Source organism: Streptomyces sp. NBC_00086 (assembly GCF_026343255.1).
In the GTDB taxonomy this organism is placed as follows: Bacteria; Actinomycetota; Actinomycetes; order Streptomycetales; family Streptomycetaceae; genus Streptomyces.
The window spans coordinates 4,451,005-4,674,676 of sequence record NZ_JAPELZ010000001.1; the positions used below are offsets into that span (position 1 = coordinate 4,451,005).

Below are 223,672 nucleotides of genomic sequence, written 5' to 3' on the forward strand. Positions count from 1 at the left end.
CTGTCAGCACCTGGGCGGGGGTGACTTCCCCGACGTCCCGCGATGGCCCCGACGGCTGTCAGTGCCGGCTGCTTTGATCACGACCATGACCATCTACGACGTGACCCGCGCGCTGCCCGACATCGAGACGCTGCGCGACCGCTGCCGGGCGATGGCGGCGCTGGAACTGGTGATCAGCGGCGAGGAGGACGACGGCTACTTCGCCTACGACCCGGAGTGGGGCCCGGGCGAGGAAGTGGCACTGATGGACAACGGATCGGGCGACGACTACGCGATCGTCTTCACGGCGGACGGGGTCTTCGGGCACGGCTTCGACCACGAGTCGGTGATGAGCCCGTGGGGGGACGACGAGGCGAGGCTGTGGCCGGGCCTGACCGACGGCATACCGGAGGCCTTCCGGCCGTACCTGACGGAGCCGGCGTTCTGCGTGGACGGCGTGTTCAACGCCACCGCGGTCTTCTGGCGCGAGACCGGCGACGCGCAGTGGCGTACGGGCAAGGTGGAGTTCCCGGAGGGCAAGTCCGACCCGGACGGCGCGGACTACCTCTTCGAGCTGCTCGTGGCGGGCACCCCGGAGGCCTACCGCGACTTCGCCGAGGACTACTACGAGACGGACCTCCCGCTGGAGGCGATCCGCCACGTGTGGGAGCTGCGCCCGCTCACCCAGGCGGTCGTGGACGCCCTGAACCCGGGCCTTCCGCTGGCGGCGGTGGCGCCGAGGGTGGCGCGGGCGGGGTATCCGGGGGTGTGAGGGGGGCCGCCGACGGCGGCCCCGGACACCGGAAAGTTCTTCGCTGAGGGGTCGGGGCGATGTGTAGAGTGAAGGCGATTCCGTGCCTTGCGCAGAGTCACCACGCCTCCTTAGCTCAGTCCGGCCAGAGCAACGCACTTGTAATGCGTAGGTCGTCGGTTCGAATCCGACAGGGGGCTCCATCCCAGGTCGGAAGCTTGTCGGCCCAGGGGATTCGTGCAGAGGCGAAAAGGCCCCGGGTGATCACCCGGGGCCTTTTCGCATGCCCTCAGTGGCGGCCCGAGATGCGGTCCGCCAGGCGGGCCAGGGGGGTTGTCGTCGGGGTGTGGGTGGTGGATTCCCGGCGGTCGGCCTCGCGGTAGGCGGCGTAGAGGGCCTGGACGCCCAGCCAGCGGAAGGGTTCCGGTTCCCAGCGGCGGACTCGGTGGTTGACCCAGGGGAGGGTCGTGAGGTCCGTTGTGGCACCCAGGACCAGGTCGCGGAGGGTGCGGGCCGCGAGGTTGGCCGTGGCCACGCCGGAGCCCACGTAGCCTCCGGCCCAGCCGAGGCCCGTCGTGGCGTCGAGGGTGACCGTGGCGCACCAGTCGCGGGGGACGCCCAGGACGCCCGACCAGGCGTGGGTGATCTCCACGCCGGTGAGGACCGGGAAGAAGGAGGTGAGGAGGTCGGTGAGGGACGTGATCGTCGCGGGCTGGGTGCGGCCGTCGTTGTCGGTGCGGGAGCCGTAGCGGTAGGGGACGCCGCGGCCGCCGATGGCGATGCGGTCGTCGGCCGTGCGCTGGGCGTACATGTAGGCGTGGGCCATGTCGCCGAGGGTGGAGGCGTCGGACCAGTTGAGTTGGGACCAGGTCTCCGGGGGGAGGGGGGCCGTGGCGATCATCGAGGAGTTCATCGGGAGCCAGGAGCGCTTCTGGCCCTTGAGGGCGGCGGTGAAGCCCTCCGTGCAGCGCAGGACGTACGGGGCGCGGACGGTGCCGTACGGGGTGAGGGCGCGGCGCGGGGCGATCTCCGTGACGGGGGTGGACTCGTGGATGACGACGCCGAGGCGTTCGCAGGCGGCGGCCAGGCCCTTGACCAGCTTCAGGGGGTGGATGCGGGCTCCGTGCGGGGTCCAGGAGGAGCCCACGGCGTCCGCGATGTTGATGCGGGCGCGGGTGTCGGTGGCGTCGTAGAGCTCGCGGTCCGTTTCGCCGAAGGCGAGTTCGGCGGTGTGGAAGGCCTTGAGGCGGGAGAGCTGGGCCGGGGTGCGGGCCACTTCGAGGACTCCGCCGCGGTGGATGTCGGCGTCGATGCCTTCCTTGGCGGCGGTGTCGATGACCTCGGTGACGGTCTCGTTCATGGCGTGCTGGAGGCGCTGGGCGGCGGGGCGGCCGTGGAGGGTGGCGTAGCGGTCGCGGCCGGCGATGCCGTTGTAGAGCCAGCCGCCGTTGCGGCCGGAGGCGCCGTAGCCGCAGAACTTCTGCTCCAGGACGGTGACGCGCAGGTCGGGGGCGGCGGTTTTGAGGTAGTACGCGGTCCACAGGCCGGTGTAGCCGCCGCCGACGATGACGACGTCGGCCGTGGTGTTGCCGGTGAGCGGGGCGCGGGGTGGGTGGGCGTGGGCGGTCTCGTCCGTCGCGTACCAGAAGGAAATTCCGCCGTTGATCGTCATGGGGGAGTTGGTACACGGGGTTGCGGAGGGGTGTCCAGCGGCGTGACGTCGTGTTTTGGGGGCTGAGGGGTGGCCGAATGGCTGATGTGGGCGGTGCGGATCCTTCTTAGGGTGGGGCGGGGATTTTGTTGGGTTTTTGTATGAGAGGTACTGGTTCGTATGGCGCGGGTTGTGGTGGCAGGACGGCTGGTCGCGGCGGTCGCGTCCGTGGCCCTGCTGGGCGGGGCGGTCGTCGGGTGCGGGTCAGGGACGGGCGGGGGAAAGGCCGTGGCCGCCTCCGAGGTTCCGGTGCGGACCAGTCCGATCGCCGGGCAGCTCGCGGGACTGCCCGCGGCGGTGGACGGGGCGAAGATCGTCGTGGGGAAGCCGGACGCGCCGCGCACCGCGCAGGTGCTGGTGGATCCCAAGTGCGGCCACTGCGCGCGGTTCGAGGAGGCCGGCGGGGAGTCGCTGCTGAAGCTCGCGGTGGCCGGTCAGGTGAAGATCGAGTACTTGTTGGCCTCGTTCCTGGACCGGGACGGGGCGAGCGGTTCGGTCAAGGCGGTCAACGCGCTGCGCGCGTCGGCGGACTCGGGGAAGTTCGCGGAGTTCCACGCGGCGGTCTTCGCCAGCCAGCCGAAGGGGAAGTTCACCGACGAGCTGCTCCTGAGGATCGCGGACCGGGTACCGGGGCTGCGCGGGGCTGAGTTCGATGCGGCGGTGAAGGACCAGAAGTACAAGGGGTGGGTCGCCGAGGCGGAGAAGGGCTTCGAGGCGACGGGTGCGCAGGCGACGCCGATGGTGCTGGTCGAGGGGAAGCCGGTGGGGTCGAAGGACGGGTCGCTCTTCGACGCGGGGGCGTTCGTGGGGGCGTTGAAGGGTGTCGGGATCGGGGCCTCGGCCTAGGCCTGGGCCCTTGCCTGGGCTTGGGCCTGGGCTTGGGCCTGGGCTTTGGCCTGGGCTTGGGTCTTGGCCGTCTCTTTCGGATCGCGCCCGGCCGCCGTCCGTGGGCTGCGGCCGGTGCGGCCGGTGTGAGGTGCTGGGAGGGTCGAACGGCGCTTCAGGTGGGTCCAATTGACGCTTGGTCAGGCGTGATCGAATTCGAGCTAGAGTAGGTGTTTCCAGCCAACGCGCGCTCCCCGGGGGGATCCTTGCGTCTCAAGTCCAGCCTCGTCGCCACTGCGGCAGCTCTGGCCGCCATCCTCACTCCGCTCGTCGCCAGCCCCGCGGCCGCGGCCGGGACGGTCAGCGATGAAAGCATCTCGACCAACGCCTACTACGGGCGGGCGGTCATCCAGTGGAGGATCAACCCCTACCGTCTCGACCCGATAGCGCTCATCGCCGAGGACCGTGCGACCGACGGCTACGTCATCGGCATCCGCCTCGTCACCGGGGGCGAAATCGGCAACAGGACCTGGGCGATGCGGACCGTGCCCACCGGCCAGACGCGTGCCGAGTGGCGGACGTACTTGGAAGCCGGCTGGATCGACTACGCCTACTTCCAGGTCTGCAAGATCAAGGCCGGCAGCGGCGCGATCGCGAGTTGCCATGACTCGAAGGTGATGCACAACCCGTTCGACGACTCCAACATGTCGTAGGGCGCGCGACGAGGGGGTGTCACCCGGATGCGGGTGACACCCCCTTTCGCATGTTCTCGACCGTCTGCCCGGGGCCGGCCGGTCCCCTTTAGGGTCGGGCCATGGACGGTGCGACGGCGGGTGGTTCGGGCGGCTCGGGTGACTCGGGTGACTCGGGCGGGAGCGGGTTCGGCGGGGTTCCCGCGCCGTTCGCGCGGGCGCAGGTGCGCGACAACGGGGCGGCCGGGCGGGCCTTCGTCGACGCGTTGCCCGGGCGGGTGGCCGCCTTCCTGGAGCGGTGGGAGCTACGGGTGACCGGGCCCGGGATGCACGGGGTGACGGCCCTGGTGCTGCCGGTGGTGCGGGCCGACGGGACGGCGGCGGCGCTGAAGCTGCCGGCGCTGGACGAGGAGAACGCGGGGGAGCCGCTCGCGCTGCGCGCGTGGGCCGGGGAGGGCTGCGTACGGCTGCTGGCGGACGATCCGGAGACCGGCACGCTGCTGCTGGAGCGCCTCGACGAGACCAGGCCCCTGTCGGCGCTGGCCGTACGGGATTCCAGGCGGGCGGTGGAGGTCGTCGGCGGGTTGCTGGCCCGGCTGACGGCGGTCCCGGCGCCGGCCGGGCTGCGACGGCTCGGGGACCTGGCGGCGGGGATGCTGGAGGAGGTGCCGGGGGCGCTGGAGCAGCTGGAGCAGCTGGGGGGCGACCGGGAGCGGAGGCTGGTCGCGGACTGCGCGGCGGCGCTCGCGGAGGTGGTGGGGGAGCCGGGGGACCGGCTGCTGCACTGGGACCTGCACTACGACAACGTGCTGGCGGGGGGGCGCGAGCCGTGGGTGGCCATCGATCCGAAGCCGCTCGCCGGTGATCCGGGGTTCGAGCTGCTGCCGGCGTTGGTCAACAACTTCCGTGCGCGGGAGGTGCGGTGGCGCTTCGAGGCGCTCGCGGAGGTGGTGGACGCGGACCGGGAACGGGCGCGGGCGTGGACGCTGGGGCGGGTGCTGCAGAACTGCCTGTGGGACGTGGAGGACGGGGACCGGCCGGCGGAGGTGCAGCTGAGGGTCGCGGAGTCGCTGCTGGGGCGGGACGGGGGCAGGGGCGGGCGCGGGGGCTCGTAGGGTGCAGGCATGATCCGTAACGCCGTCCTCAGCGACGTACCCGTCATCCAGTCCATGATCCGCGAGCTCGCGGAGTACGAGAAGGTGCCGCACGAGGCGCGCGCCACCGAAGAGCAGTTGCGGGAGGCGCTCTTCGGGGAGCGGCCGGCGGCGTTCGCGCACCTCGCGGTGACGGAGGAGGGCGAGGCGGTCGGGTTCTCGTTGTGGTTCCTCAGCTTCTCCACGTGGCGCGGGGTGCACGGGATCTACCTGGAGGACCTGTACGTCCGTCCGGGCACTCGCGGCGGCGGCCACGGGAAGGCGCTGCTGCGGGAGTTGGCGCGGATCTGCGTGGAGCGCGGGTACGAGCGGCTGGAGTGGTCGGTCCTGAAGTGGAACGAGCCCACGATCGCCTTCTACGAGGCCTTGGGCGCGCGGCCGCAGGACGAGTGGTCGGTGTACCGGCTGACCGATGGGGCGCTGGCGGAGCTCGGCGGCGAGTAGGCGGGGGCGAGTAGGCGGAGACGCATAGCCGGGGGCGCCGGTCCTCAGGGTTCCAGGACGACCTTGCCGGTGGTGGCGCGGGTTTCCAGGTCGCGGTGGGCGGCGGCGGCTTCGGCGAGGGGGTAGCGCTGGAGGGCCGGGCGCAGGCGGCCGGTGGCGGCTTCGGCGAGGGCGCGGGTTTCGAGGAGGCGCAGAGGGTCTTCGCCGCCGGCGCGTTGGAGCATGGCGGGCCCGAGGACGTGCCGCGTGGTGACGCCGCGGGCGTCGAGGCCCGCCTGCTCGGTGTCGGTGAGGGTGAGGGGGCCGCCGGACCAGCCGAAGACGAGGTGGTCGGCGCCGTCGCGGAGCAGGCCGAGGGCGGTGCGGGCGACGGACCCCCCGACGGAGTCGAAGAGGACGGTGGCGCCGTCGGGATGGTGGGCGCGGAGGGTGTCGGCCCAGTCCGGGGCGGTGTAGTCGAGGGCGAGGTCGGCGCCGTTGGCGGCGGCCCGGGCGGTTTTGGCGGGGCCGCCGGCGAGGGCGACGACGGTGGCTCCGGCGTGGTGGGCGTACTGGACCAGCAGGGTGCCGATGCCGCCCGCGGCGGCGGGGACCAGGGCGACGGAGCCGGGGCCGAGCTCGGCGAACTGGAGGATGCCGAGGGTGGTGCGGCCCGTGCCGATCATGGCGACGGCGGTGGCGGGGTCGAGGCCGTCCGGGACGGCGTGCAGCCGGGAGGCGTCGGTGACGGCGTACTCGGCGTAGCCGCCGGGGGCGAATCCGAGGTGGGCGACGACGCTCCGGCCGAGCCAGGCGGGGTCCGTGCCGGGGCCGAGCGCGTCGACGGTGCCGGCGACCTCGCGGCCGGGGACGGTCGGCAGCTCGGGGAGGGGCGCGGGCGGGCCCTGGACGCCGCGGCGCAGGGCGGTGTCGAGGAGGTGGACGCCGGCGGCGGCCACGGCGATGCGGACTTGGCCGGGGGCGGGGACGGGGCGGGGGACGGACTCGTAGGTGAGGTTCTCGGCGGGGCCGAAGGCGTGGAGGCGGATGGCTTGCATCGTGGGTGGGGGTGTGGGTGTGGGTGGGGTCATGGGTGAAGCCTCGGACCTCAAGTGGGGTTGAGGTCAAGGGGTGGGTCAGGATGGGGGGATGGCGATGGCGCGGGACGGGCGGAAGACGCAGCAGCAGCAGCGGCAGCGGAAGCAGCAGGCGGTGAAGGCAGCGCGGCGGCCGGAGGTGCGGTTGCCGGAGCTCAGCGGGTGGGAGGACGCGGGGCCCGGGCTGGAGCCGGACGGGGACTACGACGGGCTGGAGCTCGTCGAGGTGGACCTCACGGGCGGGGACGGGCGGGGGGCCCGGTTCATGGACTGCGCGCTACGGCGCTGCGTGCTGGACGAGACCGGGCTGGCCAAGGCGCGGATCCTGGACTCGGTGCTGGACGGCGTCCGGGGGGTGGGGACGGACCTGTCGGAGGCCTCGCTGCGCGACGTGGAACTGCTGGACGCCCGGCTGGGCGGGGTCCAGCTGCACGGGGCGGTGCTGGAGCGGGTGCTCGTACGCGGAGGCAAGATCGACTACCTGAACCTGCGCACGGCGCGGCTCAAGGATGTGGTCTTCGAGGGGTGCGTGCTGGTGGAGCCGGACTTCTCGGGTGCGGTGATGGAGCGGGTGGAGTTCCTGGGCTGCGAGCTGCGGGGGGTGGACTTCACGGGGGCGCGGATGGCGGACGTGGACCTGAGGGCGGTCGCGGAGCTGGAGATCGCGCGGGGTGTGGAGGCGTTGGCGGGGGCGGTGATCAGTCCGGCGCAGCTCATTGGGCTGGCGCCGGCGATGGCTGCGCAGCTTGGGTTGAGGGTGGTGGGCTAGGCCGTCACCTTCGGATCCGGCCTGGTCCGTGCCGCCCGGCACCGGACCGGGTGAGCCCGGCTCTCTGCGCTTCGGCTTGGCGGCTTGGCCGGGTGGCCCTGCGGGGCTGTCCCCTACCCGCCCTTCCACCGTTCCCAGGGCTCCGCCCTGACCCGTCCGGCCCGGGCTGCGCCCGAGGCATTCGGGGCTCCGCCCCGGACCCCGGTCCTCAAACGCCGGACGGCTGGATTTGGCTCCGCCCGGACCTGTCGGGACCCGGGCTGCGCCCGAGGTTTTCGGGGCTCCGCCCCGGACCCCGGTCCTCAAACGCCGGACGGCTGGATTTGGCTCCGCCCGGACCTCGGTCCTCAAGCGTCGGGCGGTTGGATTGGGCTCCGCCCCGGACCCCGGTGTTCAAGCGTCGGGCGGCTGGGTTGGCTTCGGTCTGCTACGCCGGGACTCGGGGGAAGCGGGACTGGAGGGTCCAGATGATCGGGTTGTCGCCCAGGCCGTCGTGCATGTCGATGAGGTCCGCGATCACGTCGTGCAGGAAGTCCCGTGCTTCGCGGCGCAGCAGGCGGTGGCTGAAGGTGAGGGGGGCTTCTTCCGACGGCATCCAGTCGGCCTCGACGTCGACCCAGCCGAAGCGGCGCTCGAAGAGCATCCGGTCCGAGGACTCGGTGAAGTCGATCTCGGCGTACTGGCGGTTGGCGGCGCGGCTGCCGCGCGGGTCCTGGTCGAGCTGCTCGATGATGTCGCACAGCGCCCAGGCGAAGTCCAGTACGGGCACCCATCCCCAGGCTGTGGACACTTCCCGGTCCGCGTTGGTGTCGGCGAGGTAGACGTCCCCGCAGAACAGGTCGTGGCGCAGCGAGTGGACGTCCGCCGAGCGGTAGTCGGTCTGCGGGGGGTCGGGGAAGCGCCGGGAGAGGGAGTAGCCGATGTCGAGCACGTATCCGATGGTGTCACGTGCGGGGCGGGGGGTCTCCCGCGCGGGCCTTAAGGGGCCCCGTGGACGGTGCGGGCACGGGGATCAGAGTTGCTGATGCCCCCGGGGGGTGTCGGGTTCGCCGGATTAAGCTCGGCGCGTCCGGGGGGTCGTTCGTGGCGAGAGGGGACGGGCGTGGGGGGAGCCGGGGGACAGGGCGATGCCGGGGTGCTGCGGGAGCGCAACCGGCTCGCGGCCGAACTGCACGACACCGTGGCCCAGGGGCTGACCAGCATGCACCTGCTGCTCGACGCGGCCGACCGGGAGTGGACCCGGGAGCCGGGGCGGGCCCGGCTGCTGGTCCGGCAGGCGGCCGCCGCCGCGCGGGAGAACCTCGCCGAGGCCCGGCGGATCATCCGTGACCTGGCTCCGGTGGAGCTGGAGCGGGGGGCGGCGCTGCCCGATGTGCTGCGCGAGCTGTGCGCCGGGGTGGACGGGGCCCGGTTCCGGCTGGAGGGGGAACCCCGGCCGGTGCCGGGCAGGGTCGAGGGCGCGGTGCTGCGGGCGGCCCAGGGCGCCCTGGCCAACGTGCGCCGGCACGCGCGGGCCTCGGCCGTCGTGGTGACCCTGACCTACCAGCCGTACGTACTCGCCCTGGACGTGTGGGACGACGGCGTCGGGTTCGACCCGGCCGCCGCTGCCGGGCACGGGCACGGGCACGGGAGTCCGGGCGGGGACGGGCTGCGGCTGCTGCGCCGCCGCATCGGGTATCTGGGGGGTACGGCCACGGTGGAGAGCAGTCCGGGTGGGGGAGGGACGGTGGTGTCGGTCTGCGTTCCGGTGCCGCCGTTGGTGCTCCCGCTGCCGGTGCCCCCGCCGGTGACGAGACCGGGCCCGGGACCGGGGCCGGGATGACGCCCGTCCGGATCCTGTTGGTGGACGATCATCCCGTCGTGCGGGCCGGGCTGCGGGCGCTGTTGGGCGGGTGCCCCGAGTTCGAGGTGTGCGGGGAGGCCGCCGACGGGGGCGCCGCGCTGCGGATGGTGCGCGAGCTGCGGCCCGAGCTGGTGCTGATGGACATCCGGATGGGCCCGGGGATGTGCGGGGTGGAGACCACGCGGCGGATCGGGCGGCTGCCCGCGCCGCCCCGCGTGGTCGTGCTCAGCAGCTACGAGTCCGACGCGTACGTCGTACGGGCCGTGGAGGCGGGCGTGGCGGGGTACCTGCTCAAGGGGTCCCCGCCCGACCTGCTGTTCCAGGCGCTGCGGACGGTCGCGGCCGGGGAGTCGGCCCTGTCGCCCTCGGTGGTCTCGCGGCTGATGAACCGGTACCGGGCGCCGAGCGCGGCGCTGACGGCCCGGGAGACCGAGATCCTGGAGCTGATCGCGACGGGCCGCTCCAACCGGGAGATCGGCTCGGCGCTCTTCATCAGCGGGACCACGGTCAAGACCCACCTCGTGCACGTCTACGAGAAGCTCGGGGTGGAGAACCGTACGGCGGCCGTGCGCGCGGCCGTCGACCGGGGGCTCATCGGGCTGGGGTAGGGGCGACCGGCCGGCCGGGCCCCCCCAGGGTCGTGGGGTCAGTTCGGGTAGTTGATCTGGACCGCGGTGCCGTTGTACTGCCAGAGCGGCGAGAAGATGCGCTTGCGGATCTTCCAGACGCCCGCGGACCTCACGTACTCGTCGCGGTAGCGGATGCCGCGCACGACGACGGTCTCCGGGGCGGTGGCGGTGGCCGGGTACACGAGCTGGGCGGTGGCGTGGCTGTCGCCGGTCGCGGTGTAGCGGCCGGTGACGCGGATGTAGGCGTTGGCCGTGACGTGGGTGGAGTGGCCCCAGGCCGCCGCGCCGTCGAGGTTGGCGACGACCGCCTCGATGCCGGACTTGACGATGCCGGCGGTGCCGTCGGGGTGGGCCATCACGGTGAGGACGGCGTCGTCGGTGAAGAGGGTCCGGAAGACCGTCTTGTCCTTGGTGTCCACGGCGAAGAGGTAGGTCTCCAGCAGGCGGTTGATCGCCAGCTCGTCCTCCGCGGAACCCGCCGGGCCGGAGCCGTAGGAGGCGGTCGAAAGGTCCTCGGACGCGGCGCTGGCGGGCGCCGCGGAGGCGAGTGCGCCGAGCCCGGCTACGGCGGCGCCGGTGCCCAGCATGGTGAGCATGCGGCGGCGTTCCGGGGCGAAATCGGTGGTCGGCATGGCAGGTTCCTCTCGACACGGCTGCTTGCGCCCGGGCCGGCTCGGGGTGGTCCGGGCACTGACGAGCCTGTCGTGTGGCCGCCCGCGGGGGATCGGCGCGGCGTACGAGCGCGATCTCGTACGGATGGACGATGCCGACGGCCCCCGCCTCAGGGAAGGAGGCGCTGCTCCTTGGCCACCGAGACCGCGCCCGCGCGGGTGTCGACGCCGAGCTTGTCGTAGATGCGGCCCAGGTGGGTCTTGACCGTCGCCTCGCTGATGAACAGGGCGCGGGCGATGTCGCGGTTGCCGAGGCCGCGGGCGAGCTGGCCGAGGATGTCGAGCTCACGGTCGGTCAGGGTGGGCCGGGTGCCGCGCATGTGGGCCATCACGCGGCTGGCCACGGGGGCGGAGAGGGTGGTTCGGCCCTGGGCTGCGGAGTGGATCGCGGCGAACAGCTCCTCCGGGCGTTCCGCCTTCAGGAGGTAGCCCGTGGCGCCCGCGCCGATGGCCCGGGTGATGTCCGCGTCGGTGTCGTACGTGGTCAGGACCAGGACGTGCGGGGGCTTCGGGGCGGCGGTGATGCGGCGGGTGGCCTCCACGCCGTCGATGCCCTCGCCGAGCTGGAGGTCCATCAGGACCACGTCGGGGCGGAGTTTGGCCGCGAGCGCGACCGCTTCCTCGCCGCTGCCCGCCTCGCCGAGCACCTCGATGTCCGGCTCGCTGCCGAGCAGGGCGAGCAGGCCGGCGCGGACCACGACGTGGTCGTCGCAGAGGAGGATCGTGGTCATGGGGTGGTCTCCAGGGGGATCGACGCCGACAGGACAGTGCCCTCGCCCGCGGTGGATTCGATGGTCAGGTTGCCGCCGAGCTGGCGGACGCGGGCGCGCATCGCGGGCAGGCCGTGGCCGCGTTCGGCGGCGGCGGAGCGGAGCGGGGTGAAGCCGTGGCCGTCGTCGGCGATGTCCAGGACGACCTGGTCGCCCAGGAAGCTGAGGGTGAGGGCCGCGGTACGGGCCCCCGAGTGCTCCCGTACGTTCGCCAGCGCGCCCTGCGCGATGCGCAGCAGCGCCTGCTCCGCGCGGTCGGGGAGGCGGACCGTCGCGCCCTCCAGGTGGAAGCGGACCTCGATCTCCGGGCCCGCGTCCAGCGCGCGCAGGGCGTCCGGGAGGCCGGCGCCGCCGGCGAGCTCGCGCGGCGCGAGGTCGTGCACCAGGCGGCGGGCCTCGGCGAGGCCGCGGGCGGTGATGTCGGTGGCGGTACGGATGTGCGTGCGGGAGGTGCCCGGGTCGGTGTCCCAGGTGCGTTCGGCTGCTTGGAGGAGCATCTGCTGGCTGGACAGGTGCTGGGCCAGGGTGTCGTGGATCTCCATCGAGAGGCGCTGGCGTTCGGCGAGGGTGCCGGCGCGGCGTTCGGTGGCGGCCAGTTCCCGGCGGGTGCGGATCAGGTCGTCGATCAGGGTGCGCTGGGCTGCCGCCTGGCGCTCCATGTGGACGAAGACGGCGGTGGCGAGGGCGGCGACGGCGGGCGGGGCGAGGAGCAGGTTGGGGTCGAAGGGCTCGCCCGAGCCGGAGGTCTGGGCGAGGCGCAGCTGGGCCGCCACGACGAACACGGTCAGCAGGGCCACGAGGACGACGGCCGCGCGGGGCGGGAGGGTGCGCAGGGCCGTGTAGAAGAGCGGGACGGCGCACCAGGCGAAGCTCGGCGCGAGGACGACGAGGACCACCCAGACGGCGACGACCAGGCCGAGCCAGAGGAGGCGGCGCAGGGTGGGGGCGGCGCCGAGGGCCGGGCCGAGTACGTAGAGCAGGGCCAGGGTGATGCCCAGGGCGATGATCCACGGGGTGCGGGGTTCGTCGGGGTGGCGGAGGAGGAAGCGGGCTACCGAGGCGCCCAGGAGGAGGAAGAACGCGGTGTGCATGACCGTGGACAGGGCGCGGGTGTCTTGTGGGGGTGGGGTGATTGCCCTGTGGCTCCGCGGGCCGGGTGGGCTCGGCGGGCCTGGCGGGCCTGGCGGGCCGGGTGGGTGTGCGCTGGTCACGGGGGTGCTCCTGGGGGTGGTGCGTATGTCCATGGTGCCGGTTTTCGGGGGGTGCGGGTGGGTGGCGCTGCGCGGGGGTGTCCCCTACCCGCCCTTCCACCGTTCCCAGGGCTGCGCCCTGACCCGTCGGGCCCCGGGCTGCGCCCGGACCCCCTGGGGCTCCGCCCCAGACCCCGGTCCTCAAACGCCGGACGGCTGGGAGGGGGACCGGAAGGTTAGGTAAGCGGGTTGTGGGGGGAGGGCGCATCAGCCGATCGGTTGACCCTGGGGTCAACCGGTGGGGGGCGGGTTCGGAGCCGGTACGGGGACGGGGTGGTGGGGGTGGCGGGGAGAGGCTTGGAGCAACGGCAGGACAGCCCGCCGTGCCGACGTTCACAGGAGCAGCAGACATGAACACCCGCACCCGCGTTCTCACCGGTACCGCCCTCGCCGTCGTCCTCGGCGCCGGAGCCCTCGGCGCGGTCAGCGCCAACGCCGCCCCGGCCTCGGCTCCGGCCGCCGCCCCCGCCGCCGTCGCGAAGAAGGACGGCGACAAGAAGAACTTCACCACCTCCACGCACCTCACCATCGACGCCGCCACCCGCGCCGCCCAGGCCGCGCTGCACGCCGCCGAGCAGGAGAACCAGAAGGTGACCGTCGCGGTGGTGGACCGCAACGGCAACACCATCGTCACGCTGCGCGGCGACGGCGCCGGCCCGCAGTCCTACGAGTCCGCGCAGCGCAAGGCCTACACCGCCGTGTCCTGGAACGCCCCGACCTCGGTGCTCGCCGGCCGCCTCGCGCAGGCCCCGAACCTGAAGGACATCCCCGGCACCCTCTTCCTCGGTGGCGGCACCCCCGTCCAGGCCGAAGGCGCCCCGGTCGCGGGCATCGGTGTCGCGGGCGCGCCCTCCGGCGACCTGGACGAGAAGTTCGCCAAGGCCGGCGTGGACGCCCTCGCCAAGTAGAGGTAGGAGTCGAAGGGGGTGGAGCGCCGAGGGACGTAGTCTCGGAGGCGTGGATCACCGCCTTGTGTATCGCCTGGCCGCCCCTGCCGTCGCCACCCTGTTCGCCCTCACGGGCTGTACGGGGGAGACCGTGCAGGGGCGGCCGGGTGCGTCGGGGGTGCGCGACCCGTTCTTCCCCAAGGCCGGCAACGGCGGTTACCAGGTCGAGCACTACTCCCTGGACCTCGACTACGACCCGGCCGACGGGCAGCTGCACGCCACCGCCGTCATCACCGCCCGTGCCGAGCACGGGCTCAGCTCCTTCAACCTCGACCTCAGCGGGCTTGAGGTGGAGGGCGTGAGCGTGCAGGGCGTCGGGGCCCGCTTCAACCGCTCCGGCAACGAGCTGACGGTGCGCCCCGCCGAGGACCTGGAGCGTGGGGAGGTCTTCCGTACGGAGGTCGACTACTCCGGCCGGCCCGAGGCGGTGACCGACCCCGACGGGGCCGAGGAGGGGTGGATCGTCACCCCGGGCGGCGATGGCGCGGTCGCCGTCGGCGAACCCGTCGGGTCGATGGCCTGGTTCCCGGGGAACCACCACCCGAGCGACAAGGCCACGTACGACATCAGGGTGACCGTCCCCCGGGGGTACGAGGCCGTGTCCAACGGCGAGCTGCGTTCGCGTACGGAGGAGGACGACGGCCGGACCGCCTTCGACTGGCACTCAGCGGAGCCGATGGCGAGTTACCTGGCGACCGTGGCCGTCGGGAAGTTCAAGGTGACGACCGGGCGGACCGCCTCCGGGATCCCCGTCTACACGGCGGTGGCGCCCGGCGAGGCGGCGGCGAGCGGGGCCGCGCTCGCGCGGCTGCCCGAGATGGTGGAGTGGGGCATCGGGCGCTTCGGCCCGTACCCCTTCTCCACGACCGGCGCGATCGTGCTGCCCGCGGACAGCCTCGGCTACGCGCTGGAGACGCAGACCCGGCCGGTGTTCCCGGGGGCGCCCGGCAGCCAGGAGCTGGTGCTGCACGAGCTGGCGCACCAGTGGTTCGGGAACTCGGTGTCGCCGAAGTCCTGGAAGGACATGTGGCTCAACGAGGGTTTCGCGACCTACGCCGAGTGGCTGTGGTCCGAGGACCACGGCGGGCCGAGCGCGCAGCAGCACTTCGACGCCTACCTCGCCGGGGACACCAGCTTCGACGTGAATGCGGGATCGGACTGGGGCGCCTTCCCGCCGGCCGCCCCCCGGAGCGCGAAGGAGATCTCCGCGTCCCCGGTGTACGGGCGCGGGGCGATGGTCCTCCAGCGGATCCGGCAGGAGGCCGGCGACGAGAAGTTCTTCGCCCTGGTGCGGGGCTGGGCCGCCGACCACCGGCACGGAAACGCGAGCACGGCCGATTTCACCGCTTACGCGGAGGAGAAGACCGGCCGTGACCTGAAGGACGTCTGGGACGTGTGGCTGTACGGGAAGGACCGCCCCAAGGCGCCCAAGGGGCCCAAGGGGCCCAAGGCGTCGAAGACGCCGTAGGCGGCCTCCCGCCTACAGGGCCTTGCGCAGGACCGTGCAGGGGCGGCCCGCCTCGCGGTCGGTGTCCTGGCGCAGGGTGACGTAGCCCTGGGACTGCCAGAAGGCGAGGCCCTTCTCGTTGCCGTCGAGCACGGCGAGCCGTACGCCCGACCGTCCGGCGGCGCGGAAGCGGTCCTCGACCAGGGCGACCACGGAGCGGCCGTATCCCTCGCGGTGCGCGGTGGCGTCGATGAGCAGCAGGCCGATCCACGGGTCGGGGTCCTCGGACGCCGGGTCCCCAGGGGAAGGCCGACCAGTATGGGCGAGGGTGGCGGCCAGGCCTACGAGGCGTCCGGCGGAGCGGGCGAGGAGGACCTCGGCGCCGTCGTGGGCGAGCTCGTCTGCGAGGGCGGCGGCGACCTGCTCGACCGTGATGCGGCCGGGGTCGGGGAAATCGCCGCTGAGCTCGAAGAACGCGTGGTTCGTCGCGTAGAGCGTGGCGATTTCGGTGAGGACCGGGCCCGGCAGGGCGCCGTCCTCGACGGGAGCGAGCGGCAGGAGGATCACGTACCGAACGGTAGCGAAGCCCCCTCCCCGGACGGCCGGGAGGGGGCTCCAGCACGGACGCGTCCTCGGACGCGAACGCTCAGGATCAGACGTTGACGCCGAAGTCCTGGGCGATGCCGGTCAGGCCGGAGGCGTAACCCTGGCCCACGGCGCGGAACTTCCACTCGGCGCCGTTGCGGTACAGCTCGCCGAAGACCATCGCGGTCTCGGTCGCGGCGTCCTCGGAGAGGTCGTAGCGGGCGATCTCGACGCCGCCGGCCTGGTTCACGACGCGGATGTACGCGTTGCGGACCTGGCCGAAGTTCTGGCTGCGGGTCTCGGCGTCGTAGATGGAGACCGGGAAGACGATCTTGTCGACGTCGGCGGGGAGGCCCGCGAGGTTGACGTTGATGGCCTCGTCGTCGCCCGCGCCCTCGCCGGTGCGGTTGTCACCGGTGTGGACGATGGTCTGGTCCGGGGTGGACTTGTTGTTGAAGAAGACGAAGTGGCCGTCGGAGACGACCTTGCCGAGCGCGTTGACCGCGATGGCCGAGGCGTCCAGGTCGAAGTCGACACCGGTGGTCGTGCGGGTGTCCCAGCCGAGGCCGACGGTGACGGCCGCGAGGCCCGGGGCCTCCTTGCTGAGCGAGACGTTTCCGCCCTTGGAGAGGCTTACTGCCATGGTGACTGGTGTCCCTTCCTAGTCTCACTTGGTCTCACTTGTCGTATCGACCGTGAGGATGCCCAAGTTACCGCTGACCTCCATAACGCGGGGAGAGGGGCGCCAGGTTCCGCAAATAGGGAATCGTCCGCAATGGATCGTGTGCGATCCGGTCGGAAATGCGGGTGACGGGGCCCCGGCGGGCACGGATCATAGGGGGCATGCCTGGTCCCTATGTCATCCGCGGTTCGGTCGTGCTCCCCGAGGGCGAGCTCGCCTGGCGTTTTTCGCGGTCCTCCGGACCGGGCGGCCAGCACGTGAACACCTCGGACTCGCGCGTGGAGCTCCTCTTCGACGTCGCGGCGACGAAGTCGCTGCCCGACGTGTGGAAGGAGCGGGCGCTGGAGCGCCTCGCGTCCCGGCTGGTCGACGGGGTGGTGACCGTACGGGCCTCCGAGCACCGCTCGCAGTTCCGCAACCGGGAGATGGCGCTGGTCCGGCTGACCGCGCTGCTGGCCGAGGCCACGGCTCCGCCGCCGAAGGCACGGCGGGCGACGAAGATCCCCCGGGGCATCAACGAGCGGCGGCTGCGCGAGAAGAAGGCCCGCGGCGAGACCAAGCGGGGCCGCAACGCGCGGGACTGGTAGCCGCCGGACCCCGGTGGCCGGATCCGATCGCCGCCAGGGCTTGGTGCCCGGACCCGGTGGCCGGCCGGCTCAGGGCGCCAGGTGCCGGTAGCGCCCCCGGAAGTACGTCAGCGGCGGGGAGTCCGGCGCCGGCTGGGTGGCGGTGAGCACGTGGCCGATGACCAGGGTGTGGTCGCCCGCCTCGACGCGGTTCTCCGTACGGCACTCCAGGGTGGCCAGTGCCCCCGAGAGCAGCGGGGCGCCGGAGACGCCGCCGCGCGTGTAGGGCAGGTCCGCGAAGAGCAGCCGGTCGCTGATGCGGTTCTTCATCGAGAAGCGGCTCGCGATCTGGACCTGGTGGTCGGCGAGCACCGACACCGACCACAGGGGCTGCTCGGCCAGCAGGTCGTCCATCCGGGAACCCTCGCGCACGCTGACGAGCACCAGGGGAGGGTCCAGGGACACGGACATGAAGGCGGTCGCCGTCATGCCGACGTCTTCGCCGCGGCTGCCGGCCGACAGCGGGGGTTCCTGTGCGGTGATCAGGCACACGCCTGCCGCCAGTCGGGACATCGCGGCCCGGAACTCGTCGTTGCTCACCCCCTCAGCATGGGGTGCGGGTACGGAAACTGGTGTCAGGGGGGTCGTTGGGGGCACGGTGGGGACGCTACTGTCACCCCTCGCGCGGCACATCGGGCGGAGGTCCGAGGCGTGCCCCCGCCCGCCGACCTAGGCCGCCCCGGGCCCCGGCGCATCGTTTGCTTCCGGGAACATGTCGGGCGAACCGGCCGGAATGAGCCCGAGTGGGCGGTGTGGTGGCCACCGTTATTCATCTCATGTGACTTGAGTCACAGAGAGCAAGATTTGTTGACCCTGTGTACCTGCCGCACAGCTCACTGTGATTCAGTGGACGGGACACCGCAACGAAGCGCCGATGACAAACCTGGAGTTGCTGTCGAGGTCTCGGGGAGAGCGAGCAATGGAGACCGAGTCGGAGCCGTACGTCCGTCTTGCGACCCTGCGGCAGCTGCACCGGGTGGTGGCCGAGCTCAATACGGCCCGGAGCCTGGCGGACACCCTGCAGACCGTCGTCGACGGCATCGTCCTCGGCCTCGGCTACGAACTCGCCTGCGTCAACCTCGTTCGCCCCGACGGTGATCTGGTCGTCGCCGCCTTCGCGGGAGACCCCGCCGCCGAAGCCCTGATCACCGGCCGCGTCGGCTCGCGCGCCTCCTGGGAACGCCGCCTGACGATGGGCGAGAACTGGGACGGGCTGCGCTTCATCCCGCACACCGAGGGATGGGTCCTCGTCGAGGACGACGTCCCCCAGTGGCACACGGAGGGCCCCGACCCGCGGTTCGAGGACGAGTGGCACCCCGAGGACCGGCTCTACGCACCCATGTACGCCTCCGGCGGCGAACTGCTCGGCGTGGTCTCCGTGGACCGCCCGCGCAACGGCCGCCGGCCCGGTGCCTGGGGCCGCGAAGCGCTCCAGATGTACGCCTTCCAGGCCGCGATTGCCATCAGCAACGCCCGGCTCCGCGCGAACATGCAGCGGGCCCTGGTCCGCCTGGAGCGCGAGCAGCAGGCCCTGCGCGCCAGTGAAGAGTCGTTCCGCCAGGCCTTCGAGTACGCGCCGAGCGGCATGGCCATCGCCGAGATGGGCGGCGACCAGCACGGCCGCCTGCTGCGCACCAACGACGCGCTGTGCCGGCTGCTGGGGCGGCCCGCCTCGGTGCTGCGCCGGTACTCCTTCTCCGACCTCGTGCACCCCGAGGACATCGGGACCCTGCTGCGCACCTCCGCCGAGGGCGGCCGCGCCGAGCTCAGACTCGGCCGTCGCGACGGTACGTACGTCTGGGTCTCGCTGCGCAACTCCGTCGTCGCCGACGCCGCCGACGGGCCGCGCTTCCTGCTCACGCACGTCGAGGACATCGAGGAGCGCAAGCGGCACGAGCTCCAGCTCGCCCACCGGGCCAGCCACGACTCGCTGACCGGCCTGCCCAACAGCGCCGAGCTGCGCTCCCGGCTCGGGGCCCGGCTCTGCCGCCGCCCGCAGTCGGTGCGCGCCACCGCCGTGGAGGCGCTGGACGCGGCCTTCGAGACCCGGCCCTCGGTGGAGGGCGGACCCGGTGAGCACGGCGAGCACGGGTTCCGGCCCGACGGCTTCCCCGAGCCCTTCGAGTTCCCGGGCGGCACGGGCGGCCCGGGCGGTTCGGCCGCGGCGGGCCCGTACGACCACCACGTGCACACGGTCGCGCCGGCGACCGACATCGACGACGGTACGAAGGGGCTCGCGGTGCTCTTCTGCGACCTCGACGGCTTCAAGTCGATCAACGACCGGTTCGGGCACCACACCGGCGACGCGGTCCTGATCGAGGTGGCCCGGCGGCTGACGACCGGCGTCCGGGACGGGGACACGGTGGCCCGGCTGGGCGGTGACGAGTTCGTCGTCCTCGCCGACGGGCTGGGCGCCGCGGACGCCGCCGACCTCGCGGTGCGGCTGCGGAACGCCATCATCCCGCCGATCCGGGTGGACGGCCGTGCGGTCCGTGTGGGAGCCAGTTTCGGGATCGGCTGGGCGAGCTGCGGCATGTCGGCGGACGAGGTGCTGCGCTCGGCCGACCAGCGCATGTACATCGAGAAGCGCTCCCGTTCGAAGGCACACCGCAGGGCCGGGTAAACTCTCGGGCCGCCCGTGGGCGCACCTGTTCGGGGTAGGCTCCCCGGGGTCGAAAGGAGTGACCTGCGATGACGACGCCCGCGAACCACGGCCCGAACAACGGGGCGAGCAAGCCCGAGGATGACGACCCGTTCGGCTACCTCTACGAGGACGGCCAGGCCGCGGGGGCCACCCCGCCCGGGCAGGGCGGCGGCTACGGCTACCCGGGACCGGCGGGCGGCGCTCAGCCGGGCGTGCCCCGAACCTCGTACAACCAGGTCCGCACGGTCGGTGATCGGCCCTACGGCGGCCAGCGCGGGCAGGTTCCGCCGCAGCAGCAGGCCTACCAGGCCCAGTACCAGGCCCCCGAAGCGCTCCAGGCGGGCGGCTACGGCGTTCCGCCGCAGCAGCAGCCCCCGCAGTACACCCAGTCCGTTCCGCTGCCGGGCTCCGGCGGCGGGCACGGCGGCGGCCACGGCGGCGGTTCCAGCCGCAAGGGCATGCTCATCGCCGCCGTCGCGGTGGTCGCCGCGGTGGCGATCGGCATCGGCGCGGCCGTGATCTTCGGCAAGGACGACGACGCCGACAAGAACAAGAACACCGCGAACCCGGGCCAGAGCCCGTCGGCGCCCGCCCAGAACACCCCCTCGAACCAGCCGAGCGGCTCCGCTTCGCCGGTGGCCGAGCTGCCGAAGGGCGACGCGGGCGGTCCGGGCATGGTCATCAGCGGTGGCGCGGTCCTTACGGACGCGGTGCGTGGCGCGGAGAGCGCCAGTGGCAAGTACGTCGGCAACTTCAACCAGCCGGGCGCGGCTGTCACCTGGACGCTGGACCTGCCCAAGGAGGGCACGTACCGGCTCTACGTGCGCTACGGCATCCCGGGCGAGGACGCCAACGCCACCCTCGCGGTGAACGGCAAGCCCAACACCTCGCCGCTGAACATGAAGAACTTCGCGGAATCGGCCAAGGGAGACTGGGAGAAGGGCTGGCAGACCACCTGGGGCCAGGTGACCCTCAACAAGGGCACCAACACGGTCAAGCTGTCGTGCGAGGCCGGCAACAAGTGCCAGGTCAACATCGACAAGCTGTGGCTCCAGAAGGGCTGAGCGGCTTCCAGCAGCGGGCTTACCCCGCCGTGACCTTCACCGACCCCCGTACCTCCTCGTAGGTGCGGGGGTCGAAGTCTCCCGCCGTGGGGGCCGCGACCGTGGCCGCGGAGAGGGCCACCGCGCGGGTCAGGCGGTCCGGCCAGTCCAGGCCCTCGGTGAGGGCCGAGAGGAGGCCCGCGACCGCGGAGTCGCCGGCGCCGGTGGGGTTGCCCGTCAGGGCGCGGGGCGGGGCCGCCCGCCAGGTGCCCAGGGCGGTGGCGGCGAGCAGTCCTTCCGGGCCGAGCGAGGTGACCACCGCGTGGGCCCCGCGCCGGCGGGCGTCGCGGGTGGCGGGCAGCGGGTCGCGGGAGCCGGTCAGCTCGGCGAGCTCGGCGGCGTTCGGCTTGATCACGTCGGGGCGGGCGGCGACCCCGCGGCGCAGGGCCTCGCCGCTGGTGTCGAGCAGGACGGGGACGCCGGCCGCGCGGGACGTCCGTACGAGGGCCGCGTAAGCCCCTACGGGGACGCCCGGGGGCAGGCTGCCGCACAGGGCCACCGCGCGGGCGCCGCCCGCCAGCAGGGCCCCGTAGCGGGTGAGGAACGCGGTCCACTCGGCGGCGGTGATCAGCGGGCCGGGCTCGTTGAACTGCGTGGTGTCCCCGGAGGCCTCGTCGACGACGGCCAGGGTGCGCCGGGTGGTGCCCGCGCAGGGGACCAGCTCGTCGCGGACGCCGGGGGAGCCGGCGAGCAGTTCGCGTACGAGGGCTCCCGTGGGGCCGCCCGCGAAGCCGGTCGCGGTGACCTCGTGGCCGATCGCGGCGAGCACGCGGGCCACGTTGAGGCCCTTGCCGCCGGGCCGTTCGGTGACCTCGGTGACGCGGTGGGAGGCGTGCGCGCGCAGGCGCGGTACGCGGTAGGTGACGTCGAGTGCGGTGTTGAGCGTCACGGTCAGGATCATGGCGGGCCCCGGTCTCGGTGTGTGCGGGGGATCATGCCAAACAGATGAGCGGTCGGCCCAGTACCCGGGGCCGACCGCTTCCGGTCCGTGTGTTCCGTGCGTCTACTTGCCCGCGAGCGGGTCGACGATCCATTCGCCGCGCCGCATGACGCCGCGGACGTCGAAGGCGGAGTCGAGGACGACGAGGTCCGCGTACTTGCCGGGCTCCAGCGAGCCGACCTGGTCGTAGACGCCGATCAGCTTGGCCGGGTTGGCGGAGATCGCCTGGACCACGGACTCGACGGGGAGCTTGTCGAGGGTGACCGACCGCTTGAAGGCGGTGTCCAGGGTGAGGGTGGAGCCCGCGATGGAGCCGCCCTCGACGAGGCGGGCGACGCCCTCCTTGACCTCGACCTCCAGCGGGCCGAGGTGGTAGGTCCCGTCGCCGAAGCCGGCCGCGTCCATCGCGTCGGTGATCAGCGCCACCCGGTGCGCGCCCGCGTGGTGGAAGGCCAGCTCCAGCATCGCCGGGTGCAGGTGGACGCCGTCGTTGATCAGCTCGACGGTGACCCGCTCGTCCTCCAGCAGGGCCGCGATCGGGCCGGGGGCGCGGTGCTCCAGGCCCGGCATCGCGTTGTAGAGGTGGGTGGCCACGGTCGCGCCGGCCTCGATGGCCTCCAGCGTCTGGTCGTACGTGGAGTCCGTGTGGCCGATCGCGGCGATGACCCCGTGCTCGGCGAGCAGTCGTACGGAGTCCAGGCCGCCGGGGAGTTCGGTGGCGAGGGTGAACATGCGGGCGGCGCCGTGCGCGGCGTCGATCAGCTTGCGGACCTCGGCCGGGTCGGGGTCGCGCAGGAGGTCTTCCTTGTGCGCGCCCTTGCGGCAGGGGTTGATGAACGGCCCCTCGAAGTGGATGCCCGCGATGTCGCCCTGCTGGGTCAGCTCGGCGAGCAGTCCCGCGCGGCGGGCCAGCTCGTCCAGGTCGCCCGTGACGGTGGAGGCGACCAGGGTGGTGGTGCCGTGCTCGCGGTGGGTCCGTACGCCCTTGAGCACCTCCTCGGCGGTGCCGGAGGTGAAGGAGGCGCCGCCGCCGCCGTGGTTGTGCATGTCGACGAAGCCGGGGACGATCCAGTGCCCGGTCAGGTCGATGACGGCCGAGTCCTCGTGGGCGCTGCCGGCGATGCGGTCGCCGTCGACGATCAGGCGCCCGCCCTTGACGATGCCCGTGGGCAGCACCACGTCGGCGCCGGAGAGAACGGTGCTGCGGCCCACATGTGCGCTTCCGGACATCAGGCAGGTACCTCCGTGGCGAGTAGATCCCAGGCGAGCAGCCCTGCACCCAGGCATCCGGCGGTGTCCCCTAGGGCGGCCGGAACGATGTGGGGCAGCCGCTGGAACGTCACGCGTTCCTCCACGGCCGTCCGTAGTGGTGTGAACAAGGTTTCCCCGGCCTCCGCCAGTCCGCCACCGATGATCAGCGTGCGCGGGTCCAGCAGGGTGATCGCGGTGACCAGCCCGTCGGCGAGGGCGCCGATCGCGGCGAGCCAGACCTCCCGGGCGCGCTCGTCGCCGGATTCGACGGCCTTGGCGCAGTCCGCGGCGTCCGCGTCGGGGTCGCCGGAGGCGGCCGCCCAGGCGCGGCTGACGGCGGAGGCGGAGGCGAGGGTCTCCAGGCAGCCGCGCTGGCCGCAGCCGCAGGCGGGTCCGCCGGGGCGGACCACGATGTGGCCGATCTCGCCCGCGTACCCGTGCGCGCCGGCCTCGATGCGTCCGGCGATGCCGATGGCTCCGGCGATGCCGGTGCCGAGGGGCACGAACAGGAAGCGGTCGGCGCCGCGGCCCGCGCCGATGCGGCCTTCGGCGAGTCCGCCCGTGCGGACGTCGTGGCCGAGGGCGACCGGGATCCCGCCGAGGCGTCTGCCGAGCAGTTCGCGCATCGGGACGTCGCGCCAGCCCAGGTTCGCCGCGTAGACGGCGATCCCGTTCTCGGCGTCGACGATGCCGGGGACGGCCACGCCGGCCGCGGAGGCGGTGGTGGCGAAGCGTTCCCGGCCGAGGTCGAGGAGCTCGGCGGCGAAGTCCTGGATCGTCTCGACGACGGCTTCGGCGCCCCGCTCGCGGCCGGTGGCGCGGCGCGCTTCGTGGAGCAGGGTGCCGTCGGCGGCGACGAGGGCGGCCTTCATCCCAGTGCCGCCCACATCGAGGGCGATGACGTGTTTCACGGGTTTCACGGGTGACAGTCTCGCGTGATCGGAGGGCAAAGGTCTAGTCCACTGGGAGGGATTGTTGAGTGGCCATACAAATTCGGGACCTTCGTCGGCGGACGGGCCGGTACGCGGGCCCGTATCGGGTCCGTACGCGCGTGCGCGTGCAGGCTGTGTGCACGTTTGGGCACCGGATGTTGACGAGGCTCAAAAGTGGTGTAGACCTTTACGCGAATCGTACGGAACAACCTGGGGTGGAACGAGAACTTTGAAGGCGCGAACTGTCCAGGCCAGAAAGCTGAACCTCGCCGCGTCCGGCCTCGCACTGTGCCTGACCACGGTGACGCTGAGCGGCTGCGGCGCCGTGTCGGGCCTCTCCGGGGACAACGAAGTCACCCTGAAGGTCGTGGCGGCCGACTACGGGGACAAACCGGAAAACTCCTCCAAGCCCTACTGGAAGGAGCTCGCCGCGTCCTTCGAGAAGCGCCACCCCGGCATCAAGGTCCAGGTCGACGTCTACTCCTGGTCCGAGGTCGACGCCAAGGTCGCCGAGATGGTCAAGGCCGGCGAGGCCCCCGACATCGCCCAGATCGGCGCCTACGCCGACTACGCGGCCGAGGGCAAGCTGTACTCCGCCGACGAACTGCTCTCCGTGAACACCCAGGCCGACTTCCTCGAACCGCTCGCCGAAGCCGGCAAGGTCCGGCGCGTCCAGTACGGCATGCCCTTCGTGGCCAGCACCCGGCTGATGTTCTACAACGAGAAGCTGTTCGCCGACGCCGGAGTCATCCCCAAGGACGGCAAGACCCCCTGGCAGCCCAAGAGCTGGGCCGATCTGGAGTCCGCCGCCAAGAAGCTCAAGGCGGACGGGGTCACCACGCCCTTCGCGCTGCCCCTGGGCCGCGAGGAGGCGCAGGCCGAGACCATGCAGTGGCTGCTCGCGGGCGGCGGAGGCTACGCCGACAACGAGGACGCGTACTCGATCGACTCCCCGGCCAACATCAAGACCCTGGAGTTCCTGCGCGACAAGCTCGTCGGCGGGGGCCTGACCGGCCCCGTCGAACCGGCCAAGCTGGACCGCCAGGCCGCCTTCGACTCCTTCTCGCGCGGCGAGGTCGGCATGCTCAACGGGCACCCGACGCTGCTCCAGCAGGCCGCCGCGAAGGGCGTCCAGTACGGCATGACCCCGATGCCGACCTCCGACGGGGTGCCCCACCCGACGATGGGCGTCGCCGACTGGGTGATGGCCTTCAAGACCGGCCACCAGTCGCAGTCCGGGAAGTTCCTCGACTTCCTGTACGAAGAGAACAACGTGACGGCCTTCACCGAGAAGTACGACCTGCTCCCGGTCACCACCAGCGGCTCCCGGGCGATGGACGCCTCCACGGGTGCCTCCTCGGCGCAGCTGAAGACCTTCCTGCACGCGCTGCCCAACGCACGCCTCTACCCGGTGGGCAAGAAGTCCTGGGCGGCCGTCAGCGAGGACGTCAAGAAGAACATCGGCAAGGCCGTGCAGCCGGGCGGGCAGCCCGGCAAGACCCTCGCGGACCTCTCCGAGATGGCGCGCAAGGCGGACGCCCGCTGATCCGTGCCGGGCGCGGGCCGTCAGCGGGGGCTGTCGTAGGGCAGGGCTAATCTGGCCGTATGACGGACGCGGACGAGAGGCCGCCGGCCGGGCTGAGCGCCGACGAGGCGGCCGTACTGGCCTACGAAGGCCGCACCTGGCCCGGGCCGGGCGCCAAGGAACGGGCCATAAGGGAAGGACTGGGGATGCCCCCGGTCCGGTACTACCAGCTGCTCAACGCGCTGATGGACGATCCCAGGGCGCTCCGGCACGCGCCGGGCACCGTGAACCGCCTGCGGCGCATCCGCGAAGCACAGCGGGCGAGGCGGTAGCGGCGGCCGCGGTGCGGCAGCCGGGGTCCGGCGGCCGGGGTGTGGTGCCCCGCGCCGTAGCCGTGGCCCGGTTGGGCCGTTAGGGTCGAGCGTATGGGGAGCCATCCGCACGATCTGCCGATGCCCGTCACCACCGCCGGACGCGAGGGACTCGAAGCCCTCCTCCGCGCACCGCACCGCTCCGTCGTCGCCCTCGACTTCGACGGCACCCTCGCCGACATCGTTCCCGACCCCGACCAGGCCCGGGCCCACCCCGGAGCCGTCCCCGCGCTCGCCGCCCTCGCCCCCGAGGTCGGCTCCATCGCGGTCGTCACCGGCCGGCCGGCCGGGGTCGCCGTCCGCTACGGGGGCTTCGCCGGGGTCCCGGGACTCGAACACCTGGTGGTGCTCGGACACTACGGAGCCGAGCGCTGGGACGCCGTGAGCGGCATCGTGCACGCTCCGGCCGAGCATCCGGGGGTCGCGGCGGTCCGGGCGGAGCTGCCCGGGTTCCTGGACGCGATCGGCGCGTGGCGCGGGACGTGGATCGAGGAGAAGGGCCAGGCCCTGGCCGTCCACACCCGGCGCGCGGCCGACCCGGAGGCCGCCTTCGCGGCCCTGCGCGAGCCCCTGGCGGGGCTGGCGGCCCGGCACGGCCTGATGGTCGAACCGGGCCGGGCCGTACTGGAGCTGCGGCCGCCGGGGATGGACAAGGGCGTCGCCCTCACGGAGTACCTCGCGGAGGTGGGGGCGCAGGCCGTGCTCTACGCCGGCGACGACCTCGGGGACCTGGCGGCCTACTCGGCGGTGGAGAAGCTGCGGGCCGGGGGCATGCCGGGGCTGCTGCTGTGCAGTGGCTCGGCGGAGGTCCCGGAACTCGCCTCCCGCGCGGACCTGACCCTGTCCGGCCCCTCGGAGGTCGTCGCCTTCCTGGCGGCGTTGGCCGTGGCCGTGCGGGCCTAGCTTTTGACGCGTGCCCCGTGCGGCTCGGTGCCCGGCGCGGCCGGGCGGGTGCGGCTCGGTGCCCTGCGGGGCCGTCCCCTACCCGCCCTTCCACCGTTCCCTGGGCTGCGCCCAGACCCGCGCCTCAAACGCCGGCGAGGCTGGATCAACCCAGCCTCGCCGGCGTTTGAGGCGCGGGGGTTCGGGGACTTCGCTCCCGGCAGCGGCGCGCTCAGGCGCGCAGTGCGTCCAGTTGGGACGTGAGCCACTGGGCCGGGGGGAGGGCCGTCGCCGCCACCGCCAGGCGTTTCGTGCGGTCCGCACGCTCCGCGGACGGCATCGAGAGGGCCGCGTGCAGCGCCTCCGCCGTGGCCGTCACGTCGTACGGGTTCACCGTCAGCGCGTCCGCGCCGAGCTCCTCGTACGCCCCCGCCCCGGTGGACAGCACCAGCACGCACCCCGCCTCCGAGACCACCGGGATCTCCTTCGCGACGAGGTTCATGCCGTCCCGCACCGGATTGACCAGCGCCACGTCCGCCAGCCGGTACGCCGCCAGCGACCGCGCGAAGTCGTCCTCGACGGAGACGATCACCGGCTGCCAGTCGGCCGTGCCGAACTCCGCGTTGATCTCCGCCGCCAGCTCCCGCACCGACTCGGTGTACTCCCGGTAGACGGCCAGGTCCTGCCGGGAGGGGTAGGCGGAGGCCAGGTGGACCACCCGCTCCCGCCATTCGGGGTGGACCGTCAGCAGCTCCCGGTACGCGAGCAGCCCCCGCAGGATGTTCTTCGACAGCTCCGTGCGGTCCACCCGGACGATCGTCTTCAGCCCGCCGACCTCCGCCCGCAGCGCCGCCAGCTTGTCGTCCACCTCCGGCCGGTGCGCGAGCGCGCGCAGCTCGTCCGCGTCCACGCCGAGGGGGTACGCGGTGACGTGGGTGAACCGGAGCTCCCCGTATCCGTGCCCGTCCGCGGCCTTCCTGCGGTGCCGCACCTCGTACTCCGAGGTCTCGAACGGGACGGACGCGTTCGCGACGCCGTGTGCGTCGTCCCTGGTTGCGTCGGCGAGGAAGTTGCCCGCCCACCCAAGCGTGTGGAAGCCCAGCCGGTCCGCCCCGAGCATCCCCCAGACCAACTGGCTCCGGATGTCGGCCGGGAGCATGTCCAGGAACTCCCGCGCAGCCCACGGCGTGTGCGTGAAGTGCCCGATCCGCAGGTCCGGGCGGAGCTCCCGGAGCATCCCGGGGGCCAGCGCCAGGTGGTAGTCCTGGATCAGGACCGCCGCCCCCTCGGCCGCCTCCTGCGCGAGCGCCTCCGCGAAGGCCTCGTTGTACGTGACGTACGAGGCCCAGCGCCGCCGGAACTCCGCGTCGAAGACCGGCTCGCGCGGGATCTCGTACAGGTGGTGGTGGAGGAACCACAGCACCGAGTTCGCGATGCCGTTGTACGCCCCGTCGTAGACCTCCGGGTCGATGTCGAGCATCCGTACGCCCGGCTCGGACACCCCCTGCCGTACCGCCCCCCGGTCCGCGTCCGACAGTGCCGCGCAGATCCACAGTGCCCCCGGCTGCTCCGCGAGGGCGGTGGAGAGGCCGGAGACGAGGCCGCCCCCGCCGCGGCGGGCACTGAGCGTGCCGTCCGCGGCGAGGGCGTACGAGAGGGGGCCGCGATTCGCGGCGACGAGCACCTGGGAAGCCATGCGGCGAACCTAGCCCGCCTCGACTCCGGTCAAACGTCAGCGCCTGCGCGTACGCCGGACCGAGAGGAAGACCACACCTCCGAGTGCCGTGAGCGTGGCGGCCGCCGTGCCCATCAGCCACAGCTCCCGGCCGTCGGAGCCGGTGGTGGCCAGGTGCCCGCCCGGCGGGCCCTTGGAGTCGTCGCCCGGGGTCGCGGGGGTCTCCGGCAGCGGTCGAGGCTGCTGGGTGGTGGGAGACGCGGACGGTGTGGACGGTGTGGAGGGTGTGGACGACGGCACCGTGGTGGGTGAAGGGGAGGCCGACGGGGACGGCGTCGGGGAGGACGAGGTGCTCGGCGACGGCGACGGGTCCGGGGTCGTGATCACCGGCGGGACCGGTGCGCACGCCGGGTCCTTCGAGCCGTTCTCGCAGTTCGTGCGGCCACTCTCCGCGACCACGTGGTTCGTCAGCTTGCCGTCGCCGGTCAGCGGGTCGTTGACCTTCACCTTGTACGTGATCGTCGCCGTCCTGCCCCGCGGGACGTCGCCCGTCCAGGACAGCTTGGGCGCCGTATACGTGGCCGAACCGAGGTCCGCCGTCGCCACCCCGTCGAAGGCCGCGTCGTCCAGCAGCTGCGTCAGGTCGTCGGTCAGCTTCGCGTTCGGGTAGTCCAGGCTGCCGATGTTCTTCGCGGTGATCGTGTAGGTCACCGTGTCACCGGGCGCGACCGACTTGGCGGGCGAGGCCGTCTTCGTCACCTCCAGGTCAGGCACCGGCACGGCCAGCGCGAACTGCGAGATGACGTACGTGTCCCCGCGCGTGCGGAACGTCAGGTCGGCGGAGGTGGCCCCGGCCGGCAGCGAGGCCGCGGGGATCTCGAAGGACTTCGCGTCGATGCTGAGGTTGTTGGCGTGCTTCGGTTCCAGCGAGCCGTCGGCCGAGCTGGTGAAGAAGTTGTCGGCCGCCCCGTTGGCGGGGTTGGTGATGTTCGCGCCGTTCACCCGGAACTGGTCGCCCTTGGTGTTCCAGTCGCCCTCGTAGGCCGTCGCGCTCGCGCGGACCGGGCCGTCGCCGGTGCGGTAGAAGCCCGAGACCTTGACCGTGGTGTCAGGGCTGGTCGAGCGCTGGAGCACGTGGCCGCCGTAGACGTAGACGTTGCGCCGCTCGGGGGCGTGCTCGTTCGGGCCGGGGTACGCGTACACGACCGTCAGGGACCAGCCGGCGACGCAGCCGCGCCCCTGAGGGGCCCAGATGTTGCCGACGGCCACGGGGACCGGCGAGCCGGTGGCCACGTCCGCGAAGGCGGCGGTGACGTCGGACTCGCCCGTGTAGTAGTGCGGGCCGCCCGTTTGGGCCGGGTCCTCGACCATGTCCGACAGGGTCACCGGCCGGGCGGCGCCCGAGCCGACCTTGACGACCGGGCGGGTGGTCAGCGGGTCACCGGGGGCGCGCCGCACGTCCTCGCCGGAGACGTCGCACCGCTCGATGAGGTTCGAGCCGAGCTTGTACGCGCCGTTGTTGCCGCCCCAGAAGAGCCGCGCGTACGCCACCTTCGCGCCCGGAGGCACGGTGAGCAGGCCGGTGCTGGAGGTGCCGGTGGCCGTCCCGAGCCCGGCCGCGTCCACCGGGCGGGCGACGAAGTCGTTGTTGTTCTTCGTGCCCCCGCCCCGCTGGACCTCGGCGCACTCGGCGGCCTCGGCGGGCGGTGCCTGGGGGCAGCCCATCACCGTGTTGCCGAGCGTGACGAAGTCCCCGTAGAGCGCCTCGTCGTACCGCTTCTCGAAGGGGGAGACCACCTCCGCGACGGCCGGTCCGCTCAGCGAGCCGATCAGCAGCGCCGCGCCCCCGGCCACCGCGAGGGCGGATCCCCATACATGTCTGAAACGTATAAACCCCATGAAAGGGAAATTAGACCGATAGGGGTTGATTCGGGCGTTACGCCACGCGACGGCGCGCGTACTCCTCGATGTCGAGCATCGGCGGCCGCTCCTCGGTGTCCACGGCGTAGGTGTGCGGTACGAACCCCTCCGGGCCCCGCTCGAACTGCGTCAGCTCGGGGCGTACGAGGTGCCCCCGCGAGAGCCGTACCTGCGCCGTGCGGTAGATCGCCGCGGCCATCCGCCCCAGGGCCTGGCCGTCCTGGTGGCGGTGCAGCCGTACGCCCACGTCCACCTGGGCCAGCGCGTCGAGCCCGGCCGTGTGCAGTGCGTCCACCAGCAGGCCCAGCTCCACCCCGTAGCCCACCGGGAACGGCAGCCGCTCCAGCAGCTCGCGGCGCACGGCGTACTCGCCGCCCAGCGGCTGGACGAAGCCGGCCAGCTGCGGCCAGTGGAGGTTGAGCAGGGGGCGGGCCACCAGCTCCGTGACCCGGCCGCCCTGGCCGTGGGCCTTGGCGGAGGCCAGGGCGGCCGGGTCGCCGGACTCCTGGCCGAAGGGGCGGTCGTACATGGCCTTGACGAACCGCACGTCCGGATCGGTCAGCAGCGGGCCGACGATCCCCGAGACGAAGGCGGCCGAGAAATCGCGCAGGTCGGCGTCCACGAAGCAGACGATGTCGCCGGTGGTGACCAGCAGCGAGCGCCACAGGACCTCGCCCTTGCCGGGCACCGCCGGGATCCGCGGCAGGACCTCGTCGCGGTGCACCACCCGGGCCCCGGCCTTGGCCGCGACCTCCGCCGTGCGGTCCGTGGAGCCGGAGTCGATCACGACGAGCTCGTCCACCAGCGGAACCGGCAGGCCCTCGATCAGATCGCGCCGGATCACCTCGACGATCGCGCCGACCGTCGCCTCCTCGTTCAGCGCCGGCAGCACCACGCTGACCGTGGTGCCCGCTGCCCGCTTGGCCGAAAGCAGCTGGCCGAGCGGTCGGTCGGCGGCTGACCAGGAGCGGTCTGCCAGCCAGCGCTCCACCTCTTCCAGCACCTTCAGCACTCCCTGGTTCATCACTGGGTTCATCATGGGTTTGGACCGAAATGTGATCCATCTCGCGGTTCGGACGGCTGTCTCAACCACCCGGGCCTTCGGTTACAGTCTTGAACAACGCGAAGGTCCACCGCATGCCGGGGGTCCCCGCGTACAAACGCACCGGCGCGCCACAGAGCGCGTGTGCCGGTGCCATACCGCTCATCCAGAGGGGCAGAGGGACACGGCCCGTTGAAGCCCCGGCAACCCTCCAGTCGGTTCTCGCGATCGCGCATTCCAGCGCCGCCAGCGAGGTCCCCGGCTAGGGAAGGTGCCAATTCCGTCTCATGGCGAAGTGCGCCATGGGGAAGATGAGGAGAAAGGGCCTCGCCATCATGGCTGCACAGTCTGTCGCAACCTCTGCCGAAACCGTTGAAAACGCTTCTGGCACCTCTGTCGATCTCGGTCCCGCCACCGGCCTTTCCTGTCGTGAGTGCGGTACCGGCTTCGAGCTCGGCCCGATCTTCGCCTGCGCCGAGTGCTTCGGCCCGCTCGAAGTCGCCTACGACCTGCCGCTGGGCGACCCGGAAGCCCTGCGCGCCGCCATCGAGGCCGGCCCGAACAACATCTGGCGCTACGCGCCGCTGCTGCCCGTCCCGGCGGACGTGGCCTCCAAGCCGAGCCTGAACCCCGGCTTCACCAAGCTCGTGGACGCGGCCAACCTGGCCAAGGAGCTCGGCGTCACCGGCAAGCTGTACGTCAAGGACGACTCCGGCAACCCGACGCACTCCTTCAAGGACCGCGTCGTGGCCATCGCCGTCGAGGCCGCCCGCGCCTTCGGCTTCACCACCCTCTCCTGCTCCTCCACCGGCAACCTGGCCGGCGCCGTCGGCGCCGCGGCCGCCCGCGCCGGCTTCCGCTCCTGCGTGTTCATCCCGCACGACCTGGAGCAGGGCAAGGTCGTCATGGCCGGTGTCTACGGTGGCGACCTCGTCGGCATCGAGGGCAACTACGACGACGTCAACCGCTTCTGCTCCGAGCTCATCGGCGACCCGCTGGGCGAGGGCTGGGGCTTCGTCAACGTCAACCTGCGCCCGTACTACGGCGAGGGCTCCAAGACCCTGGCGTACGAGATCTGCGAGCAGCTCGGCTGGCAGCTGCCCGACCAGATCGTCATCCCGATCGCGTCCGGCTCGCAGCTCACGAAGATCGACAAGGGTCTCCAGGAGCTGATCAAGCTCGGCCTCGTCGAGGACAAGCCGTACAAGATCTTCGGCGCCCAGGCCGAGGGCTGCTCGCCCGTCTCGACCGCCTTCAAGGCCGGTCACGAGGTGGTCCGCCCGCAGAAGCCGAACACCATCGCCAAGTCGCTGGCCATCGGCAACCCGGCGGACGGCCCGTACGTCCTGGACATCGCGCGCCGCACCGGCGGCTTCGTCGAGGACGTCAACGACGAGCAGGTCGTCGAGGCCATCAAGCTCCTCGCCCAGACCGAGGGCATCTTCGCCGAGACCGCGGGCGGCGTGACCGTCGGCGTGACGAAGAAGCTCGTCGAGAACGGGCAGCTCGACCCCACGCTGACCACCGTGATCCTGAACACCGGTGACGGCCTCAAGACCCTGGAGGCGGTGGCCGAAGGTGGTGGCCAGACCGCCACCATCCGCCCCAGCCTGGACGCGTTCCGCGCCGCCAACCTGGCCTGATCTTCTTACCTGTACACCGGAAGGGCAGTAGCACCATGAGCGTCAACGTCCGCATCCCCACCATCCTGCGCACCTACACCGGCGGCCAGGCCGAGGTCCCCGCCGAGGGCGCGACCCTCGAAGAGGTCATCCAGTCCCTGGAGGCGAGCCACCCCGGCATCGCCGCGCGCGTCCTGGACGACCAGGGCAAGCTGCGCCGCTTCGTGAACGTCTACGTCAACGACGACGACGTGCGCTTCGAGGGCGGGCTGCAGACGTCCACTCCGGACGGCGCCGGCATCTCGATCATCCCCGCCGTCGCGGGCGGCTGCTGAGCCTTCGCGTGACCCCGTAGGACCTCGCGGAAACTGAATTGCCCCCTCCGTTACCAAACGGAGGGGGCAATTCTGCTTGATTGGGCGCGGTAGAGTTGGGGAAGTCCCCTCCGCTGTTCTTGCCCGCCGCATATGAGCGGGCCGCGAGAGGGTTGACATTGAGTCAACATGCAAGTGCGCTATGGGCCCTTGGCGCGGTTTGTCCGGCCCGAGTTGCCCTGGAATATTCTGGGTTTTCACCCTATTTCAAACTTTCGCTGTGTCCAGAATTCTCGTTGGAATGACCTGTTGCAGACAGCAGCGGTGCGGATACATTCAGCCCCGGTCGAGGCGTTCCGGCGCAAGTTCTGACCCGGGACCGCGAAGTGCGGTCCTGCGCAAGGGCCAGTAATAGGGGAGTTAGGCATGGCTCAGGGCACCGTCAAGTGGTTCAACGCGGAGAAGGGCTACGGCTTCATCGCGGTCGACGGTGGTGCGGATGTGTTCGTCCACTACAGCGCCATCCAGATGGACGGGTACCGCACCCTTGAAGAGGGTCAGCGGGTCGAGTTCGAGATCTCGCAGGGCCAGAAGGGTCCGCAGGCGGACATGGTCAAGCTCGCCGCCGGCTAGTCCGACCGCGATCGACCACCGACACGTACGGGCCACGCACAGCGGCCGCGTACGACGGCACAACGGCATATGTACGAGGGGCCCACATCCTGGACACGGGATGCGGGCCCCTCGTGCGTGGCGGCTCCGGAGCCCTTGCGGTGTCCGGGTGTTCATCCCGGGTTGCCCGAAGCCGCTTGCACTCGGGGGGGTCGAGTGCTAATCATTGGCGTTAGCACTCTCCTGGTGAGAGTGCTACCTATACGAGGACCGGGTCAGTGAGGCCCGCAGGGTCCGGCGGGAAGAAACCGCCGGGCACGCAGGCCGTCCGTCGCGGGCGCGGGCGCGGTCCGGGAGCACTCCACCGCTGTCCGGGAGGACCACTTCAGATGGCCAAGATCATTGCGTTCAACGAGGAGGCCCGGCGCGGTCTCGAGCGAGGCATGAACCAGCTCGCCGACGCCGTCAAGGTCACCCTTGGCCCCAAGGGTCGCAACGTCGTCCTTGAGAAGAAGTGGGGCGCCCCCACGATCACCAACGATGGTGTCTCCATCGCCAAGGAGATCGAGCTCGAGGACCCGTACGAGAAGATCGGCGCCGAGCTGGTCAAGGAAGTCGCCAAGAAGACGGACGACGTCGCCGGCGACGGTACGACCACCGCCACCGTTCTCGCCCAGGCGCTCGTCCGCGAGGGCCTGCGCAACGTGGCCGCCGGTGCGAACCCGATGGCCCTCAAGCGCGGTATCGAGAAGGCCGTCGAGGCCGTCTCCGCCGCCCTGCTGGCGCAGGCCAAGGATGTCGAGACCAAGGAGCAGATCGCTTCGACGGCCTCCATCTCCGCCGCCGACACCCAGATCGGCGAGCTCATCGCCGAGGCCATGGACAAGGTCGGCAAGGAAGGCGTCATCACGGTCGAGGAGTCGCAGACCTTCGGCCTGGAGCTCGAGCTCACCGAGGGCATGCGCTTCGACAAGGGCTACATCTCGGCGTACTTCGCCACCGACATGGAGCGCATGGAGTCGTCCCTCGACGACCCGTACATCCTGATCGTCAACTCCAAGATCGGCTCGGTCAAGGACCTGCTGCCGCTCCTGGAGAAGGTCATGCAGTCCGGCAAGCCGCTGCTGATCATCGCCGAGGACGTCGAGGGCGAGGCGCTCTCCACCCTCGTCGTCAACAAGATCCGCGGCACCTTCAAGTCCGTCGCCGTCAAGGCTCCGGGCTTCGGCGACCGTCGCAAGGCCATGCTCGGCGACATCGCCATCCTCACGGGCGGCACGGTCATCTCCGAGGAGGTCGGCCTCAAGCTCGAGAACGCCGGTCTCGACCTGCTCGGCCGCGCCCGCAAGGTCGTCATCACCAAGGACGAGACCACCATCGTCGACGGTGCCGGTGACAGCGACCAGGTCCAGGGTCGCGTCAACCAGATCCGCGCCGAGATCGAGAACTCCGACTCGGACTACGACCGCGAGAAGCTGCAGGAGCGCCTGGCGAAGCTCGCCGGCGGTGTCGCGGTCATCAAGGCCGGTGCCGCGACCGAGGTCGAGCTCAAGGAGCGCAAGCACCGCATCGAGGACGCCGTTCGCAACGCGAAGGCGGCCGTCGAAGAGGGCATCGTCGCCGGTGGCGGCGTGGCCCTGCTCCAGGCTTCCTCGGTCTTCGAGAAGCTCGAGCTCACCGGCGACGAGGCGACCGGCGCCAACGCCGTCAAGCTCGCGCTGGAGGCCCCGCTCAAGCAGATCGCCGTCAACGGTGGTCTCGAGGGTGGCGTCGTCGTGGAGAAGGTCCGCAACCTGCAGATCGGTTGGGGCCTGAACGCCGCGACCGGCGAGTACGTGGACATGATCGCGGCCGGCATCATCGACCCGGCGAAGGTCACCCGCTCTGCCCTGCAGAACGCGGCGTCCATCGCGGCTCTCTTCCTCACCACCGAGGCCGTCATCGCCGACAAGCCCGAGAAGGCCGGCGCGGCTGCCGGTGGCGGCATGCCGGGCGGCGACATGGACTTCTGATCCACCCCCGGGCTCCGGCCCGAAGGTAGATCGGCTGTTCGCATCACGTACCGAGGGCGGCACCCCCAGCTGGGGGTGCCGCCCTCGGGCGTTTGCGACGGCCTAGAAGCCGGTGGTGTCGATGTCGAAGTCGAACGGCTCCGGGACGTGCAGGGGCTGGCCGAACGAGACCGTCTTGCGGGAGCGGTACCCGTGAGGGGAGGGGTCCCAGAAGCAGGTGATCTCCGAGTGCTGCATGTCGACGACCAGGTAGACGGGGACGAGCAGGCCGTACACGTCCAGTTTTTCGTTCCAGTCGGCGTCTCTCGTGGACACCGAGGTGAACTCGGCTACTAGGGACAGAGCCGCACCGTCCGCGTGTCGGCCCTCCCCGTCGAAGGCCGCCTCATCCGCAACGAACAGGTCTGGCCCGTACGCGCGCTCGGAGGCCGAGAACCGGAAGAGGAAGGGTGCGGTGTCCGCGCCGTGTCCTTCAGGGGCGTGGGCCTCGATCTGCTTCCGGAGTGCTCGCATGGGCCGGTAGTAGCGCAGCTTGGAAAACGGCGACACGACGATCTTCCCCCGGATGAGCTCGGCCTTGAAGCCGTCTGGCGTGTTCATCTCCGCAACCGTCTGCAGGAGCTCCTCGAATGTCGGCAGCACCGACAGCGCCTCTATGGGTGTGGCCCGCTCGGTCATGATCGTCACCGTCATCCTCCGGATGGCGTGCTGTGCCCCTGAATGTGTGCCTCGTCCCAGGCTAGCGGCGGGCGGACCGCCGTGCCCGGCCTATGGGACGGACCGCCCCAGCCCCCCGACCTTTGGTTGACTGCAGACATGACTGATGTGTTCGTCAAGATCTGCGGGCTCAAGACCGCGCACGACGTCGAGGTCGCCGTGGCCGCCGGGGCCGATGCCGTCGGCTTCGTCTTCGCGCCCGGCAGTCCGCGTACGGTCGACGCCGTGACGGCACGGGAGCTCGCCGCACACGTGCCGGACGGGGTGCTCACCGTGGGGGTGTTCCGGGGGCAGTCCGTCGCGGAGGTGCGGCGCTTCGCCGAGGAGAGCGGCGTACGGGGCGTGCAGCTGCACGGCGAGGAGGGCCCGGAGGACTTCGCGGCGCTGCGCGCGGAGGGCCGCACCCTGCTGCGGGCCACGGCGCAGCACGTGGAGCGCTGCGGGGAGTACGGCGAGGACCTGCTGCTCCTCGACGCCCCGGACCCCGGCTCCGGCAAGCCGTGGAACTGGGGCTCGGCGGACTTCACCGCGCCGGCGGGCCGCTGGCTGCTGGCGGGCGGGCTGACACCGGCCAACGTGGGTGAGGCCCTCACGGCCACCGGCGCGTGGGGCGTGGACGTGTCGAGCGGCGTGGAGAGCGAGCGCGGCGTCAAGTCCCCGGATCTGATCCGCGCCTTCATCACGGCGGCCCGCGAAGCGAGGCCCTGCGGGGCCTGACCCCGTGGGGCCTGACCTTGCCGGGCTGCGCCCCAGGGGGTCCGGTGAGAGGGCGGGTGGGGGACTCCGCCCCGCCGCCCGGGAGCCATCGGCGCCACGCCCGGGCCGGGGGCCGGGCGTGTGGATCCGCTGCGCCGTCCGGCCGTTCGCGGCCGGTGTCGGCGGGGATCCGGGCGCCGGGGATGGTCGGCTGTCCGACGGTCAGTCGCCCCCAGCGAAAGGTGGTACCCGGTGAAACGAGCCCGTTTCCTCGCCGCGGTCGTCCCGTCCCTGCTCACGGCCGCACTCACGGCCACCGCGATGAGCGCGCCCGCCACGGCCGCGCCCCTGCCGAAGCCCAAGCTCCCGGTCCCGCACTGCTTCGACAGCAACGGGACCGACCTCAACGACTTCTACGGCGTGAAGGAGCGGATCGTGGGCCCGCCCACCTGCCGTGAGATCTACGCCAAGGAGAAGTGGGTCAGGGTCGCGCCGGGCTGGACCACGGCGCCCAGCGCCGCGGTGGCCGTGTACCCGGCCGGGTACACGCCGTCCGAGACCAACCCGATCGACGACTTCAACTCCAAGTTCGACAGCGCCACCTACGTCACCGACATCGGCACGCCGCAGGAGAAGCGCCACACGTTCAAGAAGAAGCAGGTCCTGCGGACCGGCTTCGTCGGCCCCGACGGCCTTCCGTTCTCGGTCGCCGTCTCGCCGCCGCTCAAGGCGCTGGACCTCGGCCCTCACACGCACACCGTCCTGTTCACCCTCAGTGCCGAGCACTGCGACGGCATCGGAACGGACCGCGAGGAGAGCTGCCTGCCCGCGGGCACCTTCCCGTACACGGTGGACACCGCCATCACGGTGGTCCCGGCTCCGTAGTCGTCGTACGGCTGGTCGTAGTCCGGCTAGGCCAGCGAGTCGATCCAGCGCTCCAGGCGACGCCCTTCCGAGGCCATCATCTCCGGGTCGCGGAAGGTGTTCGTGAGCAGGGAGATGCCCTGGTACGAGGCGATCAGGGCGACCGCGAGCTCGCGCGCGTCGGTGGCCCGGCCCAAGGCGAGGAACTGCTGCTCGGCCCAGTCGAGCAGCACCCGCATGACGGTGGCGAGGGTCTGGTCGAGGCCGTCGTCGCGCTTGTCGAGCTCGGAGGCGAGCGAGCCGGTGGGGCAGCCGTAGCGGGCGGTGAGCTCACGCTGGTCGACCCAGCCGGCGAGGAGGGCCTTCAGCCGGTCCTGCGGGGTGGGGAGCGCGTCCAGAACGGCGATCAGCCCGGCCAGGTGCTGCGCGTGGGCGTCGATGGCCGCTTCGACCAGCTGGTCCTTGGTCTTGAAGTAGTAGTAGACGTTGCCGAGGGGGACGTCGGCCGCGCGCGCGATGTCGGCGATCGTCGTCTTCTCCATGCCCTGTTCGTGCAGGACCTGGGCCGCGGCCGCGGCGAGGCGTTCGCGCTTGCCGCCACGTTTCGTACCTGAGTAAGTCACCTGACTAAGTGTAGACGGGTGCCACCCGGGAGGCTATGGTCGTCCCAGGAGTTAGTCAGTCAGCTAACTCACTTCATGGGTGGGAGCCTTTCATGATCGTCATCACGGGTGCGACCGGAAACGTCGGCAGCGAGCTGGTACGGATCCTCGCGGCGGCGGGGGAGCGCGTCACGGCCGTCTCCCGCCGGGCGCCGGAGCATGCCCTGCCCGACGGGGTCCGCCACCACCGGGCCGATCTCGCCGATCCGCAGAGCCTGCGGCCGGCCCTCGCCGGGGCCGGGGCCCTGTTCCTGCTCGTCGCCGGCGAGGACCCGCGGGCGGTCCTCGCAACGGCCGCGGAGGCCGGCGTACGCAGGGTCGTACTGCTGTCCTCGCAGGGGGTCGGGACCCGGCCCGAGCAGTACGGGCACCCGGCCGCCTTCGAAGAGGCGGTCCGCCGGTCTGGGCTGGAGTGGACGGTCCTGCGCTCGGGCGGGCTCGACTCCAACGCCTTCGCCTGGGCCGACTCGATCCGTACGCACCGCACGGCCGCGGCGCCCTTCGGGGACGTCGGGCTGCCGACGGTCGACCCGGCGGACGTGGCCGAGGTCGCCGCCGCCGTACTGCGGGGCTCCGGGCACGCGGGGAACACGTACGACCTCACCGGCCCGGCCCCGGTCACCCCGCGCGAGCGGGCCGAGGCGATCGCGGGGGCGATCGGCGAACCGGTGCGGTTCGTGGAGCAGAGCCCCGAGGAGGCCCGCGCGCAGATGCTGACCTTCATGCCCGAGCCGGCGGTGGAGGGCACCCTGGCGATCCTGGGCGCGCCGGTCGCCGCCGAACGGGCCGTCAGCCCGGCCGTCGAGCGGATCCTCGGCCGGGCCCCGCGCCCCTTCGCCGCCTGGGCGGACCGCTCGGCGGCGGCCTTTCGCTGACCGGGCCGGACCGCTCGGCGGCGGTCTTCCGCCGGCGAAGCCGGACCGGCCCGGCATCCCTTCCCGTCTCTCCCCGGAGGAGCAGCACCCATGCCCGTACAGCCCGTACTCGACTCGACGATCCACTACCGGGAGGCCGGTACGCGCACCGGTGTGCCGGTGGTCTTCCTGCACGGGAACCCCACCTCCTCCCACCTCTGGCGGGAGGTGATCCCCGCCGTCGGCGGCCCGGCCCGGCTCCTCGCGCCTGACCTGATCGGGATGGGGGACTCGGGCAAGCCCGACCTCGCCTACACCTTCGCCGATCACGCCCGCTACCTCGACGCCTGGTTCGACGCGCTCGGGCTGGAGCGGGCCGTGCTCGTCGGGCACGACTGGGGAGGCGCGCTCGCCTTCGACCGGGCCGCCCGGCATCCGGGGCGGGTGCGCGGGATCGCGTTCACCGAAACCATCGTCAAGCCGATGAGCTGGGAGGAGTTCCCCGAGGGCGGCCGCGAGCTGTTCCGGGCGATCAAGACGCCCGGGGTGGGGGAGGCGATGATCCTCGACGAGAACGCCTTCATCGAGGACACGCTGCCCGGAACCTTCGGCCCCGGCGCCCTGGAGGTGTACCGGGCCCCGTACCCGACGAGGGAGAGCCGGCGCCCGATACTCCAGTGGGCCCGGTCGATGCCGCTGGGCGGGGAGCCGGCCGAGGTGGTGGCCCGCGTGGCGGCGTACGACGAGTGGCTCGCGGCGAGCCCGGACGTGCCCAAGCTGCTGCTGACCTTCGCCCCGGGGCCCGGGGCGATGACGGGACAGGAGACCGTCGACTGGTGCGTGGCGAACATCGCGGGTCTCGAACTCGCCCGGCACGACGACGTGCCCGCCGGCCACCACACCCCCGAGGACCACCCGCTGCTGGTCGCGGCGGCGGTACGGGACTGGGCGGGTCGGCACGGACTGTGGGGGTGAGCCGGTTGCCCCGATCGGCGAGGGTGGGGCGAAGGGCGGGCGGAACGGGCCTTCGGACCCTCCGGCGACGGACGTAGGTCCCTGTCGGTGGGCCTTCCGCCCCGGGGAGACTTCGAAACATGGACACTCTGGATTCGGTGATCGTCAACGTCAACGATCACCTCTGGACCTACCTGCTGATTCCGCTGGTGGTCGGTGCGGGCCTGTACTTCACGGTCCGCTCCCGGGGTGTGCAGCTGCGCCTGCTTCCCGAGATGTTCCGGGTGGTGAAGGAGAAGACCCCGCCGCGCGCCGACGGCCGCAAGCAGGTCTCGTCCTTCGGCGCCTTCACGATCTCGGCCGCCGCGCGCGTCGGTACCGGCAACATCGCCGGTGTCGCCGCCGCCATCACCCTGGGCGGCGCGGGCGCAGTCTTCTGGATGTGGATGATGGCGCTGATCGGCGCGGCCTCCGCCTTCGTGGAATCGGCCCTCGCCCAGCTCTACAAGGTGCGCAACGCCGGCGGCGCCTACCGTGGCGGCCCGGCCTACTACATGCAGCGGGCGCTGGGTAAACGCTGGCTCGGGGTGCTCTTCGCGGTGACGATCACCGTCACCTTCGGCTTCGTCTTCAACGCCGTACAGGCCAACACCATCACCGCCGTGGCTTCGGGCTCCCTCGCCGACACGGACGGATCGAACTGGTTCGGCCCCTCGCTCGGCGTGCTGCTGGCCGCCCTGCTGGGCCTGGCCGTCTTCGGCGGGGTCAGGCGGATCTCGTCCATCACCACGGTCCTGGTGCCGGTGATGGCGATCGTGTACCTCCTCCTCGGCGCGGCGGTGGTCCTCCTCAACATCACCGAGTTCCCCCGGGTCATCGCCGACATCGTCGGCGGCGCCTTCGGCTTCCGCGAGCTGGCGGCCGGCGGTATCGGCGCGGCCATCCAGCAGGGCATCCGGCGCGGCATGTTCTCCAACGAGGCGGGCCTGGGCTCGGCCCCGAACGCGGGCGCCGCCGCCGAGGTCTCGCACCCGGTCAAGCAGGGCCTCGTACAGTCCCTGGGCGTCTTCTTCGACACCCTCCTCGTCTGCACGATGACGGCCTTCATCGTCCTGGTCACCAACCCGGAGCTGTCGGGCCGCCAGGGCGCGGACCTGACGCAGACGGCGCTGAGCGAGACGCTGGGCGGGTGGGCCGGCCATCTGCTCACCGTGGTGGTCTTCATGCTCGCCTTCAGCAGCATGATCGGTAACTACTACTACGGCGAGACCAACATCCAGTTCATCACCCGCAAGCGGTGGGTCCTGCCCGGCTACCGGGCGCTGGTCCTGTCGGCGGTCGTCCTGGGCTCGCTCGGTTCGGTGTCGATCGTCTGGAACCTGGCGGACGTGTTCATGGGCCTCATGGCCCTGATCAACCTCGCCGCGATCATCCCGCTGTCGGCCATCGCCTTCCGCCTCCTGGACGACTACCTCGCCCAGCGCCGCGCGGGCCTGGAACCGGTCTTCACCCGCGACCGCATGCCGGACCTGAAGGGGATCCAGTGCTGGGACCCGATCCGCACGACGGTCCCGTCGGCGCAGGCGCCGGAACGGGTGTAGCGGGCTGGTGGTGTGCGGGGGTTGCTGCGTGCGCCACCCGATCGTGGGACGCTGAACGAAACGGCCGCACGCCGTGAAACCGTCTGTCTACGCTCGCTGGCATATGCCACAGGAGAGGAGACCCGCGATGACCGCAGCCATGGTCGAACCCGACCGGAACGCCGACGGCCGCACGTGGGAGTACCTGCTGCAGAGCTGGCGTGACCTGGACGTGCCGGAGGGCTGGCGCGCCGAGATCGACGGAGGACAGATCGCCTTGGTGCCGCCGCACCACCGCCACCACAACGCAATCGCAGAGAGTGTGCAGCGCACCCTGTACGGGGTCCTGCCGCCCGAGTGGGGCGTCTACCAGACGCTCGGCATCCACATCGCCCCACTGGACAAACTCTACGTGCCGGACCTGGTGGTGGTCCCGTCCGTCCTGGTCAGGGGTGTGGAAGCCGAGGTCTCCGACCCGGTGGACGCGGCCGAGGCGCTGCTCGTCGTGGAGATCACCTCCAAGAGCAACGCCGATGTCGACCGGAAGAGGAAGCTCTGGGCCTACGCTCACGCCCCCGTCCCGGTGTACGTCCTGATCGACCGGTTCGACGAGCACGGACCCACGGCCACGCTGTTCACCGAACCGGAGAACGGCGCCTACAAGCACGCCGTCCGGGTCGCCTTCGGCGACGGGTTGCGGCTCCCCGAGCCCTTCGCCCTGACGCTCGACACGGGGAGCTTCCCGCACTGACCCGGTGGTTCGTGACGGTCAGGCGAGGCGGTCCGGTATCGGGGCCAGGTCGTAGTTGGCCCAGACGTAGGAGTCCATCTGGTGCTGGTCGCCGGAGAGGTTGGTGACCCGGTCGACCTTGCCGTCGGCGTCGAAGTGCCAGACCAGCGCCCACAGCGTGTCGACCTTGCCTACGCCGCCGGTGGTCCAGCCGCGGTGGACGTCGACCACGTACTCCTCGTTGGCCTCCAGGAACAGCGGGTCGGCCTGGAATCCGGCCTTGCCGAGCTGGGTGAAGAAGGCCGCGACCTCCTCGACGCCCCGCTTGGTGCCCGACAGCGGGTGGTGGCCCGGGATGGTCCACTCGATCCCCTCCGCGAGCACCTCCCGCATGCCGTCGAGGTCGTAGGCCGCATAGGCGGTGAAGAACTTGGTGATCGCGTCGACCTTGATGCTCTTGTCGCTCATGCTGTGCGGATCCGTTCCTTCTCATCCGTGATCGAGTGCGGTTCTCGTCCTGCGCACGATCGACGATAGGTGCGGACTCCACGGTTCAGGAGGGGGATCTCACCCGCGGGCCGACGGGCCTCAGACCGCCGGGCCGGAGACGGTGACCGGGCCGTCCGGTTCGACCGAGGTCACGACCGCCGTCGAGCGCAGGGACTCGACCTGGTCGGGGGAGAGGCGGGCGCTGAAGCCGTTCAGGGCGTGGCGGTACACGTGGACCGGGGTGATCCCGTAGGCGTCCGCGACGGCGGCCGGGTCGAGGCCGCGGTGCACGGTGACGATGTACGCCGGCCACTCGGCCGGGGCCGTACGGGATGAGGGCGCGGCTGGTCCGGGGGCCGTGGCGTGGGCGGGCGGGGCGGGCAGGGCGAGGGCGGCGGCGAGGGCGACGGCGGCGACGGCGGGGATCGACAGGGTCCGGCTCGTACGAGTGCGCATGACGGCGAGGCCACCACGTACGGCCGGTCCGGTCAACGACCTGCGGCGGCGCGGCGGTCGCGGGCGGGGGCGAACCGCGGGAACCGTGAATGCGCCCCCGCCGGATGAGCGTGCGGTGCCTTCCGTACGGGTGAACCTGCCGACCGGCGCCCCACGGGTGCGCGGCGTTCGCGCAGGTCGGCAGGGGCCGGGAACCGCGGGGGCGGAATCCTTTCTTCAGTCGGTACGAGAATCAGCCCGGGTCGGCCCGGTGCGCGGCCGGACGGGCGGTTCGGCCCGGTCAAGGCGTGCGGCCGGCCCGCCGAAGAAGGGGAGGGCCGCACTCCGTGAGGCGTTCCCGTCGGACGGAGGCGGCTTCCGCATGCCGCCCTCCACCCCTCGGGAGTTCCCTCGATGTCCATGCGCCTGCTCGCCCGCGCCGCCACCGCCGCCCTGCTCGCCATCACCCCGGTGGCCGCCGCTTCCGCGTCCGCCGACGTCGCACCCGAGCCCACCCCGGTGCCGCTGACCATCTCGGCCAACGCCATCCCCGGCCAGTACATCGTGACCCTGGAGCCGGGCTACGACCCGGCGAAGGTGGCGGAGCGGCTGGGCCTCAAGCCGAAGTTCCTCTACACCAAGGCCATGAGCGGCTTCGCCGTCCCCATGACCAAGCTCCAGCTGGAGATCGCGCGCGTCGCCCTGGGCGTGAAGTCGGTGGAGGCGGACGCGAAGGTCTCGGCGCCGTCGAGCGTGCCGTCGACGGCCACCGCGCTGCGCGGGCCGTCCGCCTCCTGGGGCTTGGACCGGATCGACCAGAAGCTCCTGCCGCTCGACAACACCTTCACCGCTGAGGGCAACGGCGCGGGGGTGAACGCATACATCCTCGACACGGGCATCGAGTACGCGCACGACGAGTTCGGCGGCCGTGCCACCTTCGGCTTCGACGCGATCAAGGACGGCCGCGACGGCCTGGACTGCAACGGCCACGGCACGCACGTCGCGGGCACCGTCGCCGGCAAGACGTACGGGGTGGCGCGCAAAGCCAACCTGGTCAGTGTCCGCGTCCTCGACTGCAAGGGCGAGGGCGACACTTCCGGGATCATCGCGGGCCTGGACTGGGTGGCCAAGAACGCGAAGCAGCCCGCGGTCCTCAACGGCTCCCTGGGCGGAGACAAGTCCCAGGCCGTGAACGATGCGGCGAACGCCGTGACGGACGCGGGCGTCCTGCCGGTCATCGCGGCGGGCAACTCCTCGAAGGACGCCTGCCTGGTCTCCCCCGCGTCGGCGGGGAAGGTGCTCACAGTAGCCGCCAGCAACCAGTGGGACGAGGAGACCAGCTTCTCCAACTTCGGCGAGTGCGTGAGCCTGTATGCGCCCGGAGAAGCGGTCGTCTCCGCCAAGCTTGGCGGCGGCAGCGTGGCCGAGAACGGCACGTCCATGGCAGCGCCGCACGTCACGGGCGTGGCCGTCCTCTACAAGGCGGCAAACCCGGGCGCCACGCCGGAAGCCATCGTCGAGTACCTGGGGGACGAGGCCACGAAGGACGTTCTGAAGAGCATCAGCAAGTCCTCCCCGAACTCCCTGCTGTTCACCAACGGTCTCTGACCACCGCGGGCGCGAGGGCCGTGCCGCTCACGCAGCGGCGCGGCCCCACCGCATCCGCGACCACGGCAGAGCCAGCTCGCTCCGGTCCGTCACCTCGCGCGGGGCGAGGTCCGCGATCGGGGCGGCCTCGCGGTGTCTCGCATAGACGGTGTCGACGTAGCGGTGGCCGGTGTCGGGGGCGATGAAGAGGACCGTGCGGTGGGGTGAGCGCGCGCGCTCGTGGCGGGCGGCGAGGTAGCCGGCGCCGGTGGACAGGCCGGCGAAGACCGCGTGCCGGCGCAGCAGGTCGACGCTGCCGGCGAGGGCCGCGTCGAAGGAGACCCAGTGCAGGGTGTCGTAGAGCGCGTGGGAGACGTTCCCGAAGGGGATGGAGCTGCCGATCCCGGCGATGATCATCTCGGGGTCGGTGACGTGTTCGGAGCCGAAGGTGACGCTGCCGTACGGCTGGACGCCGACGAGTTCGACGTCGGCCGGGCCCGGGGCACCCTCGCGGAGGTAGCGGGCGAGGGCGCCGGTGGAGGCGCCCGAGCCCACTCCGCCGACGACGGTGAGCCCGTCCGCCGTGCCGGTGGCCTCGCGGATCCGGTCGGCGATCGCGCGGTAGCCGAGGTAGTGGACGTCGTCGTGGTACTGGCGCATCCAGTGGTACCCGGGGTGCGCGGCGAGGATCTCCTGGATGCGCTCGACGCGCCGCTTCTGGTCGAGCTTCAGGTCGCTGCACGGCTCCATCTGCTCCAGCGTCGCCCCGAGGACGGCCAGTTGGGTCCGCAGCGTGTGGTCCACGGTGGCCGAGCCGACGATGTGGCAGCGCAGGCCGTACCGGTGGCAGCTCAGGGCCAGGGCGTACGCGTAGATGCCGCTGGAGCTGTCCAGCAGGGTGTCCCCGCGGCGCACGACTCCGGTGTCGAGCAGGTGGCGCACCGCCGCGAGGGCGGAGACCACCTTCATCGTTTCAAAGCGCAGGCAGACGAGCCGGTCGTCGAGGCGTATCAGGTCCGGCCGGCCGATCGACTCCGCGATGTGCTGGTCCATGGTGAGGGGTCTCCTTGGGGGTGGTGGGGGTGGTGGCGCCGGTCGTGAAGGTCCGGGTGGCGGGGATGCCGTGGGCGTCCAGGGCCTGCAGGCAGCCGCGGACGCGGCGGCGCAGCCCGGGGGCGGCCGGATCGAAGAGCACGCCCGCCACCGCACCGCTGTGCGCGATCTGCACGCCGACCGCCCCGGCCCGGTGGGCGATGGCGGTCAGCGCGCCGAACTCCGGGTGGCCGAGGACCCGTTGGCCGCGCCGTGCGCTGGCGGTGGCGACCGCGCCGAGCAGCTCCGCGCTGCCCGTAGCCACGGCCCGGCGCAGCAGCGCGCGTAGCCGCTCGTAGGCCCGTACGTCGCCGTCGTCTACGTCGGCCACCGGCAGGGACAGGGTGTCGACGGGCTTGCCCCCGCCGAGGGCGCAGCCCACCACGACCAGCGGCGGCAGGGCCGGGCCGAGGACCTCCAGGACCCGGCCCTCCCGCTGGGCGAACAGCACCGGGCGGCCGCCCAGCATCAGCGGATCGGAGGCCAGTTCGGCCCGTACGGCCAGCCCGGCGACCGTCGGGGGGTCCAGGCGCAGCCCGTACGAGTCCGCGACCGCACGCACGGCCGCGATCACGTCGCTGCTGGAGCTGCCCATGCCCAGGCCCACCGGTATCTCGCCGGTGAGCCGCAACTCCCCGCCGCAGGGCGGCTGACCGGTGCGCCGCGCGCACTCGGCGACCGCGAGGGCCGCGGCCCGCGCCGCCTTCGTACGGTCGGCGGGTGCGACGGTGAGTGCCCCGGGCTCCGCGCCGGGACGGCGGACGAACGCGGCGCTGCTGCCGGGCCCCGCCATGGGAAGGGTGACCAGTCCGGCGCACCGGCGCCCGGTGTCGTCGAGGAAGACGCCCTGGAGGATCTCGCCGTGGTGGCAGGGGGCCCGCCCGGTGCCGGTGGCGGCGGCTGCGGCGGCGCGGGGCATCACGCGCCGCCCGCCGTCCGGTAGCGGTACAGGACCGTCTCCTCGGCGCTGAACTGGGAGAAGGGGAACGGTTCCGCGGACAGGGCGGTCACCCCGGAGCCGAGGAAGGCGCGGGCCACGGCGCTGCCGGTCTGCGCGTAGACGACCAGCGGGATGCCCCGGGAGCGGCAGCGCTCCAGGATGGTGTCGAAGGTGCCGTTGCTCAGGGTCATTCCGGTGGCCACGACGGCCTGCGCGCGCTCCAGCACCTCGTGCATGTCGTCGGTGACCGGGTCGCCCCACTGGGTGGCCTTGAGGTTGAGGTCGCACGGCAGCGGCCGGCCGCCGCGCTCGCGGATCGCCGCCACCAGCGGGTTGACGACGCCGATGAGTCCGACCTCGGCGCCCTCCTCGATGTCCAGCAGCCCGGCGATGGCCGTGTCGCGGGCCCTGGCGCGGAGTTCGGGGGTGCCAGTGGGGAGGGTGACGGGCTCGGCGGCGCCCTGCTCGGCCGCCACGCGGTGGGGGCGGGTCTCGGAGAGGTAGGCGTCGAGGGCGGCGATCCGCAGCGGGCGCGGGGCCTCGCGCAGGAGGACGTCGAGCGGGGTGCCGGAGGAGTCGCGGCAGACCGACGGGTCGATCTCGCCGGCCTCGAAGGCGCAGCCGCCGAAGGAGCCGCCGAGGCGGACCAGGACGTACTGGTTGAGGTAGGTGGTGTCGCCGCCGGCCAGGCGGGTGCCGTGGTGGATCCAGAACACGCTGGTCGCGACGAGGGAGGAGGGCAGCGGGCCGTGCTCGCCGGCCAGGACGGCTTCGATGAGCGCGTCGACGGAGGTCGCGGGGGTGGTGGCCGTGGTGGTCGGGGTGGTCGGGGTCATGGGGTTCCTCTTCACAGAGCGGGTTGGGGTGTCGGTGTCGGTACCGGCGTCCGTGCGCCGAGCGGTCCGCGGTAGCTGACGTGCGGGTGGCCGAGGGCGTCGGTGGTGAGTTCGGCGTCCACCTCGAAGACCTCGGCGAGCCGGTCGGCGGTCAGGACGGCGGCGGGCGGGCCGGAGGCGATCAGGCGGCCGTGGTGCAGGAGCAGCAGCCGGTCGCAGTAGCGGGCGGCGAGGGACAGGTCGTGCAGGGCGACCAGGACGGTCTGGCCGGTGCCGGACAGCAGCTCCATCAGTTCGAGCTGGTGTTTCACGTCGAGGTGGTTGGTGGGCTCGTCGAGCAGGAGCCCGGACGGCTGCTGGGCCAACGCGCGGGCGATGTGGGTGCGTTGCCGTTCCCCGCCCGACAGTGCCTTCCAGGGGCGGCCGGCGAGTGCGGTGAGTCCTACGCGTTCCAGCGCGGCCGCGACCACGGCCCGGTCGGCGGCGTCCGGCCCGCGCCAGCGGTCGCGGAACGGGGTCCGGCCCAGGCCGACGATGTCCGCGACCGCCAGGTCGCTGTCGGCGCCCGCGTCCTGGGCGACGAAGGCCACCTGCCGGGCGATCCTGCGCGCACTCCAGCCGCGTACGGACTCCCCGTCGTACCGGACCGCGCCCGCGTCGGGGGCCCGCAGACCGGCCAGGCAGCGCAGCAGCGAGGACTTGCCCGAGCCGTTGGGGCCGAGCAGCCCGACGGTCTCGCCGGAGGCGATGTCCGCGCTGACGTCCCGTACGACCGGGGTGCCCGCGACCGACCAGCTCAGCTTTTCGGCGGCGATCCTCACAACTCACCCCGCTTGCGCAGGACCAGGAGGAAGATCGGTACGCCGAGCAGCGCGGTGATCACGCCGACGGGAACCTCGCGCGGGCCGAAGGCGACCCGTGCCAGTGCGTCCGTCCACACCAGGAACACCGCGCCGGCCAGCGCCGTGTACGGCAGCAGCACCCGGTGCAGCGGACCGACGAGGAACCGCACCCCGTGGGGGACGATCAGCCCGACGAAGCCGATGGCGCCGACCGTGGCCACCGCCACCGCGGTCAGCACGGCGGTGACCACGAGCAGCAGCATCCGCGTGTGCCGTACGTCGATCCCGAGCGAGGCGGCGGTGTCGGTGCCGAAGGCGAGCCCGTCGAGGGCGTTGGAGCAGAGCCAGGCCGCCGCCAGCCCCAGCGGGGTGACGACCGCGCAGACCGCGACGGTGTCCCAGCGGGACGGTGCCATCGAGCCCAGGAGCCAGTGGGTGACGGCCCGCGTGGTGTCCGCGTCCGCCGAGGCCATCAGGACGAGCGAGGTCAGCGCGGTGAAGAGCTGCCCGATGACCACTCCGGTCAGGACGATGCGTACGGAGTCCAGCCCGGTGCGCCGCAGGAGCAGCAGGAGCAGCCCGAAGGAGAGCAGTGCTCCGGCGAGTGCTCCGCCGGTGACCCCGAGGGTGTTCGCGCCGATCCCGAGGACGACCACGGTGACGGCTCCCGCGGACGCGCCCGAGGAGACGCCGAGGAGGTAGGGGTCGGCGAGGGCGTTGCGGGTGACCGCCTGGAGCACCGCGCCGCAGACGGCGAGCGAGGCGCCGACGAGGGCGGCCATCAGCACGCGCGGCAGCCGCAGGTCCCAGACGAGGGAGTCCAGCAGCGGGGGCAACGGCTGCACGTCCAGGCCGAGTCGGGCGCCGAAGACGCGGGCGAGGCCGGTCCAGCCCACGTCGGCGGCGCCGATCCGCACGGCCGCCGCCACCGAGGCCGCCAGCACGGCCGCGGCGAGGAGGAAGAGGCCCGCCTCGGCCACGGCGGACCGGAGGGCGGCCGGCCCGGGCGCGGGCGGGCTCAGGGCGACCGACCCGGGGGTCACCGGGTCAGCGGACATACCCGAGGTCCTTCATGCCGGCCGCCAGTAGTCCGAGGGCGTGTACGGAGCGCACGGAGGGGTCCAGTTCGATGCCGGGAACTTCGAGGATCTTGTCGTCGCGGACCGCGGCGAGCTTGGAGACGACCGGGTGCCCGGTCATGGTGGCGCGCTTCTCGGCGGCGCTGTCGCCGGGCCGGCCGCGCTCGGACAGGTCGCCGATCACGATGAAGTCGGGGTTGCGCTGGGCGACTTCCTCCCAGGAGACCTCAGGCCAGTCCTCGTCGACGTCGTCGAAGGCGTTCTTCGCGCCGACGATCCGGCTCATCTCGCTGGGCAGGCCGGTCCTGCCCGCCACGTACGGCATGCCGTTGAAGACGGAGTAGAGGTAGACCACGGTGGGCTGTTCGGCGCCCCCGGGGACTTTGGAGGCGTTCTCCCCGGCCTTGGCGACGGCGGTGCGTTGGTTGGTGGCGAGTTTGGCGGCCCGCTCCTCGGCGCCGAAGACCTTGCCGAGGTTCTCGTAGTCGGAGAAGAGCAGCTCGAAGGGGGTCCGGCCGGCCGGGTTCTGTTCGGGGCAGTCCACGGCGCTGACGAAGGTCGGGACCTTGAGGGCGGCCAGTTCCTCGCGGGTGCCGGCCCGGTCCTTGGTGAAGAGGTCGGCGGAGCCGCCGACGACGAAGTCGGGCGTGGCGGCGCGCAGTTGTTCGCCCGTCGCGATCTTCGGGGCGATGACGGGGACCTTGGCGTAGGCGGCCTGGTACGGGGCGGGGATCTTCGTCTTGAGGTTGGCGGTGCCCGCCATCGAGTCCTGGAGGCCGAGTTCCAGCAGGGTTTCGGTCGAGGTCTGGTCCAGGGCGACGGCCCGCTTCGGCGGCGCGGCGAAGGTGGCCTGGCGGCCGCAGCTCGTGAGAGAGCTGCTGCGGGAGGAAGTCTGGGCGGCGGGCTTGGCGTCGTCGGCCTTGGAGCCGTTGCCCGCGGGTGCGGAGCAGGCCGCGGTGGCGAGGGCGATGGTCAGGGCGATGCCGAGGTGAGCGGGGTGGCGCATGGGTTCTCCGGTCTGGGCAGGGCGGATGGGGGTGCGGGTGTGGGCGTTGTCGTGCACCGGGCAAGACCGCCACGTTCGAAGGGTACTGTAATGGTATTCATTTTCATTAAGAACCCCGGGGGCGGTTCACCGCGCCCCCACTCCACCCCCAAGGAGCAGTCACCCCGTGGCGACCACCCCCGCGCCCCCGGCGCCCAAGACCGTTGGCCCACCCGGGCGTTCGGTCCTCCTCGACGTCCCGTTCCTGCGCCTGTGGGCGGGCACCACCGCCTCCGGCCTCGCGACCTGGGCCCTGCCCTTCGTGCTCGGGCTCGCCGTGCTCCACCGCGACCTGAGCGCCGCCGGCCTCGGCCTGGTCCTCGCCGCGCGCACGGTCGGGTTCCTCGCCGCCGTCACCGTCGGCGGGGTCCTGGCCGACCGGCACTCCCGCCGCACGGTCGTCCTCTGGTCGGCCCTCGCGGCGGCGGTCGCCGCACCCCTGCTCGCGGCCGGACTGGGCCGCTCGCTCCTGCTGATGACGGCCGCCGCCGCCCTCGCCGGAGCCGGACAGGGCGCCTGCCGGCCGGCGTTCCAGGCCCTCACCGCCGAGACCGTCGACCCCGGGCGCCGTCAGCAGGCGAACGCCGCCATGACCATGGCCGTACGGGGTTCCACGCTCGCCGGACCCGCCCTGACCGCGCTGCTCGCGGCCTTCCTCGACGTCTGGACCCTGCTGCTCGGCATCGGCCTGCTCTGGCTGGTCGCCGCGCTGGTTCCGGGCAAGGGGCAGGGCGTGGGCCAGGGCGAGGGTCAAGGCGTGGGCCAGGGCGCGGCCGCCGCCGGGGCGGTGGCGCCGCGCGCGAGTTTCCGTACCGAGTTCCTGGAGGGCGTACGGGAGGCGCGCCGCCACCCCTGGTTCCTCGCCGGGCTGGCCGCCCTCGTCGCGGTCATCGCCCTCGGCTACTCCGCCACCAGCGTCGCCCTGCCCCTGATCAGCCGGGACCGCTACGACAGTGAATGGGTGCTCGCCGCGGCCATGACCGCGTACATAGTGGGCGCGCTCGGCGGAGCCCTGGTCATCGCCCGCTGGCGCCCGCGCTCACAGGGCTGGGCGGCCTTCGCGGGGCTGGCGGCGTACGGATTCGCCCCGTTGAGCCTCGTGCTGCCCGTGCACCCGGGGGTGGTCGTCGCCGCCTACGCCGTCGCCGGGATCGGGATCGAGCTCTTCAACGTGCCCTGGTTCACCGCCACCCAGCGCGAAGTCGCCCCGGACCGGCTGGCCCGGGTCTCCTCGCTGGACTTCCTCGTCTCCTACGGCCTGGCACCGGTCGGCCTCGCCCTGATCGCCCCGGCCATCGACGCCTTCGGCGTCACACCCGTCCTCGGCGTCTGCGCGGCCGCCTGCTTCCTCGTACCGGCGGCGGCGGCCCTGGTGCCGACGGCCCGCCACTTCGCGCGGAGCGCCCCGGCGGCGGACAAGGCCTAGGAGTGCTTCGCAGGTGCAGGCACCGGCTCGGCCGGGCCGCCTCGCGGCAGCGGGGTCCCGTCGCCGACCCCTGTACGGCGACGGGACCCCGCTCCCCCTCCCCCTCCCCGGCTACGGGATGGTCTTCTGGTACGAGCGGTCCTGGTGGGAGTCGTAGACCTGGGCGCCCCGGGCGTCGTAGCCGCGGATCCGCGGAGCCTGCGTGACGGCGCGCTCCAGGATCCCGGTGGCGGCGAAGTGGCCGTGGTCGAGGGCGGCTTCGACGGTGGTGCCGCCGTAGGTGACGGTGACCCGGGTGACGGCCGGGGTGACCGTGCCGATGCTGCCCCAGCGGAAGGGGAGCTGCCACGCGCCCTCCGTGCTCAGCCGCTGGAGGTACAGCATGCCCCCGTTGTCGTCGGGGGCGACGGCCCCGGCGGCGGGGTCGGAGATCCCCGCGGAGGAGGTGTTGATGCCGCTCGCCAGGCCGTTCTTGATGCTGCAGATGAGCCGGAGGGGCTTCGGGGTCTTCTTCACGGCGACGATGTACCGGCCGTTGCCCGGGGAGTTGTCGTTGCCCGTACTGCGGTGCGCGAGCAGGAGCCGGTACTCGGCGGCCTCCCCCAGGCCGACCCCGGAGGCGCCGCTGGGATGGGTCCGGTCGAAGGCGAGGCACTGCTCCAGCCCGGCGGCCGCGTCCGCGTAGGTGATGCCGTCGGCGAGCTGCTCGCGGTTCTCGGGCGGAGTCGGCCCGGGGGGCGGCGCGGGCGTCCGCGCGGCCTCGCTCGGTGGCGGGGTGTCCGTCACGACCACCCGGCCCGCCGGCGCGGCGCCGTCGTCCGCGCCTCCCGCACCGCTCCCGGTGAACGCGATCGCCGTGGCCGGTACGACGGCCAGTGCGACCAGGGCGGCCCCCGCCACCGCCAGCCGGCGCCGCAGCAGCTCCGCGCGGCCCTGCCGGACGATCGCCTGGTACGGCACGGCCCCGGGCCGCACCTCCGCCACGCCCTGCGCCATCCGCACCCGCAGGTCGGACTCGAAGCCGCTCTGCCGCTGCCCGGTGCTCCCGTCGCCCCGCTCGGCGTCCAACTCGGCGTCCAACGCGCCGCCCTGCTCCTCGTACTGCCGCCCGTTCACCGGAGCGCCCCCTGATCCGTCTCGTGCTTCTCGCTGTTCGTGCCGCACTCCGCCGTGACCCGCTCCAGTCCTGGGCACGCGCGGAGTTTCGCCAGTGCCTTGGACGCCTGGCTCTTCACGGTGCCGGGGGAGCACCCGAGTACGTCGGCGGTCTCGGCTTCCGAGAGGTCCTCCCAGTACCGCATGACCACCACCGCCCGCTGCCGGGCGGGCAGTTGAGCGAGCGCCGTCATGAGCACGCTGCGTTCGTCGGCCCGGGCCACGGCGTTCTCGCGCACCGAGGTGTCCGGTACCGAGCCCGTGAGCCGCTCCGCGACCCGGCGCTTGCGGAAGCGGTCGTTGTTGCAACTGACCAGCATCCGGCGGACGTACGCCTCCGGACTGTCGCTGCGCGCCACCCGCCGCCAGGACCGGTACGCCTTCGCGAGCGCGGTCTGGGTCACGTCCTCCGCGTCGTGCGGATCGCCCGTGAGCAGGTACGCGGTCCGCACCAGCGTGGTCCACCGCGCGGCGACGAAGGCCTGGAACTGCGCTTCATGCTCGGCGTTCATCTCAACCCCCTCCTTCGCCCCCTTGACCACCACCCGCCCGCATTCGGTTGCCCGGCGGCAGCAGGAAATCTGGCGGAGGGTCATGCGGCCGACGCCGGTGGCCCGAGCCGCGTTGGGCCGTGGCGGTGGCCGTCCCCGGCCGTTCGGGGGACGGCCGCGATCCGGTGCGCCCCTTCTGCCGCCCGGCGTGGGCATCGTCGACGAAACGAAAGAAGGTGGACGCGATGCCGTTGTATCTGTCGAGGTTCAGCTACACGCCGGAGACGTGGGCCAGGCTGATGGCCCACCCCGAGGACCGGGCTCAGGCGGCCCGGTCGTACATCGAGTCCGTCGGCGGGAAGCTGCACGGCTTCTGGTACGCCTTCGGCACGCACGACGGCTACAACCTCTGGGAGGCCCCGGACGACGTGTCCATGGCCGCGGTCGCCCTGGCGATCAGCGGGGGCGGGGCGCTCAGCTCGTTCGAGACGACGGTCCTCCTGAGCGTCGACGACACGCTGGAGGCACTGCGCAAGGCCGAGCAGATCCGGTACCGGCCTCCGGGCGCGTCCGGGACGTCGTGATCCCGGCGGGCGGAGACCTCTAGACCTTCACGGCGGCGAGGCGGGTGCCGCAGAGCGCGGTGAGGTCCTCGGGGTCGGAGGTGAGGACGGTGACGGGGCCGGGCGCCGCGAGTGCGGTGGCGGCCAGCATCGCGTCGATGGCGTACTTGTGCCCGTGCAGGCCGGCCTCGCGGAGCAGGGCCGCGGCGGCGTGGGCGATCTCCTCGGTGACGGGCTCGACCACCACCCGGGACAGCGCCCACGCGAGGGCCGGCATGTTGATCTTCGGGTGGACCACCTCGACGAGGGTGGCCGTGCTGGTGATGACGCGCATGTCGTCCGCGAGGGCGAGGGCGAGCCAACGGGTGATCGTACGGTCCCGCAGCACCGCCTTGGCGAGTCCCTCGCTGTCCAGCACGAGGGTGCCTCCGGGCCTGGTCGGCTTCGGCGTCATGCCACGTCCTTCTGCTCGGTGTCGCTGCCGGAAGGGCCTCCGTGGGCGCGGCGGAATTCCTCCCGGGTCGCGTCGATCTCCTCCGCGGTGATCGGTCCGTGCTCCGCCTCCGCCACGGCGACGAGCTCCGCCAAGTTGTCCCGTTCGATCTGGCGGGCCACTGCGGCGGTGACGTAGGCGGAGAGGCCGGAGGGGCCGCTGCGGGCGCGAGCGGCCTCGGCGATGTCTCGGGGCATCGAGATGGAGTACTTCTGGGTGGCATCGCTCATGCCACCCATGCTACTTCCGATGCCACCGCCGCTTTCGGCGTGTGGGGCGTAGACGTACATGTGCATAGGTTCCAGGCATATGCGCGCCCGTGGAGGCTTTTGCGTGCCGGTTCGCTCGATGGGGTGGTGGCTCGCCCCTCAGTCCGTGCTCAGGCGGGCGTGGAGGTGTTCGTCGTGCCAGCCGTCCGCGTGGAGGAGGGCGCCGCGCATGGTGCCCTCCAGGGGGTAGCCGGAGTTCAGGGCGACACGGCAGGAGGCCGGGTTGGCCGTGGAGTGGGTGATGCGCAGGCGGTGCAGGCCGAGTTCCCCGAAGGCCCAGCGGGTCAGGACGGCCAGGCCTTCGGTGGTGGCTCCGGCGCCGCGGCCGGCGGGGAGGAGCCAGTACACGAACTCCCCGCTGCCGCCGCGCAGGTCGATGTCGGCGAGGCCGATCAGGCCGACCGCGGAGCCTCCCTCCGCCGGGGCCAGGGCCCAGACCGCCGAACGTTCGGCGTGCCAGCGCTCGCGCCAGCGGGCGATGCGGGTGACCGCCCGGTCCTCGGTGAGGGGGTCCGGCCGGTTCCAGTGCCGGATGTCCGGATCGGCGTACGCGGCCACGAGCGCGGGGGCGTCGTAGGGCTCCCAGGGGCGCAGGCGCAGCCCGCAGGGGAGGTCGTACGAGGGCTGGGCGAGGGCGGCCATCCCGCCGGGCGGGGCCACGGGCGGTATCGGGTCGGCCCGCGGGGTGGTCGGTGGAGTGATCGGCGCGTCGGTCATCGGATCATCATCGGGTCATCGCCCGATCCGGTGATCGCCGGACCTCGGTGCGGCCCGGCCGGGCCGCGGTGCGGCCATTGGAGGCCGGTCGCCCGGGGGCCCGTAACAACTGGCGAACACTTAGTCACGGTAAGCGACATTTCATCCCTTTCTTCCTAGTCTCACGTCCCGGTACCGAGTGACCGAGCGAAATGGACGATGAGATGAGACGACGGCTTTCCGCGATCACCGCGGCCGGTGTGGCCGCGATCCTCGCGCTGGGCGGCGGGACGACCGCGACGGCGACCGCGGGCACGGGCACGAACCCGGACGGCGGCAAGGGCGGCAAGGGGCTGTGCGCGCCGGGCGTTCCGATCGGGCCGGAGGGCGAGAAGTTCTACGACCCGCCGTCGCCGCTGCCCGAGGGTGACCACGGTGACCTGATCTGGGCCCGCCGCGTCGATGCCCCGGACGGTGCGCGCGCCTGCCGGATCCTGTACCTCTCGACCCTGCAGACCGGTACCCGCGTCGCCGTCTCGGGCATCGTGGCCTGGCCCGACGCCCCCGCGCCGCGCAGCGGCCGCAACGTGGTGGCCTGGGCGCACGGGACCGTGGGCGGCCCGCGCCAGTGCGCGCCCTCCGCGGTGCCGAACCCGGCCACCGACCTCGTCGGCTACTACACCTACGACAGCCCGTGGGGCATCGACGTCGGCGTGCCGGCGCTGACGCAGTTCCTCGACTCGGGTGACGTCGTGGTCGGTACGGACTACCAGGGTCTGGGCACCCCGGGCGTGCACCAGTACACGGTGGCCGTCACGGAGACGAACAACGTCCTGGACTCGGTCCGCGCGGCCCGCCAGATCACCGACGCCCACGCGAACGACAAGGCGGCCGTCCTGGGTTGGTCGCAGGGTGGCGGCGCGGCGGCGTTCATCGCCCAGAACTACAAGGCGTACACCCCGGAGACCAACCTGGTCGGCATCGCGGCGCTGGCGCCCGCCGCCAACCTGGGGCCGGACTTCCGCGGCCTGGTGCTGCCCGGCCCGACGTCCCCCACCTCGCCCTCCCACAACGCGGCGCTGCGCGTCAACGTCTACCGGGGCTTCCTCGCGGCCTACCCGGCGCTGAAGGCCGAGGACGTGCTGAAGCCGGCCGGGCTGGAGGCGCTGCGCGGTGACGGGGTGATGTGCATCGAGCACCTCGCCGACGTGATCCAGAACAACGTGGGTAACGCGGGGCAGCTGGACACGCTGTTCCAGCCGCTGAGCGTGGTGCCGGAGATCTGGCACCAGCGCTTCCGCGAGAACACCGCGGGCCTGGTCGCCTCGGTGTCGCCGATCCTGGTGATGCAGGGCACGGCGGACACGGTCATCAACCCGAACTCCACCGACGAGTACGTGAGGCGGGCCTGCAGGTTCGGCAAGCCGGTCGAGTACACGAAGTACCAGGGGGCGACGCACCAGACGATCCCCAACGTCGCGGAGCCGGAGTACCTGGCCTGGATCGCGGACCGCTTCGCGGGCAAGCCGGCGCCGTCCAACTGCCCCTGATGTGACGGGTCCCTGAGCAGCAACAGTGCATGAAGGCTCCCGGCCGGTGGACCGCACCGGCCGGGAGCCTTCGTACGTGGGGCCCCGCGGGGGCCGCTGCGGTCAGCGGCCCACCGGGACCGGGGCCGCGTCCGCGGCGGGCACGGGCCCGGTGGCCGGGGCCGCGGTCCCGAGGGCCGTCTCCGGGTCCGGGTCGGAGTTGAACTCGGTGAGCATCTGGCGGGTGAAGCCGAAGAAGTAGGTGGCGGCGAAGCCCACGAGGTAGCCGACGGCCAGGCCGCCCGCGTAGATCGCGATGGTCGTCCCCATGCCCGACTTGCCGTCCAGCAGCGGGAACAGCGCCCAGCCCGAGGGGCCGATGGCGGTGGAGCCGAAGGCGGTGCCGAGCTGGTTGAAGAGGCCTACGAAGGCTCCGCCCGCGGCGCCGCCGATGCAGGCGGTGATGAAGGGGCGTCCCAGGGGGAGGGAGACGCCGTAGATGAGGGGTTCGCCCACGCCCAGGAAGCCGGCCGGGAGGGCGGACTTGATGGTGGCGCGGATCGAGCGGTTGCGGGGGAGCTTGTAGTAGACGGCGACGGCCGCGCCGACCTGGCCCGCGCCCGCCATGGCGAGGATGGGGAGCAGGACGGTGTAGCCGGTCTGCTCGATCAGGGTGGTGTGGATGGGGATCAGGGCCTGGTGCAGGCCCAGCATGACCAGCGGGAGGAAGAGTCCGCCGAGGACCAGGCCCGCGAAGGCCCCGCCGGTGGCGAGCAGCCAGGTGGCGAAGGTGCCGATGGCGCTGGAGACCTCGCCGGCGACGAACATCAGGCCGAAGAGGGTGACGAGGCCGGAGATCAGCACGGTGAGGGTGGGGGTGACCAGGACGTCCAGCGCCTCCGGAACCCACTTGCGGCACCACTTCTCCACCTGGACGGCGAGCAGCGCGGCCGCCAGTGCGCCGAGGACGCCGCCCTGGCCGGGGGAGAGCTGCTGGCCGAAGGCGTCGATCTTCGCGACGCCCGGGAAGACGATGATCGCGGCGACCGCGCCGCCGAGGACGGCGGTGCCGCCGAACTCCTTGGCCGTGTTGTAGCCGACGAAGACCGCGATCAGGGACATGAACCCGCTCGCCATCGCGGCGAGGGCGGGGACCACGGCCGGCACCCAGCCCATGTTGGTGAGGAAGCCGTTGAGCCCGGCGATGATGCCGCAGCCGATCAGGGCCGGGATCAGCGGGACGAAGATGTTCGCGATGCGGCGCAGGAACAGCTTGAAGGGGGTGGAGTTCTTCGCCTTCTGCGCGTTCTTGATGGCCGCGCCCTGGGCGGCGAGTTCGTCGGCCGTCACGGTGTGGGGGGTGGCGGGGCCTGCGGGGGCGGCGGGCGCCACCGGTGCCGCCGCGCGGCCTTCCGCGACCAGGGCCTCGAACTCGGGCGTGACGCGGGCGACGGTGCCCGGTCCCAGCACGATCTGGTACGTGTCGTCCTCGACGACGCCCATCACGGCGGGCAGGGCCTTGAGGGCCTCGTCCTGGACCAGGGAGCGGTCGCGCAGGGTGATCCGCAGGCGGGTCATGCAGTGCGCGATGGAGAGGATGTTGTCCGGACCGCCGACGAGGGGAAGGATCGCGGCGGCTGTGGCGCGGTTCTTGTCAGTGGACATCGTGGTGTTCGCCTTGCTGCTGGGGGTCAGCGGGGGTGGCCGGGGTGGGTCGGCGCGGGGTCATCGCGGGGTCATCGCGGGGTCTGGGTGAGGGCGGCCCGGAGGTGGCCCTTGGAGGCGGTGAGCAGTTCGCCGGCCGTGGGGCCGTCGACTCCGCCGAGGATGACGAGGATGGCCTGCTTGACCTCGCCGTCGGACGCGGTGAGCGCGGCCTCGATCTCGGCGTCGGGGGCGCCGGTGGCCAGCGAGACGATGCGGCGGGCGCGGGCGCGCAGCTTCTCGTTGGAGGAGCGCATGTCGACCATCAGGTTTCCGTACGTCTTGCCGAGCCGGATCATCGTGAGGGTCGAGATGAGGTTGAGCACGAGCTTCTGCGCGGTGCCGGCCTTCAAGCGGGTGGATCCGGTGAGGAGTTCGGGGCCGACGACCACCTCGATGCCGTGGTCGGCGGCCGCGGCGAGCGCGGAGCCGGCGTTGCAGGACAGTCCGACGGTGAGCGCGCCGCGGGCGCGGGCGAACTCGACGGCGCCGATCGCGTACGGGGTGCGGCCGGAGGCGGAGATCCCGATGACGGTGTCCTCGGCGGTCAGGGCCAGCGCCGTCAGGTCCTCGGCGGCCAGTTCCCTGGAGTCCTCGGCGCCTTCGACGGCCTTGACCATGGCGGAGGGGCCGCCCGCGATCAGGCCGACGACCTCGGAGGGGTCGGTGTTGAAGGTGGGCGGGCATTCGCTGGCGTCCAGTACGCCCATGCGGCCGGCGGTGCCGGCGCCCGCGTAGATCAGGCGCCCGCCGCGGGCCATCCGTTCGGCGATCCCGTCGATGGCGGCGGCGATCGTCTCCAGCTCGCCGGCGACGGCGGCCGGGACGGTGGCGTCCTCGGCGTTCATCAGGCGGGCGATCTCCAGGGTGGGCAGCCGGTCGATCTCGGCCAGTTCGGGGCGGAATGCCTCGGTGGTCAAGGTGGCGAGCTGGGCGCGGAGTTCGGCGTACGCGGTCATGAGTGGGGGGCTCCTGAACTGCTAGCGGGTGGTGCTGCCCCGCTTGGCGGTGGGTACGGGGGTGTGGTGGCGGGGCGCGAGCGCCTCGTACGAGGCTGCGAGCGCGGGCGCCGCGGTCTCGTAGGTCTGCTGGGCGACGCCCACGAACAGGCAGTCCACGACGAGGAGCTGGCTGGTCCGGCTCGACATGGCCGCCGGGCGCAGCTGGGTCTCGCGGGCGGCGGAGGTGGCCAGCACGAGGTCGGCGTAGTGGACGACGGGGGAGCCCGCGCGGGCCGTGAGCGCCAGGGTGGTGGCTCCGCGCTCGAAGGCGGTCCGCAGGGGCTCGATGACGTCGCCGGTGCCGCCGGAGTGGGTGATGGCGACGGCCACGTCGCCGGGGCGCAGCAGGACGGCGGTGGTGACGGCCAGGTGCGGGTCGCTGTGCGCGTGGGCGATGAGGCCGATGCGCTGGAGCTTCTGCGCGAGGTCCTGGGCGACGAGGCCGGAGGCGCCGACGCCGTAGATCTCGATGCGGCGGGCGCCCGCGAGGGCGGCGACGGCCGAGCCGAGGGCGGCGACGTCGAGTCCGGCGGCGGTGTCGGCGAGGGTCTGCGCCTCCTCCTGGGCCAGCTTGGCGACCACGTCGGCGAGGGAGTCGTCGACGGCTATGTCCACGGTGACTGCGGGGGCCGCGCCGGACTCCTGCTGGGCGGCGAGCGCGGCGAGCGCGAGGCGCAGGTCGCGGTAGCCGGGGTAGCCGAGGAGGCGGGCGGTGCGGACGACGGTGGCCTCGCTGGTGCCGGTGCGGGCGGCGAGGTCGCTGACGGTGAGCGCGGCGCAGGCCGCGGGGTCTTCGGCGACGGCCTCGGCGACGGCCTGCACGGAGCGGGTCATCGAGGGGCCGAGGCTGCGGACGCGGGCCCGCAGTGCGGCGGGGGCCGGGACGGGGACGGGTCGGTCCGCACCAGCGCTGGAGTTTTCTTTCACATTCTCGCTCACCCTTGAAACTTATTTTCAGAGGGGCGGGGACGTCAAGACGCCATAAGTCACCGGTGAAAGAGGACCTTCGCCACAGGGCCCGTCCGGGTCCACAATGTGTCCATGGACCACGCGACCCCCCCGACCCCCCTTGAACAGGCGCTGCACGCCGCACGCGCCCTCGTACTCGCCGATCTCGTCGCGGGCGAGGTCGCCGAGGCCGATGTCGTCTCCCTCGTCGAGGACGCGGTCACCCACCGCCGTTGGTGGGTGGAGGAGTGGCCGGAGGGCGTCGACTACCTCGCCGGACTCGTCGCCCAGGACGTGAAGGACGCACTGCTGGAGAAGTACGGACGCTGGCCGCTGTGCCCGGTCTGCGGCCACGGCGAGCCGCACGCACTGGACGTGGAGCCCGAGCTCGGACCGGACCCGATGTGGGTGTGCTCGGAGGCCGGCGTACGGGTGGCGCCGGTGGGCGGCCTCGCACCGGTGCTCGGCGGCCTCGGCTCCGGGAGCGGCTCCGGCTCCGCCTTCGGGCACGGCGAATGAGCCGCCGGTGACGGTGTACATCGACCCGCCCGACTGGCCGGGTCACGGCCGCCTGTGGTCGCACCTGGTCAGCGACGCCTCGTTCGAAGAGCTGCACGCCTTCGCGGCATCGATCGGCTGCCCCCCGAAGGCCTTCGAACGCGACCACTACGACGTCCCGGAGCACCGGTACGCGGACGCGGTGGGCGCGGGCGCGGTGGAGATCGGCAGCAAGGAACTGGTCCGCAGACTGACGGCGGCCGGGCTGCGACGGCCCAAGGGGCGGCCGGCGTAGGCGCCGGCCGTCGCGCCCGTGCCGTCAGTGGCGCTGGCTGGCCTTGCTCTGCCGCCGAGCGGCGGCCCTGAGCGTCCTGTGGCGCCTCGGGGGCCTCAGACCTTCTCGGTCGCGTCCGATCGGGACGGGGTCGAGCCGGCCACCACGCGGGTCGGGCGGGCCGCGCTGGAGCCCGTACGGCGGTCCAGGCGCAGGGCTGCGAGGCCCAGGGCTATGGCGGTGACGGTCATCGCGGCGCCTGCCCAGGCGGTGGCGGAGTAGCCGTAGCCGGCGTCGATGACGGTGCCGCCGAGCCAGGGGCCGCCGGTGTTGCCGAGGTTGAAGGCGGCCGTGGTGGTCGCGCCGGCCAGGGTCGGGGCGGCGCCCGCGACGTTGAACATGCGGGCGTTGAGCGCCGGGGCGGTGAAGAACGCCGAGAAGCCGATCAGGAACGAGAGGGCGATCGCGGCCGCCGCCGTGGAGGCCAGCAGGGCCAGCGCCGCCAGGAAGACCGTGGAGGCGGTGATGCCCCACAGCATCACCCCGAACAGGTGCGCGTCGGCGATCCGCCCGCCCACCGTGGTGCCCACCAGCGCGCCCAGGCCGAAGAGGCCCAGGATCCAGGGGACCCACGCCGAGTCGAGCCCGGCCACGTCCGTGAGCAGCGGGGACAGGTAGCTGAAGGCGCAGAAGACGCCACCCGCGGCCAGCGCCGTGACGCCGATGGACAGCCACACCTGGCGGTCGCGGTAGATGCGCAGCTCGCGTGCGAGCGTGGGCTTCTCGGCGGGCAGCGGGATCTTCGGGATCAGCGCGAGGATGCCGACGAGCGCGACGGCGGAGGCCGCGCCGACCGCCCAGAACGCGGAGCGCCAGCCCAGGTGCTCACCGAGGAACGCGCCGGCGGGGACGCCGAGGACGTTGGCGATGGACAGCCCGCCGATCATGACGGCCATGGCCCGGGCCCGCTGGTGCTGCTCGACCATGGCGATGGCCACGGCGGCGCCCACCGCCCAGAAGCCGGCGCAGGCGAGCGCGGAGACGATGCGGGAGGCGAAGAGCAGCTCGTACGAGGGGGCCAGCGCGCCCGCGACCTGGCCGAGGCCGAAGAGGCTGATCAGCGACAGCAGCGTGGTGCGCCGCGGCAGCCGCAGCGTGGCGACGGCGAGCAGGGGCGCTCCGACGACCATGCCGATCGCGAAGGCGGATATGAGCAGGCCCGCCTGGGGGATGGTGACGCCCATGTCCTCGGCGATGGGTGGCAGCAGCCCGGAGAGCATGAACTCGCTGGTACCGAGTGCGAAGACGGAGAGGCCGAGGATGTAGACGGCGACGGGCATGCGGGTGCGTTCGGCGGCTGCGGGCATGAACTACCTCAACCACGGCGAACGGGATCACATTCCCGGCTCCTCGGAGGGCTCGCCGAGCTCCGCCAGCTCCGCGGCCAGGTTCGCGCGGGCCGGGGCCTCCCAGTGCGCGGCCCCGTGGGCGGTGCGGAAGAGGCGGGGCAGCGCCAGCAGCTGGCGCAGTACGGCGGCCCGGCCGGCGCGGAAGGCCTCGTCGGGGACGAAGCCGTACTCGGCGCGCACGGCTGCCGCGTAGGCGGCGTACTCCTGCGCGGTGCCCGCCAGGACGCCCAGGTCGGCGTCGCAGAGCAGCTCGCCGTTGGCGTCGCCGGGGGCGGGGTCGTGGGTGATCGTGAGCCGGACGAGGCGGGCCACCTCGGCGGTGCGGGCGTCGTCGATGCCGAGCTCGGGCAGGGCGCGCTCGGCGAGGGTGGCGCTGCGCTCCTCGTTCTCGGAGCGGTCGGGCCGGTAGACGGCGTCGTGGAACCAGGCGGCGAGGTCTACGGCCGGGCGGTCCGTTCCGTCCTCGTCCCCTGCCGCCGCGAGTACGTCGACGCGTGCGAGTACGTCGGCCAGGTGCGCGGTGGTGTGGTACCTGCGCTGCGGCTCCGCCCAGGCGGTGAGGAGGCGGTCGGCATAGGGGGCGGGGTCGACGCCGGGGGCGGCTCCGGCGGCGGAGGCGGTGGCGTGCCAGCGGGCGCGGAGGTCCTGCTCGCGGTGCGTGTCGGAAGTCATGGCGGATGTCATGCGCACATTGTGGTGGTGGCGTGATTGTGCTGGTGGAGGGTGGGCGGAGGCCCGTACCCTGGATATTGGACTAGACCTATTTTGCAATGCGGGACGAAGGATGGGATTACATGAGCAACCGTGCGCTCCTGGAGGTGATCGCCCTCGACGTGGAGGACGCGGTCGCGGCCCAGGCCGGTGGGGCGGACCGACTCGAACTGGTCACCGACATGGCCGCCGACGGGCTCACCCCGCCGCGCGAGACCTTCGCGGCGATCCGGGCGGCGGTCGACATCCGGCTGCGCGTGATGCTCCGGAAGGCCGACGGCTTCTCGGCGGGCTCCGCGCAGGACGTGGAACGCCTGGTGGAGGAGGCGCGTGCGCTGCGCGCGGAGGGGGCCGAGGAGTTCGTCCTGGGCTTCCTGAACCCCGACGGCAGCCCCGACCTGACCTCCGTCGAGGCGGTCGTGGCGGAGCTCGGCGGCTGCGGGTGGACCTTCCACCGCGCGATCGACCGGGCGGCGGACCGCGACCAGCTCCGCAAGGCGGCCGGTGACCTGCCCGGGCTCGACACCTACCTGACCGCGGGCGCGGCGGGCGGGGTCGACGAGGGCCTGCCGGTGCTGCTGGCGGAGGCGGCGAAGGCGGGCACCCCGGGCTACGAGCCGCGCATCCTCGTGGGCGGCGGCCTCGCCCTCTCCCACCTCCCGGTGCTCCGTGAAGCGGGCATCGACGCCTTCCACATCGGCAGCGCGTCCCGCCCTTCCGGGTGGGACCGGCCGGTGTCGGCGGCGGCCGTCGCGGAATGGCGCTCCGCCCTGTCCTGACCGGACGGGTGAGGGGGCGGCTCTGCGGGGCGAAGTCCCCTACCCGCCCTTCCACCGTTCCCCGGGCTCTGCCCGGACCCGGTCCTCAAACGCCGGACGGGCTGAGAATGCCGCTGCGCGGCATCTTCCAGCCTCGCCGGCGCTTGAGGCGCGGGGTCTGGGGCGGAGCCCCGGGGAACGGGCGAAGGGCGGGTAGGGGACAGCCCCGCAGGGCTACGCCAGAGCAGCCGGCAGCGGGGCCGCGTGGAGGACGGTGAGGCCCGAGACGGCTCGGGTGAGGCAGACGTACAGGCGGCGCAGGCCGGTCCGCTCGTCTGGCTCGCCCGCCACCACCTCGGCCGGCTCGTGCAGCACGACGTAGTCGTACTCCAGACCCTTCGCGAGCGAAGCCGGTACGAGGGTCAGGCGCGACTCGGCAGTCGTCTCCTCGCCGGGGGACAGGTACGGCAGGCCCGCCGCCAGCAGCGCCTCCCCGAGCTCCGGGATCCACGCGTCCGCCGCGATCAGCCCGATCGACCCCTCGTGCACCAGCGAGGCCCGGCAGGCCTCGATCACCGCCGCCGGAAGGGCGCAAGAGGAGTCGACCGGGGAGACGATCAGCGAGCCCGGGGTCTCACGGACCGAGGAGACCGGTGACAGGCCCGGCGAGATCGCCGGCAGCAGCCGCGAGGCGTAGGCGATCACCTCGCGCGGCACGCGGAAGCCCGCCGTCAGTTCCTCCAGCACCGCGCCCGGCTTGCCCAGATGCCCCAGCGCCTCGTCCCAGCTGCGCGTCGCCCACGGGGTCGTACCCTGCGCGAGGTCGCCGAGGACCGTCGCCGAGCCGGTCGTGCAGCGCCGGCCGACCGCCCGGTACTGCATCGGGGACAGGTCCTGCGCCTCGTCGATGACGACGTGGCCGAGCGAGTGCGTGCGCTCCACCAGGTCCGTCGCCTCGTCGATGAGGACCAGGTCCGCCGCCGACCACTTCACCGACTTCACGCTGCGCGCCGGCTTGGCCCACAGCAGCAGTTCCTGCTCCCGCTCCGACAGGATCCCCTCCGCGTGCTCCGCGAGGAACCCCGCGTCCGAGAGCAGCCGCAGCACCAGCTTGGCCGGCTCCACCAGCGGCCACACGGCCTTGACCACGGCCTTCACGGCGGGATTGCGCGCCACCGCGTCCTGGACCCGGTCGTCGGGCGCCTCGCCCGCCTGCTCCATGCGTACGAGGACCGCGTGCGCGATCCGCTGCGGGAGGGCGTCGCGGGCGGCTCCGTAGCGGATGTCGCGGTTCTGGAGCTCGGCGACGATCTCGGCGATCTCGTACGCGGGCACCCGCCAGCGGCGCGATCCGCGGACCACCATCAGCGGTTCGACCGGCTCCGAGACGTGCGAGTGGACCGCGCGGCGCAGGACATCCGCCATCCGGGCATCGCCCTTGACCACGGCGGTTTCGGCGGCGTCCGCGCCGCGTACCTCCAGGTCCGCGCGGGCGACCAGGTCGTCGACCGTGGCCTGCTTCACCTCCAGCTCGCCGAGGGCGGGCAGGACCTGCTCGATGTAGTGCAGGAAGGAACGGTTCGGCCCGATGACCAGGGTGCCGGTACGGGCGAGGCGGTCGCGGTGCGCGTAGAGGAGGTACGCGACACGGTGCAGGCCGACGGCCGTCTTGCCGGTGCCGGGACCGCCCTGCACGCAGACGGATCCCGACAGGCCGGAACGCACGATCTCGTCCTGCTCCGGCTGGATCGTCGCCACGATGTCGCGCATGGGGCCGACGCGCGGGCGCTCGATCTCCTGCTGGAGCAGCTTGCTGACGGCCGCCGCCTCGGCGGGGTCGGAGAGGTGCTCGTCCTCGTACGCGGTCAGCTCGCCGCCCGTGTAACCGAAGCGGCGGCGCAGCCCGATGTCCTGGGGGTCGTTCTTCGAGGCCCGGTAGAAGGGCTGGGAGACCGGCGCGCGCCAGTCGATCACCATGGGGTCGCCGCCGGCGTCGTGGACGTGGCGGCGGCCGATGTAGAACTGCTCGCCCTCCGCGCCCTCGGCGAGCTCCGCGCCGGGCGAGTGCAGGTAGTTGAGGCGGCCGAAGAAGAGCGGGGTGTGGGCGAGGTCGGCGAGGGCCTTGATCCGGTCGTCGATCTGGGCCTGGAGGACGATCGCGTTGACCCAGTTCGCGGTGACGTCACGGATGTCGAGGTTCTCGACGTCCTCGCGCATCGCGCGGAGCGCCGAGCGGGAGGCGGCGAGGTGGGCCCGCTCGCGGCCCAGGGGGTCGGTGGCGGCAGCGTCGGCGTAAGGGGCGGAGTCGGGGTCGGCGTCGGGGTCGGTGACGTGGGCGTGCGCGGGCACGGAACTGCCTCCATCTGCTGAGGACCTGCGTGATGCGGGCGGACGGGCCCGCCGGTTTCCGAGCGGCGGGCGGCGCTCCCGGTGGCGCGGCGGGAGGCGGCAAGAGCGGAGATTGTAGCCATCGCGAGGGCGCCGCGCGAATGGATTACGGGGGGCCGAAAGTCCTTCTGGGCCGTGACCCCGTACGGGGGTTGTTCGGTCCGTGTCCTCCTTCGGACAGAGCCCGTAGGGGGAGGCATGGGCCGGGAGGAGGATGCCGGGGACCTGGAGGTTCAGCCCTCAGGGCGATGTGACAAGCCGGTCGAAAACCGACCATGGATACATGAGCACCGCAACCTACACCCCGGTCCAGGGTCGCCGCCCTCGCGGCGCCACCGCCACTTCCGACTCCCGCCCCCGCCACAGCGTCGGCAGCGTCCTGCGCGCGGCCAAGGTCTTCGCGGCCACCGCCGTGAGCGTGGTCGTCCTCGGTGAATACTCCGAGGACGCGGGCGTCATACGCCACTGAGGCCCGGCGCCGAGCCGGTGCCGCGGGCCGAGCCACACGCCCCGCGCCGCCTCGCCGATCGGACCTCCACGGGCCGGCCGGACACCTCCGCGCGGGTCTCGGGGCGTTGATCCACTAGGGTCGCGCCGTGACCCGGAGTTCCGAGCCCAGCCGCTCTCCGTCGCCCCGCGCCGGTGTGCTGCTCACGGGCCTGCTGCTCGTGCTCGGCGTGCTCTGCGTCGCCCTGCGCATCCCGGTGGCCGATGCCCTCGCCCCCGGCCTCTCCGCCGCCGAGTGGAGCCCGCCCGCCGCGTATCCGCCCTTCGCGGCCATCCTCTTCGCCCCGGCCGCCTGGCTGCCGACCGGCGTACTGAAGGCCGTCCTGGTGGGGGGCAGCGCCGCACTGTTCGCCCTGCTGATCCTGCTGTCGTGCCGGGCGGCGGGACTACGGGCCCGGCCGGGACCCGTGCTGGCCGCCACCGTCGCCGGACTGTGGCTGGAGCCGCTGTTCCAGACCCCGCTGTCCGGCCAGATCGCCCTGGCCCTGGCCTGCCCCGTCCTGTGGGACCTGCACCGGCCGCGCGGCGCCCTCGGCAAGGGCTTCGCGCTGGGCACGGCCGCCGGGATCACCCTGACCCCGGCGCTGCTGATCCCGTACCTCCTGCTGACCGGCCAGGTCAGGGCCGGGCTGACCGCGCTGGCCGCCTTCGCGGGCAGCGGCCTGCTCGGGCAGCTGGTCCTCCCGGGGGCCTCCGCCGAGTTCTGGTCCCGGCACCCGCCCGCGGGCGGCCGCTCGCTCCTGCTCGACTGGCCCCACCTGTGGGTCTGGACCGTCCCCCTGCTCACGGCCCTGCTCGCCGCCGTCCTGCGCCGCCGCTCACCCCTCGGCCGGCGGGATGTCCGCGCCGCCGAAGACCCGCAGCACCACGAGCAGCGGCAGCCGCCCGCGCGACACCACGTACCGGGCCACCGCGTCCGTCAGCGTTCGTCCTCCCGGTCCGTCAGCCGTCGGCCAGCAGCTCGTCGGCGTCCATGATCCGGTAGGCGTAGCCCTGTTCGGCCAGGAAGCGCTGGCGGTGCGCCGCGAAGTCCTGGTCGATCGTGTCGCGCGCGACGACCGAGTAGAAGCGCGCCTCGTGGCCGTCCGCCTTCGGGCGCAGGACGCGGCCCAGGCGCTGGGCCTCCTCCTGGCGGGAGCCGAAGGTGCCGGACACCTGGATGGCGACCGTGGCCTCGGGCAGGTCGATGGAGAAGTTCGCGACCTTCGAGACGACCAGCACGCTGATCTCGCCCTCGCGGAAGGCGTTGAAGAGCTTCTCGCGCTGCGCGTTGGACGTCTCGCCCTTGATGACGGGCGCGTCGAGGTGCTCGCCGAGTTCGTCGAGCTGGTCGATGTACTGCCCGATGACCAGCGTCTGCTCGCCCGCGTGCTTGCGCACCAGCGCTTCGGTGACCTTCCGCTTGGTGGCGGTGGTCGCGCAGAAGCGGTACTTCTCCTCCGTCTCGGCGGTCGCGTAGGCGAGCCGCTCCGACTCGGTGAGGTTCACCCGGACCTCGACGCAGTCGGCGGGCGCGATGTAGCCCTGCGCCTCGATCTCCTTCCACGGGGCGTCGAACCGCTTCGGTCCGATCAGCGAGAACACGTCCGACTCCCGGCCGTCCTCGCGCACCAGCGTCGCCGTCAGTCCGAGCCGCCGCCGCGCCTGCAGGTCCGCGGTGAACTTGAACACCGGAGCCGGCAGCAGGTGCACCTCGTCGTAGAGGATCAGGCCCCAGTCCCGGGAGTCGAAGAGCTCCAGGTGCGGGTAGATGCCCTTCCGCTTCGTCGTCAGGACCTGGTACGTGGCGATCGTGACGGGCCGGATCTCCTTGCGCGTACCGGAGTACTCGCCGATCTCCTCCTCCGTCAGCGAGGTCCGCTTGATCAGCTCGCTCTTCCACTGGCGGGCGGAGACGGTGTTCGTGACCAGGATCAGCGTGGTCGCCTTGGCCTTCGCCATCGCGCCGGCGCCGACCAGCGTCTTGCCGGCGCCGCAGGGCAGTACGACCACGCCGGAGCCGCCGTGCCAGAAGCCCTCGACGGCCTGCTGCTGGTAGGGGCGCAGCGCCCAGCCGGTCTCGTCCAGCTCGATCGGGTGCGCTTCGCCGTCCACGTACCCGGCGAGGTCCTCGGCCGGCCAGCCCAGCTTGAGCAGGGTCTGCTTGATCTGCCCGCGCTCGGAGGGGTGCACGGCCACGGTGTCGGCGTCAAGGCGCGCGCCGACCAGCGGGGCGACCCGCTTCGACCGCAGGATCTCCTCCAGCACCGGCCGGTCGGTGCTGGTGAGGACCAGCCCGTGGACGGGGTGCTTGGAGAGGGTGAGCCGGCCGTAGCGGGCCATGGTCTCGGCGACGTCGACGAGCAGCGCGTGCGGGACGGGGTAGCGGGAGAACTCCACGAGCGCGTCCACGACCTGCTCGGCGTCGTGCCCGGCGGCCCGCGCGTTCCACAGCCCGAGCGGCGTGATCCGGTACGTGTGGATGTGCTCGGGGGCACGCTCCAGCTCGGCGAAGGGCGCGATGGCGCGCCGCGCGGCCGCGGAGAGCTCGTGGTCGATCTCTAGGAGGAGCGTTTTGTCGCTCTGGACGATGAGGGGCCCGTTCACGCGCGTGTCCCTTTCCTGCGGGGGAGGGCCACCCGGACGCGGGTGGCCAAACCTCCAGTCTGCCGCATCGCTCAGCGGGTGGGGTGGTTCTGGGCCGTAGGGAGCCCCGCCGGCCGGTGCGGCGCGGGGTCAGGCTCCGCCGGAGGCGAAGGCGAGGATGGCGGGGGCGGCCTCGCGGAGCGTCGGGAAGTGGCGATGGGCGCCCGGGGGTGGAGTGGGGGCGTTGACGGACCAGACCGTCATGCCCGCCCGGAGGCCCGACTGGATGCCCGAGGGGGCGTCCTCGATGACCAGGCAGTCCGCCGGGTCCGCGCCGAGGCGCTCGGCGCCCAGCAGGTAGGGGACCGGAGAGGGCTTGCCCTCCGTCACGCAGGCGGCGTCCACGAGGACCTCGGGCACGGGCAGGCCGGTGCGGTCGAAGCGGCCGCGCACCCGGTGCCCGTAGTTGGAGGTGACCAGGCCCCAGCTCCCCGGGGGCAGGGCGGACAGCAGCCCGGCCGCGCCGCCGAAGGCGGCGTAGGTGCCGGAGCGGACGTCCTCGTCCTCCAGCTCGTGCAGCGCGGCCAGGCACGCGTGCGGGTCCCGGTCCGGGGCGACGGCCGCGAAGGTTTCCATCGGGCGGGTCCGCAGGGCCACGGCGTACACCGCGTCCGGGTCCAGTCCGTGGCGGGCGGCCCAGGCCGCCCAGACCCGGCGCTGGTTGGCGACGGCGTCGACGAGGGTGCCGTCGACGTCGAACAGGACGTACCGGGCGGGAGCGGTGGCCGAGGCGGCCGAGGTGGTCACCGGCGGATCATGCCAGGCCGCGCAGGAGCAGCTTCAGGCCGCCCTCGAACTCCCGGTCCGGGGTGACCGATCGGGCGTCACGGGCGGTGGCCGACATGTACGGGAACTCCTGCGGGGGGAGACCGGCGATGGCGGTGGTTCCGGGTCCGGCCAGCGGCCCGAGGTGTTCCAGCTGCGTGGCGCCGATCACGTACGAGATCAGGGCGCGCAGCGCGATGACCCGCTCCTCCGCCTCGATGCCGGCCTCCGTGAGGACTCCGAGCACCGTTTCCGACCAGCGCAGCCCGCTGGGCGAGCGGTGCCGGTGCGTCAGGGAGAGCGGCAGCGTTTCCGGGTGGGCGCTCATGGTGTCGCGCAGGCGGTGGGCCAGGACCGTGATCCGGCCCTGCCAGGGGCCCGGGGGCGGCGGGGTGGTGTCGACGCCGCTGAGGACGAGTTCGACGACGAGCGCTTCGAGTTCCTCGCGGCCCGGGACGTAGCGGTACAGGGCCATGGGGCTGATGCCGAGCTCGGTGGCGACGGCGCGCATGGAGAGGCCGGGGAGCCCGTCGCGGTCGATGACGGCGAGTGCGGCGGCGGCCAGTTGGTCCGGGGTGTGTGAGCGGGGGCGCGGCATGACGGTTGACAGCGTACGGCATACGCCTACGCTGGAGGGGTAGGCGTACTGCATACGCCTACGCCTGTCGAGGGAGGGTTTCCCATGCTCAAAACCGGTTCCGTGGTACCCGTACGCCAGCTCACGCCCGTCGCAGGAGGGGCCCCGGAGGGCGGGGCTTCCGAGGCGGGGGCTTCCGAGGCGGGGGCCTACGGGGGAGGGTCCGTCTCCGTGCCCGACCCCGAGCGCCTCGTCCACCTGCAGTTCCGGCGCTTCGCCGGCTGCCCCGTCTGCCACCTCCACCTGCGCTCCGTCGTCCGGCGGCACGCGGAGATCGAGGCCGCCGGGATCCGCGAGGTCGTGCTCTTCCACTCCACGGCGGAGGAACTGCGCCCGCACATCGCCGACTTCCCCTTCGCCGTGATCGCCGATCCGCAGCAGCGGCTGTACCGGGAGTTCGGCGTCGAATCCTCCCCGCGCTCCCTGCTGGACCCCCGCGCCTGGGGGCCGGTGCTGTGGGCGATCGCCCGCTCGGCCGCCGCGGTGGCGCGGGGCCGGGAGCGGCTTCCCGCCCGGAGCCAGCCGAATGGACGGCTCGGGCTGCCCGCCGACCTGCTGATCGGGCCGGACGGCCGGGTGCTGGCCGCCAAGTACGGCGAGCACGTCTACGACCAGTGGTCCGTCGACGAGTTGCTCCGGCTGGCGGCGGCCCGATATCCCGTGGGCGCCGGGGAGGGGGCTGCGTAGGGTCGGCGCATGACTACGGAGCAGCAGGGATTCGTACCGCCGGCCGAGGTGTTCGAGGTGCCCGTCCGGCTCGTCGGGGAGGGGTTCCGGCTGGAGCCCCTCGGGCCCGAGCACAACGAGGGCGACCTCGCCGCCTGGAGCGGGAGCATCGATCACGTGCGCGCGACGCCCGGCTTCCTGGGGGACTGGCCTCCGGAGGAGGGCATGAGCGCGGAGGCGAACCTCGCCGACCTGGTGCGCCACGCACGCGACTTCGCCGAACGGCGGGGGTTCACGTACAGCGTGCTGGACGGCGAGCGGGACGGGGAGGGGGAGGTCATCGGCTGCCTCTACATCTACCCCGGGAAGGCGGACCCGGAGCGCGTGCACGTGACTTCCTGGGTGCGCGGGGACCGGGCCGCGTACGACAAGGCGGTGTACGGGACCGTCACGCGCTGGCTCGCCGAGGCCTGGCCCTTCCCGGCGGACCGGATCGACTACGCGCCCAGGTGATCGCCCGGTCGCCCCGATCGCCCCGGTCACCCCGGTCACCCCGGTCCACCGATCCCCCGATCGTCAGTCGTCGCAGGTGTGGAAGGTGCAGAAGCGGACCGCGCTCACGCCCGGGATTCGGGAGATCTCCGCTTTGAGCGCCTCCCGGCCCCCTTCCTCGGGGAAGTGCTTGGGCATGCCCACGTGGAGCTTGAGCTCCCCGGCGTACTCGCCCACCTCCACCTGGGTCGCCCCGAACGGCCGCAACCGTTCCTTGTAGCCGTCCACCTCCTGGCTGCGGTCCCGGTCGTTCTCGCCATCCAGCTTCGCGGAGAAGTACGGGGGCGGCTCGTTCGCCTCCGAATCGTGGGCCGACGGGAAGAAGAGGGGGAGGGCGATCAGGGCGAAGGATGCGGCGGCCATCAGGGGCGCCGCCACTGAGAACCTGGTGCCCGGGCGGTTCTGGGGGTCCACGAAGGCCGCGATCAGCAGCAGCACGGCGGCCGGGAGGAAGAAGAACATGCCGATGAGGGCGCCGATCACCGACCAGGCGATCAGGCCCGACCCGATGAGGAGGCAGGTCCGCGCGAACGCCTTCGGGCCCCCGCGCATCAGGAGCGGCGCGGCGGTCACGATCGCGGTGGTGAAGAAGAACCCGCCCAGGAGCTGGGACATGGCGATCCCCAGGACCGCCGCGGCTCCCGCCGCCGCGACCCCCGCCACGCCCCAGGCCCACTGCTGGCCGGACACCTTCTGGGATTCCTCCATGACGCCCCCTCGGTCTTGAACGTGTTCAACTGAACATGTTCAAGATAGTGCACGCGAGGGGTGCGGGGGAGCGGCACGGGCGATCGGACGGTGCTCGGCCGCGGCCGTTGCCGAGGGCGCGGAGGACCGCGCCCGCGGCCGTTGCCGTTGCCGAGGGCGCCGAGGGCGCCGAGGACCGCGCCTCCTATGCGCCCAAGTGCTCCAGCGGTCCGGCCGGATAGGGGGACTCCAGCGGGAGAAGGGCCCGCGCCGCCTCCGGTTCGCCGGAGCGGAGCAGGCCGTGGACCTCCCGCGCCAGCGGGGTGACATCGCGGATGGAGACCGTCCACTCGTCGGCGTAGGCGCGTGACATCGGTCCTGACAGGCCGAGTTGGAGCGAGCGGTACGGCAACGGGTTCAGGTGCAGGTCCCGCTCCGGGTCCCACTGCACGCGGGCGGGGGCCGTGCGCAGGGCCCGGGTCCAGGCCTCGCGGTCGACGTGTACGCCGGGGACGTAGTGCGACAGGCAGGCCCCGCTCAGTGCCCGGTCGAAGCCCGCGCGGGTGATCTCGACGGCCAGGACCGTCTCCTGGTCGGACTTGGTGGCCCAGCCGCAGCGGTACATCATCCACAGGAACGAGGGCTTGACCCAGGTCATCCGCTCCCGCTTCCAGTCGGGCGGGAAACGGCCGTCCCGGGCGGCCGGCACCCCGATCCGCGGGTGGTACGCCTGGTACACGGTGAGGGTGTCGGCGGTGTGTGCGGCGCGGATCTGATGGCGGGGGACGTGGGTGGTGTGAGTGGCGGGGCCGGTGGGGGTTGCGTCGGACATGGCTCCAGGGTGCGGGCCCATGACCCGCCGGGGCCAGGGGATTTCCTCCGGGCGCCCCCGGGGTCCGGCTCCGGGCCGTCCTTTCCCTCCCCCGACTAGACCTGGTCCTCCGCCAGTTCCGCGACCCCCGTGATCCGGTGCAGCGCGAAGGTCCGTACCTCGTCCGCCGTGTGGTCGTAGCCGGTGACGAAGCCGCCCTCCACCCGCACCGGGGCGATGACCCGCTGGCTCGCCGCGCCGTCGGCGTTGACGTAGCCGATCCACACCGCCGACCCGGTGAGCGCCGCCGCCTGCACGGTCGCCAGGGTCTCCGCCGCGCTCGTGCGCGGGAGTTCGCCCGGAGCGCCGGAGCCGCCCGCCGCGGACCCGGACGGACCCGCCGGCTCCTTGCGGACCGCCGTCGCCGCCAGGTCGCCCGCACGGATCGCCCGTACGGCAGCCCCCAGCAGCGTTCTGTCCGGGACCGGCGGCCCGTCGGGGACCGGTACGGGCAGGGCGCGGGCCGGGGTGCGGTGGGCGTCGGCGCGGGAGACCAGGACGTCTCCCGTACGGGATTCCGCGGCCGGGGCGTACCCCATGGCCCGCAGCCCGTCGAGCAGCGCCGTGGGTTCGGCCTGCGCGGCCAGTACGGTCGGCGCGAGGCGGCGCAGCCCGAGGCCGGCGGACCGCTTGTCGGCGAGGATCTCGTTCAGCATGCCGTCGTCGTCGCAGCGCACGTACGAGGAGGCCGCGCCGACCCGGAGGTGTCCGTGCCGCCGGGCCACGTCGTCGATGAGGTACGACAGCGGCTGCGGCACCGGGGTCCGGCTGTGCTCGGTGAGGAAGGACTGCAGGTCCACGGCGGTGTGGCCGGCGTCCAGGGCGCGGCGCACCGACCCGGGCGTGAACCGGTACACGGTGGCCCCGCCCTTGGACTCCACCTCCGCCAGCACGGCCAGCACCTCGGCGAGCGCCCGCCGCAGCGGACCCGGGGCCACCGCCGTCAGGTCGGCCTGGAGCAGTACGTGGTCCACGGGCTCGGGCAGCAGCGGCGCGAGCAGCGGCGCCGGGTCGCGCCCCTCCATCAGGGCCCGGCCGGGCGCGGCGAGCGCGCCCCGGCCGGTGACTCCGAGGACCTCCGCCTCGGTCAGGGTCCAGCGGGCGAGGCGGGCGCGCAGTTCGCTCGTACCGCGCACCGGCCGCTCCCACGCGAGGCGGGCGAGGAGCACCGCCGGGTCCGGGGAGCCGCCCTCGGGGAGCTCGGCGAGCAGGCTCAGGATGCGGCGGCGCACCTCGGGGGCGGCGGAGCGGTCCAGTTCCGCGCCGAGCACCGACAGGGTGCGGCCCTTCGCGTCCTGCTCTCCGACCAGGCCCGGGGTCCGGGTGGCGGTCAGCCAGGCGGCGGCCAGCGCCGACCAGCGCTCGGCGGGCGGGAGTTCGAGCCAGACGTCGAAGGCGGGGGTCGGGGCGTACCGCTCGTCGGCCTCGCCGTCGCTGGCCAGCAGGCCGGCCGCGTAGGACAGCTCGATCCAGAACGCCGCCGACGGCTCGTCGGTGTCCAGGGTGGCCGCCGCCCGCTTCAGGTCGCGTACGGAGAGCCCGCCCGCCCGGAGCACCGGCGGACCGGTGTGCTCCCAGGACTTCACCAGCTCCTCGACCGTCGACAGCGCCGCCAGTGCCTGGCCGGCCGCGTTCGCGTCCACAAGCTGTGGACGGTGCTCGCGGTGCGCGGGAACGGCCGGGGCCAGTGGCTCCGTCGCCCGGTGCGCGAGCCCGCCGCGCAGGTGCAGCGCCACCTCGCGCGGCAGCAGCACCGTGCGCGCCGTGGCCGGCAGCAGCAGTCCGCGGGCGCGCAGCCAGCGCACCGGCGGCGTCGGATGGGGCGTCACTTCCCCGTAGGGCGGGCCCCAGACGAGCCGGCCCAGCACCTGGTGGGCCTCCGCCGGAGCCTCGTCGAGCAGCGCCGACATCCGCTCCGGGTCGGTGAACAGGGCCGTCAGCGCGGTCACCGCCGACACCGGGTCGTGCGTCGCGGGCAGCCCGACGGCCGCCACGATCTCCTGGATCCGGGTCGGCGACATGCCGGCCGTGGCCTCGGCGACGGTGGGGCCGAGGCCGGTGGGGGAGGGCCGCGTCGCGGAGGGGGCGAGCAGTTCGCGGGCGGTGCGGACCAGGCGCAGCCGCTCGTCGTCGCCCCATACGAGGGCCTGCTCGCGCAGGGTCGCCAGGGCCCGGGGGAGTTCGGCGCGGGCCCCGTTGTCGGCGCCGGAGGTGGTGCCGGTGTCACCGCTGAGCAGGGACTCCAGTACCGCGTACGGGCAGGGCTCCGGGCCCACCGCGAGGGCCTCGGCGGTCTGCAGGGCGAACCGGTCCAGGCGGTCCAGCGCGCGCACCACCGAAGCCCGCGTCCCGGCGCGCGTGGCGAGCTGCGTCACGTCCCCGGGAACCGGGCTCAGCAGGTCCGGCCGGGCACGCAACAGGGCGCCGAGCCCGTCGTCGTCGCGGGCGCGCAGCGCTTCGGCGAGGGAGCGCGGAGCGCTTCCCGGGGTGCTCGGGTCAGGCACGGTCGTCGCCTCCTGGTCGCGTCGGCCGGTCAGTCGGCCGGTCCCCATCCGGCCAACGGTATCCGCTGCGCCCCCGGCCGCTCCACGGGCGCACGCGCTACCTTCGCTTCAGGTGGCACGGGAGGAGCCGGGGCGTGGGGATCGAGAGCGACCATCTGGTCTACGAATATCTGAGCCAGGTCGGGGACTTGGCGCAGCGCAGGCACCTGTCGTCGGGGGACCGGATGCGGCTGGTGGCGGGGCTGCGGGACGAGATCGACCGGCGGCGGGCCAAGTACGAACCGGAGACGCCGGCGGCGGTGCGGCGCATTCTCGAGCGGATCGGTACGCCGGAGGAGGTTCTGGACACGCTGCCGGCGGCGGCGGATGTCTCTCCTCCCTCTGCTCCCTCCGCTCCTTCGGTGCCGGTGCAGAGGGGGGTCGCGGCGCCGCATCTCGCGGGGGTCGACGAAGCGGGTGCGGGCGAGACGCTGGAGCCCGACTGGTGGACGGTCGGGCCCGGATCCTCGGTGGAGGGCTTTGCGGGCGGGATCGAGATCCCGGAGCTGCTGAAGGGACCGGGTGCGGGGGCCGGCGCGCAGTCGCAGTCGCAGTCGCAGCCGCAGGCTCCGGCGGAGGCTGCTCCGGAGGGTCCGCCGACCCTCATGGGCTACCTGCGCGAGCGGCGGCGCCGGGCGAAGGCGGAAGCCGCGGCGGCCGCTGCGGCTCCGGTGGCCGCGGCGGTCGCGGCGGCCGCGGTGAAGCGGAAGCCGTACGCCTTCCTGATGCTCGCGGGGGTGGCCCTGATCGCGGGGGCCGTCTCCGGCTACTGGCTGCTGCTCGCCGCGGGCTGGCTGCTCGCGTATGCCTCGCGGGTGCTGGGTCCTGCGGAGCGGAAGTGGGTGGTCTTCGGGCTGCCCGGGGTGGTTTTCGCGGGGGCGGTGGTGTGGTTGTGGGGTCGCCTGAACGGGCGGTGGGGGGCTCCGCTGGCCGACGAGGCCCTGAGCGGTACCTTCCAGAACCTGCTGCCCTGGCTGGCGCGGGCCGCGGCGGTCTCCTCGGCGGCCTACCTCTTCTGGCGCTCCCGCCGCCGCTGACCCCCTCCGGGGGCGGTCGTCTGGTGCGGACGCCGGCGGGGCTGGGGGTGGCCTGGGTGCGGGCTGGCTGCGGGTGGGGTCGGTGCCGGGGGCGGGGTGGGGTGTCGGCCTGGACTGCATGATTTAGGCGCCCCCTCCTGAACTCCGACAGGGCGCGGGCTCTACCTGCGCCACAAATCACGCTCTACGTCCAGGCCGACACCCCACCCCGCCCCCGTCCCCGACCCGGGCGCGTCCAGTCGCGCCGGTGGTGGGTCTCTTGAGCGCCAGGGTTCGGCTTTTCAGCCGCCGGGGTTTGGCTTTTCAGCCGTTCGGCGTTTGAGGACCGGGGTCTGGGGCGGAGCCCCAGGGGTCCGGGCGCAGCCCGGGGCATCCTCAGCCCCGCCGGCGTTTGAGGCGCGGGTCCGGGCTGGCCCGGGGAACGGTGGAAGGGCGGGGAGGGGACTTCGCCCCGCAGGGCCGAGTGCAGCCCGGTCGGGCCGCGCGCCGGGACGGCGATGGCACCGCCGGACCGCGCGGGAGCGGGGCTGACATGTCGCCACATTTCACTGCCTGGTAAGGCGGGGCTAAGTCTGCGTTCCCGTCCGCAGTGCCCGGCTCGGCACAATGGGAGGCATGAGCTCCGAGACGCAGCTGACCGTCGGGTTCGACCTCGACATGACCCTCATCGACTCCCGGCCGGGCATCAAGGCGGCCTTCGAGGCGCTTTCGGCCGAGACGGGTACCTTCATCGACACCGCGCAGACCGTGTCCCGCCTCGGTCCGCCGCTGGAGCAGGAGCTCGCGTACTGGTTCCCGGAGGCCGAGATCCCCGCCGTGGCCGACCGCTACCGGGAGATCTACCCCACACACGCCATCGGGCCGACCCCGGCGATGCCCGGCGCCCGCGAGGCGGTCGAAGCGGTCCGGGCCCTCGGCGGCCGCACGATCGTCGTCACCGCCAAGCACGAGCCCAACGCCCGCCTGCACCTGGACCACCTGGGCATCAAGCCCGACGCGGTCATCGGCTGGCTGTGGGCGGAGGCCAAGGCGGTCGCCCTGCGCGAGTACGCGGCCCAGGTCTACGTCGGCGATCACGTCGGCGACGTACGGGGCGCCCGCGCCGCCGGCGCCCTGTCGGTGACGGTCCCGACCGGCCCGTGCCCGGAGCCGGAACTGCGGGCGGCGGGCGCGGACGTGGTCCTGACGGACCTCACGGAGCTGCCGGCCTGGCTCGCGGAGTACGAGCGGACGCGCACCGCGTAGCGCGAGGCCCCTCCCGTACTACGCCTGCGAGGCGCGGGCCGCCGTGCGCTGCGCGGCGGCCGAGCGCAGTACGCCCGCCGCCGAGATCGCGAAGCCGACGCCCATGAGCATGCACACGGCCCACGCGTACGACGGGAACGGGTCCATGTCGAGGAAGAGCGGGGCCATCGTGGCGAGCGTGGCCACGGCGCCGACGATGAAGACGATGCCGCCGGCCTTGACGAGCGCGTCGCCGGGGCGGGCGTCGTCGGCGCCCTGCTCGGGCTGAGGGGTCTCGGGCTGAGGAGTAACAGTCACCCGACCAGGGTAGTTCCCTGGCCGGAGCGGTCACCCGCGAAGGACCGGGGAACGTCTTGTCACCCGGAGAGGGGCAACTAGCCTGAGAGGTGCGGGTCAGAGGCCCGCTTCCCAGCCCACGAACGCAAGGACAGAGGACGGACGTGCCTACCGGCAAGGTCAAGTGGTTCAACAGTGAGAAGGGCTTCGGCTTCCTCTCCCGCGACGACGGCGGCGACGTCTTCGTCCACTCGTCGGTGCTCCCCGACGGGCTGGACGCGCTCAAGCCCGGCCAGCGCGTCGAGTTCGGTGTTGTCGCGGGGCAGCGCGGTGACCAGGCACTTTCCGTGATCGTCCTGGATCCGGCACCCTCCGTCGCGGCCGCGCAGCGGCGCAAGCCGGACGAGCTCGCCTCCATCGTGCAGGACCTCACGACCGTGCTGGAGAACGTCACGCAGCAGCTGGAGCGGGGTCGTTACCCCGACAAGGCGCAGGGCGGGAAGATCGCCGGCATGCTGCGCGCGGTGGCCGACCAGCTCGACGTCTGAGCCTTGCGAAGGGCCGTGCCCCGCAGCTCGCGAGAGCCGCGGGGCACCGTCATGTCCTACGGGAAGGCCAGCGCGTCGGCTGCGATGGCCGGAACCAGACCCTCCGCGGCCGCCCGGGTCAGCAGCCCGCGCACGGCCGCGTAGCCGGCTTCGCCGAGGTCGGCGGTGAACTCGTTGACGTACAGACCGATGTGCTGGTCGGCGACGGCCGGGTCCAGCTCCTGCGCGTGCGCCCGTACGTAGGGCCGGGACGCCTCCGGGTCGGCCCAGGCCATCCGGACCGACGTACGGGCCGACTCGGCGAGCGCGCGCAGCGCGTCCGCGCCCAGGGAGCGCTTGGCGATGATCGCGCCGAGCGGGATCGGCAGGCCGGTCGTGGACTCCCAGTGCTCGCCCATGTCGGCCAGGCAGTGCAGCCCGTAGTCCCGGTAGGTGAACCGGGCCTCGTGGATGACCAGTCCGGCGTCCACGCGGCCGTCGCGCACGGCGGGCATGATCTCGTGGAAGGGGAGGACGACCACCTTGCCGACGCCCTCGGGTAGCACGTCGGCGGCCCACAGGCGGAACAGCAGGTAGGCGGTGGAGCGCTCGCTCGGGACCGCGACCGTCTTGCCGGTCAGGTCCAGGCCCGGCTCCCGCGTGAGGACCAGCGGTCCGCAGCCGCGGCCCAGCGCGCCGCCGCAGGGGAGGAGCGCGTACTCCTCCAGGACCCACGGCAGGACGGCGTAGGAGACCTTCAGCACGTCGAGCTCGCCGCGCTCGGCCATGCCGTTGGTGAGGTCGATGTCGGCGAAGGTGACGTCGAGGGCGGGCGCGCCGGGGACCCGGCCGTGGGCCCAGGCGTCGAAGACGAAGGTGTCGTTCGGGCAGGGCGAGTACGCGATCCGTACGGGCGCTGCGGCAGCTGTTCCGGTCATGAAGGTCCTCCCCAGGAAGCGAGTACGGGGCCCAGGGCGCGGAAGCCGTCGGCCAGCGCCGTCAGCGCCTCGCCGATCCGCCAGGCGTCGCGGTCCCGGGGGCCCACGGCGTTGGAGACGGCACGGACCTCCAGCACGGGCAGCCCGTGGGCGGCGGCGGCCTCGGCGACCCCGAAGCCCTCCATGGCCTCGGCCCCGGCGAGCGGGTGCCGGGCGGCGAGGGCGGTCGTACGGGCGGCCGTGCCGGTGACGGTGGAGACGGTCAGTACGGGCGCGAGCAGCGCCCCGGTCGCCTCGGCGGCGCGCGCGGCGAGCTCTGCGGGAGGCAGGTGCACGCTGCGGCCGAAGCCGAGTTCCGTGACGGTGAGGAACCCCTGCGGGGTGTCGGCGCCCAGGTCGGCGGCGACGATCGCGTCGGCGACCACGAGGGAGCCGATCGGGGCGGCGGGCGCGAACCCGCCGCCGATGCCGGCGGAGACGACGAGGCCGTAGCCGGGGGCCGACGCGAGCGCCAGGGCGGTCGCCGTGCCGGCGGCCGCGGCGGCCGGGCCGACTCCGGCGACCAGCACGTCGAAGGCTCCCCGGCGGTGGATGAGGTAACCGCCGGGGAGGGTGCGCGGCGGTTCGCCACCGGGGGCGTGGTCCGGGCTGTGCTCGTCGACGGGGACGTGGTCCGGATGAGGGACCGGACCGGACAGGCCTCGGACGACGGAGTCGGCCTCCGCCGTCACCGCGGTCACGATGAGCGCGCGCATGGTGGGTGCGTGACTACTTGAGCTTGAGGGTGAAGGCCCAGACGGCGAGGGGCTTGCCGTCCTCGGAGACCTGGACGATGTTGAGCTTCTTGGAGGCCGGGGGCTCGCCGCCCTGGCCGCCGGTGGCGAAGATGTCGGCGCCCGGGAAGCTGTCGTAGGTGTTGGAGGTCGGCTCGGTGATCTGCTGTCCGTCCAGGACCAGCTGCCACTTCTTGCCGTCCTCGACGACGTCCGGCTCGACACCGAGGCGCAGCGTGTCGCCGCGGCCGTAGTCGATGGTCTTTGCGTGCTTGAGGTCCGTGAAGCACTCCTGGACCTTCTCGCCCGTGAGTTCCTTGGCGTCGCTGCAGGCGGCTTCGGTGGACACCGACGAGGTGCCGACCGTCACGGTCGCCAGCGGCGTCGGCTTGTCACAGGCGGAGAGGAGGAGGAGGCCGGCGGAAACGGCTCCGAGGGCCGCGACGCTGCGGCGGGCCCTACCCGAGAAAAGCGGTGCGGTCATGAGCCGAAGGCTATCGGGCCCGTACGCTGCGCTGCTGCACGGGGTCCTACGGTGCGGCGCGCTGCGCGAGGTTCCCGGGGTGCGGCGCCGCTGCGCACAGCGCCCCCGGCTGCGCCGGGCCTTCCGGGGCGCCGCCCCGGACCCCGCTCCTCAAACGCCGGAGGGGCTGGATTTTCCGACCCCCGGCGTTCGCGTGCAGGCCGGGGCCGGCCGAACCTACGGCCCCGCAGGGCATCGGTTACGCCACCCGCGGTCGCGAGGACGTGTGCTGCTGGTGCCGCGGGGACGTGAGGAAGCCGCGCAGGGCCATCGCCGCGCCCAGGGCCACCACCGTCGCGGCGACGCACATGCCGAGGACGCCGTTCAGGGGGAGGGCGATGCCGATCGAGCCGCCCAGCACCCAGGCCACCTGGAGCAGGGTCTCCGAGCGGGCGAAGGCCGACGTACGGACGGCCTCGGGCACGTCGCGCTGGATCATCGCGTCCAGCGAGAGCTTCGCGAGGGCCTGGCAGAAGCCGGCGGTCGCGCCCAGGACGGCCATGAACACCCCGCTGAAGAAGACCGCCGCGAGGACGGCCACCGCCAGGGTCAGGGACAGCACGGCGGCGATGATCGCCTCGGGCGCGCGGGCCCGGAGCCAGGCCCCGACGGCGGTCCCGCAGGCGTTGCCGACGCCCGCCGAGACGCCGACGATGCCCAGCGACACCGCCGCGCTCTGCCCGGCGAGCGGGTGCTCGCGCAGCAGGAACGCCAGGAAGAAGATGAGGAACCCGGACAGCCCGCGCATCGACGCGTTCGCCAGCAGCCCGCACAGCACCGGCCGGCTGACCGTGCGCAGCCCCGGCCGCTTCGAGTGCGCCTCGTGGGTGGAGAGCCGGGCCCGGCGTTCGCCCTTGGCCTCGTCGACCTTGTGCGGCAGGGTGAATGCCGCGAAGGTGCCCCAGATGAAGATCGCGCACGCCCCGTAGAGCGGCCACGGCGGGCCGATCGTGTGCAGGGCGGCGCCCACGGGCGCGGCGGCGCCGGTGGCCAGCAGGCCGGCCAGGGTCACCCGGGAGTTCGCCTTGACCAGCGAGAACCCGGGTGGGAGGAGTCGGGGGACCACGGCGCTGCGCACCACCCCGTAGGCCTTGGAGGCGACGAGCACGCCGAGGGCGGCCGGGTACAGCTCCAGGCCGCCGGTGGCCACCGCGCCCGACATCATCACGGCCAGCAGGGCCCGGGTGAGCATCGCGCCGGCCATCGCGGCCCGCCGCCCGTGCGGCAGCCGGTCCAGCAGGGGGCCGATCACCGGGGCCAGCAGGGTGAAGGGGGCCATCGTGATGGCGAGGTACAGGGCCACTCGGCCGCGCGCCTCGTCCGTGGGAACGGAGAAGAAGACGGTGGAGGCGAGCGCGACTGTGATCATCACATCACCCGCGCCGTTGATGGCGTGCAGCTCGATCAGTTTGCCGAGGCCCGATTCGCCCGCCCCGTGGGCGTGCGTGGCCCGCCGGATCCCGCGCGCCGTACCGGTGAAGGGCAGGTGCAGGGCACGCCCGACGGCCCGGCCGGCCCGCCTGGCCGGTCCCGAGCCGTCATCGGACGACCGTACGGGTGCCACGTGGCCCATACTGCCCCACTCGGCCTCCCGGGACCCTTCCCGGCGCGTCGCGGGGACCCGGCCGGTCCCCGGGTTGGCCTCGGGTGTCCGCGAATCGGACCTTGCATGTGGGACGAAGGCGCCGGAGGAGGTAGCGTGCGTAGCGCGCCACCGGCGGTTGCTCCTGGCCGCGCGCCTCTTCGCGATCCCGCAGAATGGATCGCAGGTAGGTGCGCCCTGGAACCCGATCGGGCGCGGACGTCGACGCGGCCCCCTGGTCCGCTCCGCCCGCGCTACGTAGGGACAGCCGACGGGTCGTTGTGGACGACAAGTACGGACGGCGCACTCGTGAGACGGCGTAGGAGAGAACGAGACCTGTGAGTGCTGCGACGACGCGAAGCCGTACCCCCGACCGCCTGTGCGTCGAGGCGGTAGCCCTCGCCCGGGCGGCGGCCGAAGAGGCCGCCTACCCCGGAGTGGTGGGCGAGCACACCGCCGCCGTCTCCGAGGGTGACCGGGTCGTCACGCACTTCTTCGAGTGCAAGGACCCCGCCTACCGCGGCTGGCGCTGGGCCGTGACGGTGACGCGTGCGTCCCGGGCCAAGAACGTCACCCTCGACGAAACGGTGCTGCTGCCGGGCGACGACGCCCTGCTGGCACCCGAGTGGGTGCCGTGGAGCGAGCGGCTGCGGCCGGGCGACATGGGGCCGGGCGACCTGCTCCCCACGGACGCCGAGGACCTGCGGCTGGAGGCCGGCTGGTCGGGCGAGGACGCCCCGCCGCCGAACTCGGTCGTGTCCAGCGAGATGGCCGAGCTGGTCGAGGCGGAGGACGCCGACGTCACCGACCGCGCCGTGGTGCCCGTACGCGGCTCCATCACCTCGGTGGCGGAGGAGCTGGGCATGCGCCGGGCGCGGGTGCTCTCGCGCTACGGGCTGCACACCGCGGCCGACCGCTGGGACGAGTCCTTCGGCGCGAAGACCCCGATGGCGCAGGCGGCCCCGGCCTCGTGCGTCTCCTGCGGCTTCCTCGTCGCCATCGGCGGCTCGCTGGGCCAGGCCTTCGGCATCTGCGCCAACGAGTTCGGACCGGCGGACGGCCGGCTGGTCTCCCTGTCCTACGGCTGCGGCGGCCACTCGGAGGCCGCGGTCATGCCGGCGCCGCCGCGACCGGCGCCGCCCGTCCTGGACTCGATGGCCTCGGACGAGTTCCACCTGCGCCCCTCCGCCGACTCCGGCTCGGTCCTCACCACGGACCCCCTGGCCCCGGACCTCGGCCACTCCTGACACCGGGAACGGCGCGGTCCCGGCCCGGTCGGGCGGGGACCGCGCCGTTCTGCTCCCCGCGCCGCGCGGTGACCGCCGGAGCCGGCCCCGCCCTTGTCGAAGTGGGCCACTACCGCGCCGGGTTGGGCCAGTACAGTGACCGCACTATGCGTATTCTCGTGACCGGTGGCGCCGGTTTCATAGGCTCGCAGTTCGTACGCTCCGCCCTCTCGGCAGACCCTGCCGCCACGATCACGGTCTTCGACAAGCTGACCTACTCGGGCGTCGAGGAGAACCTCGCGCCCGTGGCGGGCCACCCCGGTTACGCCTTCGTCCGCGGTGACATCTGCGACGTCGACGCCGTCGACCAGGTCATGGCCGGCCACGACGCGGTGGTGCACTTCGCCGCCGAGTCCCACGTGGACCGTTCCATCGCCGGTGCGGGCCCCTTCGTGACGACCAACGTCGTGGGCACGCAGGTGCTGCTGGACGCCGCACGCAAGCACGGCGTCGGCCGCTTCGTCCACGTCTCCACCGACGAGGTGTACGGCTCGATCAGCGAGGGCTCCTGGACCGAGGAGTGGCCGCTCGCGCCGAACTCCCCGTACTCCGCCTCCAAGGCGGGCTCCGACCTGCTGGCGCTGGCCTACCACCGCACCCACGGCATGGACGTCGTGGTGACGCGCTGCTCCAACAACTACGGGCCGTACCAGTTCCCCGAGAAGGTCATCCCGCTCTTCACCACCAACCTGATCGACGGCAAGAAGGTCCCGCTCTACGGCACGGGCGGCAACATCCGCGACTGGCTGCACGTCGCGGACCACTGCCGCGGCATCGAGCTGGCGCTGCACAAGGGCCGCGCCGGTCACGTCTACAACATCGGCGGCGGCGTCGAGCTCACCAACAAGGAGCTCACCGGCCTGCTGCTGGACGCCGCCGGCGTCGGCTGGGACATGGTCGAGCCGGTGGAGGACCGCAAGGGCCACGACCTGCGCTACTCCCTCGACATCACCAAGATCGGCGAGGAGCTCGGCTACGCACCGCAGGTCGGCTTCGAGGAGGGCCTGGCCTCGACGATCGCCTGGTACCGGGAGAACCGCGCCTGGTGGGAGCCGCTCAAGGCGAAGGCCGCCCGGCAGGCCTGAGCACTCCGGACACGGAGCCGGACGCAGAGCCGGACACGGAGCCGGACGCAGAGCCCGACGCAGAGCCACCCGGGAGCGACCCGGGAGCCCGCCGGGATTCGCCCCGGGAGGGCCTCGCCCGGTTGGGTGACCTGGGGTGTGGGCGCCCGCCCGGCGTGATCCGCTGGGCGGGATGAAGACCTTCGCGCGCCCCGAAACCCACACCGGCCAGGCGGCCCCCACGCGCACCCGCCTGTCCTGGGTGGACTTCGCCGTGGCCGCCGCCTTCCTGGTGCTCGGGTACGCGATCCTCCAAGTCGGCAAGGGCACCACGGTCAACTTCGACCCCGCCGACGTCCCCGACGTGGACACGGACCCCTCGAAGCTCCCGTACTACGCCGCCCGCAGCGTCCTGCGGATGTTCATCGCGCTGATCGCCTCCGTGGTCTTCACCTTCGGCTACGCCTACGCCGCCGCCCGCAGCCGCCGCTTGGAACGGGTGCTGATCCCGGCCCTGGACATCCTCCAGTCCGTCCCCGTCCTCGGCTTCCTCTCCGTCCTCGTCACCTTCTTCGTCGCGCTCTTCCCCGGCTCGCTCCTCGGCCTCGAATGCGCCGTCATCTTCGCCATCTTCACCTCGCAGGCCTGGAACATGACCTTCGGGTTCTACGCCACCCTGACCTCCCTGCCGCGCGAACTCGACGAGGTCTCCCGCTCGTTCGGCTTCACCCGCTGGATGCGCTTCTGGCGCGTGGAGGTCCCGGCCGGGGTCATCGACCTGGTGTGGAACGGCATGATGAGCTTCGCCGGCGGCTGGTTCATGCTCGTGGCCTCCGAAGCGGTCTCCGTCTCCGGGCAGGAGTACGCCGTCCCCGGCCTCGGCTCCTACGCGGGCACCGCGATCGGCGAGGGGGACCTCGGGAAGGTCGGCTGGGTCATCCTCGCGATGACCGTCACCATCGTCACCGTCAACTTCCTCTTCTGGCGGCCCCTCACCGCCTGGGCGGAGAAGTACAAGAACGAGCAGTCGGAGTCCACCGACGTCCAGCGCAGCTACGTACTGGACTTCCTGCGCCGCTCCCACTGGCCCCGCCTGCTCGGCCGCGCCACCGCCCCCGCCCGTGATGCCACCGGCCGGGCCGCCCGCGTACTGGGCCGCGACGACATGGCGCTGTCCGTGGACCCGGCCCGCCGCCGGACCGGCGACGTGGTCTTCACCGTCATCGCCGGAGCCGTCATCCTGTGGGGCCTGTACGACCTCGTGCGCTACCTCCAGCGCGAGACCGGCCTCGGCGTCTTCGGGGAGCCCCTCGTGCTCGGGCTGATCACCTTCGTCCGGGTGATCGTGCTCGTCGCCGCCGCCACCGTCGTGTGGGTGCCCGTGGGCGTGTGGATCGGCTCCTCGCCCCGGCTCACGAAGATCGCCCAGCCCGTGGTGCAGGTCCTGGCGAGCTTCCCCGCGAACCTGCTCTTCCCCGTGGCCGTCTGGTTCTTCCTCGAGACCGGGCTGAACATCAACATCGGCTGCATCCTGCTGATGGCCCTCGGCGCGCAGTGGTACATCCTCTTCAACGCCATCGCCGGGGCCATGGCCATCCCCTCCGACCTCAAGGAGGCCATGGACGACCTCGGCGTCCGCGGGCTCCAGCGCTGGAAGCGCCTGATCATCCCGGCCGTGTTCCCCTCGTACGTCACCGGAGGCATCACCGCCTCGGGCGGTGCCTGGAACGCCTCCATCGTCGGCGAGGTCGTCACCTTCGCCGGTACGACGCTGTCCGCGACCGGCCTGGGCGCGTACATCTTCCACGCCACCGAGGCCGGGGACTTCCCCCAGCTGATCGCCGGGATCGCCGTCATGAGCATGTACGTCGTCGGGCTCAACCGGCTCTTCTGGCGGCCCCTGTACCGCCTCGCGGAGCGCCGCTACTCCCTCTGAGCCACCGAGTCCGCCCGCCCGACCCGAGGAGCCCGACCCCATGACCACGATCCTCCAGGCCGCCGCCCTCACCAAGTCCTACGCCGGCGCCGACGGGGAGCTGCCCGTGCTCGGCGGCATCGACCTGGAGATCCGCGAGGGCGAGATCGTCGCCCTCCTCGGGAAGTCCGGCAGCGGCAAGTCCACCCTGCTGCGCTGCCTCGCCGGGCTGATCCCCGCCAGCTCCGGCTCGGTCACCTACCGGGGCGAGGAGCTGCGCGGCGCGAACCCCGGCACGGCGATGGTGTTCCAGACCTTCGCGCTGCTGCCCTGGCTGACGGTGCAGCAGAACGTGGAACTGGGCCTGGAGGCCAAGGGCATGGACCGCGAGGCGCGGGCCCGCCAGGCGGTGGAGGCGATCGACCTGATCGGCCTCGACGGCTTCGAGTCGGCCTACCCCAAGGAGCTCAGCGGCGGCATGCGCCAGCGCGTCGGCTTCGCGAGGGCGCTGGTCGTGGAGCCGGACGTCCTCATGATGGACGAGCCGTTCTCCGCCCTGGACGTGCTCACCGCCGAGAACCTGCGCGGCGAGCTGATGGAGCTCTGGGCCTCCGACCGCTTCCCCGCCAAGGCGGTCGTGCTGGTCACCCACAACATCGAGGAGGCGGTGCTGATGGCCGACCGGGTGGTGGTGCTGGGTTCGCGGCCCTACGGAACCATCAAGGAGACCTTCGCGGTGGACCTGGCCCGCCCCCGCGACCGGGCCGGCGCCGACTTCGAGCGGATCGTGGACGCCGTGTACGCGGTGATGACCGGCCGCACCGCCAAGACGCCGGCCGCGGCCCCGCCGGCCAAGCGCACCCCGGCCAACACCCCGCTCCCGGCCGCCAGCGTCGACGGCATGGCGGGCCTCGCCGAGATCGTGCTCCAGCGGGGCACCGGCGACGGCAGCGAGGACCTCGCCGACCTCGCCGACGAACTGGGCCTGGAGGTGGACGACGTACTGCCCCTGGTGGACGGGCTGGAACTGCTGGGCCTGGCCGAGGTACGGGACCTGCACCTGGTACTGACCCCGCGCGGCACCGCCTTCGCGGGGGCCGACGTCCAGGAGTCGAAGAAACTGTTCGCCCAGGGGGCCATGGAAGCCCCGCTGGTCCACCTGATCCACACCACCCTGCAGCGCTCCCGGGGCGGCACCCAGCGGTCCGGCTTCTTCCGCGACCTCCTCTCGCACCACTACACGAGCGAGCAGCTGGAACAGCAACTGGAAACGGCGACGGACTGGGGCCGCTACGGAGAGCTGTACGGCTACCACGCGGACACCGAGCAATACCGCCTGGACGAGGACCCGTCCCGGGGGTAGCCCCTCCAGCCGCCCGGCCCAACCCAGCCCGTCCGGCGTGTGAGGACCGGGTCCGGGCAGCGCCCGGGGAACGGTGGAAGGGCGGGTAGGGGACTCCGCCCCGCAGGGCCCACGCACCCGCACCCGCGACCGAACCCGGACCCCGACCCGACCCGGAGGGTCAGCCCTTGGGCCGGCGCCGCAGGAGCCGCTTCGCGGCCAGCGTCAGGGTGACGGCCGCCACCAGAACGAGCGCGCCCTTGGTGAAGCTCCCCCCCTCGGGCGCGGCGGGCGGCGCACCCGGAGAAGGAGCGGGAGCCCCGGATCCGGAGGCCGAAGGCGACGGCTTCGCGCCGGAGGCGACCGGCACGGCAACGACCCGACTGTTCGCCCCCTCCGCCCCGAACAACAGCGCGGACCCGTCCGCCGCATACGTCACGGACTCCGCCTGCCCCTGCCAAGGCGCGGCCACCGCCTCCCCGTCCCCCGCCGGCCTCCCGTCCTTCCACGGGTACGTCCGCGCCCACAGGTACCCCCGCAGCGCGAGCCGCCCCCCGTCCGGGGAGAACGCCCCGTCCGTGACCCACGGGACGTCCCCGATCCGCCGGAAGGTGTTCGTGCCGGAGGCGGTCAGGGCCTCCGGGCCCTCGTACAGCCCGCCGGCCTTCTCGTCCTTGCTCGCGATGTACACCCGCCCCGTCACCGGGTGCACCATCAGCGCCTCCGCGTTCCGGGGCCCGTCGGCGTACTTCACCGTGAACTGCTCGGCCTTGAGCGTGGCGTCCCGAAGCGTCTTCGGTTCGGCGAACCGGTAGATCCACACGTGGTTCCAGGAGCCGCCCAGGTTGTCCCCGATGTCGCCGACGTACAGCCGCCCGTCCGGGCCCAGCGAGATCCCCTCGATGTCCCGGGGCTTGCCGATGCCGGTCAGGGTGATCCGCGCGACCGTCTTGCCGGTCGCCGAGTCCACGGCGTACACGTAGGGGCCGTCGTCGCTGTCGTTGTGCGTCCAGTAGACGCCGGGGTGGATCCGGCTGGCCGCGAGCCCGCTCGACTCCTTGATCCGCGGGTCGGTGATCGTGAACCCGGACGCGGCGGACCCGGACGCGGCGGCGGCCGAGGGCAGCAGGGCGACAACGGCAACAGCGGTGGCGGCGGTCAGGCTGAGCAGATGCGGGCGCATCCCCCTACCCTGCCAGCCCGCCCCGCGTGTCCGGCATCACAGGGGCCGCGGCCCGGTGATCCGCGAAGATGACCGGATGCGTTTCATGTTCGTCGGGGACTCCATGACCGTCGGATGCGCCGGCGACTACACCTGGCGCTACCGGATGTGGCAGCACCTCGACGCCACCTTCGGCGGCCCGTACGAGATCGTCGGCCCCCGCGACGGGCTCTACGACGCCCGCGCGGACGCGCCGGCCAGTGACGCCTACGCCGACCCCGGCTTCCCCGCCGAAGCCCGCCGCCACCTGGCCGGCTGGGGCGAGGGCTGGCAGCACATGGCCCCGCTCATCGGGCCCGCCGTCCGCTCCTCGGGTGCCGACGTGCTGCTGGTCTCCCTCGGGCTGATCGACCTGGGCTTCTACACCGCCGCCGAGGGCACCGCCGCCAACGCCCGCCGGTTCATCGCGGAGGCCCGCGCCGCCCGGCCCGGGATACGGATGGTCCTGCTGCCCGTCATACCCAACGTCCGGGCCCGGGACGACGAGCCCTTCGCGCAGCAGGTCGAGCTCTTCAACGAACTGCTCGCCAAGGCGGTCGCCGACCTGTCGACCCCCGCCTCGCCGATCCTGCTGGCCGCGCGCCCGGAGGCGTACGAGCTCGACCGGGACACCTACGACGGCACGCACCCCAACGCCTCCGGCGAGCACCGCCTGGCGGGGGAGTTCGCGGCGGTCCTCCACCAGGCCTGGGGCATCGGCGGCCCGTACCGGCCGCGGCAGGACACGTAACACGCGCTTCACGGGCGGGTGGCCAACTGTTGACTCGCTTATTGGGCATGGTTGATGGTCGGCTTGCTCGTACGGGTGAACGTGGGGCGCTGTCGGCACGCGGTCTTGGCGGAGACGTCAGTGTGGGTGGGGAACGTGAGTGCCTGTGAGGGTTGGCGAGGGGGTGGCTGGTGGCGCGTGCTGGGGTTCGAGGTAAGCGTGTACTCCGGTCGCTGTCCGCCCCGTTCACTGTGTCTGCTCCTGCGGGTGCGCGTATCCGGGATCGTCTGCACCTGTCCGCCCGCGATGCCGAGGCGTTGCGGATGGTCGGTGAACATCTGGGCCGGCATGCCCGTGCTGATCTCGCTGAGCGTGTCCGCATCGGCAGGGTGCCGGTGAAGGCGAACAGGCGGGCGGAGCGTAAACGTGCTCTGACGAGGGTGTCGTCGTCCCGGTGGGCGGGGGCGATCACGCGGGCGTCGGAGGATCAGTACCAGTTGTCCCTGCGGTGCCTGTTCGACGTTCGGACCTCGCTGCGCCGGGCCATCGCGAAGATCCGCAAGCGTCTGGCTGTTCCCTGCGGTCAGCGTGTGGGCGGTGTCAGCGGTTATCCAAGCCAGGCGGAGCGGGCACAGAAGCGACGCCGGTTGCAGGTACGCACCGCGCGCCTGGTGGAGGTGGAGCGGCGGATCGAGGCCGGGCATCCGGCGATCACCATCGGCGGCCGCCGTCTCGCCAAGACCCGGCACAACCTCGCCGACGCCGGTCTCACCGAGGCCCAGTGGCGGGAGCGGTGGGACGCGCAGCGCATGTTCCTGACCGCCGACGGCGAGTCCGGGGCGCCGCACGGGAATTACACGATCACCGTCGACCCGGCTGACGGCACGATCGTGGTCGTCCTGCCCGAACCACTCAGGCACCTCGCCAACGCACCGCGCGGCCGGTACCGGCTGGCCTGCACCGTCGCCTTCAACCACCGCCGTGAGGAGTGGCTGGACCGGGTCACCGCCAACCGTTCGGTGCGCTACGACATCGTTCAAGATCCCGAACGCGGTCGCTGGTACCTCGACGCCTCCTGGTCGACCCCTGCAGCGCCTCTCCCGACACCTGCCGAGCTGACAGCATCCGGTGCCCGGTTGCTGACCGTGGACCTCAACGCCGGCCACCTCGCCGCCTGCGTCGTAGACCCCCACGGCAACCCCGTCGGCCAGCCGATCACCGTACCCACCGAGCTGACCGGACCTACATCCCAGCGTGACGGACGCCTCCGCCAGGCGATCAGTGAACTCATCCGCCTCGCCCGCCAGCACGGCTGCGCTGGTCTGGCGATCGAGAACCTCGGCTTCGCCGACGCCCGTGCCACCGGCCGCGAGACGATGGGCCGGGGAAAGCGTGGCAAGGCGTTCCGCCGCACCGTCGCAGGCCTGCCCACCGGGCGCTTCCGCGACCGTCTGGTCGGCATGGCGCACCACGCCGGACTCATCGTGATCGCGGTCGACCCCGCCTACACCAGTCGCTGGGGCGCCCAGCACTGGAAGCAGCCGCTCCAGCAGCAATCCAAGACCACGCTCGTCACCGGCCACCACGCGGCCGCAGTGGCGATCGGCAGACGCGCCCTCGGACACGGGATCCGGCGTCGGCCAGGTGTGACCGCACACGACCAGAGGATCGTCGCGCGGAGAGCTACCGGCCAGACCGTCACCGTACCGAGGGCACGAGGGAACACGAGCCCGCCAAGGACCACAGGCACACCCCACCCGGGTGACAAGACCTGCCGGGACCGAAGCGACCAGCTCGCGCTGTTCCCCGTCTCCCAAAACCGTTCGGGGAGACAACCGGCCAGCCCGGTTTACAGCGACTCAGCCAACAGCGGCCGACATCGCTAGGAACGGTCTTGCTTCGAGCGCACTCCAGGCAGTTGGCTAGTGGCCCATGGAGTACACGCAGCTCGGACGCACCGGTCTCAAGGTCAGCCGACTTGTCCTCGGCACCATGAACTTCGGCCCCCAGACTGGAGAGCCGGAGAGCCACGCCCTCATGGACACGGCCCTCGACGCCGGCATCAACTATTTCGACACCGCCAACGTCTATGGCTGGGGCGAGAACAAGGGCCGTACCGAGGAGATCATCGGTACCTGGTTCGGCCAGGGCGGCGGCCGTCGCGAGAAGACGGTCCTCGCCACCAAGGTCTACGGGAGCATGGCCGCGGAGGGCGACCCGTGGCCCAACTACGACCGCCTGTCGGCGCTGAACATCCGGCGGGCCGTCGACGCCAGCCTCAAGCGCCTGAACACCGACTACATCGACATCTACCAGTTCCACCACGTGGACCGGCTGACGCCCTTCGAGGAGATCTGGCAGGCCGTCGAGGTCCTGATCCAGCAGGGCAAGGTCCTCTACGCCGGCTCCTCGAACTTCCCCGGCTGGAAGATCGCCCAGGCCAACGAGGCCGCGGCCCGTTCGGGGCGGCTCGGCCTGGTCAGCGAGCAGTGCCTCTACAACCTCGCCGAGCGGCGGGCGGAGCTGGAGATCATCCCGGCGGCCGAGGCGTACGGGCTCGGCGTCATCCCGTGGTCCCCGCTGCACGGCGGGCTGCTGGGCGGGGCCATCCGCAAGGCGTCGGAGTCCGGGCGGACCGCGACCGGCCGCTCGGCGGACGCGCTCGCGAACAGTTCCGTACGGGCGCAGGTGCAGGCGTACGAGGACCTGCTGGACAAGCACGGACTGGAGCCCGGCGAGGTCGCCCTGGCCTGGCTGCTGACGCGTCCCGGGGTCACCGGCCCGATCGTCGGGCCGCGTACGCCGGAGCAGCTCGCGTCCGCGCTGCGTGCGGTGGAGCTGGAGCTGTCGCCGGAGGTGCTGGCCGGGCTGGACGAGGTCTTCCCGGGGCCGGGCCCGGCTCCGGAGGCGTTCGCCTGGTAGGCGGCGCGCTACGGGGCGGTGGGCCTACGGGCGGTGGGCCTACGGGGTCACGGGCCTACTGGCCCACCGCGGCGGCCACCGCCACCACGACGAACATCAACACGAGCACACCGGCCATGACGCGGTTTCTGGTCTTGGGATCCACCCGTCGAGCCTAACGCGACCGGGCCCGCCCTTCGGACGGAGGGGCGGGCTCTCCCAGTTCCCAGGAGCCGACGACCTCGTAGCGGGGCTGCTCGCCGGGGACGCCGGAGTCGGGCAGGTTGCTGCGGACCAGGCTGAGCTCGCCGACCTGCCAGGCGGTGCCCTCGAAGGAGGCCAGGGCCGTGCTGTAGGGGCGGACGTCGTGCCGCTCGTCGCGGAGCCGGCCGAGGGTGAGGTGGGGGGTGTAGCGGTGGTGCTGGTCCATGGGCACGCCGGAGCGCCGGGCGGCGGCGTCGGCGCGCTCGGCGAGCATGCGCAGGGAGTCGAGGTCACCGGCGGCGCCGGCCCACAGGGAGCGGTGGCCGAAGTGGCCGGAGCCGTGGATCCGGAGCGGGAAGGGCTCGGTACGGGCGGCGGCGCGGGCGAGCCGGGTGTGCAGTTCGGGGAGGACCTCCTCCCGCACCTCGCCCATGAAGGCGAGCGTGAAGTGCCAGCCCGCTTCCGCGGTCCAGCGCAGATGGTCGTCGCGCAGGTCGCGTACGGCCCCGGCCAGTTCCGAGATGGCCGCCTCGGGCGGGATGACGGCTGCGAACAGTCTCATGGTGCCGAGCCTAGTGGCGGCTGTCCGGTGCGGCGCCGTTGCCGGGGGCCGGCCCCCGGACCCCCGCTCCTCGAACGGCGGAGCGGCTGGATTTGGCGGGCACCGGCCTGCACGTGAAGGCCGGCGGGGCTGGAAGATCCAGCCCCGCCGGCGTTCGAGGCGCGGGGTCCGGGGCGGAGCCCCGGGAAGCCGGGCCGCACGGGCCCTTCACGCCTCGAGCCCGGGAGGCGCTACGCCGCCGTCGCCAGCTGGCGGCGGCGGTCCGAGGGGACGAACGTCACGCCGTGGCGGTTCACGCTGAGGCGGAGGTTGCCGACGCGGGAGAGGACCAGGCCGATCGTGACGGCTGCGGCCAGGGAGACCACTCCGCCCGCGGCCATGCCGATCCGTGCGCCGTAGGTGTCCGTGACCCAGCCGACCAGCGGGGCCCCGATCGGGGTGCCGCCGGTGAAGACCATCATGAACAGGGCCATCACCCGGCCCCGCATCTCGGGGTCGGTGGCCATCTGGACGCTGGAGTTCGCGGTGACGTTCACCGTCAGGCCGAAGACGCCGATCGGGACGAGGAGCGCCGCGAACAGCCAGAAGCCCGGTGCGAAGGCCGTCACCAGCAGGAGGACGGAGAAGAGCACCGCCGCCGCGACCAGCAGCCGCAGGCGCGAGAGGCCGCGCCGGGCCGCCAGCAGCGCACCCACCAGGGAGCCCGCCGCGATCAGGGTGTTGAAGAGCCCGTACGTGCCCGCGTCGCCGTGGAAGACCTTGCTGACGAAGGCGGACAGCCAGATCGGGAAGTTGAAGCCGAAGGTGCCGATGAAGCCGACGAGCACGATCGGCCAGATCAGCTCGGGCCGCCCGGCGACGTAGCGCAGGCCTTCCCGGAGCTGCCCCTTCGCGCGGGGCTGGACCTCGACCTGGTGCAGTTCCCGGGTCCGCATCAGCATCAGGGCCGCGATCGGCGCCGCGAAGGACAGGCCGTTGAGCAGGAAGGCCCAGCCGGAGCCGACGGCGGTGATGAGGACGCCGGCGATGGCGGGGCCGACCAGTCGCGCGGACTGGAAGTTGGCCGAATTCAGGCTGACCGCGTTGGCCACCTGGTCCTTGCCGACCATCTCGGAGACGAAGGTCTGCCGGGCCGGGTTGTCGACGACGGTGACCAGGCCCAGGAGGAAGGCGGCGAGGTAGACGTGCCAGACGTTGACGTGGCCGGCGAGGGTGAGGACACCGAGCGCGAGGCCGGTGAGGCCCATGGCCGTCTGGGTGCAGAGCAGCAGCGGCCGCTTGGGGAGCCGGTCGGCGAGTACGCCTCCGTAGAGCCCGAACAGCATCATCGGCAGGAACTGCAGCGCGATGGTGATGCCGACCGCGGAGGCGGATCCGGTCAGTGACAGGACCAGCCAGTCCTGTGCGATGCGCTGCATCCAGGTGCCGGTGTTCGAGACGACCTGGCCCGTGGCGAAGAGCCGGTAGTTCCGGATCTTCAGCGAGCTGAACATCGAGTTCTTCGCGTTCTTGGTGCCCGGCGTGCGTGTAGTGGTGGGTGTGTGGCCGGGGGCGGAGTCTGCTCCGGGTCCCGTACTCAAAAGGGGTCGCCTCCTGGCGTCGTTCCTATAGGTGCGCGAGCTTGTCCAGGACGGGGGCGGCTTCGCGCAGCTTCGCCCATTCGTCCTCGGTCAGCTCGGCCGCGAGCCCGGCGAGGAAGGCGTTGCGCTTGCGGCGGCTCTCTTCGAGCATCGCTTCGGCCTCCTCCGTCTGGCGGACCACCTTCTGGCGGCGGTCGTCGGGGTGTGGTTCCAGCGTGACCAGTCCCTTGGCTTCCAGCAACGCGACGATGCGCGTCATGGACGGCGGCTGCACGTGCTCGCGCCGGGCCAGCTCACCGGGGGTGGCCTGGCCGCAGCGGGCGAGGGTGCCGAGCACCGACATCTCGGTCGGGCTCAGTGATTCGTCGACGCGCTGGTGCTTGAGGCGCCGGCCCAGCCGCATGACGGCGGAGCGGAGGTCGTTCACGGCGGCTGCGTCGTCACCATGGGAAAGGTCATGCATGTATTTAGAGTAACTCATTACTCTTCCTAAGGAACACCACTTATCTGGTGTCACTCGTACGGGTGAGTCGGTTCCGGAAAGTGACACGCGTCCATGCCCTGTGCCCCGACTCTTTCGGCATGGGGACACATGTGCTGAGCATGCGCATAGACGGGGAGCTCCTCGACAGGCTCCGGACTCATGCCGCCAAACGCGGAATGAGCGTCCAGGACTACGTGGTCCGGACGCTCATTCGCGACGATTTCGACGAACGCTTCAAGGCGGCCGTCGACGAGACGGAGAAGTTCTACGGGCTCACCTGAGCCCGGGGCCCGGCTCCGGGGGCCACCGAGGGGCAGGGGCTACGTGAGGCCCAGCGCGGGCATCGCGTAGTAGAAGACGAAGACCGCCGACACGATGTACATGGCCACCGGGACCTCGCGGCCCCGGCCGGTCGCCAGCCGCAGTACGGAGAAGGCCACGAAGCCGATGCCGATGCCGTTGGTGATCGAGTACGTGAACGGCATCATCACCATGGCCAGGAAGGCCGGGACGGCGATCGTGAAGTCGTTCCAGTCGATGTCCCTGACCGAGCCGGCCATGATCAGGAAGCCGACCGCGACGAGGGCGGGCGTGGCCGCCTGCGAGGGGACCATTGTGGCGAGCGGCGTGAGGAACAGCGACACGGTGAAGAGGCCGCCGGTCACGATGTTCGCCAGGCCCGTCCTGGCTCCCTCGCCGACGCCCGCCGTGGACTCCACGAAGCAGGTGGTGGCCGAGGAGGAGGAGGCGCCGCCCGCGGCGACGGCCATGCCGTCGACGAACAGGACCCGGTTGATGCCGGGGAAGGAGCCGTCCGGCTTCGTCAGCTTCGCCTCGTCGCCGACGCCGAGGATGGTGCCCATCGCGTCGAAGAAGCAGGACAGCAGCACGGTGAAGACGAACAGGATGCCCGTGAGCATGCCGACCTTGCCGAAGCCGCCGAACAGGCTGACCTGACCGATGAGGCCGAAGTCGGGCGCGGCCACCGGGTTGCCCGGCCACTCCGGGACCGTCAGGCCCCAGGCGGCGTCCGGGAGCTTGGTGATCAGCTGGATCACCAGGGCGGCGACGGTCATGGCCACGATGGAGATCAGGATCGCGCCGGGGGTCTTGCGGATGATCAGGGTGAGCGTCAGCAGGACGCCGACCACGAAGATCAGGACGGGCCAGCCGTGCAGGTGGCCGTTGCTGCCGAGCTGGATCGGGACCGTGGTGTGCGCGAGGTCCGGGATGCGGGTGACGAAGCCCGAGTCGACCAGGCCGATCAGCAGGATGAACAGGCCGATGCCGATCGCGATGCCCTTGCGCAGGCCGAGCGGCACCGCGTTCATGACCCGCTCGCGCAGGCCGGTGGCGACCAGCAGCATCACCACGAAGCCCGCCAGGACCACCATGCCCATGGCGTCGGGCCAGCTCATGCGCGGGGCGAGCTGGAGGGCGACCACGGTGTTGACGCCGAGGCCGGCCGCCAGCGCGATCGGGACGTTGCCGATCACGCCCATCAGGAGGGTGGTGAAGGCGGCGGTCAGCACGGTGGCGGTGACCAGCTGGCCGCCGTCGAGCTGGTTGCCGTACATGTCCTTCGCGCTGCCCAGGATGATCGGGTTCAGCACGATGATGTAGGCCATCGCGAAGAAGGTGGCGAAACCGCCGCGGACCTCGCGGCCGATGGTCGAGCCGCGCTCGGAGATCTTGAAGTAGCGGTCCACAGGGGCCGACGTGCTCATGGGGGTCCTGGTCCTCAGTGGTGGTTTCATACGGCGAAAACGGGCCAAGCTCAAACCGTTTCAGTATGAACACATGAACGAAGAGGCGTCTATCTCCGCGCGTAGACCTTCCGCCGACCGGCCTAGACTTGGCCACATGGCGAAATGGACTGCGCAGCACGAGGCCCCCGAGCCCCTTGAGGGGCCGATCGTCGGCACCGTCGCAGGCGGCACGATCATCTGGTTCGCCCTCTTCCTCTTCCAGCTCCCCTTCTACGGGTGGTTCGCCGACCGGGGCATGCTGTGGTGGGTCTGGACCTGCGCGGTCGGCGGGGTCCTCGGCCTGATCGGCCTCTGGTACGTCCGCGGCCGCGATGCCGCGCTGAAGCGGCACGCGGCTGAGCTGGCCGCTCTGAACGAAGACACCCAGGCGGGCCCGTCCCCCCAGGCGGGCTAGCCCCCCTTGTTGCCCCGCGCGTGACGGGCGGCGTCGGCCAAAATCAGCCCCGCCGGCGTTTGAGGCGCGGGGGGCCGGGGGCGGAGCCCCCTGGAAGCGGCGCCGCACGTGCCCGGCGCGCCGCACCGGGTCGGGTGAAGGGGCTACCAGCGGAGGATTCGACTCATCCCGAAGTCGGATCTTCCGACTTTTCGGCGGGTGAACCGTTGGATCCCCCTTTACCGTCGAAACCATGACGCAGCGGGCAGGGATCGAACCAGACGGACCGGAGCAGGGCGGCGGCAGCGCCGCCCCCGCCGGGACCGCCATCGACGCGGGGGCCGAGCTCGATCCCGTACACCCGGTCCAGCCACCCGCACCCCGGTTCAAGCCGGCCGGGCTGACCACCGCCGAAGTCGCCGAGCGCGTCGCCCGCGGAGCCGTCAACGACGTCCCCGTCCGCAGCAGCCGCTCCACGTCCGAGATCGTCCGCGCCAACGTCTTCACCCGCTTCAACGCCATCATCGGCGTCCTGTGGGTGGTCATGTTCTTCGTCGCCCCGATCCAGGACAGCCTCTTCGGCTTCGTGATCATCGCGAACACCGGCATCGGCATCATCCAGGAGATGCGCGCCAAGAAGACCCTGGACAGCCTCGCCGTCATCGGCGAAGCCAAACCCAGCGTCCGCCGCGACGCCCGCACCGCCGAGATCTCCACCTCCGAGATCGTCCTCGACGACGTCATCGAGCTCGGCCCCGGCGACAAGGTCGTCGTCGACGGACTCGTCGGCGAGGCCGACGGCCTGGAGATCGACGAATCCCTCCTCACCGGCGAAGCCGACCCCGTCCTGAAGAAGCCCGGCGACCCCGTCATGTCGGGCTCGTTCGTCGTCGCCGGCGGCGGCGCCTTCACCGCCACCAAGGTCGGCCGCGAGGCCTACGCCGCCCAGCTCGCCGAAGAGGCCTCCCGGTTCACGCTCGTCCACTCCGAGCTGCGCTCCGGCATCTCCACCATCCTCAAGTACGTCACCTGGATGATGATCCCGACCTCCATCGGCCTGATCATCAGCCAGCTGATCGTCAAGGACAACAACCTCAAGGACGCCATCGCCCGCACCGTCGGCGGCATCGTCCCGATGATCCCCGAAGGCCTCGTACTCCTCACCTCCGTCGCCTTCGCCATCGGCGTCATCCGGCTCGGCCGCAAGCAGTGCCTGGTGCAGGAGCTGCCCGCCATCGAGGGGCTCGCCCGCGTCGACGTGGTCTGCCTCGACAAGACCGGCACCCTCACCGAGGGCGGCATGGACGTCACCGAGTGCCGCCCGCTCGGCGGCGCGGACGCCGCGTACGTCAAGAAGGTCCTCGGCGCGCTCGGCGAGAGCGACCCCCGCCCCAACGCCAGCCTCCAGGCGATCATCGACGCCTACCCCGACAGCGCCGAGTGGCGCTGCACCGAATCGCTGCCCTTCTCCTCCGCCCGCAAGTACAGCGGCGCCAGCTTCAGCGAGGGCGACGGCGAGAACAACACCTGGCTGCTCGGCGCCCCCGACGTGCTGCTCCCGGCCGGGGACCCGGCCCTGGACGAGATCAACGAACTCAACGAACAGGGCCTACGGGTCCTCCTGCTGGGCCGCGCCGCCCGCGAACTCGACGACCCGGCCGTGGCCACCGGGGTCAAGCCGACCGCCCTCATCGTCCTGGAACAGCGGCTGCGCCCCGACGCCGCCGACACCCTGCGCTACTTCGAGGACCAGGACGTCAAGGCCAAGGTCATCTCCGGGGACAACGCCGTCTCGGTCGGCGCGGTCGCCGGCAAGCTGGGTCTGCCCGGCGCCGAGAACACCGTGGACGCGCGGAAGCTCCCCACCGACCAGGGCGCCATGGCCGAGGTGCTCGACCAGAACGCCGTCTTCGGGCGCGTCACCCCGCAGCAGAAGCGCGACATGGTCGCCGCCCTCCAGTCCCGGGGCCACACCGTCGCGATGACCGGCGACGGGGTCAACGACGTGCTCGCGCTCAAGGACGCCGACATCGGCGTCTCGATGGGCTCCGGCTCGGAGGCCACGCGGGCGGTCGCGCAGATCGTCCTGCTCAACAACAGCTTCTCCACCCTGCCCTCGGTGGTGGCCGAGGGCCGCCGGGTTATCGGCAACATCACCCGCGTCGCCACCCTCTTCCTCACGAAGACGGTCTACTCGGTGCTGCTGGCCGTCCTGGTGGTCTGCTCCCAGGTCGAGTACCCGTTCCTGCCGCGCCACCTGACGCTGCTGTCCACGCTGACGATCGGCATCCCCGCCTTCTTCCTGGCCCTGGCGCCCAACAAGGAGCGGGCCAAGCCGCACTTCGTGAAACGCGTGATGCGGTACGCGATCCCGGGCGGGATCATCGCCGCCGTCGCCTGCTTCGTGACGTACGTGGTCGCCCGCCACCACTACACCGGCCCCGACGCCCTCAAGGCCGAGACCAGCGCCGCGACGCTCGCCCTGTTCCTGACCTCGATGTGGGTCCTGGCGATCATCGCCCGCCCCTACACCTGGTGGCGGGTCGGCCTGGTCGGCGCGATGGGCGGGGCGTTCCTGATCGTCCTCGTCGTGCCCTGGCTCCAGGACTTCTTCCAGCTCAAGCTGGAGGGCGCCGTGATGCCGTGGACCGCCGTCGGCATCGCGGCCGGCGCGGCCGTCCTCATCGAGTTCACCTTCCGGTGGGTGGACCGGAGGTTCCCGGCGTAGGACCCGCGGTGGGCGGAGTCGACTCGGGGCGAGGAGATTACCTCCCCTGGGGGATCGACGGGCGATCCATGAGGGCTCCATACTCGAACTATGGGAACGAAAAAGATCACCATCACCTTGCCTGACGAGGTGATCGAGTACATCAAGGGGCATGTGGATCCCCGCGGTGTCTCCGGCTACGTGACGGCCGCGGTGGAACACAAGGTCGCGATGGACAAGCTGACCGGGTTGTCGGAATTCCTGGATGAGGAGTTCGGTCCGCTCACCGAGGAGGAGCTCAGCACCGCAGACGCCCGCCTCGACGCCATGGACGCCTGGCACCTCGAACGCAGACACGAAGGGGAGGCGGGCCCGCTGGAAGGGAAGGCGGCCGCATGAATCCGCGCATCCCTCCCGGTCCCGTCGTCGCTCCGCGGACCCTCGTCCTGGACTGCGAAGCGCTCTCGTTGGCCGTTCGTGGCGACCGAGGCGTGCGGGCCATGATCCGGCGGTCGCCCGATCGCGGGATGAGGGTGGTCACCTCGTCGCTCACGACACTGGAGGCGTGGGACCCTCGGAAGGGCATTCGCCAGCAGACCTGGGAATGGGCCTTGTCGAGCGTGGACATCGTGCATCCGAACGACGAGATCATCGGGGCGGCTCGCTCCCTCCTGAAGGAGGCCGGTCTGCACGGCCACAAGTACGCGATCGACGCCGTGCTCGCGGCAACCGCGTTCGTCGCCTCCCGGCGGGGGGAGCTGGTCAACGTCCTCACCTCCGACGTGGACGACATGAAGCGGCTTCTCGGCGCGCACCCCATCCGCATCGAGCCGGTCTGACCTCCTCAGGCCGCCAGGTCGAGGTCCTGCTCCCGCCGGGCCGCGATGCGCGTGCGCAGGCCCAGGATCGCCACCGCGGCGAGCAGACCGGCGACCAGGGCCCCCCACCACAGGACCGCCGGGCCGACCCCGGTGTAGAGGGCGACGCCCAGGGTGAGGGCGGAGAACCGGGCCATGCCCCAGGTCCAGCTGAAGGCGCCCTGGTAGCGGCCGCGGGCGTCCGCCGGGGCCAGGTCGGCCACCAGCGAGGCCGCGATGCCGGCCACGGCCACCTCGCCGAGCGACCAGACGACCACCGAGACCACGTACCCGGTGACGGAGTCCGCGAGCCCGGTCAGCGCCACCCCGGCGGCGATCAGGGCGCTGCCCGCCGCCTGCACCGGGAGCTGCGGCAGTCCCGACAGCTTGGCCGTCACGAACGGCTGCAGGGCGACCACCAGTACGGCGTTGACCGCGGCCAGGGCCCCGTACACGGCCGGCGAGAGCCCGCTGTCGCGGACGGCCAGCGGCAGCGCCACCTCGGTCAGCGAGTACACGAACAGCTGGATCCCGAGCAGCGGGAGCAGCAGGAGCAGCAGCCGGTCGCGCAGGACGACCCCGTAGCCCAGGCCCGTGGCCTTGGCCGGGGCGGTACGGGCCGGCTCGCGCAGCCGGGTCACGACCACGAGGGCGTAGATGAGCGCGGAACCGGCGTCGACGGCGAAGAGCAGCCAGTAGCCGTGGGCGGCGAGGAAGCCGCCGAGGACGCCTGCGATGGCCGTGCCGATGTTGACGCCCCAGTTGAACAGGGCGTATGCCCGCTGCCGCCAGCCGGTGTCCACCGAGTCGGCCAGCAGGGCGAACGCGGCGGGCGGGACGGTGGCTCCGGCGGTGCTGAGCAGCAGCGCGGACGCGGCCAACGTCCAGAGCCCCGGGGCCAGGAACAGCGCGCCTTGGGCGACGGCGGAACCGACGAGCCCGATCAGCATGGTCGGACGGCGGCCGATCCGGTCGGCGAGCAGCCCGCCGACGGCCGGGCCGAGCAGGTGACCGGCGCCGAGCGCGCCGAGCACGAAGGAGATGTCGGATCCGGTGATGCCCCGGTCGGCGAGGAGGAAGACCAGGAAGGGGGTGACGAGGTAGCCGATCCGGTTGACGATCGAACCGGCGAACAGGGTCCAGACGAGGGGCGGGAGACCGCGGAAGGAGGAGGGCATGGAAGGAGCCTGCGCCGGGACGGCCGCAGGTCCTATTGATTAAGCTGGGGCCGAATCCAACGACGCCGACGCCGATGCCGATGGCTGTGGCTGTGACTACGGGGGCAGGGTCATGGAGTACGAACTGAATTTCTCGGCGGCCGACTTGGCGCAGACCCGCTTCGCGGTGTCGCCGATGTGGGAGGTCGTCACCAGCTTCCGGCTGCTGAAGGACGAGGCGGATCCGCCGCTGCACCGCCGCTGGGCCGCGCAGGTCAGGCCCCGGCTGCTGAGCGCCGGCCTGCACCGGGGCTGGCTCGCCGCCCTGATCCCGGGCGACGGCTACCTCGCCGACTTCCTCAACCCCACCCCGGCCGGCCCCTTCCCGGACCTGGCCGCCGAGCTGGCGGCCATCCGCGCCGCGAGCCCGGACAACGTCCGCTCCGACCTGGCCACGCTCGCCGCGAAGTCCCGTTCGGGGGGCCGCCCGGTGGCGCCACGCCTGCGGCTGCTCCACGAGGAGCCGGAAGCGGTCCTGGGGAAGGTCACCGCCGAGATCGAGGCCTACTGGGAACTCGCCCTCGCGCCCTACTGGCCCCGCATCCGCCAACTCCTCGAAGCCGACGTGTTCCACCGGGCCCGCCAGGTCGCCGAGCACGGCTCGGCCCACGTCCTGAACGAGCTCCACGACACCGTCAGCTGGGACGCCGGAACCCTGCGCATGGTCCGCCGGCAGTGCGCGCTGACCCGGGAGCAGGACGGCTCCGGCCTCCTCCTGGTCCCCTCCGCCTTCGCCTGGCCCCGGGTCCTGACCCGCTCGGTGCCCGGCGAACCGCCCCAACTGGCCTACCCCGCCCGCGGCATCGGCACCCTGTGGGAGCCCCGCGCCACGAAAGCCACCGACGCGGTGGCCGCCGTACTGGGCCGCTCCCGGACCGCCCTGCTCGCCGAACTCGACACCCCCGCCTCCACCACCCAACTGGCAGCCCACACCGGCCTGTCGGCTGCCGCGGTCTCCCAACACCTCACGGCCCTGCGCGACGCGGGCCTGGTCACCGGGCACCGCGCGGGCCGCTCGGTCCTGTACGCCCGAACGGCGGTCGCGGACGCGCTGCTCATGCCGGTGGGGTGAACCGGGCAATTCAGGGCTCCGTCCGGGGGTGCCCCCGTAAATGTGGGTGCGGGGTGATAGTCCTTCTGCAAGATTGCGACCGGTCTACACCAGATTCCCAGGGGGGAACCATTCAGATGAGGCATGCCCGCGCACTGCCGATAGCGGCCCTCGGGCTCGCGGTCGGCCTGGCCACCGCGGCTCCGGCCGCAGCCGCGGACCCCGCGGCGCCCGTGGTCACCTCGCAGCGCACCGACCCGACTCCCGGCTTCGCCGGTACGGGCCGCTATTCCGTCTGCGACACCAATCCGAACTCCGCGACCGGTCCCGGCTGGGTCGGCCCGGGCGACGTGACGCTCAAGGCCAGGGCGGTCTCCCCGTCGGGTGCGGACGTATGGACGAGGTTCCAGCTCTGGGACACCGCGGTCGGGGGCAAGCACACCGAATTCTCGACGGGCTGGTCCACCTCCCCGGTGGCGTCGGCATTCGTACCCCGCGACCAGCTGGTGGACGGCGCCAAGTACGCCTGGCGCGCGCGGGCCAGCGACGGAAAACTGGCCAGTGACTACACGGGCTGGTGCTACTTCCGGGTGGACAGGAATTACCCGACCTCCTCGGTCACCACCGACTCCAGCCCCAAGGTGGTCGGTCAAGAGGCCACCTTCACGCTGAAGGCGGCCGACTCCGGATCGGGGATCGCCTGCGTCCGCTGGCGGACGAGCCAGACCCCCAGCGTCGGCTGGCGGTGCTCGGACGCGGCGACTGACCTCCACGTGCTCCGCCTGACGAACGGCTCGGCCGACATCAAGGTCAAGCCGTCGAATTGGGGCGCGCAGGGCGTCTGGCTCGAAGTTCTGGACAATGCGGGCAACCGGTCCGAGTCCGACATCATCTACCACGCGCAGTCGAGCACGGCGCCCGCGACCTTCGGCGACATCGACTCGGACGGCAAGCCGGACGTCCTCGTCCCGGACGCGGCGGGCAACCTCCGTGAGCCGGGCGACAACCCGCTCGGCACGGCAAATGCGCGTGCGCTTGCCGCCCCGGGCGACACCCGGAGCTGGGCCAAGGTCCAGTACACCCACCGCGGCTCGCTGAGCGGGAACGGGGTCGATGACCTCCTCGCCCATGCGCCGGGGGATTCCGCGCTGCTCATCTTCCCCAACCAGGCTGACGGCCTGTTCACCGAACAAGGCCCGTCGACCGTCGCCAAGCCCACCGTCTGCCAGACCCCGGCCGCCGTGGTCATCGATTGTGCGAAGCACGGCTTCGGCGCCAACTGGTCGAAGGTCACGCGCATCGCGGCGTTCGGATCGCCCCGGGGCGACAGCCCGGTCCAGGGCTCCCTGCCGGACACCTCGGTCCTCTTCGTCGAGAACGGCCGTCTGTGGCTGGCGGAGGAGGGGTTCCGCGCCTTGAGGGACGAGGCGGTGCTCATCTCCGGCAGCAACACCAGCTGGGCCGGCTACGAACTCCTCACCCCGGGCCGCGCACAGGGCACGGACTTCCCGACGCTCTGGGCCCGCAACACCACCGACGGCACGATCCGGGCCTTCACCGTCGGCGGCACTCCGGACGCCCCGGACTTCAGGGCCTTCGCCAACCCGGCCGCCGGGACGGTCCTGACCACCCTGGCCCCGGCCGCCCACCCGCGCGTCGGCTCCGACGGCGACCTGACGGGCGACGGCATCCCGGACCTCTGGTCCGCCGACGCCGCCGGCAAGGTCACGGTGTTCCCGGGCAAGGGGACGGCGACTCCCCACCCGAAGGTGACGGGCTTCGGCCCGGCTCTCTGAGCATGCGTCAGCACGCCTCCGGCGCCCGGCTCCTGCCGGGCGCCGGAGGCGTTTTCGGCTACGGCGTGACCACGACCTCGTCCATGCGGCTGGCGGCGTAGAAGTGGTTCGCGTCGGGCTGTGCGTACCAGGCGTACCAGGTGCCGGTGACGTCGGCCTTGAAGGAGCGGGTGAAGGTGCCGTCGGTGGCGGTCTTGGAGGTGCCCATGACCTTGTAGCCGGTGCTTCCGGCCGGCTTGAAGAAGTAGTTGATGGTCTGGCCGGCGTAGGGCTTCCAGGTCGGGTCGGCGTGGTTGAGCTTGCCGGTGACCTTGATCAGCTGGCCCTTCTTGACCGGCTCGGGCGCGGCGTTGAACTCCGGGATGGCCGTCATGGTCCGCTGGACCTTGATGCTCTTCGTCTCGGAACCGTGGATGGCCTCGGTGCCCGCGTACCGCATCCGGACGAACCCCGGGCCGGGGTAGGGCAGCGTCGTCTCCATCATCGCCGAGGGGTTGGTGCCGGGCTGGGTGGCGACGTCCACGGTCTTGCGGGTGGTCCAGCCGGTCTTGCCGTCGGCCGAGGTCTGGACGTCCACCTGCAGGGAGGTGGTCCCGGCCGGCATCTCGACGCGGTCGATCCACCCCCTCACCTGGACGTTCTTGAACTGGTTCACCGAGGCGTCGAAATGGGAGAGGTGGGTGCCGGCCGTGGTGTCCACCGTGACGCTCTGGATGTCGTCGTCCGTGTTCAGCCAGGCGCTGGCGCCCATGACCCCCCAGGTGTCGTCCTTCTCGAAGTACTTCTCCACGGTGAACCGGCCGGCGTCGTCCGTGAGCCCGACCCCGCCGCCCACACTGATCCTGGCCTTGACGGGCACCGGCTTCCAGGTGCCGTCGGCGGTCTTCCAGGTGACGGCTCCGCTGACCTTGCCCTGCGTTCGGTAGGGGCCGGTCACGGTGTCGGAGTCGAGGGCTATGCGCGCCTCCACGGCGGTCACGGGAACCGCCACGTCCTCCTCGTCCTTGACTCCGTTCACCGTCGTCGCGAGGTGGACGAAGGTCTTGTCGGCGTCGTCGTCGTCGGAGCCGCTCTCGGCACCGGAGACCGTGATCCTGGAGGAGAAGTGCCCCTTCGCGTCCGCCGTCAGCGGGGTGGTCACCGTGCCGGTCCTGGCCGTGAACGGGCCGGTGAAGGGCGTGGACGAGGCGGTGCGGGGGTCGTAGAGCTCGATGTCACCGGAGACCGTCGTGTCCGGAGCCGCGAGGGACACTCCGTTCGAGGCCTTCAGGTTCTGGAAGACCGGGCGCACGTGGTAGTTCAGCGTCGCCCTGTCCTTGCGCAGGATGCTCTCGCCCAGGGTGCCCGTGTACTCCACGTCCACGGTGTACTCGCCGAGTTCGGCGAGCTTGGGCACGGCACCCCGTTGGGGGTACTGGATGATGTCGCCGCAGGAGGGCTCGCAGATCTCGTCTTCGTCGATGACGGACGAGAACCGCGTGAGCGTGGCGACCCGGGTGGCCGAGCCCTTCTTCCGCAGGTGCACCTTGAGGTTCTTGGGCGCGATCTCCCAGCCGAAGTACACGACGACCGCTTCGTTCTCCGTGTGCGTGGTGAACCCCTGCGGGAAGGGGTCGGCGGCCTGGGCGGCCGTGGGTACGGCCATGACGGCCGCCAGTGCCGTCATGGTGCAGAGTGCGGCGCTTATGCGCTTGTTCATGTGGCCCCCCGGGAAATCGTTCAACGATCACCCAAGGGGACTGTCCGGGCCGCCCGATGGTTGTACGGGTGGTGCGAGGGTGTTTCGGCTACGGGGTGACGATCACCCCGTCCACGCGGCCGGCGGCGATGAAGTGGGTGTCGTCGGCGAGTGCGTAGCGGGCCTGCCAGTAGCCGGTCTGCGTGGCGGTGAAGGTCTTGGTGAAGGTGCCGTCGGCGGCGGTCTTGGAGTAGCCCATGACCTTCCACGTGAAGGTTCCGGCGGGCCGGAAGTAGTAGTGGACGGTCTGGCCCGCGAAGGGCTTCCAGGTCGGGTCGGCGTGGTTGAGCTTGCCGGTGATGGTGATCGGCTTGCCCTTCTTGACCGGTTCGGGCGCGGCGTTGAACTCCGGGATGGCCGTCATGGTGCGGACGGCCTTCACGGTGGACGAGGTGGAGCCGTGCAGGGTCTGCATGCCCGCGTACTGGAGTCGGAGGTGGCCGGCTCCGGGGTAGGGCAGCGTGGTCCGGACCGGGAGCGTGAGGCTGGAGCCGGGGTTGGTACCGGGCATCAGGGCGACGTCGACGCTCTTGCGAGTGGTCCAGCCGGTCTGGCCGTCCGCAGAGTACTGGACGTCCACCTTCAGCGAGGTGATCCCGGCGGGGATCCGGTACAGGCCGAGCGCGCCTGTGACGGAGACGGTCTTGGAGGCGCTCACCCATGCTGTGGGGCGGTTGAAGGTGGTCCCGGGCCCGACGGTGAGGGTGACGGACTGGGCCTGGGACTGCGCCCACTGATCCTTGACCTGGGCCTCCCAGGTGGTGTCCCTGGACAGTTGGGTGGTCCTCGTGAAGCGGCCGCTGTCGTCTGTGAGGACCTGCTTGAAGCCCACGGAGACGTCGATGCCGGCGGGTACCGGCTTCCACGTGCCCTCGGGGGATTCGTACGTGACGGTGCCGGTGACCTTGGCCTCGGTCCCGTAAGGGCCGCTCACGTTCGTGGAGTCCAGAGCGACGCGGGTCTCCACCGGGGCCACGGAGACCTCGAAGTAGTCGGTGTCCCTGGCCCCGTTCACCTCGGTCGCGAGTCCGATGGACGTGGCGGGCTTGCCGTCGTCGTTCCGGAATCCGCTGCTCCCGTTGGCCGTGATCCCGCCCTCGAAGTGTCCGTTCGCATCGGTGGTCAAGGAGGCGGGGGCCGCGCCGTGCACCGTCGTGACGGCGCCGCCCGTCAACGGCTTCGTCGAGCTGTCGCGCGGGTCGTAGAGGTTGATGTCACCCGAGACCACAGTGTCGCGGTCGGCGAGCGACAGTTCCGGCTTCGAGTTCTTCACGTTGGAGAAGAGCGGGCGCAGGCGGTAGTTCAGCGTCGTCTTGTTCTTGTGGAGGATGGGCTCGCCCTGGGTGCCGGTGTACTCCACGTCCACGTCGTACTCCCCGAGCGCGGCCAGCTTCAGCGGGGCGGTCCCGAATGGCGAGGGGTCCATGCAGGAGGCAGCTTCAGAGCAGGGATCGTCATAGGGCATGCTGACGAACTCCGAGACGGTCAGGACCCGCTGGGCCGTGCCCTTCTTGCGCAGGTGGACCTTGAGGCCCGCGGGCCGCTTGAGCGATTCGACGTACAGGACGACCTGTTCGTGCTGGGTGGACGCGTAGAACTCCGGATGGGGGTCGGCGGCCTGGGCGGCCGTGGGCATGGCCAGCATGGCTGCCATGGCCGTGGCGGTGCAGAGCGCGGTGCTGATCAGTTTCTTCATCGGTCCCCCCGGGGCGTCGTGCGACATCACCCAGGGGGACCGACGGGCGGCCCCGATGGTTGTACGGGGACGGCCGGGGAATTCTCAGTCGAACCAGCGGTCCCGCGCCAGCTCCGCCGTCCGCGACGGGTCCTCCAAGAGGGCCGCCACCTCGAAGCGGCGCGGCCACTGGCCCGCCGCCCAGGCGAGGGCCGCCGCGACGCCCTCCAGGGTGGAGGCGTGCAGGGTGCCGTCCGGGGTGCGGCGCCAGTCGAGCTCGATGCCGCCCGCCTGGAGCTCCTCGTGCTCCACGTAGCTCTTCGGGGTGGCCGGGCCCAGGAGCTGGTGCACGGATTCGGGGACCTCGTGCTCCTCGCCCTCGGTGGTGACCTCCGCCGGGACGGTCTCCGAGAGGCGCCGGACCTGGAACAGCTCCGCCAGGTCGGCGGCCCGGGACGGGGCGACGGGGAGGAGCGGCAGGCCCGCCGTGAGGGGGAGCAGGTCCGGGGCGTCCGCGATCAGCGCGTCGGCCGCGTCCACCACGACCACCTCGCCGTCCACGACCGCGCGCAGCTCGTCGGGCAGGGTGACCTGCTCGGGGTCCAGCTCGGCCAGCGCCCCGTACAGGCCGTGCAGTTGGCGTCCGCCGACCTCCCGGTCCGGGTCGGCGAGGCGGCCCAGCAGCTCGGCGGCGCCGCCCGGCTCCTCCAGCAGGGCGGGCACGGTGGTGCGTACGCCCAGGGCCCGCAGGACCTGCTCGTCCTCGAAGCCGGTGGCGTCCGCCGGGGTGTAGAGGCCGGCCAGCAGCGGGTCGCCGCCCGCCGAGCGCAGGCCGGCCGGGCGGCGGCCGTCCAGGACGGGGTGGTCGCGCAGCCACCAGGCGGTGTACGAGCGCACGGAGCGGGTGGTGCCGTCCGGGAGCAGGACCCGCACGGGCTGGGTCAGGGCGTCGCGCAGCGGGGGCTGGGCCAGCATGGCCAGGGCCTGCGGCCAGCAGTCGTCGTCGACCAGGTCGAGGTCCCGTACGGCGACCAGCTCGGTGGCGACCGGCGGCACGGGGGTGTCGGGGAGCTGGTCCAGGAGGTCCTCGCACCACACGTCGACGGCGTCGAGCAGACCGGCGTCGTCGGGCTCGGCGAAGTCCCCGTCGCGGGGCTCCAGTTCGTCGGGGTCCAGGACCACGTCGGTGGCGCGGACCAGCTGGAAGGTGGCCAGGACGCCCACGGCGGTGAGGGTCCGCTCGTCCCAGCGTTCCACCAACTCGGCGTCCACGTACGGGATCTCGTCCTCGCGGACCACGGAGGCCAGCGGGGAGCCGGGCAGCAGCAGTTCGCCGGCCGGGGTCGGCTCGCCGTCCTCGTCGGGCAGGGCGAGCGCGCCCAGCCACGGCTCGTCGCCGGGGGAGAGCTCGGCGTCGCGGACCAGGCCGAGGACGATGTCGGCGAGTTCCTCGGGGTCGAGGGCGTCCTCGTCCCAGATCTCCCCGGAGTCCAGGGAGGCCGCGACGGCCGCCCGTACCTGCGGGGTGGTCAGGACGGCGCGCGGGCTCGCCGGGAGCGCGCCGAGCTTCTCCAGCAGCGGGTGCACCGCGTCGGGGTGGGCCACCTTCAGGCCGAGCCGGGCCAGGCTCTGGGGGGTGCCCGACCGGGGGGCGTCCGCGCCGGGCAGCAGCAGGTGCCGGGGCCCGATCGCGGTACGGCCGTCGGCCAGCGGTACGGGGAGGCCGGAGAGCCGTTCCGGGTCGACCCCGGCGAGGCTGTCGTAGAGCCGGTACCACCATTCCGGGGTCCGCTCGATGCCCGCGATCCGCTCGATGGCCTCGCCCAGCGGCAGCCGGCCCACGCCCAGGGTGCGCAGTTCGGGGCGGCGCTCCAGCCCGGCCGGGAGCAGGGTCGGCAGCACCTCCGCGAGGACCCGTACGGTGTCGGCGCCCGCGCCCTCCACCACCTCGGCCTCGAAGGGGCGCAGGGCGGCCCGCTCCAGCGGCTCCCCCTCCGCCGGCTCCTCGGGCGGTGCGGCCGGTGCGAGGAAGGCCGTACGGGGCAGGCGCGCGATGACGGCCGCGCGCAGGGCCCCGTCGAGCTCGCCCTTGCCGAGCGGGCCGGGTACGAGGTCCACGAGCGCGGTGCTCACCGGGTCCCAGGAGCCCAGCAGTTCGGCGTACGCGTCGGCCGCGCGCTCCACGAGGAAGTCGGTCAGCGGCCCCGGCGCGGGGTGCCGGCGGGTGGTGTCCAGCGGCAGGGTCGCGATGAGCAGCGCGGGGATGCCGAGGGGTTCGTCGGTCGGGGTCGGCGCGTGCACCACGGGGGCGGTCGCGGGGCGGACCGGGGCGCCTTCGGCGTCGACGGGCACGGACCAGGACACCGCCCAGACGGGCCGCAGCCGTTCCTCGACGGGGCGGTCGGCGAGCAGCGCCTTCTCGATGGGACCGGAGTGGCGCACGGTACGCCAGCGCCTGGGGCCGGACGCGGTGTCCGAGGCGGAGTCGGCGATGACGGTGTACGGGCCTTCGACGCGGCGGGTCAGTGTCCGCACACCCCCGGCCGGTGTGTCCACGACGACCTCGGCGAGCCCGGGCAGGGTCAGCAGCAGGGCGTCGTCCACGGCGGCGAGCAGCCGCCCGGCCAGCTCCTCGGCGGCGGCGTCGCGCAGCGGGAGGACCACGACGGTGTCGTAGCCCTCGGGCGCGGTTCCCTCGGCGGGCAACGGGAGGCGCAGCAGCGGGACGTGGCCGTCGCGGCGGCGCAGTTCCTCGCCGAGTCCGGAGCTGCCGACGGAGGCTCCCCGGGCCAGCTCCCGGGCCTCGGCCAGGGACCAGCGCACACCGCCGTGCCGGCCGAGGACGGCGGGCTCGTCGGAGACGGCCAGGACGGCGGCGAAGCCGACGCCGAAGCGGCCGACGCTCCCGGAGGAGTCGTCGCGCTTGGCGGAGGCGCGCAGTGTGGACAGGGACTCCACGCCGGTGGCGTCCAGCGGGGAGCCGGTGTTGGAGACGGCGAGCAGCGCGTGCCCGTCGGGCTGGTCGGTGCCCGCGTGCAGGGTGAGCCGCAGCCGGCCGGGGACCCCGGCGCGGGCGGCCGCGTCGGCGGCGTTCTGCGCGAGTTCGACGACGAGCCGGTCGCGGTAGCCGCCGAGCGCCAGGTCCTCCTCGGCGTTGGCGTCCTCGCGGAAGCGGGCCGGGCCGGCGCCCCAGGCGTCGAGCACCCCGCGCCGCAGCCGGGCCGTGCCGAAGGGGTCCACGCCGTCCTGGGCCGCCGTCACTCGCACGCTCACGCTGCTGCCTCCAAGCTGTACTGCGCTGTACCGCGCCGTATCGCGCCGTACGGCATCCGCGGAACACCGGATGCCGAGGCCCCGAAGGTATCGCGTACGTCGAGCGGCTCCGCAAACGAACCGGCTTCAGGCAGACTGCAGGAGTCGGTATCGCACAGCTATTTGTGAGGATTGCGCATGATCACGCTCACCAAGGAAGACGGCCCCGCGGACCTGGGCGGCGTAACCCACCTGTCCATCGGAGTGTCGTGGGACCCCACCGTGGGCAGCAGCGGCGGCCTGTTGGGCAAGCTCAAGCGGAAGGTCGGGACCGACCTGGACCTGATCGCGATCGCCATGCAGGGCGCGGACCCCGTCCGCCTCGCGGGTCTCGACTCCCTGGACCCCATGGGCAACGGCTCGCTGCGCCACAGCGGGGACAACCAGACCGGCCACGGCGACGGCGACGACGAGACGGTGACCGTCGAGTTCGCCCGGATACCGGGCAACGTCACGTCCATCGTCTTCGTCGCCGCCGCGTACAAGAAGGGCAGTTCCTTCCAGAGCGCCCGCAACATCAGCTTCAAGGTGTACGACGGCACGGGCGGCAGCACCCAGCAGGTCGCCGACATCTGGCCGAGCCTGCTCGGGAGCGACAACGGCTGCGCCGTGGCCAAGGCGGTCCGGGACGGGGCCGGCTGGAAGCTGCACGTCATCAACGAGACCGGGAAGATCAAGCCGGGCGACGAGCAGGCCCTCATGCGTTTCGCCGTGGCGAAGTAGCCCGGTCAGGGGGCTACTCCTGCCCGACGAGGTGGGCGAACACCACGACGTTGGCGTCCCAGTGGCGGTCCTTGGTGAGGTTGCCGCCGCAGGTGATGATGCGGAGCTCGGCCTTGCCGTGGGTGTCGCCGTAGACCTTGTCGGTCGGGAACCGGTCCTTCTTGAACGTGTCGATCTCGTCCACGGCGAAGACGGCGGTGGAGCCGTCGTCGCGGTGGACCTCGATCTTCTCGTCCTTCTTCAGCTTCTTGAGGTTGTAGAAGACGGCCTCGGCGGTCTGGGGCGTGTCCATGTGCCCGACGATGGCGGCCGCGCCCTTCTCCCCGGGGGTCGGGCCCTCCTTGTACCAGGCCGCGTCCATGGGCTTGGCGAAGTCGGGCTCCTTCATGGCGCCCTGGTCGTCGAGTCCGACGGTGTCGAGCGGGGCATCGACCTTGATGTCCGGGATCACGATGCGGTCCGGGACGGAGGGGCTCAGCACCGAGGCGGACTTGGCGTCGGCCGCGTCGTTCTTGGCCGCGCCGCCGGCCGCGTCGCCGCCGGAGGAGCAGGAAGAGATCAGGAAGACCGTGAGCGCCGAGGCGCCCGCCAGGGCGGCCACGCGCAGTGCGCGGCCGCTCCGGCGGGGGGCGCGTTCAGGGGCGGACTGCTCAGCCATGGTTCGCGGCGTCCGAGGGGACCCAGCCGAGGGGGGCCTGGCCGGTGTTCACGGAACCCTTGGGGGTCTTGTGGTGGCTCGGGTCGACCGGGGTCGGCTTCGGCTTCGGGTTGACCGGGCCGGTGGCGTCGGTGGAGAACTTGACGGTGTCGAACTTCTTGCCGCCCGCGTAGGCCTCGACGCCGTAGTAGCCGGACTTGACGTCCTTGGCGACGACCGCGGTACCGGTCCAGACGCCCTTGCCGTTGCTCTTCAGGTTGACCTGGCCGCCGAAGGCGTCGGACTTGACGAACGCGCTCTTCTCGTTGGCCGCCGTCTTGATGGTGACCTGGATCTTGTCGCCGGGCTTGCCGTGGTCCTGGGACAGGCTCAGCGTGGAGTCGGCCGGGGTGGGGGTCGGCTTCGGGGTGGGCTTGCCGTCCTTGACCGTGATCTCCGCGGTGGCCTGGAGCTTCTCGCCCTTGGGGCCCGTTCCGGTGAGGGAGATGCCGTAGTTGCCGTCGGCGACCTTGGCGATCGTGGCGGTGGCGCCGCGCCCGTCGGTCATCTTCACGTCGTTCAGGGCCTTGGAGGAGATGGACAGGTTCGTCGAGCCGTCCGGGACCTCCATCGACATCTGGACGGAGTCGCCCGGCTTGCCGGAGGAGGGCGAGAGCTTCAGGGCCACCGGGGCGGTCTTGGCGTCGGCGCTCGCGCTGCTGTGCGCGGTCGGAACGGAGTCGGCGGCGAACGCGACGGCGGGGGCTGCCAGGGCCATCGACGAGGCGAGGGCGATGGCCGAGAGGGTGAGTGCCTTGCGCATGGGGTTCCTCCTGAACGGGCCGGGGTTCGTTCCCGGCACACCAGACATGAGGGACATCCTGGGGTGGTTGGTTGCGCCCCTCCGAGGGGCCGGGAGAGGCCCCTGCCGAAGGTCCCGGGGCACAAAACCGCAGGCGGCGGAGGGGGCGGTGATCTTCCGTTTGCGGCCTCTTTGCCCCGATTTTTGGGACCAAGGTCCCGGAGTTCCGGGCCGGGTGGAGGGCCTTGGTCTTCAGGGATCGTTCAGGACTGCCTCAGGACCGCCTCAGGACCTCCTCAGGACCGCCGCAGGGCCTCTCCATCGCGGTCCGGACAACGCGAAGCCCCCGGTGACGAGGTGTCACCGGGGGCTTCGGAGCGTGTCGGTCCTGGTGGACCGGTTCGGACAGGGTGGACCGTGCCTGACCGGGTCGGTCAGAGGTTCTCGATGACGTAGTCCACGCACGCGGTCAGCGCCTGCACGTCCGCCGGGTCGATCGCCGGGAACATCGCGATACGGAGCTGGTTGCGGCCGAGCTTGCGGTAGGGCTCGGTGTCCACGATGCCGTTGGCGCGCAGCACCTTGGCGACCGCCGCCGCGTCGATGTCGTCCGAGAAGTCGATCGTGCCGATGACGGCCGAGCGCTTGGCGGAGTCCGCGACGAAGGGGCTGGCGTACTTCGACGCCTCGGCCCAGCCGTACAGGTGGGCCGCGCTGGCCGACGTACGGCCGGTCGTGAACTCCAGACCGCCCTGGCTGTTCATCCACTCCAGCTGCTGGTCCAGCAGGAAGAGGGTGGAGAGCGCCGGGGTGTTGTACGTCTGGTTCTTCAGCGAGTTGTCGATCGCCGTCGGCAGCGAGAAGAACTCCGGGATGTGCCGGCCGGAGGCGTGCACGCGGGCCGCGCGCTCCAGGGCCGCCGGGGAGAACGCCGCCAGCCACAGGCCGCCGTCGGAGGCGAAGGACTTCTGCGGGGCGAAGTAGTAGACGTCGGTCTCGGTGATGTCCACCGGCAGGCCGCCGGCGCCCGAGGTCGCGTCCACCAGGACGAGCGAACCCGCGTCGGCGCCCGCGACGCGCTTGATCGGCGCCGCGACACCCGTCGAGGTCTCGTTGTGCGTGTACGCGTACACGTCCACGCCCGCCTCGGCCACCGGGTCCGGGTGGGTGCCCGGGTCGGAGGAGATCACCGACGGGGCGTCCAGCCACGGAGCGGACTTCGCGGCGCTGGCGAACTTGGAGGAGAACTCACCGAAGGTGAGGTGCTGCGACTTCCGCTCGATGAGACCGGCGGTCGCGATGTCCCAGAAGGCGGTGGAGCCGCCGTTGCCCAGGATCACCTCGTAGCCCTCGGGGAGGGAGAAGAGGTCCCGGAGGCCCTGGCGCACGGAGCCGACCAGGTTCTTGACCGGAGCCTGGCGGTGGGAGGTTCCGAGCAGGGAGGTACCGGTGGCGGCGAGGGCGTCCAGCGCCTCGGTCCGCACCTTGGAGGGGCCCGCGCCGAAGCGTCCGTCGGCGGGCTTGATGTCAGCGGGAATCTGGATCTCGGCCACACGCCGAGCGTATCGGGTCCGGGTCCACGCCTTGGAGCCGCGTCCACCCGATGAGATGACGCGGACGCGCGGGAGCCGGTGGGAGGCTGTCCGCCGTGACGTCACCCGGTGAACTCGAACGGACATTGCGGAAGAACCTGCGCGGAGAGGTCGACTTCGGCGCCGCCGCCCGCGCCCTGACGACCATGGACGCCTCGAACTACCGCCGCGTCCCGGTCGGCGTGGTCGCCCCGCGCGACGCCGACGACGTGGCCGCCGCGCTCGCGGTGTGCGCGGCGGCCGGGGTCCCCGTCGTTCCGCGCGGCGGCGGCACCTCCATCGCGGGCCAGGCGACGGGCGTCGGCGTCGTGCTCGACCTCACCCGGCACATGAACGCCCTGACCTCCCTGGACCCGGCCGCCCGCACCGCCGTCGTCCAGCCCGGCCTGGTCCTCGACCGGCTGCGGGACGCGGCCCGCCCGCACGGGCTGACCTTTGGGCCGGACCCCTCCACGCACTCCCGCTGCACCCTCGGCGGGATGATCGGGAACAACGCCTGCGGCGCCCACTCGGTGGCCTGGGGAACCACCGCCGACAACGTCGCCGAGCTCGCCGTGACGGCGTACGGCGGCGCCTCCTACCGGCTCGGCACCGGCTGGGACGGCGCACCCGGCGGGCTGCGGGAGCTGGTCTCGGGGAACCTGGCCGTCCTGCGCACCGGCATGGCGGGAGGCTTCTCGCGGCGGATCTCCGGCTACGGGGCCCTGGACGCGCTGCTCCCCGAGCGGGGCGTGGAGGTGGCCCGGGCGTTCTGCGGGACCGAGGGCACCCTCGGGGTGGTCACCGAGGCGCTCGTACGGCTCGTGGAGCTGCCGGCCGCCCCGGCGCTGGCCGTCCTCGGGTACGCCGACGAGAGCGCGGCCGCGCAGGCCGCGGCGGGCCTGCTGGAGTACGGGCCGCTGACCGTGGAGGGGATGGCCGCCGACCTCGTGGGCGGGGCCGCCGCCGGGCTGCCCCGCGGCGGGGCCTGGCTGTTCGCGGAGATGCGCGACGAGAGCGCCGCCCGGGCCCTGCTCCGGGCCTCCGACGCGGTCGACAGCCTGCTGCTCACCGACCCGGCGGCGCAGCGGGCCCTGTGGCGGATCCGCGAGGACGCGGCGGGCACGGCCACCCGGATGCCCGACGGGAGCATGGCCTGGCCGGGCTGGGAGGACTGCGCGGTCCCGCCCGCCCGGCTCGGCGCCTACCTGCGGGAATTCCGGGCCCTGCTGGCGGAGCACGGGCTGCGCGGATCCCCGTACGGCCACTTCGGCGAGGGCTGCGTCCACGTGCGGATCGACTTCGACCTGGTGACGCCGCCGGGCGTGGCCCGCTTCCGGGCCTTCTCCTCGGACCTCGCCGACCTGGTGGTCGCGCACGGGGGCTCCCTGTCCGGCGAGCACGGGGACGGGCAGGCGCGGGCGGAGCTGCTGCCGCGGATGTACGGGCCTTCGGTGATCGACCTCTTCGAGTCCTGCAAGCGGCTCTGGGACCCGGCGGGCGGCATGAACCCCGGGATCCTGGTCCGCCCGGCACGCCTCGACGAGAACCTCCGCTTCTCTTCCCTCCCGGCGTCCCTGCCCTTCGCGGGGGAGGTGGCGCGGTGCGTCGGCGTCGCGAAGTGCCGGTCGACGGAGGTCGGGGGGCCGGGGGTGATGTGCCCGTCGTACCGGGCCACGGGGGAGGAACGCCACTCCACGCGGGGGCGGGCGCGGCTGCTGCACGAGATGCTGGCCGGAGAGATCATCCGGGACGGCTGGCGTTCGGCGGAGGTCGCCGAGGCGCTGGATCTCTGCCTCGGCTGCAAGGGCTGCCGCAGCGACTGCCCGGTGGGGGTCGACATGGCCTCCTACAAGGCGGAGTTCCTCCACCACCACTGGGCGGGCCGGCTGCGCCCGCTGTCCCACTACGCCCTGGGCGGGCTGCCGGCCCTCCTCCGCCTGCTCACCACCCTGCGGCTGGCGGGGCCCCTGAACCTGGTGTCCCGCTTCCTCCGCGTCCCCGGCCTGGAGCGGTCCCGCCCCCTGCCCCGGCTGGCCCGGACCCCCTTCACCCGCGGGTGGCGCGCAGCGGTCCGCTCCGCGGGGCCGGGTCCCCTACCCGCCCTTCCACCGTTCCCCGGGCTCCGCCCGGACCCGTCCCCGGGTGCGGCGCCGTCGCCGGGGGCCAGCCCCCGGACCCCCGCTCCTCAAACGCCGGAGGGGCTGGGATCGCCCTCCGGGCAATCCGGCCCGTCGGGAGGCTCACGTACGGGCCGAGGCCGGCCAAATCCAGCCTCGCCGGCGTTTGAGGCGCGGGGTCTGGGGCGGAGCCCCAGGGGGTCCGGGGCGCAGCCCCGGGGAACGGTGGAAGGGCGGGTAGGGGACGGCCGCCCGCAGGGCACGCCCGGGGCGACCGGTGCCGGGGCCGTCGTGACGGTGTGGCCGGACACGTTCACGGAGTACCTCGCGCCCGAGGCCGGTCACGCCGCCCTGCGGGTGTTGCGGGCCGCCGGCCTGGAGACCACCGTCCAGGCGGGCCGGGTCTGCTGCGGGCTGACCTACCTCTCCACCGGCCGCCTCGACACCGCCCGCAGGGTCCTGCGCCGCACCCTGGACGCCGTAGGCGACCCGCAGGGGCCCGTCACCGTCCTCGAACCGAGCTGCGCGGCAGCGCTGCGCACCGATCTGCCCGCCCTCCTCCCGGAGGACCCCCGCGCAACCCGTCTCGCAGCGGCCGTCCGAACCTTCGCCGAGACCCTGGAGGAGTACGCCCCGCACTGGCAGCCGCCCCGCCTCGACCGGCCGGTCGCCGGCCAGACCCACTGCCACCAGCACGCCGTCCTCGGGGACGACCCCGACCGCCGGCTGCGCGAGCGCGCCGGGCTGACGGGGGAACTGAGCGGCGGCTGCTGCGGCCTCGCGGGCAACTTCGGCTTCGAGCCCGGTCACCACGAGGTGTCCGTGGCCTGCGCCGAGGAGCAGCTCCTGCCGTCGCTGCGGGCGGCAGCTCCGGGCACGGAGGTGCTGGCGGACGGGTTCTCCTGCCGGACCCAGATCGCGCAGCTGGCCGGCGGCCGGGCCCGCCACCTGGCGGAGGTCCTGGCGGACGGCTTGCCGGAACCGGACGTGCACCAGGTGTAAGGCAAAACACGGAAGCACGCTCCTTACCGACCCCCTAATCTGGATAAATGCCCGCACCCTCCTCACCCACGAGCACCAGCACGAGCACCAGCACGAGCACCGCCACGCCCACCGAGCCCTCGCGAGCGACCACCACCACCGCCCCCGCCGACGGCTCCTTCCGGGCCCGCTTCGGCCCCGTCGCCCTGGTGGTCACCGCGGGCGTCTCGGTGCAGTTCGGCGCCGCCCTCGCGGTGATGCTCATGCCGCGGGCGGGCGCGGCCGGCGTGGTCACGCTGCGGCTCGCCGCGGCCGCGCTGGTGCTGCTGCTCGTCTGCCGGCCCAAGGTGCGCGGGTACTCCCGCTCCGACTGGTCGACCGTGGTGTGGTTCGGCGTGACCATGGCCGGCATGAACGGGTTCATCTACCAGGCCATCGACCGCATCCCCCTCGGCCCCGCCGTCACCCTGGAGGTGCTGGGCCCCCTGGTGCTCTCCGTCGTCGTCTCCCGCCGCCTGCTCAACCTGCTGTGGGCCGGGCTGGCGCTGGCCGGAGTCGTCCTGCTGTCCACCCACGGCGGAGGCGGCCTCGGCGGGCTCGACCCGCTGGGCGTGGCCTTCGCCCTCGCGGCGGGCGGCATGTGGGCGGCGTACATCGTGTTCAGCGCGCGGACCGGCCGCCGGTTCCCGCAGGCCGACGGGCTGGCGCTGGCGATGGCCGTGGCCGCCGTACTGTCCCTGCCGCTCGGTGTGATCGAGGCCGGCTCGGCCCTGCTGCACCCCAGCACCCTGCTCCTGGGCCTCGGCGTGGCGCTGCTGTCCTCGGTCCTGCCGTACACGCTGGAACTGCTCGCCCTGCGCAGGCTCCCGGCGCCGACCTTCGCGATCCTGATGAGCCTGGAGCCCGCGATCGCCGCGACGGCCGGGTTCCTGATCCTGAACCAGGCGCTGTCCGCGCTCGACGCGGCGGCGATCGCGCTGGTCATCGTCGCGAGCATGGGCGCGGTCCGCTCGCAGACCCGCCCGAGCCCGCCGTCCGGGTCTCAGGCCGTCGTCGAGGGGTCCGGTGCGGGCAGGAACTGATCGTAAAAGCCGGCCTTGAGCCGCAGCGCCCGCTCTTCGGTCTCCCTGAACCCGGCCGCACCGGCTGCGCGGCCCGTCCCGCCCGGCCCGTCCGCTCGGCCGAGGAGGTCGGTCACCCGGGCGGCCAGCCGGTCGGAATGCGTGTCGGACAGCATGGACACGGTCGCGAGCGAATGCGTCTTCGCGTCGTGCACCAGGTGCGGGTGGTAGAAGCGCGAACGGTTGCGGCCGCCGCCCTCGCTCGTGAACAGCGGCCCCATCCGCTCCCACAGCCGTCCGTACTCGACGGAGACCAGCACCTCGCCCCAGAAGCGGAGGAAGGTCAGCAGCCGCAGGTCGGCGTCGGCGTGGCCGCCCGCGTCCGCGATCAGTTCGAGGGTGCCGGTGATGGCACGCTGCGTCGCGGCCGTCGGCCTCGACGCCACCAGGGCCTCCCGGGACACTCCGAGCCGGCGCAGGTCCTCCGTCATGTCCTCGCGGTGTGAGGGCGTGTGCCCCGTGGCCCCCGGGTACTCCTCGCGCAGGATGATCCGCGCGATCCGCAGCCCCTCCTCGTCGCGCAGCAGGTCGATGGCCAGGTCGTACGACGGGGTGAACGCGAGCGATACGAAGCGCCGCTGGAGCAGCAGCGCGGTGAAGTCCTCGTCGGGCAGCCGGGTGATGTTCGCGAGGACCGGATGCTCCTCGAAGCGCTCGATCAGCCCGTTCTCGAAGCCGTCCAGCTCGTGCAGCTCGCTCGGTCCGTGCACCTCGCCCTGCCCGTGCAGCCCGTCCCGTCGGCCCGGAGCGCCCAAGTCGTGCATGGCCGTACCTTTCCGTGGATCTGGTGGTGAACCGGGATCCGGATCACCAGCTGATGTTTCTGAGCGACTCGCGCCAGTCGGCCAGGGCCACGTCGCGGCCGATCTCCCACAACGTGTCCAGCTCCTTCTGGACCTGCCGTCCCATCGTGGTGTCGCTGCCGTCGATCTCGGTCTGGGCGGAGTCGACCGCGAGCTGGCGGTGCAGGAACGAACTGACCAGAAAGTGCTCGTCGGCCTTGTGTACGGCGATGGACGGCAGGGAGTTGTACACCCGCACGCTGAGCAGTGCGCGTCCCGCCGGCCCGACCGCGCGGTGCAGCTCCGCGAGGCCGGCCAGGCACATCTCCACCCGGGCCTTGACGTCCAGGGCGAGCGCGGGGTCCCGTACGGAACGCAGCGCTTCGTCGCGCAGTCCCGCCACGGGGGAGGAGGGGTACAGGAGCATGATCCGCACCGGGACACCGTGGTCCACCAGCGCCTTCTCCAGCGACGGCTGGAGGTGAGCCAGGTTGGGGATGAAGGTCTGCAGGATGGCCACCTCCTGGGTGGCGCCCTCCACGAACGCGTTGAACTGCACGTCGGGGAACTCCGCGTGCACCCGGATCACGCCGAGGTAGTTCTCCTGCTTGAGCTGCTGCGCGACGGTGTCGATGTCCAGCTTGGCGAGCTGCGCCTGGAAGCTGGTGTCGAGCCGGGCGACCTGCGTGCGCAGGGTGTCGTCGAGCCGGGTGACCTGCGCCTCGACCACGTCGAGCTTGCGCAGGCGGTCGATCTCCAGCAGGAGGAACACGGTGACCGTGCTCAGGATGAGCAGGGTGACCTTGGGGAGCGCGCCCCCGGGTGCGAGCGCGTCGAGCCACCCCAAGAGGTCCGCGATCAGTACCACGACGCCCGATGTGGACATCAGGGCAAGCGCGATCCGTTCCACCCGATAGCGAACGTCGACACTCATGTCGCTCCAGCCCCCGTGCCCGGTACCCCGTACCTCGTGCCCGTCGTGGTCGGCGATGACGCTATACCGACTCCCTTTGTTCCAGGGAGGTTTGAGGCGTTGCGTGGGGAAGGGTGGGGCGAGATCAGGCCACGCCCGGGCCGGTCAGTTCCAGATGACGTCGCCGGCCGGCAGGGGGATCGCGTCGGCATGCTGGACGTTCGCCTCGACGTGCGCCGCACCGGACGTCCCGGTCGGCTGTTCCCCGTCCGGGAAGTCCTGGCCCCATCCGCTGGCCATGGCCACGCCCAGCGCGAGGGCGCTCAGGGCGGCGGTCGCGAAGTACATTCCACGCGTCGTCATGCGCGGAGCATCCCAGCCGGCCGCGCCGGAGGGAAGGCCTCACCCGGTCCTGTGCGAACCGTCACCCGGTCCCGTGCTCACCCGGGGCCGTGCTCACCCGGGGCCCCCGCCCCCGTCCCGGCCGTCCCGTAGCGCGCCGCCGTCGTGGCGGCCGCCGCTCCGATGCGCCGGCGCAGGGCGGGCGGGGCGAGTACCTCCGCCTCCGCGCCGAGCCCCAGGAACTGCGCCTCCGCGTGGTCCTGCGACTCGATCGGCAGGACCGCCCGTGTCCACCCGGGCAGTTCCGGGTCCGGGGTCCCGGTGGCGGCCAGGGCCCTGGCCTGGGCACCGGTCAGCCGGGCGGCCGCGCGCGCGGAGACCCGTACCTCCGCCTCCTGCGGGTACAGCCGCTCGTGGAACTCCGCCTGGCTGCGCCGCCAGTGGGCGGCGAGCTCGAAGCCGTCGGGGAGCATGCATTCCCCGCCGGTCTCGCGTACCGCCAGGATCTGGTCCACCCGGTAGGTGCGCGGGGGCGGCGGGCTCTGAGGGCCGTCCGCCTCCGCCGTGGCCGCCGTGCCCGCCGTGGCCTCCGCTTCGGGCGTGCCCGCGACCAGGTACCAGCGCCCCGCCTTCAGGACCAGCCCGTACGGGGCCAGTCGCCGGTCCACCTCGTGCGGCGCCTTCCAGCGCCGGTACCGGACCTCGACGATCCGCCCCCGCCACACCGCGTCGGCGATCCGCCCCAGGTGCGGGGTCTCCTCGTGCTCCGCGTACCAGCCGGGCGCGTCCAGGTGGAAGCGCAGCCGCATCCGGTCGGCCTGCGCACGCAGCTCCGCGGGCAGGGCGGCGCGCAGCTTCAGCTGGGCGGTGGACAGGGCGCGGCCGAGACCGAGTTCGGCGGCCGGCCCCGGCATCGAGGTGAGGAAGAGGGCCTCCGCCTCGCCCGGGGCCAGCCCGGTGAGGCGGGTGCGGTAGCCGTCGAGGAGCTGGTAGCCGCCGCTGTGCCCGGCGTCGCCGTACAGCGGGACACCGGCGGCGGCCAGGGTCTCCGCGTCGCGGTAGACCGTACGGACCGACACCTCCAGCTCCCCGGCGAGCTCGGCGGCGGTCATCCGGCCGCGGGTCTGGAGCAGGAGCAGGATCGAGAGCAGCCGGCTGGACTTCACTTGGACTTCACTGACAGATGATGTCAGTGAAGCGCTCGTACGGTTCCCCCATCAGCGCAGAGAACAGCGCGACGAACAGCGCGACGAACAGCGCAGAGCATCAGAGAACAGTTGTTGGGGGAGACCGCACATGAACGACTTCGACTTCTTCGTCGGCACCTGGGACGTGTCCAACCGGTGGCTCGCCGACTTCCTGGACGCGGACAGCGGCTGGGAGGTGTTTCCGGCGGTGTCCCGGGCCACCCGCCACTTCGACGGCGCCGCGAGCTTCGACGAGATCGAGTTCCCGACGAAGGGCTTCGCGGGGCTGACCCTGCGGCTCTACGAGCCCGAGCACGAGCGGTGGACTCTCCACTGGGCCGGCCGCCGGACCGGAACGCTCTTCCCGCCCGTCACCGGACGGTTCGACCCGGCCACGGGGACGGGCGTCTTCGAGGGCGAGGACACCTACGAGGGCAAGGCGGTCCTGGTGCGGTTCGTGTGGTCGAGGACGGACACGGACTCCCCGCGCTGGGAGCAGTTCTTCTCGGCCGACGGGGCCGGGAGCTGGATCCACAACTGGACGATGGACTTCAGCCGCCGGGCGGCCGACACCGCCGCCGCTTGACCCCTTCCGTCCGGCGGCCGCGCGTCACAGGAGCCCGAGCGGCCCGAGCGCCGAGGTCAGTCCGCTCGGCCGCTGTTCGACGGGCAGGTGCTCGACCAGCCGGACCGGGCACCCCAGCGCCGCGGCCCCCGTGTCCGCGTCGGCGCTGTCGCCGACCATGAGCACGTCCGCGGGCGCCGCCCCGAGGGCGTCGCAGGCGACCTGGAACAGGCGGGGGTCGGGCTTCTGGACCCCGTGCTCGAAGGAGAGCACGTACGCGTCGACGAACCGGTCCAGCCCGTGGGCGCGGAAGACGGGCCGCAGGTCCCAGCCGATGTTGCTGACGACGGCGACGGGGACGCCCCGCTCGCGCAAGGCGGCGAGGGTGGCCGCGGTATCGGGGTAGGGCCGCCAGGCCGCGGGGGTCCAGTGCCGGTCGTAGAGGGCGTCGGCCAGCTCCGGGGAGGGCAGTGGCACCTCGCGGGTGAGGGCGGTGTAGGCGGCCCGGTGCTTCTCGGGGCTCAGGTCCCGCTCCCGCCACAACGGCTCCAGCCGCGCCGGCAGCCGCTGCGGCGAGGCGCCGCCCGGCAAGGCGCCCGCCTCTTCGAGGAGGGCGGCCAAGGAAACGAGTTCGGCCTCGGGCAGGTCGATACCGGCGTCCGTCACGACCGCGCGCAGCCAGTCCTCGGTGGGCTCGACGCGGAAGAGGGTGCCGGAGAAGTCGAACATCACGCCTTTGACGGCGCCCGCGAGCACGCCTTCGTCCCCGTACACGTCCATGTCCCTCTCCCCGCCCCTGTCTTGCGCCCGGCCGTGACGGGGATCCTCGCCGCGGAGGCGGGCGACGCGCAAGCGCAGTGGAGATTCAGCCCCTCCGGCGTTTGAGGAGCGGAGGTCCGGGGGCTGGCCCCTGCCGCCCAAGTCCCCTCTCATCCAACTCCATTCGCTTCGAAAAAATAAATGCAAGCACGCTTGATTGTTTTCCTGGCGACTGCCACGCTTCCCCTCACGCCGAGAAGGGGAGCGCACCCGTGCCCGATCCGTCCGCTGTCGAGAACGTCTTCGCCGTCTTCGCCGATCTCCGCGAGGAGGGCCGGGAACTCGACTCCCTGGTCGGGGATCTGCCCGACGCCGACTGGGCGAAGCCCACGCCCGCGCCCGGCTGGAGCCTCGCCCACCAGATCGCCCACCTGCACTGGACCGACCGGTCCTCGCTGCTCGCCCTCACCGATGCCACCGCCTTCGCGGGGCTGGTCGAGGAGGCACTGAAGGCCCCGGATTCCTTCGTCGACGCGGGCGCCGAGGAGGGCGCCGCACTGGCCCCCGCCGAGCTGCTCGCCCGCTGGCGGGCTTGCCGCGCCGCGCTCGACGAGGCCCTCGCCGCGGCCTCGCCCGACGCCAAGTTCCCCTGGTACGGGCCGCCGATGAAGGCCGCTTCGATGGCGAGCGCCCGCCTGATGGAGACCTGGGCGCACGGCCAGGATGTCGCCGACGCGCTCGGGGTGCACCGCGTACCGACGGCGCGGCTGCGGCACGTGGCGCGGATCGGAGTGCGGGCGCGCGACTACGCGTACGCGGTACGGGGACTGCCCGCGCCGGCGCAGGAGTTCCGGGTGGAGCTGACGGCTCCGGGAGACCGCGCCGAGGTGTGGACGTACGGTCCCGGGGACGCCCCGCAGCGGGTCACCGGCCCGGCGCTCGACTTCTGCCTGCTGGTCACCCAGCGCGCCCACCGCGCCGACCTGTCCCTGACGGCGTCCGGCCCCGACGCCGACCGCTGGCTCGACATCGCCCAGGCCTTCGCCGGCCCGGCGGGCCCGGGCCGCGCGCCGGGAGCCTCCCGGTGACCCGGCGCCCCCTGCTGATCGGCAACGCGTCGGGCTTCTACGGAGACCGCTTCGACGCCCTGCGCGAGATGCTGACGGACGGCCCCCTCGACGTACTGACCGGCGACTACCTGGCCGAGCTGACCCTGCTGATCCTCGGCCGCGACCGGCTGAAGAACCCGGAACTCGGCTACGCCAAGACCTTCCTGCGCCAGCTGGAGGAGTGCCTGGGCCTCGCCCACGAGCGGGGCGTACGGATCGTGGTGAACGCGGGCGGCCTGAACCCGGCGGGACTCGCCGGAGCGGTGCGCACGCTGGCCGCGAAGCTGTCGGTTCCGGTCTCGGTCGCGCACGTGGAGGGCGACGACCTGATGCCGTACCCGCTGCCGTCCGGGGAGGGCGCGCTCACCGCGAACGCCTACCTCGGCGGCGCCGGGATCACGGCCTGCCTGCGGGCGGGCGCGGACGTGGTGGTGACCGGCCGGGTCACCGACGCGGCCCTGGTGAGCGGGCCCGCGGCGTGGTGGTTCGACTGGGCGCCGGACGACCACGACCGGCTGGCCGGGGCGGTGGTGGCGGGGCACGTACTGGAGTGCGGCACCCAGGCCACGGGCGGCAACTACGCCTTCTTCACCCGGCACGACGTGTCCCGGCCGGGGTTCCCGCTGGCGGAGATCGCCGAGGACGGCTCGTCGGTCATCACGAAGCACCCGGGCACGGGCGGAGTCGTGCGCGTCGGTACGGTCACGGCGCAACTCCTCTACGAAACCCAGGGAATCCGCTACCTCGGCCCCGACGTGACGGCCCGCCTGGACACGGTCCGGCTGACCCAGGCCGGCCCCGACCGGGTGGCGCTCTCGGGCACCCGCGGTGAATCTCCGCCCGCGACCCTCAAAGTGGGCGTGACCCGCATCGGCGGCTGGCGCAACGAGGTCGTCTTCGTCCTGACGGGCCTGGACGTGGACGCGAAGGCGGCCCTGGTGCGGGAGCAGTTGACCCCGCTCCTGTCCTCGGTGTCCTCCGCGGAGTGGACGCTCTCCCGCACGGACCACGAGGACGCGTCCACGGAGGAGACGGCGAGCGCGCTGCTCCGCCTGGTCGTCCGCGATGCGTCCCCCGACAGGGTGGGCCGCGCCCTGACCTCGGCGGCCATCGAACTGGCCCTGGCCAGCTACCCGGGCTTCCACGTGACGGCCCCGCCGTCCCCGGCCCAGCCGTACGGAGTCTTCGAGTCGGCCACCGTCCCCGCCGGCGAGGTCCCCCACACGGCGGTCCTCGCGGACGGCACGAGGCTCCGGGCCGGTGCGGAGGGCGGCCCTGCGGGGCTGGTCCCCTACCCGCCCTTCGCCCGTTCCCCGGGCTCCGCCCAGACCCGCACCGAGTCCGGACCGCCCGCAAATCCAGCCCCGCCGGCGTTTGAGGCGCGGGGGTCCGGGGGCGGAGCCCCCGAAGGGGCCGGGGCGCAGCCCCCGGTTTCGGGAAGGGGCGGGGTGGGGGAGAGCCCCGCAGGGCCCGCCGCCCCCGAGCCGCAGCTTCCGGCCGCCCCCGAACCGCAGGCGTCTACCACCCCCACCCGCCGGGTGCCGCTCGGCACCATCGTCGGGGCCCGCAGCGGCGACAAGGGCGGGGACGCCAACGTCGGGGTATGGGCGGAGAGCGACCCCGCCTGGGAGTGGCTCCACACCACCCTCACCGTCGAAGCCTTCAAGGCGCTGCTCCCCGAAGCGGCCCCACTGGAAGTGACCCGAGCCGAGCTCCCCAACCTCCGCTCCCTCAACTTCACCATCACCCGGATCCTCGGCGACGGCGTGGCCTCCGGCCACCGCTTCGACCCCCAGGCCAAGGCCCTCGGCGAATGGCTCCGTTCCCGCCACGTGGACATCCCCGCAGCCCTGCTGGAGCCCCCCGCGGGCCCCGTACCCCCGGCGGAGCCGCCCGCGGGCCCCGTGCCCCCGGCGGAGCCGCCTGCGGGCCCCGTGCCCCCGGCGGAGCCGTCCGCGGAGACCCCCGTACCCACCACCGCCCCGGAGGGGACCCCGTGACCCGCCTCAAGAGCGCCGTCGACCCGCTCGCCCCCGAGCACGCGCAGGCCCGTACCGCCGCCCTGGAACGCCTCGCCGAGCTCGATGCCGCGCACGCCACCGCCCTCGCCGGCGGCGGCGAGAAGTACACCGCCCGCCACAAGACCCGCGGCAAGCTCCTCGCCCGCGAGCGGGTCGAGCTGCTCCTCGACCCGGACACCCCCTTCCTGGAGCTGTCCCCGCTCGCCGCCTGGGGCAGCGACTACCCGGTCGGCGCCTCGATGGTCACCGGCATCGGCACCGTCGAGGGGGTCGCGTGCCTGGTCACCGCCAACGACCCCACCGTCCGCGGCGGCGCCTCCAACCCCTGGACGCTCAAGAAGGCACTGCGCGCCAACGAGATCGCCCGCCAGAACCGGCTGCCCTGCATCAGCCTCGTCGAGTCCGGCGGCGCCGATCTCCCCTCCCAGAAGGAGATCTTCATCCCGGGCGGCGCCATCTTCCGCGACCTCACCCGGCTCTCCGCCGACGGCGTCCCCACCATCGCCGTCGTCTTCGGCAACTCCACCGCCGGAGGCGCGTACATCCCCGGCATGTCCGACCACACCATCATGATCAAGGACCGCTCCAAGGTGTTCCTGGGCGGCCCGCCGCTCGTCAAGATGGCCACCGGCGAGGAGAGCGACGACGAGTCCCTCGGCGGAGCCGACATGCACGCCCGGACCTCCGGCCTCGCCGACTACTACGCCCTCGACGAGCACGACGCCATCCGCCAGGCCCGCCGCGTCGTCGCCCGCCTCAACCACCGCAAGGCCCACCCCGATCCGGCCCGCGCCGAAGAGCCCCTCCACGACCCGGAGGAACTCCTCGGGATCGTCCCCGCGGACCTCAAAACCCCCTTCGACCCGCGCGAGGTCATCGCCCGGATCGTCGACGCCTCCGACTTCGACGAGTTCAAGCCCCTCTACGGCACCAGCCTGGTCACCGGCTGGGCCAGCCTGCACGGCTACCCGGTCGGCATCCTCGCCAACGCCCAGGGGGTGCTGTTCAGCGCGGAATCGCAGAAGGCGGCCCAGTTCATCCAGCTCGCCAACCAGCGCGACATCCCGCTCCTCTTCCTCCACAACACCACCGGCTACATGGTCGGCAAGGAGTACGAGCAGGGCGGCATCATCAAGCACGGCTCGATGATGATCAACGCGGTCTCGAACTCGAAGGTCCCGCACCTCTCCGTCCTCATCGGCGCCAGCTACGGCGCCGGCCACTACGGCATGTGCGGCCGCGCCTACGAGCCGCGTTTCCTCTTCGCCTGGCCCAGCGCCAAGTCCGCCGTCATGGGCCCCGCCCAGCTCGCCGGCGTGCTCTCGATCGTCTCCCGCCAGTCCGCCGCGGCGAAGGGACAGCCCTACGACGAAGAGGCCGACGCCGGCATGCGCGCCTTCGTCGAGGCGCAGATCGAGTCCGAGTCCCTGCCGATGTTCCTGTCAGGACGGCTGTACGACGACGGGGTCATCGACCCGCGCGACACCCGTACCGTCCTCGGCCTGTGCCTGTCGGCCGTCCACAACGCCCCCGTCGAGGGCGCCCGTGGCGGCTTCGGCGTCTTCCGGATGTGAGCCCGCACATGACCCCGCACCTGACCCCGCAGATGAACCTGACCTCCCTCCTCGTCGCCAACCGCGGCGAGATCGCCGTCCGCGTCTTCCGCACGGCCCAAGCGCTGGGCCTGACCACCGTCGCGGTCCACTCCGACTCCGACGCCGACGCCCTGCACGTCCGCGCCGCCGACGCGGCCGTACGGCTGCCCGGCGCGGCCCCCGCCGACACCTATCTGCGCGGCGACCTGGTCATCGCGGCCGCCCTCGCGGCGGGCGCCGACGCCGTCCACCCCGGCTACGGGTTCCTCTCCGAGAACGCCGACTTCGCCCGCGCCGTCCGCGCCGCCGGACTCACCTGGGTCGGCCCGCCGCCCGAGGCCATGGAGGCCATGGCCTCCAAGACCCGGGCCAAGGAGCTGATGCGCGCCGCCGGAGTCCCGCTGCTCGACCCCGTCGACCCGCACGCCGCCACCACCGCCGACCTCCCGCTGCTCCTCAAGGCCGCGGCGGGCGGCGGCGGCCGCGGCATGCGGGTGGTCCGGGACCTCGACTCCCTCAAGGAATCCCTCGAAGCCGCCTCCGCCGAGGCCCTGTCCGCCTTCGGCGACGGAGAGGTGTTCGCCGAGCCCTACGTGGAGCGCGGCCGCCACGTCGAGGTGCAGATCCTCGCCGACTCCCACGGCACCGTCTGGGCGCTCGGCACCCGCGACTGCTCCCTCCAGCGGCGCCACCAGAAGGTCATCGAGGAAGCCCCCGCGCCCGGCCTCCCCGAGGCCCTGCGCAGCGCCCTCCACGAGGCCGCCGTGGCCGCCGCCCGCGCGGTCTCGTACGAGGGCGCGGGCACGGTCGAGTTCCTCGTCACCGCCGACGGCCGCCCGTACTTCCTGGAGATGAACACCCGCCTCCAGGTGGAACACCCCGTCACCGAAGCGGTCTTCGGGATCGACCTCGTCGCCCTGCAACTGCGGATCGCCGAGGGCGCGGCCCTGCCCCTGCACCCGCCCGCGCCCGCCGGACACGCCGTCGAGGCCCGCCTCTACGCCGAGGACCCGGCCGCCGACTGGCGTCCCCAGACCGGCGTCCTGCACACCCTCGATGTCCCCTCCACGGTCCGCGTGGACACCGGCTTCACCGACGGGGACACCGTCTCCATCCACTACGACGCCATGCTCGCCAAGGTCGTCGCCCATGCCCCCACCCGCGCCGAGGCGGTCCGCGCCCTGGCCCACGCCCTCGCCGGAGCCCGGATCCACGGGCTGACCACCAACCGCGAGCTCCTCGTACGCTCCCTGCGGCACCCGGAGTTCGCGGCCGCCCGGCTCGACACCGGCTTCTACGAGCGCCACCTGCCGGCCCTCACCGAGGCCGCCCCGGACGACCGGGCCCCCGCGCTCTGCGCACTGGCCGCCGCCCTCGCCGAGACCGCCCCCGACCCGGACGCGTCCCTCGCCGCCCGCCTCGGCGGCTGGCGCAACCTCCGCTCGCAGCCGCAGAGCCGCCGCTACACGGTGGCCGGGACCGAGTACGAAGTCCGTTACCACCCGTCCCGCAGCGGCCCCCCGGAGCTCCTCGACCACCCCGGTGTGCGCGTCCTGTCCGCCGAGCGCCACCTGGTGGCCCTCGAAGTGGACGGCGTACGGCGGCTGTTCCACGTGAAACAAAAATCGAACACGGCCTACGTGGACTCCGTGCTCGGCTCCCACGCCCTGACCGCCGTACCCCGGTTCGCGGACCCGCAGGACCGCACCGAACCGGGCTCCCTGCTCGCCCCCATGCCCGGCACCGTCGTCCGCGTCGCCGAGGGCCTCACCCCCGGCAGCACCGTCACCGCCGGGCAGCCCCTGCTCTGGCTGGAGGCCATGAAGATGGAACACCGCATCCTCGCGCCCGCCTCCGGCACGCTCACCGCGCTCCACGCCGTCACCGGCCAACAGGTCGAATTCGGCGCCCTGCTCGCCGTAGTCCAGGAGGAAGCATGAGCTCCACCCCCGGCACCACGACCCTCGGCCCCACGCTTCTCGAAACAGAAGAGCACCAGGCCCTGCGCGCGGCGGTCGCCGCCCTCGGCCGCAAGTACGGCCGCGAGTACCTCGCCCGCACGGCCCGCGAGGGCGGTCACCCCGACGAGCTGTGGGCGGACGCCGCCAAGCTCGGCTACCTCGGGGTCAACCTCCCGGAGGAGTACGGCGGCGGAGGCGGCGGCATCGCCGAACTCTCCATCGTCCTAGAAGAACTGGGCGCCGCGGGCTGCCCGCTCCTCATGATGGTCGTCTCGCCCGCCATCTGCGGCACGGTCATCGCCCGCTTCGGCACCGAGGAGCAGAAGCGGGCCTGGCTCCCCGGTCTCGCCGACGGCACCCGCACCATGGCCTTCGGCATCACCGAACCCGACGCCGGCTCCAACTCCCACCGCATCACCACCACCGCCCGCCGCGACGGCGACGACTGGGTCCTCACCGGCCGCAAGGTCTTCATCTCCGGCGTGGACATCGCCGACGCCACCCTCATCGTGGGCCGCACGGAAGACGCCCGGACGGGCAGCCTCAAGCCCTGCCTCTTCATCGTCCCCCGCGAAACCCCGGGCTTCGCCTACACCCCGATCGACATGGAACTCCAGGCCGCGGAGAAGCAGTTCGAGCTCGTCCTGGACGACGTACGCCTCCCCTCCGACGCCCTGGTCGGCGACGAGGACGCGGGCCTGCTCCAGCTCTTCGCGGGCCTCAACCCCGAACGCGTCATGACCGCCGCCTTCGCCATCGGCATGGGCCGCTACGCCCTCGCCCAGGCAGTCGACTACGCGAAGACCCGCCAGGTCTGGAAGGCCCCCATCGGCGCCCACCAGGCCATCGCGCACCCCCTGGCGGCCATCCACATAGAACTGGAGCTGGCCCGCCTGATGATGCAGAAGGCGGCCCACCTGTACGACTCCGGCGACGACATGGGGGCGGGGGAGGCCGCGAACATGGCGAAGTACGCCGCGGGGGAGGCCTGCGTCCGGGCGGTGGACCAGTCCGTCCACACCCTGGGCGGCAACGGCCTCACCCGCGAGTACGGCCTCGCGGCGCTCATCGTCGCCTCCCGGGTGGCCCGGATCGCCCCGGTCAGCCGGGAGATGATCCTCAACTTCATCTCCCACCAGACCCTGGGCCTCCCCAAGTCCTACTGATTCCTTCTTGACGCGGAGCTCGCCCCGCTGCGCCGGACTCGGTCCGGCGGCGGCCGGTCGGCGTGCCCGCCACTGCCGCCTGGTGCGGGGGCCGGTGGGCGGGTGCGGCTGAGTCGGCCCTGCGGGGCGAGGTCCCCTCCCCGCCCTTCGCCCGTTCCCCGGGGCTGCGCCCCGGACCCCCGCTCCTCAAGCGCCGGAGGGGCTGTGTGCATCCAGCCTCGCCGGCGTTTGAGGCGCGGGGTCTGGGGCGGAGCCCCAGAGGGGTCCGGGCGCAGCCCGGGACCCCCTCCCAGCCCGCCCCGCGCAGCGGCACGCACACCCGCAGCGGCGCTCACCCCCGGCCCACCGAAGCCCGCCGCAGGCGACCCGCATACCCTCCCCGGAGGGGATCCCGACCGACCGAGCACCCCCTCCGGAGGAGACATGCCCCCACTGGTCCACGCCGCGCGAACGCCCGGCCTCACCACCCTCACCCTCGACTCCCCGGCCAACCGCAACGCCCTCTCCGCCCCCCTGGTCCAGGAACTCCGCACCGCCCTGGCCGCCGAGGCCGCCACACCGCGGACCCGGGCCGTCGTCCTCACCCACACCGGCACCACTTTCTGCGCCGGCGCCGACCTCAAGTCCCCCTGCGACCCGGCGGACTTCCTGGCCCTGCTCCGGGAGATCGCCGAGCTCCCCAAGCCCGTCGTCGCCCGCGTCACCGGCCACGTCCGCGCCGGCGGCCTCGGGCTGCTCGGGGTCTGCGATGTCGCCGCCGCCGGGCACGGGTCCACGTACGCCTTCACCGAGACCCACCTCGGCGTGGTCCCGGCCGTGATCTCGGCGCCGCTGCTCCCTCGCCTGGACCCCCGCGCCGCGGCCCGCTACTTCCTGACCGCCGAGGTCTTCGACGCCGCCGAAGCCACCCGCATCGGGCTGCTCACCCTCCACGCCCCGGACGGGGACGTCGACAAGCTCCTGGCCCCCGTCCTGGAGGGCCTCCTCAAGGCCGGCCCCGAGGCCCTGGCCGCGACGAAACGGCTGGTCACCGCCCCGGTACGGGCCGCCCTGGAGCGGGACGGAGCCGCCCTCACCGAGCTGTCCGCCCGGCACTTCGCCTCCGCCGAGGCCCGCGAGGGCATCAGCGCCCGCTTCGAACGACGGGATCCGTCATGGCTCAGCTGACGGAGACGGGCCCCAAGCAGGCCCGCAGCCGCGTCACCCGCCGCCACCTCCTCGACGCGGCCGTCTCCTGCCTCGCCGAACAGGGCTGGGCCGGATCCACCGTCGCCGTGGTCGCCGAACGCGCCGGCGTCTCGCGCGGGGCGGCCCAGCACCACTTCCGCACCCGCGAGGAACTGTTCACCGCGGCCGTCGAGTACATGGCCGAGGTGCGCTCGACGGCGCTGCTGGACCTGTTCCCGCGCGGCGGTACCGCGGCGGCCCGCGCCGACGTGGTCGGGGCGCTCATCGACCTGTACACCGGCCCGATGTTCCGCGCCGCGCTCCAGCTGTGGGTCGCGGCCTCCCACGAGGAGCAGCTGCGGCCCCGCGTGGCCGAGCTGGAGGCCCGCGTGGGCCGCGAGACCCACCGCATGGCCGTGGAGCTGCTGGGCGCGGACGAGTCCGTACCGGGCGTACGGGAAACCGTGCAGGGCCTGCTCGACATGGCCCGCGGCCTGGGCCTGGCCAACGTCCTCACCGACGACACCGCCCGCAGGGCGCGGGTGGTCGCCCAGTGGGCCCGGATCCTGGACACGGAACTGGGCTGAGACGGCCCCGGAAACGCGACGGGCGCCGCACCCCCGGGGGGATGCGGCGCCCGGCACGAGCGGCGGCCCTGTGCGGGGGCAGCCGACGCGGTCGCACCCTCAGGCGGTCTCCGCCATGTCCTCGTAGCCGGCGATCTCGCGCGGGTTGCGCACACCCGGCCCGGTGTAGCGGGCGGAGGGGCGGACCAGGCGGCCCGTGCGCTTCTGCTCCAGGATGTGCGCGGACCAGCCGGCGGTACGGGCACACGTGAACATCGAGGTGAACATGTGCGCCGGGACCTCCGCGAAGTCCAGCATGATCGCGGCCCAGAACTCCACGTTCGTCGCGAGCACCCGGTCGGGGCGGCGCGCGTGCAGCTCTTCCAGGGCGGCCTTCTCCAGCGCGGCGGCCACCTCGTAGCGCGGGGCGTCCAGCTCCTTGGCCGTACGCCGCAGCACGCGGGCGCGCGGGTCCTCGGCGCGGTAGACGCGGTGGCCGAAGCCCATCAGCCGCTCGCCCTTGTCGAGGGCCTTCTTCACGTACGCCACGGCGTCGCCGGTGCGCTCGATCTCCTCGATCATGCCGAGGACGCGCGAGGGCGCCCCGCCGTGCAGCGGCCCGGACATGGCGCCGACCGCGCCGGACAGCGCGGCCGCGACATCGGCGCCCGTCGAGGCGATGACGCGCGCGGTGAAGGTCGAAGCGTTCATCCCGTGCTCGGCGGCCGAGGTCCAGTAGGCGTCGACGGCCTTGACGTGGCGCGGGTCGGGCTCGCCCCGCCAGCGGATCATGAACCGCTCCACCACGGACTCGGCCTTGTCGATCTCGCTCTGCGGGACCATCGGCCGTCCCTGGCCGCGCGCGGACTGGGCGACGTACGACAGCGCCATCACGGCCGCCCGCGCCAGATCGTCGCGCGCGGTCCGCTCGTCGATGTCGAGCAGCGGTTTCAGACCCCACACGGGGGCGAGCATGGCGAGCGCGGACTGCACGTCGACCCGGATGTCACCGGAGTGCACCGGGATCGGGAAGGGCTCGGCGGCCGGCAGGCCGGGGTTGAAGGCGCCGTCGACCAGCAGACCCCAGACGTTCCCGAAGGAGACGTGGCCCACGAGGTCTTCGATGTCGACACCCCGGTACCGCAGCGACCCGCCTTCCTTGTCGGGTTCGGCGATCTCCGTTTCGAACGCGACGACTCCCTCAAGACCGGGTACGAAGTCGGACATCAGGCGGCTCCTCAAATAGTGCGAACACGCGCGGCTCCCGGCGTGATTCGCGGTCCGGCGCGGTCATCCCCGTTGATGCCCGGCACGGCCGATGGTCATCCGTTCGGGACCGTCGGACCGGCCCCAAGATTTTGTACGTTCCGCTTGGCGCGGGGAAGCGTGACATACGGCACAGTCGCGGACGCGCCGCTGCGGCAGGATGGCCGCGTGACCGATCAGCACCTTGACCCTGCCGACATGCGCAAGCAGTACCGCTCCCAGCTCGTCGCCGAGGAGAGCCTCGCCGAGGAGCCGATGGGCCAGTTCGCGCGCTGGTTCCGCGACGCTGCGGAGGCGAACGTCTTCGAACCCAACGCGATGGTCGTCGCGACCGCAACCCCGGACGGCCGCCCCAGCTCGCGCACGGTCCTGCTGAAGCAGTTCGACGAGCGCGGATTCGTCTTCTTCACGAACTACGACTCCCGCAAGGGCCGCGAAGTGGCCGCGAACCCCTTCGTCTCCCTGCTCTTCCCCTGGCACCCCATCGCCCGCCAGGTCATCGTCACCGGCACGGCCTCCCGCATCGGCCGCGACGAGACGGCGGCGTACTTCCGCTCCCGCCCCCACGGCTCCCAGTTGGGCGCCTGGGCCAGCGAACAGTCCACGGTGATCGAATCCCGTGCGGAACTGGACCGCCGCTACGCGGAACTGGAAGCCCGCTACCCCGAGGGCGAACAGGTCCCCGTCCCCCCGCAGTGGGGCGGCATCCGCGTGGTCCCCGACGCGGTGGAATTCTGGCAGGGCCACGAGAACCGCCTCCACGACCGCCTCCGCTACGTCCTGGAGGCCGGCACCTGGCGCGTGGAACGCCTCTGCCCGTAGCCGGGCGGGGTCTGGAAATGCAGGCGACCCGCGAGCTCGGGTTTCCCCCCTGCAGTGGGGGAAGCCGGCCGGACGTACCGGCGAGCTCGCGGGTCGGGTGACTGCTTGGGATTGGCGCCGGCGACCACGCCAGGCACCGCACTAGGTGCGTGCGACAGCGGGCGCTTTAGCCCGCAGCCACCTCACGCGTCCGGTTTCCGTACATTGCGGCAACCACCTCCCTTCTCGTGTGCCGCCACTGTAGGCACCCCCGCAGATCGCGCTCAACCGAATTTCCGGGCGAAATTTCGGGGGCGAATCCGCAGGCGCACCCAGGCGCACCCAGGCGCTCCGGAGCCGCCGGGTCATCTGGCGGACCTCGTCCTTCCCGACGTCGGCGACCAATCGCGCCGGGCATCATCCGGGCCGTCACAACTGGTTTTGTTTCCCGCTCAGGGAGGGTGAGGATGGCGCCGGGGATCAAGATCCGAGGGGGAGTCATGCCGGACGACGGGTTGCTGCGCGAGTACCGCACGAAGCCGGGGAACTGGGTGGTGTTCGTCGCGTTCTTCGGCTTGCTCGGGTTCTTCGCCCTGGCGACCTCGGAGTTGCCCTGGCCCCGCTGGGTGAAGCTGCTGGTGGGTGCTCTGATGGCGATCTTCGTCGGGTGGGTCCTGTACGCCAGGTCGCGCCGCTTCACCACCGTCGACCACCGGGGCATCGCCGTGCGCGACGCGGCCGGTGTGCGTCGCCTCGCCTGGGACGACATCCACGACATCCGTGCGGTGGACATCCCCCATGTGGACGGTGGCACCGCGCCCAGGACGATCGTGTACGCCTATCGCACCGACGGCCGGCGTTTGGGGCTGCCGTGCGTGGACGACGTCGAGCAGACGGCCGTCGGGTGGGAGGTCGTCAGCCTGCGGTCCATCCTGGCGGAGCGGCGCAGTGCCGACTGGGTGGAGGACCCGCGGGCCGAGCCGCGCATCGCCCGGCAGGCGGCGCGGTGGGAGAACGCCTACCGGTGGCTGTCCGGGTGGCGGATGCCCGTGGCGGGGGCCGTCATCCTGCTCCCGGTGCTCGCCGTGATCGTCTTCTTCACCGGCTCCTGACGGGATTTTTCGTCCCAATCCGCGGAAAGCGGTGTGGGCTGCGTCACGTTCCAGTTCAATGACGTGACGTGCCGCACACGCGAACACCTGCAGGGGGCCCAGGTGACTGCATCCGGACGTGACGAGACCGCCGACGATCTGCTCGCAGCGCTGCTCGACGGGATGGACGCGGCCTTGTGCGCGTTCGACGCCGACGGCGTGATCACCCACTGGAACCGCGAGGCCGAGCGGATCCTGGGGTGGTCGGCGATCGAGGCCGTGGGGCGCAAGGGGTTCGCGGGGTGGGCGGTGCGGGCCGCCGACGCGCAGGACGTGCAGGACAGACTCATGGCCGCCCAGGAGGTGCCGGGGCGGCAGGTGCACGAGTTCGCGCTGCTGACCAAGGACGGCGGGCGGGTGCTCGTGCGGACCCAGTCCGCCGGGGTGCCGGGCGCCGACGGGAAGCCGGCCGGGGTGTACTGCGCCTTCAGCGAGGTGCACGCGCAGATCGACCTGGAGCGTTCCATCGCGCTGAGCGAGGCGCTGATGGAGGACGCCTCCTGGGGCGTCGTCCTCGTGGACGTGGACCTGCGGCCGGCCGTGGTCAACGCCCATGCCGCCCGCGCTTTCGGCTCCGGCCGCACCACGCTGCTCGGGCGGCCCCTGGGGGAGCTGCTGGCGCAGGGGGTGGAGGAGCTGGAGGGGGCCCTGCAGCACGTGCTGGCCGAGGGGGCGCCCCCGGCCCCGGCGGAGCTGTGGGTGTCCGTACGGGGCCCCGAGGGCGTTCGGCGGCGGTGCTGGCGGTGCGGGTTCCTGCGCCTGGCGTCGCCGCTCGCGGAAGAACCCGTACCGCTCGGGGTCGCGCTGCTGTTCCAGGACGTCACCGAGGCCCGTCAGGCGCAGCTGGACACGGCGCAGCTGCGGTTCCGGTCGCATCAGCTGTACCGGGCCGGGCGGGCCGCCGCCGAGTGCGAGGACCCGGCCGAGGCGGCGGCCGTCCGGCTGGAGTTCGCGCTGGCGGGCTTCGCCGAGCACGCGCTGGTGGACGTACTGGAGCCGCTACGGGACCCCGCGCCCGTACGGCTGCTGCGCTGGGCGGCGTCCCCGCCCGGCCTGCCGGGGCTGCCCGAGCCCGGGGCGATCCCGGTGCGCTACGAGCCCGGCCACCCGGCGCTGCAGGCGCTGGACCGGGCCGGGTCGGTGCGCACCAGCGCGCCGCGCGGGCAGGCCGACGAGGCGTGGGCGGGCATCCGGCGCTGGCCCGAGGGCGCGGCGCACGGGCTGTGCACGGTGCTGCGCAGCCGGGGCCGGAGCCTGGGGACGCTGACGTTCCTGCGGGGGCCGTCGCGGGCCGCCTTCGAGCGCGCGGACGCGGCGTACGCGGAGGAGGTGGCGGCCCGCGTCGCGGCGGATCTGGACCTGGCGGGGCGGTAGTAGCCCCCCCGCGGCCTCCGCCCCCCGCCCCGCGGCGTGCCTAGTGGCGGAAGAAGATGCGGTCGCCGTACTCCTGCATCACGCGGCCGTTCCACTCGTGGCCGCCGTCGACGTTGCCCGAGCGCAGGAGCGGCGGTTCGACCCCGCGGGCGACGAGCTCGCCGGCCGCGGCGGCCATGACGGCCTGCATGATCGCGCTGGTCACGACGGTGGAGGCGGGGGCGAAGGGGGCCTCGATGCCCTCGTGGGTGAGTTCGGCGTCGCCGACCGCGATCTTGCTGTCGAGGACGATGTCGCAGTGGTCCTTGAGGAAGGTGCCGGAGACGTGGCGGGACTTGGTGTCGGTCGCGTAGGCCACCGAGGTGACGCCGATGACCTTGAGGCCGATCGCGCGGGCGTTCATGGCCATCTCGACCGGCAGCGCGTTGCGCCCGGAGAGGGAGATGATCACGAGGACGTCGCCGTCGCTGGCCGGGCTGCTGTCCAGGACCGCCCCGGCGAGGCCGTCGACGCGCTCCAGGGCGCTGCCGAGGGTGGCGGGCATGACGTCGATGCCGACGGTGCCGGGCACGGCGAGGAAGTTCATCAGGGCGAGCCCGCCGGCGCGGTAGACCACGTCCTGGGCGGGGAGCGAGGAGTGCCCGGCGCCGAAGGCGAAGAGCTTGTTCCCGGTGGCCACGGCCTCCGCGATGACGGTCCCGGCCTCGTTGATGCGGGCGGACTCCTCGTCCCGTACCCGCTCCAGCAGGCCGATCGCGGCGTCGAAGAACTGACCGGCCAGCTTGCTCTCGCTCATACGCCGATGGCCTTCCGGGGTGGGAGTGGGTGAGGTTGTCGTCCGTGTCCGCCGCTCACCGTGCGGTCTGGACCAAGGGCGTGTCAATACGAACTTCCATCCAGGGGGCGAAAGGCCCGGTGGGCGGCGTAATGAGAGGTGCCCGGAGGGGACGGAGGGGCGTTTCCGGGCAGTCCGGAACGGCCCTTGACGTCCTACACGGGACGGTTGTCGGCGTGATGGGTCAGAATTGGGGGCAGGGCCAGCGCACGCAATCCGAGGGGCACGAATGTCCGGACTGATCGATACCACGGAGATGTACCTCCGCACCATCCTCGAACTGGAAGAGGAAGGTGTGGTGCCCATGCGCGCCCGCATCGCCGAGCGGCTCGACCAGAGCGGCCCGACGGTGAGCCAGACGGTGGCGCGGATGGAGCGCGACGGCCTGGTGGCGGTCGCCAGCGACCGGCACCTGGAGCTGACCGACGAGGGCCGCAAGCTGGCGACCCGCGTGATGCGCAAGCACCGCCTCGCGGAGTGTCTGCTCGTCGACGTCATCGGCCTGGAGTGGGAGCAGGTGCACGCCGAGGCCTGCCGCTGGGAGCACGTGATGAGCGAGGCGGTGGAGCGGCGGGTGCTGGAGCTGCTGCGCCACCCGACCGAATCGCCGTACGGGAACCCGATCCCGGGGCTGGAGGAGCTGGGCGAGAAGGCCGAGGCCGATCCGTTCCTGGAGGAGGGCATGGTCAGCCTGTCCGAGCTGGACCCGGGCGTGGAGGGCAAGACCGTGGTGATCCGCCGGATCGGTGAGCCGATCCAGACGGACGCGCAGCTGATGTACACGCTGCGCCGGGCGGGCGTACAGCCCGGTTCGGTGGTCAGCGTGACCGAGTCGCCCGGCGGTGTGCTGGTCGGCAGTGGGGGCGAGGCCGCGGAGCTGGATGCGGACATCGCCTCCCACGTGTTCGTGGCCAAGCGCTGACGGACGGAGGGGCTGGGGGGTCGGGATCCGGGGAATCGACGTGCTGACGCACGGACGTTCGATCGGGTCGCCAGTGCGAGCGAATCGGACTGGTGTCGGCCACTGTGGACCGGTGCGGATCTGTATGGATGGTCCCGGCGCCTTTCGGCGCCGGGACCGGTCCTCCCCTGCTTGACCTGGAGCCCCGAGCTCTCAAGGTCATCCCTTCGGACCGTCTTCCCCGAGCGGTCCGCCTCCCTGTTGAAAGGATCTCCATCGGCAGCGGCGGTCAATCCTTGAGCAAGGTCACTCGAAAGAGCGGTGTTGCCGGCGAGAACCCCGTTTTCGAATACGGGTTCGATACTCTGGCCGGGAGTGAAGGGGGTGCATCTGCGGTGGTACGACGCCTCGATGTGACGGGGGCCGACGGGGTACGCCTGGCGGCCTGGGAGTTCAGCGAAGCGGCTTCGCCGTCGGGTGAGCCCGCGGCCCTCTTACTGCACGGCCTGATGGGCCGCGCCTTCCACTGGACGGGCACCGCCCGCTGGCTCGGCGCGAGCCGCCGCGTGGTGGCCCTCGATCAGCGCGGCCACGGCCAGAGCGAGCGCCCGCCAACCGCAGGCCCCGCCCACTCCGTCGCCTACGGGCGCGAGGCCTTCGTGGCCGACGCCGAAGCGGCCGTCGAGCAGCTCGGCCTGGCGCCGGTGACGCTGATCGGCCATTCCATGGGCGCCCTCACCGCCTGGCAGCTCGCGGCCCGCCGCCCCGACCTCGTAGCGGCCCTGGTCATCTGCGACATGCGGGCGTCCGCGCTGGGGGAGGCCTCGCAGCAGGAATGGGAGGAATGGTTCCGGCACTGGCCGCTGCCGTTCCCCACCCAGGACGCCGCCCGGCGCTGGTTCGGCGAGGACGACCCGCGGGTGGAGCGCCCCGACCCCGGCCGGGGCGAGTTCTTCGCGGAGGTCATGCACGAGGCCGACGACGGCTGGCGCCCCCTCTTCTCCCGCCGCCAGATGCTGACCGCGCGGGAGACGTGGGTACACGACGCGCACTGGGAGGAGCTCGCCCAGGTGCGCTGCCCGACGCTGGTCGTCCGCGGCCTGGACGGCGAACTGGGCCGGGCCGAGGCCCAGGAAATGGTCCGCGTCCTACCGGCCGGACAGTACGCGGAGATCCCGGACGCCGGCCACTACCTCCACTACGACCACCCGACGGCGTGGCGGGCGGCGGTGGAGCCGTTCCTGGAGGGCATCAAGGCCTCGGCGTAGGTGCAGGCCGCCCCCCCCGACCCCGAGGGGCTCGTGAGCGTCCTTGCGCTCGGGGTGGCGGCCAGTGGCCCGAGGTCACGGGCCACCCAGCAGGGTCAGTTGCTCCTCCAGCGCCAGCGCTTCGCCCGCCGCGAAGGCCGTCGCGAAGGCATCCAGACCCAGGGCCGCGCGGGCTCGGGCCGTTGCCCGGTCGGTGTCGGTGCGCTCCGCCGGCGGGCGCGGGGTACCCACCGAGGCGCGCAGGGCCGTAGCCGTGCCCAGCAGGGAGGCCGCCCGGGCGGGCATGAGCACCCCCGCCAGGCCTTCGAGGGCCAGGGCGAGCGCGCGCGGGTCCCCCGAGCGGCGGGCCGCCGCGAGGCCTTCGCGGTGGAGGGACTCCGCCGCGGCCGGGTCGGCCCGCAGCTCCGCGACGTAGCCCAGCTCCGCCAGGATCAGCGCCGCTCCGGAGTCGACCCCGAGCCGCTGGTTCCAGTCGAGCCACGGCCGCAGCAGGGCCTCGGCGCCGTCCAGGTCGCCGCCGCGCCGCGCTCCCAGGGCGAGCCCGATCGCCGCGAACTGCTCGGCCGGGCGGTGGCATTGCTCCTGCGCCAGCCGCAGGGCCTGCTCGTGCAGCGCGGCCGCGTGGGCCAGGTCGCCGGTCAGCAGCGCGATGCGGCCCCGCCGGGCCAGCCGGAAGGAGGCGTGCGTCCACAGCTCCAGCTCCTGCGCGTCCCGTGCGCCCTCCTCGTGCAGCCGCGCCGCGGCCGCGTAGTCCCCGGTCACCTCGGCGAGGATGCCGAGCTGCTCGGAGGTCTGCAACTGTCCCCAACAATCGCCGAGTTCGGTGAACACCGCGGCGGCCGCCTCCGCGTTGCGGCGCAGTTCCGCGAGGTCGCCGTCGTAGAGCGCCCACGTCGAGAGGGTGAGCAGTGCGACCGCCTCGCCCCAGCGGTCGCCGGTCTCGCGGAACTGATGCGGTAGGACCGTGAGTTCGTCCTCCCGCACGCCGGAGCCGAAGCCGCACCGCGCGTAGGCCAGCAGCCACTGTCCCCGGAGGTCGGCGGCCGAGAAGTCACCGTCCAGGTGGCTGTCGTCCCCGCCGAGCAGTGCGAAGGCGGCGTGCAGGGTCGTTGCCCCGGCCGCTCGGGTGGCCTCGGTGGCTTCCTGGATCCGGCCGCGCAGGAACCAGTACCAGGATTGCGCACCGACCAGCCGCAGCCCCAACTCCCCGGCCCCCGTGTGCTCCAGGGCGGCCCGGGCGTTGAGTCCTTCCCGGTCGAGCCGGCGCAGCCACTCGCCCTGCCCGGGCCCGTGCAGCCGCTCGGCCGCGCGCTCGGCGAAGCCGGTGTAGTACTGCGCGTGCCGCTGCCGGGTCGCACCCGTCTCCCCGGCGGCTTCGAGCCGCTCCAGCCCGTACGCGGCCACCGACTCCAGCAGCCGCAGGCGCAAGTCGCCGTACGCGGTGTCCCCACCTGCCGAGTCCCCGTACGCCGAGCTCACGAGCGAGCAGTCCACGAGCCGCGTGAGCAGATCGAGCACGTCGTCACGGGCGACCCCGCCACCGGCGCCCGGCCCATCCGCGCCCGGCCCGCCCCCACCCAGCCCGTCCCCGTCCGCACACACCGCCTCGGCCGCCTCCACCGTGAACCCGCCCGCGAACACCGACAGGCGGCGCAGGACCGTCGCCTCCGCCGGGGAGAGCAGCTCCCAGCTCCAGTCGATCGTCGCGCGCAGCGTGCGCTGGCGGGCCGGGGCGTCGCGGCGCACCTGGTTGAGCAGGCGGAAGCGGTCGTGCAGGCGTTCCGCCAGTGCCTCCACGCCCAGGACCCGTACCCGCGTCGCGGCGAGTTCCAGCGCGAGCGGGATCCCGTCCAGCCGGCGGCAGATCAGGGCCACGGCCTCCGCGGTGCCGGGGCCGAGGGCGAAGCCGGGGGCGGCGGCGGCCGCGCGGGCCGCGAAGAGTTCCACGGCCTGGGCCTCCGCGAGCGGGGCGACGGCCTCGATCACCTCGCCCGAGAGCGCGAGCGGCTCCTGGCTGGTGGCGAGGACGCGCAGGCCGGGGGCGCGGCGCAGGAGCCGTTCGGCGAGGGCCGCGGCGGCGGGGAGGAGGTGTTCGCAGTTGTCGAGTACGAGGAGTGCCGCGCGCCTCCCCAACACCTCGGCGAGCCGGTCCTCGACGGAGCCGCCACCCGCGTCGTCCTCACGCATCCCGATCGCCGCGGCCACGGCTTCGGCGACCGACGCGCTCTGCGCGCCCGCGAGTTCCACGAACCACACCCCGTCGGGGTGGGCCTCCTCCAGTCGCGCCGCCGCTGCGAGCGCGAGCCGGGTCTTGCCGACACCGCCGGGCCCGCACAGCGTCACCAGCCGGCCGGCCCCGAGCGCCGCGCACACCCGGGTGACGGCCTCCTCGCGGCCCACGAGGGAGCTGACGGGGGTGGGCAGGTTCCCGCCGCCCCCGTAGGCCCGGCCACCCCCGTACGCCCCGCCGCCCCGGACCGCCCGCTCCGGCGGGCCCGGCGCCGCGCCCGGGCCCGCCGGAGCGGCCGGGCTCGGCTCCGTGGCCGGGCCCAGGGCCGGGCCCAGCGCGGGGTCCTGGCGGAGGATGGCCTCGTACAGGGCCGAGAGTTCCGCTCCGGGGTCGATGCCGAGTTCCTCGGCGAACAGCTCGCGCAGCTGCGCGTAGACGGCGAGGGCCTCGCTCTGGCGGCCGGCGCGGTACAGCGCCCGCATCTGGCTGCCGCGCAGCCGCTGGCGCAGCGGGTGGGCCGCGGCGGGGCCGGCCAAATCATCCGCGAGCTGCCGGTGTTCACCGAGTTCGAGGCGGGCCTCGGCCAGGTCCTCGTAGGCCGTGATCCGCTGCTCCTCCAGCCGGGCGATCGCCGTCTGCGTGAAGCCGGCGCCCCGGAAGTCGGCGTACGCCTCCCCCTGCCACAGCCCGAGCGCCCGCGCCAGCAGCTCCGCCCGGTCCCGCGGCCCGGCTTCTTTGCGCGCGGCCGCCGCGAGCTCCGCGAAGCGCTCGGCGTCCACGGCCCGCGCCGGAGCGCGCAGGGCGTAGCCGGCCGGACCGTACGCGACCAGGGAGCGTGCGCCGTCCTCGGCCTCGGCGAGGATCCGGCGGAGCTGGGAGACCTTGGTCTGGAGGGTGTTCCCCGGGTTGCCGGGGGCGGCGTCGCCCGCCTCGCCCCACAGGTCCTCGATCAGCCGGTCCACCGGCACGGGCCGGCCGTCGCGTACGAGGAGGGCCGCGAGCAGGGCCCGTACCTTCGCTTCGGAAACGGGCACGGGAGTCCCGTCGTCCGTGCGGACGGTCAGTGGCCCCAGCACCTCGAAACGCATGCCGCAACGTTACTTCTTGCCCGTCAGACCCCATGCGTGCGGCCGTGATCGGTCCCGTGCGCGGTCCCGTGCGTGACGCGTGCGCGGCCCGTGCGCGGCCCCGGACATGGTGTTCCCGTGACCGCGACCGAGCGGTCACGGGAACACACCGGAAGGAACAGCCAGATGACCACGACCGAGACCACCACCGGGACCGAGACCACCACCGGGGCCAAGACCACGACCACCACCAGGACGACCCCCTCCCGCGAGATCCGCCTGGCCGCCCGCCCCGTGGGCGAGCCGGCCCCGCACCACTTCGACCTGGTGGCCACCGAGGTCCCGGAGCCCGCCGAAGGCCAGATCCTGGTCCGCAACACCTGGATGTCCGTGGACCCGTACATGCGGGGCCGGATGGACGACGCCCCCTCCTACATCCCGCCCTTCGCCCTCGGCACGGCCCTCGAAGGGAGCGCGATCGGCGAGGTCGTCGCCTCCCGCTCCGCGGCGGTGCCGGTCGGGGCGACCGTCTCGCACTTCCTCGGCTGGCGGGAGTACGCGGTGCTCGACGCGGCCGCCGCGACCGTCGTGGATCCCGCGGTCGCCTCGCAGTCCGCGTACCTCGGTCCGCTCGGCACCACGGGCCTGACGGCGTACGCGGCGCTGACCCGCACGGCCCCGGTCAAGGAGGGCGACGTCGTCTTCGTCTCCGCCGCCGCCGGCGCGGTCGGCAGCGTCGCCGGGCAGCTGGCGCGGCGCCTGGGCGCCTCCCGGGTGATCGGCTCGGCGGGCGGCCCGCTCAAGACGAAGAAGCTGCTGGACCGCTTCGGCTACGACGCGGCCGTGGACTACCGCCAGGGCGACCTGGCCGGCCAGCTCGCCGAGGCGGCCCCCGAGGGCATCGACGTCTACCTCGACGCGGTCGGCGGCGACCACCTCCGGGCGGCCATCGGCGCGATGCGCCAGGGCGGGCGGATCGCCATGGTCGGCGCGATCAGCGGCTACAACGCCACCGCTCCGGCGGTGGGTCCGGACAACCTCTTCCAGGCCGCGGCCCGCGAGGTGACCCTGCGGGGGATGCTCGTCTCCAGCCACTTCGACCTGTTCCCGGAGTGGATCGGCCGGGCGGCGGGGTGGCTGGCGGACGGCAGCCTGCGCACGGAGGAGACCGTCGTCGAAGGCATCGAGCACGCCCCGGAGGCCTTCCTCGGCATGATGCGCGGCGCGAACACCGGCAAGATGCTGGTCCGCCTCTCCCCGGAAACCCCCGCCGTGACGGCGCCCACCACCACCGCGCCCACCACCACCGCCCCCACCGATGCCCGATGAGCGCCGCCCTGGTCGTCCTGGCCCACCCCCGCGGCGATTCCCTGACCGCCCAGCTCGCCCGCCGCGCCGTGGCCCGGCTGGAGGCCGGCGGCCACACGGTCGACGTGCTCGACCTGCACGCCGAGGGCTTCGACCCCCGCATGGGGCCCGAGGACGAGCCGGACTGGTCGGACCTCGACAAGGAGTACTCCGCCGAGACCCGGGCCCACATGGACCGGATCGCGGCCGCCGAGATCCTCGTGGTGGTCTTCCCGCTCTGGTGGTTCGGCCTCCCGGCCCTCCTGAAGGGCTGGATCGACCGGGTCTGGAACAACGGCTTCGCCTACGGCCGCCGCGACCCGCTCCTGAAGGGCAAGCGGATGGTCTGGATCCCGCTGGTGAGCTACCCGGAGGCGAAGTTCAAGGAGCTCGGCTGGGACGAGCCGGTGGACCGCCTGCTGCGCGTCGGCATCTCGGAGTACTGCGGCATCGAGGAGGCCACCGTCCACTTCGTCCACGACTCCCTGAGCGCGGGCGAGTCGGCCCTCGCCGAGGCCGACGCGGCCCTTGCCCCGGTGGTCAGCCCTTGCTGACCGCCAGCAGGATCTCCGGGAGCTTGCGCGCCACCGTCGGGGCCGCGATGCGCAGGCCGGCCCAGGTGGCCAGGGTGCCCCAGACCACGCCCAGGGGGAGCAGGATCCAGGCCAGGGACCGCTGGTCCGTGGCGCTGAAGTAGATGGCCAGGGCGATCACGGGAGAGGAGATCAGCGCCGAGGCGAGCATGCCGGTGAAGAGGCTCCCCCACGCCAGGGCGCCCTGGCCCGGGGCGACGTTCTTGAAGGCGCCGTCGGTCGGGATCGAGTACGCGAAGAAGGCGGACGACAGGGCTCCCGTGCACAGCATCGAGCCGAGCAGCGCCAGGCCCAGGCCCAGGGCGCCGGGGAGACCGGCCCAGTCGCCGAGCAGGCCGGCCGTGAGCGCCGCGACCACCACCGTGTAGGGCACGGTGACCAGGGCGAGGGCCAGGGCGCGGGCGCGCAGTTCCACGTAGGCGTCCCGGGTGCTCGAAATGGTCTGCGCGACCATCCAGAACGCCGAGGTGTCCTGCCCGAACTGGTTGTACATCTGGAGGCCGATCATGCCCGAGGCGAAGCAGGCCAGGTACACCGAGCCGGTGCCCTGGACGGCGTTGACCACCGGGATGAGCAGGCCGATCGCCAGGGCCGACACGAACGCCGACTTGATCTTCGGGTCACGCACGCTGTAGCGCAGCGAGCGCAGGACGGCCGCGCCCGTACGGTCGTCCGGCAGGAACGACCAGCCGCCGCGGGCCGCGCGGTTCACCGGCTTCTTCTTCTCCTTGGCGGACGCGATCGTCGAACCGTCCGGGGTGACCATCAGCTTGGTCAGGCTGCGCTCCCAGAACCAGAGCAGCAGGCCGAGGGCCGCGACCGTGATGAGGAGCTGGGCGGCCGCGATCCCGTACGAGCCCTCGCTCGCGGAATCGACCATCCCGAGGGCCGTCGCGGGCGGCAGCCAGCGCACGATCTCCCCGGCCGGCTCCAGCCGCTCCAGGCCGCCGGTCTGGAACAGCCGCTCGGCGGCGAGGTTCGCCACCTGCGCGCCGATCGCGATCAGCAGGCCGCTGAGCAGCGCGAGGTCGCGCCCCTTGCGGCTGGTCAGCAGCCGGACGTTGGCGGTGGCCACCGCCCGGGCCAGTGCGACGCAGCCGACGAGCAGCAGCGGTACGGCCAGTACGGCGGCCACCACGCCCGCCGCGCCCCGGGCGACGGCGATCACCGAGCCGACGGCCAGGCACAGCGTGAACAGCGGGCCGATGCCGACGAGCGAGGAGGCCAGCAGGGCCCGTACGAGCGGACGCGGGCGCAGCGGCAGCATGACCAGCCGCGTCGGGTCGAGCGTCTCGTCGCCGGTGGGGAAGAACAGCGGGACGAACGTCCAGCCCAGGGCCATGATCGCCGCCAGTAGGACGGCGACCGTGCCGGCGTGCGCGTTGCCGCGCAGCACGGTGAGGCCGAGCATGGCGAGGAACGCGATGAAGAGGGCGAAGGCGAGGGCGCCGAAGTAGGCGGCCTTGCGCTTCGAGGAGCCCTTGAGCCCGTTGCGCAGGAGGGACAGCTTGAGGCGGACGAAGATCGGCGTGATGCTGACGGAGGCGACCGCGGAAGCGGGTGCGCCGGAGGCCGCTGCGGACCCGGATGCGGTCGCCTGAGCCTGCGTGGGCGTCGGCGTGGGCGTGGGCGTCGGCGTGGGATTGGACATGGGCGTCGGCGTCGGCGTGCTCATCGGACGCCCGCCCCGTTGCTCCCGCCGTTGGCGGCGGCCCCGCTGCCGAGCCAGTCCAGGGACTCGCCCGTGGCCCGGCCCTGCGCGCCGACCAGCTCCAGGAACGCGGCCTGCAGCGAGGGCGCGTCACCCCGTACGTCGGCCAGCGGGCCCGCGGCCCGGATCCGGCCGGCGGCCATCACGGCCACCCAGTCGCACAGCGACTCGACGAGCTCCATGACGTGGGAGGAGAAGACGACCGTGGCTCCGGAGGAGGTGTATCGCTCCAGCACTCCGCGGATGGTCTGCGCGGACACCGGGTCCACGCCTTCGAACGGCTCGTCCAGGAACAGGACTTCGGGGTTGTGGAGCAGTGCGGCCGCCAGGCCGATCTTCTTCCGCATGCCCGTCGAGTAGTCGACGATCAGCTTGTTCTGCGAACCGGCCAGGTCCAGGATGTCCAGCAGCTGCGTGGCCCTGCTGTCCGTCTCCTTGCCCGGCAGCCCCCGCAACCGGCCCATGTAGCCCAGCAGTTCCCGGCCGGAGAGCCGCTCGAAGAGCCGCAGCCCCTCCGGCAGCACGCCGATCCGGGACTTCACCTCGACCGGGTCCGCCCACACGTCGTGCCCGGCGACGAACACCCGGCCCATGTCCGGGCGCAGCAGCCCGGTCACCATCGACAGCGTGGTCGTCTTGCCCGCGCCGTTCGGCCCGACCAGGCCGATGAACTGCCCGGCAGGCAGCTCCAGATCGATCCCGGAGACGGCCACCTGCTCGCCGAACCGCTTCCACAAACCCTCGACCCGCACGGCGGGCGCGGCGGCCGGTGCGCGCCCCGCACCGCCGCCCGCTCCGTCCGCCCCGCCCATCGCAACGCCCTGGTCCGGCATGCGCCTGCCTCTCGCTTCTGTTCCCCGTGTCCTGCTTTTCTCACCATAGGAGGAGGGGGAGAGGCGGAGCAGTTACTTATGTCATGAGTTTTTCCTCTGACATCTCCGCTGGTCAGGGCGGGGCGGAGGGGTCAGAGGGGGCGGAGGGGCCAGAGCGGGCGGGCGGAGAGGACGGGTGGAGCAGGGAATCACGCCGTGCGGCGGGCCCGTTCCGCCGCCGCCTCGCGGCCGCACGCGTAGGCCAGGGCGTCGATCAGCTCCTCCACGTCCGGCAGCCACCGGTTCGCGGCCGTCGGCGGCTGCGCCCACTGCACCGAACCGCGTCCGCCGATGCGGGTCGGCGGCGCGGGCACGTACTCGCCCTCGCCGCGCGCGGTCAGGTCGAGTTGGGCGGGCTGCCAGCCGATCTTGCGCAGCAGGTCGGGCACCTTGGCGCCGGCGCCGGGCAGGACGAAGAACAGCATCCGCCCCGCCGGGTTGGCGATCACCGGTCCGAGGGTGCGCTGCATCCGCTGGAGCCGGGCCAGCGCCAGGAAGCCGGCCGCGTCCGGGACGTCGAGGGCGTCGAAGGTCCGGCCGGTGGGCAGCAGGATGGCGGCCTTCGGGTTCTTCCCCCAGAGCCGCCTGACCTGCACGGCGCTGCCCGAGGCCTGCGAGGCCCAGTCCTTCCCCGCGGCGTGCGCGCCGGGCGCCGGGCAGTCCTCGGCCCCGCACGAGCACCGTTCCCGCCCGTCGCCGGACTCCAGCCAGGTGCCGGCGAAGACATCCCAGTGCCGTTCTTCCGTGTACCGCACGGCATGGTCCAGCAGCGGCTCACTGCGCTGCAGGGGGATGGGCGCGGTCTCCGTGACTCCGATGGTCTCTTCCACGTGCAACACAACTCTTGCGGTCACCGGGGGTTACGGGCGTAAACCGGCCGGGCTCGGGAGCATCGATCCTGCATGCGGGGCGCATCGGTGCATCGCGGGGGGCGCGTAGGAGGCCGGGGCGCCGGAGGTGGGTAGCGACAGGACGCAATGGGGAAGATTCCCCGCACATCAGGCGGGAAGTGATCATTCGAACGATCACCCGCGTCTCTGGGGGTTTTCATGGCAGCCAGGCCTCTCGTCGCCCGCCAGCCGAACGAACGGCTGCAGGCGCTCATCCAGGAAGCCGGGTGCTCCAATGCCGGGCTCGCCCGGCGCGTCAACATGTGCGGGGCCGAGCACGGCCTCGACCTCCGCTACGACAAGACCTCGGTGGCCCGCTGGCTGCGCGGCCAGCAGCCGCGCGGCCGGGCCCCGGGGATCATCGCCGAGGCGCTGGGCCGCAAGCTCGGCCGGACCGTCACCATCGACGAGATCGGCATGGCCAACGGCAAGAACCTCGCCTCGGGCGTCGGCCTGCAGTTCTCCCCGACCGTCATCGGAGCGATCGAGCAGGTCAGCGAGTTGTGGCGGAGCGACGTGGGCCGGCGCGACTTCCTGTCGGGGGCGAGCGTGGCCTCCTCGGCGCTGGTCGAGCCGAGCCGCGACTGGCTGATCACCGGCGCCGACGCGCAAGTGGCGCGCAGCGGCGGCTCACGGGTCGGGATGTCGGACGTGGAGGCCGTACGGGCGACCACGCAGGCGCTGAAGGACCTCGACCACCGCTTCGGCAGCGGGCACGTGCGCCCGGTGGTCGTGCACTACCTCAACTCGGTGGTCTCCGGCCTGATCGGCGGCTCGTACCGGGAGCCGGTCGGCCGGGCCCTGTTCGCGGCGGTCGCCCGACTCACGGAGCTGGCCGGCTACATGGCGGTGGACACCGGCCAGCCGGGCCTGGCCCAGCGCTACTACATCCAGGCCCTACGACTCGCGCAGGCGGCCGGCGACCGGGCGTACGGGGGCTACGTCCTGGCGGCGTCGATGAGCCACCTGGCGGCCGAACTGGGCAACCCGAGGGAGATCGCGCAGCTGGCGAGAGCCGCACAGGAGGGCACGCGGGGCCAGGTCACCCCCCGGGTGGAGGCGATGTTCTACGCGGCGGAGGCGCGCGGGCACGCGCTGCTCGGTGACGCGCGGTCGACGGCGGTGCTGTCCTCGCGGGCGGTGACCGCGCTGGAGCGGGCGGAGCCGGAATCGGGGGACGACCCGGAGTGGATCCGGCACTTCGACGGGGCGTACCTCGCGGACGAACTGGCGCACTGCCACCGGGATCTGGGGCAGGCCGACGCGGCGGCGAAACGCGCGGAGGAGGCCCTGCGGGACCTCCCGGCGGGCAAGGCGCGGCGCCGGGCGATCGGCCTGTTCCTGCTGGCGGCGGCGCGGGTGCAGCAGCGCGAGGTGGAAGCCGCCTGCCAGACGGCGGCGCAGGCTTCGGACCTCCTGTCGGGCATCCGCTCCCACCGGGGCACGGCCTATTTGGAGGACTTCCGCACCCGCCTGGACCCGTACCGGGAGGAACCGGCGGCCCGGGAGTTCACGGCCCGGCTGGAGCCGGTCGGCTGACCCCGCCGGCCCGGGGGTTCCGGGGCGGCGGGGTCGGCCGGTCCAGTCGTGTCAGGCGGTTCAGCCGGTTCAGCCGGTTCAGCCGGTTCAGCCGGTGACGACGATGCGGCCTTCGTCGCCGTTCGCGACGAGGTGGGTCGCGTCGGGGTCGACGAAGCGGATGCGCCAGGTGCCGCTGGTCTCGGCGGTGAACTTCTTGCCCACGGCGCCGTTGGCGAGGGAGACGGAGGTGCCCATCTCCTTCCAGGCGGTGGAGCCGTCGGGCCGGAAGTAGTAACGGACCTTCTGGCCGGCGTAGGGCCCGAGCGCCGCGGGGGAGATGGAGGTCTTCAGGACCGCGGAGACGTACAGCTGCTGTCCCTTGGCGACGGGGGCCGGCCCGAAGCGCTCGTCGGTGAGCCAGGTCCTGGTGCGCGTCGGGCGGATCACCTGGGTGCCGGTGCTGGGGCCGATGTTGGTGGTGCCCGGAGTGAGCACCCGCCACTCGACGGGAGTCCAGGTGGCCGGCGGGTTGATCGTCACGGTGAAGGTCTGGTTGTAGGGCACTACCGACGACCGACTGGTGCTCCACCATCCCGACGCGTTCTTGAACTGGATCTCGACCGGGGCCTGCTGGGTGGTGTAGCCGTCGACGAGAACCTTGCCGCTGATGGTCAGCCGCCCGTACTTGTCCTGGGTGACCAGCTTCTCCTCGACGACCTTGGTCGTGTGGGTGACCTTCGCGACGGTCGCGGTGCGCGTACCGTCCCCCAGCAGCCAGCTGTCGTTGACGGACACGTTCCAGGAGCCGGCCCTGAGGATCTTCGGCGAGACCGTGTAACTGCCGTCCGCTCCCGCCGAGGTGCTCGCGTATCGGGCCGCCGCGGCCCACTCCACCGCAGCCACGCGGCGGCCGGCGGCGGGCTTGACCGTACCGTCGTCCGCGAGGCGGGTGAGCGTGCCGCGTACGGGCACGGTCATCCCGTACCGCGCGGTGAGGGGCGCTGTCGAGGACATCGTCAGCGTGGCCTTCTGGGGCCGGATCTTGGCCGGGGCCGTCGCGGGCACCTCGGTGTCGCCGCTCGCCAGGGTCACGGAGGCGGACGACAGCATCTCGTTGCCGCGGGCGGCGACGGTGGTGGTGAAGCGCCCCTGGGCGTCGGACGCCACATCGGCCTGGCCCAGACCGAGCTGGGCGCGGACCATCGCACCCGCCAGCGGCAGCCGCTCCCCCGTGCGGGGGTGGATGGCAGTGACAGAGCCGGTGACCTGGGTGTCGAGGTCGTCCAGCGAGAACTCCTGCTGGGTGGACTTCGCTTCGATCCTGGCGTCGACCGCGTAGGTGGCGCGTCCGGCGTTGCGCCGGCTCACTTCCTTGCCCGCACTGTCCTTGGCGTACACGTCCATTTCGTAGTCCGTCATGTCGTCCAGGACGAGCGGCTGATCGTCGCCCTGGTACCACGTGTGGCCGGGCTCTTGGGAATCGCCGCCCTGCTCGTAGTAGTGCGTGAGCTTGTCCACCACGGCCACGACCTTGTCGCTGCCCGCCCTGCGCACTTCGACCCGGACCGGGGTGGTGTTGTCGTGGTCACCGGCGAGGAGGAAGACGATGAACTCACGGTTCGCGCGCTGAGAGAGGCTCGCACTCGCCACTGAGCTGTCCGCGGCCTTCGTCCCCGGGGCCGCCTCCAGGGCCGCCCGCTGCTCGGCCGGCACGGCCGACGGGGAGGACGCCCCCGGGGTGCCGACGGGCGCGGCGGTGGCGGCAGGGGCTGCTACCGCCCCCGCGGCCGCGATCACGACTACCGTACCGACGGCCGTCATGGTCCTCTTGAAACTGTTCACCGGAATCCCCCGTGCGTCACATGTGATCGACTGCACGCTTTTGACCGCCGAGCCGCCCCGGGGGTTGTACGGGTTCCGGCTCCGGTTCGTGCTGCGAACACCGTTGGCCACGAGGCCGGGACTGGCACACTTGCCCGGGGCCGGTAGCGTGAGCCGACGGTTCCGTAAACGCGGACAGGTCGGAGAGGGAGTCCCGGTGACGGAGAGCGGACAGGGCGCCAGCCCGCAGGGAGGCGTGCCGTGGGGGCCGCCCGTGCCCGCGCAGCCGCCGACGGAGCCGCCCGCGCAGCCCGGCGGGGAGCAGGAGTACCCGCAAGGCCCGCCCGCCTACGGCTACCCCGCACCCGGCGGCCCCGACTACGGCTACGGCTATCCGCAGGGTCACGTGGTCGGCCCCGGCTACGAGGGCCCCGGCGACCCGCACGGCTACGGCTACCCGCCGCTGCCGGAGGCCGCCACCCAGTACATTCCGCCGGTGCCCGCTGCCCCCGCGCACGAGGAGGCGGCGACGCAGTACATCGCGCCCGTCCCCCCGGCCCCCGCGTACGGCGAAGCGGCCACCCAGTACATACCGCCGGTTCCCGCGGCCCCCGCGCACGGTGAGGCGGCCACCCAGTACATCGCGCCGGTCCCCGCCGCTCCCTCGTACGACGAGGCCGCGACGCAGTACATCGCGCCGGTCCCGGCCGCGCCCGCCGATCCCGCCGCCGGGTTCGACGGGATGTTCCGGGGGGACACGCAGCTGCTGCCCCCCATCCAGGAGCCGGTGCGCCAGCAGCAGCCGCCGCGCCGCCCCCACCCGCAGCAACAGCAGCACCAGCAACAACAGCAGTACGCGCAGCAGCCCCAGCACCAGCAGTACGCGCCGCCGCCGCAGCAGTACCAGCAGCAGCCGCCGTACTACCAGGAGGAGCCGCCCGCCGCCGCCCGCAGGGTGTCGCCCGCGATCATCGGCGCCGTCGTCATCGGCCTGGCCGTCGTCGGGCTCGGGGTCGGTGCGCTGCTCGGTGACGGCAAGGCGCAGAACAACGACCCGGCCGCCGTGGCGGCCACCCCCACCCCCGGCAGCTCCGCGGCGGAGAGCGGCGAGACCCCGCTGGATGCCGCGCAGCCGCAGGCGGTGCAGCTCGACAAGCTCCTCGCGGACAGCAACGACAGCCGGGCATCGGTGATCAAGGCCGTCGAGGACATCAAGGGCTGCACCAACCTGGACCAGGCGGCCACCGATCTGCGCGACGCGGCCCGCCAGCGCGAGGAGCTGGTGACCCGGCTCCAGGAGCTCAAGGTGGACAAGCTCCCGAACAACGCGAAGCTGACCGCGGCCCTCACCAAGGCGTGGAAGTCCTCCGCCGAGGCCGACAACAGCTACGCGGCCTGGGCGGACGACATGAAGTCCGACGGCGACAAGTGCAAGGACGGCAAGGCCAAGGCGACCCGCAACGCCTCCGAGGGCAACAAGGCGAGCGGCGACGCCACCAGGGCGAAGGAGACCGCGGCGGGCCTGTGGAACTCCATCGCGGCCAAGTACGACCTCACCAAGCGTGACAAGAGCCAGCTCTGACAGGAGCCGGCTCTGACAAGAGCCGGCTCCAAGCCCGGTCCCCGAAAGAGGCGGACTAGCTCGAACGGGGCGCCATTTCCAGGGTCTTGGTCATGTCCATGGACGGCTCGCCGCCCGGCTGGGCCATCAGGCGGCCCTGCTGGACGACCTGGAAGGTGACCCGGCAGTTGACCATGCGGGGGAAGCCGGCGACGGCGCGCATGTCCTCGTAGCGCCAGCTGAGGTCGGGGGTCAGGCCGCCGGTCTGGACGGGGTCGGACTGGTTGAGCTTGCGCGTCAGGGAGCGGCCGGTGAGCTTCTCGTCCTCCTTGAACCGCTTCACCATCTCGCTGAACACCGTGTACGCGATCCAGGTGGTCTGCGCGCCGCTGTCGTCGGGGTCCACGGCGTTGTCGCCGAAGGCGTGGTCGGAGATGACGTTGCGCATCTGCGTCCACAGGGGATCGGAGCCGACCGGGTACCAGCTCGTGACGTACGCGCCCTCGAAGGGGCTCTCCTTGCCGCCCGTCCGGTCGACCAGGGCCTGGCTGACCGAGCCCAGCACCGAGGAGACCTGCGGCTTGCGGTTCTGGGAGTCGGCGCGGCGGAAGGCGTCGAAGAAGGTCTCGGTGCGGGCGCCGAGGACGGCGGCCACGCACCCCTTCTCCTTCCCGTCCTTCCCGTCCTTCGCCGAGGAGGCGCCGCCCTTCCCGGAGGTCCCGGAGGAGGAGGCCGCCAGTGCCTCGTTGGCCTGGACGAAGAGGTCCGCGGCGTCCTCGGCGGCCCGGATGTCGCTGGCCTCGGGCATCTGGTTGGCCTTGAGGCCGGCGTTGAGCTGGATGGGCAGGGAATCGCCGGCGAGGGTGTCGGGGCGGACCAGGGCGACCTTGGCGCAGGTGCGCCCCAGCTGGTGGCCGGCTCCGGCCATGAGGACGGGCTGGCCGCCGTTGACGGGGAAGGAGAGCGGGGACTGGAACTCGGTGGAGGAGACCCCGTAGCCGCCGATGAAGGGGATGCCCTCGGCTTCCAGCGGGGCCAGGAAGGCCCGTCCGTGCTGGCTGTAGGAGCCGATGACGGCGACGGCCTTCTCGGCGACCGCCTTGCGGGCGCAGTCGGCGGCGCCGGTGGGCGTGTTGCGCTCGTTGCAGGTCAGGACGCGGAGTTTGCGGCCGTTGATGCCGCCCTTGGAGTTGACCCAGCGCTCGTAGGCCTTGGCCATGCCCGGCATGCCCGGCATGTTGGTCGCGCTGGAGTCCTGGGGAGCGAAGGTCATGACGGTGAGGGTGTCGGCGCCCCCGGGGCCCCCCGAGCCCCCGGGGAGCACCCCGCAGCCGGCGACGAGACACGCGCCCGTCGCCACGGCCGCGGTCCGGGCCAGAAAGGAGCGGGAGAGTGATGCTGCGCGTCGCCGGGTGGTCATGTGCATGCACCATTCCGCGCCCGGGGTAACTGAAGTGCGAGGTGTACGCAACATGGGGTGACGACGAGGTGAATTACGGGTGTCGCCCATACGCTGAGTGAGCACCGGTCGGGCCGGTTTCCGGGGGGTCCGGGCGCCTCAAGATCACGCCGTACGGGAACGTACGATCGAAAGCGTGACATTCGCCCAAGGTTCGAAGAACTCTTCCCGCCGCGGCGGCCGCTCCTCCACCATGGGCGGCATGCCCCTCAACGACATGCCGTGGTGGCGCTGGCGCAGCAACGTGCGCTCGGCGCTGCACATGCTCTCCGACCCCGCGTTCCAAGAGGACACCTGGCTGGCCGGCGCCGAGGGGTACGGGGACGTCACCGACGCCGTGTACCGCCTCGTCGAGGACACCTGGCTCGACAGCTGGTCCGCGGAGAAGTACGTCGGCACGATCTTCCGCGACTCGCAGGAAGCGGCCCTGGTGGACCTCGCCGTACTGCGCGTGCTGCGGATCATGCACCAGATAGGCCCCGACGCCCCGGTCTCCGGCTACCTGGAGCACCACGCCTGGCCGGAGGCGGTGCGGGCCGCGCGCGAAGCCCACGTACGGCTGGCGACGGCGGACGCGGACGATCCGGACGCGCGGCCGCGCTCACTGGACGTCCTGAGGATCCTCACGCGCGCGGTGTGATGTGGAAGGCTGTGGGGTCATGAGCGACGACCCGCAGCCCCAGGCCCCGCAGCAGTACGTACTGACCCTCTCATGCCCGGACAAGCAGGGCATCGTGCACGCCGTGTCCAGCTATCTGTTCATGACCGGGTGCAACATCGAGGACAGTCAGCAGTTCGGCGACCGCGACACCGGTCTCTTCTTCATGCGGGTCCACTTCGCGGCCGACGCTCCGGTGACGGTGGAGAAGCTGCGGGCCAGCTTCGCCGCGATCGGCGACTCCTTCCGGATGGACTGGCAGATCCACCGCTCCGACGAGCGCATGCGGATCGTGCTGATGGTGTCGAAGTTCGGGCACTGCCTCAACGACCTGCTCTTCCGCCACCGGATCGGCGCGCTGCCGGTGGAGATCGCGGCGGTGGTGTCGAACCACACCGACTTCGAGGAGCTGGTCGGCTCGTACGGGGTCCCGTTCGTGCACATCCCGGTGACGAAGGACACGAAGGCGGCCGCGGAGGCGCAGCTGCTGGAGCTGGTCCGGGCCGAGGAGGTCGACCTCGTGGTCCTCGCGCGGTACATGCAGGTGCTGTCGGACACCCTCTGCAAGGAGCTGAGCGGGCGGATCATCAACATCCACCACTCGTTCCTGCCGAGCTTCAAGGGCGCGAAGCCGTACCACCAGGCGCACGCGCGGGGCGTGAAGCTGATCGGTGCGACCGCGCACTACGTGACGGCGGATCTGGACGAGGGCCCGATCATCGAGCAGGAGGTCGAGCGGGTGGGGCACGAGGTCACCCCGGACCAGCTGGTGGCGATCGGGCGGGACGTGGAGTGCCAGGCGCTGGCGCGGGCCGTGAAGTGGCACAGCGAGCACCGGGTCCTGCTGAACGGGACCCGGACGGTCGTCTTCACGTAACCGCCGGACGTCATGGCCGGCAGGGCGGGCGCCCTACATCCGGCTGAGCGAGGCCGCCGCGAAGAGGACGTCGCGGATGGCCTCGCGGTCGCCGTCCTGGCCGACCGCGGCCTCCTCCGGGGAGATGTGGCCCGCGGCGAGCTGGCAGAACTCGGTGCCGTCCAGGGCGATCCGGGCCACCGTGTGGTCCGGTGAGGGCTTCGCCGCGGGGGAGTCCAGGGCGATGTCCCAGCCGCCGCCTCCCGCACCCTCGATCTCCAGGTGCAAGGTCCGGCCCGGCGCCCCCGCCGCGACCAGCCCGCGCGGCGGCGCCGCCAGCCCCGCCCGCCGGCGCCCGGCCAGGGCCGCCGGCAGGAGCCGGGCCGCCAGGTCGATCATCCGGTTCAGGTGGGGCGCGGACGGCGGCCCGTACGGGTAGTCCACCGCCTCCGCGATGTCCACGGCGTGGACCCAGCACTCGAAGGCCCGCTCCAGGAAGGCGTCCCCGAGGGGCAGGGCGAAGGCGCCGTACTCCACGTCCAGTTCGGCCACGCCGCGGCCCGCGAAGGAGACCGTACGGACCAGGGTGTGGCCCTGCTCCCGCCACGGCTCGCGGACCCGGCGGGTGGTCGGGTACGGGGAGTCCTCCCAGAACCGCTCCGTGCGCTCGGCCGGGGTGCCCGCCGACGCTTCGCGGCCCAGGGGGTCGTCCAGGCCCAGCGCGGCCGCCACGAGGCCGTCCACCGCCAGCAGGTGCCCGATGACCCCGGCCACCGTGGTCCGGCGGGTCTGGCGGCGCTCCTCCTCGAACCACTTCAGCCGGACCGGGGTGTGCCACTCCGAGTCCCCGAAGTCCCGCAGCAGGGCGTCCAGCCGGGCCGTCTCGGTGTCGTACGGGCTCGCCCACGCCGGGACCGGGATGCGGGCCGGGCGCTTGCCGAGGCAGTCCTCCAGCACGCGCGAGCGCAGCAGCGGCTTGAGGTCGAGGGTCTCCTCAGGGTGCAGCAGCCCCACGGCGTCGCGCAGCCGCAGCGCTTCCTCGGCGCAGGGCGCGCACTCGGTGAGGTGGTCCTCGACGGCCTGGGTCTCCTCCGCGGAGCAGGCCGCCAGGGCCCAGGCGCCGAGGAGGGACTTCAGTACGGCGTGGGTGGGCGGCGGCGCGGCCGGGACCGGCTCGGGGTCGGGCTCGGGCTCGGCGGGCGCCGGTACGGCGGGGGAGCCGGTGATGTCCGGGTACTCCATGTGCTGCGAGTCGTCGAGGTCGTTGAGGTCGACGAGGTCATCGAGGTCGGCGAGGTCGTCGGCCGCTCCGCGCGGGCCCGGTATGCGCGCCGGGCCGCCGCGGTTCGGGGGCCGCTCGTACTCTTCGCCGTCTTCTTCGCCGAAGGGGCTCGGCGGGATCGTCATCGCGTGGTTCCGAATCCGGAGGGGCCGTACCCGGGCGGGACCGTGTCGTCGCGCGGGACGGCGTTGGCCGTGGACAGGAGTTGCAGGCCCAGGCGCAGCCGGCGCCGGGCCTCGTCCTCGCTGATCTGCAGGTCGGCGGCGGCCTGGCGGTAGTCGCGGCGCTTGAAGTAGGCGAGTTCGAGCGCTGCCCGCAGGGGTGCGGGCATGGAGGTGACGATGAAGTCGGCGCGGGCCGCCGCGTTGGCGCTGCGCACCTTCTGTTCCAGTTCCTCGCGGGATCCGTTGCCCAGTTCTGCCTGGCGCAGGCGGGCCACGGCCTGCCCCTGGGTGATGCGGGCGACCCAGGAGCGCATGGAGCCCTGTTTGGGGTCGTAGGCGTCCGGGTTCTCCCAGATGTAGCCGAAGACCTCGCGGGTGACCCGGTCGGCGGCCTTCTCTTCGCCGAGGACCCGGTGGGCGAGGCCGTGCACGAGCGAGGCGAAGCGGTCGTACAGCTCTCCGAGCGCGGCGGCCTCGCCGCGGGCCAGGCGTTGTTGCATGCGGCGGTCCCAGCGCGGTGGTGCGTCCTTCGGCATCGTGCCCCCAGCCGGCTTCCCGGTTTCGCAGCCGTGTGTCGACCACTCGAATGTAGTGGGCATGCAGCGGTTCGCGCCCGTTTTGCCAGAACCTCGTCCCGGAGGTGCGCCCTGCGTGATAGGGGCGTAGCACGGCGTGAACGGGGAGGTGCGGCCCGGCACATGCGCACAGGCGTACGCGCCCCGTCGCGCTCCTCGTGCGCTGGTTCGATGCGGCCACCTCCTTGCCCGCTTCGCTTAACGCGCAGGCCACGTAGGCCTTACGCTCCGTCCTGTCTGGAACTGACCCCACCGCACACGTGAAGGCGGAACGCCGAACATGGACAGCGCAGAGTACGAGCGCAAGATCGCCGCCCGATTCGCCACCTTCGACCAGGACGGGTCCGGGTATATCGACCGGGAGGACTTCAGTACGGCGGCCAAGGCGGTCCTGGCCGAATTCGCCGTGGCGGCCAGGTCCGACAGGGGCCAGGCCGTGTTCGCCGGGGCGGAGGCCTTCTGGCAGGGCATGGCCGGCATCGCGGACGTGGACGGGGACCAGCGGGTGTCCCGCGAGGAGTTCGTCACGGGCGCGGCGAAGCGGCTGCGGGACAACCCGCACCGGTTCGCGGAGATCGCGCGGCCGTTCCTGCGGGCGGTCATCGCGGTGGCGAGCCCCGCCGGCGACGCCGTCCCCGGCGCGACCCCTGCGGCGACGGCGCGCGTCCTGCGCGTGCTGGGCACCGCGGAGGAGCTGGCGGGTCCGCTCGCGACGGCCCTGGACGCGGACGGCGACGGCCGCATCTCCGAGGACGAGATCCTGGCGGCCTTCGCCGGCTACTGCGGGGTGGCGGCTCCGGACGCGTAGCCCCTGCCGGGGCGGAACCGGGGCGGAGCGGAAGCAGGGCGGCGGGGCGGACTCCCGCAGCCCCGCCGCGCCGTGAGCCGTGTGCCCCGCCGCGCGCGCGAGCCGCCCTCGCCCGCTACGCGAAGCGTTCGCGGAGCTTGTACTTGAGGACCTTGCGCAGGGCGTCGTTGCGGGGCAGGGCCTCGACCAGTTCCAGTTGTTCCGGGAGCTTGTGGGTGGAGAGGCCCTCCGTGCGGAGGTGCGAGGTCACCTCGGCGAGGGTCAGCGGGGCCGCGCCCGGGGGCTGTTCGACGACGGCGCAGACGCGTTCGCCGCGTTCCGGGTCGGGCAGGCCTATGACGGCCACGTCGGCCACGGCGGGCAACCGGTGGAGCAGGTCCTCGATCTCCTTCGCCGAGATGTTCTCGCCCTTGCGGATGATGACGTCCTTGCTGCGGCCCGTCAGGACCAGGTAGCCGTCCTTGGTGAGGTGGCCGAGGTCGCCGGTGATCAGGTAGCCGTCGGCGTCGAAGACCGCTGCGTTCACATCGTTCCGCTCCCTGCCGAGATACCCCTGGCAGACCGCCTCCCCGCGCAGCCGGACCTCCCCGTCGGTGTCCGGCGGGAGGAGCGTGCCTTCCGGGGTCGTGATGCGGATGGACATGCCCTCGGGGGGCCGGCCCTCCGTGGTGGCGAGGTTCTCCGCGGTGTCGTCCGGGGCGCCCATCGTGATCATGGGGACCTCGGTCATGCCGTAGCCGTGGGTGAGCTGGCAGCCCAGCTCGCGGACGACCGCGTGGTAGATCTCCGGGGGCTTGGGGGCGCCGCCGCCCGCGAGGAGGCGGAGGGTGGGGATGAGTTTGGTGCCCGGGTCCTTGCGCTGTTCGGTGAGGAACATCGAGTAGAAGGCCGTGGAGCCGCCGGCGACCGTGACCCCGTGCCGGCGGTAGCCGTCGAGGGCGTCGGGCATCGCGAACTTCTCGAAGAGGACCGCCGGGAACCCGTAGAGCAGCAGCATCACCGTGTAGTCGGGTCCGGCGATGTGGGCGAACGGGAAGGCCATCGAGCCGACGTCGTCCGGTGACAGGTGCAGGGCGTGGGCCAGGCAGGAGCCGCCCGCGATGAGGGAGCGGTCCGTGTGCAGGACGCCCTTGGGGTCGGAGGTGGTGCCCGAGGTCCAGTAGATCCACCGGACCGAGACGCCCTCCTCGGGGGGCGGGGGCAGCACCGCGGGGTCGCCGGTGGGCAGGGACTCGTACGCCTCGAAGACGCCGTGCGCGCCGAGGCGGTGGGCCATCGCCGTGTGGTCGAAGCCGCGCCAGACACCGGGGACGGCGAAGAACTCCGCCTTCGACTCGCGCAGGGCGAAGCCGACCTCGCGGTCCCGGTAGAAGGGGATGACGGGGGTCTGGACGGCGCCGATCCGGGCGAGGGCCACGGAGAGGAGCACGGTTTCGATGCGGGTGGGGAGCTGCCAGGCGACCACCGTGCCGGGGCGCACGCCCATGCCGTAGAGGCCGGCCGCGACCTGCTCGGAGCGGTCGCGCAGCTCCGCGAAGGTCAGCCGGCGGTCGGTGGCCCGGTTGGCGGCGGGGCCGTCGGCGGCCTCGATGAGGACGGGTGCGTCGGGGGTCATGGCGGCCCGGCGGGTGATCAGGTCCCAGAGCGTGCGGGACCGGCTGAGTTCGACTGCGGTGCTGTCCGTCATCCCGGACCGACCTCCCCTGGCCGACATGACCTGACGGATAGTCAGATCAAGCGCAGAGCGTAGGGCGCGGACGCTTGTCGGTCCAGAGGCGGGGAGCTAGCTTGGTTCCAGATTTCTGACGCCCCATCAGATTTGCCCGAGCGGCGGATCGGGGCGACGGAGCCATTCGGCATGCGGCGAGGGGACATCATGGAACTGCCTCGGATCATCAGCGTCGACGACCACGTCATCGAACCGGCCCACCTCTTCGACGTCTGGCTGCCCGCCAAGTACCGCGACCGCGGGCCCAAGGCGCTCACGGCCGGCATCGGCGAACTCGCCTACACCGGCGGCAAGTACGTGATCACCATGGACCCCGACGGCCCTCCCACCGACTGGTGGATCTACGAGGACCTGAAGTTCCCGTACAAGCGCAACATCGCCGCCGTCGGCTTCGACCGCGACGACATGACCCTGGAGGGCATCACCCGCGAGGAGATGCGGCGCGGCTGCTGGGACCCCAAGGCACGGCTGCTCGACATGGACCTCAACCACGTCGAGGCCTCGCTCTGCTTCCCGACCTTCCCGCGCTTCTGCGGGCAGACCTTCGCCGAGGCGCACGACAAGGAGGTCGCCCTGGCCTGCGTGCGCGCCTACAACGACTGGATGGTCGAGGAGTGGTGCGGGGACAGCGGCGGCCGGCTCATCCCGCTCTGCATCATCCCGCTCTGGGACATCGACCTGGCCGTCGCCGAGATCCGGCGCAACGCCGCACGCGGGGTGCGGGCGGTGACCTTCTCCGAGATCCCGACCCATCTCGGCCTGCCGTCCATCCACTCCGGCTACTGGGACCCCTTCTTCGCCGTCTGCCAGGAGACCGGCACCGTCGTCAACATGCACATCGGGTCCAGCTCCCAAATGCCCGCCGCCTCCCCCGACGCCCCGCCCGCCGTGCAGGCCGCGCTCAGCTTCAACAACGCCATGGCCTCGATGATGGACTTCCTGTTCAGCGGGGTGCTCGTCAAGTTCCCGACGCTGAAACTGGCGTACAGCGAGGGCCAGATGGGATGGATCCCGTACGCCCTGGAGCGCGCCGACGACGTGTGGCAGGAGCACCGCGCCTGGGGCGGGGTCAAGGACCTGATCCCCGAGCCGCCGTCCACGTACTACTACCGGCAGATGTTCTGCTGCTTCTTCCGCGACAAGCACGGGATCGCCTCGCTGGACGTCGTCGGCCGCGACAACGCCACCTTCGAAACCGACTACCCGCACGTGGACTCGACCTTCCCGCACACCAAGGAGGTCGCCCTCGACCACGTCAAGGGTCTCGACGAGGAAACCGTGTACAAGCTGATGCGCGGAAATGCCATCCGTATGCTCGGTCTTGACTTCGACAAGGACCGGCGGACGGGACGGTAGGCGCAGTGGACCTCACCTACACCGAGGAGGAGCGGGAGTTCCGGGCCCGGCTGCGGGCCTGGCTCGCCGAGGAGCTCCCCGGGCTGCCGGCCAAGCCCTCGCCCGACGACTGGCCGGGCCGCCGCGCCTACGACGCGGGCTGGCAGCGCAGGCTGTACGACGCCGGGTACGCCGGACTGCACTGGCCGGTGGACGCGGGCGGCCGCGGGGCCACTCCCACGCAGCACCTGATCTTCCTGGAGGAGACGGAGCGCGCGGGAGCCCCGTACGTCGGCGCGAACTTCGTCGGGCTGCTGCACGCCGGCCCGACCATCGCCGCCGAGGGCACCGCGGAGCAGCGCGCGCGCTGGCTGCCGCCCGTCCTGCGCGGTGACGAGGTGTGGTGCCAGGGCTTCAGCGAGCCGGACGCGGGCTCCGACCTGGCCTCGCTGCGCACCCGGGCCGTCCGCGACGGCGACGAGTACGTGATCACCGGATCGAAGATATGGACCTCGCACGCGGAGGTCGCCGACTGGTGCGAGCTGCTCGTGCGCACCGACGGGGAGGCCCCCAAGCACCGGGGGATCTCCTGGCTGGCCATGCCGATGGACGCCCCCGGGGTGACGATCCGGCCGCTGCGCACGCTGGCCGGCTCCACGGAGTTCGCGGAGATGTTCCTCGACGAGGTACGGGTGCCGGTCGCCAACCGGGTCGGCGCGGAGAACGACGGCTGGCGGGTCACGATGGTGACCCTGTCCTTCGAGCGCGGCACCGCCTTCGTCGGCGAGGTCGTCGCCTGCCGGCGCACCCTGGGCGAGCTGGCGCGCACCGCGAAGGCGAACGGCCGCTGGGACGACCCGGTGCTGCGGCGCCGGCTGGGCCGCCTGTACGGGGAGTTCGGCGCCCTGTGGCGGCTCACCCAGTGGAACGTCAGCGAGTCCGAGCGCTCGGGCGGGGTCCCGGGCATCGGCGGCAGCGTCTTCAAGCTGGCGTACTCGCACGCGCGCCAGGAGCTCTACGACACGGCCGCCGAGGTGCTGGGGGCCGAGGCCCTCTCGCTGGACGAGGAGTGGACCCTGGACCGGCTCTCCTCGCTCTCGTACACGATCGCGGCGGGCACCTCGCAGATCCAGCAGAACATCGTGGCCGAGCGGATCCTCGGCCTTCCGAAGGGCAGGTGAGCGTTCCGTGGACTTCCAGCCGACGCAGGACCAGCGGGACCTGCGGGCAGGCGTACGGGACCTCCTGGCGGGCCGGTACGGGCGCGAGGAGCTGCGGGCCTCGGTCGACCGGGCCGACCTCACCGGCCGGTCCGTGGACCGGGATCTGTGGCGGGAGCTCGGCGAGGCCGGGTTCTTCTCGCTGCGGCTCCCGGAGGACGAGGGCGGGGTAGGGCTCGGGCTGCCGGAGGCCGTGCTCGTCTTCGAGGAGGCCGGGCGGGCGCTGTTGCCGGGACCGCTGGTCGCCACCCACCTGGCCGCCGGGCTGGTCGCGGGGGCCGCGGAGGGGGAGGCGGTGGTGACGGCCTTCGACCTGGAGGGCCCGCTGGTGGCCCACCTCGGCGAGGCGGACGCGGTGCTCGGCGCGGACGGGGAACCGGTCGACCCGGCCGGCTGGAACTACGCCGGGGAGCCGGTGCGCTCCGCGGACCCGCTGACCCCGCTGGCCCGGGTCTCCCTGCCGGGGCAGCCGGTGGCGGCCGGTGCCTACCGGGACGCGGGGGCGCTGCTGACGGCGGCGCTGCAGCTCGGCAGCGCGCTGCGCACGGTGGAGCTGGCGGTGCAGTACGCCAAGGAGCGCGAACAGTTCGGGCAGCCGATCGGGGCGTTCCAGGCGGTGAAGCACCTGTGCGCGCAGATGCTGGTGCGGGCCGAGGTGGCCCGTACGGCGGTCTACGCGGCCGCCGTGACGGCCGGTCCGGCGGAGGTGGCCGCGGCCAAGCTGCTGGCCGACGAGGCCGCCGTGCGCAACGCCCGGGACTGTCTGCAGGTGCACGGCGGGATGGGCTTCACCTGGGAGGCGGACGTGCACCTGCACCTGAAGCGGGCGTGGGTGCGGGCGGAGCAGTGGCGGACCGCGGCGCAGGCGGAGGAGGCGCTGGCGGCGGAGCTGCTGGCGGCGGTGGAGTAGGGCGGTCGGCTGCCCGGCCGCCTGCTCGCTCGCTGTGACGGAGGGGTGCGGGAGGGACGGCGCGGGACGCATGTCCGATTACGGAGAGTTGATATCGGTTTGTGTCCTTCGCCCGCCTCATTGCGGCCCGGAGGCGGGGGGCTGCTCCGGTACGCTCCCGGGAATGCGAGCGGTTGAGCGGCGCGAGCGCCGCACAGTATGCACCACGCTTACTCCTTCACGCTGGAATATGCCCGAAGCGCTTGTTGTGGTGACTGTATGTCAACCATGCTGCTCCGCAAGGGGGTCACACTCGGTGACCCCGTCCTGTCGCGAGGCGAAGTGTCCGCCGGTTCGGATGGTGTGAGCGGTGCAGGTGCTTCAGGTTCAGCTGGAGGTAGGACCGGACCCCGCCGAGGTCGGCCGGGCCCGCCGATGGGCCCGCTCACGGCTCGCGGGCTGCGGCATAGGGGATGACGAGCCGCTCGCCGAGACGCTGATCCTGCTGATCTCCGAGCTGGTCACCAACGCCGTCGTCCACACCGGCTGTCCGGCCGTGCTGCGCATGCTCTTCGGGGAGCCGGGAGTGCGGGTGGAGGTCGCGGACGCGAGCGACCGGGCGCCGTCCCCGCGGCAGGCCGCCGGGGACGATACGGGCGGCCGCGGGCTGGAGCTCGTGGACGGACTGGCGGACCGCTGGGGCTGGCAGCGCGAGGGCGCCGGGAAGCGGATCTGGTGCGAGATCGACCGCGCCGAGAAGCTCGCGGAGGGGATCGCGGAGAAGGCCGCCGAGAAGGCTGCGGGGAAGACCGCGGAGGACGCCGCGGGCGGGCCGGAAATCCACGGCGCGATCCGGGAACCGCACGTGTACCTCTAACGAGGTGTTGACGGTTCGTCAACTGGTGATCACTCTTGTGTTGAACGATTCGTCGCGAGGGGACGCCAAGGGTCAGTCCTGCCTTGACGAGTGCGGGTCGTGGGGTGGCGGCCGCCGTGCCGCGCTCGGGGCGTGCATGCGCGCCGCCGCCACCCGCAGAACCAATCCTTTTTGACGCGCGACTCCGTCCGCCGATGGCAACAGCGCCACCCTGAAGTTGGTGCCCCTGTCGTGCAATGCGACCGCGCCCCCGGGTCGTCTTGAGGGTGAGGGGGTGTGGCCGGGTGGAGCCATCCGAAGAAACGTTTGCGGAGTTCGTCGCGGCAGCGGGACTCCCGTTGCTCCGCACCGCGAGGCTGCTGACGGGCGACTGGCATCTGGGGCAGGACCTGGTGCAGGTGACCCTGGCCAAGGTCTACGACCGCTGGGCCCGCGCGGGCCGGTACGACGCACCGATCGGCTACGCGCACAAGGTCATGGTCACCACCTACTGCACCTGGCGTCGCAGGCGCTGGCACCACGAGCTGCCCCACGCGGCCGTGCCCGACGCCGCGGGCGGCTCCGTCGAGCCCGCCGCCGAGGCGGTCGCCGCCACGGACCTGCTCGAACGCGCCCTGCTCAGCCTGCCGCGGCGCCAGCGGGCCGTACTGGTGCTGCGCTACTACCAGGACCTGACGGTCGAGCAGACGGCGGAGATCCTGGGCTGTCCGAACGGCACGGTGACCAGCCTGGCCGCGCGGGCCCTGACCCGCTTGCGGGCCCGCCCCGACCTCTGGCCGGGCGCCGGTACGACTGAGGCGGAGGTTCGATGAACGGGTTCCCCGAAGAAGAGCTGCGCCGCGCCCTGCACGCGCTGGCGGACTCCCCGGCGGCGCCGCTCGCCGCCCCCACGCCGCAGGCCGCCGTCCGGGCGGCCGCCCGGATCCGCGGGCGCCGCAGGGCGGCCGGTGCCGGGCTGGCGGCGGCCGTCGCGGTGCTGGCCGTCCTCGTCCCGCAGTGGGCGCCCGGCGACGGGGCCCGGATGCCGGCCCCGCCCGCCGCGTCCGCGCCGCCGCCGAGCGCGCAGGCCGAGGCGACGGAGCCGGCCGATCAGGGCGACCCGGCGCTCGGGGTCCCGTACCCGCACGCGCTGTACGTGCACTGCGGGATCCGGTACACGAAGTTCGGCGGCCGCTGGTGGCGCGCCGAGCCGGAGGTGCCCGAGGAGGCCCTGGACGCGGGCCTCAGGACGGACGCGTACACGGCCGGCACGATGGTGCTCGTCTCGGAGGTCGAGGCGCGCTTCGTCCGCCGCGGCCCGGACCTCGCGGTCACCTTCCGCCCCCTGGCGGTAGAACCGCCGCCCTGCCGCTGAGCGTCTCCGTGTGCGTTCCGGCCCGGGGTCGGGGGCTCGTGGTGCGCGTGGAATCATGAGGTGTACATGACGTATCTCTGCTCGGGGGTGCGTCGTCCCGTCCCGAAGGCCCCCACCCTCATCACAGGAGAAGCGCATGGCAAACCCGTACGAGGTGACGCCTCCGCCCGCCCCGAGGCGCCGTGGGAGCAGACTCCCCGGATTCCTCGCACTCGTTCTGGTCGCCGCAGGCATCTACGGAGCCTCCCAGTGGCTCGGCGAAGGCGGCGGCGGGAACGACGCCAAGCCCTCGGCCTCCGCGTCGGCCCCGGGCAATTCGTCCAAGGACCCCGGGAACCCGGAGTCCTCCTCCGACACGTCGAGCACGTGGGCGGTGGGAGATTGCGGCGGCCCCGACCCGGACAACAAGCCGGACGGCTACCGGCCGCAGAAGTGCTCGGCGTCCGGTGCCACCTTCAAGGCGATCGACATCAAGGACGCCAGCATCCTGCCGGGGGCGATCCAGTGCCCGCCCGGCACCGATCTGATGATCCAGGTGAGCATGACCTACGGTTCCGCCAAGTCGGGCGGCATCCCCACCAACACCGTCTGCGGCCGCAACCTGACCGGCGAGCACCCCGGTGACGCGGGCGCCGGCGGCGGCCAGCTGGTGCAGGGCGACTGCGTGACCGACCAGGCCCAGGAAGTGCCGTGCGCCTCGGGCGGTTCGGGCACGTACAAGGTGCTCGGTCTGGTCAAGACGAAGGCCGAGTGCCCGTCCGGGACCACCGAGCCGATGCGGCTGACCATGGCGGTGGGCCGCCCGTACGACGTGATCTGCGCCAAGGGCTGACCGTAGGGCGTGAAGGGCGGTGGTCGCGGACCCGTGAGGGTCCGGGGCCACCGCCCTTTCGCGCTCAGAGGATGGCGACCGGGGCCACCGGGGTGCCCACCGCGCCGACGAAGGGTTCCGGCATGGCGGAGAGCAGGAACGAGTAGCGGGATTCTTCCGCACAGGCTGTGGACAACTTTTCGAGGTTCCAGTTCTGGCCCTGGTGCATGCCCATCTCGACCAGGTCCAGCGCGTGCACCGGCAGCCACAGGTTCTCTATCTCCGGCGGGAAGATCTCGAAGGTCAGGGTGTCGTTCGCGACGGCCGCCACGTCCCGGGCGTGGAACCACTCGGGCGTACGGACGGACAGGCCGGGCGAGGGGTAGCCGTAGCCGTGCTTGTCGCCCGCCAGGTAGACCTGCACCTGACCGGTGCGGACCAGGACGATGTCGCCCGCGCGGACGGTGACCCCGCCGAACTCCTCGGCCTGCTCCAGGTCTTCCGGGGTCACCGGGTGGCCGCCGGGGAGCCGGTCCAGGCCCTTGGCGCGGGCCACGTCCAGCAGGACCCCGCGCGAGACGATGTGCCCGGCCTTGTCGATGCCGCTGAACTCGGCGCGGCCGTGCGCCGTGATGGTGCCGGCCGGGCGGCCGTTGTAGATCTTCCCCGAGTGCGAGACGTGCGTGAGCGCGTCCCAGTGCGTGCCGGCCTGGAGCCCGAAGGTCACCGCGTCGTCGCTGCACGCCACCGTGCCCGGGCCGAAGAGCTCCTGGTTGATCTGCACCATCGTGTGCAGCGGGTTGATCCGGCCGGGGATCATGCCGGACTGCACCCCGTCCTCCTTGAGCGGCAGGGCGAGCGGGATCCGGCGCCCGGTGCGGATCTCCGCGGCGGCCGCGCGGACCACCTCGTCGGTGATGAGGTTGAGGGTGCCGATCTCGTCCTCGGCGCCCCACCGGCCCCAGTTGTTGACGCGCTTGGCGATGTCGTGGAACTCGGCGGGCATGGCCATCGATCTCATCAGCTCCTCGTAGCGAAATGAACTGTGGTGACGAACTGGGGCTTGTGCTGGCGCATCCGGGTGCCCATAGAATCTAACGGACCGTCAGAAAACGCGGGAAGGGGCCGGACGTGGGGAACTTCTTGGCAGGCAAAGTCGTCGCCGTCACAGGCGCCGGCCGGGGCATCGGGCGGGCCGTGGCACTCGCCGCGGCCGCCGAAGGCGCCAAGGTCGTCGTCAACGACTACGGCGTGGGCATGGAGGGCAACGAGCCCACCAGCGAGATCGCCGAAGCGGTGGTGAAGGAGATCGTCGCCGCGGGCGGCGAGGCCGTGGCCGTCGCCGACGACATCTCGACCATGGCGGGCGGCCAGCGCATAGTCGACACCGCGCTCGCCCAGTACGGACGCATCGACGGAGTCGTGTGCGTCGCCGGCATCCTGCGCGAGCGGATGCTGTTCAACATGTCCGAGGAGGAGTGGGACCCGGTGGTCGCCACCCACCTCAAGGGCACGTTCACCGTCTTCCGCGCCGCCTCCGCCGTCATGCGCCGCCAGGGCACCGGCACGCTGATCGGCTTCACCAGCGGCAACCACCAGGGCTCCGTGGCCCAGGCCAACTACAGCGCGGCCAAGGGCGGGATCATCTCGCTCGTCCGCTCCGCCGCGCTGGGCCTGGCCAAGTACGGGGTCACCTCCAACGCCGTGGCGCCCGTGGCGCGCACCCGGATGTCGGCCAACGTGCCGATGGAGCTCAAGGAGATCGGCGAGCCCGAGGACGTCGCGGCGCTCGTCACCTACCTGCTCTCCGACAAGGCCGTGGCCGTCGGCGGCGAGAAGATCACCGGGCAGGTCTACACGATCGCCGGCCCGAAGATCGCCGTCTGGGCGCAGCCCCGCGAACTGCGCGCCGGCTACGCCGAGGGCTCCTGGACCCCCGAGAAGATCGCCGACTTCCTGCCCGGGACCGTCGGCACCGACCCGATGCCGATGCTCGCCCAGCTCGAAGCCATGGCCAAGGCGGCGGCCGCCAAGGACCGCCCCAACGCGTAGGCCCTGGCCGGGCGTTTCGGGTGTTCCGGGTGCGCCGGGCGTTCCGGGTGAGCCCGGTGGACCCGGCGGATCGGGTGGATCGGCGCGTACGCGTGCCAAGGCGCGAGAGGCCGGCCGTAGCGGCCGGACAGGACCCAAGGGGGGTACCGACCATGGACTTCCGCTTCGACGAGGAGGACAAGGAGCTGCGCGGTCGCGCGCGGGCGTGGCTGGCGGAGCACCTCACGGGCCCGTACGAGGAGGCCGTCGGCCTCGGCGGGCCGGGCAGTGAGCACGAGGGCGTCGAGGTCCGCCGGGCCTGGGAGCGGGAGTTGGGGCGCGCCGGCTGGATCGGCCAGGGCTGGGAGACGGCGGACGCAGACGCGTACGGCAACCGGCGGCTGTCCCTCACCGGGCAGGTGGTGTGGGCCGAGGAGTACGCGGCCGCGCGCGCCCCGGCCCGGGTCGGCCACATCGGCGAGAACCTCCTCGCGCCGACGCTGATCGCCTACGGCTCCCCGGAGCAGCGGGCCCGCTTCCTCCCCGGCATCGCCCGCGGCGAGGAGCTGTGGTGCCAGGGGTACTCCGAACCGGGCGCCGGCTCCGACCTCGCGGGAATCCGTACGACGGCGGTACGGGACGCTGCGGACGGCCTGTACCGGGTCACCGGGCAGAAGATCTGGACCTCGCTCGCCCAGGACGCCGACTGGTGCTTCGTCCTGGCGCGCACCGGGGCCGGGTCGGCGCGGCACCGCGGGCTGTCCTTCCTCCTGGTCCGCATGGACCAGCCGGGCAAGGTCGAGGTCCGGCCGATCCGGCAGATGTCGGGGACCTCCGAGTTCAACGAGGTGTTCTTCGACGGGGCCGTCGCCGCCGAGGTGGTGGGCGGTGAGGGCAACGGCTGGTCCGTGGCCATGGGACTGCTCGCCCTGGAGCGCGGGGTCTCCACCCTCGTCCAGCAGATCGGCTTCGCGGCCGAACTGGAGCGCGTGGTCCGGGCGTACGTGGCCGCGGGCGCGGGCGACCCGGTCCTGCGCGAACGCCTCGTACGGCAGTGGGCCGAGCTGCGCACGATGCGCTGGAACGCACTGCGGACGCTGGGCGGCGCGGGCGGGGACCCCGGCGCGCCCAGCGTGGCCAAGCTCCTGTGGGGCGGCTGGCACCGGCGGCTCGGGGAGCTGGCGGTGGAGGTCCGGGGCGCGGTGGCCACGGCCGGGCCGGGGCACTGGTCGCAGGGGACCCCGTACGAACTCGGACTCGACGAGGAGCAGCGGCTCTTCCTGTTCACCCGCGCCGACACCATCTACGGCGGCTCGGACGAGATCCAGCGCAACATCATCGCCGAGCGCGTGCTCGGCCTGCCTAAGGAGTCCAGGTGAGAGGCGTCGTATTCGACGGCAAGCAGGCCCAGGTGGTCGACGATCTGGAGATCCGGGACCCGGGGCCGGGGGAGGTGCTGGTCGCGATAGCGGCGGCCGGGCTGTGCCACAGCGATCTGTCGGTGATCGACGGGACGATCCCGTTCCCGCCGCCGGTGGTGCTCGGGCACGAGGGCGCGGGCGTGGTGGAGGCGGTCGGTTCCGGGGTCACGCACGTGGTGCCCGGCGACCACGTCTCGCTGTCCACGCTCGCCAACTGCGGTGCGTGCGCGGACTGTGACCGCGGCCGGCCCACGATGTGCCGCAAGGCGATCGGGATGCCGGGCCAGCCGTTCTCGCGGGGCGGCAAGCCGCTCTTCCAGTTCGCCTCCAACTCGGCCTTCGCGGAGCGGACGATCGTCAAGGCCGTGCAGGCGGTGAAGATCCCCAAGGACATCCCGCTGACCTCGGCCGCGCTGATCGGCTGCGGGGTCCTGACGGGCGTGGGCGCCGTACTGAACCGGGCCAAGGTGGACCGCGGCGAGAGCGTGGTCGTCATCGGCACCGGCGGCATCGGGCTCAACGTGCTCCAGGGCGCGCGGATCGCGGGCGCCACCACCATCGTGGCGATCGACGCGAACCCGGCGAAGGAGGCGGTGGCCCGGCAGTTCGGCGCCACGCACTTCATCGACGCCTCGGCGGTGGCGGACTCCTCGGCGGCCGTCAAGGAGATCCTGCCGACGGGCGCGGACCACGCCTTCGAGTGCGTGGGCAACGTCAAGCTGATCCGGCAGGCGATCGACCTGCTGGACCGGCACGGACAGGCGGTCCTGCTCGGCGTGCCCGGCTTCAAGGAGGAGGCGGCCTTCCAGGTCTCGTCCATGTACCTGGACAAGACGATCATGGGCTGCCGGTACGGGTCCTCGCGCCCGCAGCGGGACATCGCGCTCTACGCGGAGCTCTACCGGCAGGGCAAGCTGCTGCTCGACGAGCTGGTGACGGAGGTCTACCCGGTCGAGGACTTCGACAAGGCCGTGGACGACGCCCACCACGGGCGGGTGGCCCGGGGGGTCCTCACGTTCTGAGCGTGCCCGTACCGCCCGCCCCCCGGCTGGCCCTCCTCACCCAGAGCAGGGCCAGCCACGGCGTGAGGGCCGCCACCCAGGCCGCACCCCGGGCGAAGGCTCCGGACCGGGCCTCCACTGCCACGGGCAGCAGCAGCGCGAGCCCGAGCAACAGAATGCCGAGGGCGGGCAGGTGCACCCGGGGGCGCAGGCGCCGCAGCGCGTGCACGGCGCCGGCGTCGACGGCCTTCAGCAGCGAGGCCCCGAGGACGAGGGTGGGGACCCCGACCGCGGTGTAGAGGACGGCGGTGAGCGCTCCGGGGCCGGGGGGTGTGGCGCGGACCCCGATCTCCGGGTGCGAGGTGGCGTAGTACAGATCGACTTCCTTGCCGGGGGTGGGCGGCCCGGTCGTGGTGAAGCCGCGGAGCACGGATTCGCGTACCTCGCCGTTGTCGTAGGGCACCTGGAAGGCGAGGTCGGTGGTGTACAGCGGCCGCCGCGAGGCGCTCTTCTTCCCCGTGGCCTGCGGAGTGCTCAGGACCCGCGCCACGGGAACCCGGTGCACGTCGAGCCCGGCCCGCTCCAGCCGCTCCTGCTCACGGCCGGAGGCGCCGGACAGGGTGAAGGAGAGCAGGATGGCCGCAGCGCTGGCCAGGACGGTTCCGCCCGCCAGCAGGAGGGGGAGCACCCTGCCCGGGCGCCCGGCGGGCGGCAGCCCGAACCGTGCTTCGTCCGGGCCGATCCGTGCCCGGTAGGAGGCTGCGACCCAGCCGGCCGCGCACAGCACGGTGAGCCCCGTGAGGGTCAGGGCGGAACCGAGCGGCGGGTAGGGGTCCAGCCCGAGCGCCGCGCAGGTGGTGGCGGCGAGGGCGCACAGCACCATGAGCCAGCCGGTGAGAGTGGTCGCCCAGCTCCGACCCGGCACGTACGTGATCCTCATGGCCCCCCGCCCGTTCGAGACCGGCAGGATAGCGGTGGGGCGAGCGGTGGGGCGGCCGGGCGGGCGGTGCCTCCGGTGTCAGTCGGTGAAGCGGCCGAAGCGGCCCTTGTGGAAGAGGAGGGGCTCGCCCTCGCCGGCCGCGCCCATGGCCTCGACCTTGCCCACGACGATGAGGTGGTCCCCGCCGGTGTGCACGGCGTGGATCCGGCAGTCGATCCAGGCGGGCACCGCGTCGAGCTGCGGCGACCCCGTGGCGGGGGCCGGGGTGTGGGCGACGCCGGCGAACTTGTCGGCGCCGCTGACGGCGAAGGCCCGGCACAGCTCGCCCTGTTCGGCGCCGAGGATGTTCACGCAGAACACCCCGGTGCGCGCGATGCGGGGCCAGGTGGTCGACGTACGGGCCACCATGAAGGTGACCAGCGGCGGGTCGAGGGAGAGCGAGGCGAAGGACTGGCAGGCGAAGCCGGCCGGGCCGTCCTCGTCCTCGCCGGGCGGGGAGGTGATGATCGTGACCCCGCTGGCGAAGTTCCCCAGTACGGCGCGGAACTCGGCGGGGCTGACGGGCGCGCGCTCGTCCTCGCCGACGGCCCGCAGATCGGGGCGGGGCAGTGCTTCGACGGGCTCGGCCCCGGGCTCCGCGGCGGCGGAGGGGAGGGAGCCGACTGATCTGAGGTATCGGACGACGGTGGCCGCCATCCCTGCGTGTCCCATCACATCTCCGATTGAAGCTGACGGTTCGTCAGATGGGAAGGGGAGTGTAGGGTCCACCCTGGATTGAACGTGTTCAAGTCAGCTGGATGGGGAGGTCCGCCGTGTCGAACCACGTGTTCGTCGCGCCCCGGAACAAGCGCTCCTGGAGCGGCATCGCGCCCGGTGCGGAAGCCGTCGCCGGTGCACAGTTCCTGGTCGCGATGGTGCTCTGGTGGGTCTCCCCGGGCGAGAGCGACGCCTACGGGGTGGGCTACGGCACCTTCGCCATCGGCCTGTTCCTCGAAGTGGCCGTCGCGTGCGCCTTCCTTCCGCCGCTGTCGTTCGTGGCGGGCTGGGTGCACGGCACGCTCTTCACCATCCCCGTGATGGAGCTCTCGCACGCCGCGGGAGTGCGCACCCGGATCCCCGCGTCCCGGTGGGCCCTGCCGGTGCTGGCCCTGCTCGCAGGCCTGTACGCGGCACCGGTGGCCCTGCTGGCCCGTACCTCGTACGTCGCCACCTGGGGCTGGACGGCCGCCGCCGGGGTGCTCCCCGTCGGGGTCGCGGTGTACGCGCGGATGCGGCGGCGGACGAAGCTCCGGGTGCGGCTGTGGACGCTGGCGGCGACCCTGATCGCGGTACCCACCGCCCTCCTCGCGGGCTTCGTCATGCCCCCGTACGAGCCGCCGGCCCTGGAGCGCTCCGACTACGTCGGCGTGTGGACCGGCTCCGGCGTCAGCCTGGAACTCGACGCGCAGGGCGGGGCGATGGCGCAGACGCTTCCGGTGGAAGACGGATTGCACGAGGTCGACACCTGTTCGGGGCGCGGGACCTGGGAGCGGGCCGCCGGTTCGTCCGGCGGCGACGGGCCGGGCGTGGTCCTGTCCGTCGCGGAGTGCGAGGAAGCCAGGCTGTACTGGCAGGTGGCCGGCACGGCGGACGAGCCTCAGCTGTTCGTGCTGATCGGCGACCCGGACGGCGGGGACGTGCGCGTGCTGCGGAAGCGGGCGCGGTAGGCGGTCGGGGCGAGGTCCAGGCTCTGCTGGAACACGCGCCGCATGGTTTCGGCGGAACCGAAGCCCGACTGCTCGGCCACCGTGTCCACCGGGTCGTCGCCGGCCTCCAGCAGGGCCTGGGCGGCTTCGAGGCGGACGGATTCCAGGTACTGCCCCGGCGTCATCCCGGTCTCCGAGCGGAAGAGCCGGGCGAGGTGGCGGCCGCTGACCCCGGCGTCCCGGGCGACCTCGTCGAGCGCGAGCCGGGGGTCGGCCCCGATGGCGTCCATGACCGTGCGCAGGGCCGGATTCCCGGCCTCGCGCGGGGTCAGGCGGGCGCTGTACTGGGACTGGCCGCCGGGCCTGGCCATGAAGACGACCAGCTCCCGCGCGACCTCCCGGGCGATCTCGGCCCCGTGGTCCTCCTCGACCAGGGACAGCGCGAGGTCGATGCCCGAGGTCACCCCGGCGGAGGTGACCACGTGCCCGTCCTGGACGAACAGCGGATCCGCCTCCACCCGCACCAGCGGGTACGCGTTGGCGAGCTGCGCCGCGAGCCGCCAGTGCGTGACCGCCCGCCGACCGTCGAGCACCCCGGTGTGCGCCAGCACGAAGGCCCCGGCGCACACCGAGGTGACCCGGCGCGAGCGGCGCACGAGCTCGGCGACCAGGCCCGTCAGGGCGGGATCGGCGACGGCCCGCCGCCAGTCGCTCCGGCCGGGGACGACGAGCGTCCCGGGGCGGGCCGGCAGGCTCTCCGGGCCGCCGTCCGCGCCGATGCGTACGCCCGAGGAGGTGCGGACGTCGGTCCCGTCCGGGGAGATGATCCGGACCTCGTAGCGGGCGCCGTGGAGATTGGCTGTACCGAACACCTCGGCGGGGCCCGTGACATCGAGCAGCTGCACGCCGTCGAAGGCGACGATGACGACGGGGTGGGCGGCTCGTCGGTCCATCGCCCGTCGGTCCACCGCTACTCGGCCCACGGGGAGTCCAGGACCACGCGTACGAAGTCCCCGCGCTCGAAACCGGGCACGTGGTGCGCGAGCACGTCGGCCTTGATGTTGCCGAAGGTGGTGCCGGGCTTGGGTGCCACGCCGTCGGCGAAGGCGCGCAGGATGCGCTCCTTGAACCGTGGGCGCGGGTGCAGGGCGACGACCGCCGCGCGGTCAGCCTCGGCGAGCTCGTGGTAGCCGATGCCGAGCACGTCGTACTCCACGCCCGCCGTCACCAGCGCCACCTCGGGTTCCATGTGCTCCGGGATGCCCGGGGTGGTGTGCAGGGCGATCGCCGTCCACACCCGGCGCACCGCGTCCTCGGGGACCCCGTGGCTCCGCAGGAACCGGCGGGCCTCGTCGGCGCCGTCTACCTCGAAGCGGCGGCCGCTGGCGTGGAAGGGCTCGGTGAGGCCGAGGTCGTGGAACATCGCGGCCACGTAGAGCAGTTCGGGATCGACCTCGATGCCGAGGCGGCGGCCCTGGAGGCTGCCGAAGAAGTACACGCGGCGGGAGTGGTCGTAGAGCAGCTCGCTCACGCTGTCCCGGACGAGCTCGGTCGCCTCCTTCGCCAGCCGTGAGTCCGGTACCCGGATGGTGCGGGTGAGTGCGTTGGTGGGCGTTGTCGTCGTTGCCGTCGTCGTCGTGGTCTGCACGGTCTGCATGGTCTGCTCCCTGTACTGGGCTCCCTGTGGGGCGTCTCCAGTCTTCGGGGCCCGGGTGGTGTCCCGCCATGGCCATCGGGCCGGACATCCCACAGATACGGACACGGGTGCGGGCTCGGTGCGGCCGTACGGGTGATTCGGCCGCCGCGCGCAGTCCCCTGGGGCGCGGGCTCCGGACGGGCTCGGCATCGTGGCGGGGGACCGGAGACAGGCCGCCGCCGCTGCGGCAGCGGCGCACGCACGCACGCACAGGAGGACTCACATGCTCGGCACCGATTTCCGCAAGGGATCGCCCAACTGGCTCGACCTCGGCAGTCCCGACACCGACGGGGCCGTTTCGTTCTACACCGGCGTCTTCGGCTGGGAGTTCCTCTCCCTCGGCCCGGAGGCGGGCGGCTACGGCTTCTTCCAGGTCGACGGCAAGACCGTCGCCGCGCTGGGGCCGCTCACCGAGGAGGGCGCCAGCCCCGCGTGGATGCTGCACTTCAACACCCCCGACATCCAGGAAACGACGGCGGCCGTCAGGGCGGGCGGCGGGGTCGTGCGGATGGAGCCCGGGGACGTGATGGGGGAAGGGTGGCTGGCGCAGTTCACCGATCCGCAGGGCGCGGAGTTCGCGTGCTGGCAGCCGGGGAAGACCGGCGGTCTGGGGCGGACCTCCGAGGTGAACTCCCTGGTCTGGGCCGAACTGCACGCCCCCGACCCGGTCGCGGCCGTCGAGTTCTACGCCGGGCTCTTCGGGTGGCGCTCCGCCGAGATGGAGGCGCCCGGGATGACCTACCGGGTGCTGAGCATCGCCGACGGGGACCAGGAGGACGGCTCCTTCGGCGGGGTCGCCCCGCAGGGCGACGGTGCGGGCCAGGGGGCCGGGGCGAACGAAGTTCCGCGCTGGGTACCGTACTTCAACGTCGCCGACGTGGACGCGACCGTGGCCGCCGTCCGGGGTGGCGGGGGGTCGGTGCTGATGCCCGCCGCAGATGTTCCGGAGGTCGGGCGGATGGCGTGGACGGCGGACCCGACGGGAGCGGTGTTCGCGCTGCTCACGCCGGATCCGCAGATGTAGTTCCCGGTGCCGGTGCCTGTGCCGTTACCGGCCGAGGTACTTCGGGGTGCGGCGCTCCACGAAGCTGGCGACCCCCTCGTTCGCGTCGGCCGTCGTCATGTTGAGCTCCTGGGCGGTGGCCTCGGCGGCGAGCGCCGTCGCCCGGTCGCTGTCCAGGGAGGCGTTGACCAGCTGCTTCGTCAGGGCCAGGGCGCGGGTGGGGCCCTGCGCCAGGCGCTCCGCCCACTCCCTGGCGGTGTCCTCCAGTGCCTCGGCGGGCACCACCTTGTTCACCAGGCCGAGCCGTTCGGCCTCGGCGGCGGGGACGGCGTCCCCGAAGAACATCAGCTCCTTTGCCTTGTGCGGGCCTATGAGGCGGGGGAGCAGGTACGCGCCTCCGCCGTCGGGGACCAGGCCGCGGCGGACGAACACCTCGATGAAGCGGGCCGGTTCGGCGGCGATGACCAGGTCGCAGGCGAGTGCGAGGTGTGCGCCGATGCCGGCCGCGGTGCCGTTCACGGCGGCGATGACCGGCTTCTCGCAGTCGAGCACGGCCGTGATCACGCGCTGCGCGCTGAGCCGGATCATGCGGGCCACGTCCCCTACGACGCGCTCCGCCGGGGCGGCCGGAGAACCGCGGAGGTCGGCGCCCGCGCAGAAGCCCTTGCCGGTGGCGGTGATGACCACGGCCCGCACGTCGGGATCGGCGGAGGCCTCGGCCAGCAGGCCGATGACGCGCTCGCGCTGGTCCCAGGTGACGGCGTTCATGGCCTCCGGGCGGTTGAGGGTGATCCAGGAGACGCCGCTCTCGAAGCGGTGGAGGACTTCGTCCTCCGGGGTGGGGGTCATGAGGGCTCCCGTTTGTGGGCTGGGCTGGGGTGAGGTTGGGGCGGGTGGGGTGGGCTGCGGGGGCCGGTGCCGGGGACGGGGTGGGGTGTCGTCCGGGACTCATGATTTATGGCGCCCTGTGCGGGCTGCGTCCCTGATGGGCTTCTTTCGCGCCAACAAATCACGTTTTACGTCCCGGACGACACCCCACCCCGTCCCCGTCCCCGGCTGCCTGGCCGAGCCGCTGAACTCAGCCCCTTTGGGGGGGGCGGGTTTTTTAGCCGTCCGGCCTCTGCACCCCGGGGTCCGGGCACTTTCAGCCGTCCGGTGTTTGAAGACCGGGGTCCGGGCAATTCCAGCCTTGCCGGCGTTTGAGGCGCGGGGTCTGGGGCGGAGCCCCAGGGGGTCCGGGCGCAGCCCGGGACCCCTCCAGCCCGTCCGGCGTTTGAGGACCGGGGCAGGGCCGGCCCTGGGAACGGTGGAAGGGCGGGTCGGGGACTTTGCCCCGCGCAGCGGACGGGCCCCCGGCCACTGGAGGTCAGCGGCAGATGGCCAGGGCGTCCAGGGCGACCGCTCCCTGGCCTCGGGGGAGGACCATCAGGGGGTTGATGTCCAGCTCCGAGAGTTCGTCGCCCAGTTCCATCGCCATCCGCTGCACCCGCAGGATGACCTCCACCAGCGCGTCGACGTCGGCGGGGGGCGCCCCCCGTACGCCCTCCAGCAGCGCGTGCCCGCGGAGTTCCCCGAGCATGGCCCGTGCCTGGTCCTCCCCGAAGGGGGGTACCCGGACGGCCACGTCGTGCAGCACCTCCACCAGGACCCCGCCGAGACCCACCGTCACCGTGGGACCGAAGAGGTCGTCCTGGGTGACCCCGACGACCATCTCGACGCCGCGCTCCACCATCTGGCAGACGAGGATCCCGTCCAGGGGGACGTTTTCGTAGCGTGCGATGTCGGTGAGTTCACGGTAGGCGTCGCGGATCTGGCTCGCCGAGGTCAGGCCGATCTTGACCAGCCCGAGTTCGGTTTTGTGCGCGAGCTGGGGGCCGGAGGCCTTCATGACGACGGGGTAGCCGACCAGGCCGGCTGCCCGTACGGCCGCTGCGGCGCTGGTGACCAGTTGCTCCCGGGGCACCCGTATCCCGTAGGCGCGCAGGAGCTGTTTCGCCGCGTGTTCGCTGAGCTGCTGGCCCGGGCGCATGAGGGCCTGGGCCTTGCGGAAGGAGGGCGAGGTGGTGCGCGGGGCGTCCTCGAAGGGGGAGCGGTAGGCGGCGGTGAAGCGGTGGTGGCCGAGGTACGCGCGGACGGCGGTGATGCAGTTGCCGAAGGTGCGGAAGGTCGCCACGCGGGAGGAGCCGAGGAGCGTGGTGCGGTAGGCCTCCTCCGTGCCGACGGGGGAGCCCCAGATCACGCAGATGAGTTTGTCGGTCTGTTCGGCCGCGTCCACCAGGTCCTGCGCCAGTTTGTCGCTCATGGGAGGGAAGGGGCCCGTGATCGGACAGATCAGGACGCCTACCGAGGGGTCCGCGAGGATGGCGTCGATGATTTTGCGGCCGCGCCAGTCGCCGACCGGGTGGCCGCCGTTGTCCACGGGGTTGGAGACGCCCAGGTACTCCGGGATCCACTGGTGCAGCTCGTCCTGCTTGGCCTGCGAGAGGGTGGGGATGCTGAGTCCCGCCTCGGTCGCCAGGTCGGAGAAGTGGGCGCCGGTGCCGCCGGAGATGGAGTAGACGACCACTCCGTCGGCGAGGGGCTTGCGGGCGCGGGCCAGGAGGGCCGCGGTGTCCTGGAGTTCGTCGAGGCCGTCGACCCGGATGACGCCGAACTGCCGCATGGCGGCGTCCACCACGGTGTCCGCGCCGGTCAGCTTCCCGGTGTGCGAGGCGGCCATGCGGGCGCCCGTCTCGGTGCGGCCGACCTTGACGGCGACCACGGGCACGCCGTTGCGGGCGGCCCGGTCGGCGGCGAGGAGGAACTGCCGGCCGTCCTTGAGGCCTTCGACGTAGCAGGCGATGGCCCCGACCTCGGGCTGCTCGGCGAAGTAGGAGATGAAGTCGGAGGTTTCGAGGTCGGCCTCGTTGCCGGTGGGCGCCCAGTGGGAGAGGCGGATGCCCAGCTCCTGGAGGGTGTAGACCGGCCGGCCCTGGTGGCCGGACTGGGTGATGAGCGCGATGGCCGGGCCGGTGAGGTCCTCGCGGAACTTCTCGAAGGCGTTGAGGTTCGTGTTGGGTCCCAGGAGGCGCAGGCCCGAGCGCCGTACCGCGGCGCCGAGACGGGCCTGTGCGGCGGCGCCCTCGTCGCCGGTCTCGGCGAAGCCGGAGGCGAAGGCGACCGCGAACTTCACCTTGGCTTCGGCGAGCTGCTCCACGACGGGGAGCGGATCGGCCACGAGGAGGACGGCCAGGTCCACCTGCTCGGGAAGATCGGCCACAGAGGCGTGGCACGGCAGCCCGAAGACCGTGGCCCGGGTGGGGTGCACGGGGTGCAGCCGGGCACCGACGCGTTCCGCCCAGGCGATGAGCTGGCGGGTGATGCCGGTGTTGGGTCTGCCGTCGGCGTCCGAGGCGCCGATGACCGCCACCGACTCGGGCCGGAAGAACCGGTCCAGGTCGGGGGCGTCGGCGTGCAGGGGCCGACCGCTGACGTCCAGCGCGACCGTGTCCTCGGCGGACGGAGCCGCTGTGGAGTGGACGGCCGTCCTGGGGGTCTCCCCGCAGGCCTCGACACGTGCGCGGAAGTCGGTGGTGAGGGTGCCGTGAGTAGATCCAAGCATCGTTCCGCCCGCTCCTGCTCGATGAACCTCGACGAATCTCAATAACTGACGCGTAGTCAGATTACTGAACTGACGTGCCGTCAGGAACAGGGATGCACAGGAAAGCTGGTGGAGGTGATGTGTGGAACGCCCGCGGCGTGGCTTTCGGGTGCGCCTCGGGGCGGACCCCAGGGGGATCCGCGGCGGCTTCCGGCATGACGTCCGGGGCCCTTCAGGGAACGGTCTCAGATCGCCGGGGGCCGGTCCAGACCAGTATTCGGCCGAGGTCAGGGGGCCGGGGCGGCCCTGCGGGGGCGGTCGGCCCCGATCGTCTCGCCGCGCGGCGCCCGGAGCTCCTCACCACTCCCGGGGGGCGATGAGCTCCTCGATGTCCGCGTCCGCGAATCCGTACGCCTCGGCCACGAACGCGAAGTCTTCGGCTATCTCCTCGCGCGCCACGGTCTCGATTTCGCTCCCGGCGGCCTCGAACTCCGCCTCCAGCAGGTTGAACTCCTCGGTCGCCGCCCCCGTCAGCACGTACAGCACGGCCAGGTCCGAGGGCTGCTCGGCCTCGATGCGGGCGCAGAGCCGGAGGAGGATGTCCCGGCCCTTGTCGAGGACGTGGTCCGGGTAGTACGCGTCCCGGTAGAGCGGCTCCAGGAAGGAGCGGGCTGCCACTTGCTGGTTCGTGATCGACATGGTGTTCCCCCATGGTTTCGTCGGCGGTCCCTGATGTGTCGATGCTGCACCCGGCCACTGACAACGGACCTGGTGTGGGGGAGGGGGAGGGGGAGGGGGAGGAACATGCCTGGCGAGGTGGGGGCCGGCCCGGTGATCATCTCGGCATGAGCACGGACATCAGAGGCTTCATCGAGTGCCACCTCAACTATCGGGAACACGAGGCGGATTCGCTCTGGCATGCCACCATCGCCTTGGAGCACCTGAACGTGCCGAGGAACTACGGCGCCTTCGGCTGTCTGTTCGGCGTCTGCGACGACGGGCAGTTCGTGCCCGTGGTTCCCGTCCGTGGACTGCCTGCCGGCGCATCGGATCGTGTCCGCGAGGGGCATGAGACGACGGGCGGGCGAAGCGCGAGCTGGGTCAGCTGGGCAGAGATCAAGCGGGTCGACTGGGACGAGGAGTCAGCCGAGCCGGATTGCTACATCCATGAGTACCACCGTGATCCGCAAGGCGAATGGCAGATCCACCAGCGCCACTATTCCGCTCCTCGGCGGTTCGCCGAGCTCTGCGGACAGCCGGCCAACGCGACCCACCCCGGCAGGTACTTCCCGGAGGGCTCCCAGTGGATCGACGGAGACCGGATGTTCCGTGTGGAGCGCCTCACGAGCCGCGACGCCGTGCTCGACGAGGAGTGGGGTTCCGTCTGGGCCGTCATGGGCACCCTCGCCGAGCTGCACGGCGACGACGCGGTCAGGCTGGTCGTCTGGTTCGACGACTGACCGTGGGGACTTGGCCAGCTCGTTCTGATCACCGTGCCGGGCCGGATTCCACTTCGCTGCCGCGTCGGCGTCAGATGCTGCCGAAGGGTTCGGGGTAGATGAATTCGCCTTGTACGGAGGGGTCGTAGGTGGCCAGGGTGCGGATCTGGAACAGGTGCTCCCAGGCCGGTTCCTCGCCGACGATGCCGAAGTCGGTGCTCGGGCGGAAGCCGAACCGGCCGTAGAAGTCGGGGTCGCCGAGGACGACGACCATCGGGGCGTCGAGGGCGTCCGCCGCGGCGAGAGCGGCGTGGACCAGGGCCGTTCCGAAGCCGCGCCGGCGATGGTCGCTGTGCACACCGAGCAGGCTGAGGTTGGGGATTCGGGCGGTGCCGATTCGTCCCCGGGTGCACAGAGCATGGCCGACGATCGCGCCGTCCTCGTCCTCGGCCACCAGCGAGAGTGCTGGGATCCAGTCTTCACCCCTTCGCAATGCCTCCCGCAGGATCACCTCCACAGGTTCCTCCTCGTGCGGCTTGTGGGAGGAGGCAATGGTCACCGCACGGACGGCGGCCAGGTCGGCGGGGGTTTCTCGTCTGATCAGCACCTACGCAGTGTGGCCCTCCGGCCGACCTGGTGGGCGTGCGGGGGCCGTCAGGGAGATGGCCTCATCTCACGGACCGGATGACGATGCCCGCGATGTGGCGTAGGACTTGTCGGCCAGGACTGCGAAAGGCCCGGTGCGCGGCCGCCCCCGGCGACGTGGGACGCGCAGGCGGGCCATCAGGTGCGTGGAGCCGGGAGCGTCGCAGGCCCGTCCGACGGTGAGGCAGAGGGCGAGGGGCCGGCAGTGCGCGTCGGCTGCGAGGTTCGCCTGCCGGGGCCCTCTTCTGCGGGCCCCGGCCGTGTGCTGGGGAGCGCGCACGACATGGCCTAGGTGCGGGCCTTGCGGGCCGTGCGGGCGATGGCCTTGGCGATCTTTTCGGCGTCCAGGGCCAGTTCGCGGATGTTGCCGCTGATGGGGTTGGTGAAACCGGTGAAGTAGAGGGCCGGGGCGTCGGGCGGGGTGGTCGCGCCGTGCGTACGGGGGCGGCCGCGGTCGTCCAGTACGTCGAGGGCGCCGACCAGGCCCTCCAGGGCGCGGCGGTATCCGGTGGCCGCGATCACGGCGTCCGGGGTGATGCGGGAGCCGTCCGCGAGGACCACCTCGGCTCCGTCGAAGGACTCGACGGCGGCCACGGGCTCCACCCGGCCCGTGCGGACCGCATCGATCAGGCCGACGTCCTGGAGCGGGATCGACCCCTGCTTGACCCTGCTGTACAGGCCGGTGGTGGGGCGCGGGAGACCGTACGCGGACAGGTCCGGGACCGAGGCCTTGCCGACGATCGCGCCGAGCCGGTCGACGAGCCGTACGGGCAGGTGCCGGACCAGGATCCCGGTCCGCTGCGAGGGCCAGCCGGCGGTGGAGCGGCGCAGGATGTGCGGGGCCGTGCGCACCGCGAGGCGGACCCGGGCGGCGCCGCCTTCGGCGAGGTCGACCGCTATCTCGGCGCCGGTGTTGCCCACGCCGACGACGAGGACGTCCAGGCCGGCGTAGGGGGCGGGGTTGCGGTACTCGGCGGCGTGGGCGAGGGGGCCCGGGTAGGTGTCCCGGCCGGGCCAGTCGGGGACGAGGGGGGTGTGGTTGTACCCGGTCGCGACCACCACCGCCCGGGCCGCCATGACGCGGCCGCCGGTGGCGTGCAGGGTCCAGCCGGGGGCGTCGGGGAGGGAGTCCGCGGAGGGCTCGATGCGGGTCACCTCGATGCCGGTGGCGATCTCCAGCTCGTGGAACTCGGCGTACTTCTCCAGGTAGCGCACCACGTTCTCGCGTGCCACCCAGCGTCCGAAGCGGCGCGGCATGGCCAGGCCCGGGAGGGCGGAGAGGCGGCGCGTGGTGTGCAGGTGGAGGCGGTCGTAGTGCCGCCGCCAGGAAGCGCCGACCGACTCCGACTTCTCCACGACCACCGCGCGGATGCCGCGGGCGCGCAGCGCGGCGGCGACGGCGAGGCCGCCGGGGCCGGCGCCGATCACGTAGACCGGGCGGGGCTGGGTGGACAGGTCGGGTGCTGCGGGGGCTCCGGGCATGAGGTGTGAGCCTATCGACGTACGGGGGTGGTGGGTCTCGGACGAGGAGGGAATCGGTTGCGGATCGATTACGGGGCGTGGTGGGGGCGGTGGGGGTGGTGGGGGGACCGTGGGGCGTGGTGGGGGGCCGTGGGGAGGGCCGTGGGGAGGGCCGGGTGGGCGGCGGTGGGTGGGGGCTTGTGGGATGGGGCGGGATCCGGTGAACTGACGGGACGTCAGATTTGGTGTGTCCCGGAGGAGTGGTGTCGTGAGTACAGGAGCCGGTACGGCTGCGCGGTTCGACCTGCCGGAGATCGACGACTTCACGCGGCCCTACTGGGACGCGGCCGCGGAGGGGCGGCTGTTGCTGCGCCGCTGCGGGGAGTGCGGGAAGGCGCACCACTACCCGCGGGAGTTCTGCCCGGCCTGCTGGGCGGGGGAGGACAGGGTGACGTGGGAGACGGCGAGCGGGCGGGCCACGCTCTACACCTGGTCGGTGATCCACCGCAACGACCTGCCGCCCTTCGGGGAGCGGGTGCCGTATGTGGCGGCGGTGGTGGACCTCGCGGAGGGGCCGCGGATGATGACCGAGGTCGTCGGTGCGGAGGGGGTGGAGCTGCGGGTGGGGATGGACCTGGTGGTGTCCTTCCGGGAGGCGGCGGAGGGGGTTTGGGTGGCGGTCTTCACCCCCGGCGCGGGCTGACCTCGCGGGGTGGGGGGAGTCCCCTACCCGCCCTTCGACCGTTCCCAGGGCTCGGCCCTGACCCGGTCCTCAAGCGCCGGACGGGCTGGGAAGGGGTACCGGGCTGCGCCCGGACCCCTCTGGGGCTCCGCCCCAGACCCCGGTCCTCAAACGCCGGACGGCTGGGAATGCCCGGACCCCGGTCCTCAAGCGCCGGACGGCTGGGTATGCCCGGGCCCCGGTCCTCAAGCGTCGGACGGCCGGGAATGCCCGGATGCCCGGTGGCCGGGACGGGTAGCTGTCGGGCGGTGGGAAACCCTCAGGCGTGCGGCGGCTGGGACGGGCAGCCGTCGGGCGATGGGAAGCCCTCAGGTACCTCGCCGCCGGGCGGTCAGGGCCACAAGAGGTGGCGGGTCCAAGGGGTGTTGGGGGTTCGGGTGTACTGGAGGCGGGTGTGGAGGCGGGCTGCGTCTCCCTGGAAGAACTCGATCTCCGTGGGGGAGAGGACGTACCGGGTCCAGGTCGGGGCCGGGGCGTCCGGCTCCGCGCCCGCCCGCTCCCAGGACTGCGCCGCGGTGGCGGCCAGTTCTTCGCGGGAGGTCAGGACCTCGCTCTGCCGGCCCGTCAGGGCCGCCGCGAGGGCTCCGCGCGTGCGGGCCGCCAGGTCGGCGCGGCTTTCCGTCGCGTCGCACGCCGTGACCCGGCCCCGGATGCGGATCTGGCGGGCCACCGCCGGCCAGTAGAAGCCCAGCGCCGCCGCCGGCTGCCCGGCCAGCTGGCGGCCCTTCGTGCTGGTGGAGTGCGAGGCGAAGTGCAGGCCGCGCTCGTCGGCGTCGTGCAGCATGAGCGTCCGTACGTCGGGCCGTCCGTCCGCGTCCACCGTCGCCAGGCTCATCGTGTGCGGCTCGGGCTGCCCCGCCTTGGCGGCGTGCGTGAACCACTCCCGGAACAGTTCGAGCGGCTCGGCCGGAGCGGTGGCCGTGTCGAAGGAGGGCAGCGGCCCGTCCCAGACGCGCAGGGAGTGCAAGGTGGTGTGGAAGTCGCTCGGGGCGCTCAGGTCGCTCGTCATTCCTCAATCGAACACCACCCGGTCGTGTCCCACCACGAGGAAAGCCGAACGGGGGCGCCCCGGCCGACCTGTGCGGTCGGGCGGAACGCCCCCGTGGACGTCAGGACGCGGCACAAGGCCGCGCGTGCGTCGGGGTGTTACTGCATCAGTCGAGGACGTCCGGGCGCGGCGGGATGCTGCGGAGCGTCGCCGCACCGGCGGCCGGGCCGACGGCCCAGTCGATGAGCTTGTTCGCGTCCGGGTAGCGCGAGTCGTCGTTCAGCAGGACACCGATGACCGTCTTGCCGTTGCGCGTCGCCGAGAAGACGATGCACCGACCCGCGATGGAGCCGGTGCCGGTCTTGACGCCGATCGCCCCCGGAGCGAAGTGGCCGGAGTTGGCCTGGAGCAGCTCGTTGGTGTTCGTCCACGTGGCGACGGTGGCGGTTCCGCCGCTGCTGATCGCGGTGGTCTTCACGATGGACTTGAAGGTGCTGCTGCGCATCGCGAAGCGGGTCATCTTCGCCAGGTCGCGCGCGGTGGTGACGTTGCCGGCGACCGTCGGCGAGATGCCGTCGAAGGAGTCGTACGTGGTGTTCGTCATGCCCAGGGACTTGGCCTTGGCGTTCATCTTCGCGATGAAGTCCTTGGTGCGGGCCGCGGTGGTCGCGCCCGAACCGAAGGTGTCGGCGAGCGCGTAGGCGGCGTCGCAGCCCGAGGGCAGCATCATCGCGTAGAGGAGCTGGCGGACCGTGGGCGTGGCACCCGCCTTCAGGTTGGCCGTGCTGGCGCCCTCCCGGACCACGTAGTCCCGGTACTCCTGCTTGATGGTGACCTTCTTGTTGAGGTCGAGACCAGGAGTGGTGAGGACGACCACGGCCGTGGTGATCTTCGTGGTGCTGGCCATCTGGCGCTTGGTGTCGCCGCCCTTGTAGGCGAGCGTGGCGCCCGTGGTGCCGTCCATGAGGAACGACGCGGAAGCCGAGTTCGTCGGTGCGGCGGCGGCCCCGGCGGGCGAGCCGACCGCGATGAGGGCGCCCGTGGCGACGGTGACGGCGAGAGCGGCGCGAGAACGCCGCAGCAGGTTCGATATCAAGTCAGTTCCCGTGATGGCTGGAGATTCCCCGAAGGGGCCGCGGACACCGAGGTGCCCGGCCCCTCCGGGAGCTTACGCAGCCGGACCGACAAGGAGATCAGTCCCGTCCGAGAATGATGGTGCCCGACGAGCAGAACCAGCCGCCGGTGCCCGAGGCGATGGCCACCTGTGGGAGGGTTCCGCCACGTTTGCGCACTTGGCCCTCGCCCGCCTCGCCGCGGAGTTGGCGTACCGCCTCGACCAACAGGAACAGCCCGCGCATGCCCGGATGGCAGGCGGAGAGTCCGCCGCCGTCCGTATTGACCGGGAAATCGCCGTCCCGCAGGAGGCGGCCTTTCTCCACGAATGCGCCGCCCTCGCCCTTCGCGCAGAAGCCGAGGTCCTCCAGAGTGACCAGGGTCATATAGGTGAAGGCGTCGTAGATTTCGGCCAGGTCCACATCGGCCGGGGTGAGTCCCGCGCGGGCGAAGGCCTGGCGGCCCGAGACGGCCGCGGGGGAGACGGTGAAGTCCTCCCACTCCGACATCGTGGTGTGCGAGACGGCGGTGCCGGACCCGAGGATCCACACGGGCTCCTTGGCCGTGTCCGGTACGTAGTCCTCCGCGGCCAGCAGGACCGCGCAGCCGCCGTCGGAGCGGATGCAGCAGTTCAGCTTCGTGAAGGGGTCCGCGATCATCCCGGAGGACAGCACGTCGTCGACCGTGATGGGGTCGCGGAACATCGCGTCCGGGTTGGTGGCGGCGTTGGCCCGCGCCTGCACCGCCACCTCGGCGAGCTGCTCCAGCGTCGTGCCGTACTCGTGCATGTGGCGGCGCGCGGCCATCGCGTACTTGGAGACCAGCGTGTGCCCGTACGGGACCTCGAACTGCAGGGGTCCGCGGGCGCCGAAGGAGAGGTTCGAGGTGCGGCGGCGGGCCTTGATGTCGGCGCGCGCGGTGGATCCGTAGACGAGGAGGACCGCGTTGGCGTGGCCGGCCGCGATGGCGTCGGCCGCGTGGGCGGCCATCACCTCCCAGGTGGAGCCGCCGACCGAGGTGGAGTCGACCCAGGTGGGGCGCAGGCCCAGGTACTCGGCGACCTCCACGGGCGCCAGGATGCCGAGGCCGGCCGAGGCGAAGCCGTCGATCACCGAGCGGTCCAGGCCGGAGTCGGCCAGGGCCCGGCGGGCGGCCTGCGCGTGCAGGGCGTACGGGGTGGGGCCGTCCACCCGGCCGCAGTCCGAGAGGGCGACGCCGACGACGGCGACCCGGCGGGGCCGGGCCTGAGGGCCGGCTGTGGCGGATGCGGATGCGGTGGCGGAGAGAGGTCCAGGCATGACCTGACGGTACAACTGACGCATCGTCAGATGCTAGGGGGTCCGGGTGGGTTGGGTCGGGGCGTGAATCCTCCTATGCTGCGCCGCGTGATGGAGGCCGCGGATGTGCTGTCCGTACTGGCGCTGCTGCGCCGGGCGGGGGCGGACGTGTGGGTCGGTGGAGGGTGGGGGATCGACGCGCTCCTCGGGCGCCGGACCCGGGACCACCGCGATCTGGACCTGATGCACCGGCAGGAGCAGGAGCCCGCCGTGGTGGCGGCCCTCGCGGAGGCGGGCTTCTCGGAGCGCCTGGACCGGCGCCCCGTGCGGTTCGTCGTCGCGCATGCCGACGGCCGGGAAGTCGACCTCCATCCGCTGGTCTTCGCGGGCGACGGCTCGGCGGTCCAGGCCTCGCCGGAGCCCGGGCGTCCTTTTCGTTACCCCGCCTCGTGCTTCGTGACCGGCGGGATCGGGGGGACCGCGGTCCCGTGCCTGTCCGTCGAGCAGCAGGTCTCCTTCCACCAGGGCTACGAGCCCACGGGCCGTGACCGGCAGGACATGGCCCACCTCCGGCAGGCCTTCGGGGTCGCCACCCACTTCTGAGGCGCGGGGCGCGGGCGCCCGCCCTCCGGTTGTCCGGCGGGGCATCCATCCCCGGCGGCTCGGCGGAGCGCCCGGCCCTCTTGGCTGTCCGTCCTGCGGGGGAGTCCTCCCTCCGGCCGTCCGGCGGGAGGCTCGACCCCCGGCCGTCCGGCGGGCCGCCGCCCCCTCCCGCCCCGGCGATCGGCTTCGGGGTGGTCCGCCCCCTGTGCTTATGGCGCCGCCCGCCCTAACATGACGGCCCGTCAGATACGGGGAGGAGCCCGACGATGGATGCCGCCTTCACCGCGGAGCAGGACGAGATACGGCGTACCCTGCGCGAGATCCTGGGCAAACGCTGCGGCCCGGACGAGGTCAAGGCCGCCGTCCGCACCGCCGCCGGACACGACCGCGAGCTGTGGCAGCAGCTCGCCCGGCAGCTCGGACTGCCGGGCATCGCCGTGGCCGAGGAGTACGGAGGCGTCGGCTGCGCCCCCGCCGACCTGGCCCTGGCCTGCGAGGAGACCGGGCGGGTGCTGCTGCCGTCACCGCTGCTGGCCACCGCCGTGCTCGCCGTGCCGCTGCTCACCGCCCTGGGGACCGGCGCCCAGCGCTCCACCCTGCTCCCGCCGCTCGCGGCGGGCGGGCTCACCGCCGCGCTCGCCGTACCCGGCCCCGCCCTGGCCACCGCCCTGGCGCTGACCGGCACCAATGCCCCGGGCGAATGGGCCGGCGGCGGCCGCGCCGGCGGGGTGCAGGCCCGCGCCGTGGACGGCGGCTGGCGGCTGTACGGGGAGGTCGCCCAGGTGCTCGACGGGCACAGCGCCTCGCTGCTGTTGGTCGCGGCGCACGCGGGAGGGTTCGCCCGCAGCCGCACCCTGCTGTTCCTCGTACGGGAGGACGCGCCCGGCCTCGTACGGGCGCGGCAGACCACCCTGGACGAGACCCGCCCGCAGGGGCAGATCCAACTCCGCGACGTCGAAGCCGAATTGCTGGGCGCAGAGGACGCCGACGTGGCCGGGGCCCTCGCCGCCACCGGGCGCGGCGCCGCCGCCGTCCTGGCCGCCGAGGCGGTCGGCGCGGCCGGGCAGGCGCTCGCCCGCACCGTGGAGTACGTACAGCAGCGCGAGCAGTTCGGCCGGGCCATCGGCTCGTTCCAGGCGGTCAAACACCGCCTCGCCGACCTTTATGTACAGGTCCAGGCGGCCCGCTCGGCCGCCTACTACGCCGCCTGGGACCCGCAGCAGGGCGGACTCGCCCTGGCCCAGGCCCTGGAGGCGCTGCGCATCACCGCCGGCGAGGCCATCCAGCTGCACGGCGGCATCGGCTTCACCTGGGAGCACGACGCGCACCTCTACTTCAAGCGGGCGGCCGCCGACGAACTGCTCTTCGGCCCCGTCCACCGGCTGCGCGCCCATGCCGCGGAAGCCGCCGGGCTGTTCGCACCGCTCGCGCCCGCGCCCGTACAAGCCCCCGCCCCCGCCCCACGGAACGAGAAGGTGGCCGTCTGATGGCGCCCGGAGTCAAGCTGATGCAGAAGGTCTCCTCGACCATGCTGTTCGCCAAGATCGCACCGCACTTCATCCCCGCCATGGACAAGGCGGTGCACAAGCTGACCCGCGGAAAGGTCATCCTCAGCGCCCAGATGCTCCCCGGCGTGATCCTCACCGCCAAGGGAGCCAAGACCGGCGAACCGCGCACCACCCCGCTCGCGTGCATGCCGGAGCAGGACGGGGCGAGCTGGGTGCTGATCGGCTCGAACTTCGGCCGCCCCGGACACCCGGCATGGACCGGGAACCTGCTCAAGAACCCTGACGCGAAAGTGAGTTGGAAGGGTCAGGACATCGCCGTACGCGCCCGCCTGCTGGCGGGTGAGGAACGCGCGGCGGCGTGGCAGGCGGTGCTGAAGTTCTGGCCGCCGTACGCGGCGTACCAGGCGCGCATCGAGCGCGAGATCCGGTTGTTCCGCCTGGAGCGTCGCTGATCACGGCGGAGGTCCCGTCGGGGCGTGGGTTCCCGCAAGGGCGGAGGTCCCGTAAGGGGTGAAGGCGGCGGCGGACCCGGTGGGGGTCCGCCGCTTACTTCGTGGGCTTCTTGCCCGTGATGCCCAGGTGGACCAGGAGGGCCAGGTTCGGCTTCAGTTCCGCCTGCTTGACGCCCCAGGTCTGGAACCCCTTCTGGTGCGAGGCGACCGCCGCGAGCATGGCGACCAGCGAACCGGCCATCGCGGCCGGGCTCACGTCCTTGTCGACCTTGCCCTTGGCCTGGAGCTCCTTCATCGACTCCGTGAGGGAGTTGGTGACGGAGTTGAGGATCTTCATGCGGATCTTGTAGAACCGCTTGTCGCCCTCGGCCGCGCCGAGGTCGACGACCCGCAGGATCGCGTCGTTGCGCCGCCAGAACTCCAGGAAGCCATCGACGAGTTCCTCGGCCGCCGCCCATCCCGCCTTGCCGACCCACGCGCGTCCCTCGACCAGCGAGGTCAGTTGCGCACCCTCGTTGGCCATGCGCTCCGCGATCTCCAGGACGGCGCCTTCGACGTCCGGGAAGTACTGGTAGAAGGTCGCGGGGGAGGTACCGGCCTTGCGGGCGACGTCGATCACTTTGACGTCGCGGTACGGCGAGGAGCTGAGCATCTCGCTGAGGCAGTCGAGCAGCTTCTGCCTCGTCGCCTGACCGCGCCGGCCGGCAACGCGACCGTCGACGGTGCGTACTTGTCCTGTCATGCCGTCAGCTTACCGAGGGGTGATCGGCGCGCGATTCGGCCGCCTGCAAATGGGGTTACGGGACGCCTGGCCTGGGCGTACGCCCGTCCCGACCCGTCACCGCGACGGATTCCGGCCGGGCGGACGCCCCGGGCGCGCCATCCGGGTTCGGGCCCTATCCCCCGAATAGTCTTATCAACAGGCTGTGGACAAGTTTTCGGGCACATCATGATCCGGAGGACATGGCTGGGCGAGCGGGGCAGAACGTGCGCGGAGGGTGCACACCCTTGCACACCCCCGCACAACGGAAGGAACCGGGCTCATGGCAGCATTCGCGGAAGGCTCACCCTGCTGGGTCGACGCCTCCCTGCCGGACGTGGAAGCCGGCAAGCGCTTCTACGGTGAGCTCTTCGGATGGACCTTCGCCGACAGCGCGGGAGCCGAGTACGGCCACTACACCCAGGCCTACAGCCGCGGCCGCAACGTCGCCGCCCTCGCCCCCAAACCCGACGGCCGGATGCCGACCGTCTGGGGGATCTACCTCTACACCACCGACGCGTACGCCTGCGCCCAGCGCATCCGCGCCGCCGGCGGCCAGATGGTCATGGACCCGATGCCGGTGGGCCCCTACGGGACCGCCGCGATGGCCGCCGACCCCGGCGGGGCCGTCTTCGGCCTGTGGCAGCCCGGCACCCACCACGGCTTCGACGCCCAGAACGAGCCCTACACGTACTGCTGGTCCGAGGTGTACACCCGCGCCCGCGACGCCGTGGACGTCTTCTACGCCAAGGTCTTCGGCTACGTCCCCGAGGACCAGAACGACGAGGACTCGGGCATCGAGTACCGCGTCTGGTCCCCGCCCGGCAAGGCGGCCGGCTCGGAGACCGCCGTCCTGGGGCGCAGCCTGATCACCGATGCCTTCCCGGAGATCATGCCCGCGCACTTCCTCGCGTACTTCGCCGTCCCGGACTGCGACCAGTCCGTGGCGATGGTGCAGCGCCTCGGCGGCCGGGTCACCGCCGACCCCTTCGACACCCCGTACGGCCGCATCGCGGTGGTCGCGGACAACCAGGGGGCGGTCTTCGGCCTGCTGTCGGAACCGCGGACGAGGACGGGCGGCACGGCTTAGAACCGCGCGCCCTCGTACGGGCTACGGTCTACGGGTTCACGGTGAGCTCGTCCCGGCGGCTTTCGGCGTTGAAGTGCTTGCCGTCGGCGTCGCGGTAGCGGGCGATCCAGGTGCCGGTGGCGTCGGCGGTGAACTTGTGGACGAAGCTGCCGTCCTCGGCGGTCTTCGAGTGGCCCTTGTAGACGTAGGTCTGGCTGCCGGCGGGCTGGAAGTAGAACAGGACCTTCTGGCCGGCGTAGGCCTTCGCCGGGGTCTCGTGCCGGAGGCTGCCCTTGATGAAGAAGGCCTGGCCCTTCTGCACCGGCTCCGGCGCCGCGTTGAACTTCGTGATCTCCGTCGCCGTCCGGGTCAGCCGGACCGGCTCGGTGACGGAGCCCTGCATGCGCGGCGCGGCGGCGTACCGGAGCCGCCAGTAGCCGTCCGCCCCGCCGGGCAGCGCCTGGTCGAAGCGGGCGGAGGCGAAGTCCACGGTGAACACGGTGCGCGTCGCCCAGTCCGTCTTGCCGTCGGCCGAGTACTGCACCTCGACGAGGGTGGGGGCCTGGCTGAGGGGCTTGTGGGCGAGGCCCCCGGTGAACCGCACGCCGGCGGGGCCGACCGTGGCCTTGACCTCCGTGAAGTAGCTGACCTCGACGACCTTGGCCTCCGTGGTGGCGATCACGTACTGGAGCCACGGGGACTTGCCGCCCGCCCACGTGGTCTTCACCGGGCCGCTACGGGACATCAGCAGCTGCCGCTCGAACCGGCCGTCCGCCCCCGTGACGGGCTCACCGGTGAGGTCCGCGAGCATCTGCGTGCCCTCGGGGACGGGCTTGCGGGTGCCGTCCGCGGCGATCCTGACGGCCTGGCCCGTGATCTTGGCCGTCGATCCGTAGCGGGCCTTGATCTTCCGGGACTCGGGGTCGAGGACGATCTCGGCCTTCTGGGGGACCGCGCGTGCGGTTTCGGCGCTCCCCCCGGCGGCGATGTCAGGGGTGTCCAGGGTGTCGACGCGCACTTCGGTGTGGTCCTCCGTGCCCCGGAAGGTGAACGGAGCCGACAGGTGGCCCCGGGCGTCCGTGGTCGCCTCCTGCGAGGTGCGCTCGGCGGAGAGGCGGACCTTGGCGTTCCGCAGCGGGGTGCTCGCTCCGGTCCGCGGGTCGAGGGTGGTGACGTCCGCCGTCACGGTGGTCTTGAGGTTGTCGAGGGACACCCCGTCCGCCGCGACGACCTTGGTGACCACCGAACGCAGCCGGTAGTCGAAGTCCCCGCATTCGACGGGTTCGGCTTCGGAGCCGACTTCGAGGGTGTAGATCCCGAGCTCGGCCAGCTTGAGCGGCTCCGAGACCAGACGGAAGTCGGGGAGGACGCCGTCCGGGTCGGTCACCCTGCGGAACGTGTCCACGGTCGCGACGCGCAGCCCCGTCTCCTTGTCCCGCAGGTGGACGACGAGGCCGTCGGGCACGCCCGTCCCGTCCTGCGCGCTGTGGACGACGAGGGACCCGTCCTGCTTGGCGTACATCTCCGGCGGGCAGGAAGCCGTTGCGGCGAACGCGGCATGCACCGACCCCGGCACGGCCAGGCCCCCGAGCAGCGCAGTGGCGACGACGACGGCTGAGGTCAAACGGTGACGCACGGATTCCCCCGGATTTTGACGAGCTGAACGGCTGTTAGACCCGTGACACCCCCGATGGGTTGTATGCCTTTTCCCGCAGGCTGAGCCGGTCGCGGCCTTGCCTGCGGGGGCGTCCGTACGGGTTGAGGGTTACGGGTTCACCTGGAGGTCGTCCCGGCGGCTCTCGGCGTTGAAGTGCTTGCCGTCGGCGTCGCGGTAGCGGGCGATCCAGGTGCCGGTGCGGTCGGCGGTGAACTTGCGGACGAAGGTGCCGTCCGCGGCGGTCTTGGCGCTGCCCTGGTAGAGGAAGCCCCGGGTGCCGGCGGGCTGGAAGTAGAACAGGACCGTCTGGGCGCCGTACGCCACCGCCGGGGTCCCGTGCTGCAGGGTGCCCTTGATGGCGAAGGTCTGGCCCTTGCGGACCGGCTCCGGGGCGGCATCGAACGTCTTGAACGCCGTCACCTTCCGGGTCAGCCGGACCGCCGGGGTCACGTAGCCCTGGATCAAGGATTCGCCGGCGTACCGCATCCGCCAGTAGCCGTCGGCCTCGCCCGGCACCGTCTGCTTCATCGAGCCGGTATCGAACTTCGCAGTGAACGTCTTGCGCGTCGTCCAGTTCGTCTTGCCGTCGGCCGAGTACTGCACCTCGACGTTGGCGGACTTGTTCTCGACCACGGGCCTGAGGTGCAGGTCCCCGGTGAGCGTCACCTGCCGTGCGGAGTCCATGGTGGCCCTGAACGTCCTGATGAGCGTGCTGGAGACGAGCTCGACCTGCGTCCGGCCCTCCGCGGCCTCCAGCCACGGCGTGGCCCTCCAGCCCTCCCACGAGGTGCTCGTGCCAGTGCTGGTGATCCGTACCTGCCGCTCGAACCTGCCGTCCGCCTTCGTCAAGGGCACACCGGTCAGATCGGCCGAGAGGCGCGTGCTCTCGGGGACGGGCTTGCGCGTGCCGTCGGCGGCGATCCATACGGCCTGGCCCGTGATCTTGGCCGTCGATCCGTAAAGTGCCCTGATCTTCCGGGATTCGGGGTCGAGGACGATCTCGGCCTTCTGGCGGACCGTGCCCACGGTGAGCCAGGTCTCCACGGCGTCCATCTGCGGGGTCTGCGCCACACCGAGGCGCACGTTGGTAAACGCCTCCGTCCCCCGATAGGTGTACGGGGCCGCCAGGTGGCCCTGGGCGTCCGTGGTCGCCTCCTGCGAGACGCCCTCACCGGCCAGGCTGACCTTGGCGTTCGCGAGGGGGGAACTCGTCTGGGTCCGCGGGTCGAAGCCGGTGAGGTCCGCGGAGACGGTGGTCTTCAGGTTGTCGAGGGACACCTTGCCCGCGGTGGGCTTGGTCATTTCCGAGCGGAGCCGGTAGTCGAGGTCCCCGCAAACGGTGGTGCCGGCTGCCGTGTCGACTTCGAGGGTGTAGATCCCGAGCTCGGGCAGCTTGAGGGGGTCCGAGATCACGTCCGTCGCGAACATGTCGTCCGACTCTTCCCAGGGCAGGTCCTTGAACTTGTCGACGGCCGCGACGCGCAGCCCCGTCTTCTTGTCCCGCACGTGGACGGTGACATCGGGTCGGGTGTAGACGTTCTTGATGACGATGGCGCCCTCGCGGGTGGTGTACATCCCCTGGTAGCAGCCGTCGTCGGCGGCGTGCGCGACCCCCGGCACGGCCAGCCCTCCGAGTGCCGCTGCGGCGATCACGACTGCTGATGTCAAGCGCTGATGCATGTATCCCCCGGGTTTTGACGAGTTGGACGGGAGCTAGACCCACGACACCGCCCCCGGGTTGTACACCGATCCCGGCAGCCCGTACGCGACCACCCGCCGTGCCGGGGCCGGACCAGGCGCGGGCCTGACAGAATCGGGGGTGCGCGACCCGGGCGGCCCCCGGGGGTGAGACGCTGCACGGGGCAGGGACCCGCGGCGGCTCGCGCGCATCCGGTGACGTGACGGCGATGACGGCGACGCCACCGGCGATGGCTGGAAGAGCGGGGACCGCGAGGGACCCCGTACGGGGATGGGTGTGGAGGCGAGTGGTGGAGCAGCTGACGCAGCACGACCCGAGACGGATCGGCCCCTTCGAGGTGCTGGGACGGCTCGGCGCCGGCGGCATGGGGCTGGTCTATCTCGCGCGGTCGGCGTCCGGACGCCGGGTGGCGATCAAGACGGTGCGCACCGAACTCGCCGAGGACCAGCTGTTCCGCGTCCGCTTCACCCGTGAGGTGGAGGCGGCCCGGGCCGTGTCCGGCTTCTACACCGCGGCCGTCGTCGACGCCGACCCGCGCGCGGCCGTGCCGTGGCTGGCCACCGCGTACGTACCGGCGCCCTCCCTGGAGGAGATCGTCCACGAGTGCGGGCCCATGCCCGCCCAGGCCGTACGGTGGCTCGCCGCCGGCATCGCCGAGGCGCTCCAGTCGATCCACGGGGCGGGCCTGGTCCACCGCGACCTGAAGCCCTCCAACGTGCTCGTCGTCGAGGACGGCCCGCGCGTGATCGACTTCGGCATCGCCAGCGGGGTCTCCAATACCCGCCTGACCATGACGAACGTCGCCGTCGGCACCCCCGCGTACATGTCGCCGGAGCAGGCGAAGGACTCGCGCAGCGTCAAGGGCGCCAGCGACGTGTTCTCGCTCGGCTCCACGCTGGTCTTCGCCGCCACCGGTCACCCGCCGTACCACGGGGCGAACCCGGTGGAGACGGTCTTCATGCTGCTGCGCGAGGGCCCCAACCTGGAGGGGCTCCCCGACGAGCTCCGCCCGCTGATCGAATCCTGCATGCAGATGGACGCCACGCAGCGGCCGACCCCGGCCGACCTGCAGGCGCAGCTCGCCCCGCACCTCTTCGAGGGCGGCGACGAGAGCGGTACCGCCTCGGCGTGGCTGCCCGAGCGGGCCGTCGCGATGATCGAGGCCCGGCGGGCCGGCCACCGCAACGCCGCGGCCGCTGCTGCCGCCGCGGCGGCAGCCGTGCCGAAGCCGGCGATTCCCCGGGCAGGCATCTCCGCGCCCATCGAGAGCGTCGGCCCCGCGTCCGGTCCCCCGTCCGGTCCCGCCACGCACCGCCGCCAGCGCGGCGGAGCCGACCCCTGGACCGACCCGCGGACCGGCCAGGCCGTCCCGCAGCGGCCCGAGCGTCCCCCGATGGCGCCCTCCGGCGAGCCCGTGCGGCTCGGTGGATCCCCGGTGCCGATCGGGCCGGGCCCGCAGGCCTCCGCCTCGGCGCCGGCCGCCCACGCGGCCGCCGCGGACTCGGCGACCGGCTGGATCCGGCCGCCCGCCGGTACCCCGGTGGCGGGCCCCGCGCCCTCGGTCCTCGTACCGAACCCGGGCCCGGCCCCCGACAGCGGCCGCTGGCGGCCCTGGCGGTTCCGGATGTCGAACGAGGTCTGGGGCACCCCGACCGTCGCGGGCGACCTGCTCTACGTCACCTCCTTCGAGGTGCACGCCCTGGACGTGGCCAGCGGCCGCCGCCAGTTCAAGACCCGCGACGTCGCCTGGTCCATGGCCGTCTCCGACGGGCGCATCCACGCCTCCGACGGCCCCTCCCTCTACGCCCTGGACGCCGGCGACGGCTCCGAGCGCTGGCGGCTGTCCACCGATGCCTGGGTGTACGCCCTGCGCGCCGACCGGGGCACCGTCGTCACCGCCACGCGCGGAGGCGGCGTACAGGCCTGGGAGTCGTCCAGCGGGCACAAGCTGTGGGAGCTGACCGGGGCGCAGAGCGAGTTCGAGACCGTCGAGGCGGCCCCCGTGCTGCACGACGGCACGGTCTACGTGTGGCAGGACGCCCGGCTGCGCGCCCTGGACGCCCGCTCCGGCCGCGAGTCCTGGTCGTACCCGATCGGCGACGCGGCCTCCTGCGGGAACGTGCCCGTACGGGTCACCCCCGCCCCCGACGGCAACGTCTACGTCGCCGCCGGCACCCGGGTGATCTCCATCGACCGGGCCTCGGGCCGGGTCCGCTGGCACTTCGAGGCCCCCGCCGTGTTCCTCGCACCCCCGGCCTTCGCCCCCGGCGCGGCCGTCACGGGCGGCGGGGTCTACCTCGCGGACTACCTGGGCACCGTCTACGCCCTGGACGCCGCCAACGGCAAGGACCGCTGGCGCATCGCCACCGAGCCCCGGCAGTCCGCCGACCCGGTCCTGGTCGCCGCGGGCAACGTCCACCTGGCCGCGGGCAGCGCCGTGTACACGCTCGACGCGGTCACCGGCACCCCGAAGTGGCGGTTCGCGGCGGGCGGCGAGATCACCGGTTCCCCGGCGGTCGCGGACGGCCGCGTCCACTTCGGTTCGGCCGACCACTGCCTGTACACCCTCGACGCGGCGGGCGGCCAGCTCCGCTGGAAACTGGCCACCGGCGGGGAGATCACCGGAGCCCCGGTGGCCGAGGCGGGCGTGGTCTACGCGTGCAGCAAGGACCGCTGCGTGTACGCCCTGGACGCCGCCAAGGGCACGGGAACCCGTACGGGCGGCTGACCCGGCTCGGGCGCCGCCTGAGCTGGGGCTGAGCCGTCCGGGGGCCCCGTCGCGGCCCCCTCGGGGGCGCGCACCGCACCAGGAGTGACAGGATGGACCCCATGAGCAACGTATTCTTCGACATCAACATCGACGGCAAGCCCGCCGGTCGCATCGTCTTCAGCCTCTTCGACGAGGTCGTCCCGAAGACCGCCCAGAACTTCCGCGAGCTGTGCACGGGCCAGAACGGCTTCGGCTACGCCGGCTCCGGCTTCCACCGCGTCATCCCGCAGTTCATGCTGCAGGGCGGTGACTTCACCAACCACAACGGCACGGGTGGCAAGAGCATCTACGGCGAGAAGTTCGCCGACGAGAACTTCACCCTGAAGCACGACCGTCCGTACCTGCTGTCGATGGCGAACGCCGGCAAGAACACCAACGGTTCGCAGTTCTTCGTCACCACCGTCGTCACCTCCTGGCTCGACGGCAAGCACGTCGTCTTCGGCGAGGTCGTCGAGGGCAAGGAGATCGTCGACGCGATCGAGAAGCTCGGCACCCCCTCGGGCTCCACGCGCGGCAAGATCGAGATCGCGGCGTCCGGCGTCGTCGAGGCCTGATCCCCACCCCGCCCGCAACGGCTGGCCGGCCCCGCCCCCTCAGGGGGACGGGGCCGCCGTCATGTCAGGGGGCGGGCGCCGTTTCGGGGGGCCGGGACGCCATGACGTCGCGCACCTCCGCACTGCTTTCGGCCAGCTCGCGCAGGACCGTTTCCATGGTGGTGGCGGACTGCGCGAAGAGCGCGTGGCCGGCCGGGGTGAGCCGGGCGTCGAAGCCCCTGCGGTCGGTGGCGCACGGCCTGCGCTCGGCGTAGCCGGCCGTGATCATCTGGGCCAGCAGGCGTGAGACCTGGGGCTGGCTCCTGGACACGCGGGAGCTGAGCTCACCCGCGCGGATCCAGTCGTCCTCGCGCACCATCACGTCCATGATCTCGAAGGCGCTGGCGCACAGGCCGTGGTTCTCGGCCAGTACGCGCTCGGCGGCCTGATTGATCTGCGCGCAGGCGCGGGCCACGGACACCCATCGATCGGTCAGAGCTGTTTCTGTCACGCCCCTCATCGTAGGTTCGCGGATCGTCCTTGTCGATGCAGGCGCATGAATGTACTGTGCGAATCGATCCATGCACATGCATGGATTGCTCTGTGCGTCGTACGAATGGAGACATGGTGACCGAGCAGCAGACGCTGGCGCCCCGGACGGCCGAGCGGGACGCGGAGGAAGTCCCCGTGGCTCCCGCAGCCCCCGAGGTCCCCGAGGTCCCCGAGGTTCCCGTCAAAGCTCCCGGCAAGGCCCCCTGGACCACCCTGGTCGTGGTCGGCATCGCCCAGTTGATGGTCATGCTGGACTCGACCGTCGTGAACGTGGCGCTGCCCTCCATCGGGGCCCAACTACCCGCCGATCCAGCCGCCTTGCAGTGGACCGTCAGCGCGTACGTCCTGATGCTCGGCAGCCTGCTGCTCTTCGGCGGCCGCGTCTCCGACGTCTTCGGCCGCCGCCGCACCTTCGTCACCGGCCTCTCGGTCTTCGCCGTCGCCTCCGTGCTCTGCGGCCTCGCCGCCGATCAGGAGCTGCTCGTCGCGGGCCGCGCCCTCCAGGGGGCCGGAGCCGCACTGCTCTCCGCGGCAGCCCTGTCCGTCATCCTGGCGGTCTACCAGGACGAGGATCAGCGCAAGATCGCGCTGACCGCCTGGAGCGGCCTCGGCGTGATCGGCGCGACCATCGGCGTGGTCCTCGGCGGCCTGATCGTCACGGCGATCAGCTGGCGCTGGGCCTTCCTGATCAACCTCCCGGTCAGCATCGCGGCCCTCATCGGAGCCCTGCGCACCATGCCCGCCCTCGCCACCGGCACCGGCCGCACGCTGCGGCTCCCCTCCGCGATCGTGTCGACCGCCGGGCTCGCGGCCCTGTCCTTCGGCCTGATCCGGCTGCACGAGGGATTCGGCGATCCGACCGCCTGGACCGGCATCGGCGCCGCCGTGGTCCTGCTCACCGCGGTGACCTTCATGGAGACCGGACAGGCCGACCCGCTGCTTCCGCTGCACCTGCTCCGCAAGCCCACCTACTGGCTGTCCAGCGTCGGCCTGCTCCTGGTGGCCGCCGTCATGATCAGCAGCTCCTTCCTGGCCGGCATGTACTTCCAGCGGGTCCACGAGATGAGCGCCTTCGCCACCGGCCTCTCGCTGCTCCCCATGGGCCTGGCGGCCCTCCTCGTCGCCGTGGTCGCACCGGCCCTGGCCGGCGCGCTGGGCCTGGGCGGCCTGTACGCGGCCGGCGCCGCGCTGCAGCTCGTCGGTACGGGCATCCTGGCGACCGCCACCGACGGCGTCGCGCTGACCATCGCCGCGCTGGCCGTCATCGGCGCCGGTCTGCCGGCCTGCTTCGTCCCGCTCTTCGGCATCGGCACCTCGCACGTCACGCCGGCGGAAGCGGGGGTCGGATCCGGTCTGCTGAACACCTTCAACGAGACCGGCGCCGCCCTCGGCATCGCCGTCATCGGCACGATCCTCATGACCTCGGTGGACGGCGGCCTCGACGCCGGGGACCCGGTCGCGGCCGCGACCACCACGGGCGTCGCCAACGGCTTCCTCGCCCTGGCGGTGTGCTCCGCCGCCGCCATCGTGATCGCCCTCGTGCTGCGGTCGCTGACCCGCGATCCGGGGGGCGCTGACGCCTGACCGACGGCGGGGGCGAGGAGGCCCTACGAGTGGTCCTGCGGCGGGGGCGGCCAGGCCGAAGGGGGCGGCGGATGGGCCGGGTCCTCGACCGCTGCCGGGTACGGCTCGGGGCCCGGCTCCGGCTCCGGCTCCGGAGCGAGCCGGTCGCGTCGGCGGTCGCGGCGGCGGGGCCGGCCGCTCATCACGGCGGCCGCGAGGAGGAGCAGGGCGCCCGCGCCGAAGGCGTTGGCGAGGCCCTCGCCGAGCCCCCCGCCGTCGCCGCCGACCGAGAGGCTGCCCGCGGCCTGGCCCTGGCGGACCATCCACAGCACGGCGAAGCCGAGGACGACGACCCCGGAAAGGGCCATGAGCAGCCGGGAGCGCAGCACGATCGCGACCAGCGCGAGCAGGGCGGCGAAGAGGAACGGCAGCAGGATCGAGCCCAGCAGGGCGGCCTTGTCGTCGGTGATCCCGGCGGAGCTGAAGAGCTCCTCGATGCGGTAGTCGCGTCCGTGACGGCCGTCGTACCAGGCACGGAAGGGGCTCCAGACGGCGGCCGTCGCTCCGATCAGACCCAGGATCGAGCCGAGTACGTTGCGGATCATGCCCGGCCCTCCGGGAGAGTGGGTCTGGATCTCGATCCCGACGCTACGCCCGCCCGCCACGCACCGCACCCGGAGCCCTGAGGGCCCCGGGTGCGGCGGTGGTGGCGGTGTGACAGTGGGGCTAGGGGTTGACGATGACCTCGTCGAGGCGGCTCGTGGCGTTCAGGTGCTTGGTGTCGGAGTCCCTGTACTGGGCGGACCAGGTGCCCGTCCGGTCGGCCGCGAGGACGCGCCGGAAGGTGCCGTCGGCAGCGGTGGTGGCCTGGCCCATGTAGGTGGAGGCCGAGCTGCCGGCCGGGCGGAAGTAGAGGTACACGGTCTGGCCGCCGTACGTCTTCCAGGTCGGGGACTTGTGCGTCAGCGTCCCGGTGATGGTCAGCGGCTTGCCGCGCTTGGCGGGCTCCGGATTGACGTTGAAGGCGGAGAAGGCGGTCTCGGTCCTGGTCAGCCGGATGGGAGTGCTGACCGCGGCGACGCCGTCAGGGGTGGCCGCGTAGCTCAGCCGCCAGTAGCCGTCCGCGGCGCCGGGTGCGATGGCCTGGAAGGCCCTGTCGAACTTCCAGTCGAAGGTCCGTCGCGTCGTCCAGCCGGTGCGGCCGTCGGTGGAGTACTGGATGTCCACCTTGGCGCCGAGGTCCGTCTGGACGGGGGTGTGGTTCAGCGTTCCGTTGACCGTCACCCGGTTCAGGGAGTCGAGGCGGGCCGTGAACCCGGAGAAGGAGGTGGGGTACTGGATGTCGACCTGCGTGGCGGCCTTCACGTACTGGAGCCAGGGGTACTGGTTCTCGTACATCCAGGTGGTGTCCACCACGCTGCCGTAGCCCTGCAGGGTGCGCTCGAAGCGGCCGTCCGCTCCCACGGTGGCACTGCCCGGTTGCAGCGGAGTGCCTAGGGGCACCGGCTTGATGGTGCCGTCCGAGGTGGCGCGGACGGCCCTACCGGTGATCTTGATGGGCTGCCCGTAGGGCACCGTCAGATGCCGGGAGTTGGCATCGAGGACGATCGCCGCCTTCTGCTTGACGACGGTGGGGGCAACATGGATCTGCTCGGCGTCCATCTCCGCCGTGGCGGCCACGGCGAGGTAGACGTGGGCCGACGGTTCCACGCCCGTGTAGGTGTAGGGGACGGACAGGTGGCCGTTCGCGTCCGTCGTCGCCTGCGTGGAGCTGCTGCGGCCGGTGACGGCCACCTTGGTGTTCTTGAGCGGCGCGGTCGCCCCCGTGCGGGGATCGAAGACCGTCACGTCCGCGGAGAAGGTGGTCTTGAGGCTCTCCAGCGACACCGGGTCCGTGGCGGTGCCCTTGCCGCCGGTGAACTCGGACCGCAGCCGGTAATCGAAATCGAAATCACCGCACTGGACGACCTCACCGCCGTCCACCTGCACATCGATCGCGTAGACGCCGAGTTTGGCGAGCTTGAGCGGTTCCGAGTACATGTCGAACATGTAGTCGGGCTCCTCGCTGGTGGCTCCGTACCAGTCCGTCCGCGGGAACGTGTCCACGCTGGCGAGGCGCTGTCCGGTCTCCCTGTCCCGGATGTGGACGACGATGTCCGGCACGCGCCAGGCGCCCGTCACCTTGACCTCTCCGGTCCGGCTGGCACTGATGCCGCCCTGGCATTCCTCGGGAACCCATGCGTGTGCCACCCCCGGCGCCACGAGCCCTCCGAGTGCCGCTGCGGTGACCACCACGGCAGCTGTCAGCCGATGACGCATGAATTCCCCCTGGGACGTGCCGAGTACGTGACATCTCTAGGACTTCTCGGCGGGTGAAAGGTTGCACGGCTCGGGGCGATCGCTTCCCCGTGGCCGGCCTACGGGATGACGACGACCGCGTCCACCCGAATCCCGCCCTGGTAGCGTGCCGCCGGAGTTGCCACGGGGAGGAGCGGCCATGGTGGTCACAGGACGGCGGGTCAGGCTCACAGCGGTATTGGTGGGCGTCGTGCTCGCGTTGACGGGGTTCTCGTCGACGAGCAGCAGCGGCAAGAGCAAGAGCAGCGGGGGCGGGTGCTCCAGCTCCAAGAGCAAGTCGAAGACGAAGACGAAGAGTTACGGCAGCGGCAGCACGGGCGGCAGTGGGAGCGGCAGTGGCTCCACGGCCACTGCCACGCCCACCCCGTCCCGGCCGCTCGCGCACGCCGAGGTCGTCACCTGCGCCGGCCCGTCCGCCGCGAAGGCGACCGTCAAGGTCACCTCCGACGCGTCGGCCGCGCACACCTTCCGCGTTCCGCTGGTCTTCGAAGGCGCGTCCGGCCGGGTCGACTCGGGTTCCGTGGACCTTGCGCTCAAGGCGGGCGAGAGCCGTACGGTCGACCTGACGATGACGAGCGCTGCCGAGGCGGGCGAGGTGCGGCGCTGCACGCTGGGCACGATCCAGACCCTCTCGACCGCCTCGCCCACCCCGACGTCGACCGCCACCTCCGGAAGCTCGGGGTCCACCACCAGCGGCAGCACGGGCGGCAAGACCACGAGCAAGCCGAAGCCCAGGTCCACGAGGAAGACCCGCTGACCCGCTGACCCGCAGGGCCGTAGGGCCCGTACGGGCCCTACGGGTTTACGGGTTTACGGGTTGACGATGACGTCGTCCACGCGGCTCGTGGCGGCGAAGTGCCGGGGGTCCGTGTTGACGTAGCGGGCAGACCAGGAGCCGGTCCGGGTGGCGGTGAAGCTCTTGTCGAAGGTGCCGTCGGCGGCGGTCGTGGACCAGCCCATTTCGGTCCAGACGGTGCTTCCGGTGGGCCGGAAGTAGTAGCGGACGGTCTGGCCGCCGAAGGGGTTCCAGGTGGGGTTGGCGTGGTTGAGCTTGCCGGTGATGGTGAGGGGCTTGCCCTTCTTGGCGGGCTCGGGGTTGACGTTGAACTCGGGTATGGCCGTCATGGTGCGCTCGATCCGGACGGCGGGTGTCACGGCGCCGTGGATGGCGGAGGTCCCGGCGTACCGGAGCCGCACGTAGCCGGCGCCCGGATAGGGCAGGCTCTGAGTGATCTGGTAGCTGGGGTTCGTGCCGGGCTTGGTGGCGACGTTGAAGGCCTTGCGGCTGGTCCAGCCGGTCTTGCCGTCCGCCGAATACTCGACGTCGACCTTGAGCGAGGTGGTCCCCGCCGGCATCTCGCCGCGCCAGAACGGGCTCGACACGTGGACGGTCTTGTCCGGCCGGACCTCGGCCGCGAAGCTGTGGAAGAACGCTCCGGCCGTGGCGTCCACCTTCACCGTCGTCTTGGAGGAGAACCAGACCGAGTGGGGCCAGACGTTCAAGACGCCGTCCGAGCGGAACTGGTTGCTGAAGTTGAACCGGCCCGCGGCATCCGTGAGTCCGCTGGCCGCGTACGCCAGGCCGATCGGCATCTTGACGGGCAGGGGCTTCCGCTTGCCGTCGGCGGACTTCCAGGTGGCGGTGCCGCTGACCCGTCCGAGTGTGCCGTAGGCGCCGGTCAGGGTGGGGGAGTCCAGCGCCATGTCGGTTTCCACGGGCGCCACCGGGACCGTTACACCCTCGTTGTCCCCGCGGCCGTTCAGCTGGGTCGCGAGTTGGAACTTCATCTGGCTCTCGATCGGGGCCTGGATGAAGTCGGTGTGGGTGATCCGGAACTTCTCCTCGAAGTGCCCCTTGGCGTCGGCGGTCCGCGCGATGGTTTCGGAGCCCCTCTTGGCCGTGAAGGCGCCGCCCGCGTACGGCTTGGACGAGCCGTCGGCGGGGTTGTAGACCACGAGGTCACCGGAGAGAACCGTGTCGAGGTTCTCCACCGAGACCGCGCTCGACTTCAGGTTCGAGATGACCGGACGCACCTGGTAGTTCAGGTCTCCGCTGTCCTCGTGGACGACGGTCTCGCCCTCGGAGCCGGTGTACTCCAGGTCGATGGTGTACACCCCGAGCTCGGGCAGCTTCACCGGCTCGCTCTCGAAGTTCGACGGCGGCGGGGGCTCGCTCCCGCACCACTCCCCCAACGAGCAGGGGGCGTCCGGCAGGCGCGTGAAGCTGGTGAGCGTGGCGAGCCGGGTGGGCGAACCCTTCTTGCGCACGTGCGCCTTGAGGCCCCGGGGCACCTGCGGGTCCCAGTCCTGGGTGTAGACCCTGACCCGCTCGTCCCACGAGCCGGCGGAGATGTCCGGGTAGGTGTCGTAGGCCTCCGCGACCGTGGGCACCGCCCAGACGGCGCCCACGGCCATCGCCGCGGTGAGTACTGCACTGACTCGCTTCTTCATGTGTCCCCCAGCAATCCTTCGTTCTGACCGCCTAGGAGACCGCGCACCCTGCCCGATGGTTGTACGGGGGAACCGGCCGGGTTTCCCGCGCGCCGTCACCGCACTCGCGGCTCCGGCCCCGCCCCGCGCCGCCCCGCGAACAGCTCCGCCTGCCGCTCGGGCGGCAGGTTCCCCAGCGCGATCAGCCCCGGAGCCTGCGCCAGTGCCTGCTGGAGGGTGGCCTGCTTGGCCGCCCACAGGGACCGTACGGTGCCCTGCACGGCCTCCGTCGGGAAGCCGGCCAGCGTCTCGGCCGCCCGCAGCGCCGCCGGGAGCAGCTCCTCGGGCTCGGCGAGCTCCGAGACCAGGCCGATCTCGTACGCCCGCCGCGCGGAGAGCCGTTCCGCCGTGCCCATCAGGGACATCCGGGCGGCCTCGCCGAAGGGCATGCGCTGCGCCATGTAGATCGCCTCGTAGGCGCTGACCATTCCGTAGCTGGTGTGCGGGTCGAAGTAGGTGGCGGAGGTGGAGGAGATGATGAACTCCGATTCGCCCAGCAGGTAGAACGCCCCGCCGCAGGCCATGCCGTTGACGGCGGCGACCACCGGCTTCCACAGGTCGTTCGCCTTCGGCCCGATGGCGACGAGCGGGTCGTCCACCGAGTACGGCGAGGAAGGCTGCGGCACCTCCACGCCGCGGTCGATGCCCGTGCAGAAGGCGGCCTGCCCGGCGCCCGTCAGCACGATCGCCCGTACCTCGTCCTCGTAACGCAACTCCCGCCATACCCGCGCTAGTTCGGCCGCCGTCGGCAGGTCGATCGCGTTATGCTTGCGCTCCCGGTCCAGGGTGACGACCGCGATCCCGGTGGCCTTGTCCCGCTCCACCCGCAGTCCGGGGGCCCGGTCGGCCGTCATGACTTCTCCAGCACCCAGCGCGGCACCGCCGTCCCGCCCATCTCGGTGAAGACCACCTGGACCCGCGCGCCGATGCGCAGCCGCGCCGGATCCATCGAGTCCAGCGGGGCGTCGGCGGAGGTGACGAGGTTGCCGACGAGGCGGATCTGCGGGGCGTCGGCCAGCTCCACGAGGATCACGTTGTACGGGGCCTGCGCGGCGTACGCGGGCAGCAGCGGCGGGTGCGGCTGGACGTACGACCAGATCCGGCCGCGCCCGCTCATCAGGCGCCATTCGGAGTCGAAGGACCGGCAGTGCGGGCAGCAGGGGCGGGGAGGGAAGCGCAGCTTCCCGCAGGTGGGCGCCGCGCAGGCCTGGACGCGGAGTTCGCCCTGGGCGGCGTACTCCCAGAAGGGGGCGCCGTCCCCGTCGGGGACGGGGAGGAGGAGCTCGTCGGGAGCGGTGTCGGTGGTGGCGGTGGTGGTCTGCATCGTCATGGATTCCTCGGCTCCTCAGGCGCGCAGCAGGATGGCGGACGTCGGGACACCCTCGCCCGCGGTCACCAGACAGGTCGCGGCGTCGGGCACCTGGGCGGTGGAGATGCCGCGGAGCTGCTTGACGCCCTCGTTGATCAGGTTGAAGCCGTGCACGTAGGCCTCGCTGAGGCCGCCGCCGCCGGTGTTGATGGGGAGCCTGCCGCCGATCTCCAGGGCGCCGCCCTCGGTGAAGGAGGCGCCTTCGCCGCGTCCGCAGAAGCCGTAGCCCTCCAGGGAGAGCGGGATCAGGGGGGTGAAGGCGTCGTAGATCTGGGCGACGTCCACGTCCTGGGGGCCGAAGTCGGCCTGCTTCCAAAGGTGTCGGGCGGCGGTCCAGGCGGGGCCGGACAGCGGGTCGTCGTTCCAGTAGTTGACCATGCCGTGGTGCTGGGAGGGCAGGCCCTGGGCGACGGAGTGGACGTAGACGGGCTTCTGCCGGCAGTCGCGGGCGCGCTCGGCGCTCACGATGACGCAGGCCAGCGCGCCGTCGGTCTCCAGGCAGTTGTCGAAGAGGCAGAGCGGGTCGCTGATCATGCGGGCGGTCATGTACATCTCGCGGGTCAGCGGGCGCTCGTACATCATCGCGGCCGGGTTCTCGTTGGCCCGGTTGCGGCAGGCCATCGCGACGTTGAAGAGGTGGTCGCGGGTGGCCCCGTACTCGTGCATGTAGCGGCGGGCCAGCATGCCGATCTCGTCGGCGGGGCGCAGCAGGCCGAAGGGGCGCGTCCACTGGCCGGGGGTGGGGAGCTGGACGGCCGTGTTCTTCCACGGCCGGGGCCCCGAGCCGCGCTTGCGGGAGCGCCAGGCCACGCCGACGCTCGCCTGGCCGGTGGCGACGGCGGCGGCCAGGTGGCCGACGGTGGCGCAGGAGCCGCCGCCGCCGTAGCCGATCTTGGAGAAGAAGGTGACGTCGCCGGCGCCGATGGCTTTGGCGACCTCCACCTCGTCGGTCTCCTCCATCGTGTAGGAGGAGAAGGCGTCGACCTCGGACGGGTCTATGCCCGCGTCCTCGAGCGCCGCGAGAATGGCCCGGCAGGCCAGTTCCTTTTCGGACTGCGGCAGTTGTTTGGCAAAGGCGGTCTGCCCGATGCCGACTATCGCCGTAGCGTCCTTGAGCGTTGCCGCCATCGCCACCTCCGGGGTGCACCAGTACTGACAGCCGCGAAGGCTACAGCTAATCTGACGGATAGTCAGCTACTGGGATCGCGGGAGGGCGGACGATGGACGAGGACGAGGGCGCGCGCGGGGTCGCGGACATGACGGAGGGCGTGGTGGGGGGCGTGTCGGAGGACCTCGCGCAGGGCATGACGCAGGGCATGACGCAGGGCATGACGCAGGGCATGACGCAGGGCATGACAGTGGGCGCGACGGTGGGCACGACGGAGGACGGACGGGCCGATCTCGCCTGGACCAGCATCGGCGGACTCGTCCGGCACGCCGCCGCGCGCTACGGCGACCGCGAGGCCGTCGTCGACGGGCGGGTCCGGATCGACTACGCGCAGCTCGGCGAGCGCGTCGAGCGGGCCGCCGCCGCCTGTATGGCCGCCGGCGTGGAACCGGGGGACCGGGTCGCCGTCTGGGCGCCCAACACCCTCGAATGGATCGTCTCCGCCCTCGGCGCGGTCTCCGCCGGGGCCGTCCTCGTCCCCCTCAACACCCGTTTCAAGGGCTCCGAAGCCGCCTACGTCCTCCAGCGCAGCCGCGCCCGGCTCCTCTTCGTCACCGGCACCTTCCTCGGTACCTCCTACGTCGCCTCCCTGCGCCGCGCCGCCGCCGAGGGCGAGGGCTCCGGGCCGCTGCCCGGCCTGCCCCACCTGGAGCAGGTCGTCGTCCTGTCCGAGGACGCCCCGGACTCCTTCCGCACCTGGAAGGAGTTCCTGACCGGCGGCGACTCCGTCTCCGCCGAGGCCGTCCGGGCCCGTACGGACGCGATCCCCGCCGACGCCCCCTCGGACATCATCTTCACCTCGGGCACCACCGGCAGCCCCAAGGGCGCCGTCATCTCGCACGCCCAGTCCCTGCGCTGCTACGAGGTGTGGAGCGAGCTCGCCGGACTGCGCGAGGGCGACCGCTACCTGATCGTGAACCCCTTCTTCCACACCTTCGGCTACAAGGCCGGGGTCATCGCCTGCCTGATGCGCGGGGCCACGATGGTCCCCCAGCCCGTCTTCAACGTGGACACCGTCCTCGCCAACATCGCCGCCGAGCGGATCTCCGTACTCCCGGGCCCGCCCACCCTCCACCAGTCCCTCCTCGACCACCCCCAGCGCGACCACCACGACCTGTCCGCCCTGCGCCTGGTGGTCACCGGCGCGGCCGTGGTCCCGCTCCAGCTCGTCGAACGGCTCCGCGGCGAACTGCACATCGGGACCGTCCTCACCGCGTACGGACTCTCCGAGGCGAGCGGCATCGTCACCATGTGCCGCCGCGGCGACCCGGCGGAGATCATCGCGTCGACCTCGGGCCGGGCCATCCCCGGGACGGAGGTCAGGATCGTGGACCAGGACGGCGGGCCCCAGCCCACGGGCCGGGCCGGGGAGGTGTGGGTGCGCGGCCACCACGTCATGCGCGGCTACTTCGAGGACCCGGTCGAAACCGCCGAGGCCATCACCCCCGAGGGCTGGCTCCGCACCGGCGACGTCGGGGTGCTCGACGCCGCGGGGAACCTGCGCATCACCGACCGGATCAAGGACATGTTCATCGTCGGCGGCTTCAACGCCTACCCGGCCGAGATCGAGCAACTCCTCGGCCTGCACCCCGACATCGCCGACGTCGCCGTGGTCGGCATCCCCGATGCGCGCCTGGGCGAGGTCGGCAAGGCGTATGCGGTCCGGCGCCCCGGCGCGGTCCTCACGGCCGACGACCTGATCGCCTGGTCACGCCGGGAGATGGCCAACTACAAGGTGCCGCGCGAGGTGGAGTTCGTCTCAGAACTCCCGCGCAACGCGAGCGGAAAGGTCCTCAAACGCGAACTCCGCACACGCTGACCGCTGACCGCTGACCGCTGACCGCTGACCGCTGACCGCTGACCGCTGACCCGCCCGTTCCCGACGCGACGGCGCCGTCGGGAACGGGCCGGTCAGGGCGTCTCCCCGGCACGGAGGGCGATCCGGCCGGCCGCTTCGCGCCGGGACAGGCGGTCGGATTCCCGGTCGGCCCAGCGCCGGACCCGGTCGGGTTCCAGCGGGGCGCCGTGGCCGACGTGGAGTCGGGCGGGGTTCAGGGCGAGCATCTCGCGGAGGCTGATGAGGTTGCGCCGCGGGTCGTCGTGGAACGGCGGATTGGCCGGTCTGCCCGGGATGAGGCCCATGAAGGAGTTGGCCACCAGGTCGCCGGCGACGAGGTCCCCGTCGTCGGTGAGCACGGAGATCGATCCGGCGGTGTGGCCGGGGGTGGGCATGATGCGGGCCGCGATCCCGAAGTCGTCGAGGGATGTCTCCCCGCGGATCAGGACATCGGGGTCGAAGGGTTCGGCCTGGGCGTGCAGCTCCTTGCTCCGGTCCATGGCGCGGCCCATCGGGCCGGTGGGCAGGTACGGTTCGCGGACCCGGCCGCTGCGGTACGGCCCGAGGTCGGCGATGTGGCCGGCGACGGGCGCGCCGGTGAGACGGTGCAGTTCGGCGGCCGAGCCGAAGTGGTCGATGTGCCCGTGGGTGAGGACGATCAGCGAGACCTCGCGGGGGTCCACTCCGTGCTCGGTGATCCGGTCGTAGATCTTCCGGCCGCTGCCGGGTGTGCCGGCGTCGACGATCACGGGCCTTCGGCCCAGGAGCAGGTAGGCGTTGATCGCCGTTCGGCCCATGACGGGGATGGGGATGACCTTCGTACGGGTACGGGACATGGGTCCTCCGTGAGGTGGCGGGCTGAGGGGCTGACGGCTGACGGGCCGGCTGCCCGACGGCTGTCGCCGTCCGTGCGGGCACGCCGGGGATCCGCCGGGCGGCCGGCGGATGGTGCGGGCGCTGAGCTTGTGGGTCGGAGACGGCCTGGGGTCGACGGGCTCTAGCGGAACCGGCGCCGGTACTCGGCGGGTGTGGTCCCCAGCCGGCGCTGGAAGGAGCGGTGCAAGGTCTCCACCGAGCCGAGGCCGCTGGCCGCGGCGACCTCCGGCAGGCTGCCGTCGCCCTCCTCCAGCAGCCGCCGGGCGGCTTCGAGCCGGGCGGACTCGACGTAAGCGGCGGGCGTGCCGTTCGTGCGCAGCCGGAACAGCCGGGAGAAGTGCCGCACGCTCAGGTGCAGCCGTGCGGCCAGGGCCTCCGCGGTGAGGTCCTCGGTGAGGTGGTCGGCGATCCACACGCGCAGCTCGTCGATCCGGTCGCCGGACGTGGCCGGGGCGGAGAGCGGAACGCTGAACTGGCTCTGCCCGCCCGAGCGTTTGACGTACATGACCATCATGCGCGCGGTGGCCAGGGCGAGGGCCTGGCCGTGGTCCTCGGCGACCATCGCCAGTGCCATGTCCAGCCCCGAGGTGACACCGGCGCAGGTCCACACGCTCCCGGACCGGATGAAGATCGGGTCCGGATCCACGGTGACCCGGGGATGGTCGGCGGCCAGCCGTGCGGCGGTGAGCCAGTGGGTCGTGGCGGACAGCCCGTCCAGCAGCCCCGCCGCGGCCAGCAGGTGCGCGCCCGCGCAGATCGACCCGGTCCTGCGCGCCGGCGGGGCCGCTCCGCGCAGCCAGGCGGTGACCTCGCCGTCGATCACCGGCTCCACCCGGTCGCCCACCAGGTCGACCGCACCGGCCACGAGCAGGGTGTCGACGCGGCCGCGCACCTCGTCGAGGGCCAGGTCCGCCAGCAGCCGGACCCCACTGGAGGTGGCGACCGGCCCGCCGTCGGCGGTGGCGATCTGAACGAGATAGCCAGGGCGGGCGGTACCGGCGACGCGTGTGGCGACCGAGAACACCTCGGCCGGTCCGGTGACGTCCAGCAGCTCGGTACCGGGGAAGGCCACGATGACGACTCGGTGCGGGACGGGAGGGGCGGGAGGGGCGGACAGTACGGACCGTACGGGCATGCGCTGATCATTTCGCCCCGCCGTGATGGCCGCAATGACGAGGTTCTGTCGGATCCGGCCACCCCGTGTGCGCGTGCTGAGCCGTTCCCTCAGGGCCGCCATGGACCGGCGTTTCCGCGCGCCCGTCCCGGGCTGGTCCGATCGGTCGGATCTGCCGGTGGGTCGCGCGGGGATGCCAGGGGCGGCGGCAAAGCCGAGGTTATGAATGCGTGGTCTGACCATCCATGAGCATCAACCTCAGGAGTCACACAATGCGCCCCATCAGAGCAGCCAGTCTCGGCACGGCCACGGCGCTGGTCGCCCTTCTCGCCTGCGCCTCTGCCACGTCCGCCGTCGGGTCGGACACCGATTCCGACCGTGACAAGGGCAAGCACCAGGTCCTCACACTCACCGGCAAGCTCACGCAGCAGACGAACTTCCCCGTCAACCCCGGCGGCCCCGCCGCCCAGGGCGACCGGACCGTCGTCCGCTCGGACCTCTATGACCAGGACGGCAAAAAGGTCGGCGAAACCGGCGGCTTCTGCACCCTCACCCGGGCAGCGGTGCCGGGAGACAGTGGCGGAGCGGAGGAGTGCATCGTGACCTACACCCTCCCGGGCGGCCAGCTCACCGTGCAGGGCATGTACTTCGGCATCCTCAACCCGGGCCCTCGCCCCTCGTTCGACAACGCGATCACCGGTGGCACCGGGAAATACGACCGGGCTCGTGGCTCGGTCCACGCCGACACGATCGCACCGGGCGAGAGGCGCTTCACGATCGACCTCTACCTCTGACCGACCGAGGGCTGCAACTCAAGGGCTGCAGCCCTTGCAGGTCCCGGGCGTCGGACTGCGAAACGCGCGCTCGCACTTCGTGCAGTTCACGAACGGATCCGGCAGTACGAAGGCCGGCGCGCGGCGCAGCGGCACCAGCGGCGGTGGCAACTGGGCGGTGAGCCGGTGGGCGATGAGCCCGGCCGGATTGCGCAGCCCTTCCGGCAGCTTCGCCGCCAGCGCGGCCACCACGGCCTCCGCCCCGGCCCCGCGCTCCAGCCAGGCCTCGACCCCACCCGCGAGGTACCGGACGTCCCGCTCCCCGAGCAGCAACCGCGGATCGACCCGCCGCAACTCCGCGAGCACCTCACAAGCGAGCCGATGCCGCCCGGGGTTGTCCGGGTCCCGGGGCGCGGGCAGCCGGTCGGCGGCCGCGGGCGCGGCTTCGGGCTCTTGGCGATGCGGGGGCTCCGGTACGGGTTCCGGCGGCGTGGGGAGCGGCGACGGTACGACGGGAGCACTGACCGGAGCGCTGACCGGAGGAAGCGGCGGCGCCTCACTCAAGGGGGCCACCGCGACCGAGGGGGCCACCGCGACCAAGGGGACCACCGCGTCGGCGGGGACCACCGCGTCGGCGGGAGCCGCGGGGGCGCGCTCGGCGCGGCAACGCGCCACGGTCGCGGCCCGGGGATGGTTGTAGGACACCGTACGGGTGGCGATCCGCCCACCCGGCAGTCTCTCCAGGGTCCGCTCCAGGTACCCGAACAGCGCCAGTTCCCGCAGCCCCTTGGCGATCGCGGTTTCCCCGATCGAAAGGCGTTTGACCAGGTCCTTGATGCCGATGGGAGTCCCGGAGGGCACCGACTGGATGAAGACCCCCAACATCCGTGCGACCACCGACATCTCGGGATGCTGGATGAGGTCGTTGCTCACGACGGTGAACCGCCCGGTGAGCCGGACGTTGGCGTGCCGAACGCCGTATGTCGCGCGCGAGGGCGCGGTAAAGTGCACTGAAGCCATGGGGGAAGCGCTACTTCCTCGTTGGTCAGGCCCTCGGTCGGGGTTCCAGTCCCGCCGGGGGCCGTCTCATGTCCTGAGTTATCGGGGCGAGCATATGCCAGACAACCACCGCGAAATCCACCCCAGTTGGCCGATTCACCCGTGTGAGTGAGAGGCAGCCGAGCGGGAGGCTGGAGGGGTTTGGAGAGAGGTCTTTCTCCCGGTACTTCCCCAAAAAAAGCATCGAGCCCCACCGGGACGCGGCCGACCGCGACCCGGTACATTCCCATCCCAGTACTCACGTTCGAAATAGGTGGGACCGTGGCGGTCATTGCGGAAGAGGTCGTATTCGACCCCCGGGAGATGTTCGAGCTCTACGACTCGGTCGACTGGGCGGGTTACACCAGCGACGTCGACAAGCTCTGCCGAGGGCTGGCGAACTCGCACCTGGTCATCACCGCCAGAGACGAGTCGGGCACCCTCCTCGGGCTGGCCAGGACGATCTCCGACGACGAAAGCGTCTGCTACGTACAGGACTTGCTCGTCAACCCTGAGTTCCACCGGCAGGGCATAGGCCGCAAACTCATCGAGCACTTGAAGGAGCGGTACGCACACTGCCGCTTCTTCCTCCTCTCGACCGACCACGAGTCGACCCCCGAAGGCCCGCGCAACCACGCCTTCTACCGCTCCCTCGGCTTCCTCTCCTACGAGGAGAAGCGCATGTCGGCCTTCGGCCTACCAAGGACCCGCTGAGCGGTACCCCCACGAGTCAGCGAACGGCGGGCCCGCGCCCGGCCCTCCAGTCGTCGACACGCTTGCGGATGCTCGCCACCATCGGAAGGCCGTCCACGGCTTCCGGTGCGAACCACGCCACCTCGTACGACTCGTCCGACACGCGCAGACTTCCCCCGGTGGGCCGGGCGAGCAGGCAGATCGAGAACTCCTGCCGCACTTCGCCGTCGTCGTAGGAGAAGACGTGGCCTGGGTTGCTGTACGTCCCGACGATTCCGGTGATCTCGACCCTCACGCCCGTCTCCTCGAACGTCTCCCGGACGGCGCAGTCCGCGAGGGACTCACCCACCTCCATCTTCCCGCCCGGCAGCGCCCACATCCCGTTGTCGCTCCGGCGCTGCAGGAGCACACGTCCGGCCTCATCCACGACCACGGCCGACGCCGCGGGGACGAGACTGTTCGCCTTGGGGGCTCGGGGGTCGTCCTCGTAGTCACGCCTGGGCACCGCGTCCCACCTCCCGAATGTCGCGTCCCCGGCTCCACAACTCCTCGACGTGAGCGGAGAACCGGTCGAACATGCCGTCCGCCTGGCGGCGTCGCAAGTGCATCATCGGCGAGTCGTGCCCGACCCGGCGGGCCAGGATCGGCGTCACGATCATCTCGTCGTCGAAGCGGAAGACGGACAGGTTGACGTGCCCCGTCTCGAAGCGCCCTTCGATGCCGTCCGCGTCCTGAAGCTTGGCCAACTCGTTCAACGTCACCGCGATGCGCGTGGACAGCGTGAGAGGTACGTCCTCCTCGGCCTCCCGCGCCGCCGTGACCGGGCTGCTCGGGTCCCCGATCAGGAACCGCACTCGGCAGCCGGCCTGCGCCTTGCGGCGCAGAGCACCGGCAAGGCTGGCTTGCTCCAGCCAGAGAAAGTAGTTGGTGTACCCGGCGAAGACGAGCTCACGCTGCGCCTTGGTCACCAGGCTGCGCCACAAACTTGCTGGTGCGGCGGACCGGTAGGGGAAGACTTGAACTATTTCCTTGTCCGGACCGCTTGTGAGTGCAGACCGGATGGCGTTTGGCCACAAGGCTGTTTCCTCCTCGCCTAATGCCTCGCAGGCAGCCCATCGATGGCGGGCGTGAGGGATTCGGTTGGGGTCGGTGATCCACCGGCCAACCGTCTTGGCATCCACCCCGCAGGCCTCCGCGAGCTGCGTTTCGGTCATCTAGGCATTCGCCATCGCACGACGCAGAGCGTGATTCACAGTTCGCCTCCACGGGACGCCTGGGACGTTACGAACGGTAGTTGCGAACCGTCCCAAACGTCCCGGAAACGGGGTGGTAACGCCCTGACGAGCGACGGAACATCCGTACATGCCTGGTCTTGGAACGCGGAACGGACGGTTCAGCCCGGCAACAACCCAACCGATCTGAGAGGACTATCAGTTGTGAGCAGTGGCTTGAGCAGTGGCGTGCTGCGCGTCTTGATGACGGTGCGGGTATCGCGGGACGCGGGGCGAACCTGGGAGAAGGAACACGTGGTGCGCGAGGGTGATCCGGTGGGCATCCTGTCCGACCCGGGGCGATATCCGCCATGCGGATGCGGCCGATGCCGGGGGCGTCAGACGGTGTCGGCCCGATCGCTGCGACCATCCTCGTGAGGAGCTTGCGTTGTGTCTGCCGGCATTCGCTGTCACGGCAGAACGAGGCGGCGGCATTGCCCCTCATCCCGGCGGGTTGTCGGCCGGAGCGCACCCTTCGTTGCATGCTCGCCGATCACGATTCCGGTGACCACTTCGCTCTGGTGGACTCGGTGAGAGCGAACGGCATGGATGCTCTTTGGGTGAGCTGGACGGGGGGCAGTGGTGACGGCCGATTGGTCGAGCTCCCGGACTGCACCGCGACGAGCCCTGGTGGGGAGGGCGATGCGTGCATGTTGTTCGTCCGTCATGCGGGTGAGCACACATTCATGGAAGCCGAGGAGCCGGGCGGGGTCGTCGGTGGTCAGCCGGTGAAGGATTCCGGGCCGAAGCGGCCCCAGGCCACGAAGGCGGCCAAGAGGACGTAGGCGATGTCCACCGCCATGTACGTCGGCTCGTGGCGGCGGTAGCGGGTGAGGGTGGCGCCCAGCATGAGGAGGACCAGGCCGAGGGCGGCCAGGGGGACCAGGATCGGGGCGGTGTTCAGGACCGCCGGGAGGATCAGGGCTAGGGCGGCCAGCATCTCCACGGCTCCGATGGTCTTTACCGCGCCGGCGGTGAAGTCCTCGACCCACTTCGCGCTGGCGCCGCTCGCGGCGATCTTCTCCTTCGGCGTGAACGCCTTGAAGGCGCCGCCCAGGAGGTAGGCGACGGCGAGCAGGCCGGTGACGATCCAGAGTGCGATGTTCATGGGAGTACTCGGTCCTTGTGGGAGGGGCGGAGCCGGGCGCCGGCTCCGGCTCGGGGGCCGGAGCCGTGCGAACCGGGGGCTCAGTGCTGGAGGCTGCCGGGCTGGTAGTCGCCGGCCGGGGTCTGGACCATGACGTTGCCGCGGTTGAAGGCGTTGATGAGCGCGATCTGGGTCACCAGGGCGGCGAGTTGCTCGTCGTCGAAGTACTTGGCGGCGTTCGCCCAGACCTCGTCGCTGACCCCGCCGGCCGCGTCGGCGATGCGGGTGGCCTCCTCGGTCAGGAGCAGGGCCGCGCGCTCGGCGTCGGTGTACACCGTGGCCTCGCGCCAGGCCGCGACCAGGTGGAGGCGTACCGCGGTCTCGCCGGCCGCGGCGGCGTCCTTGGTGTGCATGTCGATGCACCCGGCGCAGCCGTTGATCTGGCTGGCGCGGAGCATCACCAGCTCGCGGGTCGCGGCCGGCAGGGTCGACTCCCCGAGGGCCTTGCTCGCGGCGATGATGTGCTTCCACGCCTTGACGGAGACCGGGTCGGCGAAGAGGTTCAGGCGAGCGGTCATGGTGGATTCCTTTGCTGTGAGCGGTCGTTCGGTGTGTGTTCCTCGTTGTTCTCCCTCTAAGACACGGCACCCCTCCCTGCTGTGACAGATGCCGGATGTGACCCGGGTCACGGAGGACTTTCATGATCGGTGAGCCGGGTGTCCTCGGATAACCTGCGGGACGGCGCGCAGCGAATCGGGGGAGGGTTCTCGTGCAGGGATCAACGGGTGCGGCGGGTGCAGTGGATGGAGTGGATGGAGTGGGTGCGGTGGCCTACCGGCCGCTGCTGTTCTCCATCGCCTACGGGATGACCGGGTCGGTGGGTGACGCGGAGGACATCGTCCAGGACGCGTTCCTCGGGCTCGCCAAAGCCCATCGGGCCGGGACCGAGATAGCCGCCCCGAAGGCGTACCTGACCACGTCGGTGACGCGGCTCGGGATCAACCACCTGACTTCGGCGCGAGTGCGCCGGGAGACGTACGTGGGGGAGTGGCTGCCCGAGCCCGTCGTCGTGTCCGGCGAGCACCCGGGGCCGGCCGAGCACGCCGAACTGGCCGACTCCCTGTCGATGGCCTTCCTCGTCCTGCTGGAGGCCCTGTCCCCGGTGGAGCGCGCGGTGTTCATGCTGCGCGAGGTGTTCGGGTACGCGTACCCGGAGGTGGCCCGCACCACCGGCAAGTCCGAGGCGAACTGCCGGCAGATCTTCGCCCGCGCCAGGAAGCGCATCGCCGCCGGAGGGCGGACGGCCGACACCGCGCCGCCCGCGGCCCGGCGGGCGGAGGGCGAGGAGCTCGCCCGTACGTTCTTCGAGGCCGCGGCGGGCGGCGAGATGGACGCCCTGCTCGACATGCTCGCGCCCGACGTCGTCTACCACGGGGATGGTGGCGGCAAGGCCAGGGCCGTCGCGAAGTCGGTGCGCGAGCCGCACCGCGTCGGACAGCTGCTCATCGGCGGACTCCGCCGGCTCCGCTCCCTCGGCGCCTCCCTGCGCCCCGCCGTGATCAACGGCAGGCCGGGCGCCCTCATCGTCGACGCCGAGGGGCGGGTGGCCAGTGTGGTCGAGCTCGACATCGTCGACGGCGTGGTCCGGGCGGTCCACACCGTGTCCAACCCCGACAAGCTCGGCCACCTCGGCCCCGTGTCCGACATCGGCCGCCTGCCGGAGAAATGACCCGGCGGGCGGGCCGGGGATCAGGCCTCGCGGCGCGCCAGCACCAGGCGCCAGCTCGGCGTCCCGTCCGGCCTGCGGCCGAAGTGGTCCAGGGGGAGCGTCTCCACCGTGAAGCCGGCCGCGCGCAGGTCGGTGCGTACGCCGCCCAGCGGGAAGGTGCGGTAGTACATGACGAACGGCGGGCGCCAGACGGCATTGCGCACCCGCATCGCCGCGTCGAAGCCGGACAGGGCCCACCACGCCGGGCGGCTCGGCGGGATCGGGGCGCCGATCGGGAAGGCGAAGACGCCGCCGGGGCGCAGGGCCCCGTAGACCCCGGAGAAGACGGCGGGGCGTTCGGCCGGGAGGAAGTGGCCGAAGGCGCCGAAGCTGACCGCCAGGTCGTACGAGTCCCCGAGCGCGGCGGGCAGGGCCCGCGCGTCGCCCCGTAGGAGGTCG

The 223,672-nt window shown here is 72.4% G+C and carries 209 protein-coding genes, 1 tRNA gene, 1 pseudogene and 1 riboswitch (1 of these 212 cut by a window edge); of the genes and pseudogenes, 104 read left to right on the forward strand and 107 right to left on the reverse strand.

The annotated features are described in order from the left end of the window. The first annotated feature begins 85 nt into the window (after positions 1 to 85). Positions 86 to 751, forward strand: a complete 666-nt coding sequence (locus OG276_RS19985) for a hypothetical protein (RefSeq protein ID WP_266907357.1) — start codon at positions 86 to 88, stop codon at positions 749 to 751. A 104-nt stretch (positions 752 to 855) separates the two neighbouring features. Continuing rightward, a tRNA-Thr gene (locus tag OG276_RS19990) sits at positions 856 to 933 on the forward strand. Positions 934 to 1,019: 86 nt separating this feature from the next. Here OG276_RS19990 and OG276_RS19995 read toward each other — a convergent pair. Next, positions 1,020 to 2,402, reverse strand: coding sequence for an FAD-binding oxidoreductase (locus OG276_RS19995; protein WP_266907359.1), 1,383 nt, complete (start codon positions 2,400 to 2,402; stop codon positions 1,020 to 1,022). A 159-nt stretch (positions 2,403 to 2,561) separates the two neighbouring features. Between OG276_RS19995 and OG276_RS20000 the strand changes: the two genes are divergently transcribed. The 4 genes from OG276_RS20000 (at position 2,562) to OG276_RS20015 (ending at position 5,556) form a co-directional block, all read left to right on the forward strand. Beyond that, positions 2,562 to 3,287 carry a thioredoxin domain-containing protein gene (locus OG276_RS20000; RefSeq protein ID WP_266907361.1) on the forward strand — a complete coding sequence of 242 codons (726 nt, stop codon included), beginning with the start codon at positions 2,562 to 2,564 and terminating at the stop codon, positions 3,285 to 3,287. A gap of 245 nt (positions 3,288 to 3,532) precedes the next feature. Continuing rightward, on the forward strand, positions 3,533 to 3,979 hold the full coding sequence (locus OG276_RS20005) for a hypothetical protein (protein ID WP_266907363.1): 447 nt from the start codon (positions 3,533 to 3,535) through the stop codon (positions 3,977 to 3,979). Between the two features lie 101 nt (positions 3,980 to 4,080). Next, positions 4,081 to 5,073: an aminoglycoside phosphotransferase family protein gene (locus OG276_RS20010; RefSeq protein WP_266907365.1), complete on the forward strand. Its 993-nt coding sequence runs from the start codon at positions 4,081 to 4,083 to the stop codon at positions 5,071 to 5,073. A 9-nt stretch (positions 5,074 to 5,082) separates the two neighbouring features. Beyond that, the gene (locus OG276_RS20015) at positions 5,083 to 5,556 is read left to right on the forward strand and encodes a GNAT family N-acetyltransferase (RefSeq protein WP_266907367.1); all 474 of its coding nucleotides are present in this window, start codon (positions 5,083 to 5,085) and stop codon (positions 5,554 to 5,556) included. Between the two features lie 44 nt (positions 5,557 to 5,600). Here OG276_RS20015 and OG276_RS20020 read toward each other — a convergent pair whose 3' ends face one another. Continuing rightward, positions 5,601 to 6,593, reverse strand: coding sequence for a zinc-binding dehydrogenase (locus OG276_RS20020; RefSeq protein WP_266912945.1), 993 nt, complete (start codon positions 6,591 to 6,593; stop codon positions 5,601 to 5,603). 97 nt (positions 6,594 to 6,690) lie between these two features. Here OG276_RS20020 and OG276_RS20025 point away from each other — a divergent pair, with 97 nt between their 5' ends. Further along, entirely contained in the window at positions 6,691 to 7,401 is a 711-nt protein-coding gene (locus tag OG276_RS20025; RefSeq protein WP_266912947.1) for a pentapeptide repeat-containing protein, read from the forward strand. 427 nt (positions 7,402 to 7,828) lie between these two features. Here the strand turns inward: OG276_RS20025 and OG276_RS20030 are convergent, their stop codons facing one another. Continuing rightward, complete coding sequence (locus OG276_RS20030; RefSeq protein WP_266907369.1) at positions 7,829 to 8,332, reverse strand: hypothetical protein; 504 nt, start codon at positions 8,330 to 8,332, stop codon at positions 7,829 to 7,831. A gap of 171 nt (positions 8,333 to 8,503) precedes the next feature. Between OG276_RS20030 and OG276_RS20035 the strand changes: the two genes are divergently transcribed. Beyond that, complete coding sequence (locus OG276_RS20035) at positions 8,504 to 9,223, forward strand: sensor histidine kinase (protein ID WP_266907371.1); 720 nt, start codon at positions 8,504 to 8,506, stop codon at positions 9,221 to 9,223. Then, positions 9,220 to 9,852, forward strand: a complete 633-nt coding sequence (locus tag OG276_RS20040) for a response regulator transcription factor (RefSeq protein WP_266907373.1) — start codon at positions 9,220 to 9,222, stop codon at positions 9,850 to 9,852. The genes OG276_RS20035 and OG276_RS20040 overlap by 4 nt, the downstream gene beginning before the upstream one ends. A gap of 38 nt (positions 9,853 to 9,890) precedes the next feature. Here OG276_RS20040 and OG276_RS20045 read toward each other — a convergent pair whose 3' ends face one another. From OG276_RS20045 to OG276_RS20055, 3 genes are all read right to left on the reverse strand, one after another. Beyond that, positions 9,891 to 10,505 (reverse strand): nuclear transport factor 2 family protein, encoded by a 615-nt coding sequence (locus OG276_RS20045; RefSeq protein ID WP_266907375.1) that lies wholly within the window; start codon positions 10,503 to 10,505, stop codon positions 9,891 to 9,893. Positions 10,506 to 10,654: 149 nt separating this feature from the next. Then, complete coding sequence (locus OG276_RS20050) at positions 10,655 to 11,275, reverse strand: response regulator transcription factor (RefSeq protein ID WP_266907377.1); 621 nt, start codon at positions 11,273 to 11,275, stop codon at positions 10,655 to 10,657. Next, on the reverse strand, positions 11,272 to 12,405 hold the full coding sequence (locus OG276_RS20055; RefSeq protein WP_266907379.1) for a sensor histidine kinase: 1,134 nt from the start codon (positions 12,403 to 12,405) through the stop codon (positions 11,272 to 11,274). The genes OG276_RS20050 and OG276_RS20055 overlap by 4 nt, the downstream gene beginning before the upstream one ends. Positions 12,406 to 12,914: 509 nt before the next feature. On the opposite strand from OG276_RS20055, the gene OG276_RS20060 reads away from it, so the two are divergent. Together OG276_RS20060 and OG276_RS20065 are read left to right on the forward strand one after the other, a co-directional pair. Next, complete coding sequence (locus OG276_RS20060; protein ID WP_266907381.1) at positions 12,915 to 13,472, forward strand: heme-binding protein; 558 nt, start codon at positions 12,915 to 12,917, stop codon at positions 13,470 to 13,472. Positions 13,473 to 13,521: 49 nt separating this feature from the next. Next, positions 13,522 to 14,979: a M1 family metallopeptidase gene (locus OG276_RS20065; protein ID WP_266907383.1), complete on the forward strand. Its 1,458-nt coding sequence runs from the start codon at positions 13,522 to 13,524 to the stop codon at positions 14,977 to 14,979. Positions 14,980 to 14,991: 12 nt separating this feature from the next. On the opposite strand, the gene OG276_RS20070 is transcribed toward OG276_RS20065, so the two are convergent. Together OG276_RS20070 and OG276_RS20075 are read right to left on the reverse strand one after the other, a co-directional pair. After that, a complete protein-coding gene (locus tag OG276_RS20070; RefSeq protein ID WP_266907385.1) occupies positions 14,992 to 15,525 on the reverse strand; it encodes a GNAT family N-acetyltransferase in 534 nt (177 codons plus the stop codon). A gap of 85 nt (positions 15,526 to 15,610) precedes the next feature. Then, on the reverse strand, positions 15,611 to 16,186 hold the full coding sequence (locus OG276_RS20075) for a TerD family protein (RefSeq protein WP_250744549.1): 576 nt from the start codon (positions 16,184 to 16,186) through the stop codon (positions 15,611 to 15,613). Positions 16,187 to 16,386: 200 nt separating this feature from the next. On the opposite strand from OG276_RS20075, the gene arfB reads away from it, so the two are divergent. Beyond that, positions 16,387 to 16,812 carry an alternative ribosome rescue aminoacyl-tRNA hydrolase ArfB gene (gene arfB / locus OG276_RS20080; protein WP_243339524.1) on the forward strand — a complete coding sequence of 142 codons (426 nt, stop codon included), beginning with the start codon at positions 16,387 to 16,389 and terminating at the stop codon, positions 16,810 to 16,812. 69 nt (positions 16,813 to 16,881) lie between these two features. Here the strand turns inward: arfB and OG276_RS20085 are convergent, their stop codons facing one another. After that, on the reverse strand, positions 16,882 to 17,484 hold the full coding sequence (locus OG276_RS20085) for a flavin reductase family protein (protein WP_266907390.1): 603 nt from the start codon (positions 17,482 to 17,484) through the stop codon (positions 16,882 to 16,884). A 286-nt stretch (positions 17,485 to 17,770) separates the two neighbouring features. Here OG276_RS20085 and cdgB point away from each other — a divergent pair, with 286 nt between their 5' ends. Both cdgB and OG276_RS20095 read left to right on the forward strand, forming a co-directional pair. Continuing rightward, the gene (gene cdgB / locus OG276_RS20090; protein ID WP_266907392.1) at positions 17,771 to 19,474 is read left to right on the forward strand and encodes a diguanylate cyclase CdgB; all 1,704 of its coding nucleotides are present in this window, start codon (positions 17,771 to 17,773) and stop codon (positions 19,472 to 19,474) included. A 68-nt stretch (positions 19,475 to 19,542) separates the two neighbouring features. Then, positions 19,543 to 20,559: a CBM35 domain-containing protein gene (locus tag OG276_RS20095; protein ID WP_266907394.1), complete on the forward strand. Its 1,017-nt coding sequence runs from the start codon at positions 19,543 to 19,545 to the stop codon at positions 20,557 to 20,559. A 19-nt stretch (positions 20,560 to 20,578) separates the two neighbouring features. Here OG276_RS20095 and OG276_RS20100 read toward each other — a convergent pair whose 3' ends face one another. The 3 genes from OG276_RS20100 to OG276_RS20110 all read right to left on the reverse strand — a co-directional run bounded on the left by OG276_RS20100 (position 20,579) and on the right by OG276_RS20110 (position 23,700). Continuing rightward, complete coding sequence (locus OG276_RS20100; RefSeq protein ID WP_266907396.1) at positions 20,579 to 21,499, reverse strand: 1-phosphofructokinase family hexose kinase; 921 nt, start codon at positions 21,497 to 21,499, stop codon at positions 20,579 to 20,581. A 102-nt stretch (positions 21,500 to 21,601) separates the two neighbouring features. Further along, the gene (gene nagA, locus OG276_RS20105; protein ID WP_266907398.1) at positions 21,602 to 22,768 is read right to left on the reverse strand and encodes an N-acetylglucosamine-6-phosphate deacetylase; all 1,167 of its coding nucleotides are present in this window, start codon (positions 22,766 to 22,768) and stop codon (positions 21,602 to 21,604) included. Next, positions 22,768 to 23,700, reverse strand: coding sequence for an ROK family protein (locus tag OG276_RS20110; RefSeq protein ID WP_266912949.1), 933 nt, complete (start codon positions 23,698 to 23,700; stop codon positions 22,768 to 22,770). The genes nagA and OG276_RS20110 overlap by 1 nt, the downstream gene beginning before the upstream one ends. Positions 23,701 to 23,950: 250 nt before the next feature. Here OG276_RS20110 and OG276_RS20115 point away from each other — a divergent pair, with 250 nt between their 5' ends. From OG276_RS20115 to otsB, 3 genes are all read left to right on the forward strand, one after another. Continuing rightward, positions 23,951 to 25,267: an extracellular solute-binding protein gene (locus OG276_RS20115; RefSeq protein WP_266907400.1), complete on the forward strand. Its 1,317-nt coding sequence runs from the start codon at positions 23,951 to 23,953 to the stop codon at positions 25,265 to 25,267. 59 nt (positions 25,268 to 25,326) lie between these two features. Next, positions 25,327 to 25,578, forward strand: coding sequence for a DUF3263 domain-containing protein (locus tag OG276_RS20120; RefSeq protein ID WP_266907402.1), 252 nt, complete (start codon positions 25,327 to 25,329; stop codon positions 25,576 to 25,578). A gap of 93 nt (positions 25,579 to 25,671) precedes the next feature. After that, positions 25,672 to 26,520 (forward strand): trehalose-phosphatase, encoded by an 849-nt coding sequence (gene otsB / locus OG276_RS20125; protein WP_266907404.1) that lies wholly within the window; start codon positions 25,672 to 25,674, stop codon positions 26,518 to 26,520. 211 nt (positions 26,521 to 26,731) lie between these two features. Here the strand turns inward: otsB and OG276_RS20130 are convergent, their stop codons facing one another. The 3 genes from OG276_RS20130 to OG276_RS20140 are packed head-to-tail and all read right to left on the reverse strand — an operon-like array spanning position 26,732 to position 31,097. After that, a complete protein-coding gene (locus OG276_RS20130) occupies positions 26,732 to 28,195 on the reverse strand; it encodes a trehalose-6-phosphate synthase (RefSeq protein ID WP_266907406.1) in 1,464 nt (487 codons plus the stop codon). Positions 28,196 to 28,231: 36 nt separating this feature from the next. Further along, on the reverse strand, positions 28,232 to 30,073 hold the full coding sequence (locus OG276_RS20135; RefSeq protein WP_266907408.1) for a hypothetical protein: 1,842 nt from the start codon (positions 30,071 to 30,073) through the stop codon (positions 28,232 to 28,234). Positions 30,074 to 30,110: 37 nt separating this feature from the next. Continuing rightward, positions 30,111 to 31,097: a glucosyl-3-phosphoglycerate synthase gene (locus OG276_RS20140; protein ID WP_266912951.1), complete on the reverse strand. Its 987-nt coding sequence runs from the start codon at positions 31,095 to 31,097 to the stop codon at positions 30,111 to 30,113. 198 nt (positions 31,098 to 31,295) lie between these two features. Continuing rightward, a riboswitch (SAM riboswitch) is annotated at positions 31,296 to 31,454 on the forward strand. Positions 31,455 to 31,471: 17 nt separating this feature from the next. On the opposite strand from OG276_RS20140, the gene thrC reads away from it, so the two are divergent. The 4 genes from thrC (at position 31,472) to groL (ending at position 35,696) form a co-directional block, all read left to right on the forward strand. Beyond that, complete coding sequence (thrC, locus tag OG276_RS20145; protein WP_266907410.1) at positions 31,472 to 32,779, forward strand: threonine synthase; 1,308 nt, start codon at positions 31,472 to 31,474, stop codon at positions 32,777 to 32,779. Positions 32,780 to 32,814: 35 nt separating this feature from the next. Beyond that, positions 32,815 to 33,093: a MoaD/ThiS family protein gene (locus OG276_RS20150; RefSeq protein ID WP_266907411.1), complete on the forward strand. Its 279-nt coding sequence runs from the start codon at positions 32,815 to 32,817 to the stop codon at positions 33,091 to 33,093. Positions 33,094 to 33,498: 405 nt separating this feature from the next. After that, positions 33,499 to 33,705, forward strand: a complete 207-nt coding sequence (locus OG276_RS20155) for a cold-shock protein (protein WP_008743607.1) — start codon at positions 33,499 to 33,501, stop codon at positions 33,703 to 33,705. Positions 33,706 to 34,073: 368 nt separating this feature from the next. Further along, on the forward strand, positions 34,074 to 35,696 hold the full coding sequence (gene groL / locus OG276_RS20160) for a chaperonin GroEL (RefSeq protein ID WP_266907413.1): 1,623 nt from the start codon (positions 34,074 to 34,076) through the stop codon (positions 35,694 to 35,696). A gap of 102 nt (positions 35,697 to 35,798) precedes the next feature. Here the strand turns inward: groL and OG276_RS20165 are convergent, their stop codons facing one another. After that, on the reverse strand, positions 35,799 to 36,389 hold the full coding sequence (locus OG276_RS20165) for a Uma2 family endonuclease (RefSeq protein ID WP_266907415.1): 591 nt from the start codon (positions 36,387 to 36,389) through the stop codon (positions 35,799 to 35,801). A 123-nt stretch (positions 36,390 to 36,512) separates the two neighbouring features. Between OG276_RS20165 and OG276_RS20170 the strand changes: the two genes are divergently transcribed. Together OG276_RS20170 and OG276_RS20175 are read left to right on the forward strand one after the other, a co-directional pair. Beyond that, positions 36,513 to 37,130: a phosphoribosylanthranilate isomerase gene (locus OG276_RS20170; protein ID WP_266907417.1), complete on the forward strand. Its 618-nt coding sequence runs from the start codon at positions 36,513 to 36,515 to the stop codon at positions 37,128 to 37,130. A 231-nt stretch (positions 37,131 to 37,361) separates the two neighbouring features. After that, positions 37,362 to 37,994: a hypothetical protein gene (locus OG276_RS20175; RefSeq protein WP_266907419.1), complete on the forward strand. Its 633-nt coding sequence runs from the start codon at positions 37,362 to 37,364 to the stop codon at positions 37,992 to 37,994. A gap of 26 nt (positions 37,995 to 38,020) precedes the next feature. On the opposite strand, the gene OG276_RS20180 is transcribed toward OG276_RS20175, so the two are convergent. After that, positions 38,021 to 38,596 carry a TetR/AcrR family transcriptional regulator gene (locus OG276_RS20180; RefSeq protein ID WP_266907421.1) on the reverse strand — a complete coding sequence of 192 codons (576 nt, stop codon included), beginning with the start codon at positions 38,594 to 38,596 and terminating at the stop codon, positions 38,021 to 38,023. Positions 38,597 to 38,688: 92 nt separating this feature from the next. On the opposite strand from OG276_RS20180, the gene OG276_RS20185 reads away from it, so the two are divergent. The 4 genes from OG276_RS20185 to OG276_RS20200 all read left to right on the forward strand — a co-directional run bounded on the left by OG276_RS20185 (position 38,689) and on the right by OG276_RS20200 (position 42,774). Continuing rightward, positions 38,689 to 39,510 (forward strand): SDR family oxidoreductase, encoded by an 822-nt coding sequence (locus OG276_RS20185; protein WP_266907423.1) that lies wholly within the window; start codon positions 38,689 to 38,691, stop codon positions 39,508 to 39,510. Between the two features lie 90 nt (positions 39,511 to 39,600). Further along, a complete protein-coding gene (locus tag OG276_RS20190; RefSeq protein WP_266907425.1) occupies positions 39,601 to 40,464 on the forward strand; it encodes a haloalkane dehalogenase in 864 nt (287 codons plus the stop codon). A gap of 119 nt (positions 40,465 to 40,583) precedes the next feature. Further along, positions 40,584 to 42,044 carry a sodium:alanine symporter family protein gene (locus tag OG276_RS20195; RefSeq protein WP_266907427.1) on the forward strand — a complete coding sequence of 487 codons (1,461 nt, stop codon included), beginning with the start codon at positions 40,584 to 40,586 and terminating at the stop codon, positions 42,042 to 42,044. Between the two features lie 127 nt (positions 42,045 to 42,171). Next, positions 42,172 to 42,774 carry a Uma2 family endonuclease gene (locus tag OG276_RS20200; protein ID WP_266907429.1) on the forward strand — a complete coding sequence of 201 codons (603 nt, stop codon included), beginning with the start codon at positions 42,172 to 42,174 and terminating at the stop codon, positions 42,772 to 42,774. Between the two features lie 18 nt (positions 42,775 to 42,792). Here OG276_RS20200 and OG276_RS20205 read toward each other — a convergent pair whose 3' ends face one another. Both OG276_RS20205 and OG276_RS20210 read right to left on the reverse strand, forming a co-directional pair. Continuing rightward, a complete protein-coding gene (locus OG276_RS20205; protein WP_266907431.1) occupies positions 42,793 to 43,221 on the reverse strand; it encodes a nuclear transport factor 2 family protein in 429 nt (142 codons plus the stop codon). 120 nt (positions 43,222 to 43,341) lie between these two features. After that, positions 43,342 to 43,698, reverse strand: coding sequence for a protease inhibitor I9 family protein (locus tag OG276_RS20210; RefSeq protein WP_266907433.1), 357 nt, complete (start codon positions 43,696 to 43,698; stop codon positions 43,342 to 43,344). Between the two features lie 399 nt (positions 43,699 to 44,097). Between OG276_RS20210 and OG276_RS20215 the strand changes: the two genes are divergently transcribed. After that, complete coding sequence (locus tag OG276_RS20215; protein ID WP_266912953.1) at positions 44,098 to 45,285, forward strand: S8 family peptidase; 1,188 nt, start codon at positions 44,098 to 44,100, stop codon at positions 45,283 to 45,285. Between the two features lie 27 nt (positions 45,286 to 45,312). Here OG276_RS20215 and OG276_RS20220 read toward each other — a convergent pair whose 3' ends face one another. The 6 genes from OG276_RS20220 to OG276_RS20245 are packed head-to-tail and all read right to left on the reverse strand — an operon-like array spanning position 45,313 to position 51,059. Next, on the reverse strand, positions 45,313 to 46,317 hold the full coding sequence (locus OG276_RS20220) for a pyridoxal-phosphate dependent enzyme (RefSeq protein ID WP_266907435.1): 1,005 nt from the start codon (positions 46,315 to 46,317) through the stop codon (positions 45,313 to 45,315). Then, positions 46,238 to 47,275: a GHMP kinase gene (locus OG276_RS20225; RefSeq protein WP_266912955.1), complete on the reverse strand. Its 1,038-nt coding sequence runs from the start codon at positions 47,273 to 47,275 to the stop codon at positions 46,238 to 46,240. The genes OG276_RS20220 and OG276_RS20225 overlap by 80 nt, the downstream gene beginning before the upstream one ends. After that, positions 47,275 to 48,132: a DUF364 domain-containing protein gene (locus tag OG276_RS20230; protein ID WP_266907437.1), complete on the reverse strand. Its 858-nt coding sequence runs from the start codon at positions 48,130 to 48,132 to the stop codon at positions 47,275 to 47,277. Before OG276_RS20230 ends, OG276_RS20225 begins: the two co-directional genes overlap by 1 nt. Positions 48,133 to 48,143: 11 nt before the next feature. Continuing rightward, a complete protein-coding gene (locus OG276_RS20235; protein ID WP_266907439.1) occupies positions 48,144 to 48,953 on the reverse strand; it encodes an ABC transporter ATP-binding protein in 810 nt (269 codons plus the stop codon). Further along, entirely contained in the window at positions 48,950 to 50,032 is a 1,083-nt protein-coding gene (locus OG276_RS20240) for an iron ABC transporter permease (protein WP_266907441.1), read from the reverse strand. Before OG276_RS20240 ends, OG276_RS20235 begins: the two co-directional genes overlap by 4 nt. Continuing rightward, on the reverse strand, positions 50,022 to 51,059 hold the full coding sequence (locus OG276_RS20245; protein ID WP_266907443.1) for an ABC transporter substrate-binding protein: 1,038 nt from the start codon (positions 51,057 to 51,059) through the stop codon (positions 50,022 to 50,024). Before OG276_RS20245 ends, OG276_RS20240 begins: the two co-directional genes overlap by 11 nt. A gap of 166 nt (positions 51,060 to 51,225) precedes the next feature. Between OG276_RS20245 and OG276_RS20250 the strand changes: the two genes are divergently transcribed. Continuing rightward, positions 51,226 to 52,524: an MFS transporter gene (locus OG276_RS20250; protein ID WP_266907445.1), complete on the forward strand. Its 1,299-nt coding sequence runs from the start codon at positions 51,226 to 51,228 to the stop codon at positions 52,522 to 52,524. A gap of 111 nt (positions 52,525 to 52,635) precedes the next feature. Here the strand turns inward: OG276_RS20250 and OG276_RS20255 are convergent, their stop codons facing one another. Then, positions 52,636 to 53,640, reverse strand: coding sequence for a hypothetical protein (locus OG276_RS20255; RefSeq protein WP_266907447.1), 1,005 nt, complete (start codon positions 53,638 to 53,640; stop codon positions 52,636 to 52,638). Then, positions 53,637 to 54,191: a SigE family RNA polymerase sigma factor gene (locus OG276_RS20260; RefSeq protein WP_266907449.1), complete on the reverse strand. Its 555-nt coding sequence runs from the start codon at positions 54,189 to 54,191 to the stop codon at positions 53,637 to 53,639. Before OG276_RS20260 ends, OG276_RS20255 begins: the two co-directional genes overlap by 4 nt. Positions 54,192 to 54,415: 224 nt before the next feature. Here OG276_RS20260 and OG276_RS20265 point away from each other — a divergent pair, with 224 nt between their 5' ends. Further along, complete coding sequence (locus OG276_RS20265; protein ID WP_266907451.1) at positions 54,416 to 54,754, forward strand: GYD domain-containing protein; 339 nt, start codon at positions 54,416 to 54,418, stop codon at positions 54,752 to 54,754. 19 nt (positions 54,755 to 54,773) lie between these two features. Here OG276_RS20265 and OG276_RS20270 read toward each other — a convergent pair whose 3' ends face one another. The 3 genes from OG276_RS20270 to OG276_RS20280 form a co-directional block, all read right to left on the reverse strand. Beyond that, positions 54,774 to 55,187 (reverse strand): PIN domain-containing protein, encoded by a 414-nt coding sequence (locus OG276_RS20270; protein WP_266907453.1) that lies wholly within the window; start codon positions 55,185 to 55,187, stop codon positions 54,774 to 54,776. After that, positions 55,184 to 55,456 carry a CopG family transcriptional regulator gene (locus tag OG276_RS20275; RefSeq protein ID WP_266907455.1) on the reverse strand — a complete coding sequence of 91 codons (273 nt, stop codon included), beginning with the start codon at positions 55,454 to 55,456 and terminating at the stop codon, positions 55,184 to 55,186. The genes OG276_RS20270 and OG276_RS20275 overlap by 4 nt, the downstream gene beginning before the upstream one ends. A 138-nt stretch (positions 55,457 to 55,594) precedes the next feature. Next, a complete protein-coding gene (locus tag OG276_RS20280) occupies positions 55,595 to 56,212 on the reverse strand; it encodes a GNAT family N-acetyltransferase (protein WP_266907457.1) in 618 nt (205 codons plus the stop codon). A gap of 203 nt (positions 56,213 to 56,415) precedes the next feature. On the opposite strand from OG276_RS20280, the gene OG276_RS20285 reads away from it, so the two are divergent. Next, a complete protein-coding gene (locus tag OG276_RS20285) occupies positions 56,416 to 57,741 on the forward strand; it encodes a lipase family protein (protein ID WP_266907459.1) in 1,326 nt (441 codons plus the stop codon). Between the two features lie 102 nt (positions 57,742 to 57,843). Here the strand turns inward: OG276_RS20285 and OG276_RS20290 are convergent, their stop codons facing one another. From OG276_RS20290 to OG276_RS20300, 3 genes are all read right to left on the reverse strand, one after another. Beyond that, positions 57,844 to 59,385 (reverse strand): PTS transporter subunit EIIC, encoded by a 1,542-nt coding sequence (locus OG276_RS20290; protein WP_266907461.1) that lies wholly within the window; start codon positions 59,383 to 59,385, stop codon positions 57,844 to 57,846. Positions 59,386 to 59,456: 71 nt separating this feature from the next. Continuing rightward, positions 59,457 to 60,383 (reverse strand): N-acetylmuramic acid 6-phosphate etherase, encoded by a 927-nt coding sequence (murQ, locus tag OG276_RS20295; RefSeq protein WP_266907463.1) that lies wholly within the window; start codon positions 60,381 to 60,383, stop codon positions 59,457 to 59,459. Positions 60,384 to 60,404: 21 nt separating this feature from the next. Continuing rightward, the gene (locus tag OG276_RS20300) at positions 60,405 to 61,364 is read right to left on the reverse strand and encodes a MurR/RpiR family transcriptional regulator (RefSeq protein ID WP_266907465.1); all 960 of its coding nucleotides are present in this window, start codon (positions 61,362 to 61,364) and stop codon (positions 60,405 to 60,407) included. Positions 61,365 to 61,466: 102 nt separating this feature from the next. Between OG276_RS20300 and OG276_RS20305 the strand changes: the two genes are divergently transcribed. Together OG276_RS20305 and OG276_RS20310 are read left to right on the forward strand one after the other, a co-directional pair. Continuing rightward, the gene (locus OG276_RS20305) at positions 61,467 to 61,892 is read left to right on the forward strand and encodes a hypothetical protein (RefSeq protein WP_266907467.1); all 426 of its coding nucleotides are present in this window, start codon (positions 61,467 to 61,469) and stop codon (positions 61,890 to 61,892) included. 7 nt (positions 61,893 to 61,899) lie between these two features. After that, complete coding sequence (locus OG276_RS20310) at positions 61,900 to 62,166, forward strand: DUF4031 domain-containing protein (protein WP_266907469.1); 267 nt, start codon at positions 61,900 to 61,902, stop codon at positions 62,164 to 62,166. Positions 62,167 to 62,261: 95 nt separating this feature from the next. Here the strand turns inward: OG276_RS20310 and OG276_RS20315 are convergent, their stop codons facing one another. Then, positions 62,262 to 63,485 carry a Cmx/CmrA family chloramphenicol efflux MFS transporter gene (locus OG276_RS20315; RefSeq protein ID WP_266912957.1) on the reverse strand — a complete coding sequence of 408 codons (1,224 nt, stop codon included), beginning with the start codon at positions 63,483 to 63,485 and terminating at the stop codon, positions 62,262 to 62,264. 54 nt (positions 63,486 to 63,539) lie between these two features. After that, positions 63,540 to 64,238, reverse strand: a complete 699-nt coding sequence (locus OG276_RS20320) for a hypothetical protein (RefSeq protein WP_266907471.1) — start codon at positions 64,236 to 64,238, stop codon at positions 63,540 to 63,542. Between the two features lie 110 nt (positions 64,239 to 64,348). Here OG276_RS20320 and OG276_RS20325 point away from each other — a divergent pair, with 110 nt between their 5' ends. Next, a complete protein-coding gene (locus OG276_RS20325) occupies positions 64,349 to 65,044 on the forward strand; it encodes a copper homeostasis protein CutC (protein WP_266907473.1) in 696 nt (231 codons plus the stop codon). Between the two features lie 213 nt (positions 65,045 to 65,257). Here the strand turns inward: OG276_RS20325 and OG276_RS20330 are convergent, their stop codons facing one another. Beyond that, positions 65,258 to 67,240 carry an AAA family ATPase gene (locus OG276_RS20330; RefSeq protein ID WP_266912959.1) on the reverse strand — a complete coding sequence of 661 codons (1,983 nt, stop codon included), beginning with the start codon at positions 67,238 to 67,240 and terminating at the stop codon, positions 65,258 to 65,260. A 454-nt stretch (positions 67,241 to 67,694) separates the two neighbouring features. Between OG276_RS20330 and OG276_RS20335 the strand changes: the two genes are divergently transcribed. Continuing rightward, a complete protein-coding gene (locus OG276_RS20335; protein ID WP_243339576.1) occupies positions 67,695 to 67,880 on the forward strand; it encodes a hypothetical protein in 186 nt (61 codons plus the stop codon). A gap of 127 nt (positions 67,881 to 68,007) precedes the next feature. After that, on the forward strand, positions 68,008 to 68,895 hold the full coding sequence (locus OG276_RS20340) for a glycosyltransferase family 87 protein (RefSeq protein ID WP_266907476.1): 888 nt from the start codon (positions 68,008 to 68,010) through the stop codon (positions 68,893 to 68,895). Here the strand turns inward: OG276_RS20340 and OG276_RS20345 are convergent. From OG276_RS20345 to OG276_RS20355, 3 genes are all read right to left on the reverse strand, one after another. Beyond that, entirely contained in the window at positions 68,861 to 70,504 is a 1,644-nt protein-coding gene (locus tag OG276_RS20345; RefSeq protein ID WP_266907478.1) for a DNA repair helicase XPB, read from the reverse strand. The two genes, OG276_RS20340 and OG276_RS20345, sit on opposite strands and share 35 nt — an antisense overlap. Positions 70,505 to 70,633: 129 nt before the next feature. Further along, a complete protein-coding gene (locus OG276_RS20350) occupies positions 70,634 to 71,290 on the reverse strand; it encodes an HAD family phosphatase (RefSeq protein WP_266907480.1) in 657 nt (218 codons plus the stop codon). A 7-nt stretch (positions 71,291 to 71,297) separates the two neighbouring features. After that, positions 71,298 to 71,906, reverse strand: coding sequence for a TetR/AcrR family transcriptional regulator (locus OG276_RS20355; RefSeq protein WP_266907482.1), 609 nt, complete (start codon positions 71,904 to 71,906; stop codon positions 71,298 to 71,300). Positions 71,907 to 71,990: 84 nt separating this feature from the next. On the opposite strand from OG276_RS20355, the gene OG276_RS20360 reads away from it, so the two are divergent. Continuing rightward, positions 71,991 to 72,632, forward strand: coding sequence for a peroxiredoxin-like family protein (locus OG276_RS20360; RefSeq protein ID WP_266907484.1), 642 nt, complete (start codon positions 71,991 to 71,993; stop codon positions 72,630 to 72,632). Positions 72,633 to 72,641: 9 nt separating this feature from the next. Continuing rightward, a complete protein-coding gene (locus OG276_RS20365) occupies positions 72,642 to 73,124 on the forward strand; it encodes an N-acetyltransferase (RefSeq protein WP_266907486.1) in 483 nt (160 codons plus the stop codon). 63 nt (positions 73,125 to 73,187) lie between these two features. On the opposite strand, the gene OG276_RS20370 is transcribed toward OG276_RS20365, so the two are convergent. From OG276_RS20370 to OG276_RS20380, 3 genes are all read right to left on the reverse strand, one after another. Further along, positions 73,188 to 73,871, reverse strand: a complete 684-nt coding sequence (locus OG276_RS20370; RefSeq protein ID WP_266907488.1) for a hypothetical protein — start codon at positions 73,869 to 73,871, stop codon at positions 73,188 to 73,190. Positions 73,872 to 74,055: 184 nt separating this feature from the next. Next, a complete protein-coding gene (locus OG276_RS20375; protein ID WP_266907490.1) occupies positions 74,056 to 74,682 on the reverse strand; it encodes a DUF4291 domain-containing protein in 627 nt (208 codons plus the stop codon). Positions 74,683 to 74,777: 95 nt separating this feature from the next. Next, positions 74,778 to 77,273 carry a helicase C-terminal domain-containing protein gene (locus OG276_RS20380; protein WP_266907492.1) on the reverse strand — a complete coding sequence of 832 codons (2,496 nt, stop codon included), beginning with the start codon at positions 77,271 to 77,273 and terminating at the stop codon, positions 74,778 to 74,780. Between the two features lie 86 nt (positions 77,274 to 77,359). On the opposite strand from OG276_RS20380, the gene OG276_RS20385 reads away from it, so the two are divergent. Further along, complete coding sequence (locus tag OG276_RS20385) at positions 77,360 to 78,301, forward strand: hypothetical protein (protein WP_266907494.1); 942 nt, start codon at positions 77,360 to 77,362, stop codon at positions 78,299 to 78,301. 615 nt (positions 78,302 to 78,916) lie between these two features. After that, complete coding sequence (locus OG276_RS20390; protein WP_266907496.1) at positions 78,917 to 79,546, forward strand: HAD family hydrolase; 630 nt, start codon at positions 78,917 to 78,919, stop codon at positions 79,544 to 79,546. A gap of 18 nt (positions 79,547 to 79,564) precedes the next feature. Here OG276_RS20390 and OG276_RS20395 read toward each other — a convergent pair whose 3' ends face one another. Then, the gene (locus tag OG276_RS20395; protein WP_266907498.1) at positions 79,565 to 79,843 is read right to left on the reverse strand and encodes a hypothetical protein; all 279 of its coding nucleotides are present in this window, start codon (positions 79,841 to 79,843) and stop codon (positions 79,565 to 79,567) included. A gap of 143 nt (positions 79,844 to 79,986) precedes the next feature. On the opposite strand from OG276_RS20395, the gene OG276_RS40825 reads away from it, so the two are divergent. Further along, on the forward strand, positions 79,987 to 80,370 hold the full coding sequence (locus OG276_RS40825; protein ID WP_323182349.1) for a cold-shock protein: 384 nt from the start codon (positions 79,987 to 79,989) through the stop codon (positions 80,368 to 80,370). Between the two features lie 56 nt (positions 80,371 to 80,426). Here OG276_RS40825 and OG276_RS20405 read toward each other — a convergent pair whose 3' ends face one another. From OG276_RS20405 to OG276_RS20420, 4 genes are all read right to left on the reverse strand, one after another. Continuing rightward, entirely contained in the window at positions 80,427 to 81,287 is an 861-nt protein-coding gene (locus OG276_RS20405) for a 1,4-dihydroxy-6-naphthoate synthase (protein ID WP_266907500.1), read from the reverse strand. Next, positions 81,284 to 82,042, reverse strand: a complete 759-nt coding sequence (locus OG276_RS20410) for a futalosine hydrolase (RefSeq protein ID WP_266907502.1) — start codon at positions 82,040 to 82,042, stop codon at positions 81,284 to 81,286. Before OG276_RS20410 ends, OG276_RS20405 begins: the two co-directional genes overlap by 4 nt. Positions 82,043 to 82,055: 13 nt before the next feature. After that, positions 82,056 to 82,544 carry a DUF2771 domain-containing protein gene (locus OG276_RS20415; protein ID WP_266907504.1) on the reverse strand — a complete coding sequence of 163 codons (489 nt, stop codon included), beginning with the start codon at positions 82,542 to 82,544 and terminating at the stop codon, positions 82,056 to 82,058. Between the two features lie 238 nt (positions 82,545 to 82,782). After that, positions 82,783 to 84,156: an MFS transporter gene (locus tag OG276_RS20420; RefSeq protein ID WP_266907506.1), complete on the reverse strand. Its 1,374-nt coding sequence runs from the start codon at positions 84,154 to 84,156 to the stop codon at positions 82,783 to 82,785. A gap of 347 nt (positions 84,157 to 84,503) precedes the next feature. Here OG276_RS20420 and OG276_RS20425 point away from each other — a divergent pair, with 347 nt between their 5' ends. From OG276_RS20425 to OG276_RS20440, 4 genes are all read left to right on the forward strand, one after another. Next, complete coding sequence (locus tag OG276_RS20425; protein ID WP_266907508.1) at positions 84,504 to 85,412, forward strand: DUF3027 domain-containing protein; 909 nt, start codon at positions 84,504 to 84,506, stop codon at positions 85,410 to 85,412. 146 nt (positions 85,413 to 85,558) lie between these two features. Next, a complete protein-coding gene (gene rfbB, locus OG276_RS20430) occupies positions 85,559 to 86,536 on the forward strand; it encodes a dTDP-glucose 4,6-dehydratase (protein ID WP_266907510.1) in 978 nt (325 codons plus the stop codon). 172 nt (positions 86,537 to 86,708) lie between these two features. Beyond that, positions 86,709 to 88,451, forward strand: coding sequence for an ABC transporter permease subunit (locus tag OG276_RS20435; RefSeq protein ID WP_266907512.1), 1,743 nt, complete (start codon positions 86,709 to 86,711; stop codon positions 88,449 to 88,451). A gap of 40 nt (positions 88,452 to 88,491) precedes the next feature. Next, entirely contained in the window at positions 88,492 to 89,793 is a 1,302-nt protein-coding gene (locus OG276_RS20440) for a nitrate/sulfonate/bicarbonate ABC transporter ATP-binding protein (RefSeq protein ID WP_266907514.1), read from the forward strand. Between the two features lie 160 nt (positions 89,794 to 89,953). Here OG276_RS20440 and OG276_RS20445 read toward each other — a convergent pair whose 3' ends face one another. Further along, on the reverse strand, positions 89,954 to 90,955 hold the full coding sequence (locus OG276_RS20445; protein WP_266907516.1) for a WD40 repeat domain-containing protein: 1,002 nt from the start codon (positions 90,953 to 90,955) through the stop codon (positions 89,954 to 89,956). 76 nt (positions 90,956 to 91,031) lie between these two features. Here OG276_RS20445 and OG276_RS20450 point away from each other — a divergent pair, with 76 nt between their 5' ends. The 3 genes from OG276_RS20450 to OG276_RS20460 all read left to right on the forward strand — a co-directional run bounded on the left by OG276_RS20450 (position 91,032) and on the right by OG276_RS20460 (position 94,625). Beyond that, positions 91,032 to 91,724 carry a GDSL-type esterase/lipase family protein gene (locus tag OG276_RS20450; protein WP_266907518.1) on the forward strand — a complete coding sequence of 231 codons (693 nt, stop codon included), beginning with the start codon at positions 91,032 to 91,034 and terminating at the stop codon, positions 91,722 to 91,724. A 302-nt stretch (positions 91,725 to 92,026) separates the two neighbouring features. Beyond that, the gene (locus OG276_RS20455) at positions 92,027 to 93,589 is read left to right on the forward strand and encodes a hypothetical protein (RefSeq protein WP_266907520.1); all 1,563 of its coding nucleotides are present in this window, start codon (positions 92,027 to 92,029) and stop codon (positions 93,587 to 93,589) included. 46 nt (positions 93,590 to 93,635) lie between these two features. Beyond that, the gene (locus OG276_RS20460; RefSeq protein WP_266907522.1) at positions 93,636 to 94,625 is read left to right on the forward strand and encodes an aldo/keto reductase; all 990 of its coding nucleotides are present in this window, start codon (positions 93,636 to 93,638) and stop codon (positions 94,623 to 94,625) included. Between the two features lie 154 nt (positions 94,626 to 94,779). On the opposite strand, the gene thpR is transcribed toward OG276_RS20460, so the two are convergent. From thpR to OG276_RS20475, 3 genes are all read right to left on the reverse strand, one after another. Then, positions 94,780 to 95,370 carry an RNA 2',3'-cyclic phosphodiesterase gene (gene thpR / locus OG276_RS20465; protein WP_266907524.1) on the reverse strand — a complete coding sequence of 197 codons (591 nt, stop codon included), beginning with the start codon at positions 95,368 to 95,370 and terminating at the stop codon, positions 94,780 to 94,782. A gap of 230 nt (positions 95,371 to 95,600) precedes the next feature. Beyond that, positions 95,601 to 96,950 (reverse strand): MFS transporter, encoded by a 1,350-nt coding sequence (locus OG276_RS20470; protein ID WP_266907526.1) that lies wholly within the window; start codon positions 96,948 to 96,950, stop codon positions 95,601 to 95,603. A gap of 25 nt (positions 96,951 to 96,975) precedes the next feature. After that, positions 96,976 to 97,413 carry a MarR family winged helix-turn-helix transcriptional regulator gene (locus OG276_RS20475; RefSeq protein ID WP_214954723.1) on the reverse strand — a complete coding sequence of 146 codons (438 nt, stop codon included), beginning with the start codon at positions 97,411 to 97,413 and terminating at the stop codon, positions 96,976 to 96,978. A gap of 119 nt (positions 97,414 to 97,532) precedes the next feature. Here OG276_RS20475 and OG276_RS20480 point away from each other — a divergent pair, with 119 nt between their 5' ends. Further along, on the forward strand, positions 97,533 to 97,715 hold the full coding sequence (locus tag OG276_RS20480) for a hypothetical protein (protein ID WP_030156886.1): 183 nt from the start codon (positions 97,533 to 97,535) through the stop codon (positions 97,713 to 97,715). A gap of 39 nt (positions 97,716 to 97,754) precedes the next feature. On the opposite strand, the gene OG276_RS20485 is transcribed toward OG276_RS20480, so the two are convergent. After that, entirely contained in the window at positions 97,755 to 99,161 is a 1,407-nt protein-coding gene (locus tag OG276_RS20485) for an NCS2 family permease (protein WP_266907530.1), read from the reverse strand. A gap of 136 nt (positions 99,162 to 99,297) precedes the next feature. Here OG276_RS20485 and OG276_RS20490 point away from each other — a divergent pair, with 136 nt between their 5' ends. The 4 genes from OG276_RS20490 (at position 99,298) to OG276_RS40830 (ending at position 103,122) form a co-directional block, all read left to right on the forward strand. After that, positions 99,298 to 99,597, forward strand: coding sequence for a DUF2530 domain-containing protein (locus tag OG276_RS20490; RefSeq protein ID WP_266907532.1), 300 nt, complete (start codon positions 99,298 to 99,300; stop codon positions 99,595 to 99,597). Between the two features lie 232 nt (positions 99,598 to 99,829). Beyond that, positions 99,830 to 102,304 carry a cation-translocating P-type ATPase gene (locus tag OG276_RS20495; RefSeq protein ID WP_266907534.1) on the forward strand — a complete coding sequence of 825 codons (2,475 nt, stop codon included), beginning with the start codon at positions 99,830 to 99,832 and terminating at the stop codon, positions 102,302 to 102,304. Between the two features lie 90 nt (positions 102,305 to 102,394). Further along, positions 102,395 to 102,682: a hypothetical protein gene (locus tag OG276_RS20500; RefSeq protein WP_266907536.1), complete on the forward strand. Its 288-nt coding sequence runs from the start codon at positions 102,395 to 102,397 to the stop codon at positions 102,680 to 102,682. A 212-nt stretch (positions 102,683 to 102,894) separates the two neighbouring features. Next, positions 102,895 to 103,122, forward strand: a complete 228-nt coding sequence (locus OG276_RS40830) for a hypothetical protein (RefSeq protein ID WP_323182350.1) — start codon at positions 102,895 to 102,897, stop codon at positions 103,120 to 103,122. 5 nt (positions 103,123 to 103,127) lie between these two features. Here the strand turns inward: OG276_RS40830 and OG276_RS20510 are convergent, their stop codons facing one another. Continuing rightward, the gene (locus OG276_RS20510) at positions 103,128 to 104,318 is read right to left on the reverse strand and encodes an MFS transporter (RefSeq protein ID WP_266907540.1); all 1,191 of its coding nucleotides are present in this window, start codon (positions 104,316 to 104,318) and stop codon (positions 103,128 to 103,130) included. Between the two features lie 112 nt (positions 104,319 to 104,430). Between OG276_RS20510 and OG276_RS20515 the strand changes: the two genes are divergently transcribed. Both OG276_RS20515 and OG276_RS20520 read left to right on the forward strand, forming a co-directional pair. Continuing rightward, positions 104,431 to 105,429: a DUF5937 family protein gene (locus OG276_RS20515; protein ID WP_266907542.1), complete on the forward strand. Its 999-nt coding sequence runs from the start codon at positions 104,431 to 104,433 to the stop codon at positions 105,427 to 105,429. Positions 105,430 to 105,545: 116 nt separating this feature from the next. After that, positions 105,546 to 107,204: a hypothetical protein gene (locus OG276_RS20520; RefSeq protein ID WP_266907544.1), complete on the forward strand. Its 1,659-nt coding sequence runs from the start codon at positions 105,546 to 105,548 to the stop codon at positions 107,202 to 107,204. 58 nt (positions 107,205 to 107,262) lie between these two features. Here OG276_RS20520 and OG276_RS20525 read toward each other — a convergent pair whose 3' ends face one another. From OG276_RS20525 to OG276_RS20535, 3 genes are all read right to left on the reverse strand, one after another. Continuing rightward, a complete protein-coding gene (locus OG276_RS20525; protein WP_266907546.1) occupies positions 107,263 to 108,903 on the reverse strand; it encodes a hypothetical protein in 1,641 nt (546 codons plus the stop codon). An 88-nt stretch (positions 108,904 to 108,991) separates the two neighbouring features. After that, entirely contained in the window at positions 108,992 to 110,638 is a 1,647-nt protein-coding gene (locus OG276_RS20530; protein WP_266907548.1) for a hypothetical protein, read from the reverse strand. A gap of 84 nt (positions 110,639 to 110,722) precedes the next feature. After that, positions 110,723 to 113,890, reverse strand: coding sequence for a sacsin N-terminal ATP-binding-like domain-containing protein (locus OG276_RS20535; RefSeq protein WP_266907550.1), 3,168 nt, complete (start codon positions 113,888 to 113,890; stop codon positions 110,723 to 110,725). A gap of 177 nt (positions 113,891 to 114,067) precedes the next feature. On the opposite strand from OG276_RS20535, the gene OG276_RS20540 reads away from it, so the two are divergent. Next, complete coding sequence (locus OG276_RS20540; protein ID WP_266907552.1) at positions 114,068 to 114,652, forward strand: TerD family protein; 585 nt, start codon at positions 114,068 to 114,070, stop codon at positions 114,650 to 114,652. Positions 114,653 to 114,665: 13 nt separating this feature from the next. On the opposite strand, the gene OG276_RS20545 is transcribed toward OG276_RS20540, so the two are convergent. From OG276_RS20545 to serC, 3 genes are all read right to left on the reverse strand, one after another. Next, the gene (locus OG276_RS20545) at positions 114,666 to 115,310 is read right to left on the reverse strand and encodes a class F sortase (protein ID WP_266907554.1); all 645 of its coding nucleotides are present in this window, start codon (positions 115,308 to 115,310) and stop codon (positions 114,666 to 114,668) included. Continuing rightward, positions 115,303 to 116,112, reverse strand: a complete 810-nt coding sequence (locus OG276_RS20550) for a hypothetical protein (protein WP_266907557.1) — start codon at positions 116,110 to 116,112, stop codon at positions 115,303 to 115,305. Before OG276_RS20550 ends, OG276_RS20545 begins: the two co-directional genes overlap by 8 nt. Before the next feature lie 413 nt (positions 116,113 to 116,525). Then, positions 116,526 to 117,644 (reverse strand): phosphoserine transaminase, encoded by a 1,119-nt coding sequence (gene serC / locus OG276_RS20555; RefSeq protein WP_266907559.1) that lies wholly within the window; start codon positions 117,642 to 117,644, stop codon positions 116,526 to 116,528. 185 nt (positions 117,645 to 117,829) lie between these two features. Between serC and OG276_RS20560 the strand changes: the two genes are divergently transcribed. Both OG276_RS20560 and OG276_RS20565 read left to right on the forward strand, forming a co-directional pair. After that, entirely contained in the window at positions 117,830 to 120,784 is a 2,955-nt protein-coding gene (locus tag OG276_RS20560; RefSeq protein WP_266912961.1) for an FAD-binding and (Fe-S)-binding domain-containing protein, read from the forward strand. Between the two features lie 47 nt (positions 120,785 to 120,831). Further along, on the forward strand, positions 120,832 to 121,845 hold the full coding sequence (locus tag OG276_RS20565; RefSeq protein ID WP_266907561.1) for a DMT family transporter: 1,014 nt from the start codon (positions 120,832 to 120,834) through the stop codon (positions 121,843 to 121,845). Here the strand turns inward: OG276_RS20565 and OG276_RS20570 are convergent. From OG276_RS20570 to OG276_RS20585, 4 genes are all read right to left on the reverse strand, one after another. Further along, positions 121,806 to 122,648 (reverse strand): hypothetical protein, encoded by an 843-nt coding sequence (locus tag OG276_RS20570; protein ID WP_266907563.1) that lies wholly within the window; start codon positions 122,646 to 122,648, stop codon positions 121,806 to 121,808. The two genes, OG276_RS20565 and OG276_RS20570, sit on opposite strands and share 40 nt — an antisense overlap. A 43-nt stretch (positions 122,649 to 122,691) precedes the next feature. Beyond that, positions 122,692 to 123,600 carry a hypothetical protein gene (locus OG276_RS20575; RefSeq protein WP_266907565.1) on the reverse strand — a complete coding sequence of 303 codons (909 nt, stop codon included), beginning with the start codon at positions 123,598 to 123,600 and terminating at the stop codon, positions 122,692 to 122,694. A gap of 144 nt (positions 123,601 to 123,744) precedes the next feature. Continuing rightward, a complete protein-coding gene (locus OG276_RS20580) occupies positions 123,745 to 123,942 on the reverse strand; it encodes a hypothetical protein (protein ID WP_266907567.1) in 198 nt (65 codons plus the stop codon). Positions 123,943 to 124,019: 77 nt separating this feature from the next. After that, positions 124,020 to 125,087: a YafY family protein gene (locus tag OG276_RS20585; RefSeq protein ID WP_266907569.1), complete on the reverse strand. Its 1,068-nt coding sequence runs from the start codon at positions 125,085 to 125,087 to the stop codon at positions 124,020 to 124,022. 130 nt (positions 125,088 to 125,217) lie between these two features. On the opposite strand from OG276_RS20585, the gene OG276_RS20590 reads away from it, so the two are divergent. Next, complete coding sequence (locus tag OG276_RS20590; protein ID WP_266907571.1) at positions 125,218 to 125,694, forward strand: hypothetical protein; 477 nt, start codon at positions 125,218 to 125,220, stop codon at positions 125,692 to 125,694. 24 nt (positions 125,695 to 125,718) lie between these two features. Here the strand turns inward: OG276_RS20590 and OG276_RS20595 are convergent, their stop codons facing one another. Beyond that, complete coding sequence (locus tag OG276_RS20595) at positions 125,719 to 126,453, reverse strand: HAD family hydrolase (protein WP_266907573.1); 735 nt, start codon at positions 126,451 to 126,453, stop codon at positions 125,719 to 125,721. Between the two features lie 251 nt (positions 126,454 to 126,704). Between OG276_RS20595 and OG276_RS20600 the strand changes: the two genes are divergently transcribed. From OG276_RS20600 to OG276_RS20630, 7 genes are all read left to right on the forward strand, one after another. Then, entirely contained in the window at positions 126,705 to 127,520 is an 816-nt protein-coding gene (locus OG276_RS20600) for a TIGR03084 family metal-binding protein (protein WP_266907575.1), read from the forward strand. Between the two features lie 68 nt (positions 127,521 to 127,588). Next, complete coding sequence (locus tag OG276_RS20605; protein ID WP_323182411.1) at positions 127,589 to 129,541, forward strand: acyclic terpene utilization AtuA family protein; 1,953 nt, start codon at positions 127,589 to 127,591, stop codon at positions 129,539 to 129,541. Then, a complete protein-coding gene (locus tag OG276_RS20610; protein ID WP_266907579.1) occupies positions 129,538 to 131,136 on the forward strand; it encodes an acyl-CoA carboxylase subunit beta in 1,599 nt (532 codons plus the stop codon). The genes OG276_RS20605 and OG276_RS20610 overlap by 4 nt, the downstream gene beginning before the upstream one ends. 32 nt (positions 131,137 to 131,168) lie before the next feature. Then, positions 131,169 to 133,097: a biotin carboxylase N-terminal domain-containing protein gene (locus tag OG276_RS20615; RefSeq protein WP_266912963.1), complete on the forward strand. Its 1,929-nt coding sequence runs from the start codon at positions 131,169 to 131,171 to the stop codon at positions 133,095 to 133,097. Beyond that, entirely contained in the window at positions 133,094 to 134,284 is a 1,191-nt protein-coding gene (locus OG276_RS20620; protein WP_266907581.1) for an acyl-CoA dehydrogenase family protein, read from the forward strand. The genes OG276_RS20615 and OG276_RS20620 overlap by 4 nt, the downstream gene beginning before the upstream one ends. Positions 134,285 to 134,707: 423 nt before the next feature. Then, entirely contained in the window at positions 134,708 to 135,451 is a 744-nt protein-coding gene (locus tag OG276_RS20625) for an enoyl-CoA hydratase family protein (RefSeq protein ID WP_266907583.1), read from the forward strand. Beyond that, a complete protein-coding gene (locus OG276_RS20630) occupies positions 135,439 to 136,038 on the forward strand; it encodes a TetR/AcrR family transcriptional regulator (RefSeq protein ID WP_266907585.1) in 600 nt (199 codons plus the stop codon). Before OG276_RS20625 ends, OG276_RS20630 begins: the two co-directional genes overlap by 13 nt. 99 nt (positions 136,039 to 136,137) lie before the next feature. Here the strand turns inward: OG276_RS20630 and OG276_RS20635 are convergent, their stop codons facing one another. Next, positions 136,138 to 137,244: a citrate synthase 2 gene (locus tag OG276_RS20635; RefSeq protein WP_266907587.1), complete on the reverse strand. Its 1,107-nt coding sequence runs from the start codon at positions 137,242 to 137,244 to the stop codon at positions 136,138 to 136,140. Between the two features lie 237 nt (positions 137,245 to 137,481). On the opposite strand from OG276_RS20635, the gene pdxH reads away from it, so the two are divergent. The 3 genes from pdxH (at position 137,482) to OG276_RS20650 (ending at position 140,609) form a co-directional block, all read left to right on the forward strand. Next, positions 137,482 to 138,105: a pyridoxamine 5'-phosphate oxidase gene (gene pdxH / locus OG276_RS20640; RefSeq protein ID WP_266912965.1), complete on the forward strand. Its 624-nt coding sequence runs from the start codon at positions 137,482 to 137,484 to the stop codon at positions 138,103 to 138,105. A gap of 479 nt (positions 138,106 to 138,584) precedes the next feature. Then, positions 138,585 to 139,196 (forward strand): PH domain-containing protein, encoded by a 612-nt coding sequence (locus tag OG276_RS20645; RefSeq protein ID WP_266907589.1) that lies wholly within the window; start codon positions 138,585 to 138,587, stop codon positions 139,194 to 139,196. Positions 139,197 to 139,298: 102 nt separating this feature from the next. Further along, complete coding sequence (locus OG276_RS20650) at positions 139,299 to 140,609, forward strand: PAS domain-containing protein (RefSeq protein ID WP_266907591.1); 1,311 nt, start codon at positions 139,299 to 139,301, stop codon at positions 140,607 to 140,609. A gap of 40 nt (positions 140,610 to 140,649) precedes the next feature. On the opposite strand, the gene OG276_RS20655 is transcribed toward OG276_RS20650, so the two are convergent. Beyond that, positions 140,650 to 141,405 carry an SIS domain-containing protein gene (locus tag OG276_RS20655; protein ID WP_266907593.1) on the reverse strand — a complete coding sequence of 252 codons (756 nt, stop codon included), beginning with the start codon at positions 141,403 to 141,405 and terminating at the stop codon, positions 140,650 to 140,652. A 268-nt stretch (positions 141,406 to 141,673) separates the two neighbouring features. Here OG276_RS20655 and OG276_RS20660 point away from each other — a divergent pair, with 268 nt between their 5' ends. Further along, the gene (locus OG276_RS20660) at positions 141,674 to 142,366 is read left to right on the forward strand and encodes a metal-dependent transcriptional regulator (protein ID WP_266907595.1); all 693 of its coding nucleotides are present in this window, start codon (positions 141,674 to 141,676) and stop codon (positions 142,364 to 142,366) included. A 374-nt stretch (positions 142,367 to 142,740) separates the two neighbouring features. Then, a complete protein-coding gene (locus OG276_RS20665) occupies positions 142,741 to 143,613 on the forward strand; it encodes an alpha/beta fold hydrolase (protein WP_266907597.1) in 873 nt (290 codons plus the stop codon). 75 nt (positions 143,614 to 143,688) lie between these two features. Here the strand turns inward: OG276_RS20665 and OG276_RS20670 are convergent, their stop codons facing one another. Next, positions 143,689 to 146,931, reverse strand: a complete 3,243-nt coding sequence (locus tag OG276_RS20670; RefSeq protein ID WP_266907599.1) for a BTAD domain-containing putative transcriptional regulator — start codon at positions 146,929 to 146,931, stop codon at positions 143,689 to 143,691. A 165-nt stretch (positions 146,932 to 147,096) separates the two neighbouring features. Here OG276_RS20670 and OG276_RS20675 point away from each other — a divergent pair, with 165 nt between their 5' ends. Next, on the forward strand, positions 147,097 to 148,239 hold the full coding sequence (locus tag OG276_RS20675; protein ID WP_266907601.1) for an NADP-dependent oxidoreductase: 1,143 nt from the start codon (positions 147,097 to 147,099) through the stop codon (positions 148,237 to 148,239). Next, positions 148,236 to 148,811, forward strand: a complete 576-nt coding sequence (locus OG276_RS20680) for an NAD(P)H oxidoreductase (protein WP_266907603.1) — start codon at positions 148,236 to 148,238, stop codon at positions 148,809 to 148,811. The genes OG276_RS20675 and OG276_RS20680 overlap by 4 nt, the downstream gene beginning before the upstream one ends. On the opposite strand, the gene OG276_RS20685 is transcribed toward OG276_RS20680, so the two are convergent. From OG276_RS20685 to OG276_RS20695, 3 genes are all read right to left on the reverse strand, one after another. Then, positions 148,798 to 150,501, reverse strand: coding sequence for a transporter (locus OG276_RS20685; protein WP_266907605.1), 1,704 nt, complete (start codon positions 150,499 to 150,501; stop codon positions 148,798 to 148,800). The two genes, OG276_RS20680 and OG276_RS20685, sit on opposite strands and share 14 nt — an antisense overlap. Positions 150,502 to 150,521: 20 nt before the next feature. Continuing rightward, positions 150,522 to 151,373, reverse strand: a complete 852-nt coding sequence (locus OG276_RS20690) for an ABC transporter ATP-binding protein (protein WP_266912967.1) — start codon at positions 151,371 to 151,373, stop codon at positions 150,522 to 150,524. A gap of 209 nt (positions 151,374 to 151,582) precedes the next feature. Next, positions 151,583 to 152,263 (reverse strand): bifunctional DNA primase/polymerase, encoded by a 681-nt coding sequence (locus OG276_RS20695; protein WP_266907607.1) that lies wholly within the window; start codon positions 152,261 to 152,263, stop codon positions 151,583 to 151,585. Positions 152,264 to 152,482: 219 nt separating this feature from the next. On the opposite strand from OG276_RS20695, the gene OG276_RS20700 reads away from it, so the two are divergent. Next, the gene (locus tag OG276_RS20700) at positions 152,483 to 153,862 is read left to right on the forward strand and encodes a transcriptional regulator (RefSeq protein ID WP_266907609.1); all 1,380 of its coding nucleotides are present in this window, start codon (positions 152,483 to 152,485) and stop codon (positions 153,860 to 153,862) included. A gap of 87 nt (positions 153,863 to 153,949) precedes the next feature. On the opposite strand, the gene OG276_RS20705 is transcribed toward OG276_RS20700, so the two are convergent. Then, on the reverse strand, positions 153,950 to 155,686 hold the full coding sequence (locus tag OG276_RS20705) for a hypothetical protein (protein ID WP_266907611.1): 1,737 nt from the start codon (positions 155,684 to 155,686) through the stop codon (positions 153,950 to 153,952). Between the two features lie 196 nt (positions 155,687 to 155,882). On the opposite strand from OG276_RS20705, the gene OG276_RS40835 reads away from it, so the two are divergent. Further along, the gene (locus tag OG276_RS40835; RefSeq protein ID WP_323182351.1) at positions 155,883 to 157,247 is read left to right on the forward strand and encodes a hypothetical protein; all 1,365 of its coding nucleotides are present in this window, start codon (positions 155,883 to 155,885) and stop codon (positions 157,245 to 157,247) included. Between the two features lie 55 nt (positions 157,248 to 157,302). Here OG276_RS40835 and OG276_RS20715 read toward each other — a convergent pair whose 3' ends face one another. Beyond that, positions 157,303 to 158,499, reverse strand: a complete 1,197-nt coding sequence (locus OG276_RS20715) for an ABC transporter substrate-binding protein (protein ID WP_323182352.1) — start codon at positions 158,497 to 158,499, stop codon at positions 157,303 to 157,305. Positions 158,500 to 158,878: 379 nt separating this feature from the next. Here OG276_RS20715 and OG276_RS20720 point away from each other — a divergent pair, with 379 nt between their 5' ends. Both OG276_RS20720 and purU read left to right on the forward strand, forming a co-directional pair. Continuing rightward, positions 158,879 to 159,325 carry a hypothetical protein gene (locus OG276_RS20720; protein ID WP_266912969.1) on the forward strand — a complete coding sequence of 149 codons (447 nt, stop codon included), beginning with the start codon at positions 158,879 to 158,881 and terminating at the stop codon, positions 159,323 to 159,325. A gap of 19 nt (positions 159,326 to 159,344) precedes the next feature. Next, on the forward strand, positions 159,345 to 160,220 hold the full coding sequence (gene purU / locus OG276_RS20725; RefSeq protein ID WP_266907615.1) for a formyltetrahydrofolate deformylase: 876 nt from the start codon (positions 159,345 to 159,347) through the stop codon (positions 160,218 to 160,220). A 33-nt stretch (positions 160,221 to 160,253) separates the two neighbouring features. Here the strand turns inward: purU and OG276_RS20730 are convergent, their stop codons facing one another. Continuing rightward, positions 160,254 to 161,606 carry a zf-HC2 domain-containing protein gene (locus OG276_RS20730; protein ID WP_266907617.1) on the reverse strand — a complete coding sequence of 451 codons (1,353 nt, stop codon included), beginning with the start codon at positions 161,604 to 161,606 and terminating at the stop codon, positions 160,254 to 160,256. After that, the gene (locus tag OG276_RS20735) at positions 161,603 to 162,181 is read right to left on the reverse strand and encodes a sigma factor (RefSeq protein WP_266907619.1); all 579 of its coding nucleotides are present in this window, start codon (positions 162,179 to 162,181) and stop codon (positions 161,603 to 161,605) included. The genes OG276_RS20730 and OG276_RS20735 overlap by 4 nt, the downstream gene beginning before the upstream one ends. A 319-nt stretch (positions 162,182 to 162,500) precedes the next feature. On the opposite strand from OG276_RS20735, the gene OG276_RS20740 reads away from it, so the two are divergent. Further along, entirely contained in the window at positions 162,501 to 163,028 is a 528-nt protein-coding gene (locus tag OG276_RS20740) for an EF-hand domain-containing protein (RefSeq protein ID WP_266907621.1), read from the forward strand. Between the two features lie 115 nt (positions 163,029 to 163,143). On the opposite strand, the gene OG276_RS20745 is transcribed toward OG276_RS20740, so the two are convergent. Beyond that, positions 163,144 to 164,715 carry a class I adenylate-forming enzyme family protein gene (locus OG276_RS20745; protein WP_266907623.1) on the reverse strand — a complete coding sequence of 524 codons (1,572 nt, stop codon included), beginning with the start codon at positions 164,713 to 164,715 and terminating at the stop codon, positions 163,144 to 163,146. A gap of 186 nt (positions 164,716 to 164,901) precedes the next feature. Here OG276_RS20745 and OG276_RS20750 point away from each other — a divergent pair, with 186 nt between their 5' ends. The 7 genes from OG276_RS20750 (at position 164,902) to OG276_RS20780 (ending at position 171,264) form a co-directional block, all read left to right on the forward strand. Next, complete coding sequence (locus OG276_RS20750) at positions 164,902 to 166,113, forward strand: amidohydrolase family protein (RefSeq protein ID WP_266912971.1); 1,212 nt, start codon at positions 164,902 to 164,904, stop codon at positions 166,111 to 166,113. A 5-nt stretch (positions 166,114 to 166,118) separates the two neighbouring features. Beyond that, on the forward strand, positions 166,119 to 167,273 hold the full coding sequence (locus tag OG276_RS20755; protein ID WP_266907625.1) for an acyl-CoA dehydrogenase: 1,155 nt from the start codon (positions 166,119 to 166,121) through the stop codon (positions 167,271 to 167,273). Positions 167,274 to 167,280: 7 nt separating this feature from the next. Next, a complete protein-coding gene (locus OG276_RS20760) occupies positions 167,281 to 168,222 on the forward strand; it encodes an acyl-CoA dehydrogenase family protein (protein ID WP_266907627.1) in 942 nt (313 codons plus the stop codon). Between the two features lie 349 nt (positions 168,223 to 168,571). Further along, entirely contained in the window at positions 168,572 to 169,078 is a 507-nt protein-coding gene (locus tag OG276_RS20765) for an ATP-binding protein (protein ID WP_266907630.1), read from the forward strand. A 284-nt stretch (positions 169,079 to 169,362) separates the two neighbouring features. After that, positions 169,363 to 169,890, forward strand: a complete 528-nt coding sequence (locus OG276_RS20770; protein ID WP_266907632.1) for a SigE family RNA polymerase sigma factor — start codon at positions 169,363 to 169,365, stop codon at positions 169,888 to 169,890. Next, positions 169,887 to 170,432 carry a hypothetical protein gene (locus OG276_RS20775; RefSeq protein WP_266907634.1) on the forward strand — a complete coding sequence of 182 codons (546 nt, stop codon included), beginning with the start codon at positions 169,887 to 169,889 and terminating at the stop codon, positions 170,430 to 170,432. The genes OG276_RS20770 and OG276_RS20775 overlap by 4 nt, the downstream gene beginning before the upstream one ends. Positions 170,433 to 170,568: 136 nt before the next feature. Next, positions 170,569 to 171,264 (forward strand): hypothetical protein, encoded by a 696-nt coding sequence (locus tag OG276_RS20780; RefSeq protein ID WP_266907636.1) that lies wholly within the window; start codon positions 170,569 to 170,571, stop codon positions 171,262 to 171,264. Between the two features lie 64 nt (positions 171,265 to 171,328). Here OG276_RS20780 and OG276_RS20785 read toward each other — a convergent pair whose 3' ends face one another. Then, positions 171,329 to 172,255: a cyclase family protein gene (locus OG276_RS20785; protein ID WP_266912972.1), complete on the reverse strand. Its 927-nt coding sequence runs from the start codon at positions 172,253 to 172,255 to the stop codon at positions 171,329 to 171,331. Positions 172,256 to 172,374: 119 nt separating this feature from the next. Here OG276_RS20785 and OG276_RS20790 point away from each other — a divergent pair, with 119 nt between their 5' ends. The 3 genes from OG276_RS20790 (at position 172,375) to OG276_RS20800 (ending at position 175,717) form a co-directional block, all read left to right on the forward strand. Next, positions 172,375 to 173,295, forward strand: coding sequence for an SDR family oxidoreductase (locus OG276_RS20790; protein ID WP_266907638.1), 921 nt, complete (start codon positions 172,375 to 172,377; stop codon positions 173,293 to 173,295). 152 nt (positions 173,296 to 173,447) lie between these two features. Then, positions 173,448 to 174,653, forward strand: coding sequence for an acyl-CoA dehydrogenase family protein (locus OG276_RS20795; RefSeq protein WP_266907640.1), 1,206 nt, complete (start codon positions 173,448 to 173,450; stop codon positions 174,651 to 174,653). Then, positions 174,650 to 175,717, forward strand: a complete 1,068-nt coding sequence (locus OG276_RS20800; RefSeq protein WP_266907642.1) for a Zn-dependent alcohol dehydrogenase — start codon at positions 174,650 to 174,652, stop codon at positions 175,715 to 175,717. The genes OG276_RS20795 and OG276_RS20800 overlap by 4 nt, the downstream gene beginning before the upstream one ends. Here OG276_RS20800 and OG276_RS20805 read toward each other — a convergent pair. Beyond that, positions 175,707 to 176,621, reverse strand: coding sequence for a hypothetical protein (locus tag OG276_RS20805; protein ID WP_266907644.1), 915 nt, complete (start codon positions 176,619 to 176,621; stop codon positions 175,707 to 175,709). The two genes, OG276_RS20800 and OG276_RS20805, sit on opposite strands and share 11 nt — an antisense overlap. Before the next feature lie 93 nt (positions 176,622 to 176,714). Then, entirely contained in the window at positions 176,715 to 177,332 is a 618-nt protein-coding gene (locus OG276_RS20810; protein ID WP_266912974.1) for a flavin reductase family protein, read from the reverse strand. A gap of 116 nt (positions 177,333 to 177,448) precedes the next feature. On the opposite strand from OG276_RS20810, the gene OG276_RS20815 reads away from it, so the two are divergent. Next, positions 177,449 to 178,342 carry a hypothetical protein gene (locus OG276_RS20815; protein ID WP_266907646.1) on the forward strand — a complete coding sequence of 298 codons (894 nt, stop codon included), beginning with the start codon at positions 177,449 to 177,451 and terminating at the stop codon, positions 178,340 to 178,342. Here OG276_RS20815 and OG276_RS20820 read toward each other — a convergent pair. Further along, positions 178,273 to 179,274: a GlxA family transcriptional regulator gene (locus tag OG276_RS20820; RefSeq protein ID WP_266907648.1), complete on the reverse strand. Its 1,002-nt coding sequence runs from the start codon at positions 179,272 to 179,274 to the stop codon at positions 178,273 to 178,275. The two genes, OG276_RS20815 and OG276_RS20820, sit on opposite strands and share 70 nt — an antisense overlap. 17 nt (positions 179,275 to 179,291) lie before the next feature. Continuing rightward, a complete protein-coding gene (locus OG276_RS20825) occupies positions 179,292 to 179,978 on the reverse strand; it encodes an HD domain-containing protein (protein WP_266907650.1) in 687 nt (228 codons plus the stop codon). A gap of 262 nt (positions 179,979 to 180,240) precedes the next feature. Here OG276_RS20825 and OG276_RS20830 point away from each other — a divergent pair, with 262 nt between their 5' ends. Next, positions 180,241 to 181,041, forward strand: a complete 801-nt coding sequence (locus OG276_RS20830; RefSeq protein ID WP_266907652.1) for a VOC family protein — start codon at positions 180,241 to 180,243, stop codon at positions 181,039 to 181,041. 24 nt (positions 181,042 to 181,065) lie between these two features. Here OG276_RS20830 and OG276_RS20835 read toward each other — a convergent pair whose 3' ends face one another. The 3 genes from OG276_RS20835 to OG276_RS20845 all read right to left on the reverse strand — a co-directional run bounded on the left by OG276_RS20835 (position 181,066) and on the right by OG276_RS20845 (position 185,299). After that, entirely contained in the window at positions 181,066 to 181,869 is an 804-nt protein-coding gene (locus OG276_RS20835) for an enoyl-CoA hydratase/isomerase family protein (RefSeq protein WP_266907654.1), read from the reverse strand. 517 nt (positions 181,870 to 182,386) lie between these two features. Further along, the gene (locus OG276_RS20840) at positions 182,387 to 184,621 is read right to left on the reverse strand and encodes an acetate--CoA ligase family protein (RefSeq protein ID WP_266907656.1); all 2,235 of its coding nucleotides are present in this window, start codon (positions 184,619 to 184,621) and stop codon (positions 182,387 to 182,389) included. Positions 184,622 to 184,957: 336 nt separating this feature from the next. Then, positions 184,958 to 185,299 (reverse strand): DUF5713 family protein, encoded by a 342-nt coding sequence (locus OG276_RS20845; RefSeq protein WP_266907658.1) that lies wholly within the window; start codon positions 185,297 to 185,299, stop codon positions 184,958 to 184,960. 146 nt (positions 185,300 to 185,445) lie between these two features. Between OG276_RS20845 and OG276_RS20850 the strand changes: the two genes are divergently transcribed. After that, positions 185,446 to 186,060, forward strand: a complete 615-nt coding sequence (locus tag OG276_RS20850; protein ID WP_266907660.1) for a hypothetical protein — start codon at positions 185,446 to 185,448, stop codon at positions 186,058 to 186,060. 70 nt (positions 186,061 to 186,130) lie between these two features. On the opposite strand, the gene OG276_RS20855 is transcribed toward OG276_RS20850, so the two are convergent. The 3 genes and pseudogenes from OG276_RS20855 to OG276_RS20865 form a co-directional block, all read right to left on the reverse strand. Next, the gene (locus OG276_RS20855; protein ID WP_266907662.1) at positions 186,131 to 186,646 is read right to left on the reverse strand and encodes a GNAT family N-acetyltransferase; all 516 of its coding nucleotides are present in this window, start codon (positions 186,644 to 186,646) and stop codon (positions 186,131 to 186,133) included. Positions 186,647 to 186,730: 84 nt separating this feature from the next. Continuing rightward, positions 186,731 to 186,916, reverse strand: a pseudogene (locus OG276_RS20860) (IS5/IS1182 family transposase); the annotation flags it as partial. A 56-nt stretch (positions 186,917 to 186,972) separates the two neighbouring features. Continuing rightward, on the reverse strand, positions 186,973 to 188,166 hold the full coding sequence (locus OG276_RS20865; RefSeq protein WP_266907664.1) for an NAD(P)/FAD-dependent oxidoreductase: 1,194 nt from the start codon (positions 188,164 to 188,166) through the stop codon (positions 186,973 to 186,975). A 247-nt stretch (positions 188,167 to 188,413) separates the two neighbouring features. On the opposite strand from OG276_RS20865, the gene OG276_RS20870 reads away from it, so the two are divergent. Then, complete coding sequence (locus tag OG276_RS20870; protein ID WP_266907666.1) at positions 188,414 to 188,848, forward strand: Zn-ribbon domain-containing OB-fold protein; 435 nt, start codon at positions 188,414 to 188,416, stop codon at positions 188,846 to 188,848. 370 nt (positions 188,849 to 189,218) lie between these two features. Here the strand turns inward: OG276_RS20870 and OG276_RS20875 are convergent, their stop codons facing one another. The 3 genes from OG276_RS20875 to OG276_RS20885 all read right to left on the reverse strand — a co-directional run bounded on the left by OG276_RS20875 (position 189,219) and on the right by OG276_RS20885 (position 192,286). After that, entirely contained in the window at positions 189,219 to 189,896 is a 678-nt protein-coding gene (locus OG276_RS20875; RefSeq protein WP_266907668.1) for a pyridoxal 5'-phosphate synthase, read from the reverse strand. A gap of 145 nt (positions 189,897 to 190,041) precedes the next feature. After that, complete coding sequence (locus OG276_RS20880; protein WP_266912976.1) at positions 190,042 to 190,968, reverse strand: D-alanyl-D-alanine carboxypeptidase family protein; 927 nt, start codon at positions 190,966 to 190,968, stop codon at positions 190,042 to 190,044. 100 nt (positions 190,969 to 191,068) lie between these two features. Further along, the gene (locus tag OG276_RS20885) at positions 191,069 to 192,286 is read right to left on the reverse strand and encodes an acetyl-CoA acetyltransferase (protein WP_266907670.1); all 1,218 of its coding nucleotides are present in this window, start codon (positions 192,284 to 192,286) and stop codon (positions 191,069 to 191,071) included. Positions 192,287 to 192,376: 90 nt separating this feature from the next. Between OG276_RS20885 and OG276_RS20890 the strand changes: the two genes are divergently transcribed. The 3 genes from OG276_RS20890 to OG276_RS20900 all read left to right on the forward strand — a co-directional run bounded on the left by OG276_RS20890 (position 192,377) and on the right by OG276_RS20900 (position 194,828). Next, positions 192,377 to 192,868, forward strand: coding sequence for a nucleotidyltransferase domain-containing protein (locus OG276_RS20890; RefSeq protein ID WP_266912978.1), 492 nt, complete (start codon positions 192,377 to 192,379; stop codon positions 192,866 to 192,868). A 266-nt stretch (positions 192,869 to 193,134) separates the two neighbouring features. Further along, positions 193,135 to 194,355: an acyl-CoA dehydrogenase family protein gene (locus tag OG276_RS20895; protein WP_266907672.1), complete on the forward strand. Its 1,221-nt coding sequence runs from the start codon at positions 193,135 to 193,137 to the stop codon at positions 194,353 to 194,355. Further along, positions 194,355 to 194,828, forward strand: a complete 474-nt coding sequence (locus tag OG276_RS20900; RefSeq protein ID WP_266907674.1) for a nitroreductase family deazaflavin-dependent oxidoreductase — start codon at positions 194,355 to 194,357, stop codon at positions 194,826 to 194,828. The genes OG276_RS20895 and OG276_RS20900 overlap by 1 nt, the downstream gene beginning before the upstream one ends. 94 nt (positions 194,829 to 194,922) lie before the next feature. On the opposite strand, the gene OG276_RS20905 is transcribed toward OG276_RS20900, so the two are convergent. Continuing rightward, positions 194,923 to 195,570, reverse strand: a complete 648-nt coding sequence (locus OG276_RS20905; RefSeq protein WP_250742709.1) for a TetR family transcriptional regulator — start codon at positions 195,568 to 195,570, stop codon at positions 194,923 to 194,925. A 301-nt stretch (positions 195,571 to 195,871) separates the two neighbouring features. Here OG276_RS20905 and OG276_RS20910 point away from each other — a divergent pair, with 301 nt between their 5' ends. Then, positions 195,872 to 196,678, forward strand: a complete 807-nt coding sequence (locus OG276_RS20910) for a VOC family protein (protein ID WP_266907677.1) — start codon at positions 195,872 to 195,874, stop codon at positions 196,676 to 196,678. A 28-nt stretch (positions 196,679 to 196,706) separates the two neighbouring features. Here the strand turns inward: OG276_RS20910 and OG276_RS20915 are convergent, their stop codons facing one another. Both OG276_RS20915 and OG276_RS20920 read right to left on the reverse strand, forming a co-directional pair. Then, entirely contained in the window at positions 196,707 to 198,281 is a 1,575-nt protein-coding gene (locus tag OG276_RS20915; protein WP_266907679.1) for a hypothetical protein, read from the reverse strand. A 141-nt stretch (positions 198,282 to 198,422) separates the two neighbouring features. Continuing rightward, a complete protein-coding gene (locus tag OG276_RS20920; protein ID WP_266907681.1) occupies positions 198,423 to 199,982 on the reverse strand; it encodes a hypothetical protein in 1,560 nt (519 codons plus the stop codon). 320 nt (positions 199,983 to 200,302) lie between these two features. Here OG276_RS20920 and OG276_RS20925 point away from each other — a divergent pair, with 320 nt between their 5' ends. Continuing rightward, a complete protein-coding gene (locus OG276_RS20925) occupies positions 200,303 to 202,741 on the forward strand; it encodes a PQQ-binding-like beta-propeller repeat protein (RefSeq protein ID WP_266907682.1) in 2,439 nt (812 codons plus the stop codon). Between the two features lie 101 nt (positions 202,742 to 202,842). After that, positions 202,843 to 203,337 (forward strand): peptidylprolyl isomerase, encoded by a 495-nt coding sequence (locus OG276_RS20930; RefSeq protein WP_266907684.1) that lies wholly within the window; start codon positions 202,843 to 202,845, stop codon positions 203,335 to 203,337. Positions 203,338 to 203,401: 64 nt separating this feature from the next. Here OG276_RS20930 and OG276_RS20935 read toward each other — a convergent pair whose 3' ends face one another. Beyond that, positions 203,402 to 203,827: a MarR family winged helix-turn-helix transcriptional regulator gene (locus tag OG276_RS20935; protein ID WP_266907686.1), complete on the reverse strand. Its 426-nt coding sequence runs from the start codon at positions 203,825 to 203,827 to the stop codon at positions 203,402 to 203,404. Between the two features lie 113 nt (positions 203,828 to 203,940). Here OG276_RS20935 and OG276_RS20940 point away from each other — a divergent pair, with 113 nt between their 5' ends. Further along, positions 203,941 to 205,452, forward strand: a complete 1,512-nt coding sequence (locus tag OG276_RS20940) for an MFS transporter (protein ID WP_266907688.1) — start codon at positions 203,941 to 203,943, stop codon at positions 205,450 to 205,452. A 23-nt stretch (positions 205,453 to 205,475) separates the two neighbouring features. On the opposite strand, the gene OG276_RS20945 is transcribed toward OG276_RS20940, so the two are convergent. Both OG276_RS20945 and OG276_RS20950 read right to left on the reverse strand, forming a co-directional pair. After that, positions 205,476 to 206,036 carry a hypothetical protein gene (locus tag OG276_RS20945; RefSeq protein WP_266907690.1) on the reverse strand — a complete coding sequence of 187 codons (561 nt, stop codon included), beginning with the start codon at positions 206,034 to 206,036 and terminating at the stop codon, positions 205,476 to 205,478. A gap of 121 nt (positions 206,037 to 206,157) precedes the next feature. Next, positions 206,158 to 207,750 (reverse strand): hypothetical protein, encoded by a 1,593-nt coding sequence (locus OG276_RS20950; RefSeq protein WP_266907692.1) that lies wholly within the window; start codon positions 207,748 to 207,750, stop codon positions 206,158 to 206,160. Positions 207,751 to 207,928: 178 nt separating this feature from the next. Between OG276_RS20950 and OG276_RS20955 the strand changes: the two genes are divergently transcribed. Next, positions 207,929 to 208,546: a hypothetical protein gene (locus OG276_RS20955; protein WP_266907694.1), complete on the forward strand. Its 618-nt coding sequence runs from the start codon at positions 207,929 to 207,931 to the stop codon at positions 208,544 to 208,546. 53 nt (positions 208,547 to 208,599) lie between these two features. Here OG276_RS20955 and OG276_RS20960 read toward each other — a convergent pair whose 3' ends face one another. The 4 genes from OG276_RS20960 to OG276_RS20975 all read right to left on the reverse strand — a co-directional run bounded on the left by OG276_RS20960 (position 208,600) and on the right by OG276_RS20975 (position 212,776). Continuing rightward, a complete protein-coding gene (locus OG276_RS20960; protein WP_266907696.1) occupies positions 208,600 to 210,240 on the reverse strand; it encodes a hypothetical protein in 1,641 nt (546 codons plus the stop codon). A gap of 95 nt (positions 210,241 to 210,335) precedes the next feature. Then, positions 210,336 to 211,133: an enoyl-CoA hydratase/isomerase family protein gene (locus OG276_RS20965; RefSeq protein ID WP_266907698.1), complete on the reverse strand. Its 798-nt coding sequence runs from the start codon at positions 211,131 to 211,133 to the stop codon at positions 210,336 to 210,338. After that, the gene (locus OG276_RS20970; RefSeq protein ID WP_266907700.1) at positions 211,130 to 211,609 is read right to left on the reverse strand and encodes a Zn-ribbon domain-containing OB-fold protein; all 480 of its coding nucleotides are present in this window, start codon (positions 211,607 to 211,609) and stop codon (positions 211,130 to 211,132) included. The genes OG276_RS20965 and OG276_RS20970 overlap by 4 nt, the downstream gene beginning before the upstream one ends. A 15-nt stretch (positions 211,610 to 211,624) precedes the next feature. Then, positions 211,625 to 212,776 (reverse strand): lipid-transfer protein, encoded by a 1,152-nt coding sequence (locus OG276_RS20975; RefSeq protein ID WP_266907702.1) that lies wholly within the window; start codon positions 212,774 to 212,776, stop codon positions 211,625 to 211,627. Between the two features lie 224 nt (positions 212,777 to 213,000). On the opposite strand from OG276_RS20975, the gene OG276_RS20980 reads away from it, so the two are divergent. Then, complete coding sequence (locus OG276_RS20980) at positions 213,001 to 214,635, forward strand: FadD3 family acyl-CoA ligase (RefSeq protein WP_266912980.1); 1,635 nt, start codon at positions 213,001 to 213,003, stop codon at positions 214,633 to 214,635. A gap of 92 nt (positions 214,636 to 214,727) precedes the next feature. Here the strand turns inward: OG276_RS20980 and OG276_RS20985 are convergent, their stop codons facing one another. Next, positions 214,728 to 215,489, reverse strand: coding sequence for an MBL fold metallo-hydrolase (locus OG276_RS20985; RefSeq protein WP_266907704.1), 762 nt, complete (start codon positions 215,487 to 215,489; stop codon positions 214,728 to 214,730). Between the two features lie 161 nt (positions 215,490 to 215,650). After that, a complete protein-coding gene (locus OG276_RS20990) occupies positions 215,651 to 216,664 on the reverse strand; it encodes a GlxA family transcriptional regulator (RefSeq protein ID WP_266907706.1) in 1,014 nt (337 codons plus the stop codon). 251 nt (positions 216,665 to 216,915) lie between these two features. On the opposite strand from OG276_RS20990, the gene OG276_RS20995 reads away from it, so the two are divergent. Continuing rightward, on the forward strand, positions 216,916 to 217,437 hold the full coding sequence (locus OG276_RS20995; protein WP_266907708.1) for a hypothetical protein: 522 nt from the start codon (positions 216,916 to 216,918) through the stop codon (positions 217,435 to 217,437). A gap of 18 nt (positions 217,438 to 217,455) precedes the next feature. Here OG276_RS20995 and OG276_RS21000 read toward each other — a convergent pair whose 3' ends face one another. After that, entirely contained in the window at positions 217,456 to 218,436 is a 981-nt protein-coding gene (locus OG276_RS21000; RefSeq protein ID WP_266907710.1) for a hypothetical protein, read from the reverse strand. Between the two features lie 300 nt (positions 218,437 to 218,736). On the opposite strand from OG276_RS21000, the gene OG276_RS21005 reads away from it, so the two are divergent. Beyond that, positions 218,737 to 219,168 carry a GNAT family N-acetyltransferase gene (locus OG276_RS21005; RefSeq protein WP_266907713.1) on the forward strand — a complete coding sequence of 144 codons (432 nt, stop codon included), beginning with the start codon at positions 218,737 to 218,739 and terminating at the stop codon, positions 219,166 to 219,168. A 16-nt stretch (positions 219,169 to 219,184) separates the two neighbouring features. On the opposite strand, the gene OG276_RS21010 is transcribed toward OG276_RS21005, so the two are convergent. The 4 genes from OG276_RS21010 to OG276_RS21025 form a co-directional block, all read right to left on the reverse strand. Next, complete coding sequence (locus OG276_RS21010; protein WP_266907715.1) at positions 219,185 to 219,652, reverse strand: NUDIX hydrolase; 468 nt, start codon at positions 219,650 to 219,652, stop codon at positions 219,185 to 219,187. Further along, positions 219,639 to 220,361 (reverse strand): XRE family transcriptional regulator, encoded by a 723-nt coding sequence (locus OG276_RS21015; protein ID WP_266907717.1) that lies wholly within the window; start codon positions 220,359 to 220,361, stop codon positions 219,639 to 219,641. Before OG276_RS21015 ends, OG276_RS21010 begins: the two co-directional genes overlap by 14 nt. A gap of 778 nt (positions 220,362 to 221,139) precedes the next feature. Beyond that, on the reverse strand, positions 221,140 to 221,526 hold the full coding sequence (locus OG276_RS21020) for a DoxX family protein (RefSeq protein WP_266907719.1): 387 nt from the start codon (positions 221,524 to 221,526) through the stop codon (positions 221,140 to 221,142). An 80-nt stretch (positions 221,527 to 221,606) separates the two neighbouring features. After that, entirely contained in the window at positions 221,607 to 222,083 is a 477-nt protein-coding gene (locus OG276_RS21025) for a carboxymuconolactone decarboxylase family protein (RefSeq protein WP_266907721.1), read from the reverse strand. 239 nt (positions 222,084 to 222,322) lie between these two features. On the opposite strand from OG276_RS21025, the gene sigJ reads away from it, so the two are divergent. Next, positions 222,323 to 223,234: an RNA polymerase sigma factor SigJ gene (gene sigJ / locus OG276_RS21030; protein ID WP_266907723.1), complete on the forward strand. Its 912-nt coding sequence runs from the start codon at positions 222,323 to 222,325 to the stop codon at positions 223,232 to 223,234. 20 nt (positions 223,235 to 223,254) lie between these two features. Here sigJ and OG276_RS21035 read toward each other — a convergent pair whose 3' ends face one another. After that, positions 223,255 to 223,672 carry the 3' portion of a class I SAM-dependent methyltransferase gene (locus tag OG276_RS21035; RefSeq protein WP_266907725.1) on the reverse strand. Its footprint extends 311 nt past the window's final position, so only the last 418 of its 729 coding nucleotides appear in the window; the start codon falls outside the window, past its right edge; its stop codon occupies positions 223,255 to 223,257.

Coding starts and splice junctions, on each gene's coding strand:
- OG276_RS19985 (WP_266907357.1), top strand. CDS start 86: ATGACCATCTACGACGTGACCCGCGCGCTGCCCGACATCGAGACGCTG.
- OG276_RS19995 (WP_266907359.1), bottom strand. CDS start 2,402: ATGACGATCAACGGCGGAATTTCCTTCTGGTACGCGACGGACGAGACC.
- OG276_RS20000 (WP_266907361.1), top strand. CDS start 2,562: ATGGCGCGGGTTGTGGTGGCAGGACGGCTGGTCGCGGCGGTCGCGTCC.
- OG276_RS20010 (WP_266907365.1), top strand. CDS start 4,081: ATGGACGGTGCGACGGCGGGTGGTTCGGGCGGCTCGGGTGACTCGGGT.
- OG276_RS20015 (WP_266907367.1), top strand. CDS start 5,083: ATGATCCGTAACGCCGTCCTCAGCGACGTACCCGTCATCCAGTCCATG.
- OG276_RS20020 (WP_266912945.1), bottom strand. CDS start 6,593: ATGCAAGCCATCCGCCTCCACGCCTTCGGCCCCGCCGAGAACCTCACC.
- OG276_RS20025 (WP_266912947.1), top strand. CDS start 6,691: ATGGCGCGGGACGGGCGGAAGACGCAGCAGCAGCAGCGGCAGCGGAAG.
- OG276_RS20040 (WP_266907373.1), top strand. CDS start 9,220: ATGACGCCCGTCCGGATCCTGTTGGTGGACGATCATCCCGTCGTGCGG.
- OG276_RS20045 (WP_266907375.1), bottom strand. CDS start 10,505: ATGCCGACCACCGATTTCGCCCCGGAACGCCGCCGCATGCTCACCATG.
- OG276_RS20050 (WP_266907377.1), bottom strand. CDS start 11,275: ATGACCACGATCCTCCTCTGCGACGACCACGTCGTGGTCCGCGCCGGC.
- OG276_RS20055 (WP_266907379.1), bottom strand. CDS start 12,405: ATGCACACCGCGTTCTTCCTCCTCCTGGGCGCCTCGGTAGCCCGCTTC.
- OG276_RS20060 (WP_266907381.1), top strand. CDS start 12,915: ATGAACACCCGCACCCGCGTTCTCACCGGTACCGCCCTCGCCGTCGTC.
- OG276_RS20075 (WP_250744549.1), bottom strand. CDS start 16,186: ATGGCAGTAAGCCTCTCCAAGGGCGGAAACGTCTCGCTCAGCAAGGAG.
- arfB (WP_243339524.1), top strand. CDS start 16,387: ATGCCTGGTCCCTATGTCATCCGCGGTTCGGTCGTGCTCCCCGAGGGC.
- OG276_RS20085 (WP_266907390.1), bottom strand. CDS start 17,484: ATGTGCCGCGCGAGGGGTGACAGTAGCGTCCCCACCGTGCCCCCAACG.
- cdgB (WP_266907392.1), top strand. CDS start 17,771: ATGGAGACCGAGTCGGAGCCGTACGTCCGTCTTGCGACCCTGCGGCAG.
- OG276_RS20095 (WP_266907394.1), top strand. CDS start 19,543: ATGACGACGCCCGCGAACCACGGCCCGAACAACGGGGCGAGCAAGCCC.
- OG276_RS20100 (WP_266907396.1), bottom strand. CDS start 21,499: ATGATCCTGACCGTGACGCTCAACACCGCACTCGACGTCACCTACCGC.
- nagA (WP_266907398.1), bottom strand. CDS start 22,768: ATGTCCGGAAGCGCACATGTGGGCCGCAGCACCGTTCTCTCCGGCGCC.
- OG276_RS20120 (WP_266907402.1), top strand. CDS start 25,327: ATGACGGACGCGGACGAGAGGCCGCCGGCCGGGCTGAGCGCCGACGAG.
- otsB (WP_266907404.1), top strand. CDS start 25,672: ATGGGGAGCCATCCGCACGATCTGCCGATGCCCGTCACCACCGCCGGA.
- OG276_RS20130 (WP_266907406.1), bottom strand. CDS start 28,195: ATGGCTTCCCAGGTGCTCGTCGCCGCGAATCGCGGCCCCCTCTCGTAC.
- OG276_RS20135 (WP_266907408.1), bottom strand. CDS start 30,073: ATGGGGTTTATACGTTTCAGACATGTATGGGGATCCGCCCTCGCGGTG.
- thrC (WP_266907410.1), top strand. CDS start 31,472: ATGGCTGCACAGTCTGTCGCAACCTCTGCCGAAACCGTTGAAAACGCT.
- OG276_RS20150 (WP_266907411.1), top strand. CDS start 32,815: ATGAGCGTCAACGTCCGCATCCCCACCATCCTGCGCACCTACACCGGC.
- OG276_RS20155 (WP_008743607.1), top strand. CDS start 33,499: ATGGCTCAGGGCACCGTCAAGTGGTTCAACGCGGAGAAGGGCTACGGC.
- groL (WP_266907413.1), top strand. CDS start 34,074: ATGGCCAAGATCATTGCGTTCAACGAGGAGGCCCGGCGCGGTCTCGAG.
- OG276_RS20165 (WP_266907415.1), bottom strand. CDS start 36,389: ATGACGGTGACGATCATGACCGAGCGGGCCACACCCATAGAGGCGCTG.
- OG276_RS20170 (WP_266907417.1), top strand. CDS start 36,513: ATGACTGATGTGTTCGTCAAGATCTGCGGGCTCAAGACCGCGCACGAC.
- OG276_RS20185 (WP_266907423.1), top strand. CDS start 38,689: ATGATCGTCATCACGGGTGCGACCGGAAACGTCGGCAGCGAGCTGGTA.
- OG276_RS20190 (WP_266907425.1), top strand. CDS start 39,601: ATGCCCGTACAGCCCGTACTCGACTCGACGATCCACTACCGGGAGGCC.
- OG276_RS20195 (WP_266907427.1), top strand. CDS start 40,584: ATGGACACTCTGGATTCGGTGATCGTCAACGTCAACGATCACCTCTGG.
- OG276_RS20200 (WP_266907429.1), top strand. CDS start 42,172: ATGACCGCAGCCATGGTCGAACCCGACCGGAACGCCGACGGCCGCACG.
- OG276_RS20205 (WP_266907431.1), bottom strand. CDS start 43,221: ATGAGCGACAAGAGCATCAAGGTCGACGCGATCACCAAGTTCTTCACC.
- OG276_RS20210 (WP_266907433.1), bottom strand. CDS start 43,698: ATGCGCACTCGTACGAGCCGGACCCTGTCGATCCCCGCCGTCGCCGCC.
- OG276_RS20215 (WP_266912953.1), top strand. CDS start 44,098: ATGCGCCTGCTCGCCCGCGCCGCCACCGCCGCCCTGCTCGCCATCACC.
- OG276_RS20220 (WP_266907435.1), bottom strand. CDS start 46,317: ATGGACCAGCACATCGCGGAGTCGATCGGCCGGCCGGACCTGATACGC.
- OG276_RS20225 (WP_266912955.1), bottom strand. CDS start 47,275: ATGCCCCGCGCCGCCGCAGCCGCCGCCACCGGCACCGGGCGGGCCCCC.
- OG276_RS20230 (WP_266907437.1), bottom strand. CDS start 48,132: ATGACCCCGACCACCCCGACCACCACGGCCACCACCCCCGCGACCTCC.
- OG276_RS20240 (WP_266907441.1), bottom strand. CDS start 50,032: ATGTCCGCTGACCCGGTGACCCCCGGGTCGGTCGCCCTGAGCCCGCCC.
- OG276_RS20245 (WP_266907443.1), bottom strand. CDS start 51,059: ATGCGCCACCCCGCTCACCTCGGCATCGCCCTGACCATCGCCCTCGCC.
- OG276_RS20260 (WP_266907449.1), bottom strand. CDS start 54,191: ATGAACGCCGAGCATGAAGCGCAGTTCCAGGCCTTCGTCGCCGCGCGG.
- OG276_RS20265 (WP_266907451.1), top strand. CDS start 54,416: ATGCCGTTGTATCTGTCGAGGTTCAGCTACACGCCGGAGACGTGGGCC.
- OG276_RS20270 (WP_266907453.1), bottom strand. CDS start 55,187: ATGACGCCGAAGCCGACCAGGCCCGGAGGCACCCTCGTGCTGGACAGC.
- OG276_RS20275 (WP_266907455.1), bottom strand. CDS start 55,456: ATGAGCGATGCCACCCAGAAGTACTCCATCTCGATGCCCCGAGACATC.
- OG276_RS20280 (WP_266907457.1), bottom strand. CDS start 56,212: ATGACCGACGCGCCGATCACTCCACCGACCACCCCGCGGGCCGACCCG.
- OG276_RS20285 (WP_266907459.1), top strand. CDS start 56,416: ATGAGACGACGGCTTTCCGCGATCACCGCGGCCGGTGTGGCCGCGATC.
- OG276_RS20290 (WP_266907461.1), bottom strand. CDS start 59,385: ATGTCCACTGACAAGAACCGCGCCACAGCCGCCGCGATCCTTCCCCTC.
- murQ (WP_266907463.1), bottom strand. CDS start 60,383: ATGACCGCGTACGCCGAACTCCGCGCCCAGCTCGCCACCTTGACCACC.
- OG276_RS20305 (WP_266907467.1), top strand. CDS start 61,467: ATGGACCACGCGACCCCCCCGACCCCCCTTGAACAGGCGCTGCACGCC.
- OG276_RS20315 (WP_266912957.1), bottom strand. CDS start 63,485: ATGCCCGTCGCCGTCTACATCCTCGGCCTCTCCGTCTTCGCACTCGGT.
- OG276_RS20320 (WP_266907471.1), bottom strand. CDS start 64,238: ATGACATCCGCCATGACTTCCGACACGCACCGCGAGCAGGACCTCCGC.
- OG276_RS20325 (WP_266907473.1), top strand. CDS start 64,349: ATGAGCAACCGTGCGCTCCTGGAGGTGATCGCCCTCGACGTGGAGGAC.
- OG276_RS20330 (WP_266912959.1), bottom strand. CDS start 67,240: ATGCGCGAGGACGTCGAGAACCTCGACATCCGTGACGTCACCGCGAAC.
- OG276_RS20335 (WP_243339576.1), top strand. CDS start 67,695: ATGAGCACCGCAACCTACACCCCGGTCCAGGGTCGCCGCCCTCGCGGC.
- OG276_RS20355 (WP_266907482.1), bottom strand. CDS start 71,906: ATGCCGCGCCCCCGCTCACACACCCCGGACCAACTGGCCGCCGCCGCA.
- OG276_RS20360 (WP_266907484.1), top strand. CDS start 71,991: ATGCTCAAAACCGGTTCCGTGGTACCCGTACGCCAGCTCACGCCCGTC.
- OG276_RS20365 (WP_266907486.1), top strand. CDS start 72,642: ATGACTACGGAGCAGCAGGGATTCGTACCGCCGGCCGAGGTGTTCGAG.
- OG276_RS20370 (WP_266907488.1), bottom strand. CDS start 73,871: ATGGAGGAATCCCAGAAGGTGTCCGGCCAGCAGTGGGCCTGGGGCGTG.
- OG276_RS20375 (WP_266907490.1), bottom strand. CDS start 74,682: ATGTCCGACGCAACCCCCACCGGCCCCGCCACTCACACCACCCACGTC.
- OG276_RS20380 (WP_266907492.1), bottom strand. CDS start 77,273: ATGGGGACCGGCCGACTGACCGGCCGACGCGACCAGGAGGCGACGACC.
- OG276_RS20390 (WP_266907496.1), top strand. CDS start 78,917: ATGAGCTCCGAGACGCAGCTGACCGTCGGGTTCGACCTCGACATGACC.
- OG276_RS20405 (WP_266907500.1), bottom strand. CDS start 81,287: ATGACCGGAACAGCTGCCGCAGCGCCCGTACGGATCGCGTACTCGCCC.
- OG276_RS20410 (WP_266907502.1), bottom strand. CDS start 82,042: ATGCGCGCGCTCATCGTGACCGCGGTGACGGCGGAGGCCGACTCCGTC.
- OG276_RS20415 (WP_266907504.1), bottom strand. CDS start 82,544: ATGACCGCACCGCTTTTCTCGGGTAGGGCCCGCCGCAGCGTCGCGGCC.
- OG276_RS20420 (WP_266907506.1), bottom strand. CDS start 84,156: ATGGGCCACGTGGCACCCGTACGGTCGTCCGATGACGGCTCGGGACCG.
- rfbB (WP_266907510.1), top strand. CDS start 85,559: ATGCGTATTCTCGTGACCGGTGGCGCCGGTTTCATAGGCTCGCAGTTC.
- OG276_RS20435 (WP_266907512.1), top strand. CDS start 86,709: ATGAAGACCTTCGCGCGCCCCGAAACCCACACCGGCCAGGCGGCCCCC.
- OG276_RS20440 (WP_266907514.1), top strand. CDS start 88,492: ATGACCACGATCCTCCAGGCCGCCGCCCTCACCAAGTCCTACGCCGGC.
- OG276_RS20445 (WP_266907516.1), bottom strand. CDS start 90,955: ATGCGCCCGCATCTGCTCAGCCTGACCGCCGCCACCGCTGTTGCCGTT.
- OG276_RS20450 (WP_266907518.1), top strand. CDS start 91,032: ATGCGTTTCATGTTCGTCGGGGACTCCATGACCGTCGGATGCGCCGGC.
- OG276_RS20455 (WP_266907520.1), top strand. CDS start 92,027: ATGGTCGGTGAACATCTGGGCCGGCATGCCCGTGCTGATCTCGCTGAG.
- OG276_RS20460 (WP_266907522.1), top strand. CDS start 93,636: ATGGAGTACACGCAGCTCGGACGCACCGGTCTCAAGGTCAGCCGACTT.
- thpR (WP_266907524.1), bottom strand. CDS start 95,370: ATGAGACTGTTCGCAGCCGTCATCCCGCCCGAGGCGGCCATCTCGGAA.
- OG276_RS20475 (WP_214954723.1), bottom strand. CDS start 97,413: ATGCATGACCTTTCCCATGGTGACGACGCAGCCGCCGTGAACGACCTC.
- OG276_RS20480 (WP_030156886.1), top strand. CDS start 97,533: ATGGGGACACATGTGCTGAGCATGCGCATAGACGGGGAGCTCCTCGAC.
- OG276_RS20485 (WP_266907530.1), bottom strand. CDS start 99,161: ATGAGCACGTCGGCCCCTGTGGACCGCTACTTCAAGATCTCCGAGCGC.
- OG276_RS20490 (WP_266907532.1), top strand. CDS start 99,298: ATGGCGAAATGGACTGCGCAGCACGAGGCCCCCGAGCCCCTTGAGGGG.
- OG276_RS20495 (WP_266907534.1), top strand. CDS start 99,830: ATGACGCAGCGGGCAGGGATCGAACCAGACGGACCGGAGCAGGGCGGC.
- OG276_RS20500 (WP_266907536.1), top strand. CDS start 102,395: ATGGGAACGAAAAAGATCACCATCACCTTGCCTGACGAGGTGATCGAG.
- OG276_RS20510 (WP_266907540.1), bottom strand. CDS start 104,318: ATGCCCTCCTCCTTCCGCGGTCTCCCGCCCCTCGTCTGGACCCTGTTC.
- OG276_RS20515 (WP_266907542.1), top strand. CDS start 104,431: ATGGAGTACGAACTGAATTTCTCGGCGGCCGACTTGGCGCAGACCCGC.
- OG276_RS20520 (WP_266907544.1), top strand. CDS start 105,546: ATGAGGCATGCCCGCGCACTGCCGATAGCGGCCCTCGGGCTCGCGGTC.
- OG276_RS20525 (WP_266907546.1), bottom strand. CDS start 108,903: ATGAACAAGCGCATAAGCGCCGCACTCTGCACCATGACGGCACTGGCG.
- OG276_RS20530 (WP_266907548.1), bottom strand. CDS start 110,638: ATGAAGAAACTGATCAGCACCGCGCTCTGCACCGCCACGGCCATGGCA.
- OG276_RS20540 (WP_266907552.1), top strand. CDS start 114,068: ATGATCACGCTCACCAAGGAAGACGGCCCCGCGGACCTGGGCGGCGTA.
- OG276_RS20545 (WP_266907554.1), bottom strand. CDS start 115,310: ATGGCTGAGCAGTCCGCCCCTGAACGCGCCCCCCGCCGGAGCGGCCGC.
- OG276_RS20550 (WP_266907557.1), bottom strand. CDS start 116,112: ATGCGCAAGGCACTCACCCTCTCGGCCATCGCCCTCGCCTCGTCGATG.
- OG276_RS20560 (WP_266912961.1), top strand. CDS start 117,830: ATGGACGCCTCGAACTACCGCCGCGTCCCGGTCGGCGTGGTCGCCCCG.
- OG276_RS20565 (WP_266907561.1), top strand. CDS start 120,832: ATGCCCGCACCCTCCTCACCCACGAGCACCAGCACGAGCACCAGCACG.
- OG276_RS20570 (WP_266907563.1), bottom strand. CDS start 122,648: ATGCACGACTTGGGCGCTCCGGGCCGACGGGACGGGCTGCACGGGCAG.
- OG276_RS20575 (WP_266907565.1), bottom strand. CDS start 123,600: ATGAGTGTCGACGTTCGCTATCGGGTGGAACGGATCGCGCTTGCCCTG.
- OG276_RS20580 (WP_266907567.1), bottom strand. CDS start 123,942: ATGACGACGCGTGGAATGTACTTCGCGACCGCCGCCCTGAGCGCCCTC.
- OG276_RS20590 (WP_266907571.1), top strand. CDS start 125,218: ATGAACGACTTCGACTTCTTCGTCGGCACCTGGGACGTGTCCAACCGG.
- OG276_RS20595 (WP_266907573.1), bottom strand. CDS start 126,453: ATGGACGTGTACGGGGACGAAGGCGTGCTCGCGGGCGCCGTCAAAGGC.
- OG276_RS20605 (WP_323182411.1), top strand. CDS start 127,589: ATGCTGACGGACGGCCCCCTCGACGTACTGACCGGCGACTACCTGGCC.
- OG276_RS20615 (WP_266912963.1), top strand. CDS start 131,169: ATGAACCTGACCTCCCTCCTCGTCGCCAACCGCGGCGAGATCGCCGTC.
- OG276_RS20620 (WP_266907581.1), top strand. CDS start 133,094: ATGAGCTCCACCCCCGGCACCACGACCCTCGGCCCCACGCTTCTCGAA.
- OG276_RS20625 (WP_266907583.1), top strand. CDS start 134,708: ATGCCCCCACTGGTCCACGCCGCGCGAACGCCCGGCCTCACCACCCTC.
- OG276_RS20630 (WP_266907585.1), top strand. CDS start 135,439: ATGGCTCAGCTGACGGAGACGGGCCCCAAGCAGGCCCGCAGCCGCGTC.
- OG276_RS20635 (WP_266907587.1), bottom strand. CDS start 137,244: ATGTCCGACTTCGTACCCGGTCTTGAGGGAGTCGTCGCGTTCGAAACG.
- pdxH (WP_266912965.1), top strand. CDS start 137,482: ATGCGCAAGCAGTACCGCTCCCAGCTCGTCGCCGAGGAGAGCCTCGCC.
- OG276_RS20645 (WP_266907589.1), top strand. CDS start 138,585: ATGCCGGACGACGGGTTGCTGCGCGAGTACCGCACGAAGCCGGGGAAC.
- OG276_RS20655 (WP_266907593.1), bottom strand. CDS start 141,405: ATGAGCGAGAGCAAGCTGGCCGGTCAGTTCTTCGACGCCGCGATCGGC.
- OG276_RS20660 (WP_266907595.1), top strand. CDS start 141,674: ATGTCCGGACTGATCGATACCACGGAGATGTACCTCCGCACCATCCTC.
- OG276_RS20670 (WP_266907599.1), bottom strand. CDS start 146,931: ATGCGTTTCGAGGTGCTGGGGCCACTGACCGTCCGCACGGACGACGGG.
- OG276_RS20675 (WP_266907601.1), top strand. CDS start 147,097: ATGACCACGACCGAGACCACCACCGGGACCGAGACCACCACCGGGGCC.
- OG276_RS20680 (WP_266907603.1), top strand. CDS start 148,236: ATGAGCGCCGCCCTGGTCGTCCTGGCCCACCCCCGCGGCGATTCCCTG.
- OG276_RS20685 (WP_266907605.1), bottom strand. CDS start 150,501: ATGTCCAATCCCACGCCGACGCCCACGCCCACGCCGACGCCCACGCAG.
- OG276_RS20690 (WP_266912967.1), bottom strand. CDS start 151,373: ATGGGCGGGGCGGACGGAGCGGGCGGCGGTGCGGGGCGCGCACCGGCC.
- OG276_RS20700 (WP_266907609.1), top strand. CDS start 152,483: ATGGCAGCCAGGCCTCTCGTCGCCCGCCAGCCGAACGAACGGCTGCAG.
- OG276_RS20715 (WP_323182352.1), bottom strand. CDS start 158,499: ATGACCTTCGCTCCCCAGGACTCCAGCGCGACCAACATGCCGGGCATG.
- OG276_RS20720 (WP_266912969.1), top strand. CDS start 158,879: ATGGGCGGCATGCCCCTCAACGACATGCCGTGGTGGCGCTGGCGCAGC.
- purU (WP_266907615.1), top strand. CDS start 159,345: ATGAGCGACGACCCGCAGCCCCAGGCCCCGCAGCAGTACGTACTGACC.
- OG276_RS20730 (WP_266907617.1), bottom strand. CDS start 161,606: ATGACGATCCCGCCGAGCCCCTTCGGCGAAGAAGACGGCGAAGAGTAC.
- OG276_RS20735 (WP_266907619.1), bottom strand. CDS start 162,181: ATGCCGAAGGACGCACCACCGCGCTGGGACCGCCGCATGCAACAACGC.
- OG276_RS20740 (WP_266907621.1), top strand. CDS start 162,501: ATGGACAGCGCAGAGTACGAGCGCAAGATCGCCGCCCGATTCGCCACC.
- OG276_RS20745 (WP_266907623.1), bottom strand. CDS start 164,715: ATGACGGACAGCACCGCAGTCGAACTCAGCCGGTCCCGCACGCTCTGG.
- OG276_RS20775 (WP_266907634.1), top strand. CDS start 169,887: ATGAACGGGTTCCCCGAAGAAGAGCTGCGCCGCGCCCTGCACGCGCTG.
- OG276_RS20780 (WP_266907636.1), top strand. CDS start 170,569: ATGGCAAACCCGTACGAGGTGACGCCTCCGCCCGCCCCGAGGCGCCGT.
- OG276_RS20785 (WP_266912972.1), bottom strand. CDS start 172,255: ATGGCCATGCCCGCCGAGTTCCACGACATCGCCAAGCGCGTCAACAAC.
- OG276_RS20795 (WP_266907640.1), top strand. CDS start 173,448: ATGGACTTCCGCTTCGACGAGGAGGACAAGGAGCTGCGCGGTCGCGCG.
- OG276_RS20810 (WP_266912974.1), bottom strand. CDS start 177,332: ATGGCGGCCACCGTCGTCCGATACCTCAGATCAGTCGGCTCCCTCCCC.
- OG276_RS20820 (WP_266907648.1), bottom strand. CDS start 179,274: ATGGACCGACGAGCCGCCCACCCCGTCGTCATCGTCGCCTTCGACGGC.
- OG276_RS20825 (WP_266907650.1), bottom strand. CDS start 179,978: ATGCAGACCGTGCAGACCACGACGACGACGGCAACGACGACAACGCCC.
- OG276_RS20830 (WP_266907652.1), top strand. CDS start 180,241: ATGCTCGGCACCGATTTCCGCAAGGGATCGCCCAACTGGCTCGACCTC.
- OG276_RS20835 (WP_266907654.1), bottom strand. CDS start 181,869: ATGACCCCCACCCCGGAGGACGAAGTCCTCCACCGCTTCGAGAGCGGC.
- OG276_RS20840 (WP_266907656.1), bottom strand. CDS start 184,621: ATGCTTGGATCTACTCACGGCACCCTCACCACCGACTTCCGCGCACGT.
- OG276_RS20845 (WP_266907658.1), bottom strand. CDS start 185,299: ATGTCGATCACGAACCAGCAAGTGGCAGCCCGCTCCTTCCTGGAGCCG.
- OG276_RS20850 (WP_266907660.1), top strand. CDS start 185,446: ATGAGCACGGACATCAGAGGCTTCATCGAGTGCCACCTCAACTATCGG.
- OG276_RS20865 (WP_266907664.1), bottom strand. CDS start 188,166: ATGCCCGGAGCCCCCGCAGCACCCGACCTGTCCACCCAGCCCCGCCCG.
- OG276_RS20875 (WP_266907668.1), bottom strand. CDS start 189,896: ATGACGAGCGACCTGAGCGCCCCGAGCGACTTCCACACCACCTTGCAC.
- OG276_RS20885 (WP_266907670.1), bottom strand. CDS start 192,286: ATGCCTGGACCTCTCTCCGCCACCGCATCCGCATCCGCCACAGCCGGC.
- OG276_RS20890 (WP_266912978.1), top strand. CDS start 192,377: ATGGAGGCCGCGGATGTGCTGTCCGTACTGGCGCTGCTGCGCCGGGCG.
- OG276_RS20895 (WP_266907672.1), top strand. CDS start 193,135: ATGGATGCCGCCTTCACCGCGGAGCAGGACGAGATACGGCGTACCCTG.
- OG276_RS20900 (WP_266907674.1), top strand. CDS start 194,355: ATGGCGCCCGGAGTCAAGCTGATGCAGAAGGTCTCCTCGACCATGCTG.
- OG276_RS20905 (WP_250742709.1), bottom strand. CDS start 195,570: ATGACAGGACAAGTACGCACCGTCGACGGTCGCGTTGCCGGCCGGCGC.
- OG276_RS20910 (WP_266907677.1), top strand. CDS start 195,872: ATGGCAGCATTCGCGGAAGGCTCACCCTGCTGGGTCGACGCCTCCCTG.
- OG276_RS20930 (WP_266907684.1), top strand. CDS start 202,843: ATGAGCAACGTATTCTTCGACATCAACATCGACGGCAAGCCCGCCGGT.
- OG276_RS20940 (WP_266907688.1), top strand. CDS start 203,941: ATGGTGACCGAGCAGCAGACGCTGGCGCCCCGGACGGCCGAGCGGGAC.
- OG276_RS20945 (WP_266907690.1), bottom strand. CDS start 206,036: ATGATCCGCAACGTACTCGGCTCGATCCTGGGTCTGATCGGAGCGACG.
- OG276_RS20950 (WP_266907692.1), bottom strand. CDS start 207,750: ATGCGTCATCGGCTGACAGCTGCCGTGGTGGTCACCGCAGCGGCACTC.
- OG276_RS20955 (WP_266907694.1), top strand. CDS start 207,929: ATGGTGGTCACAGGACGGCGGGTCAGGCTCACAGCGGTATTGGTGGGC.
- OG276_RS20960 (WP_266907696.1), bottom strand. CDS start 210,240: ATGAAGAAGCGAGTCAGTGCAGTACTCACCGCGGCGATGGCCGTGGGC.
- OG276_RS20965 (WP_266907698.1), bottom strand. CDS start 211,133: ATGACGGCCGACCGGGCCCCCGGACTGCGGGTGGAGCGGGACAAGGCC.
- OG276_RS20970 (WP_266907700.1), bottom strand. CDS start 211,609: ATGACGATGCAGACCACCACCGCCACCACCGACACCGCTCCCGACGAG.
- OG276_RS20975 (WP_266907702.1), bottom strand. CDS start 212,776: ATGGCGGCAACGCTCAAGGACGCTACGGCGATAGTCGGCATCGGGCAG.
- OG276_RS20980 (WP_266912980.1), top strand. CDS start 213,001: ATGACAGTGGGCGCGACGGTGGGCACGACGGAGGACGGACGGGCCGAT.
- OG276_RS20985 (WP_266907704.1), bottom strand. CDS start 215,489: ATGTCCCGTACCCGTACGAAGGTCATCCCCATCCCCGTCATGGGCCGA.
- OG276_RS20990 (WP_266907706.1), bottom strand. CDS start 216,664: ATGCCCGTACGGTCCGTACTGTCCGCCCCTCCCGCCCCTCCCGTCCCG.
- OG276_RS20995 (WP_266907708.1), top strand. CDS start 216,916: ATGCGCCCCATCAGAGCAGCCAGTCTCGGCACGGCCACGGCGCTGGTC.
- OG276_RS21000 (WP_266907710.1), bottom strand. CDS start 218,436: ATGGCTTCAGTGCACTTTACCGCGCCCTCGCGCGCGACATACGGCGTT.
- OG276_RS21015 (WP_266907717.1), bottom strand. CDS start 220,361: ATGACCGAAACGCAGCTCGCGGAGGCCTGCGGGGTGGATGCCAAGACG.
- OG276_RS21020 (WP_266907719.1), bottom strand. CDS start 221,526: ATGAACATCGCACTCTGGATCGTCACCGGCCTGCTCGCCGTCGCCTAC.
- OG276_RS21025 (WP_266907721.1), bottom strand. CDS start 222,083: ATGACCGCTCGCCTGAACCTCTTCGCCGACCCGGTCTCCGTCAAGGCG.